The 230,686-nt window shown below is 71.0% G+C and carries 187 protein-coding genes, 1 tRNA gene, 3 pseudogenes and 1 riboswitch (2 of these 192 running past the window's edge); of the genes and pseudogenes, 79 read left to right on the forward strand and 112 right to left on the reverse strand.

Annotated elements, in window-relative coordinates; all coding sequences use genetic code 11:
• A protein-coding gene (pepN, locus tag ACFZBT_RS01705; RefSeq protein ID WP_391097575.1) for an aminopeptidase N crosses the window boundary here: on the forward strand, positions 1–2,324 show its 3' portion. The gene continues 256 nt to the left of window position 1, outside the view; the window shows 2,324 of its 2,580 coding nt (coding positions 257–2,580); the start codon falls outside the window, past its left edge; it ends in the stop codon at positions 2,322–2,324.
• A gap of 104 nt (positions 2,325–2,428) precedes the next feature.
• Here the strand turns inward: pepN and ACFZBT_RS01710 are convergent, their stop codons facing one another.
• Positions 2,429–3,373 (reverse strand): EamA family transporter, encoded by a 945-nt coding sequence (locus tag ACFZBT_RS01710; protein ID WP_391097576.1) that lies wholly within the window; start codon positions 3,371–3,373, stop codon positions 2,429–2,431.
• Positions 3,374–3,478: 105 nt separating this feature from the next.
• Between ACFZBT_RS01710 and ACFZBT_RS01715 the strand changes: the two genes are divergently transcribed.
• Positions 3,479–4,000, forward strand: coding sequence for a MarR family transcriptional regulator (locus ACFZBT_RS01715; RefSeq protein ID WP_391097577.1), 522 nt, complete (start codon positions 3,479–3,481; stop codon positions 3,998–4,000).
• Between the two features lie 47 nt (positions 4,001–4,047).
• Here the strand turns inward: ACFZBT_RS01715 and ACFZBT_RS01720 are convergent, their stop codons facing one another.
• The 3 genes from ACFZBT_RS01720 to ACFZBT_RS01730 are packed head-to-tail and all read right to left on the reverse strand — an operon-like array spanning position 4,048 to position 6,776.
• A complete protein-coding gene (locus ACFZBT_RS01720) occupies positions 4,048–4,341 on the reverse strand; it encodes a hypothetical protein (protein WP_391097578.1) in 294 nt (97 codons plus the stop codon).
• 60 nt (positions 4,342–4,401) lie between these two features.
• Entirely contained in the window at positions 4,402–6,498 is a 2,097-nt protein-coding gene (gene malQ, locus ACFZBT_RS01725; RefSeq protein WP_391097579.1) for a 4-alpha-glucanotransferase, read from the reverse strand.
• A gap of 8 nt (positions 6,499–6,506) precedes the next feature.
• Entirely contained in the window at positions 6,507–6,776 is a 270-nt protein-coding gene (locus ACFZBT_RS01730; RefSeq protein WP_382493876.1) for a hypothetical protein, read from the reverse strand.
• A 255-nt stretch (positions 6,777–7,031) separates the two neighbouring features.
• On the opposite strand from ACFZBT_RS01730, the gene ACFZBT_RS01735 reads away from it, so the two are divergent.
• The 4 genes from ACFZBT_RS01735 (at position 7,032) to ACFZBT_RS01750 (ending at position 12,884) form a co-directional block, all read left to right on the forward strand.
• Positions 7,032–10,127: a beta-N-acetylglucosaminidase domain-containing protein gene (locus tag ACFZBT_RS01735; protein ID WP_391097580.1), complete on the forward strand. Its 3,096-nt coding sequence runs from the start codon at positions 7,032–7,034 to the stop codon at positions 10,125–10,127.
• A gap of 89 nt (positions 10,128–10,216) precedes the next feature.
• Positions 10,217–10,750, forward strand: coding sequence for a helix-turn-helix transcriptional regulator (locus ACFZBT_RS01740; RefSeq protein ID WP_391097581.1), 534 nt, complete (start codon positions 10,217–10,219; stop codon positions 10,748–10,750).
• Positions 10,747–11,433, forward strand: a complete 687-nt coding sequence (locus tag ACFZBT_RS01745) for an ATP-binding cassette domain-containing protein (protein WP_391097582.1) — start codon at positions 10,747–10,749, stop codon at positions 11,431–11,433. The genes ACFZBT_RS01740 and ACFZBT_RS01745 overlap by 4 nt, the downstream gene beginning before the upstream one ends.
• A gap of 95 nt (positions 11,434–11,528) precedes the next feature.
• The gene (locus ACFZBT_RS01750) at positions 11,529–12,884 is read left to right on the forward strand and encodes an FtsX-like permease family protein (protein WP_391097583.1); all 1,356 of its coding nucleotides are present in this window, start codon (positions 11,529–11,531) and stop codon (positions 12,882–12,884) included.
• A 123-nt stretch (positions 12,885–13,007) separates the two neighbouring features.
• Here ACFZBT_RS01750 and ACFZBT_RS01755 read toward each other — a convergent pair whose 3' ends face one another.
• On the reverse strand, positions 13,008–13,544 hold the full coding sequence (locus ACFZBT_RS01755; RefSeq protein ID WP_189723698.1) for an HNH endonuclease: 537 nt from the start codon (positions 13,542–13,544) through the stop codon (positions 13,008–13,010).
• 351 nt (positions 13,545–13,895) lie between these two features.
• Here ACFZBT_RS01755 and ACFZBT_RS01760 point away from each other — a divergent pair, with 351 nt between their 5' ends.
• The 8 genes from ACFZBT_RS01760 (at position 13,896) to ACFZBT_RS01795 (ending at position 22,279) form a co-directional block, all read left to right on the forward strand.
• A complete protein-coding gene (locus ACFZBT_RS01760) occupies positions 13,896–14,975 on the forward strand; it encodes a mechanosensitive ion channel domain-containing protein (protein WP_391097869.1) in 1,080 nt (359 codons plus the stop codon).
• Positions 14,976–15,222: 247 nt separating this feature from the next.
• Positions 15,223–16,461: an ROK family protein gene (locus ACFZBT_RS01765; RefSeq protein ID WP_391097584.1), complete on the forward strand. Its 1,239-nt coding sequence runs from the start codon at positions 15,223–15,225 to the stop codon at positions 16,459–16,461.
• A 57-nt stretch (positions 16,462–16,518) separates the two neighbouring features.
• Positions 16,519–17,856, forward strand: coding sequence for an extracellular solute-binding protein (locus ACFZBT_RS01770; RefSeq protein ID WP_391097585.1), 1,338 nt, complete (start codon positions 16,519–16,521; stop codon positions 17,854–17,856).
• Between the two features lie 29 nt (positions 17,857–17,885).
• The gene (locus tag ACFZBT_RS01775) at positions 17,886–18,830 is read left to right on the forward strand and encodes an ABC transporter permease subunit (RefSeq protein ID WP_391097586.1); all 945 of its coding nucleotides are present in this window, start codon (positions 17,886–17,888) and stop codon (positions 18,828–18,830) included.
• Positions 18,827–19,720: an ABC transporter permease subunit gene (locus ACFZBT_RS01780; RefSeq protein ID WP_391097587.1), complete on the forward strand. Its 894-nt coding sequence runs from the start codon at positions 18,827–18,829 to the stop codon at positions 19,718–19,720. Before ACFZBT_RS01775 ends, ACFZBT_RS01780 begins: the two co-directional genes overlap by 4 nt.
• Before the next feature lie 4 nt (positions 19,721–19,724).
• Complete coding sequence (locus tag ACFZBT_RS01785) at positions 19,725–20,990, forward strand: 6-phospho-beta-glucosidase (protein ID WP_391097588.1); 1,266 nt, start codon at positions 19,725–19,727, stop codon at positions 20,988–20,990.
• Positions 20,981–21,964 carry a BadF/BadG/BcrA/BcrD ATPase family protein gene (locus ACFZBT_RS01790; RefSeq protein ID WP_391097589.1) on the forward strand — a complete coding sequence of 328 codons (984 nt, stop codon included), beginning with the start codon at positions 20,981–20,983 and terminating at the stop codon, positions 21,962–21,964. The genes ACFZBT_RS01785 and ACFZBT_RS01790 overlap by 10 nt, the downstream gene beginning before the upstream one ends.
• A 93-nt stretch (positions 21,965–22,057) precedes the next feature.
• Positions 22,058–22,279 carry a hypothetical protein gene (locus tag ACFZBT_RS01795; protein ID WP_391097590.1) on the forward strand — a complete coding sequence of 74 codons (222 nt, stop codon included), beginning with the start codon at positions 22,058–22,060 and terminating at the stop codon, positions 22,277–22,279.
• A 500-nt stretch (positions 22,280–22,779) separates the two neighbouring features.
• Here ACFZBT_RS01795 and ACFZBT_RS01800 read toward each other — a convergent pair.
• The 11 genes and pseudogenes from ACFZBT_RS01800 to ACFZBT_RS01850 all read right to left on the reverse strand — a co-directional run bounded on the left by ACFZBT_RS01800 (position 22,780) and on the right by ACFZBT_RS01850 (position 29,724).
• Positions 22,780–23,169, reverse strand: a pseudogene (locus ACFZBT_RS01800) (GNAT family N-acetyltransferase).
• Between the two features lie 228 nt (positions 23,170–23,397).
• The gene (locus ACFZBT_RS01805) at positions 23,398–24,678 is read right to left on the reverse strand and encodes a tyrosine-type recombinase/integrase (RefSeq protein ID WP_391097591.1); all 1,281 of its coding nucleotides are present in this window, start codon (positions 24,676–24,678) and stop codon (positions 23,398–23,400) included.
• Positions 24,678–24,875, reverse strand: coding sequence for a helix-turn-helix domain-containing protein (locus ACFZBT_RS01810; protein WP_391097592.1), 198 nt, complete (start codon positions 24,873–24,875; stop codon positions 24,678–24,680). Before ACFZBT_RS01810 ends, ACFZBT_RS01805 begins: the two co-directional genes overlap by 1 nt.
• Before the next feature lie 2 nt (positions 24,876–24,877).
• A complete protein-coding gene (gene repSA, locus ACFZBT_RS01815) occupies positions 24,878–26,248 on the reverse strand; it encodes a replication initiator protein RepSA (protein ID WP_391097593.1) in 1,371 nt (456 codons plus the stop codon).
• A complete protein-coding gene (locus tag ACFZBT_RS01820) occupies positions 26,241–26,429 on the reverse strand; it encodes a hypothetical protein (protein ID WP_391097594.1) in 189 nt (62 codons plus the stop codon). Before ACFZBT_RS01820 ends, repSA begins: the two co-directional genes overlap by 8 nt.
• Before the next feature lie 88 nt (positions 26,430–26,517).
• A complete protein-coding gene (locus ACFZBT_RS01825; RefSeq protein ID WP_391097595.1) occupies positions 26,518–26,841 on the reverse strand; it encodes a SpdD-like protein in 324 nt (107 codons plus the stop codon).
• A gap of 25 nt (positions 26,842–26,866) precedes the next feature.
• On the reverse strand, positions 26,867–27,022 hold the full coding sequence (locus ACFZBT_RS01830) for a hypothetical protein (protein ID WP_104779910.1): 156 nt from the start codon (positions 27,020–27,022) through the stop codon (positions 26,867–26,869).
• A gap of 13 nt (positions 27,023–27,035) precedes the next feature.
• The gene (locus ACFZBT_RS01835; protein WP_391097596.1) at positions 27,036–27,227 is read right to left on the reverse strand and encodes a mobile element transfer protein; all 192 of its coding nucleotides are present in this window, start codon (positions 27,225–27,227) and stop codon (positions 27,036–27,038) included.
• Positions 27,228–27,248: 21 nt separating this feature from the next.
• Positions 27,249–27,929: a DUF2637 domain-containing protein gene (locus tag ACFZBT_RS01840; protein WP_391097597.1), complete on the reverse strand. Its 681-nt coding sequence runs from the start codon at positions 27,927–27,929 to the stop codon at positions 27,249–27,251.
• Between the two features lie 83 nt (positions 27,930–28,012).
• Entirely contained in the window at positions 28,013–29,368 is a 1,356-nt protein-coding gene (locus ACFZBT_RS01845) for an FtsK/SpoIIIE domain-containing protein (RefSeq protein ID WP_391097598.1), read from the reverse strand.
• 2 nt (positions 29,369–29,370) lie between these two features.
• Positions 29,371–29,724, reverse strand: a complete 354-nt coding sequence (locus tag ACFZBT_RS01850) for a hypothetical protein (RefSeq protein ID WP_391097599.1) — start codon at positions 29,722–29,724, stop codon at positions 29,371–29,373.
• Between the two features lie 428 nt (positions 29,725–30,152).
• Between ACFZBT_RS01850 and ACFZBT_RS01855 the strand changes: the two genes are divergently transcribed.
• Positions 30,153–31,193, forward strand: a complete 1,041-nt coding sequence (locus tag ACFZBT_RS01855) for an XRE family transcriptional regulator (RefSeq protein WP_391097870.1) — start codon at positions 30,153–30,155, stop codon at positions 31,191–31,193.
• Here the strand turns inward: ACFZBT_RS01855 and ACFZBT_RS01860 are convergent.
• Positions 31,177–31,971, reverse strand: a complete 795-nt coding sequence (locus ACFZBT_RS01860; protein ID WP_386781989.1) for a GntR family transcriptional regulator — start codon at positions 31,969–31,971, stop codon at positions 31,177–31,179. The genes ACFZBT_RS01855 and ACFZBT_RS01860 overlap by 17 nt on opposite strands.
• 910 nt (positions 31,972–32,881) lie before the next feature.
• The gene (locus tag ACFZBT_RS01865) at positions 32,882–33,202 is read right to left on the reverse strand and encodes a hypothetical protein (protein ID WP_391097600.1); all 321 of its coding nucleotides are present in this window, start codon (positions 33,200–33,202) and stop codon (positions 32,882–32,884) included.
• 8 nt (positions 33,203–33,210) lie between these two features.
• A riboswitch (cyclic di-AMP (ydaO/yuaA leader) is annotated at positions 33,211–33,419 on the reverse strand.
• 505 nt (positions 33,420–33,924) lie between these two features.
• Here ACFZBT_RS01865 and ACFZBT_RS01870 point away from each other — a divergent pair.
• Positions 33,925–34,392, forward strand: coding sequence for a hypothetical protein (locus ACFZBT_RS01870; RefSeq protein WP_391097601.1), 468 nt, complete (start codon positions 33,925–33,927; stop codon positions 34,390–34,392).
• Positions 34,393–34,489: 97 nt separating this feature from the next.
• Here ACFZBT_RS01870 and ACFZBT_RS01875 read toward each other — a convergent pair whose 3' ends face one another.
• From ACFZBT_RS01875 to ACFZBT_RS01900, 6 genes are all read right to left on the reverse strand, one after another.
• Positions 34,490–35,050, reverse strand: coding sequence for a hypothetical protein (locus ACFZBT_RS01875; protein WP_391097602.1), 561 nt, complete (start codon positions 35,048–35,050; stop codon positions 34,490–34,492).
• A 343-nt stretch (positions 35,051–35,393) separates the two neighbouring features.
• Positions 35,394–36,686 carry a hypothetical protein gene (locus tag ACFZBT_RS01880; protein WP_391097603.1) on the reverse strand — a complete coding sequence of 431 codons (1,293 nt, stop codon included), beginning with the start codon at positions 36,684–36,686 and terminating at the stop codon, positions 35,394–35,396.
• A gap of 588 nt (positions 36,687–37,274) precedes the next feature.
• Complete coding sequence (locus tag ACFZBT_RS01885; protein ID WP_391097604.1) at positions 37,275–37,493, reverse strand: hypothetical protein; 219 nt, start codon at positions 37,491–37,493, stop codon at positions 37,275–37,277.
• A 339-nt stretch (positions 37,494–37,832) separates the two neighbouring features.
• The gene (locus ACFZBT_RS01890) at positions 37,833–38,585 is read right to left on the reverse strand and encodes a hypothetical protein (RefSeq protein WP_391097605.1); all 753 of its coding nucleotides are present in this window, start codon (positions 38,583–38,585) and stop codon (positions 37,833–37,835) included.
• 483 nt (positions 38,586–39,068) lie between these two features.
• Positions 39,069–39,365, reverse strand: coding sequence for a hypothetical protein (locus ACFZBT_RS01895; RefSeq protein ID WP_391097606.1), 297 nt, complete (start codon positions 39,363–39,365; stop codon positions 39,069–39,071).
• A 592-nt stretch (positions 39,366–39,957) separates the two neighbouring features.
• Positions 39,958–40,236 carry a hypothetical protein gene (locus ACFZBT_RS01900; protein WP_391006124.1) on the reverse strand — a complete coding sequence of 93 codons (279 nt, stop codon included), beginning with the start codon at positions 40,234–40,236 and terminating at the stop codon, positions 39,958–39,960.
• Between the two features lie 78 nt (positions 40,237–40,314).
• Here ACFZBT_RS01900 and ACFZBT_RS01905 point away from each other — a divergent pair, with 78 nt between their 5' ends.
• The 4 genes from ACFZBT_RS01905 to ACFZBT_RS01920 all read left to right on the forward strand — a co-directional run bounded on the left by ACFZBT_RS01905 (position 40,315) and on the right by ACFZBT_RS01920 (position 44,154).
• A complete protein-coding gene (locus ACFZBT_RS01905) occupies positions 40,315–41,070 on the forward strand; it encodes a UTRA domain-containing protein (protein WP_391097607.1) in 756 nt (251 codons plus the stop codon).
• Between the two features lie 334 nt (positions 41,071–41,404).
• On the forward strand, positions 41,405–43,069 hold the full coding sequence (ettA, locus tag ACFZBT_RS01910; protein WP_391097608.1) for an energy-dependent translational throttle protein EttA: 1,665 nt from the start codon (positions 41,405–41,407) through the stop codon (positions 43,067–43,069).
• Positions 43,070–43,075: 6 nt separating this feature from the next.
• Positions 43,076–43,489 (forward strand): thioesterase family protein, encoded by a 414-nt coding sequence (locus tag ACFZBT_RS01915; protein ID WP_391097609.1) that lies wholly within the window; start codon positions 43,076–43,078, stop codon positions 43,487–43,489.
• Positions 43,486–44,154 (forward strand): hypothetical protein, encoded by a 669-nt coding sequence (locus ACFZBT_RS01920; RefSeq protein ID WP_391097610.1) that lies wholly within the window; start codon positions 43,486–43,488, stop codon positions 44,152–44,154. Before ACFZBT_RS01915 ends, ACFZBT_RS01920 begins: the two co-directional genes overlap by 4 nt.
• Before the next feature lie 26 nt (positions 44,155–44,180).
• Here ACFZBT_RS01920 and ACFZBT_RS01925 read toward each other — a convergent pair whose 3' ends face one another.
• Positions 44,181–44,594, reverse strand: coding sequence for a globin (locus ACFZBT_RS01925; RefSeq protein WP_391097611.1), 414 nt, complete (start codon positions 44,592–44,594; stop codon positions 44,181–44,183).
• A gap of 78 nt (positions 44,595–44,672) precedes the next feature.
• Here ACFZBT_RS01925 and ACFZBT_RS01930 point away from each other — a divergent pair, with 78 nt between their 5' ends.
• Positions 44,673–45,662, forward strand: coding sequence for a methyltransferase domain-containing protein (locus tag ACFZBT_RS01930; protein WP_391097612.1), 990 nt, complete (start codon positions 44,673–44,675; stop codon positions 45,660–45,662).
• Between the two features lie 12 nt (positions 45,663–45,674).
• On the opposite strand, the gene ACFZBT_RS01935 is transcribed toward ACFZBT_RS01930, so the two are convergent.
• The 12 genes from ACFZBT_RS01935 to ACFZBT_RS01990 form a co-directional block, all read right to left on the reverse strand.
• Positions 45,675–47,237, reverse strand: coding sequence for an FHA domain-containing protein (locus tag ACFZBT_RS01935; protein ID WP_391097613.1), 1,563 nt, complete (start codon positions 47,235–47,237; stop codon positions 45,675–45,677).
• A gap of 32 nt (positions 47,238–47,269) precedes the next feature.
• Positions 47,270–48,616, reverse strand: a complete 1,347-nt coding sequence (locus tag ACFZBT_RS01940; RefSeq protein WP_391097614.1) for a VWA domain-containing protein — start codon at positions 48,614–48,616, stop codon at positions 47,270–47,272.
• Positions 48,617–48,715: 99 nt separating this feature from the next.
• Positions 48,716–50,041 carry a protein phosphatase 2C domain-containing protein gene (locus ACFZBT_RS01945; protein ID WP_391097615.1) on the reverse strand — a complete coding sequence of 442 codons (1,326 nt, stop codon included), beginning with the start codon at positions 50,039–50,041 and terminating at the stop codon, positions 48,716–48,718.
• Between the two features lie 3 nt (positions 50,042–50,044).
• Complete coding sequence (locus tag ACFZBT_RS01950; RefSeq protein WP_391097871.1) at positions 50,045–52,639, reverse strand: tetratricopeptide repeat protein; 2,595 nt, start codon at positions 52,637–52,639, stop codon at positions 50,045–50,047.
• Positions 52,640–52,656: 17 nt separating this feature from the next.
• Positions 52,657–53,991 (reverse strand): hypothetical protein, encoded by a 1,335-nt coding sequence (locus tag ACFZBT_RS01955; RefSeq protein ID WP_391097616.1) that lies wholly within the window; start codon positions 53,989–53,991, stop codon positions 52,657–52,659.
• Positions 53,992–54,076: 85 nt separating this feature from the next.
• Positions 54,077–55,114, reverse strand: a complete 1,038-nt coding sequence (locus ACFZBT_RS01960; protein ID WP_391097617.1) for a transporter substrate-binding domain-containing protein — start codon at positions 55,112–55,114, stop codon at positions 54,077–54,079.
• A gap of 53 nt (positions 55,115–55,167) precedes the next feature.
• A complete protein-coding gene (locus tag ACFZBT_RS01965; protein ID WP_391097618.1) occupies positions 55,168–56,643 on the reverse strand; it encodes a hypothetical protein in 1,476 nt (491 codons plus the stop codon).
• A 145-nt stretch (positions 56,644–56,788) separates the two neighbouring features.
• The gene (locus tag ACFZBT_RS01970) at positions 56,789–57,229 is read right to left on the reverse strand and encodes a GNAT family N-acetyltransferase (protein WP_391097619.1); all 441 of its coding nucleotides are present in this window, start codon (positions 57,227–57,229) and stop codon (positions 56,789–56,791) included.
• Positions 57,230–57,312: 83 nt separating this feature from the next.
• Positions 57,313–58,722, reverse strand: a complete 1,410-nt coding sequence (locus ACFZBT_RS01975; protein ID WP_391097620.1) for a Cys-Gln thioester bond-forming surface protein — start codon at positions 58,720–58,722, stop codon at positions 57,313–57,315.
• Positions 58,723–59,004: 282 nt separating this feature from the next.
• Positions 59,005–59,490 carry a single-stranded DNA-binding protein gene (locus ACFZBT_RS01980; RefSeq protein ID WP_391097621.1) on the reverse strand — a complete coding sequence of 162 codons (486 nt, stop codon included), beginning with the start codon at positions 59,488–59,490 and terminating at the stop codon, positions 59,005–59,007.
• 340 nt (positions 59,491–59,830) lie between these two features.
• Positions 59,831–61,693: a GTP-binding protein gene (locus ACFZBT_RS01985; protein ID WP_391097622.1), complete on the reverse strand. Its 1,863-nt coding sequence runs from the start codon at positions 61,691–61,693 to the stop codon at positions 59,831–59,833.
• Between the two features lie 3 nt (positions 61,694–61,696).
• Positions 61,697–63,304: a dynamin family protein gene (locus ACFZBT_RS01990; RefSeq protein WP_391097623.1), complete on the reverse strand. Its 1,608-nt coding sequence runs from the start codon at positions 63,302–63,304 to the stop codon at positions 61,697–61,699.
• 321 nt (positions 63,305–63,625) lie between these two features.
• Between ACFZBT_RS01990 and ACFZBT_RS01995 the strand changes: the two genes are divergently transcribed.
• Positions 63,626–63,698 (forward strand) — tRNA-Arg (locus ACFZBT_RS01995).
• A 141-nt stretch (positions 63,699–63,839) separates the two neighbouring features.
• Here ACFZBT_RS01995 and ACFZBT_RS02000 read toward each other — a convergent pair.
• The 3 genes from ACFZBT_RS02000 to ACFZBT_RS02010 form a co-directional block, all read right to left on the reverse strand.
• Complete coding sequence (locus ACFZBT_RS02000) at positions 63,840–64,619, reverse strand: hypothetical protein (RefSeq protein WP_391097624.1); 780 nt, start codon at positions 64,617–64,619, stop codon at positions 63,840–63,842.
• Positions 64,616–64,891: a hypothetical protein gene (locus ACFZBT_RS02005; RefSeq protein ID WP_361880148.1), complete on the reverse strand. Its 276-nt coding sequence runs from the start codon at positions 64,889–64,891 to the stop codon at positions 64,616–64,618. Before ACFZBT_RS02005 ends, ACFZBT_RS02000 begins: the two co-directional genes overlap by 4 nt.
• 969 nt (positions 64,892–65,860) lie before the next feature.
• Entirely contained in the window at positions 65,861–66,166 is a 306-nt protein-coding gene (locus ACFZBT_RS02010; RefSeq protein WP_391097625.1) for a hypothetical protein, read from the reverse strand.
• Positions 66,167–66,754: 588 nt separating this feature from the next.
• On the opposite strand from ACFZBT_RS02010, the gene ACFZBT_RS02015 reads away from it, so the two are divergent.
• The 3 genes from ACFZBT_RS02015 to ACFZBT_RS02025 all read left to right on the forward strand — a co-directional run bounded on the left by ACFZBT_RS02015 (position 66,755) and on the right by ACFZBT_RS02025 (position 71,627).
• Positions 66,755–69,982 carry an RHS repeat-associated core domain-containing protein gene (locus ACFZBT_RS02015; protein WP_391097872.1) on the forward strand — a complete coding sequence of 1,076 codons (3,228 nt, stop codon included), beginning with the start codon at positions 66,755–66,757 and terminating at the stop codon, positions 69,980–69,982.
• A 73-nt stretch (positions 69,983–70,055) separates the two neighbouring features.
• Positions 70,056–70,241 carry a hypothetical protein gene (locus ACFZBT_RS02020; RefSeq protein WP_391097626.1) on the forward strand — a complete coding sequence of 62 codons (186 nt, stop codon included), beginning with the start codon at positions 70,056–70,058 and terminating at the stop codon, positions 70,239–70,241.
• Positions 70,242–70,667: 426 nt separating this feature from the next.
• Positions 70,668–71,627: an NAD(P)-dependent oxidoreductase gene (locus ACFZBT_RS02025; RefSeq protein WP_391097627.1), complete on the forward strand. Its 960-nt coding sequence runs from the start codon at positions 70,668–70,670 to the stop codon at positions 71,625–71,627.
• Positions 71,628–71,771: 144 nt separating this feature from the next.
• Here the strand turns inward: ACFZBT_RS02025 and ACFZBT_RS02030 are convergent, their stop codons facing one another.
• The 4 genes from ACFZBT_RS02030 to ACFZBT_RS02045 all read right to left on the reverse strand — a co-directional run bounded on the left by ACFZBT_RS02030 (position 71,772) and on the right by ACFZBT_RS02045 (position 73,280).
• On the reverse strand, positions 71,772–72,050 hold the full coding sequence (locus ACFZBT_RS02030; RefSeq protein ID WP_391097628.1) for a hypothetical protein: 279 nt from the start codon (positions 72,048–72,050) through the stop codon (positions 71,772–71,774).
• A gap of 164 nt (positions 72,051–72,214) precedes the next feature.
• Positions 72,215–72,484 carry a hypothetical protein gene (locus ACFZBT_RS02035; RefSeq protein ID WP_391097629.1) on the reverse strand — a complete coding sequence of 90 codons (270 nt, stop codon included), beginning with the start codon at positions 72,482–72,484 and terminating at the stop codon, positions 72,215–72,217.
• Between the two features lie 158 nt (positions 72,485–72,642).
• Positions 72,643–72,918: a hypothetical protein gene (locus tag ACFZBT_RS02040; protein WP_391097630.1), complete on the reverse strand. Its 276-nt coding sequence runs from the start codon at positions 72,916–72,918 to the stop codon at positions 72,643–72,645.
• An 83-nt stretch (positions 72,919–73,001) separates the two neighbouring features.
• On the reverse strand, positions 73,002–73,280 hold the full coding sequence (locus tag ACFZBT_RS02045; RefSeq protein WP_391097631.1) for a hypothetical protein: 279 nt from the start codon (positions 73,278–73,280) through the stop codon (positions 73,002–73,004).
• Positions 73,281–73,740: 460 nt separating this feature from the next.
• Between ACFZBT_RS02045 and ACFZBT_RS02050 the strand changes: the two genes are divergently transcribed.
• Positions 73,741–74,034, forward strand: coding sequence for a chaplin family protein (locus ACFZBT_RS02050; protein WP_391097632.1), 294 nt, complete (start codon positions 73,741–73,743; stop codon positions 74,032–74,034).
• 75 nt (positions 74,035–74,109) lie between these two features.
• On the opposite strand, the gene ACFZBT_RS02055 is transcribed toward ACFZBT_RS02050, so the two are convergent.
• The 4 genes from ACFZBT_RS02055 to ACFZBT_RS02070 all read right to left on the reverse strand — a co-directional run bounded on the left by ACFZBT_RS02055 (position 74,110) and on the right by ACFZBT_RS02070 (position 77,114).
• Entirely contained in the window at positions 74,110–74,976 is an 867-nt protein-coding gene (locus tag ACFZBT_RS02055) for a tyrosinase family protein (RefSeq protein WP_391097633.1), read from the reverse strand.
• On the reverse strand, positions 74,960–75,448 hold the full coding sequence (locus ACFZBT_RS02060; protein ID WP_391097634.1) for a tyrosinase family oxidase copper chaperone: 489 nt from the start codon (positions 75,446–75,448) through the stop codon (positions 74,960–74,962). The genes ACFZBT_RS02055 and ACFZBT_RS02060 overlap by 17 nt, the downstream gene beginning before the upstream one ends.
• Positions 75,449–75,618: 170 nt before the next feature.
• Positions 75,619–76,200: a hypothetical protein gene (locus ACFZBT_RS02065; protein ID WP_391097883.1), complete on the reverse strand. Its 582-nt coding sequence runs from the start codon at positions 76,198–76,200 to the stop codon at positions 75,619–75,621.
• A gap of 212 nt (positions 76,201–76,412) precedes the next feature.
• The gene (locus tag ACFZBT_RS02070) at positions 76,413–77,114 is read right to left on the reverse strand and encodes a hypothetical protein (RefSeq protein ID WP_391097635.1); all 702 of its coding nucleotides are present in this window, start codon (positions 77,112–77,114) and stop codon (positions 76,413–76,415) included.
• A gap of 400 nt (positions 77,115–77,514) precedes the next feature.
• Here ACFZBT_RS02070 and ACFZBT_RS02075 point away from each other — a divergent pair, with 400 nt between their 5' ends.
• The 8 genes from ACFZBT_RS02075 to ACFZBT_RS02110 are packed head-to-tail and all read left to right on the forward strand — an operon-like array spanning position 77,515 to position 87,043.
• Positions 77,515–78,600: a DUF3344 domain-containing protein gene (locus ACFZBT_RS02075; RefSeq protein WP_391097636.1), complete on the forward strand. Its 1,086-nt coding sequence runs from the start codon at positions 77,515–77,517 to the stop codon at positions 78,598–78,600.
• 50 nt (positions 78,601–78,650) lie between these two features.
• Positions 78,651–79,898 carry a glycosyltransferase gene (locus ACFZBT_RS02080; protein WP_391097637.1) on the forward strand — a complete coding sequence of 416 codons (1,248 nt, stop codon included), beginning with the start codon at positions 78,651–78,653 and terminating at the stop codon, positions 79,896–79,898.
• Entirely contained in the window at positions 79,895–81,322 is a 1,428-nt protein-coding gene (locus ACFZBT_RS02085) for an exopolysaccharide biosynthesis polyprenyl glycosylphosphotransferase (RefSeq protein WP_391097638.1), read from the forward strand. Before ACFZBT_RS02080 ends, ACFZBT_RS02085 begins: the two co-directional genes overlap by 4 nt.
• A 3-nt stretch (positions 81,323–81,325) precedes the next feature.
• Positions 81,326–82,675 carry an O-antigen ligase family protein gene (locus tag ACFZBT_RS02090; RefSeq protein ID WP_391097639.1) on the forward strand — a complete coding sequence of 450 codons (1,350 nt, stop codon included), beginning with the start codon at positions 81,326–81,328 and terminating at the stop codon, positions 82,673–82,675.
• Positions 82,672–84,471, forward strand: a complete 1,800-nt coding sequence (murJ, locus tag ACFZBT_RS02095; protein WP_391097640.1) for a lipid II flippase MurJ — start codon at positions 82,672–82,674, stop codon at positions 84,469–84,471. The genes ACFZBT_RS02090 and murJ overlap by 4 nt, the downstream gene beginning before the upstream one ends.
• Positions 84,455–85,219 (forward strand): polysaccharide deacetylase family protein, encoded by a 765-nt coding sequence (locus ACFZBT_RS02100; protein ID WP_391097641.1) that lies wholly within the window; start codon positions 84,455–84,457, stop codon positions 85,217–85,219. The genes murJ and ACFZBT_RS02100 overlap by 17 nt, the downstream gene beginning before the upstream one ends.
• Before the next feature lies 1 nt (position 85,220).
• Entirely contained in the window at positions 85,221–86,390 is a 1,170-nt protein-coding gene (locus ACFZBT_RS02105; protein WP_391097642.1) for a glycosyltransferase, read from the forward strand.
• Positions 86,387–87,043 (forward strand): lipopolysaccharide biosynthesis protein, encoded by a 657-nt coding sequence (locus ACFZBT_RS02110; protein WP_391097643.1) that lies wholly within the window; start codon positions 86,387–86,389, stop codon positions 87,041–87,043. The genes ACFZBT_RS02105 and ACFZBT_RS02110 overlap by 4 nt, the downstream gene beginning before the upstream one ends.
• A 29-nt stretch (positions 87,044–87,072) precedes the next feature.
• On the opposite strand, the gene ACFZBT_RS02115 is transcribed toward ACFZBT_RS02110, so the two are convergent.
• Entirely contained in the window at positions 87,073–88,335 is a 1,263-nt protein-coding gene (locus tag ACFZBT_RS02115) for a glycosyl hydrolase (protein ID WP_391097644.1), read from the reverse strand.
• Positions 88,336–88,504: 169 nt separating this feature from the next.
• On the opposite strand from ACFZBT_RS02115, the gene ACFZBT_RS02120 reads away from it, so the two are divergent.
• Together ACFZBT_RS02120 and ACFZBT_RS02125 are read left to right on the forward strand one after the other, a co-directional pair.
• Entirely contained in the window at positions 88,505–89,764 is a 1,260-nt protein-coding gene (locus ACFZBT_RS02120) for an ATP-grasp domain-containing protein (RefSeq protein ID WP_391097645.1), read from the forward strand.
• Positions 89,764–91,032 carry an NAD(P)-binding domain-containing protein gene (locus tag ACFZBT_RS02125; protein WP_391097646.1) on the forward strand — a complete coding sequence of 423 codons (1,269 nt, stop codon included), beginning with the start codon at positions 89,764–89,766 and terminating at the stop codon, positions 91,030–91,032. The genes ACFZBT_RS02120 and ACFZBT_RS02125 overlap by 1 nt, the downstream gene beginning before the upstream one ends.
• 191 nt (positions 91,033–91,223) lie before the next feature.
• On the opposite strand, the gene ACFZBT_RS02130 is transcribed toward ACFZBT_RS02125, so the two are convergent.
• From ACFZBT_RS02130 to ACFZBT_RS02175, 10 genes and pseudogenes are all read right to left on the reverse strand, one after another.
• Positions 91,224–91,946, reverse strand: coding sequence for a chaplin family protein (locus tag ACFZBT_RS02130; RefSeq protein ID WP_391097647.1), 723 nt, complete (start codon positions 91,944–91,946; stop codon positions 91,224–91,226).
• Between the two features lie 147 nt (positions 91,947–92,093).
• Entirely contained in the window at positions 92,094–93,602 is a 1,509-nt protein-coding gene (locus ACFZBT_RS02135) for a von Willebrand factor type A domain-containing protein (protein WP_391097648.1), read from the reverse strand.
• A 148-nt stretch (positions 93,603–93,750) separates the two neighbouring features.
• The gene (locus tag ACFZBT_RS02140) at positions 93,751–94,617 is read right to left on the reverse strand and encodes an ABC transporter permease (RefSeq protein WP_391097649.1); all 867 of its coding nucleotides are present in this window, start codon (positions 94,615–94,617) and stop codon (positions 93,751–93,753) included.
• A complete protein-coding gene (locus ACFZBT_RS02145; protein ID WP_391097650.1) occupies positions 94,614–97,271 on the reverse strand; it encodes an alpha/beta fold hydrolase in 2,658 nt (885 codons plus the stop codon). Before ACFZBT_RS02145 ends, ACFZBT_RS02140 begins: the two co-directional genes overlap by 4 nt.
• 221 nt (positions 97,272–97,492) lie before the next feature.
• Positions 97,493–98,995 (reverse strand): CoA-acylating methylmalonate-semialdehyde dehydrogenase, encoded by a 1,503-nt coding sequence (gene mmsA / locus ACFZBT_RS02150; protein ID WP_391097651.1) that lies wholly within the window; start codon positions 98,993–98,995, stop codon positions 97,493–97,495.
• A 14-nt stretch (positions 98,996–99,009) separates the two neighbouring features.
• Positions 99,010–100,887, reverse strand: a complete 1,878-nt coding sequence (gene iolD, locus ACFZBT_RS02155; protein ID WP_391097652.1) for a 3D-(3,5/4)-trihydroxycyclohexane-1,2-dione acylhydrolase (decyclizing) — start codon at positions 100,885–100,887, stop codon at positions 99,010–99,012.
• A 35-nt stretch (positions 100,888–100,922) separates the two neighbouring features.
• Positions 100,923–101,027: pseudogene (locus ACFZBT_RS02160) on the reverse strand (5-deoxy-glucuronate isomerase); the annotation flags it as partial.
• Between the two features lie 79 nt (positions 101,028–101,106).
• On the reverse strand, positions 101,107–101,997 hold the full coding sequence (locus ACFZBT_RS02165; protein ID WP_391097653.1) for a deoxyribose-phosphate aldolase: 891 nt from the start codon (positions 101,995–101,997) through the stop codon (positions 101,107–101,109).
• On the reverse strand, positions 101,994–102,944 hold the full coding sequence (gene iolC, locus ACFZBT_RS02170) for a 5-dehydro-2-deoxygluconokinase (RefSeq protein ID WP_391097654.1): 951 nt from the start codon (positions 102,942–102,944) through the stop codon (positions 101,994–101,996). Before iolC ends, ACFZBT_RS02165 begins: the two co-directional genes overlap by 4 nt.
• A gap of 140 nt (positions 102,945–103,084) precedes the next feature.
• Positions 103,085–103,207, reverse strand: coding sequence for a hypothetical protein (locus ACFZBT_RS02175; RefSeq protein ID WP_391097655.1), 123 nt, complete (start codon positions 103,205–103,207; stop codon positions 103,085–103,087).
• A 187-nt stretch (positions 103,208–103,394) separates the two neighbouring features.
• Here ACFZBT_RS02175 and ACFZBT_RS02180 point away from each other — a divergent pair, with 187 nt between their 5' ends.
• Positions 103,395–103,595: an AlpA family transcriptional regulator gene (locus ACFZBT_RS02180; protein WP_215121270.1), complete on the forward strand. Its 201-nt coding sequence runs from the start codon at positions 103,395–103,397 to the stop codon at positions 103,593–103,595.
• Between the two features lie 34 nt (positions 103,596–103,629).
• Here the strand turns inward: ACFZBT_RS02180 and ACFZBT_RS02185 are convergent, their stop codons facing one another.
• Both ACFZBT_RS02185 and ACFZBT_RS02190 read right to left on the reverse strand, forming a co-directional pair.
• Entirely contained in the window at positions 103,630–104,673 is a 1,044-nt protein-coding gene (locus ACFZBT_RS02185) for a zinc-binding dehydrogenase (RefSeq protein ID WP_391097656.1), read from the reverse strand.
• A gap of 134 nt (positions 104,674–104,807) precedes the next feature.
• Complete coding sequence (locus ACFZBT_RS02190) at positions 104,808–107,030, reverse strand: MMPL family transporter (RefSeq protein ID WP_391097657.1); 2,223 nt, start codon at positions 107,028–107,030, stop codon at positions 104,808–104,810.
• 164 nt (positions 107,031–107,194) lie between these two features.
• On the opposite strand from ACFZBT_RS02190, the gene ACFZBT_RS02195 reads away from it, so the two are divergent.
• From ACFZBT_RS02195 to ACFZBT_RS02205, 3 genes are all read left to right on the forward strand, one after another.
• Positions 107,195–107,863, forward strand: coding sequence for a TetR family transcriptional regulator (locus tag ACFZBT_RS02195; protein WP_391097658.1), 669 nt, complete (start codon positions 107,195–107,197; stop codon positions 107,861–107,863).
• A gap of 84 nt (positions 107,864–107,947) precedes the next feature.
• Positions 107,948–108,187, forward strand: a complete 240-nt coding sequence (locus ACFZBT_RS02200; RefSeq protein WP_391097659.1) for a cation transporter — start codon at positions 107,948–107,950, stop codon at positions 108,185–108,187.
• Positions 108,188–108,329: 142 nt separating this feature from the next.
• Positions 108,330–110,567: a heavy metal translocating P-type ATPase gene (locus tag ACFZBT_RS02205; RefSeq protein ID WP_391097660.1), complete on the forward strand. Its 2,238-nt coding sequence runs from the start codon at positions 108,330–108,332 to the stop codon at positions 110,565–110,567.
• Positions 110,568–111,213: 646 nt separating this feature from the next.
• On the opposite strand, the gene ACFZBT_RS02210 is transcribed toward ACFZBT_RS02205, so the two are convergent.
• Positions 111,214–112,503: a citrate synthase gene (locus ACFZBT_RS02210; protein ID WP_391097661.1), complete on the reverse strand. Its 1,290-nt coding sequence runs from the start codon at positions 112,501–112,503 to the stop codon at positions 111,214–111,216.
• Between the two features lie 178 nt (positions 112,504–112,681).
• Positions 112,682–114,952: an ATP-dependent RecD-like DNA helicase gene (locus ACFZBT_RS02215; protein ID WP_391097662.1), complete on the reverse strand. Its 2,271-nt coding sequence runs from the start codon at positions 114,950–114,952 to the stop codon at positions 112,682–112,684.
• A gap of 222 nt (positions 114,953–115,174) precedes the next feature.
• Here ACFZBT_RS02215 and ACFZBT_RS02220 point away from each other — a divergent pair, with 222 nt between their 5' ends.
• On the forward strand, positions 115,175–115,345 hold the full coding sequence (locus ACFZBT_RS02220) for a hypothetical protein (protein WP_391097663.1): 171 nt from the start codon (positions 115,175–115,177) through the stop codon (positions 115,343–115,345).
• On the opposite strand, the gene ACFZBT_RS02225 is transcribed toward ACFZBT_RS02220, so the two are convergent.
• Complete coding sequence (locus ACFZBT_RS02225; RefSeq protein WP_391097664.1) at positions 115,323–115,541, reverse strand: DUF397 domain-containing protein; 219 nt, start codon at positions 115,539–115,541, stop codon at positions 115,323–115,325. The two genes, ACFZBT_RS02220 and ACFZBT_RS02225, sit on opposite strands and share 23 nt — an antisense overlap.
• A complete protein-coding gene (locus ACFZBT_RS02230; RefSeq protein WP_391097665.1) occupies positions 115,528–116,352 on the reverse strand; it encodes a Scr1 family TA system antitoxin-like transcriptional regulator in 825 nt (274 codons plus the stop codon). Before ACFZBT_RS02230 ends, ACFZBT_RS02225 begins: the two co-directional genes overlap by 14 nt.
• Before the next feature lie 211 nt (positions 116,353–116,563).
• On the opposite strand from ACFZBT_RS02230, the gene ACFZBT_RS02235 reads away from it, so the two are divergent.
• The gene (locus ACFZBT_RS02235; protein WP_391097666.1) at positions 116,564–116,857 is read left to right on the forward strand and encodes a hypothetical protein; all 294 of its coding nucleotides are present in this window, start codon (positions 116,564–116,566) and stop codon (positions 116,855–116,857) included.
• A gap of 66 nt (positions 116,858–116,923) precedes the next feature.
• Here ACFZBT_RS02235 and ACFZBT_RS02240 read toward each other — a convergent pair whose 3' ends face one another.
• The 3 genes from ACFZBT_RS02240 to ACFZBT_RS02250 all read right to left on the reverse strand — a co-directional run bounded on the left by ACFZBT_RS02240 (position 116,924) and on the right by ACFZBT_RS02250 (position 118,424).
• Positions 116,924–117,139, reverse strand: coding sequence for an e9imm peptide (locus ACFZBT_RS02240; protein WP_391097667.1), 216 nt, complete (start codon positions 117,137–117,139; stop codon positions 116,924–116,926).
• Positions 117,140–117,314: 175 nt separating this feature from the next.
• A complete protein-coding gene (locus ACFZBT_RS02245) occupies positions 117,315–117,968 on the reverse strand; it encodes a dihydrofolate reductase family protein (protein WP_391097668.1) in 654 nt (217 codons plus the stop codon).
• A 90-nt stretch (positions 117,969–118,058) separates the two neighbouring features.
• Complete coding sequence (locus tag ACFZBT_RS02250; protein ID WP_391097669.1) at positions 118,059–118,424, reverse strand: hypothetical protein; 366 nt, start codon at positions 118,422–118,424, stop codon at positions 118,059–118,061.
• A gap of 200 nt (positions 118,425–118,624) precedes the next feature.
• Here ACFZBT_RS02250 and ACFZBT_RS02255 point away from each other — a divergent pair, with 200 nt between their 5' ends.
• From ACFZBT_RS02255 to rbsD, 5 genes are all read left to right on the forward strand, one after another.
• Positions 118,625–119,713, forward strand: a complete 1,089-nt coding sequence (locus ACFZBT_RS02255; protein ID WP_391097670.1) for a substrate-binding domain-containing protein — start codon at positions 118,625–118,627, stop codon at positions 119,711–119,713.
• Positions 119,710–121,230 (forward strand): ATP-binding cassette domain-containing protein, encoded by a 1,521-nt coding sequence (locus tag ACFZBT_RS02260; RefSeq protein ID WP_391097671.1) that lies wholly within the window; start codon positions 119,710–119,712, stop codon positions 121,228–121,230. Before ACFZBT_RS02255 ends, ACFZBT_RS02260 begins: the two co-directional genes overlap by 4 nt.
• Positions 121,220–123,172 carry a substrate-binding domain-containing protein gene (locus tag ACFZBT_RS02265; RefSeq protein ID WP_391097672.1) on the forward strand — a complete coding sequence of 651 codons (1,953 nt, stop codon included), beginning with the start codon at positions 121,220–121,222 and terminating at the stop codon, positions 123,170–123,172. The genes ACFZBT_RS02260 and ACFZBT_RS02265 overlap by 11 nt, the downstream gene beginning before the upstream one ends.
• A gap of 109 nt (positions 123,173–123,281) precedes the next feature.
• Entirely contained in the window at positions 123,282–124,184 is a 903-nt protein-coding gene (locus ACFZBT_RS02270) for a PfkB family carbohydrate kinase (protein ID WP_391097673.1), read from the forward strand.
• Entirely contained in the window at positions 124,181–124,570 is a 390-nt protein-coding gene (rbsD, locus tag ACFZBT_RS02275; protein ID WP_391097674.1) for a D-ribose pyranase, read from the forward strand. Before ACFZBT_RS02270 ends, rbsD begins: the two co-directional genes overlap by 4 nt.
• Before the next feature lie 204 nt (positions 124,571–124,774).
• On the opposite strand, the gene ACFZBT_RS02280 is transcribed toward rbsD, so the two are convergent.
• The 3 genes from ACFZBT_RS02280 to ACFZBT_RS02290 all read right to left on the reverse strand — a co-directional run bounded on the left by ACFZBT_RS02280 (position 124,775) and on the right by ACFZBT_RS02290 (position 127,120).
• Positions 124,775–125,278: a GNAT family N-acetyltransferase gene (locus ACFZBT_RS02280; RefSeq protein ID WP_391097675.1), complete on the reverse strand. Its 504-nt coding sequence runs from the start codon at positions 125,276–125,278 to the stop codon at positions 124,775–124,777.
• A gap of 61 nt (positions 125,279–125,339) precedes the next feature.
• On the reverse strand, positions 125,340–126,143 hold the full coding sequence (locus ACFZBT_RS02285) for a TIM barrel protein (RefSeq protein WP_391097676.1): 804 nt from the start codon (positions 126,141–126,143) through the stop codon (positions 125,340–125,342).
• A gap of 44 nt (positions 126,144–126,187) precedes the next feature.
• Positions 126,188–127,120 carry a GNAT family N-acetyltransferase gene (locus ACFZBT_RS02290; RefSeq protein ID WP_391097677.1) on the reverse strand — a complete coding sequence of 311 codons (933 nt, stop codon included), beginning with the start codon at positions 127,118–127,120 and terminating at the stop codon, positions 126,188–126,190.
• Positions 127,121–127,349: 229 nt separating this feature from the next.
• On the opposite strand from ACFZBT_RS02290, the gene ACFZBT_RS02295 reads away from it, so the two are divergent.
• A complete protein-coding gene (locus tag ACFZBT_RS02295; protein ID WP_391097678.1) occupies positions 127,350–127,922 on the forward strand; it encodes a dihydrofolate reductase family protein in 573 nt (190 codons plus the stop codon).
• A gap of 225 nt (positions 127,923–128,147) precedes the next feature.
• Here the strand turns inward: ACFZBT_RS02295 and ACFZBT_RS02300 are convergent, their stop codons facing one another.
• The gene (locus ACFZBT_RS02300) at positions 128,148–129,197 is read right to left on the reverse strand and encodes a substrate-binding domain-containing protein (RefSeq protein WP_391097679.1); all 1,050 of its coding nucleotides are present in this window, start codon (positions 129,195–129,197) and stop codon (positions 128,148–128,150) included.
• A 290-nt stretch (positions 129,198–129,487) separates the two neighbouring features.
• Here ACFZBT_RS02300 and ACFZBT_RS02305 point away from each other — a divergent pair, with 290 nt between their 5' ends.
• The 5 genes from ACFZBT_RS02305 to ACFZBT_RS02325 all read left to right on the forward strand — a co-directional run bounded on the left by ACFZBT_RS02305 (position 129,488) and on the right by ACFZBT_RS02325 (position 135,862).
• The gene (locus ACFZBT_RS02305; protein ID WP_391097680.1) at positions 129,488–130,639 is read left to right on the forward strand and encodes a Gfo/Idh/MocA family oxidoreductase; all 1,152 of its coding nucleotides are present in this window, start codon (positions 129,488–129,490) and stop codon (positions 130,637–130,639) included.
• Entirely contained in the window at positions 130,636–131,790 is a 1,155-nt protein-coding gene (locus tag ACFZBT_RS02310) for a DUF993 family protein (RefSeq protein ID WP_391097681.1), read from the forward strand. The genes ACFZBT_RS02305 and ACFZBT_RS02310 overlap by 4 nt, the downstream gene beginning before the upstream one ends.
• A complete protein-coding gene (locus ACFZBT_RS02315) occupies positions 131,787–132,617 on the forward strand; it encodes a TIM barrel protein (protein WP_391097682.1) in 831 nt (276 codons plus the stop codon). Before ACFZBT_RS02310 ends, ACFZBT_RS02315 begins: the two co-directional genes overlap by 4 nt.
• Before the next feature lie 447 nt (positions 132,618–133,064).
• A complete protein-coding gene (locus ACFZBT_RS02320; protein WP_391097683.1) occupies positions 133,065–134,909 on the forward strand; it encodes a glycoside hydrolase family 3 N-terminal domain-containing protein in 1,845 nt (614 codons plus the stop codon).
• Positions 134,910–135,208: 299 nt separating this feature from the next.
• Positions 135,209–135,862 (forward strand): hypothetical protein, encoded by a 654-nt coding sequence (locus ACFZBT_RS02325; RefSeq protein WP_391097684.1) that lies wholly within the window; start codon positions 135,209–135,211, stop codon positions 135,860–135,862.
• 25 nt (positions 135,863–135,887) lie between these two features.
• Here the strand turns inward: ACFZBT_RS02325 and ACFZBT_RS02330 are convergent, their stop codons facing one another.
• The 5 genes from ACFZBT_RS02330 to ACFZBT_RS02350 all read right to left on the reverse strand — a co-directional run bounded on the left by ACFZBT_RS02330 (position 135,888) and on the right by ACFZBT_RS02350 (position 143,692).
• A complete protein-coding gene (locus ACFZBT_RS02330; protein ID WP_391097685.1) occupies positions 135,888–137,330 on the reverse strand; it encodes a S28 family serine protease in 1,443 nt (480 codons plus the stop codon).
• 98 nt (positions 137,331–137,428) lie between these two features.
• Positions 137,429–137,821, reverse strand: coding sequence for a hypothetical protein (locus ACFZBT_RS02335; protein WP_391097686.1), 393 nt, complete (start codon positions 137,819–137,821; stop codon positions 137,429–137,431).
• Between the two features lie 113 nt (positions 137,822–137,934).
• Positions 137,935–141,666, reverse strand: coding sequence for an ABC transporter transmembrane domain-containing protein (locus ACFZBT_RS02340; protein WP_391097687.1), 3,732 nt, complete (start codon positions 141,664–141,666; stop codon positions 137,935–137,937).
• Positions 141,667–141,800: 134 nt separating this feature from the next.
• Positions 141,801–142,787, reverse strand: a complete 987-nt coding sequence (locus tag ACFZBT_RS02345; RefSeq protein WP_391097688.1) for an esterase-like activity of phytase family protein — start codon at positions 142,785–142,787, stop codon at positions 141,801–141,803.
• Positions 142,788–142,840: 53 nt separating this feature from the next.
• Positions 142,841–143,692 carry a serine hydrolase gene (locus tag ACFZBT_RS02350; protein ID WP_391097689.1) on the reverse strand — a complete coding sequence of 284 codons (852 nt, stop codon included), beginning with the start codon at positions 143,690–143,692 and terminating at the stop codon, positions 142,841–142,843.
• Positions 143,693–143,835: 143 nt separating this feature from the next.
• Between ACFZBT_RS02350 and ACFZBT_RS02355 the strand changes: the two genes are divergently transcribed.
• From ACFZBT_RS02355 to ACFZBT_RS02365, 3 genes are all read left to right on the forward strand, one after another.
• Positions 143,836–146,112, forward strand: coding sequence for a glycosyltransferase family 39 protein (locus tag ACFZBT_RS02355; protein ID WP_391097690.1), 2,277 nt, complete (start codon positions 143,836–143,838; stop codon positions 146,110–146,112).
• Positions 146,113–146,228: 116 nt separating this feature from the next.
• Positions 146,229–146,849, forward strand: coding sequence for a hypothetical protein (locus tag ACFZBT_RS02360; RefSeq protein WP_391097691.1), 621 nt, complete (start codon positions 146,229–146,231; stop codon positions 146,847–146,849).
• A 210-nt stretch (positions 146,850–147,059) separates the two neighbouring features.
• A complete protein-coding gene (locus ACFZBT_RS02365) occupies positions 147,060–147,683 on the forward strand; it encodes a hypothetical protein (RefSeq protein ID WP_391097692.1) in 624 nt (207 codons plus the stop codon).
• A gap of 48 nt (positions 147,684–147,731) precedes the next feature.
• On the opposite strand, the gene ppk2 is transcribed toward ACFZBT_RS02365, so the two are convergent.
• The 3 genes and pseudogenes from ppk2 to ACFZBT_RS02380 form a co-directional block, all read right to left on the reverse strand.
• Positions 147,732–148,688, reverse strand: coding sequence for a polyphosphate kinase 2 (gene ppk2 / locus ACFZBT_RS02370; protein ID WP_391097693.1), 957 nt, complete (start codon positions 148,686–148,688; stop codon positions 147,732–147,734).
• Between the two features lie 32 nt (positions 148,689–148,720).
• Positions 148,721–148,963, reverse strand: coding sequence for a DUF6411 family protein (locus ACFZBT_RS02375; protein ID WP_391097694.1), 243 nt, complete (start codon positions 148,961–148,963; stop codon positions 148,721–148,723).
• A 54-nt stretch (positions 148,964–149,017) separates the two neighbouring features.
• Positions 149,018–149,695, reverse strand: a pseudogene (locus tag ACFZBT_RS02380) (thiamine pyrophosphate-dependent enzyme); the annotation flags it as partial.
• A 179-nt stretch (positions 149,696–149,874) separates the two neighbouring features.
• On the opposite strand from ACFZBT_RS02380, the gene ACFZBT_RS02385 reads away from it, so the two are divergent.
• Positions 149,875–150,678 (forward strand): endonuclease, encoded by an 804-nt coding sequence (locus ACFZBT_RS02385; RefSeq protein WP_391097695.1) that lies wholly within the window; start codon positions 149,875–149,877, stop codon positions 150,676–150,678.
• Positions 150,679–150,728: 50 nt separating this feature from the next.
• Here the strand turns inward: ACFZBT_RS02385 and ACFZBT_RS02390 are convergent, their stop codons facing one another.
• From ACFZBT_RS02390 to ACFZBT_RS02405, 4 genes are all read right to left on the reverse strand, one after another.
• Positions 150,729–151,508, reverse strand: coding sequence for a YgjP-like metallopeptidase domain-containing protein (locus ACFZBT_RS02390; protein ID WP_391097696.1), 780 nt, complete (start codon positions 151,506–151,508; stop codon positions 150,729–150,731).
• Positions 151,509–151,512: 4 nt separating this feature from the next.
• Positions 151,513–155,085 carry a type I restriction endonuclease gene (locus tag ACFZBT_RS02395; RefSeq protein ID WP_391097697.1) on the reverse strand — a complete coding sequence of 1,191 codons (3,573 nt, stop codon included), beginning with the start codon at positions 155,083–155,085 and terminating at the stop codon, positions 151,513–151,515.
• Positions 155,086–155,247: 162 nt separating this feature from the next.
• Positions 155,248–155,598: a hypothetical protein gene (locus ACFZBT_RS02400; protein ID WP_391097698.1), complete on the reverse strand. Its 351-nt coding sequence runs from the start codon at positions 155,596–155,598 to the stop codon at positions 155,248–155,250.
• The gene (locus tag ACFZBT_RS02405) at positions 155,595–156,074 is read right to left on the reverse strand and encodes a hypothetical protein (RefSeq protein WP_391097699.1); all 480 of its coding nucleotides are present in this window, start codon (positions 156,072–156,074) and stop codon (positions 155,595–155,597) included. Before ACFZBT_RS02405 ends, ACFZBT_RS02400 begins: the two co-directional genes overlap by 4 nt.
• Before the next feature lie 77 nt (positions 156,075–156,151).
• Here ACFZBT_RS02405 and ACFZBT_RS02410 point away from each other — a divergent pair, with 77 nt between their 5' ends.
• Both ACFZBT_RS02410 and ACFZBT_RS02415 read left to right on the forward strand, forming a co-directional pair.
• Positions 156,152–156,946, forward strand: coding sequence for a Scr1 family TA system antitoxin-like transcriptional regulator (locus ACFZBT_RS02410; protein WP_391097700.1), 795 nt, complete (start codon positions 156,152–156,154; stop codon positions 156,944–156,946).
• Complete coding sequence (locus ACFZBT_RS02415) at positions 156,939–157,160, forward strand: DUF397 domain-containing protein (protein WP_391097701.1); 222 nt, start codon at positions 156,939–156,941, stop codon at positions 157,158–157,160. The genes ACFZBT_RS02410 and ACFZBT_RS02415 overlap by 8 nt, the downstream gene beginning before the upstream one ends.
• Positions 157,161–157,221: 61 nt before the next feature.
• Here ACFZBT_RS02415 and ACFZBT_RS02420 read toward each other — a convergent pair whose 3' ends face one another.
• The 7 genes from ACFZBT_RS02420 to ACFZBT_RS02450 form a co-directional block, all read right to left on the reverse strand.
• On the reverse strand, positions 157,222–158,430 hold the full coding sequence (locus ACFZBT_RS02420; RefSeq protein WP_391097702.1) for a restriction endonuclease subunit S: 1,209 nt from the start codon (positions 158,428–158,430) through the stop codon (positions 157,222–157,224).
• Positions 158,423–161,041, reverse strand: coding sequence for an N-6 DNA methylase (locus tag ACFZBT_RS02425; protein WP_391097703.1), 2,619 nt, complete (start codon positions 161,039–161,041; stop codon positions 158,423–158,425). The genes ACFZBT_RS02420 and ACFZBT_RS02425 overlap by 8 nt, the downstream gene beginning before the upstream one ends.
• 96 nt (positions 161,042–161,137) lie before the next feature.
• On the reverse strand, positions 161,138–161,818 hold the full coding sequence (locus ACFZBT_RS02430) for an RloB domain-containing protein (protein WP_391097704.1): 681 nt from the start codon (positions 161,816–161,818) through the stop codon (positions 161,138–161,140).
• On the reverse strand, positions 161,818–163,095 hold the full coding sequence (locus ACFZBT_RS02435; RefSeq protein WP_391097705.1) for an AAA family ATPase: 1,278 nt from the start codon (positions 163,093–163,095) through the stop codon (positions 161,818–161,820). The genes ACFZBT_RS02430 and ACFZBT_RS02435 overlap by 1 nt, the downstream gene beginning before the upstream one ends.
• A gap of 118 nt (positions 163,096–163,213) precedes the next feature.
• Positions 163,214–164,905, reverse strand: coding sequence for a thiamine pyrophosphate-dependent enzyme (locus ACFZBT_RS02440; RefSeq protein WP_391097706.1), 1,692 nt, complete (start codon positions 164,903–164,905; stop codon positions 163,214–163,216).
• Positions 164,902–165,885, reverse strand: a complete 984-nt coding sequence (gene speB / locus ACFZBT_RS02445) for an agmatinase (RefSeq protein WP_215121222.1) — start codon at positions 165,883–165,885, stop codon at positions 164,902–164,904. Before speB ends, ACFZBT_RS02440 begins: the two co-directional genes overlap by 4 nt.
• A gap of 56 nt (positions 165,886–165,941) precedes the next feature.
• Entirely contained in the window at positions 165,942–167,432 is a 1,491-nt protein-coding gene (locus tag ACFZBT_RS02450; protein ID WP_391097707.1) for a sodium:solute symporter, read from the reverse strand.
• A gap of 144 nt (positions 167,433–167,576) precedes the next feature.
• Between ACFZBT_RS02450 and ACFZBT_RS02455 the strand changes: the two genes are divergently transcribed.
• Both ACFZBT_RS02455 and ACFZBT_RS02460 read left to right on the forward strand, forming a co-directional pair.
• Positions 167,577–169,382 (forward strand): PucR family transcriptional regulator ligand-binding domain-containing protein, encoded by a 1,806-nt coding sequence (locus ACFZBT_RS02455; protein ID WP_391097708.1) that lies wholly within the window; start codon positions 167,577–167,579, stop codon positions 169,380–169,382.
• 93 nt (positions 169,383–169,475) lie between these two features.
• Positions 169,476–170,264, forward strand: a complete 789-nt coding sequence (locus ACFZBT_RS02460) for a phosphatase (protein ID WP_391097709.1) — start codon at positions 169,476–169,478, stop codon at positions 170,262–170,264.
• 6 nt (positions 170,265–170,270) lie between these two features.
• Here the strand turns inward: ACFZBT_RS02460 and ACFZBT_RS02465 are convergent, their stop codons facing one another.
• The 3 genes from ACFZBT_RS02465 to ACFZBT_RS02475 all read right to left on the reverse strand — a co-directional run bounded on the left by ACFZBT_RS02465 (position 170,271) and on the right by ACFZBT_RS02475 (position 173,068).
• The gene (locus ACFZBT_RS02465; RefSeq protein ID WP_191845908.1) at positions 170,271–171,155 is read right to left on the reverse strand and encodes an acyl-CoA thioesterase II; all 885 of its coding nucleotides are present in this window, start codon (positions 171,153–171,155) and stop codon (positions 170,271–170,273) included.
• 35 nt (positions 171,156–171,190) lie between these two features.
• Positions 171,191–172,348: an acyl-CoA dehydrogenase family protein gene (locus tag ACFZBT_RS02470; protein WP_391097710.1), complete on the reverse strand. Its 1,158-nt coding sequence runs from the start codon at positions 172,346–172,348 to the stop codon at positions 171,191–171,193.
• 123 nt (positions 172,349–172,471) lie between these two features.
• Complete coding sequence (locus ACFZBT_RS02475) at positions 172,472–173,068, reverse strand: TetR family transcriptional regulator (protein ID WP_391097711.1); 597 nt, start codon at positions 173,066–173,068, stop codon at positions 172,472–172,474.
• A gap of 87 nt (positions 173,069–173,155) precedes the next feature.
• Here ACFZBT_RS02475 and ACFZBT_RS02480 point away from each other — a divergent pair, with 87 nt between their 5' ends.
• From ACFZBT_RS02480 to ACFZBT_RS02495, 4 genes are read left to right on the forward strand one after another with little or no spacing between them, the layout of a single operon-like run.
• The gene (locus ACFZBT_RS02480; RefSeq protein ID WP_391097712.1) at positions 173,156–174,772 is read left to right on the forward strand and encodes a carboxyl transferase domain-containing protein; all 1,617 of its coding nucleotides are present in this window, start codon (positions 173,156–173,158) and stop codon (positions 174,770–174,772) included.
• 14 nt (positions 174,773–174,786) lie between these two features.
• A complete protein-coding gene (locus ACFZBT_RS02485) occupies positions 174,787–176,700 on the forward strand; it encodes a biotin carboxylase N-terminal domain-containing protein (RefSeq protein WP_391097713.1) in 1,914 nt (637 codons plus the stop codon).
• On the forward strand, positions 176,700–177,659 hold the full coding sequence (locus ACFZBT_RS02490; protein WP_391097714.1) for a hydroxymethylglutaryl-CoA lyase: 960 nt from the start codon (positions 176,700–176,702) through the stop codon (positions 177,657–177,659). Before ACFZBT_RS02485 ends, ACFZBT_RS02490 begins: the two co-directional genes overlap by 1 nt.
• Before the next feature lie 5 nt (positions 177,660–177,664).
• Positions 177,665–178,825 carry an acyl-CoA dehydrogenase family protein gene (locus tag ACFZBT_RS02495; protein ID WP_391097715.1) on the forward strand — a complete coding sequence of 387 codons (1,161 nt, stop codon included), beginning with the start codon at positions 177,665–177,667 and terminating at the stop codon, positions 178,823–178,825.
• A 75-nt stretch (positions 178,826–178,900) separates the two neighbouring features.
• On the opposite strand, the gene ACFZBT_RS02500 is transcribed toward ACFZBT_RS02495, so the two are convergent.
• The 6 genes from ACFZBT_RS02500 to ACFZBT_RS02525 all read right to left on the reverse strand — a co-directional run bounded on the left by ACFZBT_RS02500 (position 178,901) and on the right by ACFZBT_RS02525 (position 187,365).
• Positions 178,901–180,040 carry a branched-chain amino acid aminotransferase gene (locus ACFZBT_RS02500; protein ID WP_391097716.1) on the reverse strand — a complete coding sequence of 380 codons (1,140 nt, stop codon included), beginning with the start codon at positions 180,038–180,040 and terminating at the stop codon, positions 178,901–178,903.
• Positions 180,037–181,296 (reverse strand): cytochrome P450, encoded by a 1,260-nt coding sequence (locus tag ACFZBT_RS02505; RefSeq protein ID WP_391097717.1) that lies wholly within the window; start codon positions 181,294–181,296, stop codon positions 180,037–180,039. Before ACFZBT_RS02505 ends, ACFZBT_RS02500 begins: the two co-directional genes overlap by 4 nt.
• Positions 181,297–181,357: 61 nt before the next feature.
• Positions 181,358–183,403, reverse strand: coding sequence for an amino acid adenylation domain-containing protein (locus ACFZBT_RS02510; protein WP_391097718.1), 2,046 nt, complete (start codon positions 183,401–183,403; stop codon positions 181,358–181,360).
• Positions 183,404–183,674: 271 nt separating this feature from the next.
• Positions 183,675–184,307 (reverse strand): TOPRIM nucleotidyl transferase/hydrolase domain-containing protein, encoded by a 633-nt coding sequence (locus ACFZBT_RS02515; protein WP_391097719.1) that lies wholly within the window; start codon positions 184,305–184,307, stop codon positions 183,675–183,677.
• Between the two features lie 45 nt (positions 184,308–184,352).
• Positions 184,353–186,068 carry a DUF885 family protein gene (locus tag ACFZBT_RS02520; protein ID WP_391097720.1) on the reverse strand — a complete coding sequence of 572 codons (1,716 nt, stop codon included), beginning with the start codon at positions 186,066–186,068 and terminating at the stop codon, positions 184,353–184,355.
• 274 nt (positions 186,069–186,342) lie between these two features.
• Positions 186,343–187,365: an ornithine cyclodeaminase gene (locus ACFZBT_RS02525; protein ID WP_391097721.1), complete on the reverse strand. Its 1,023-nt coding sequence runs from the start codon at positions 187,363–187,365 to the stop codon at positions 186,343–186,345.
• Between the two features lie 79 nt (positions 187,366–187,444).
• On the opposite strand from ACFZBT_RS02525, the gene ACFZBT_RS02530 reads away from it, so the two are divergent.
• Complete coding sequence (locus tag ACFZBT_RS02530) at positions 187,445–188,209, forward strand: thioesterase domain-containing protein (protein WP_391097722.1); 765 nt, start codon at positions 187,445–187,447, stop codon at positions 188,207–188,209.
• Positions 188,210–188,238: 29 nt separating this feature from the next.
• Here ACFZBT_RS02530 and ACFZBT_RS02535 read toward each other — a convergent pair whose 3' ends face one another.
• The 10 genes from ACFZBT_RS02535 to ACFZBT_RS02580 form a co-directional block, all read right to left on the reverse strand.
• A complete protein-coding gene (locus ACFZBT_RS02535) occupies positions 188,239–190,581 on the reverse strand; it encodes a penicillin acylase family protein (RefSeq protein ID WP_391097723.1) in 2,343 nt (780 codons plus the stop codon).
• The gene (locus ACFZBT_RS02540; protein WP_391097724.1) at positions 190,578–197,006 is read right to left on the reverse strand and encodes an amino acid adenylation domain-containing protein; all 6,429 of its coding nucleotides are present in this window, start codon (positions 197,004–197,006) and stop codon (positions 190,578–190,580) included. The genes ACFZBT_RS02535 and ACFZBT_RS02540 overlap by 4 nt, the downstream gene beginning before the upstream one ends.
• Positions 197,003–197,266 (reverse strand): phosphopantetheine-binding protein, encoded by a 264-nt coding sequence (locus tag ACFZBT_RS02545; protein ID WP_391097725.1) that lies wholly within the window; start codon positions 197,264–197,266, stop codon positions 197,003–197,005. Before ACFZBT_RS02545 ends, ACFZBT_RS02540 begins: the two co-directional genes overlap by 4 nt.
• Positions 197,267–197,271: 5 nt before the next feature.
• Entirely contained in the window at positions 197,272–200,322 is a 3,051-nt protein-coding gene (locus ACFZBT_RS02550; RefSeq protein WP_391097726.1) for an amino acid adenylation domain-containing protein, read from the reverse strand.
• Positions 200,319–206,684 carry an amino acid adenylation domain-containing protein gene (locus tag ACFZBT_RS02555; RefSeq protein ID WP_391097727.1) on the reverse strand — a complete coding sequence of 2,122 codons (6,366 nt, stop codon included), beginning with the start codon at positions 206,682–206,684 and terminating at the stop codon, positions 200,319–200,321. Before ACFZBT_RS02555 ends, ACFZBT_RS02550 begins: the two co-directional genes overlap by 4 nt.
• Positions 206,681–207,865 (reverse strand): cytochrome P450, encoded by a 1,185-nt coding sequence (locus tag ACFZBT_RS02560; protein WP_391097728.1) that lies wholly within the window; start codon positions 207,863–207,865, stop codon positions 206,681–206,683. Before ACFZBT_RS02560 ends, ACFZBT_RS02555 begins: the two co-directional genes overlap by 4 nt.
• Positions 207,862–208,905: a pyridoxal-phosphate dependent enzyme gene (locus tag ACFZBT_RS02565; protein ID WP_391097729.1), complete on the reverse strand. Its 1,044-nt coding sequence runs from the start codon at positions 208,903–208,905 to the stop codon at positions 207,862–207,864. Before ACFZBT_RS02565 ends, ACFZBT_RS02560 begins: the two co-directional genes overlap by 4 nt.
• Complete coding sequence (locus tag ACFZBT_RS02570; RefSeq protein ID WP_391097730.1) at positions 208,889–209,734, reverse strand: SUMF1/EgtB/PvdO family nonheme iron enzyme; 846 nt, start codon at positions 209,732–209,734, stop codon at positions 208,889–208,891. The genes ACFZBT_RS02565 and ACFZBT_RS02570 overlap by 17 nt, the downstream gene beginning before the upstream one ends.
• A 9-nt stretch (positions 209,735–209,743) precedes the next feature.
• On the reverse strand, positions 209,744–211,357 hold the full coding sequence (locus ACFZBT_RS02575; protein WP_391097731.1) for a DUF885 family protein: 1,614 nt from the start codon (positions 211,355–211,357) through the stop codon (positions 209,744–209,746).
• Between the two features lie 162 nt (positions 211,358–211,519).
• Complete coding sequence (locus ACFZBT_RS02580; RefSeq protein ID WP_391097732.1) at positions 211,520–211,897, reverse strand: MbtH family NRPS accessory protein; 378 nt, start codon at positions 211,895–211,897, stop codon at positions 211,520–211,522.
• A gap of 657 nt (positions 211,898–212,554) precedes the next feature.
• Here ACFZBT_RS02580 and ACFZBT_RS02585 point away from each other — a divergent pair.
• From ACFZBT_RS02585 to ACFZBT_RS02600, 4 genes are all read left to right on the forward strand, one after another.
• Positions 212,555–213,454, forward strand: coding sequence for a cupin-like domain-containing protein (locus tag ACFZBT_RS02585; RefSeq protein WP_391097733.1), 900 nt, complete (start codon positions 212,555–212,557; stop codon positions 213,452–213,454).
• A gap of 51 nt (positions 213,455–213,505) precedes the next feature.
• A complete protein-coding gene (gene ectB / locus ACFZBT_RS02590; protein ID WP_391097734.1) occupies positions 213,506–214,756 on the forward strand; it encodes a diaminobutyrate--2-oxoglutarate transaminase in 1,251 nt (416 codons plus the stop codon).
• Positions 214,757–214,892: 136 nt separating this feature from the next.
• On the forward strand, positions 214,893–216,179 hold the full coding sequence (locus ACFZBT_RS02595; protein WP_391097735.1) for an MFS transporter: 1,287 nt from the start codon (positions 214,893–214,895) through the stop codon (positions 216,177–216,179).
• Positions 216,180–216,197: 18 nt separating this feature from the next.
• Entirely contained in the window at positions 216,198–216,956 is a 759-nt protein-coding gene (locus ACFZBT_RS02600; protein WP_391097736.1) for an alpha/beta fold hydrolase, read from the forward strand.
• Positions 216,957–217,096: 140 nt separating this feature from the next.
• Here the strand turns inward: ACFZBT_RS02600 and ACFZBT_RS02605 are convergent, their stop codons facing one another.
• Complete coding sequence (locus ACFZBT_RS02605) at positions 217,097–218,056, reverse strand: 3-oxoacyl-[acyl-carrier-protein] synthase III C-terminal domain-containing protein (RefSeq protein WP_391097737.1); 960 nt, start codon at positions 218,054–218,056, stop codon at positions 217,097–217,099.
• A 292-nt stretch (positions 218,057–218,348) separates the two neighbouring features.
• On the opposite strand from ACFZBT_RS02605, the gene ACFZBT_RS02610 reads away from it, so the two are divergent.
• From ACFZBT_RS02610 to ACFZBT_RS02635, 6 genes are read left to right on the forward strand one after another with little or no spacing between them, the layout of a single operon-like run.
• Entirely contained in the window at positions 218,349–219,629 is a 1,281-nt protein-coding gene (locus ACFZBT_RS02610; protein ID WP_391097738.1) for a SidA/IucD/PvdA family monooxygenase, read from the forward strand.
• 15 nt (positions 219,630–219,644) lie between these two features.
• On the forward strand, positions 219,645–221,828 hold the full coding sequence (locus ACFZBT_RS02615; protein WP_391097739.1) for an AMP-binding protein: 2,184 nt from the start codon (positions 219,645–219,647) through the stop codon (positions 221,826–221,828).
• The gene (locus ACFZBT_RS02620; RefSeq protein ID WP_391097740.1) at positions 221,825–222,118 is read left to right on the forward strand and encodes a phosphopantetheine-binding protein; all 294 of its coding nucleotides are present in this window, start codon (positions 221,825–221,827) and stop codon (positions 222,116–222,118) included. Before ACFZBT_RS02615 ends, ACFZBT_RS02620 begins: the two co-directional genes overlap by 4 nt.
• The gene (locus ACFZBT_RS02625) at positions 222,115–224,808 is read left to right on the forward strand and encodes a condensation domain-containing protein (RefSeq protein WP_391097741.1); all 2,694 of its coding nucleotides are present in this window, start codon (positions 222,115–222,117) and stop codon (positions 224,806–224,808) included. The genes ACFZBT_RS02620 and ACFZBT_RS02625 overlap by 4 nt, the downstream gene beginning before the upstream one ends.
• Before the next feature lie 14 nt (positions 224,809–224,822).
• A complete protein-coding gene (locus tag ACFZBT_RS02630; protein WP_391097742.1) occupies positions 224,823–225,530 on the forward strand; it encodes a hypothetical protein in 708 nt (235 codons plus the stop codon).
• On the forward strand, positions 225,530–225,775 hold the full coding sequence (locus ACFZBT_RS02635; RefSeq protein ID WP_391097743.1) for a phosphopantetheine-binding protein: 246 nt from the start codon (positions 225,530–225,532) through the stop codon (positions 225,773–225,775). The genes ACFZBT_RS02630 and ACFZBT_RS02635 overlap by 1 nt, the downstream gene beginning before the upstream one ends.
• 7 nt (positions 225,776–225,782) lie before the next feature.
• On the opposite strand, the gene ACFZBT_RS02640 is transcribed toward ACFZBT_RS02635, so the two are convergent.
• On the reverse strand, positions 225,783–227,930 hold the full coding sequence (locus ACFZBT_RS02640; protein ID WP_391097744.1) for an amino acid adenylation domain-containing protein: 2,148 nt from the start codon (positions 227,928–227,930) through the stop codon (positions 225,783–225,785).
• Positions 227,931–228,054: 124 nt separating this feature from the next.
• Here ACFZBT_RS02640 and ACFZBT_RS02645 point away from each other — a divergent pair, with 124 nt between their 5' ends.
• The 3 genes from ACFZBT_RS02645 to ACFZBT_RS02655 form a co-directional block, all read left to right on the forward strand.
• Entirely contained in the window at positions 228,055–229,236 is a 1,182-nt protein-coding gene (locus ACFZBT_RS02645) for a cytochrome P450 (protein WP_391097873.1), read from the forward strand.
• 280 nt (positions 229,237–229,516) lie between these two features.
• Complete coding sequence (locus tag ACFZBT_RS02650) at positions 229,517–230,560, forward strand: ABC transporter substrate-binding protein (protein WP_391097745.1); 1,044 nt, start codon at positions 229,517–229,519, stop codon at positions 230,558–230,560.
• 124 nt (positions 230,561–230,684) lie between these two features.
• Positions 230,685–230,686 carry a 2-nt sliver of a siderophore-interacting protein gene (locus tag ACFZBT_RS02655; RefSeq protein ID WP_391097746.1) on the forward strand. The gene runs 856 nt beyond the window's last position, so a 2-nt sliver of its 858-nt coding sequence is all that appears in the window; its start codon straddles the right edge of the window (only 2 of its three bases are visible, at positions 230,685–230,686); its stop codon lies beyond the right edge, outside the window.

Raw genomic sequence — 230,686 nt, forward strand, 5'->3', positions numbered from 1 at the left:
TCGCCCTGCCCGGCCTGCTCCAGGGGCGCAACATCCTCCGGGTGGTCGCCGACTGCGCGTACACCAACACCGGCGAGGGCCTGCACCGGTTCGTCGACCCGGTCGACGACCAGGCCTACCTCTACACCCAGTTCGAGGTCCCGGACGCCCGCCGGGTGTTCGCGAGCTTCGAGCAGCCGGACCTCAAGGCGACCTTCCAGTTCACCGTGAGGGCGCCGGAGGGCTGGACCGTCATCTCCAACTCCCCGACCCCGGAGCCCCAGGACAACGTCTGGGCGTTCGAGCCGACACCGCGCATCTCGTCGTACATCACGGCCCTGATCGTCGGGCCGTACCACTCCGTGCACAGCGTGTACGAGAAGGACGGCCAGTCCGTCCCGCTCGGCATCTACTGCCGTCCCTCGCTCGCCGAGTACCTCGACTCGGACGCCATCTTCGAGGTGACCCGGCAGGGCTTCGAGTGGTTCCAGGAGAAGTTCGACTACACGTACCCGTTCGAGAAGTACGACCAGCTGTTCGTACCGGAGTTCAACGCGGGCGCGATGGAGAACGCGGGCGCGGTGACGATCCGCGACCAGTACGTGTTCCGGTCGAAGGTGACGGACGCGGCGTACGAGGTGCGCGCGGAGACCATCCTGCACGAGCTGGCCCACATGTGGTTCGGCGACCTCGTGACGATGGAGTGGTGGAACGACCTGTGGCTGAACGAGTCGTTCGCCACGTACACGTCGATCGCCTGCCAGGCGGCCCACCCCGAGTCGCGCTGGCCGCACTCCTGGACCACCTTCGCCAACTCCATGAAGACGTGGGCGTACCGCCAGGACCAGCTGCCGTCGACGCACCCGATCATGGCCGAGATCAACGACCTGGACGACGTGCTCGTCAACTTCGACGGCATCACCTACGCGAAGGGGGCTTCCGTTCTGAAGCAGCTCGTCGCGTACGTCGGCGAGGACGAGTTCTTCCGGGGCGTGCAGGCGTACTTCAAGGCGCACGCGTTCGGCAACACGCGACTGTCCGACCTGCTGGGCGCCCTGGAGGAGACCTCGGGGCGTGATCTGAAATCGTGGTCGAAGGCGTGGCTGGAGACGGCCGGGATCAACGTTCTGCGCCCGCGGATCGAAACGGACGCCGACGGCGTCGTCACGTCCTTCGCCATCAGCCAGGAGGCCCCGGCCCTGCCCACGGGCGCGAAGGGCGAGCCCACGCTGCGGCCGCACCGGATCGCCGTCGGCCTCTACGAGCTGGACGACGAGAGCGGCAAGCTGGTCCGCGAGGAGCGGATCGAGCTGGACGTGGACGGTGAACTGACCGCCGTGCCGCAGCTGGTCGGCAAGCGCCGCCCGGCCGTGATCCTGCTCAACGACGACGACCTGTCGTACGCGAAGGTCCGCCTGGACGAGCAGTCCCTGGCGGTCGTCACGGAGCACCTCGGCGACTTCGAGTCCTCGCTGCCGCGTGCCCTGTGCTGGGCGTCGGCCTGGGACATGACCCGCGACGCGGAGCTCGCGGCCCGCGACTACCTGGCCCTGGTGCTGTCCGGCATCGGCAAGGAGTCGGACATCGGCGTGGTCCAGTCGCTGCAGCGCCAGGTGAAGCTGGCCATCGACCTGTACGCCGACCCGGCCGCCCGGGAGGCGCTGCTGGCCCGCTGGACCGACGCGACGCTCGCGCACCTGCGGGCGGCGGCGCCGGGCAGCGACCACCAGCTGGCGTGGGCGCGCGCGTTCGCCGCGACGGCCCGCACGCCCGAGCAGCTGGACGTGCTGGACGCGCTGCTGGACGGTTCGCAGACCATCGAGGGCCTGGTCGTCGACACGGAGCTGCGGTGGTCGTTCGTGCAGCGGCTCGCCGCGGTCGGCCGGTTCGACGAGGCGGAGATCGCGAACGAGTACGACCGTGACCGCACGGCCGCCGGTGAGCGGCACGCCGCCACCGCCCGGGCGTCCCGCCCGACCGAGGAGGCCAAGGCGGAGGCGTGGGCGTCGGTCGTCGACTCCGACAAGCTGCCGAACGCCGTGCAGGAGGCGGTCATCGGCGGTTTCGTCCAGACCGACCAGCGTGAGGTGCTCGCCCCGTACGCGGACCGGTACTTCGAGGTGGTCAAGGACATCTGGGAGTCCCGCTCCCACGAGATGGCCCAGCAGATCGCCGTCGGCCTCTACCCGACGGTCCAGGTCTCCCAGGAGACCCTGGACAAGACCGACGCCTGGCTGACCGACGCGGCGCCGAACGCGGCCCTCAGGCGCCTGGTCTCGGAGTCCCGCGCGGGCGTGGAACGCGCACTGCGGGCCCAGCAGGCGGACGCGGCGGCCGGCCGGTAGGCAGCGGCAACGGCTACGGCTACGGCTACGGCGAAGGGGCGCCCGGCGATGTGCCGGGCGCCCCTTCGCCGTCTTCTCGCACCCGGTCGGTGAGCGCGGTGGGTCTACCGGCGCAGCGCCCCTTCCGTCAGGTCCGTCGAATCCTTCCGACGGCTCTTCTCAGAGAAGCTGAACGTTCGCGGGGCCGCCGCGCCCCGCCCCCCGATCTGCCCCGCAACCGTCGCCCCGAACGCCAGCCCCATGCCCACCAGTTGCACCGCCGTCAGCGCCTGGCCGAGCGCCGCCCAGCCGATGACGGCCGCGGTCAGCGGGGAGAGCGGCCCGAGGAAGGTGACCTGGGTGGCGGTGAGGCGGCCGATGCCGCGGAACCACAGCCAGTACGCGACCGCCGTGTTGGCGACGGCGAGGTAGAGGTAGCCGCCGGCCGCCCGGGCGTCCAGCGCCGGGGGCGCGCCCTCCGCCAGGAAGGCGACCGGCGCGATGAGCAGGCCGCCCGCGGTGAGCTGCCAGCCGGTGAGGGCGAGCGGGCCGACGCCGGGAGGCCGCCCCCAGCGTTGGGTGAGGACCGTACCGGTGGACATGGAGACCGTGGCGGCCAGGGCGGCCAGCAGGCCGAGCGCGTCCAGCGCCCCGGCCGCGCGCAGGACGACGAGGCTGACGCCGAACGCGGCCACGGCCCCGGTCAGCAGCGTGCGCGGGGTCGGCCGCTGCCCGAGCAGCAGCGCCGCCAGGCCGGCCACGAGGAGCGGCCCGGCCGAGCCGACGACCGCCGCCATGCCGCCGGGCAGCCGGTACGCCGAGAGGAACAGCAGCGGGAAGAAGGCGCCGATGTTGAGCGCGCCGAGTACCGCCGCCTTCCACCACCAGGCACCGCGCGGCAGCACCCGGGCGAGGGCGAGCAGCAGCAGTCCGGCGGGCAGGGCGCGCATCAGCCCGGTGAACAGGGGGCGGTCGGCCGGGAGGAACTCGGTGGTGACCGCGTAGGTGGTGCCCCAGGAGACGGGGGCGAGGGCGGTGAGGGCGATGAGCGCCGGGCGGGAGGAGGCCATGGAGGCAACCTTCGAAGTAGGTCGGTAGAAAGTAGCTTAGCGTTAAGCAACTTTCCGTCAAGCTACTTTCTTGCGGGTGACCGAGTGGCGGCCGATACTCGTGCCATGAACGAACACCCCGGGCAGCGCAGGGACCCTGTCGACGCGATCATCGACCAGTGGGGGACGGTCCGGCCCGAGCTCGACACCCGGGCGATGGAGGTCTTCGGCCGGGTCTCCCGGCTCGCCCGTGCGATGGCGGACCGCCTGGAGGGCACCTACGGCCGGTTCGGGATCTCGCGCGGCGAGTTCGACGTCCTGGCGACCCTGCGCCGCTCCGGCGAGCCCTACACGCTCTCACCGCGCCGGCTGTCGGAGACGCTGATGCTCACCACGGGCGGGATGACCGGCCGGCTGGACAAGCTGGAGCGGGCCGGGTTCCTGCGCCGCTCCCCCGATCCGCACGACCGGCGGGGCCTTCAGGTGACGCTCACGGAGGAGGGGCTGCGCATCGTCGACGAGGCGGCCGTCGCGGGGCTGGCGGTCCAGACGGAGGCCCTGTCCGGCCTGGACGCGAAACAGGCCGGCCAACTGGCCGGCCTGCTGAGGGAACTGCTGGCGGGGACGGAGGGGGCGGCCGGGCGGTGACCGCCTCTCCACCATCGCCCCCGATCAGACCTTGGAGTCGGCCTTGATCAGGCCTTGGAGTCGGCCTTGACCTCGGCCTTGGCCTTGGTCGCGATGTTGGAGCTGGTCGGGTCCTTCTTCTGGTGCGACTTGTCGCCGATCATCACCAGACCGTGGATGACCAGGTACAGCACGATGGGGGCCACGACGAAGAGGCCCAGCGTCTCGATGACGCTCAGGCCCGGGCCGGGGTCGTCACCGTCGTCGCGGCTGACCGCGAAGGCGGGGGACGACACGAGCAGCATCATGAGCGTCGTACCGGCTGCCAGGGCGCCGGCGCGCAGGGCGTTCTTCTTGTCCACGGTGTCAAAAGTATCCAACGCCCCTGGGGGCCGCGCGCCCGGGGTGCCGTAAGAGTCGCCTCAGCCCCCGGACGGGCCGGGCGGTTCCCGCAACACCTCGATCAGCGCGCGCAGGCGCGGTGAGGCCGCCAGTTCCTCCAGCGTCACGGGGCGGCCCTCCGCGTCCGCGATCGGCAGCCTCCAGTTCGGGTACTGGTCCCAGGTGCCCGGGAGGTTCTGCGGGCGGCGGTCGCCGACCCCGTCCGGGAGCCAGACGCCGACCATGCGGGCCGGGGTGCGCAGCAGGAAGCGGTGGACGGCCTGGATCTCGGCCTCCTCCGAGGAGGTGTCGGTGCCGCCGCCGGTGCCGGACAGCAGGCCGAGACGGGCGAGCAGGGAGAGCCATTCGCCGGTGTCGGCGGCGGCCTCGGCGCGCTCCTCCTCCAGCGGGCGGGCGAGCAGGCCGAGCCCGTCGCGGAGTTCGACGTGCTCGCCGGTGAGGCGGGCGGCCGTGGAGGGCAGATCGTGGGTGGTGGCGGTGGCCAGGCAGTCGGCGCGCCAGCGGTCGGGGGGCAGGGGGCGGCCGTCGCCGTCCCAGTCGCGTTCGAACCACAGCACGGACGTGCCGAGCACCCCGCGCTCGCGCAGCGCCTCGCGGACGCCGGGTTCCACGGTGCCCAGGTCCTCGCCGATCACGGGCGCCCCGGCCCGGGAGGCCTCCAGGACGAGGACGGCGAGCATGGCCTCGGCGTCGTAGCGGACGTAGGTGCCCTCGGTGGGCGGATGGCCCTGGGGGACCCACCAGAGGCGGAACAGGCCCATGACGTGGTCGATGCGCAGCGCTCCGGCGTAGCGGAACAGGGCGCGGAGCAGTTCGCGGAAGGGGGCGTATCCGGACTCGGCGAGGCGGTCGGGCCGCCAGGGCGGCAGGCCCCAGTCCTGGCCGCGCGCGTTGAAGGCGTCCGGGGGCGCGCCCACCGACATGCCGGCGGCGAAGTGGTCCCGCTGGGCCCAGGCGTCGGCGCCGCCGGGGTGGACGCCGACCGCGAGGTCGTGCACGATCCCGACCGGCATCCCGGCCTCCCGGCCGGCGCGCTGCGCCGCGGTCAGCTGGGTGTCGGTGAGCCAGGCGAGCCGGGACCAGAAGTCCACCCGGTCCATGAGGCCTGCCCGGGCGCGGTCGGTGTCGGCCGAGCGGGGGTCGCGCAGGCCGGCCGGCCAGCGGTGCCAGTCCGGGCCGTGCACCTCGGCGAGCGCGCACCAGGTGGCGTGGTCCTCCAGAGCCTGACCCTGCTCGGCGAGGAAGTCGCAGTAGGCGGCGCGTCTGCCGGGGCCGAGCGGCACCTCGCACAGCAGCCCGAGCGCCTCCCGCTTGAGCTCCCACACGGCGTCCCGGTCGATGAGGGCGCCCTTCTCCAGCACCGCTTCGCGCAGCCGGCCGGATCTCTCCAGCAGTGCGCGCAGCCGCGCCGGGTCCTCGACGTACGCGGCCTCGGGGATGTCCTCGATCCGCAGGTGCACGGGGTCGGGGAAGCGGCGCGAGGAGGGACGGTACGGGGAGGGGTCGGTGGGCGCGCCGGGCACGGCCGCGTGCAGCGGGTTGACCTGGACGAACCCGGCGCCGAGCGACCGCCCGGCCCAGCCGGCCAGTTCGGCGAGGTCGCCGAGGTCGCCCATGCCCCAGGAGCGGCGGGAGAGGAGGGAGTAGAGCTGGACGAGCAGTCCGTACGAGCGTCCGGGCGGCGTGGGCAGGCGGGCCGGGGCGATGATCAGGTGGGCGTCCGCCGCGCGGCCGTCGGGGGCCGTGGCGGTCAGCCGGTGGACACCGGGCGGGAGCTGCTCGGCCGAGGCGCGGGTCTCGCCCTGCTCGGTCTCGACGCGCAGCCGGGTGCCCTCGGGGAGGGCGGCCAGGGCGGCCGGGGGGCTCGCGCCCCAGCCGACCACCGTGGGCGGCAGCAGTCGTGCGGCCTGTTCCCGCTCCCGGGCGGCGAGCGCGGCGCGGAGGGCGCCGGGCGTGCTCGCGTCCACCCCGAGAGCGGCCAGGGTCAGGGTGACCGCGGTGGCCGAGGCGGCGACCGTGCGGTCCGGGGACGGGCTGTACGAGGTGGCGACGCCGTGCAGGGCGGCGAGGCGGGACAGGTCCTCGGAAGGCGGTTCGGCCGGCCGCGGTGCGGTCATCTGGGCCTCTAGATCCCTGAGAAGTCCGTGAGGAAGGCGGAGGGCTCGCTGGTCAGCGGGGCGGACTCGGCGAGCGGGGGCTCGCTGGTGAGGGGCTCGGCGTCGGGGAGCGGGGGCTCGCTCGTCAGCGGGGGCTCGGCGCAGGTGTTCTCGGAGCTGAAGACGCAGTAGTGGGGGTCTTCGTAGCGCGGATCGTCGTAGTGGGGGTCGAGTTCGGCGGACGTGTCCGCCACGGGTTTGGACGGGGCCGGGAGCGGAAGGAAAGTCATCGCAGCCACGGGGGCCTCCTGATCGAGCTTGTCGGGTTCAACTTTCGATGGCTATCGCAGCCCTACCCAGTCGACGCGATGGCAGACGTCCAAGGCCGAACATCGTGCTCCTGCTCACATTCCACTCTCCTCCACTCTGTCAAGATTCCGGTAATTCGGTCACATCGGCCACTCTCGTTGACACCTTCACCGGGCGGGTGGTGGGCTCGTCGTCCCGGTCGGACACATCTGCCGACAGCTGTCGGACACCTCTGGAGGGGGCCTGTGGGACTGCGGCGTGGGAAGCGGGCAGTCGCCCTCGCGGTCGCCGTCGTCGCCGGAAGCCTCGGCGCCCCGCCCGTCGCGGTGGCGGATCCGCCCGCCCCTGGCAGGGCCGCGACCCCGACTCCCGACACGGCAGGACCGGAGCTCTCCCCCGACACGGCCGGACCGGACCTCTCCGTCTGGCCGCGCCCGCAGTCGCTGCGCGCGAACGGCGCCCCGGTCGCGGTCACCGGCGAGGTCGCGCTGCTCACCGACCCGTCGGCGGACCCCTACGCCGTCGAGGCCCTGCGCTCGCTGCTGCGGCAGGCCGGGGCCCGCCGCGTCACGGATGCCGCCGCGCCCGGCGCCCTGGTCGTCCGGGCGGGCACGGAGCCGGTCCGGCGGACCGACCGCCGTGCCCTCCCCTCCGGGGGCTACGAGCTGACCGTCGGCCGTGGCGCCGTCTCCCTCACCGGAACCGGCGAGGACGGACTGTTCCACGCCGTACAGACGCTGCGGCAGCTGCTGCGGCCCGACGGCACGATCGCGGCGGCCGTCGTACGCGACTGGCCGGGCACCGCGGTACGCGGCATCACCGAGGGTTTCTACGGCACCGCGTGGACGCACCGGCAGCGGATGGCGCAGGTCGGCTTCATGGGGCGCACCAAGCAGAACCGTTACCTGTACGCCCCCGGCGACGATCTCTACCGGCAGGCCCGCTGGCGTGAGCCGTACCCGGCGAAGCAGCGGGCCGAGTTCCGGGAGCTGGCGGAGCGGGCGCGCGGCAACCATGTGAAGCTCGGCTGGGCGGTGGCCCCGGGGCAGGCGATGTGCTTCGCGTCGGACGCGGACGTGCGGGCGCTGACGCGCAAGATCGACGCGATGTGGGCGCTGGGCTTCCGGGCCTTCCAGCTCCAGTTCCAGGACGTCAGTTACAGCGAGTGGCACTGCGAGGCGGACGCCGACCGGTTCGGTTCCGGCCCGCGGGCGGCGGCGAAGGCGCAGTCCCGGGTGGCGAACGCGGTGGCCAGGCACCTGGCGGAACGGCACCCCGGCGCCGCCGGTCTGTCCCTGATGCCCACCGAGTACTACGAGGACGGCACGACCGACTACCGGCGGGCGCTGGCGAGCGAGCTGGACCAGGGTGTCGAGGTGGCGTGGACGGGCGTCGGGGTGGTGCCCCGCACCATCACGGGCGGGGAACTGGCCGACGCGCGCGAGGCGCTCGGGCATCCGCTGGTCACGATGGACAACTACCCGGTCAACGACTACGACCCGGGCCGCATCTTCCTCGGCCCCTACCAGGGCCGCGAGCCCGCCGTCGCCACCGGCTCCGCCGCCCTGCTCGCCAACGCGATGCAGCAGCCGGAGGCGTCCCGCATCCCGCTGTTCACCGCCGCCGACTACGCGTGGAACCCCCGCTCCTACAGCCCCGGGGAGTCCTGGCGGGCGGCGATCGCCGACCTGGCGGGCGGGGACCGGCGCCGCGAGCAGGCCTTGGCGGCGCTCGCCGGGAACGACGCGTCGTCGGTGCTGAACGCCGAGGAATCGGCGTATCTGCGCCCGCTGACCGAGGCGTACTGGCGGGACCCCGCGCCGGGCGGCGACGCCGCGCGGCGGCTGCGCGAGGCCTTCACCGTGCTGCGCGAGCTGCCCCGGCGGCTGTCGGACACCGCCCTCGGCGCCGAGGTCGCCCCCTGGTCGGAGCAGCTGGCCCGCTACGGCGAGGCGGGCGCGGCCGCGCTCGACATGCTGGACGCGCAGCGCGCCGGGGACAGGGCGGCGGCCTGGACGGCGTACCGCGAGCTGGGAGCCCTGCGGGCCGGTCTCGAGTCGGCGCGGGCCGAGGTCGGCACGGACGTCCTGGACCCCTTCCTGCGGCGGGCGCAGAAGGCGTACGCGTCCTGGGCGGGCATCGACCACGAGCCGCCCCGCAACCCCGGCGCCCCCTCGGACGACCGTGCCCTGCGCTTTCCCCGCCCCCGCCCGCTGACCGCCGTGACGGTCCTCACCGACCCCGGCACGGAGGGCACGGTCGAGGCACACGTCCCCGGCCAGGGCTGGCGGCCGGTCGGCCGGCTGTCGGGGTCGGGCGCGACCGAGGTGCGGGTGGGGGGCCGGGGCGCCGACGGGGCCGCCGACCAGGGCACGGCCGACGCGCGTGCTCAGAGCCGGGGCGCCGACGGGAGCGCCGGTCCGGACGCCGGGGAGGCCCGGACTCCGGGACAGGAAGAGCGGGCCTCCGGTTCGGTCGGGGCGCGGGAGCCCGCGCCAGGGCGGGACCGGCAGGACGCCGGTCGGGGCGCCGGTCCGGGCACGGGCGGGGCACTGGTCGACTCGCCCGTGGACGCCGTACGGGTCGTCGGCCCGGCTCCGGCCCGGGTGCGCCACCTTGTCCCCTGGTTCAAGGACTCCCCCGCCACCTCGCTGGAGCTGGAGCGTGACGAGGTGGACGCCGAGACCGGCCGGGTCCTGCGGCTGACGGCCGGTCTGGGCTCGCTGCGGCCCGCCGACGCCCGCGGCAGGCTCACCGTCGAGGCGCCCGAGGGCGTGCGGGTCCGGGTGCCGAAGGGCGAGCTGACCGTGGCGCGCGGCACGCGGGCGGAGGTCCCCGTCGAGGTGACCGTCGAGCCCGGCACGCCGATGCGGTCGTACGACATCCGGCTGGGCTTCGCGGGGGCGACCCGCACGCTCACCGTCCGCGCCGTCCCGCCCACCGGCGGCCCCGACCTGGCCCGCACGGGCACGGCGGGTTCCTCGGGCGACGAGACGCCCGACTTCCCGGCGTCGGCGGCGAACGACGGCGACCCGGACACGCGCTGGTCGTCCCCCGTGGAAGACGGCGCCTGGTGGCAGGTCGAACTGCCCGGCCCGGCGCGGATCGGCCAGGTCGTGCTGCGCTGGCAGGACGCCCACCCCTCGGCGTACCGCGTCCAGGTGTCGGCGGACGGCCGCCGCTGGCGCACGGCGGCGACGGTCCGGGACAGCCGGGGCGGCCGGGAGAGCGTCCGCATGGACGAGCGGGACGTGCGGTTCGTACGGGTGCAGGGCGACAAGCGGGCCACGCGGTTCGGGTATTCGCTGTGGTCGGCTGAGGCGTACGCCATCACGGAGTGAGCTGTCGCGCACCAGTGGCGCGCGATCTTCTCGGTCTCTTCGACGATCACTATTCACTCAGTACATGTACTCAGTGCATAATGATCGGCATGAGCACCCGCCACATCCTGCTGGGCCTGCTCGCCTCGGGGCCGAGCCACGGCTACGACCTCAAGCGACGCCACGACGACCGCTTCCCGCAGGCCCGCCCGCTGGCCTACGGGCAGGTCTACACGACCCTCCAGCGCCTCGTCCGGGACGGCCTCGCCGAGGTCGAGGGCACCGACTCGGACGGCGGCCCGGAGCGGACGATGTACCGCGCGACCGAGGACGGCACGCGCGAGCTGTCCCGCTGGGCCGGTGAGATCGCACCGCCCGCCCCCTTCGTGGCGAACGAGATCTTCGCCAAGGTCGTCGTCGCGATCCTCTCGGGCGGCGACCCGGCCGGCTACCTGAGCGCCCAGCGCGCCGCCCACATGGAGCGGATGCGCGAACTCACCGCGCTCAAGGCCGCCAGGGGCGCCGACCTTGCGACCGTGCTCTCGGCGGACTACGCCGTCACCCACCTCGACGCCGACCTCCGCTGGATGACCACCACGGCGGCCCGGCTCACCACCCTGACCGCGGAGGTCGACACAGCATGAGCAGACCCGTGCCTCTCCTCACGGCCCGTGGCCTCACCAAGGCGCACGGCAGGACACCCGCCCTGCGCGGCGCGTCGGTCGAACTGCGCCCCGGCGAGATCCTCGCCGTGACCGGCGCGAGCGGCAGCGGTAAGTCGACGCTGCTGCACTGCCTCGCCGGGATCGTCCGCCCGGACGAGGGGTCGGTGACGTACGACGGACGGCGCCTCGACGACCTGTCCGAGAAGCGGCTGAGCGAGCTGCGCCGCACCGAGTTCGGTGTGGTGTTCCAGTTCGGGCAGCTCATCCCCGAGCTGACGGTCCTGGACAACGTCGCCCTGCCGCTGCTGCTGGCCGGCACCGACCGCGCCCGTGCGCGGGACCTGGCCGGTGAGTGGCTGGAGCGGTTCGGCGTGCGCGGTCAGCAGGACCTGCGGCCGGGCGAGCTGAGCGGCGGCCAGGCCCAGCGGGCCGCACTCGCCCGGGCCCTGGTCACCGGCCCGAAGGTGGTCTTCGCCGACGAACCGACGGGCGCGCTGGACTCCCTCGCCGGCGAGCAGGTCATGACGGCCCTGGTGCACACGGCCCGCGAGTCGGGCACGGCGGTCCTGCTGATCACCCATGACGCCCAGGTGGCGGCGTACGCGGACCGGGAAGTGCGGCTGCGGGACGGCAGCGTGGCGGCGGCGGGGGTGACGGCATGACCTCCCCGCGATCCCCTCGACCCTCGCACTCGCCGCGCCCCTCACACTCGTCGCACTCCCCGCACTCCCCGCGCTCCCCGCACGCCCCGCGCTCCGTGCACTTCCTGCGTGCCGATCTGCGCCTCGCCTGGGAGCTCACCCGTGGCTCCGACCGCGGCGAGTGGTGGCGGGTCACCCTGACAGCCACGGGCGCGGCGCTCGCGACGGGCTTCGCGCTCACCGCCGTCGCCCTGGCCTCGCTGCGGGGGCACCACCACGTGCCCTATGCCGCGGGCCTGCTGGACCAGCCCGGCACCCGGACCGGCGTGATCGTCGGCCTGCTGCTCCTGCTCGTGCCGGTGCTCGGGTTCCTCGGGCAGTGCGCCCGGATCGGGGCGGTGCACCGCGACCGGCGGCTGGCCGGGCTGCGGCTGGCCGGGGCGACGCCCTGGCAGGTGCGGCGGATCGCCGCGCTGGAGACCGGGCTCGCCGGCCTGCTGGGCTCGGCCGTCGCCACCGTCTTCTCGGTGCTGCTCCTGCTGCGCCTGTGGGACCGGCCGACCGCCGCGGCCTGGGCGGGGATCGCCCTGGTCGCCGTCGGCGTACCGCTGCTGGGAGCGACGGCGGGCGCGCTGGCCCTGCGCCGGGTGGTGGCCTCGCCGCTCGGCTGGGTGCGCCGGGCGGGACGGCGCTCCGGACGGGGGCCGGGGCTGCTGTTCCTCGGCGGCGTCCTGCTCGTCGCGACGCTGGCGCTGCTGGCCGTGACCACCTCCCCCACACCCGCCGCCAACCGGCCGAACGGCGGACCGCCGCTATGGATCGCGGGCGCGGCCCTCGCGGTCGGCGCCGGCGCCGTGTGGTTCTCCGGGGCGGCCGCGAAGGCGACCGGGCGGCTTCTCGCGGCCCGGGCCCGGTCGGCGGCGACGCTGATCGCCGCCGAGCGGCTGCGCGACGACCCGTGGTCGGCCGCCCGCACGCACGCGGCGGTGCTGCTGGTGACGGTCGTCGGGACGGGCTTCATGGGCATCCGGCAGGTGCTGGGAGATGTGGTGCGCTCCAGGACGGACCTCGGCGAGTCCGTGACCTACTACACGACCGGCCTCGACCTCACCGGCGCCGCGATCGCGGTCGCCTTCGCGATCACCCTGTCCGGTCTTGCCGTCGGCACCGCCGAGTCCCTGGCCACCCGCCGCCGGGGCCTCGCCACGCAGGCCGCCGCCGGGGTGCCCCGCGCGGTGCTGGGCCGGGCGCTGCTGCTGGAGACCGCGCTGCCGCTGGCCCCCGCGGTGCTGCTCGCCGGGCTGGGCGGCCTGGCCATCGGCACCTGGTACGCCGTGCTCTCCGGCCGGCCGGTGCCCTGGGCGATCGCCCTGGTGCCCCTCGCCGTCTACGCCGCCTGCCTGCTGGCCGCGGCCACCTCACTGCCCCTGCTGCGCCGCACGCTGCGGCCGGGGGAACTGCGGTACGCGTGACCGGCCCCGCCCATGACAGGCCGGCCCGGGGGAACGGGGGTTCCCCGGGCCGGTCCGGCCGCGGTCGGCACCTGCGCTCGCGCTCCCGGCCGCACTCCGGCAATACGAAAGCCCGGATCCTCGTCAGGCAGGAATGCCGTCGATCCGGGCCATGGCGTCCTCCGCGCCGTACGGCTGCAAGTACGGCAGCCAGCGCGGGTCCCTGTGGCCGGTCCCGATGATGCGCCAGGCAAGGCCGGAGGGCGGGGCGGGTTTGTGGCGCAGCCGCCAGCCGATCTCGAAGAGATGTCGGTCGGCCTTCACGTGGTTGCAGCGGCGGCAGGACGCCACCACGTTGTCCCAGACGTGTTTGCCCCCGCGGCTGCGCGGGATGACGTGGTCGACGCTGGTTGCGACGCCACCGCAGTACATGCACCGGCCCCCGTCGCGGGCGAACAGCGCCCGGCGGGTCAGTGGAACGGGCCCCCGATAGGGAACCCGGACGAATCGCTTGAGCCGGACCACGCTGGGTGCGGGGACTGTGACGGTCGCGCTGTGCAGAAAGGCGCCGGACTCCTCGAGGCATACGGCCTTGTTCTCGAGGACGAGGACGAGCGCGCGGCGGAGCGGTACGACACCTAGCGGCTCGTACGACGCGTTGAGGACCAGGACATGCGGCACGGATGCCTCCTTGGACGCCGGCGGCGCGTGGCTCGCGCCGGGACGATTCGTAGTCAGTCTCTCCTCATGCCTGGTGGAAGCGCCACCATGTCCCGGTAACGGGCTGGGAGTGTTTTCGACCACATCTGATTCATCCCCCAGAGCATGGCCTGTTCAAGCCCAGGTGAGCACGGTCTCTCCTTCACACATTCCGAGGGAACACACACAATGCCCCGTTAGTGTGGTGGTTCTGCCCCTTCGGTGACCCAGTCGTGACCTTGACTCCCGAAGACCCCCGAACCACTCCACCGGGGCAGACCGCTGCACCTGGAGGTACCCGCCGTGTCCCTGTCCCCCGCGGACGCCGTTCTGATGGCCGCCGGCCCTACGCCGTCGCCGACCCCCTCGGATACGCAGAGCCCGAGAGTGCCCTCGCTGGAGGACGCCCACGAGAGCGCGACGAACGCCGCAGGCTGGATCGAGCAGAACTGGTCGACATGGCTCGCGATCGGCCTGCGGGTCCTGCTCATCGTGGTGATAGCGGTGGTGCTGAGGGTCGTCGTACGACGGGCGATCACCAAGCTGATCGACCGCATGAACCGGAACCACCAGACCGGGGAGACCAGCGCGATCGGCGGACTGCTGGTCAACGTCGAACGCCGCCGGCAGCGTTCGCAGGCCATCGGCTCGGTGCTGCGCTCGGTGGCATCGTTCCTGATCATCGGCACGGCCGCGCTGATGATCCTGGGCACCTTCCAGATCAACCTCGCCCCGCTGCTGGCCTCGGCCGGTGTCGCCGGTGTGGCGATCGGTTTCGGCGCCCGCAACCTCGTCACAGACTTCCTGTCCGGCGTCTTCATGATCCTGGAGGACCAGTACGGAGTCGGCGACACGGTCGACGCGGGCGTCGCCTCCGGCGAGGTGATCGAGGTGGGCCTGCGCGTGACCAAGCTGCGCGGCGACGGCGGCGAGATCTGGTACGTCCGCAACGGCGAGGTCAAGCGCATCGGCAACCTCTCCCAGGGCTGGGCCACCGCCAACGTCGACGTCACGGTCCACTCCGGTGAGGACCTGGACAGGGTCAAGGCCACGCTGGACGAGGTGGCCGAGAAGATGGGCGCCGAGGAGCCCTGGAACGAGCTGCTCTGGGGCCCGATCGAGGTCCTCGGCCTGGACAGCGTCCTGCTGGACTCCATGGTCGTGCGCGTCTCGGCCAAGACGATGCCCGGCAAGTCCCTGACCGTGGAGCGCGAGCTGCGCTGGCGCATCAAGCGGGCCTTCGACGCGGCGGGCATCCGGATCGTCGGCGGCGCCACGGCCCCGGCGGAGGAGCAGCTCGCCGACCCGACGGCGGGGATGGCGGCCCCGTCGGTGTACGCGAACGCCACGTCTCCGCAGTCGGCGGCGGCGTCCCCGCTCGCGCCGGCGGCGCCGACGAGTACGACGAAGTAACAGCCTCCCGGGAGGGCGGCATCCGGCTTCGGTCGGGTGCCGCCCTTTCTTCATGCCCTCTTGAGTCCTGAATCTCATGCCCTCTTGAGCTGAATCTTCATGCCCTCTTGACTCCCGAAGGTGCCGGGTCTAGCTTCCTCACCACCGATAGGAAACTTTCCTAACAGTAGGTCGAGGGTGGTCACCGGATGGACTCCCTCCGCGATCACTGAAAAGCTGTGCGACCGAAGGGCAGGTGTGGACACGCATGGCAGGAACCGCCGGCACGCCGGGCACCCCGCGCGTCCTGCGTGCCATGAACGACCGGGCCGCCCTCGACCTGCTGCTGGAGCACGGACAGCTGTCCCGTACGCGGATCGGCAAGCTCACCGGCCTGTCCAAGCCGACCGCCTCCCAGCTCCTGGCCCGCCTGGAGGCGGCGGGCCTCGTCCTGGCCACCGGCACCACCGAAGGCCGGCCGGGCCCGAACGCCCAGCTCTACGAGGTCAACCCGGCCGCCGGATACGCCGCCGGACTCGACGTCACCCCGCAGCGGATACTCGCCGCGGTCTCCGACATCACCGGCCGCACGGTCGGCCGGCACGAACTGCCCACCCCCGGCAGGCGCACCGGCACCCCGGTCGTCCAGCAGGTCACCGACGCCCTGGACGGCGCGGTGAAGGCGGCGGGCCTCGCCCGGGGCGACATCCACCGCCTCGTGATCGGCACCCCCGGCGCCTTCGACCCCACCACCGGCCGCCTGCGCTACGCCTCCCACCTCCCCGGCTGGCACTCCCCCACCCTCCTGGAGGAGCTGGCCGCCGCCCTGCCGATGCCGTTCGAGTACGAGAACGACGTCAACCTGGTCGCGCTCGCCGAACAGCGGCTCGGCGCGGCCCGGGGCCACGCGGACTTCGTGCTGCTGTGGAACCAGGAGGGCCTGGGCGCCGCCCTGGTCCTCGGCGGCCGGCTGCACCGAGGCTGGAGCGGCGGCGCCGGCGAGGTCGGCTTCCTGCCGGTGCCGGGCACCCCCCTGGTCCGCCAGGTCACCAAGGCCAACAGCGGCGGCTACCAGGAGCTGGCCGGCTCCCAGGCCGTCCCCCGGCTGGCCCGTGAACTCGGCGTCGAGGACATCCCGCAGGGGCCGTACGCCGAGGCCGCGGCGGAACTGGTGGCCCGGGCGGCTGCGCGAACCGAGGCAGCCGCGCACCCGGTGGGCGACGACGAACCCCACCGCCGCCTCCTCCAGACCTACGCGACCCGGCTGGCCACCGGCCTGGCCTCCCTCGTCTCGGTCCTCGACCCCGAACTCGTCGTGCTGAGCGGCGCGTCCCTCACCTCGGGCGGCGAGACCCTGCGCGCCCTCGTCCAGGCCGAACTGGAAGAACTGGCCGCGTCACGCCCCCGCCTGGTCGTGGGCGACGTCCGTGAACACCCCGTGCTGTGCGGCGCGCTGGAGAGCGCGCTCGCGTCGACGCGCGACGAGGTCTTCGACACCTCCCGCTGACCGCAGTCCCACCCCCTGGTAAGTCCCTCCTTCCCCCGTACCTCAGGGAGCTCTGCCATGCCCGGAATATCCAGAAAAACAGCCATCATTCTCGCCACCTTCGCCTCCCTCGCCCTCCTCACCACCGCGTGCACCGGCCAGTCGGACTCCGCCGCGAGCGACGACGCCTCCAAGGAGACGACCATCAACTTCTGGCACGCGTGGAGCGCGCCGGGCGAGGTGAAGGCCGTCAAGGACCTGGTCGCCGGCTTCGAGAAGGCGCACCCCAACATCCACGTCAACGTCGTCGGCAACATGACCGACGACAAGATGAACCAGGCCCTGCGCACCGGCGGCGCCAAGGCCCCGGACGTGATCTCGTCCTTCACCACGAACAGCGTCGGGAAGTTCTGCTCCTCCGGCGCCCTGGTGGACCTCAACCCGTTCTTCGAGAAGTCCGGCGTCGACCCGGAGAAGACCTTCCCGAAGGCGATGAACGAGTACACCCAGTTCGAAGGCGACCGCTGCGCGGTCCCCCTCCTCGGCGACGCGTACGGCCTCTACTACAACAAGACGGCGTTCGAGAAGGCCGGCGTCGCCGCCCCGCCGAAGACCTGGTCGGAGTTCGAGCGCGTCGCGAAGAAGCTGACGATCCCCCAGGGCGACTCGTACAAGCAGCTCGGCTTCATGCCGAACTACCACGGCTGGGAGACCACCACCGAGCACTACCTCGGCCAGTTCTCCCCCACGTACTTCGACAAGGACGGCAAGTCACTCGTCGGCAAGGACCCGGCGTTCGAGGCCGCTTTCACGGTCCAGAAGAAGCTGGTCGACGAACTCGGCGGCTACCGCAAGCTGGAGACCTACCGCTCCAAGCTCGGCGACGAGTGGGGCCCCAAGCACCCCTTCCACACCGGCCAGGTCGCCATGCAGCTCGACGGCGAGTGGCGCCTGGGCATGGCCCTGGACGCCAAGCCGAAGTTCGACATCGGCGTGGCCCCGCTGCCCGTCCCCGACGACCAGGCCGACCAGTACGGCAAGGGCTACATCACCGGCACCATCGCCGGTATCGCGGCGACCAGCAAGAAGCAGAACGCGGCCTGGGAGCTGGTGAAGTACATGACCACGGACACGGACGCGGTGGTGAACTTCTCCAACGCCATCCACAACGTCCCGTCGACGCTCGCGGCCCTGAAGTCCCCGAAGCTGAAGTACGACCCGCGCTTCAAGACGTTCCTGGAGATCGCCGCCAACCCGGACTCCACCACCGCCCCCGCCTCGGTCAACGGCGGCGTCTACCTCACCACCGTCCAGGAGTTCGGCTACGCCTATGAGAGCGGCAAGGCGACCGACCTGAAGGCCGGCCTGAAGAAGGCGGCCGCACAGATCGACACAGACATCGCGCAGGCGAAGTAGCCATGAGCACCATGAGCCCTGGTGGCACCATGAGCACCTACACGCTGCGGGCGAAACACCGCCGCTCGACGCTACGCACCCTCGCCTTCCTCTCCCCCTGGCTGATCGGCTTCACGGTCTTCTTCGCCTATCCCCTGATCTCCACCGTCTACTTCTCCTTCATGCGCTACGACGGCTTCAAGCCGCCCACCTGGAGCGGCACGAAGAACTGGGTGTACGTCTTCGAGCACTACCCCCTCTTCTGGCCCGCCCTGCGCAACACCCTGTGGCTGGTCGTCATCATGGTCACGCTCCGGGTCGCCTTCGGCCTGGGCGTGGGCCTGCTGATCACCAAGATCAAGACAGCGACGGGCGTCTTCCGCACCCTCTTCTACCTGCCCTACCTGGCCCCGCCCGTGGCGGCCACGATGGCCTTCGCCTTCCTCCTCAACCCCGGCACAGGCCCCGTCAACTCCCTCCTGGACCAGGCCGGGCTCCCCACCCCCGGCTGGTTCAACGACCCCGCCTGGTCGAAGCCGGCCCTCACCCTGCTGGCCCTGTGGGGCATCGGGGACCTGATGGTCATCTTCATGGCGGCGCTGCTCGACGTACCGAAGGAGCAGTACGAGGCGGCCGAACTGGACGGCGCGACCCCCTGGCAGCGCTTCCGCTACGTGACGCTCCCGAACATCTCACCGATCGTCATGTTCGCGGTCGTCACCGGCGTCATCCAGACGATGCAGTACTACACGCAACCTCTGATCGCCGGAAAGGTCGCCTCGGGCGTGATCCAGGGCGCGGGAACGCTCTTCGAGCCCGGCTACCCGGACAAGTCCACGCTCACCCTCCCCCAACTCGTCTACAACCTGGGCTTCCAGCGCTTCGACTACGGCTCCGCCTGTGTGGTGGCCCTGGTGCTCTTCGCCCTCTCCATGGCCTTCACCGCACTCCTGATGCGCCGCAAGGGCGGCCTGATCAACGCGGGTGAACGATGACGCAGGTACTCGACAAGCCCCTGGAGCTGAAGGCGCCGCCTTCTCCGGCCGAACGCACGGCCCACCGAAGGGCGCTCCTGGAATGGATCGCGATCCACTCCCTGGGCATCGCGGCGGCCCTGTTCTTCACTCTCCCCTTTGTCTTCGTCCTCCTCACCTCGCTCATGAGCGACTCCCAGGCCCTCAGCCGCGACCTGATCCCGCACACCTGGGAGTGGGACAACTACCGCCGGGTCTTCGACACCCCCGGCTTCCTCACCTGGTGGAAGAACACCCTGTTCTACGCGTTCCTGGGCACGGCCCTCACGGTGCTCTCCTCGATCCCGGTGGCCTACGCCCTGGCCAAGTTCCGCTTCCGGGGCCGCAATCTGGCGTTGATGCTGGTCATCTCGATGATGATGCTGCCGCCGCAGGTCGTCATCATCCCGATGTACCTGTTCTGGGCGAAGCAGCTGGACCTGTCCGGCACGCTCTGGCCGCTGATCATCCCCATGGCGTTCGGCGACGCGTTCTCCATCTTCCTCCTCCGCCAGTTCCTCACCACGATCCCCGACGAGTACCTGGACGCTGCGAGGGTCGACGGCTGCGGCGACCTGCGCACGCTCTTGAAGGTCGTCCTCCCGATGGCGAAACCGGGCATAGCCGCAGTGGCGTTGTTCCAGTTCTTCTACGCGTGGAACGACTACTTCGGCCCCCAGATCTACGCCTCGGAGAACCCGGGCGCCTGGACGCTCTCCTACGGCCTGGAGTCGTTCAAGGGCGCCCACCACACCGACTGGAACCTCACCATGGCCGCCACCGTTCTGGTCATGGCCCCCGTGATCCTCGTGTTCTTCTTCGCCCAGAAGGCGTTCGTAGAGGGTGTCACGCTCACCGGAGTAAAGGGTTAGACGCATGAAACTCACCGTGGTCGGCGGAGGCTCGACCTACACCCCCGAACTCGTGGACGGCTTCGCCCGCCTCAGGGACACCCTCCCCATCGAGGAACTGGTCCTGATGGACCCCGCCGAAGACCGCCTGGCCCTGGTCGGCGGCCTGTCCCGCCGCATCCTCGCCCGCCAGGACCACCCCGGCCGCATCACCACCACGACCGACCTCGACCGCGCGGTCGACGGCGCGGACGCGGTCCTCCTCCAGCTCCGCGTGGGTGGCCAGGCGGCCCGCGAGCAGGACGAGACCTGGCCCCTCGACTGCGGCTGCGTGGGCCAGGAGACGACAGGCGCCGGCGGCCTGGCGAAGGCCCTGCGCACGGTCCCGGTCGTCCTCGACATCGCGGACCGGGTACGCCGCACCAACCCGGACGCCTGGATCATCGACTTCACCAACCCGGTCGGCATCGTGACCCGCGCCCTGCTGGAGGCGGGCCACAAGGCGGTCGGCCTGTGCAACGTGGCGATCGGCCTGCAACGCAAGTTCGCGGCGCTGCTCGGCGTCGACGCCCCGGAGATCCACCTGGACCACGTAGGCCTGAACCACCTCACCTGGGAGACGGGCGTACGCCTGGGCGGCCCGGAGGCCGAGGACGTCCTGCCCAAGCTGTTGACGGACCACGGCGACACGATCGCGGACGACCTGCGCCTCCCACGCGCCCTGCTGGACCATCTGGGCGCGATCCCCTCCTACTACCTGCGCTACTACTACGCGCACGACGAAGTCGTACGAGAACTGCGGACGAAGCCGTCGAGGGCGGCCGAAGTCGCGGCGATGGAGCGGGAACTGCTGACGATGTACGCGGACCCGGCGCTGGACGAGAAGCCGGAGCTGCTGGCCAAGCGCGGCGGCGCGTACTACTCGGAGGCGGCGGTGGACCTGGCGGCGGCGCTGCTGGGCGGCGCAGGCACGCCGTACCAGGTGGTGAACACGTACAACCGGGGCACGCTGCCGTTCCTCCCCGACGACGCGGTGATCGAGGTACAGGCGGCGGTGGGCGCCAAGGGCGCGTCCCCCCTCCCCGTCACCCCGGTGGACCCCCTCTACGCGGGCCTGATGGCGAACGTGACGGCGTACGAGCACCTGGCCCTGGAGGCAGCCCTGCACGGCGGCCGGAAGCGCGTCTTCCACGCGCTCCTCTCGCACCCCCTCATCGCCCAGTACGAGTACGCCGAGACACTCACGGACCGATTGATCGCACACAACCGGGAGCACCTCGCGTGGGCCTGACCGCGACCGTCACGGCGACCGTCCTCGCCATCGACGCCGGCAACAGCAAGACGGACGTGGCGATCGTGACGGCGGACGGAGAAGTCCTGGCCAGGGCGCGTGGGGGCGGCTTTCGCCCGCCGGCGGTCGGCATGGACACGGCGATGGACATGCTGGCTGTCCCTGTCCGTCAGGCCCTGACCACGGCAGGCCTCACCTCCGTCACGCATGTCTCGGCGTGCCTGGCCAACGCCGACTTCCCCGTCGAAGAGGACCGGTTGACGACGGCGCTGCACGCACGCGGCTGGGGCGAGACGGCAACAGTCCGCAACGACACGTTCGCGATCCTGCGCGCGGGGGTGACGGAACCCCGGGGTGTCGCGGTCGTCTGCGGGGCGGGCATCAACTGCGTGGGCATGCGTCCCGACGGCCGCACGGCCCGCTTCCCGGCCCTCGGCAGGGTCTCGGGCGACTGGGGCGGCGGCTGGGGGCTCTCGGAGGAGGCGATGTGGCATGCGTCACGTGCGGAGGACGGCCGGGGGCCTGCCACAGCCCTGTCCCGGACCCTCCCCGCCCACTTCGGCCTGACATCCATGTACGCGCTCATCGAGGCGCTGCACCTGGACCGGATCGCCGAATCCCGCCGCCACGAGCTGACGCCGGTCCTGTTCGCGACGGCGGCGACCGGAGACCCGATCGCCCGCACGATCGTCGACCGCCAGGCGGAGGAGGTGGTCTCCATGGCCGTGGTGGCCCTCACCCGCCTCGACCTGGTGGACGAACCGACACCGGTCCTGCTGGGCGGCGGCGTCCTGGCGGCCGGGCACCCCCGGCTGAACGGCCGAATCCAGGACCTCCTGTCCGACCGGGCCCCGAAGGCGATCCCGCAGACGGTCACAGCCAGCCCGGTCCTCGGCGCGGCCCTGCTCGGGCTGGACAGGGCGGGAGCGAGGGAGGAGGCGCAGGGGCGGCTGCGGGCGCATTTCGGGGTGTGAGGGGCGTGAGACGGGGGCTCGGAGGGCGGGCGTTCGAACAGCGTTCGTGAACAGGCGCTGTGACTGGGGTACGCGCGGGCGCATACTGAGGCAATGACAAAGCCTTCCGCGAAGCGCCACCTGCCCACCAGCCCCTTCAAGCCCCCGGTCGTGCCGGCTCCCAAGCACTTCGCCGTCGGCGACCAGGTCACCCACGACATCTACGGCCTCGGCCGCGTGATCGGCATCGAGGACGGAATCGCGGCGCTGGTGAATTTCGGCGGCTCGGTGGAGCAGCGGATCCTGAGCCCGTACGCGAAGATGACCAAGCTGTAGTACCGACCGCAGCACCCGCTCACCGCACGCCAGGTCCCCACGGGGGGCTTGGCTTCCAAGGGAGACCTCTCATCGACCTGACCTCGCCGTTCTCCGCCCCGGACGGACCGCCCAGCTGCCCTGCCACAGCATCGCCCCCGCCGGCCATGAACCCCTTCCAGGCCCCGGACTTCGGAGAGGACGAGCCGTTCGCGACCCCAGGCCAGACACCCCAGCCGGTGCCGTTCAGCCCGCAGGGCTAGGGCCTGTCGTTTGGATCACGCCGCAGACGCGGGGCCTGGCACGCACATCTGCCGCGTTCTCGTCGGTCGCCGACGCTCCGCGTCGACTCCCTCCTCCGCCTTGCAGCTGCACGCACCAGGCCCCGCTCACCGGCGTCGAAGAAGTGCTGCCGATTCTCTGCGCCGTGATCCAAACGACAGGCCCTAGCTGTATTGCCCTGAGAGGTCCAGGCCGGAGGGGGCCGGCACGGCATCGTCAAGACCTGTGGACCGGCGAGGCTATCGCCCGATACTCCGGCACCAACGGATCTCACCTTCGTGCCATTCGTCGGTGGGCGTGAGCCCGGCGGCGGCCGACGAGTCCTAGGGCTGCTTCGGTGGCGATGCCTCTTCCCTGCCACGCGGTCCCACCACCCAGGCGATTTCGGCGACGGTGCTGTGACCGGAGGAGGTAATCGTCGCCTGCACCGTGCCCGTCAGGCAGGGCGAGCCCGCGGTCATGCGCTGGTAGCGCAAGCGCAAAGCTCGCGGGGTGTCGGGGGTGCCGCCGATGAAGGTGTGCAGCGCCGGATCGGACAGCACCTCGGCCATCTCCTCCGCGTGCTCGACGAGAAGCGGCAGCAGATCCAGCCGTGCGGTCGTGACGGCCTGGGCCGCAATGTCACTCACAGGGGCGCCCCGATCTCCACGCTCGACCTCAGATAGCACTCATAGATCAAGGGCGACCGACAGCGACAGTCGCCCCAGCGTCGCCGGCCGCGAACCCCCAGTTCAGCCGCCCCCGGCGATACGCGTTTCCGCCAAGGCCTAGCCGTACGGCAAGATGGGGTGTTACTTGCCGCGAGAGGGCATGAAAAGGCCCCTCACCAGCGCTTTCCGTGCCGATGAGGGGCCGTGTCAGGCGGCTTGGGCCGTCTCTGGGCCGTCGGGCGTCTCCGGGCCGTCATGAGCGTGACCGGCTGCCCGGTACATCGCCGAGATGGCTTTCCGGGTGCGGGTCTCGCTGGACGGCATGAGGTGCGTGTAGACGCGGAGGGTGAAGCCCGGGTCACTGTGGCCGAGGTAGAGGCTCAGAGCCTTGATGCTCTCTCCGGCGTCCAGGAGGACCGAGGCGTAGAAGTGCCGCAGGGCGTGCATGCCGTGCTCGCGGGCGGCGACGTAGCGCTGGCCTTTTTCGGGGGTCGGGATGATGCCGGCGGATGCGAGCGCGGGTTTCCACGCCTGGTCGTTGAACGCCTGGCTCCAGATGGCTGCGCCGATGCCGCTCGTGAAGAGGAGCTGGTGTGTGACCTTGGGGCCGGTCGGGGTGAGCCATGGCAGCGTCACTTCGACGGGCGGGAAGTTTGCCATGTGCTCGCGGAGCGCCGCCGACACCTCGGGGTCGAGGGGAACGTCACGGAGCTTGCCGCGCTTGGGCGGGGCGAAGACCAGCGTGCCGCGAACCTTCTTGACCTGCTGGCGGACGTAGAGCCAGCCGAGGTCTCCGATGTTGTCGACGGCCAGGCCGAAGATCTCACCCTGTCGTAAGCCGCACCCGGCGCCGAGGTCGACCATGGCCCGGTACCGGTCCGGCAGCCCGGCGCGTACGCCGAAGACCTGATCAGCGGACCACGGATGTACGCGTGACGGCACGGGGCGAGGTGCCTTGACCGATCGGACCCGGCAGGGGTTCGAGGCCAGGAGACGGTCATCCACGGCCGCGTTGAGCACCGAGGAGACCGCGTCGAAGATGAGGCGCCGGTACTGGGCGGATGCCACGGCGTCTTCGAGCTGGCGGTTCCAGTCGCGGATGTGCTCGGGCTGGAAGGAGCCGATGGGGCGCGTTCCGAGGTAGGGCAGGGCATGAAGGCGGAGCCTGCCTTCGACGGCGGCCCGGCTGGTGAGATCGGTCGTGAGGGCTGCCAGCCAGCGGTCGGTGTACTCACGGAAGGTGATGCGGGCGGCCCTTGGGTCGATGTACTGCCCACGGGCCATATCGGCCTCTACGTTGGTCAGCCAGGCATCAGCCAAGCGCTTCTGTTTGTCCGGGAAGCTCTTCGACTTCTCCGTGCCGTCCGGGCCGATGTAGCGGGCGCGGTAACGCATGCCCGTGCCGTGGCGGTCGGTCTTGACCTTGCGTGTCTTGCCGTCCGGGCCGACCTCGTTCCGATACCAGCGGTCTTGGATGTGCCCCGCCATCAGGCAGCCTCCCCAAGCTGGGAGTCCACCCAGGCCCGCACGTCGTCCGGGTCGAAGCGGAGATGTCGGCCGATTCGGAAGCCGCGGGGACCGGTGCGCTTGCGGCGCCACTGGTAGACCGTCTCGACGCTGGGCAGCTCGAACATCTCGACCAGGTCCTCAGGCGTCAGGAACCGGGTCGGCAGCTCTGAGGCCATGGTCAGTACTCCCTTTCGGTGAGTTGGTCGCGTAGGGCTTCGCGGGCGGTTTCGCGGTTGAGCTGGAGGTCGCGGGCGATGGTGACGGCGAGTGCGGATTCGCCTGGGGTATGGCCGTGTCCGGCGTACTGCCAGTCGGACAGGACCAGGACGGTGTCCGGCTCGCGTTCCTCCAGTCCGAGGGCGGCGTGTTCATGGGCGGCGCGGTAGTCGGCGCGGGCCTGGCGGAGGGCGCCGAGGGTGGTGGAGTAGCGGCGCGACTTGGAGGAGAAGTGGCCGCGGAAGCCGAGCATGTGAGCCCAGGCCCACAGGCGACGGTCGGGGTAGAGCGGGTCGAGTTCCTTGCAGGCCTTGATGAGGCGGCGGGTGTGGTCCGGGACGTGGTGGCGGTCGAGCTCGGAGAGTTCGCCGATGCGACGGTCCAGGGTGCCGGTGTTCTCGGCGGCTTTGGTGGCGTACTTGGCCACGTAGGAGGCCACGGCCTGTTCGGTGAGCTGGGAGCAGTCGCCGAAGGCCTTGACGGGGCGTACGTCGAGCTGGGTGCCCCAGCGGAAGGTACGGGCGGGCTGGTCCTCGGAGGCCGGGACGGAAGCCGAGGTGTAGGAGTGCGCGGCAGCTGCACGGAGGGAGTCGGCGAGGACATCGGTCGTGGCCCAGGAGGGCGGGGCGGTCTCGGGTCCGTCGGGGCCGTCGATGCGGATCACCGCGTGGAAGTGCACGGCGCCGCGCTTCTGGAACTCGGCGACCTTGCCGTAGGACAGGCGGGCGCACTCCTTCAGCTCCCGCTGAGTGATGCCGGCGCGGGCGGCGATCTCGCGGCGGAGCCGGTTGGTGAAGCGCTGCCAGAGCTGACCGGCGTGGTTGTTGAACAGCACGGCGCCCGTGTAGTCGTACGTCGCCGGGTCCAGTGCCGTACCCAGGTCTGGGTCATCGGCGCGGTGGCGGACACCGCAGCGGCAGACGCCGTGGTCGGGCCGGTTGTGCACGGGCCCGAACGAGGGCGCGGTGAGGGTGGCGAAAACCCGGGGGTGGTCCCGGACGGTTGAGGGGACGTCGCGGCGGTCGTCGCCAGCGAGGCCCGCGCGGATGAGGTGGTAGGTGTCGCCCGCGTAGGTCCAGGCGCAGGAGGGGCAGCGGGAGGCGCGACGGTTGCCGCAGGCGATGCGGAGACGGCCGCCCGGCTCGTTGGCGGTGGTGTAGTGGTGCAGGGTCTCGCCGGTGGTCTTGTCCTTGGCAAGGGTCCAGCCGGTGAGGTGGATGGGATCGGCGCAGCCGCCGGTGCGGCGGATCTGCTCGTGCCAGCGTTGGTAGTCAGGGGCCGAAGCCACCCTCAGCAGGTCGCCGAGGGTGGTCGGGTCGAGCAGGTCAGGCATGCGCATCCTCCGGGACGCGGCGGGTGGGGACGGTGCCGAGGCCGTTGCAAGCCGGGCAGTTGGCGGTGACGGTCCGCAGGTGGCCGTGCCGGTCGCGGCTGCCGGTGGTGATGGCGGCGGTGGCGAAGCCGTCGCAGTGGGGGCAGATGCGGGGCGTCGGCGTGGTGGTGGGGTGCGTCATGCTGGGGGTTCCTTCCGGTTGTGAGATCGGACAGGGACGGCGCCCGGAGCGGACGAGACTTGGCGGTTGAGGCCGCTCCGGGGGCCGGTCAGCGTCGCTTCGTCTCCGAGGCGAGCAGGGAGCGCAGGACGACGGCGCAGACGGCGACCGAGGCGCCGGTGATGGCGACTGCCAGGAGCATGGAGACCAGGACGGCGCCGACGACCAGGACCACGGCGGTACCGCCGCCGACGAGGGCGAGGGCCGTGCCGGGGGGGATCTGCACCGTCGGCCGGGACGGGACCGGAGCCGGGGCCACCGAGGCGGGCTGCGGGGGCTGAGCGGCCGGGACGATGGTGGTCGGCTCGACCACGGCAGGCGGGCTGACGAGGCCGGTCGGCGTGGGCATGGTCGGGATCTTCGGACGGAACATCAGCGGTACTCCCTTCCGGAGGCGGTCACTTGATGAAGGTGTCAATGGCGGGGGCTAGGACGCTGTCGGCGAGGAGGAATCCGCCGAGCAGCAGGACGGCGATGAGCCAGGCGGGCGGGCGGATGAGCTTGACGCCGAGGTAGCCGACGACGAGCAGGGCGAGCCAGAGCGGTACTTCCATGGCGGTGGGCCTCCTAGCGGACGTGGCAGCGGTGGGTGCGGGCGGCGAGCTGGGCGGCGGACTGGCTGGAGTAGTCGGCGGACCAGCCGCACCGGTCGGCGGTGCACACGGCGGCGTGCTTGGTCCGGCCGTTGCGGTCGCGGTGGGTGCCGATCTGCACGGGGCCGATCCGCATCACGGAGTGGAAGTGGTCACGAGCGGGCATGACGGTGGGTCTCCCTTCGGGTCAGGCGAGTTGGGCGGCTATGGCGTCGGCGAGCTGGGGCGGGACGCCGAGGCGGGCACGCAGGGTGTCGGTGTCGATCGGCGAACCGGTACGGGCGCGGTGGTCGTCGGCGACCTTGCGGGCGTGGTCGACCAGCGCGGCCGGGACCGGCACAGCCGGGGCGGGCTCGGCAAAGGCAGGCTCGGCGGCGGGAAGGGTCGGGGTGTCGTCGACCGCCGGGACCGGCTCAGGCACAGGCTCGGGTTCGTTTTCGGTAACCGGCTCAGGGTTCGGTTCGGTGACCGGGGCTGCGGGTGCCGGCGGTTCCGGCACTCGTTCTGTGGCGGAGTGTGCGAGGAGGGTGCCGCCCATGAAGGCCAGGGCGGGCCAGGCGGCGACGAGGATGCGTAGCCAGGCCGGAACGTCGGTCAGGTCGAGGAGTCCGGCGGTGGCGACGTTGGCGCCGAGGGAGGCGAACAGAGCGACGATGAACCAGCACCAGGCCAGCCGGGACGGCCCGTCGACGCGGAGTCGGCGCCAAGAGGCGACCAGGAGCAGGTCCACGCTGATCGGGTAGGCCCAGGCTTTCCAGCCGTCCTGCCCGGCGGCGGCCGCAAGGTCGTGGAGGTGGGCGAAGGACAGCGCCCCGGCGATGACGGCCTGGACCAGGACGGCATCTATGCGGAGAGCGGGGCGGGCCATCACGGCTCCTTCCGGTGTTGTGGCATGGCGGGGGTAGGGACCTGGCGCGAAGCGGTCGCGCCGACCGGTGGAGCGGGGGAAGGTCAGGCGGTGGCGGGGGCTGTCTTGGACAGCGGCACCCGGGCCGAGGGCAGCGCGGCGACCGCGGGCCGGTAGGCCGCAAGCGCGGGCACGTCGGGAGTGCGGTCGGCGTACTTGTTGCAGAGGTTCACGGCCTGGCGCAGCGAGGTGTGCGGGGCGCGGATGCGGTGCCAGCCACCGGTCGAGTCACCAGCGATCGCGATGCCGCGTGTCTCGGCGGGGATCTGGATGGCGGCCAGGACGGCGTCCGGGGAGATGTCGCCGAAGGCCATGTTGGCGCTGGTTTCGTCGTTGACGCGGTGGGCGGTGCGGCCGGTGAGCTGGGCGCGGAGCATGGTGATGCCTTTGCCGAGTTCGGAGCCGAAACGCTGTCCGCAGATTTCGAGGTAGATGCCGGCGGCGCGGCCGAGCTGGGCGAGACGCACGAGGGCCGTGATGATCCGGTCGCGGCGCTTCTCCTCGTCCTTGCTGGCGAACAGGGCGAGTTCGGCGACCTCGTCGACCAGGACCACGACCGGGACGGGGCGGATGTCGTCGGGCAGGTCCCAGATGTCGGCGGCGATCTCCGCATCCGGCACCGCGACACTGATGCGCTGCTCGGCGCGGATCAGTTGATAGACCTCCTCCATGTGGGACACCAGGGCTTCCAGTAGTTCTAGGGCGGTGTCGGGGTTGTCGGCGAGGGCGGAGAAGCGCCGGGCCAGCGGGAACAGCTCGACGCCTTGCTTGCAGTCGATGCCGACCAGGGCGACGTCCATCGGGGCGAGCCCCGCGACCAGGTTGCGCTGGTAGACGGACTTGCCGGACTCCGTGGCCCCGAGGGTCAGGCCGTGCGGGACGGCACGGTAGTCGCGGTAGTGCACCGAGCCGTCCTCCCGCAGCGCGACCGGAACCCGCATCGGACGCGTGTCGGTCTTCGCGGGCATCTGAACCTGCTTGAGCACGTCGTAGCCGGTCATCCGCACCTCAACGACGCCGGATCGGACCTCGCGGGAGGTGACGCCGTACATCCCGAAGGAGTGGCGCAGCCGGTCCGTGGCCGCCGACACGTCGAAGGCGTCCTGTCCCGGTCGGAGCTTGAGTCGCAGGACCAGACCGGTCCGGGTCGGCCGTAACCGCAGGATGCGCGGCACCCGGGACTCCGGCACCGGCCGGTTGGCCACCCGGGCCAAGGCCAGCCGCCAGCGTGAAGGCGGGACCGTCAGGCCGCAGGCGTCCATGACCGAGGCGTAGCGCACCAGAACCCGCACCATGGCGACGATCACCCCGAAGGTCAGCCAGTACCAGGCGGGGCGCCGCCACCGCAGGAGCCCTGCAGCGGCGCCGACCACAACCACAGCGACCATGAACCAGGTCATGATCAGGCCGCCTCGGATGCCGAACCGGTGGCAGCCAGCGAGGTGACCGCGACCGCACGGAAGGCGATGCCGTGCCGCTTCTGGCCGTTGAACTCGTTCTCCCACGGCCGGGCGATCAGCCCCGTCAAGGCGACCGGGGTGCCCATGGCCAAGTCGCTGGAGATACCGGGCTCCGGAACGGTGACGGACAGGATCTCGACCTCGTCGTTGGCCGCGAACATCACGTCCACGGTCATCAGCTTGACGCCGTCGGCGTCGGTGGCGATCTCGCCGGTACGGCGGTCACGGACCTTGGGCTGCGGGGCCTTGGCGACCATCACAGTCGCGGCGGACGTGTCTACGGGAATCTGACGCATGATGGAACTCCCTTGAGAGGGGCGGGAGCGGCGTACTTGCTTGGCGGTGGGTCGCCGCTCCTGTGATCGCGGATGGAATGCCGCAGCAAAGCCACGGAGTGCTACGCGCCACCATCTGGTGCGCACCAGAAGGTTGCATCTGGTGCGCACCAGATGTCAAGCGCTGTCGCGGGCCGGCACCTCAACTCGCCTGACTGCGACGGCTCCAGGAAAGCGCGCCAGACAACGCCCCGGTAGGCAACAGGGGTTAACACGAGGCTGGTTAACCCCTCCCGACCTGCGTCGATGTGAGGCATCCTGCTGTTACGGCTCAACAACCCCAGGAGGAACGGCAGTACGACATGAGCGGACTCAGGGCAGCAAGAACGGCACGGGCCTGGTCACAGGAGCATCTGGTGCGGGAGATCGAGCGCCATGCACGTCAGCACATGCTCACCGTCGCCTCAACCGCGAGTTTGCGAGTGTACGTCTCGGAATGGGAGAACGGCCGACGAACGATCTCGGACTACTACGCCAAGATCCTCCGTGCCCTCCTCGGCATCACCGACGCCGAGCTCGGAGGCGGAGCGCAGCCGCCGGCACCCGCAATGGCAGACGGCTACGACGAGCTGATAGACCGGATCGACGAGGCGCGGAACGTCAGCCTGACCATGGTGAAGACGTTCATGGACCAGACTGAACTGCTCCGGACCATCGACCGCCAGATGGGCGCCGCAAGCCTGGTCGACCAGATGACCGCCCACCTGACGCGGCTGGAGGACGCCCTTACCTTCGCCGTGCTCCCGGAGACCCGGCGCCCGGTCGCTCTGGCACTGACCGGTGCGGCAACACTCGCGGCCTGGCAGGCACTTGACGTCGGAGCCGTCGAACGAGCGTGGCGTCACTACGAGCTGGGGAAGCGCGCCGCCCAAGAGGCCGAGGAGCCCATGTACCTCGCCCATGCCACCGCCGAACAGGCATACGTGCTCTGCGACGCCGGGCGCCCCGAAATGGCGGTGCACCTTGTTCGAGAAGCACAGCGTCTCGGAGGGCAGAGCATGTCTCCGCGCCTCAAGGCGTGGCTACACGCCGCCGAAGCGGAGATCTGCGCCCGAGCTGGGCTCCAGGAAGACTGCCGACGGGCTCTTGACCTTGCTATGCGTCACCTGCCCTCAGGAGAAGAAGCCCGTGATCCGGACATGCTGAGCATCTTCCTGAACGAAGGCCATCTCACCAGGTGGCGTGGGAACGCATTCGCCCTCATCGGAGATGGTGAAGCCGTGGACAACCTGTACGCCGCGCTGGAGACGACCGATCCGACGTTCGTCAGGGCGTCGGCAGGACTCCACTGCGACTTGACCCAAGCCCACCTGGCCCGCGGGGAGTACGACCAGGCGCGCAAGCACCTGCGGCAAGCCCGACTCGTGGCAAGCCGAACTAAGTCAGTACGTCACAGGCGCCGGATCGAGCAGCTCACGCAGCGGTTGTAGGCGACGCGCCGCGCCCGCGTGTAGCCAGCACATGGAGGAGGGCGACCAACGTGCCGGACCCCATCAGCTCACCACGAGCCATCAGGCCGGGAATGTCAGACAGCGGCACCCAGGCGATATGCCCCGCCTCTTCCAAGTCGGTCGGCTCCCCAATGAGCTTCGCTCCCTCACCGACGAAGATGTCGTGAGGCGAGTCGACCATGCCGACCATGGGCTGGTAAGTGACCACGTGCTCCAGTCCGTTCGGCCGCCACCCGGTCTCTTCCTCGACCTCACGCAAGGCGGTCTGAAGGGAATCTTCCCCCTCGTCGACGATGCCGCCTGGCAGTTCCCAGCCGAAGGCATCAGGGACGAAGCGGTACCGCCACATCATGAGCACCCGGTCTTGGTCGTCAATGACGGCGGCGATGGCCACATGGTGGAGCCTGACGACATGGTGCTCGAAGCGTTCGACGCCGGGCGGCTCCACATCAACGAGGCTCAGCTTCACCCATCGGTTGTCGTACAACGTCCGCTCACCGTGGATTTGCCATGGCTCGACGTCCGCCGGCGCCTCAGTCGTGACGGATCGGTCCGGCACTCGGTACGAGCTACGACCATGCACCTCGACGACGCCCTCAGTAACGAGCTTGGCCAACACCTGACGCAGGGCCGTGCGGCCGATCTCCAGGTCCTCGGACAAGGTCCGCTCGGACGGGAGCTTGGAACCTGGCGAGTACCTGCCCTCAGCGATCCACTCACGAATCGTGCGGTAGACCCGCTCCGACTTCGGTCCCATCCGGTGAGCACGCTCCTGTCGTCGTGTCGGGTAGCCAACACAAGCCTAGCCGTGTGACTACTCACGTGAGTAGTCACCGACTGACACAGTGATCAACAAGAGCGCGGTACAACTTTCCCTACTTCATCAAGGCCCGCGCACGGCGCGGGCGCGCGCCGCCTCTGCGGCGCGGCCTGCCTTCTGTCTGCGCCCCGGCTGGCCGCGCCCGGCGGCGCGCTACGTGCATGCGGGCTGAGGCAGGAAACCCTCTGTGGCTGGGGCGGTCGGCTCCACGGCTTTAGGCAGCCAATTTGGCGCGAGCCTCGAAGATCATGGCCCAAGATCGGGCACTAACGGGCAGGCTCACAAACCTGCCCGATCCGCGGGCTAGCGTAATGGGCCATGATCACTCGCGCCAAATCAGCTCCAGCCCAAAGCCGTTCCGCCAACCTATGGGGCGCCATCATCCCATGCTGGCTCCAGCAACTTACCCTTATAAATCATCGTGACGAGAATTACATAGGCGCTCACTATTTCTGCCCGCCTGACGCGTGAGACATGTCTTGATCGTGTGACTGTCAAGAACGCTCCGCAACGCCAGTTGCGGCATCCGAGTGAACATACAGGAGCACCTTCCGGGGCCGTCCTCGGGCCGTGGAAGGGCGCTCAACGATGATCATCATCGACAGCTACCGACGACTCAGCGGCAGGTCATGACGTTGATCGATAAGGCGGTCGCAGGTCACGGCCGCCGGCCCAACTGATCACCGCAGGGAATTTCGAGGGCACGGAAAAGAGGTCCCGGCTTGGGTGCCGAGACCTCTTCTACCCTGGTCCGCGCCTCCTACGGGGTCGCCGTGGAGATCATGCGGCTCTTGCCCTAGCTGCCCCGGGGTGCCGGAGAGCCGGGTGAGATGCGCGTACTACCGGATCAATGCTGGTTCCGGATGTACTTGATGATCATGATGATGAAGCCGGGAACGAAGAACCCGGCACTGACCCCCGCGATGACTGCCCCGAAGTACGGGAAGTGCCCCCACGTACGCGCGGCGATTCCGGAGACGAGTCCGGCGACCAGCCCGATGAGAAGGATGATCACGGCCTCGAACTTCCGGATCTTGGACCCGTCGTCCCCGCTCCCGCTGCCCGAGCCGGAACTGGAACCTGCCCCGGAACCCGAACCGGGACCCGACCCCGAGACCTGCGGGCCGTTCGACCCCGACACCTGGGGGTCGCTCTGCGTCGCACTCATGTGCAACCTTCACCTTCGTCAGCCGCCTGTGAAGGATGACCTGTCGGATTCGGGCTGGCGAAGTTGCCCGGCCGCTGACGCGGCTTCACCCCAAGGGCTGCTCGGGTCCGTTCATGGCGTGACCGTCCCGGCGACCCGTCGTGCTTGGGTCCTCCACTCCTGCCAATCTCCCGTTAAGGCACGCCCGGATGGTGGCAGGACTCGGCGTCCATCCGGGCCGCCTCGCCTACACGGCGAGGACTTGAGGAGACCCTAGACGCACGCCTGCCTGAAAATCACAACCCAACCCCACTTTTGTGATGTTACTCACCACTAACCCGTTCGGGTGGACAGGCCAACTTCCCAGGTCAAGCAAGGTACTTGGGTCCGAAACCACTTTGATCGGGACACGTCACCCCTCGATGTCGGCTACTGGGTGTGACGTACGTCATTGACGCAAGATACAAGATCGTTCTTTGCAGAGAAACGCCAGGTCACAGCCTTCTTGACGAGCCGTCAAACACGATCTGCCGAGGCCAGAGGGCCGCGTTCGTCTCAAAACCCGGATTCGCCTGCTGAAGCCCGATCTGGTAGAGCCCGGCTCCCGTGTGGTCGGAGGCCGGCCAGGAGCCTGTGAGGGGCGTCTGGAGGGGCACTGTCGGATGCCGGAGAGACGAACGCCCGCGTCAACCGGTTGGGCGGGTGTGCCTTGCTGTCTCTGGGCGCAGCGTCATACTCGCGTTATGGACAAGACGCTGCCGGTTGTCGCCATCATCATTTCATCGGTAAGCGCTCTGTTCACCGGTATCAACGTGGTGGTCGGGTATCGCACCTATAGGCGCGTACATCCAAAGGTGAAGGTACGCATCTTCCGGCGCTCGGTGGTAACCAACCGAGACGGGGTGAAGGAGTATCAGTATGTGTTGAGGTTCCGGAACATGGGGGCTAACCCGGTATCGATTGAGCGCATTGAGTTGGTTAAGCATGTCCGTTGGCATCGTAAAGACACGCTACCCCTACTCAAGGGCGAACGTTTTCTACCGGGAGAAGGTGAACGGGTGCCACCCTTCGACGGCATCACGCACGGATTCTCTGCGCCCGTACGCACGGTGCCAATGAGCGGGCGTTGTCGCTTCAGGGTGTTGCTGTCCAATGGCCGTACGGCCATGAGTCGCAAGTTCCATCAGAGCCGCCTAAAGCCCGATGACTGAGCCGCCCTGAGTCGACGTATGGGGAGCCGCACACACTGAGAGCCCCGTTCCAACTCGTAAGAGGGTAGGGCGGGGCTCTTAGCTATGCCGTGAACGGTTAGCCCTTACGCGGCAGATAGCCGTTAGCCATAGTCGACTTGGGGTCCCAGATACCGACCCACGTCGTACGGCTTTGGGTGCCGTTGGACAGCGTGACATCCACGCGAGCATAGAGCGGGACCTCATGCGGGAACTGGTTCACATAGCGCTCAGTATCAAGCTGACACTGGATACTGATACCGCCGAAAGCCGGGATGTCCCGAGGCTCACCCTCAGGGATATCCAGGGTCAACGGGTATCCGGGGCGACCATCCAACATCATGTCCATCTCGGACCGGTATACCGCGCCGAGGATCTTGCCGAGTATGGTTGTCTGCGGCCTTTCCTTGAGCGGGGTTACCCATACCTTCACGTGATCCGTAACCGTGATGGGGTACTGACCCTTGTTCCTGAGGTCAATTACGAGGGCGAGATCCGTCTCGTCACTGACGAACACGGAGAAGCCAGCCTGTACGCGGGGCTTGGCTCTGCGGAACGTCATCCAAGAGGCCAGCATGTTGAGCCCCGTGAAGAGGGCAGCGAGGCAGGACACCAAGAGTGCCCACTGAGCGGTGTTCATGCGCTGAGCATGCACGACCCGCGTCACGTCCCGTACCGGATTTGAGGTGACTCAGCGGTTCGGTACCGGAAGCCCCCGGGGGCCCCGCTGAGAGGCTCTCAGGGGGACGTGCAGCGCCGGTCGGCCACGGGGTTGGTACGGCTCGACATCAGGGCGTGAGAGGGGTCCGGGCGGGGGTCGAGAGGGAGCCACCGGCCTGGCCTCCCTCACGCGCGTGAAGTGCCGTCGCGCCAGTCGCCGGCAGCACCCAGAGCGGGCCCGGATCGAACTCCTAAAGCAGTGCTCATCCACCCGTCTGGACCGCCGTTGGTCCGCGCCACTCCGTTCAACAGGGACCAGACCCCTACTGGTCCAAGAGGAAGTCGACTGCGCAATTGATGCGCTTGCCGAGATCGCTGAGGGTATAGGGGGCGCTAGGGTTCAGCCCAGATAGGTCGGATTGTCCATACTGAACACGGCGGTGATGAGCCCCGATTCCCTGGAAAATCCACGGCACCATCTTAACCATACGGACGTCTGTCCTCCCGGCAGTGACGAACCAGCCCCCGGGAATAGGGAAGAACCTGTCGAATGCCTCCAGAGCTACTGGAATTTCCTCATCCGGTATACCCGAGTACCTCGACATCCACTCGAACTCTTGCTGTTCCCTATCGTCAAGGTAAAACCCTCCCCAGCCCCAGAGGAGTTGCTGCCAGAAGGTTGCGTAGCGGCGGAAATTTGGCTGCTCACGCAACCAAGCCATGCCGCTGTGGAACGTCTCCGGTAGGGCGTGGTAGATCAGTCCCTCAAAGAACCACGTCTTCCCGTCTTCCGACATCCCGAACTCCGGGGCCCCATCTGGGTGCGCAAGCGCATAGTCAACCGCCGACTTCAAAATTGAAAGCCGGGCGCGATGCTCAAGGTAGCAGCAGGCCTGAAGCTCCGGGAACTTGCCCTGGAGCATGCCCGTATAGCTCGCACTGTTGGGATTCACAGACTGAGGATCGAACGCTCCTCCGTCGAGCTCGTGCGCATAGCCGCGCGTCAACTTCGGATGCTCGCTGTACGCTTCGTATAGCATCGCCAAGGACTCCTCCGGAGCGCGGGCAAAAAAGGTCCCGTTGTTGATCTGGCGATGATAGATCTTCGCCGCCTTGGCCCCTTCCTCTCCCTTCTTCCTTGCTCGCTGATTTAGGAGCTTAATGAATCGGCGCTCCACACCGTAAGAGTGCTGCCACAGTTCGATCAGCTCCGGCTCAACAAAGGTTCCGAAACCCTTCTGCGTGAATTGCTCGGGAGCGACCTTGAAGTCCTTGAAGCAGACGACGTTCAGCCCCAGCGGCTCCATCCGGCTCGGGGCAGTCTCACGCTTGTCCCACTTGGTGATGAAAAAGGCACCACGATCGATCTTCAGGTACTGCATCAACCCGACGACCTTGAAGAGATCGGTGTAGCCCCAGCCTCCCCCCTTGACTTCGATAAGCTGCCGCACAGCTTCTTCGTGCGTGTAGTCCGTGGAAACGATGTCGAGCTCGAGAAGGTCCGCTGGATCGGACTCCACTAGTTGCTTCTCCACGAAGTGGCCCGACGCCTGGAACAGCGCGGCGACGTAGTCCTCAAGCTCCTCACCTGCTCCTGGGATGTCCGGCAGCTTCACGACGCGTCTACTCATCAGCAATCCCCCTCTGTACAGCGGGAACTCTACCTACGGACCGGGGCCGGCGGAGCGGACTGCGTCACGTCGTCGCCCAGTCCAGTGGGGGTATAGCGAGGTAGAAGCGCACCTGATCGGTTGACGCTTCCACGGCTGTGGCTGGCTTTCGCTGGCTGCGACACAGACCAACCGCACAACGACCGATCACCAGATGTCAGCCCGCCTGCCCGGCTCGAACGGGCTGGCCTCCTCCACAACGAGCCGGTGCTGTGGGTCTACAGCCCGTCGGCCGAAGCAGACAGGGTGATCGGGTTGCTGACAGTGCAGGAGTGTGCCGCTAGCAGGCCCAAAGCAGCACACTCCTGGGCATGACTCAGTGGTGGCGATTCCACCAATACAGCGCGAGCACTCCGATCCCGCTCAAGCTCGCCTTGACAGCAACGCGCACCATTCTTTAGTTCCCGGGAGCCGCAGGTGGCGCCCTCGGCATTTCACACGGTCCTCTCCGGTCCTCCGCGATGCTCGCCGGCCCGACCTAATGCCGCCCACAAGCCCGGACAGTGGCGAGCGAACTCGAAGCGGTCCCGCGGGCTACTCGTCGGGGTCAATAATTCTCACCGGTTCGCTCCTCGCGGCGATTGTTCCGTCATGATCGGACACGTCGATAAGGAGACGGAATAGCCAGATCAATCGCACCGCACGAAGAAGCCCCAGGAAGAGCAGGAATTCGACCATCCATCCCTGCCATCCGATGGTTTTCCCCGTATCGCCCAGCATGGTAGCCAAACAACCGGCAGCTACTGCAGTCATCGACGTCAGGATACTTACCCAATTTCGTCGAAGGCTCTCACCAAAGCGTTCCCGTAAGAACGTCATCCTTCGGCCGGAACTTGTTGCATACTGGCTAATCGCAGCAGTTCCGAAACCCCCGACGATCGCCGCAACGGACGCGACTGTCGCGTAAATGTTCATGCGTTGATCGGCGGAGTGATCGGTAAGAACGTGACCCCGCTGCCATAAGCCGAGCGCCAATACACAAATTGCTGCGCCTATCCAATCGGTGGAGGGGTGTTCGCTCCACCGATTGTGAGCTCTCCGAGTCAATTGGATCCCGCTGACCATCACTGCCCCCCTCCGGCTAGTGAGAGCCTAGGGCACGGGTCTGACAGCGTCCCGGAGCTCGGCGTCGTGGGCCGCAGCTACGTCGAGGACCGCATGCACCGCGGCCTCGTACCAGGGAGCTTGCCCTTCGCTCCGGCGCAGGAAGACGGGCTTCTGGGCAGTGATGTGGTCAGATACGAAGTTGATTTGATCTTCTACAAGAGATCCGTCCGAAGCCGACAGCGTCACATGCGCAATTGCCCTATCTACTGCTCCGTCGGGCCCAACCAGGCTGCCGAAGTCTGAGATGAAATGCTGGACATCCTCGCGCAGTCGTCGTTCTCCGCGCGACCGGGACGTGTCCCGCCCGAAGCCGCGCCGCTTAGGGATCTTCATGGTCAGCGTGATCAATGCATCCGGGTTCCGCTTGTGTGCCTGCCGCGAGAAATCACCCAAACCTTCTGCGTCTGAGGGAAATATCATCTGCCCCGGACGGAGTCTCATTTCAAAAAGATTAACCGCCTCGGCGTTGTTTAACTTTTCCCAGGCCTTTTTTCCTACCAAGGGCATAACAGTCAAGTCTTCATTTACTACGTTCATGGCATTTAGCCAACGCTGCAAGGCTGGTGGCCGGGGAGCGGATGCGCTTCCCTGAATCACGCCGATCACGTTACCGAATGGGAGGAAGCAGATGATTGTAGTGTCGACCACGCTCCGATTTCCGTCGAGCCTCAAGTCGGAGATGTGATTGTGCTCCCAGTCGATCTGTTGGATATCGCCATCCCGAAGTCTCGCAAGCACGAGGTGTTGGCGTCCCTGCACTGATATGGGGTCGCCAACGTACACATCGGCGCCATGCGTGTATCGACGCTGACGCATTTCAATCCGCCCTAGATTTCTTAGAACTCTCGGCCAATCGAGGTGATCAAACCTAGGGTCTCCCGCTTCTTTGGGCCTGACGATCTCATAGAAGGCGACGGTCTTCTTGCGACCCGCGTTCCCCAACTGAAGCCACCCCCGGAAGATTTGGCGTCCCGGTCAGACAGTATGGCTCCGCAACAGTCTGCTTGCCAGCAAAAGGGAAGATCGTCCGTCCTATGGGCGACAGGAGGGGCGTAGGGGGACCTACCTCCATCCAGTGCGATGACGCTGACCTACTCCAAGTCCGCGCAGCGATCCCTGAAGCCCGCGCTGTCCTTGCACATCGCACGCCGGACGAAAGCAGGGAGCCCGGACCGTTCCGAGGCTCCCTGCCGCACTGTCAGTCGGTACTGTTCAGTTCCTTCAGGGGTGGCCAGCGCGGGCTGATCCCCGCCCGCGGCTGGTTGCTATGCGCAGCACGTCCTGCAGGGCGCTGGTCAGCTGGACGGTGAGGAGGTGCAACTCCTCCAAGTCTTCAGTTTCGTCGTCGAGTACCTCACGTGAGCGCTCCAGCAATTGGGACGCCATGCCCAGTTGGAACGCCTCGATGTGGTCCGCCAGACGGGAGACGTAGCCACCTTGGTCGTCGGTGCTCAAGTAGCACGGTTTGCCGTCCGGCCCCACCCACGGGAGAAGCCTCAACTCGTCCTGTGCCGTCATCCCCGCGTGCACCTCTCGGTGATCTCGGCGTTGAGTGCCGGCGCGCGGGTGGATGCCGAGTCGCTCACCGCGTGGTTCCCGGGCCCGGACTGACCGGGTGCCGAGTGGCACCGGCAGTCGCAGGCCTCGTAGATCAAGGGCAGGTCGGCCGGCGCCGACTCGGGAGAGGACTCCGCGCAGGCGTGGTGCGTGCCAATTTGGCAAGCAGTCGAGCGGTACGAGGTGGCCGAGGTGTCCGGGCCAAGAGTCTGCCGTTGCGAGGGCATCAGTGGACCCCCAGGAGAGTCGAGCAGGCGTCGGTCGGTAGTTGGGGAGCGATGACGACAGTCGGGTGCCGCCGTGCGCGTTCTTCGTGCGCCAGTACGTACGGACGGACGAGTGCGGTGTCCTCGCCTCTGAGTGGCTGCCAGTGACTCGCCTTGTCGAGGGTGTGGCCTAGGACGACCGTCGGCTCGTCAGCAGATGCAGAGGAAACGGGGGCAGACGTCGGCTGGAAGGGCGTTAAGGGGCGGCGGTGCCTGCCCCGGGGGAAGTGCCGCGCTCTGGTGAGCGAGGCGGCACGGCGGATACGGTTGAGCACGCTGGTCAGCTCCTATCGCTGATGGCTCGGTCCCCCGACATCGCCCGTCGTGGGGACCGCTTTGCGTACGACCGCCCAGAGGGTGCGGCCATTCAGGCTGGTGGCGAGAAGCCCGAATCGATCGGCCTCAGCCACCGCTTCAAGGACCTCCCGCCATAAGTCGGCGGTGAGTGATTCCGGTACCTCCGCCTCGACCGACGTCTGCCGGTCGTGCTCTTCCAAGCGCGCGGGAAGTCCAAGGTCGGACAGCCGGGCAGCGATGGCTGCCGCACGAACTCCCGAAGCGGGCACAGGGCAGCCTCCGTCACCGGCGATCACTTTAAGTGAAGCTAGTTAACTAGATTAGAGCTAGTGGACTAGATTTTCCATATGTCTGAGCAGCCGCCCTACCTCCGTATCGCCGACGAACTCCGGCGGCGGATCGCGGAGCACGTGTGGGAGCCGGGGGACCGGCTGCCCTCCCGTGCCCAGATCGGCCAGGAGTGCGGCGTGGGCGAGAACGTGGTTCGCCGGGCCCAGGAACTGCTGATCTCCCAGGGCGTGCTGGAAGGTCGCGCCGGATCAGGGACCTACGTCGCCGAGCCTCGGCAACGGGTGCGGGTTGTCCGGTCGTCTGCGCGCGAGCAGCCCAGCGGATCTCCCTTTCGGGCGGACATGAAGGCCGTGGGCAGGCAAGGAGATTGGGAGAGCCGGACCGACGCCAAGGTCCCCGCCCCGGCCGACATCGCGGCGCGGCTGGGCATCAGCGAGGGCGACCTGTGCGTCAGGACGTCATACGAGTTCCTGGCCGACGGCAGGCCGGTGCAACTGTCGACGAGTTGGGAGCCCTACGACCTCACCGCCGGCACCCTGGTCGTTCTCCCTGAGGGAGGCCCGTACGCCGGGGCCGGTGTCGTGAACCGCATGGCCGCGATCGGTGTCACCGTCAGCCACGCCGTGGAGCAGCCGGAACCGCGACAGGCGACCGCCGAGGAGGCCTCTCTTCTGGGCATCCAGAAGGCCGCACTCGTCACGCACATCCGGCGGACGTACTACAGCGACCAGGGGCGGCCCGTCGAGACAGCGGACATCGTCGTGCCCGCCGCTCACTGCGAGATCGTCTACGAGATCCCGATCAACCGGTAGGCACAGGCTTTCGCGCGGGCGGACTGTGCCGGTCCTTCAGCACGTCCACGTCTCAAGCGGTGAGGGCGGTCAGCCCTGCCTTTCACGTCGCGACGATGGCCCAACCCTCGTACAACGCTGCCATCAAGTGATCGCTCCTGGGCCGTCTCTGGGCCGTGCGAGGGCGCCCGAGGCCGACCAACGGCGACCGACAGTGACAGGCGAGTCCAAGCCGCCCACCACGAACCCCCAGGTCACAGCCCCCCACCCATACGCGTTTCCACCCAGGGCTGGCGGTACGGCAAGATGGGGTGTATCTGCCCACTGCCAGTTTCAAGCTGCCGGACGGTTTCTCTTGGCTGAGTTCATTTACACCATGCGCAAGGCGCGCAAAGCGCACGGCGACAAGGTGATCCTCGACGACGTGACGACGAGCTTCTACCCGGGAGCGAAGATCGGCGTCGTCGGCCCGAACGGCGCCGGCAAGTCGACGATCCTGAAGATCATGGCGGGTCTGGAGCAGCCGTCCAACGGTGACGCGTTCCTCACGCCCGGTTACACCGTCGGCATCCTGCAGCAGGAGCCGCCGCTGACCGAGGACAAGACCGTCCTGGAGAACGTCCAGGAGGGTGTCGCCGGGATCAAGGGCAAGCTCGACCGGTTCAACGAGATCGCCGAGCAGATGGCGACCGACTACACCGACGCGCTCATGGAGGAGATGGGCAAGCTCCAGGAGGACCTCGACCACGCCAACGCGTGGGACCTGGACGCCCAGCTGGAGCAGGCCATGGACGCCCTGGGCTGCCCGCCCGGCGACTGGCCCGTCACCAACCTGTCCGGTGGTGAGCGCCGCCGCGTCGCGCTGTGCAAGCTGCTGCTGGAGCAGCCCGACCTGCTGCTGCTCGACGAGCCCACCAACCACCTCGACGCCGAGTCGGTGAACTGGCTGGAGCAGCACCTGGCCAAGTACCCGGGCACCGTCGTGGCGGTCACCCACGACCGGTACTTCCTCGACAACGTCGCCCAGTGGATCTGCGAGGTCGACCGCGGTCGCCTCTACCCCTACGAGGGCAACTACTCGAAGTACCTGGAGACCAAGGCCGCCCGCCTCAAGGTCGAGGGCCAGAAGGACGCCAAGCGGCAGAAGCGTCTGAAGGAAGAGCTGGAGTGGGTGCGCTCCAACGCCAAGGGACGTCAGGTCAAGTCCAAGGCGCGTCTGGCCCGCTACGAGGAGATGGCCGCCGAGGCCGAGAAGATGCGGAAGCTGGACTTCGAGGAGATCCAGATCCCGCCGGGCCCGCGTCTGGGCAGTGTCGTCGTCGAGATCAACAACCTCAGCAAGGGCTTCGGCGAGAAGCTCCTCATCGACGACCTCAGCTTCACGCTCCCGCGCAACGGCATCGTCGGCATCATCGGCCCGAACGGCGCCGGTAAGACGACCCTGTTCAAGATGATCCAGGGCCTGGAGGAGCCGGACTCCGGTTCCATCAAGGTCGGCGAGACCGTCAAGATCTCGTACGTCGACCAGAGCCGCGAGAACATCGACCCGAAGAAGACCCTGTGGGCCGTGGTCTCCGACGAGCTCGACTACATCAACGTCGGCCAGGTCGAGATGCCCAGCCGTGCCTACGTCTCCGCGTTCGGCTTCAAGGGCCCGGACCAGCAGAAGCCGGCCGGCGTGCTCTCCGGTGGTGAGCGCAACCGGCTGAACCTCGCGCTCACCCTCAAGCAGGGCGGCAACCTGCTGCTCCTCGACGAGCCGACCAACGACCTCGACGTCGAGACCCTGAGCAGCCTGGAGAACGCGCTGCTCGAGTTCCCCGGCTGCGCCGTGGTCGTGTCCCACGACCGGTGGTTCCTGGACCGGGTCGCCACGCACATCCTCGCCTACGAGGGCGAGTCCAAGTGGTTCTGGTTCGAGGGCAACTTCGAGTCGTACGAGAAGCACAAGATCGAGCGGCTCGGCCCGGACGCCACGCGTCCGCACCGCGCCACCTACAAGAAGCTGACCCGGGGCTGATCGATCTTGCGGCACAACTACCGCTGCCCGCTGCGTTGGTCGGACATGGACGCGTACGGCCATGTCAACAACGCGGTCTTCGTGCGCTACCTGGAGGAAGCCCGTATCGACTTCCTCTTCCGGCCGGAGAAGGATTTCCAGCAGGGGTCCGTGGTGGCACGCCATGAGATCGACTACAAGCGGCAGCTCGTCCACCGGCACCACCCGGTGGACATCGAGCTGTGGATCAGCGAGATCCGGGCCGCGTCCTTCACCATCAGCTACGAGGTGAAGGACGACGACCTGGTCTACGTCCGGGCCTCGACGGTGGTCGTGCCGTTCGACTTCGAGGCCCAGCGTCCGCGCCGGATCACCGCGGAGGAACGGGAGTTCCTCCAGGAGTACACGGACGACGCCGAGGAGGAGGCCGTCGCCGCATGACGGTCCTGCACCTCGTCGACGAGGGGGAGGCGGCGGATCTCGCGGCCTTCCTCTCCCGGCTGCTCCACTACGACCGTGGAGCCGCGGTGCGTCTGCAGGCCGCGGGCACCGCACTGGCCGTCTTCGGACGCCCGCCGTCCTTCGAGGTGCTGGCCGTGCGCGCGGTGCGGCTGGCGAAGCCGTACGAGAACGGGCTGGACGTCACGCTCGACGTGACCGTGTCCGCCGGTGAGCTGCTGGAGTCGGTGGACGAGACGGCCGCGACGGCAGCGGTGCCGGGTGCGGTGACCGGGCCTCCGTGGGCGGGCGTGCTGCCGCCGCGCGGCGGCTGGCGGCCCGAGCCGGGGCTGCCGGCGCCGGAGGCGCTGCGGGCTCTGGTCGCGGCCGTCGTCGCCGAGTTCCGGTCACGTACCCAGGACTTGCCGTCCGAGGGCCGTACCAGGGCCGAGCTGGACCGGATCGGGCGGGACATCTGGTCCCGTACGGTCGGCGACACCGGCCTCCCCGTGCGGGTCGTGCACGCCGCGCAGTCGCTCGGCTTCCTGCGCCCGGGTGTGCCGCTGGGGCTGTTCTCCTCGGGTGCGTGGCTCCGGCTGCGCACGCCGTACGGATCGGTCGCCGTACGACGTGCCGGGCTCGGGGCGCTGGACGTCAGCGTCCGCTGAACCCGCTGCCCCGTCCCTTGTGCCGGTCAGCCCGGCGAGTTCACCATCGAGGCCGCCGCGTACGTCAGGTACTTCCACAGCGTGTGCTCGTGCTCCTCGGACAGCCCGAGTTCGTCGACGGCGACCCGCATGTGCTTCAGCCAGGCGTCGTGCGCCGCGCGGTCGACCGTGAAGGGCGCGTGCCGCATCCGCAGGCGCGGGTGGCCGCGGTTGTCGCTGTACGTCGTCGGGCCGCCCCAGTACTGGATGAGGAACAGCACCAGGCGCTCCTCGGCCGGGCCCAGGTCCTCCTCGGGATACATGGGCCGCAGCAGCGGGTCCTCGGCGACTCCCTCGTAGAAACGGTGAACGAGCCGGCGGAAGGTCTCCTCCCCGCCGACCTGCTCGTAGAAGGTCTGCTCCTGAAGCGTGCCGCGCCGAATCTCATTCACGCCCTCCATGCTCTCAGACGCGGGGACATAGGACTCAAGGCCTAGGACCCGCCCACTACCGGGCCCCGCTGCCCTTAGTGTGGGGGTATGGGCGGGCATGCTCCCGACAGGGAACCGGAACCGGACGGGCTCGCCGCCTCCGCACGGGCGGCACTGGTGCGCCGGATCGACGCGAGCGGGGCCTGGGCCGCCGACCCGGTGTGGCGCGAGGCGTTCGCGGCGGTCCCGCGCCATCTCTTCGTGCCGTACTACTACGTCGGCGTCGCCGGCGGTTACGAACGGCGCTGGGGCGAGAGCCCCGACCCCCGGGCGCGTGAGCGGTGGGTGCGCGGTGCGTACGAGGACACGCCGCTGGCGACGCGGCTGCGCGACGGCGAACTGCTCTCCTCCAGCAGCCAGCCCTCCCTGATGGCGGACATGCTGACGGCGCTGTGCGTGAAGGACGGGGACGCGGTCCTGGAGATCGGCGCCGGAACCGGCTACAACGCGGCGCTGCTCGCCCACCGGCTGGGCGACGACAAGGTCACCACCGTCGACCTCGACCCGGAGATCACCGAGTCGGCCCGCCGGCATCTGGCAGCTGCCGGGTACCACCCGGTCGTCGTCACCGGCGACGGCGCCCGTGGCGTGCCCGAGCGGGCGCCGTTCGACCGGATCATCGCCACCTGCGCCCTGAACACCGTGCCGCGCGCCTGGCTCGCGCAGAGCCGTCCGGGCGGCCGGATCCTCATGCCGCTCGGCACCGGGCTGGTCGTGCTGACGGTGAGCGACGCCGGACATGCCGAGGGGCGCTTCCTGCACACTCCCGCCTACTTCGTGCCGCTGCGCGGCGGAAGCCGGCCCTGGGGCGAACCCGCCCAGTTGGGCGGGGTGCCGCGCCGGGCCAGGGAGGACGACCTGTTCCGCTTCCTGCTGACCCTGACCCGCGGCAGCCTCGATCCGCAGGAGGCGCACGCGCTGTGGGAGCAGGAGGGCATGCCGCAGCGGGAACGCTACGGCATCACGGTCCGCGGCGACCACGAGTGGGCCTGGCTGGACGACCCGGAGGGGCCGTACGCCTGGCCCCTCCCTTCTTGATCCTGGTGGGGCTCAGCCCCGGCGGATCGTGATCGTCGTCCAGGCGCCGACGTGTACGCGGTCGCCGTCCTGCAGCGGGACGGGGACGAACGGCTGGATCGGTTCGTCCGAGCCGTTGACCGTTGTGCCGTTCGTCGAGTTCTGGTCGACGACCGCCCAACTGCCGTCCGGCTGCTGGACCAGCACCGCGTGCTGGTGCGAGACGCCCGGGTCCTCCGGCGGTACCGCCAGGTCGACGTCGGGGGTGTCGCCGGTGGAGTGCCGGCGGCGGCCGATGGTGATCTGGTTGCCGGTGAGCGTGCGCTGCTGCTCGGGCGAGTACGCGGGCAGGTTCAGGCCCGCGGCCTCGGGGCCGGAGCGCTGCATCATCGCCATGAAGTAGTCGCGGTCCGGGCCGATGGTCGCGGTCCAGGTCGACGGTCCCTGCGGCGCCTGGGGCTGCTGCGGGAAGCCGCCGGGGCCGGGACCGGGCGGGGCCTGGGTCGCGCCGGGCTGCGGGTAGCCGTAGCCACCGCCCTGACCGGGGCCGGGAGGTGCCTGCGTCGCGCCCGGCTGGGGGAAGCCGTAGCCACCGCCCTGACCGGGAGCGGGCGGGGCCTGCGTCGCGCCGGGCGGGGGGAAGCCGTAGCCGCCGCCCTGACCGGCACCGGGGCCGCCAGGACCGCCGGGGCCACCAGGACCGCCGGGGCCACCAGGACCGCCAGGACCCGTGGTCGGAGGGGAGATCACCCAGTCGTCCTCACCGCCGCCGAACGGACCGCCCTGCTGCGGCGGCCGCTGGGTCTCCTGCGGGAATCCGGGCGGGGCCGGCGGGCCGGACTGCTGGAAGGCCTGCGGAGCGCCGGGCGCACCGGGGCCGCCGGGACCACCAGGTCCGCCGGGGCCGGGCGGCGGCGGGACCGGCCGCGAGGGGTCGGCACCGAACCCGGGAGGGCCGGGAGGACCACCGGCACCAGGGCCGGAGGGACCGCCGGGGCCGGGGTAACCGCCGGGACCACCGGGCCCACCGGGTCCGCCCGGGCCGGGGAAACCGCCGCCGGGAGGAGGCGGCGGGCCCGAGGGGTCGCTGCCGAACGGCGGGATCGGCTCGGCCGGGCGGTTCATCTGCGACGGGCGGGAGCCCTGGTACTCGTACGAGTCACCGCCGCCGTAGGACGGACCCGACGGGCCGGGACCGGGCGGGCCCGGAGGCTGGAAACGTACACCCGGGCCGGGCGCCTGCGGGGGCGGGGCCGCGGGGGTGTACGAGGTCGCCGTGTTCGTCAGGAAGTTCCACCGGCACTCCTCGCAGAAGGGCGCGCCGCCCTCACGCGGCGTACGGCACTGCGGGCAGAGCTCCGGCTCGGCGTTCGGTACGGCGGACAGGTGCGGAGGGCGTCCACCGGGGCCACCGGGCGGGCCACCGGGACCACCGGGCGGGCCGCCAGGGCCCCCGGGACCACCGGGGGGCGGGAAGCCGTAGCCGCCGGGCGGGGGCGGTGGAGGGGGCGGAGGCACGGCACCCGCCATGCGGTGACCGCAGACCTCGCACCAGTCGTCGGAACCCGACTGGTGTCCGTTCGGGCAGGTCGGCATGTCGGCCCGTCCCTCCTTCGATCTCTTCTAGGTCACTTCTTCACACGAACGGTCTTGGTGGACCGGGTCTCGAGCGTCATCTCGTCGGCCTCCTGAACCTTCGCCTTCAGTCGCACAGTACCGGTCGCGGCATCGACCACGTCCACCACCTTCGCAAGCAGTTTCGCAGTATCGGCGTTCCCGGAGGCACTCGCGAGCTGAACGGCCCGGCCCAGTTTGGCCGTTGCTCCATCCATATCCCCCGCTTTGCGAAGGTCCAGTCCATGTTGGATGGCTTGTGCCAGTTCGGCCTGCCCGGTGTAGTGGGCGACCTGAGGGTTGATCGACGTCGAGGCGACCATGTCGTCGGTCCACACGGCCCGCACCAGACCCTGCGCGCCAAGGTTCTGGACGCTGCCGTCGGGCTGCGGAATGACCAGTGAGATCCGGGCCGCGAGCATCTCCTGCCCGATGTGCGCGGCCGGGACCTCGACACAGACGTGGTAGTCACGGGACTCATCACCCCAGGAACCAAGGGGGTAGTCGCCCGCGCGGGGGCCCGCCTCGGTGCGCCTGCCCGTCAGCTCCTCGACCGTCGGCGCGACCTGCTTGACGAACTTCACAGTGGTGTCGACCGGGGTCCACAGCCGCAGGGAGACGTCGGCGACCTCCTTGCCCATCGCCGTTTCCATCATCTGTGTGAAGTCGGCGGCGAGCCCGGCCGGATCGGCGACGATGTCGGCGGTGCCGAGCAGGGCGGAGGCGATCCCTGTGACTTCTTTCACTTCCCAGTCGGTGCCCACGCCGCGCGCGTCGCAGGTGAATCGCCCGGCGCACGCGTCGAGCGCGGCCTTCAGGTCCTCGGGCGATTCGTGCTCATTGCGGCCGTCGGTGAGCAGGATGCCGTGCCGGATGGCGACGTCCGCCGAGGAGAGCAGGCGGTCGGCGAGTTTCAGCCAGGTGCCGATGGCCGTGCCGCCGCCCGCGCTGAGCGAGCGCAGCGCCCGCTTGGCCTGCTCGCGGGTGGTGGCGTCGGCGACCGCGACGCGTCCGCCGCCCGGGTAGACCTCCTTGGCCACATGCGTTCCGCCGATCACGGCGAAGTGCACGCCGTCGCGCAGGGTGTCGATCGCGGCGGCCGTGGCGTCCCGGGCGTTGCGCATCTTGGTCGGCGGGTAGTCCATCGACCCCGAGCAGTCGACCATGACCGCCACGGCCGCGGACGGGCCCTGGCCGGGCGAGTAGAGGTGGGGTGCCGCGACCGCGCTGCCGATCGTGCCGCCGCCGGTCGCCGTCACCGTGACGATGGCGTTGACCTCGCCGGCGCCTTCCGGCAGGTACTCGTTCTGGTACACGTCCACCGAGAACTGCGGCACGTTCGACTTCGAGAAAATGGCCATGCCTGCTTCGATCCCCCTCGAAAGCCCCCACCGGAGCGGGGTGATGACGGTAGGCGGACCGGTCCCCTCCGGCCCGCCGAGGCGTCCCCGTACGTGGCCTCAGGCCGATCCTGCCCCCTGGGGCACGGCGGGGAACGGCACGAGAGCCACTGTTACGTTGTCGTGGCCCCCGCCGTCGAGGGCATGGCCGACGAGCACCCGGGCGCTGTGCAGCGGATGCGCGGCGGCGTCGGGCGGGAGGACCCGGGCCATTTCCTCCGCCGCCTCCGCGTAGTTCCACAGCCCGTCCGTGCAGACCACCACCACGCCCGGCCGGTCCGGCTTGAACGCGGCGGTGTGCGGTTCCAGTTCGTAGGCGTCCGCGCCGAGCCAGCCGGTGATCGCGTGGGCGCGCTCGTCGGCGTAGGCCTCGGCCTCGTTCATCAGGCCCGCGGCGACCATCTGCGCGGCCCACGAGTCGTCTTCGGTGAGCCGGGCGGGGGGAGCGCTCCGGTCGACCGGGACCCAGTAGGCGCGGCTGTCGCCGACCCAGCCGACGATCAGCAGGCCCGATGTCACCACGGCGCCGACGATGGTGCACGCCGGGGCGTTCTGGTGCGGGGCCTGCTCAAGGGCCGTGGCGGGCTCGGCGGCGAGCGAGTTGACGGCGCGTGAGGCGGCGACGATCGCGTCGTGCATCGCCTGCTGCGGGTGCGCGCCGCGCGGCAGGGCGGCCAGCACCGCCTCGCTCGCGGCTCGCGACGCCGCCTGGGAGGCGTCGTCGGGACGGGTCGCCGAGGAGACGCCGTCGCAGACGATCGCCACGGAGGCGGGGGTGCCGTCGGGCAGCGCGGTGGTGCCGATGGCGAACGCGTCCTCGTTGCGGTGGTGGCGCAGGCCGCGGTCGCTGACCGCGGCCATCGGGCCGGACTCCTGCTCCATGTGGTCCCGTTCACGCGGCTGGGCGTGGCCGCAGTTCTCGCAGTAGCCGTCGTCGTCCACGCGGCCGGCACGGCAGGCCACGCAGACCTTGCCGCCGGCGCCGGCGGCCGGGGCCGCGGGCTCGGCGGACACCCGTGGGTCCGGTGCCTGGAGGAGGTACTCGTCGGGCTGAGTCTGTTCGGGCTCGGGCCGCCGGTCGAACCGTACGCCGGTGGCCGGGGGCGCCTCCGGTGGCATGGGGACGGCCGCGGCCGGGGCTTGAGCGTCCGCCGGTCCCGGCGCCGGCCAGGGCGCGCCGGAGGGTGGCGCCGGGGGGCGCTCGGGATAGTCACCGGCCGGGGCGCCCTGGGCGGGCACCGAGCCGTTCATGGTGATGGTCGGGTTGTCCTGCGGCCGTTCGGGCACGGCGGACAGGTCATATCCGCACGCGCCGCAGAAACGGTCACCCGATTCGAGGGGTTCCTCGCAACTCGGGCAGGCGGACAACTGGGGCATCTGCGACATCAACTACACCCACGTCCGGGGGCGGTAACGATTGGCACGTTCCACCAGGTCGATCCTCTCCTCGCCGCCCCGCGCCAGCCGGGCCAGCGTGCGGTACGAGCGTTCCAGGCCGAAACGCAGGCCCCGCTCGTCCAGGCCGCTGCCGAGCAGCGTCCGTCCCCCGGCGGCGGGAGGGACGGAACCCTGGCCCCCGGAGAGTACCCAGTCCAGGGCACTGCCGAGGACCTCGGCCGACAACTGCTCACGCCGCGCCGGGTCCAGACCGTACGCCTCCAGCGCCTCGACCTGGGCCGCGGCGGCCGTGAGATCCTCCAGGAACGGTACGTCGGATGCGGCCGCGGTGCGCTGCCTCAGCCGCGCCCGTACGGCCGCCACGCGCGCGGCCGTGTAGTGGATGGAGGACTCCGGGACCGACTCCAGCGTCGTCACGGCGCTGCGCCGGTCCCCGCTCGCCAGTTGTACGCGGGCCAGCCCGAACGCGGCGCTCACATAGCTCGGGTCGGTCGACCACACCAGCCGGTAGTACTCGGCGGCGTTGTCGAGCTGACCCAGCACCTCCGCGCACAGGGCCAGCGCCAGCTTGGGCGCGATCTCGCCGGGGAAGGCGTCGTAGATCGCGTCGAAGGCGAGCGCGGCACCCTCGTCGTCGCCGGTGACCAGCGCGGCCACGCCCCGGTACCAGACCACCCGCCAGTCGTCGGGCCGCTCGCCCTCCAGCGTGACCAGTGCCTCCAGCGCGGCGGCCGGTTCGCCGGTCTCCAGCCAGGCCCGGATCTGCCGCAGCCGCGTCTCGGTCGACGGGGCCGGGGCCGCCGCGAGGGCTCCGAGCAGCTCGGCCGGCGCGGAGGTCATCAGGCCCGCCAGGAAACCGGCGTTGGGGTCGGTCGGGTCGACCCGGGGAACGGGCAGCGCGAGGGTGGCGGCGGGGGCGTCGACGGGTCTGACGAGGCCGGCGGGAAGCTGCGCGAGGGCCGGGCCCGAAGCGGCGGCGGGCAGCGCGGAGGTGGACGGCGCGGGGGCGGGCAGCACGGAGGCGGTCGGCGCGGCGGCGGTCGGGGAACCGTGCCGGGTCCGCACCGCCCGCGCCCCCAGCCGGGAGACCTCACCGTCCAGCCGTGGGAACAGCTCCGTGTCGGTGACCCGCAGTTCGGGCCCGAACAGGGTGGACAGGGCGGGCCGAGCGCGGCCCGTCTGCAGGGAGACCACCTCCCGCAGGACACCGGTCAGCTGCTCGGTCATCTCCTGCGCGGAGGCGAACCGGCGGGCCGGGTCGGGATCGGTGGCGCGGACCAGCAGGCGGTAGAACGACTCGTACTGCCGGAAGACCTCGATGTGGTCGGGGTCGGGCAGGGAGTCCGCGTAGACGTTCGTGTAGCCCTGGAAATCGAAGGTCAGGACGGCAAGCGTACGGGCGACGGTGAAGAGGTCGCTCGCCACCGACGGGCCGGCCTCGGCCACCTCCGGCGCCTGGTAACCCACGGTGCCGTAGATGGCCGACTCCTCGTCGTCCATCCTGCGCACCGCGCCCATGTCGATCAGCTTGAGCTGGTCCTCGGTCTGGATCGCGTTGTCGACCTTGAAGTCGCAGTACAGCAGGTTGCGGCTGTGCAGATGGCCGAGCGCCTCCAGCGCCTCGATGCCGTACGCGCAGGCCTGCTCCACCGGCAGCGGGTCGCGCCTGCCCTGCGCTGTGCGGCGGCCGTTGGCGATCTCCTTCAGCGATTTGCCGCCGACGTACTCCATGACGATGTAGCCGTCGAGGGAGCCCGTGCGCTGGTCCAGGTGCTCCACGAAGTTGTAGATCCGCACGATGTTGGCGTGCTCGATCTCCGCGAGGAAACGCCGCTCGGAGATCGCCGCGGCCATCGCGTCCTGGTCACCGGTGTCCAGTAGGCCCTTGAGGACCACCCAGCGGTCCGAGACCGCCCGGTCGACGGCCAGGTAGATCCAGCCCAGGCCGCCGTGCGCGAGGCAGCCGACCACCTCGTACTGGCCGTGCACGACGTCACCGGACTTGAGCTTCGGCACGAACGAGTACGGGTGGCCGCACTTGGTGCAGAACCCCTCCGTACGCCCCTGCCGGTCACCGCGCGCCCGGCCCACCTGGGCTCCGCAGTCGGAGCGCGAGCAGAACCTCTTCCGCTCGGGCACCTCGGGGTTGTCCAGGACCATCTCGCGCGGGTCGGGCCGCGGGATCGGCGGCACCTGCACAAGACCGGCGCCCAGCCGGCCCCGGGACGAGGAACCGGCGCCGGACCCGGAGCTGCGCACCGACACCGAGCGGCTCGTCGACTTGCCCGACAGGGAACGCGACAGGCGCCCCGACACCGAGCGGCGGGACTTCGACGACTGGGACGACGTACGGGAACTGCGGCCGCTGGAGCGGGAGCTGCCGCTGGCGCCCGAGCCGCGGGAGCCGCCCTTGCCCCCGGCGGTGATGCCGGTGGGGGGCGAGGCGACCAGACCTCCCCCAGAGGGGGGACCCCCAGGTCCGACGACCGGTGCGAGGCCACAGGTGTCGCAGTACAGCTCGCCGCCGCCCACGTCCTCGTAGGCGCCCGTGCAGGTGGGGCGTTGACAGCTGCGTGCCTCGGTCATGGACTCCCCCTCGTCGCTCATGCGCCCGGCCCCCTCCGGTCGTCCTCGACCGCGCCCTGGTCCGGAACCCGCGGGCCGCCGAGCAGCTCCAGGGCAGCCTGCTGATAGCGCAGCACGGCCCCTTCTGCGGCGCGCAGGTCGCAGGGCGCGCTCCACAGCATGCGGCGCGCCTTCTCGTACCGTTCCACCAGCAGCGTGTCCTCCGCGAAGCCGTGCCGCGCGACCTTCGCCTTGTACGCGTCGAGCCGGCCGCGCAGCTCGGCCCGGACCGCCAGGGGCGCGGTGACCGCAGTCAACGACTCCCGGGCGCGCAGCAGTTCGTCCTCGGCCTTCTGCTCCAGCGACTCCAGCAGCGGGGACAGCCGGTGCCACTGTCCCTGCCTGCGGTAGTCGGCTGCCGCCGCCACCTGCTCCTGCAACACCGTCGGCGGTCCGCTGACGACCGGCACCTCCGTCGCCGCGATCTTCGCGAGGACCTCGCCGCGGGCGGTGCGCGCCTCGGCCAGTGTGCGGTCCGCGCGGCTGAGGATGTCCCGCAGCCTGACGATCCTCTTCTCGGCGTCCTGCCGGACCGTCAGGACCGCGTCGATCTCCCGGCGTACCTCCTCCAGGGCGCGCGCCTCACGGTCGTACACCGTCGTGTCCGGCCGGCCGCCGCCCGGAGCCGAACTGCCCTCCGCCGCCAGCCAGAACTCCAGCGGGTCCGAGATCACCTGCTCGCGCAGCTTCGTCAGCGTGCGCGTGATGCGCTCCAGGTCGTCGCCCGCCGGGTGCTCGCCGGGGCGCACACCCACCGAGTGGGCGAGCCGGCGGGTGCGCTGGAGTTCGGCCGCCAGCAGGTCGATCCGGGCGGGCAGCGCCGACCAGACCGCGTCGGCGGCGACGACCATGTCCAGGCTCGTCGCGTACAGCTCGTTCATCCGGTCGACGAGGGTGGTGAGCGAGTAGCGCTCGCTGAGTCTGTTCGCGGCGCCGTGCAGGGTGGGGGCGTTGGCTGTCGCGGTGGCGCTGCCCGCGACGGTGACGGACTCGCCGGTCAGCAATTCCGTCAGCTCCACCAGGTCCTCGCGGCTGGACCAGCGGCGGCGCGAGCGGATGTCGCGGGCGGTGCGCAGGGCGTCCGTGTACGCGTCGAAGTACGTCCACAGCAGCGTGATCGACGCCTCTGTGGACGTCCAGCGCTCCTGGGTGACACCCGTGAGCTCCGCGCCCTCCAGGAGTCTGCGGCCCGCGTGGTCCTGCAGGGCGAGGAGCGAGGTCTCGATCGCCTCGTGTTCCGCGCCGAGCCGCGCCAGCGCACGGTCCACCTCGTCCCGGTCCATCACCGGCCCGGTGGATCCCGTGACGCCCATCGATCACCTCTCGCTGCGGTAGTGCCGGTTGGGTTGGTGGTTGGGGTGGTGGTGGGGCTTCGGTCGGGGGTGGGCGGTCGAGGGGTCAGGTGCTGCGGAGGTACTGCGGAGCCGGTGGTTCCGACTTCTTCGCATCCTTGCCCAGTGTCGCCGACAGCCATTTCTCGTACGAGGCCTGCCAGCCGTTCGCGGTGTCCTTGCGGTAGTCCACCAGGATCTGGTTGACCCGGCGTACCAGATCGTCGGCGTCCTTCTTCATCGCCACGCCGTAGTACTCGGCAGTGAAGGCGTCGCCCTTGAGCTGGACCGTCGGATCCTGTGCCGCCTGGCTCGCCGCGAGCGCGCCGTCGGTGACCACGGCGTCGACCTCGCCGAGCTGGAGCCTCACCAGGCAGTCGAGTTGGTTCGGAACGGTCGTGGAGATGTCGGTGCTGGCAGGGAGTTCGCCGTCCTTCTGGGCGGCCTCCAGCGTGGAGTACGCCGTCGAGCCGGCCGCCGTGCAGACCTTGCGGTCCGCGAGCGTGTCGTCGTACCCCTTGACGGGCGAGGACTTCGGGGCGAGGACCTGCTGTCCCGTCTTGAAGTAGGGCGCGGAGAAGGCGACGTCCGCGATGCGGTCGCAGTTGATCGTCATCGTGCGGACGACCATGTCCACGCGGCCGTCCTGGATCGCGGGGATGCGCTGGTCGGTGGGGATCGCCTTGAACTGGACGGCGTCCGGGTCGCCGAGTATGTCCTCGGCGATGCGGTGGACCAGGTCGATGTCGAAGCCCTCGAGCTCCGCGGTCTTGCCACTGTTGGGGTTGCGGTAGCCCCAGCGGTAGCTGTTCTGGTCGACGCCGACGATCAGCTTGCGCTTCTCGCCCTCGCGGTCCTTGATCGCCTGGATGGTGTCGCCGTCGGCGGAGGAGGGGGAGAGCGTCTGCTTCTCGGGGGCCTCGCAGTCCTCTTCGGCCTTTTCGACGGTGGCCTGGGAGGCATGGGTGACGGACCGGCCGTCACCGACGCCCGGCCCGGACAGCGGGACGCAGAGCGCGAAGACCGCCACCAGGGCGCAGACGACCGCCATCGTGGCCACCCCGCCCCAGCCCTTCAGGCTGGCCCGCAGACGTCGTGCTCGCATGCTCACGCCCCCTTTCACGTCTCGCCGTGTATCCGGTGTGTCCCGCGCCCCGTTCATCGGTACTCCGACAGCCTGCGGCCGATGCCCAGGACGGCGCCCGCGGCGCCCAGGACCGCGAGGACGGCCGCGCCCGCCGACAGGCCCGTCAGGGCGTTCCGGCCGTTGTCGGCCGCGCGCTTGAACTCGGTCTCCTCGTGCGCGAGTGCCGTGCGCAGGTTCGCGTCGACGCTGTCGAAGCACTCGCCGGTCGCGTCCTTGGTGCCGATGACTCTGTCCAGCGCCTGCTGGTAGTTGCCGTTCGCGTCCTGCTCGCGGGCCGCGGTATGGCGCTTCTTCCACTCCGCCATGTTGCCGACGGCCGCGGTGACGGGCCGTTCGCCCGAGGTGTCGTCGGCGAGGTTCGCGGCGTCCGCCAGGTACTTGCCGAGGTCGGCCATGTCCGTGCGGAAGTCGTAGTCGTAGGCGTCGTAGGTCTGGGCGCCGACCTTCTTCGTCTCGGCGCCGCGGGCCACCAGGGTCAGGTTCTCGTTGCCCCGTGCCTTGAGGGAGGCGATGCGGGCGTCGTGCAGCACGTTCAGGGAGCGGACGCCGTGGTCGTAGGAGTCGTTCAGGCCCGCGCGGGCGACGCTGTGACCGACGACCAGCCAGAGCAGGACGACGGTCGCGGTGGCCGTGGCGGCGACCAGTCCCTGGTTCAGCACCCGGTTCGTGCGCCGGAAGTTGCGGTGCTGTGCCCAGGCGAGGGCGGCCAGGGCGGCGACGCCCAGGGCGATGGCCGCCCAGGGGTAGGGCGTGGCGTCCGCGTAGTCCGCGCGCAGGCGCTGGTTCTCCTTCTTGTACAGGTCCTCCGCCGCCGGGAGCATCTGCTGCTGCATCTTCTCGTTGGCGTAGCGGAGGTAGGCGCCGCCGACCGGGAAGCCCTGGCGGTTGTAGGTGCGGGCGCGCTCGACCAGGCCCTTGTACTCCGGCAGGAGCTTGTTGAGCTTGGCGATCGTCGCGGTGGACGGGGAGTCCGGGTCGGCGTTGGCGGCGGCGTTGACGAGTTTGTCGGCGGCCGTGCGGATGTCCTGCTCGTAGCGGTCGCGGGAGGCGGCAGATTCCTGGCCGCCGGCGAGGAAGCCGCTGGAGGCCGCGGTGTTGGCGTCCGCGAGGGAGCGGTAGATGTCGGCCGCGTCCGAGGTGAGGGGCTGACTGCTGGTGAGGACGTCGTCGGCGGCAGCGGCGCGGTCGGTCATCTGCCAGGCGGTGACGGCGCCGAAGGCGACGACGAGGAGGGCCAGGAGGGCGCCGATGACGCGCAGGCGGCCGGGCTCGGTGGTGGCGGCGGCGCGGAGTTGGTCGAGGCCCTCCGCGAAGGCGGTGCGGCGGGGCCCCGGGGGTGGGGGTGGGAAGGCAGCGGGGCCGGTGCTGGTGCCGGGAGGCCGGGCCGGAGGCGCCGACTGCGCCGGAACGGCCGGGAGAATGGGCACGCTGGGGCCCGGTGGTGGTGGGCTGCTCTTCGGCAGGTGTGTCACTGTGACCTCCCCCATGGTCATCCGTCACCGCAAGTATCGCTGCCGGCACTGACATCCGCACCGGCCTTGCCTCGATCTTGATCGGATCGCAGCGTGCACCCCACCCCCGCACAGGAACACGTCAGGGCGATCGGTTCGGTTCCCCGCGCGGATCGCGCGACTACTCGACGTAGCGGCGAAACCCTTGCGCGAGGGCTGTGAAGCCGCACGCTTCGTAGAAGCGGTGGACGTACGCGTCGTCCGCCGCCAGCAGCTGCGCCTTGTAACACCCGGCGGTCTCCCCCAGCCGCACGGCCGCCTCCATCAGCTGCCGTCCGACACCCCGCCGCTGGAAGGCACTTGCGACCACGACGTTCTCCACGAACAGGATGGGCCGACCCCTGCGGGTGAGGTTGGGCATGACGACACAGTCGGCCGTCCCGGCCACGGCGCCGTCGGCATCCGCCACCAGCACGGTGCGTCCGTGCTGCGCGGATATGGCCGCCCAGATCTCATCCGCAGTCCCCTCGGACAACGGGGCGTCGTCCGGGTTCAGTTCGCGGTAGAGGTCCAACAGCGCCGACAGGTCCGTGTCGGTTGCCGGTCGCACCGTGATCTTCATGGGGGTGAGCCTACGGCGAGCGCCGCCCGGAGTGTGAGGCCTGTGGCTTCCCTGTCGAGCTGCCACAGGCCCGTCCGCCCGGGTCAGTCGATCGTCGGTGTCGCCTTGCGTCGCAGCACGATCAGGGTGGCCCCGCCGATGACGACCAAGCTGAGGGCGATGCCCGCGATGAGCGGGGTGACGCCGGTGGAGCCGGTCTCGGCGAGGTTGGTGTCGGTGGCCGTGCCGCCCACCGTGGCCGGGCTCGGTTCGCTGAGGGTCTGTGTGGCGGTGCCCGTCTCGCTGCTCCGGGTCTGGCAGTCCAGCATGCCGGTGAAGCGCTTTGTGAAACCGCCGGGGCCATGGATCGTGAAGTCGTAGGCCTGGTCCTCCTGGAGCGGGACCGTCACCGTCCTGGTCTCGCCCGCGGCGATGGTGTGCTCGAGGCCGGCCAGTTCGAAGGTGAACGGCTCGTCGCCCTGGTTGGACGCGATGATGTCCACACCGCCCTTGGCGCAGTTCTTCGCCGCCGACAGTGCCGGTATCGCGCCCTGCTTCGCCCAGGTCGCCCCCGCCGTCGCGGACACCGTCGACTCGCTGGAGCCGGCCAGGATCTGCGTCTGGCTCCGGCTCTGGGAGGCGAAGGCCCGGCCGACCGGAACGGTGGTCGAGGCCTGCACGGTCAGTTCGGCCGTGCCGGCCGCCGCGTCCTCGGGAACGTCGAAGAACACCTGCCCGCCGTCGGCCGCGGACGTGATGGCCCTGCCCTGCTCGTCGACGATCCGCACCCCGCTCGTGGCGGCGTCCGCGGGCGGCGCGACCGTCACGCCGCTCGCGTTGGTGTGCACCGTGACCGGGCCGAGCCGCTCGCCCGGCCGGCCGGAGACCGCGGGCGGGTCGAGGGTGAGCGAGGCCCGGGGCTCGGGCAGGTTCCGGGCGTTCTTCTCCAGGAAGTCCGCGAGCTGTTCGGCCTGCGGGTCGAGGGCGTCGACGGCCACGTCGTCCGAGTAGCGCCAGATCGCCACCTGCGTACCGGACGCCGCGTCCTGCTCGGTCAGCGCGCCACGTACACCCGCCTTCCGCGCGAGCGCCGCGAGGTCGTTCACCTGGGGGTAGGAGTTCTGCAGGATCCAGCGGATCCGGCCGGCGTCCTTGTTTGCGCCCAGGGACGTGCCGCCCCACGGGGTCTCGTGGTACTTGGCGTCCCGCTGCGTGGGGTTGTGGAGGTCGACGCAGTACGTCTGCAGCATGCCGCCGCCCTCGACGGACATCTCGAACAGGCCAGCCGACACCTGCTGGTCCCCGGTGCCGCCGTGTATCACCGCGGTGCCGTACGCCTTGAGCCCGGCTATGGTCGCGGCCGCGCCGCCCTCACCCTGCGTCGTCTCGTCGGCGACCGCCTGGCCGGCACCGGTCAGCAGGCCCGCTGCGACGAGTCCGGACACCAGCGTCGCGGCGCCGAGGCGGGCCGCCCCTCGCCTGCGTACGAACAACGCCGAGAACGAAGCAAACACCAAATTTCCTTTCGAGCAGGACCCGTTGACGTGGGGGGGGTACGGTCCCACCAGCAGAAATCAGAGGCCTCACGGACATCGGGAGCCCCCGAGAACCTTGTCCGGCATCCTAGGGAGGCGTCGGAGCCCGCCCGCCGGTCAGACGGTCGGATGAGTGATCCGACTCGGAATCGTTATCGCCAAGATCCCTTGCGGGCAGGGCTTATCGACAAATCCACCCCGGGTCGCATGGTGCGCACTCGTCGATAAGCCGCAGTTGGGACAGACTGAAAGTGACTGACGTCACATCAGGACAGCTGGTTCCGGCAGCCGTTGAGCGGATGCGTCCGAGCACTCTGCTGAATCGTCGGGTGCCGTCTCCCAGTTGGGCTCCGGTGATGCCGGCGAGGTCGGCGACGCCGCCGCCTCCGGCTTGCCTCCGCGCCTGAAGGCCGAGGTGCCCCAGGCGAGATCATGGCCGATCGCGATCGCGTCGATGTCCGCCGAGGTCCAGCTCTGCCCCTCGCGCACATCGGTCCGCACCTTCAGCCTGCCCTGCACGATCACGGGCTCGCCCACCGTCAGCGACGCCGCCGTGTTCGTGGCGAGCTGGCGGTTGGCCCAGACCGTGAAGAAGTTGGTGTGCCCGTCCGTCCACGTGTTCTTCTCGCGGTCCCAGTAGCGCGCGGTCACCGCCATCCGGAACCTCGCCGACGGGCCGGACGCCATCTCCCGGTACACCGGCTGCGTCGCCACCCTGCCGACCGCGCAGACCATCGTCTCGTTCATCGCGAACCCCTCCCTCGCCCGGGCTCCGGCGCCGGGCCGCCTTCGTACGGGCTGGTCCCGTACGGCTGTGTCCGCCAGACTGCCGCGTCCGCGCCGAGCCCGCTGAGCGCTGTGGACCACCGCCGGCCTGTGGAAAACTCCGCCACCCCGACGGGTGACGCCGAGCCACACGTCCAGCCGCACGCCCGGCACACGCCCAGCCACACGCCCGGCATACGCCGAGCCACATGTCCGGCCACACGTGCCGCCCCACACAGACGCGGCGAGGGCGACGCCCCACCGGACGTCGCCCTCGCCGTACCCGCGCACGCGGCCCGTCACAGCCGCAACGCCCTCGCCGTCACCGCCCGGCACCCACCACCCTCCCGTACTGCTCCCGCACCTCCAGGTACCGCAGCAGCTCCGCCGCCACCGGATCCAGCACCCGGGCCCTGCCGCACCCGGACGCCGCCTTCCGTAGTCGGCGTTCCGCCTCCAGGCCGTAGCGGCGGGCCGGGCCGCGGGCCGCCATCCGGCAGCTCCACTCGACCAGCGGACCGCCGACGATGCCGATCACCATCAGCAGCACCGGCACGCCCAGGTTCGGCGACATGATCTGGAAGATCTGGCCCAGCAGCCACAGCCCGCCCAGGAACTGAAGGATCGTCATGGAGGCCTGGGACAGCACGGCCACCGGCCACCACCCCGGCCGCGGCGGCCGCCCCGTCGGCACTCCCGCCCGCACGCTCAGCTCGTCCAGCGCCTCGGGCAGCCCCTGGGAGCCGCGGACGGCCGCCTCACGCACCGCCTGCGCCCAGGGCGCAGGCAGCCCGGCCGAAGCCCGGTCGGCCACCGTACGGACCGCGTGCTCGACCCGCTGCCGCGCGGTCGCCTCCTCGTCGGCCTGGGTGCGCGAGGGAAGCCGGCCCGTGGTGGGCTCGCCGTGATCCTGGTACCAGCGCCACAGCCGCAGCCAGGGAGTACCGCACGCGCGGTTGGCGTTGCGCAGCCACGCCCGTTCGGCCGCCTCCCCCGCCGCCGTGGCGCCCACCGCGTCGGCGAGCCGGTCCGCGAACTCCTCCCGGGCCTGCTCGCTGAGCCCCGTCCGCCGCCGGGTGGCGTAGACGGGCCACAGCCGCGCCGCCGCGACGTCCACATCGGCCGAGACACGGCGGGCCGGCGCCCCGCGCTCCCCGACGAACTGGCCGAGCGCCTCGCGCAGGTCGCCGATGCCCTCCCCGGTGAGCGCGGACACGGGGAGCACGGTCGTACCCGGTTCGCCGTACTCCCCGAGGGCGATGCCGTCCTCGTCAAGGAGTCGCCGCAGATCGTCGAGGACCTGATCGGCGGCCTCCCCGGGCAGCCGGTCGATCTGGTTGAGGACCACGAACATGACCTCCGCGTGGGCCGCCATCGGCCGCAGATAGCGCTCATGGAGGACGGCGTCGGCGTACTTCTCCGGGTCGACGACCCAGATGACCGCGTCGACGAGCGCCAGGATGCGGTCCACGTGCTCCCGGTGCTGCACGGCGGCCGAGTCGTGGTCGGGCAGGTCGATCAGGACCAGCCCCTGCAGCCGGGACTCCGCGTCCCCGGTCGGCAGCGGCCGGCGGCGCAGCCGGGGCGGGATGCCGAGCCGTTCGATGAGGCTCGCCGCCCCGTCGCTCCAACTGCACGCGATGGGCGCCGCGGTGGTGGGACGGCGTACTCCGGTCTCCGAGATGGCCACGCCGGCGAGCGCGTTGAACAGCTGTGACTTGCCGCTGCCGGTGGCGCCCGCGATGGCGACGACGGTGTGCTGCCCGGAGAGCCTGCGCCGCGCGGACGCCTCGTCGAGCACCCGGCCCGCCTCCGACAGCGTCCTGCTGTCGAGCCGGGTACGGGAGAGCCCCACCAGTTCGCGCAGCGCCTCCAAGCGGGAGCGCAACGCCCCGTCGTACACCAGGGGTCTCATCGCGGGCGGGGTGGCGGACCTGCTGTCCGTGGCGGCGAACTGGCTTCCGTCCGCCGACTCATTGACGCGGCGCGCGATGAGCCCGTCGTCCCAGGCGCCCGTGGAATCCGTACGGGCGTCCTGCACGCGCGCATGGAGGTCGTTGCCCGCGCGCTCCTGCTGGGCGGCCTGAGAGGCTCGTGCGGACGGGCTGCCGGCGGATCCTGCCCTGTCCCCGTCGCCCGGCTGATCGGCGTGCTCGGTGTGGTCCTGGTCAGTGACGGCGGTCACCGGTCACCTCTCCTTCTGCAGTACGGACAGCGCGGCGATGAGTTCGGCCTGGTGCTCGGGGTGGACGTCGAGGGCGTCGAGCGGGGCGAGCCGGCGCTCGCGTTCGGCGTACAGGACCCGGTCGACGTGCTGGGTGAGCAGCCGGCCGGCCCGGTCGCGCAGCCGCAGTGCGCCATGGGCGCCGATCCGCTCGGCGAGCCCCTCCCCCGCCATCCGGCCCCGGCGGCCGCCCAGCAGGCCGGTGGCGACCAGGGCGGCGACCAGCTCGGGGTCGGGTGCGACGCCGCGGTCCAGCTCGCTCACCTCGTCCTCGGCGTACTCCTCGAGCTCCCGCCGCCACCGCCGTACGGCCAGCCCGATCCGGTGCTCGGCGCTCTCCGCTGCGGAGTCGCGCGGCGCGAGCTCCGGGGCGGCCGCCGCCGGTTCGCGCCGCCAGGCGTCGTCGACGCGCTCGTCGGCGGCGGTGACGGCGCACAGCAGCAGCGCGCTGAGGCTCTCCACGAGCGCGTCGAGGAGTTCACCGGCGGTGCAGTCCAGGGGGAAGGCACGCCAGCGTTTGAGCGCGTCCCCGGCGAGCACCGCCCCGGCCTGCAGCCGGCCCCGCACGCGCTTGTGCTCGCCGTCGTACGCCCCCTCGACGGCGCTGGTGAGCCGCAGCGCGGCCGAGTACTGCGCGGCGGCGGCACCGGCCAGCTCGGGCATCCGGGACTTGAGCGAGTCGAGGACGCCGTACGCCGTGCGGGCCAGGACCTGCTGCCGGGCCGCCGGCTCCTGGGCCTGGTGGATCAGCCAGGTGCGCAGCTGGGCGACGGCGGTGAGCGGCAGGAGGCCGCCTCCGAAGGCCGACTCCGGCAGCTCGGGCACGGTGAACCGCGGCACGTGTCCGAGACCGGCCTTGGTGAGCAGCGCCCCGTACTGCCGCGACACCTCGGCGACCACCTGGTGGGGCACCCGGTCGAGCACGGTGACCAGGGTGACGTCGTACTCCTTGGCGGTGCGCAGCATGTGCCAGGGCACGGCGTCGGCGTAGCGGGCGGCCGTGGTGACCATGACCCAGATGTCCGCCGCGCAGATGAGCTCGGCGGCCAGGACGCGGTTGTCGGAGACCAGGGAGTCGATGTCGGGCGCGTCGAGCAGGGCGAGGCCGGGCGGCAGCGTGTCGGCGCTCTCGACGCGCAGCACGCGCGCGGGGTCCTCGCCGGGGAGCAGCAGGTCGTCCGTGTCGTTCTGCTGGGGTGCCCACACGCGCGTGAGATCGGGCAGGACCCTCATCCCGCCGAACCAGTGATGGTCCTCCGGATGGCAGACCAGCACGGGGGTCCGGGTCGTCGGCCGCAGCACGCCCGCCTCGCTGACCCGCCGCCCCACGATGGAGTTGACCAGCGTCGACTTCCCGGCTCCGGTCGATCCGCCCACGACGGCCAGAAGCGGTGCTTCGGGCTCCCGCAACCGGGGCACCAAGTAGTCGTCGAGCTGCGCGAGCAGTTCGTCGCGGTTGGCACGCGCGCGTGGGGCCCCCGCCAGGGGCAGCGGGAAGCGTGCGGCGGCGACACGGTCGCGCAGGGCGGAGAGTGCGTCGAGCAGCTGAGGCCTTACGTCCAAGGTCACCACATGTGAAGAATGCCCAATTTTAGGGGAATTCTGAAGCATATGAGCATGTCTGCGCGCCGACAGGACACAAGGGATGGAAGGGGCGACTGGGACACAGGCACACTCCAGGCATAACGAGTGCACAACACCCGGTGCCTGAGGCTTCAAAAGCGATGCACGATTCGTACCTGCCTGCGATTATCAGGACCGCTTCACTGAACCTCCACATCGAGCCACGGAGGCGAAGCAACAGGGACAAGGACGCGGGAGCCCTATCCTTGTCCCCGGCAACGTCACGGATCAGCCCACACCAGGGCACCACGACAGAGGCCACCACACCCGGCCCCCGTAGCTCAGTGGATAGAGCAGGCGCCTTCTAAGCGCTTGGCCGCAGGTTCGAGTCCTGCCGGGGGCGCACACACCCTCTTCCTGCGGAAACGCGTGAGGGGTTCTTTGATGTCCGGATGCACATCGCTGTGAGACCAAGCGCCTTGGCTGCCCACGATCGTGGACAACCCCGACATCGGGGTTGTAGTTCGCGCCGACGGACGCCTGGCTACCCCTCCTCGTCGTCCAGCACCTGGGTGGCCGCGCTTGGGTCCATGAGGTTGGACCACGCCTGTTCCGCCGGGAGCAGGTCCCGCTCAGGCAGGGCATACTCCGGATACCAGCCTTCAGCCTCGCAGCCGGGGACGTTGCGCAGGATCAGCACGGTCAGGTTCGGGGGAACGGAGCCGGTGATCCGGACGGCGAGGTAGGTCTCGTGGCCGTCGTCCGCCCGCACCTGGAGGCCAAGCGTGAAAGTGTCGAACTCGCGCGTGTGCTCTCGGCCGTCGCGCAGCGTGGCGTGCGCCAGGTCCAACAAAGTCGTCCGCAGGCGGCGCACGAAGCGGACACCCGCCTCGGCGCGGTATCGGACGTGGTCCTCGCGCGCGGGCAGGAGGTAAGCGGTGTGCGTCGTGGTCTTCAGACCGTCGGAATGTTCCGCGTTGTAGCGCGCCCGGGCAGCGCGGCCATCGGCCTCAAGGGCTGCATAGAAGTCATCGCCCGAGCCGTCCTCTCGCCGACCCGCCGCGACCAGCCACGGCAGGTCGGCGTCCAGCCATACCGCGCCGCGCCACCGCTGCACCTTGACCTTGAACAGCACCTGGTCATCCACGGACCGGATGCGCTCGTGCTTGCCGTCCTCGTCCGCGAACTGCTCGGACGCTTTGGCCAGCACCGGGTGGTCGATCTCGTCCAGCGGCGCCGTGACCGGCGGCACCGCGAGGCACAAATCCTCGCGTAAGCAGCGCAGCGTCGGGCGGGCCGGGCGCAGCGCGCTGGGTCCGCTCATTCCTCGATTCCCCCGACCGCGTCGATCTCCTCCGCGGTCAGCCCGGTCAGCAGCATCACATCCGACTTCAGCGATCCATCCAGCACACTGAGCGCCTCCACCATGCCGGACCGCAGATCCTCACGGCGCTGCTCCAGATACGCCCGGACCGCCTCAGCCACCAGGTCCTTCTTCGTCAGCCCCAGGAAATGAGCGCCCTGGCTGATCAACTTGTCCGTCGCCGGGTCCACCTTCAGCGGGGACTGGCGTACCGGCTTCGCCGCTGTCGTCATCGATGACACACCTCCGCTGCCATAATACCCAAGTACCTCATGGTGGGGTTGTTGCAGCGTCACCGGACTCGAGCACCTCCTGGCTCCGGCCGACGGCACGCGCCTTCGCCACCAGAGACGCCCATCGAGCAGAGATCCCGGAATCGACAGCAAGCGCTTTGACGATTCCCGTTCGTGGACGACCTGCGAACACGCAGGTGAGCACATCGCTCGGGCCCGCGCACCTTCTAAGCGCTTGGCCGCAGGTTCGAGTCCTGCCGGGGGCGCAAGTCTCCGCCCTCCCCTTGGGGAGGGCTTTTTGCTGGTCAGAACGAGTGCAGGGCGGCAAGGCGAAGCCCCGGGCGCCCCCTTGATGATCAAGGGCAGGCTCCGGGGCTGTCCGGCTGCTACCGCCTTCTTGCGGATGGCCGTGTCGCATACGTGCCGAAGTGCCGGGCAGACGGATCAACCAGGTCCGGACACCTCCGGTCCGCCACCTGACGGTGAACGCGCGATCGATTTCCTACAGCGGCTGCCCACGTCGAGGCATTCCGCCACGCCCCGAGGGGTGTCCAAGCTGGGGCTGCTCCCCGAAGCCGAAAGATGGGCCGACCACCTCAAGAAGCAGCGCTCGTGTGCCGGGACTCGTCTTGTGAGTGTCGGCCTGGCACCCCGAGATGCCAGAGGGAAGCGCGAAGAGGCCGGGCAGGAAGCGCGAAGAGGATGACTCGCGTCTCCCATCAGGCGCCAGAGTGACGTGTTCTTGAACTCATCGGGGACGTAGGGCCAGGTCCCGACGATGCGCCGACCGGGGGCGGGGGCGGGGGCGGGGGACGGCGCAACGAGTCGTCAGGCCGCAGGACGCGGGGGCGAGCCGGAGACGGGCGGCGGCGGCCGCGCACCGGAAGGCATGGGTCCGGCGCTGGATGGCATCGCTGCGCGGCGGACCCGGTCGGGCCGTCGAGTACGAGGCCCACCGCGGGTCGCCGGTCAGGCGGCCTTTTCCAAGTGCCCGGGGAAGTCGTCGTGATCGCAGGGTTGCTGAGCGGCCTTCTCGCGGGCGCGCAGGACCGCCCAGAGTGCGATGGAGAGGCCGGTGAGGTACCAGGGGGCGGGCCAGAGCGCGGTCCACCAGGGGGTGTGTGGTTCGAGGACAAGGTCGGTGGCTGCTGTGGCCATACCGGTGGCCAGGCTCCAGCACGCGAGTCGGCCGGTGTACCGGACACCTCGGGCGAGCCGGCCGGAGGCGGGGTGGGTGCGGCAGGAGGGCAGGGTTCTGCCCGGTTCGCTCAACACGGGGGAGTCCTTCACAGGGCGTGGGCAGCGTCGGAAGGTGCCGGACGCCGTAAGTGTGCATGGAGTGAAGTTGTGCCCCTAGCGACCCCGCCAGCCGCCTGTCGCCTCTGAGACAAGTTGTGCCGGAGTGGTTTTGCGTTCACGGGCTGGTAAGCGCTCTCTCCGTGCCTCCCCGTCAGGTCTGAACCTGACCGAAAAGTAGCCAGTGGCCGGTCGAGGCACACCGATTGAGGCGCAGTCGAAGCATTTCGGTCAGCATGTCCGTTCAAAACGGTAACGGAATGGAGAATTCACCCTTCAGGTGACGACCGCTTGCTCCGCCGTGTCCATATTTGCCCGGTCGAAGTGGTGGGGCTGGTTCCGGCCCGTATGACACGGGTGTTGCAGGGCACGGCTCGCAGGCTTGTGTGCTTCTTGTGACAGCTTGTGTGGCCGAGGTGACCGTGTGGGTTGCCGGTTCTGACTGTCTGTCTGACTTCCTGTGGGGGGAAGCTGATGCATTTACGTGCTGGAAGCACGTCGTTTCGGCGTGCTCGGAGAACGCACAGAACCGCTCTCGTCGCGGCGATCACCACGGCGACCGTGGTGATCGCCGCGGCACCCGGTCTGGCGGCGGTGCCGAAGCCGGAGTTACCGGAGCCGGAGAGCCCCTGGACGAAACCGACCAAGGTGGAGGCTCCCGCGACGCCGGCCGGGCCGGTCAAGGCGCCGGAATCACAGGCGGAAGCCGAGCCGTCGGCCGAGGTCGCCGCTTGGCGGGCGGCGCAGCGGGCCCGTACGGGCGGCAAGGCGGGTGCCCAGCGGGCGGGGGTCGCCGCCGAGGCCATACCGTTCATCCCCGAGGGGCAGGGCGAGGTGCCCTGGCACCGGATCATCGACACGCGTCTGAACGACGCGCTGGTGGCGCGGGTGAACGTCTCCAACGGCAATCTGATGCTCGCCGCGACCGATTTCGACATCGCCGGTGTCGGTCAGAAGCTGCAGCTGGCGCGCACCTACAACTCCCTGGAGGCGCCCTGGGGGAAGGTGTCGCAGCGCTGGTGGCAGGCGTACGAGCGCTACCTCCAGGCCGGCGACGGTGAGGTGGTCGTCTACGACGCCACCGGCGACGCCCTGCGCTTCAAGGAGACGTCCACCGGCGGCTGGACCACGCCGACGGGCTACTCCAAGGACCTGAAGAAGAACACGGACGGCACCTACACCCTGACCGACCGCAAGTCGGGCACGAAGGACACCTACGACGAGCACGGCACCCTGGCGAAGGTCACGGACAAGAACGACGGCACGATCACCGTCGGCCAGCACGACGAGGGCAGCGAGCACAAGGGCTTCAAGCTGACCGAGACCCGCTCGGGCCGGTGGGTCGACCTGGTGAAGACGAACGCCAGCCAGTGGCAGGCCAAGGACCAGACGGGCCGCACGGCGGTGTTCGACCTGGACCCGGCGGGTAACCTGGCGAAGGTCACCGACACCGAGGGCAAGGCCACCGCCTACGCGTACGACTCCTCACGCCGCCTGACCAAGGTGACCACCCCCGAGGGCACCGTCACCCTGTTCACCTACGACGACCACAACCGCGTCACCTCCATGCAGCGCGCCACCGAGTCCTCCGGCGGCGGTCACACGGGTCCGACCTGGCGCTACGACTACACCGCCGCCACCCCCTCCGACGCGGGCACCACGACGGTCACCGACCCCGATGGCGACGAGACGCGGTACGCCCACAACGCGGACGGCGAGGTCACCAAGGTCACCGACCCCCTGAGCCACTCCCGTCATGCCAAGTACAGCAACCACCTGGTGCAGAGCGCGATCGACGCCATGGGCACCGGTGCGGACGGCACCGGTGGCAACACCACCACCTACGGTTGGGACGGCCGCAACAACGCCCTCTCCCAGAAGCTCCCGCTCGGCGCGACGGCGTCCGTGACGGCGTACCAGACGATCGCAGGCACGGACCTGCCCAACGACTTCACCACCGCCGACGGGCGCAAGGACACCTTCAAGTACGACACCAACGGCAACACGATGTCGGTGACCACCTCCGGCACCGCCGGCGGCACCCGCGAGTACACCTACAACAAGGACACCCCGACCTGCGGCGGCTTCGAGGGCCAGCGCTGCACGGCCGAGGACGGCAACGGCAAGGTCACCTCGTTCGCCTACGACGCCAAGGGCAACCTCAAGTCCGTCACCCCGCCCGCGCCGCTGGGCAAGACGGAGTACACCTACGACGCGCTGGGCCGGGTGGAGACCGTCACGGACGGTCGCGGCATCAAGACGGTCTACGTCTACGACAACCGCGACCGCGTGACGAAGGTGTCCTCCACCAACGCCACGGTCACCTACTCCTACGACGGCGACGGCAACGTCAGGACCCGCACCGACGCCTCCGGCACCACGGGCTGGACCTACGACAAGCTCAACCGCGAAAGCGTCCGCACCCTGCAGAACGGCGCCCAGACCGCCCTCGCCTACACCCCGGGCGGCGAGGTCGACCACTACACCGACCCGACCGGCAAGACCGACTACACCTGGGACAAGGCCGGCCGCCTGGACTACCTGACCGCCCCGGACGGCAAGAAGACCGACTTCGACCACAACAACAACGACAAGCGCACCAAGACCGTCTACCCCGGCGGCACCACCCAGTCGGTGACGATCGACAAGAGCGGCCGCCCCGAGGCCATCAAGACCACCTCGGGTACGACCACCCTGATCGACCTCGCCTACAGCTACAAGAACACCGCGGGCAAGGACACCACCAAGATCCGCACCCGCACCGACAACCTCACCAAGTACAAGACCACCTACGACTACGACTCCCAGGACCGCCTGCGCTACGCCCTGGAAGCCGACTCCGCGGGTGCCCGCAAGGCGTCGTGGCTCTACTGCTGGGACAAGGCCGGCAACCTCACCAGCCAGGACGGCACCAAGAGCGCCTGCCCCGGCGGCACCACGTACACCTACGACGACGCGAGCGAGCTGACCGGCAAGAACGGCTCCACCACGGGCTGGTCCTACGACAAGCTCGGCAACGAGACGGCGGGCGCGAGCACCACCGCCCGCACGAACGAGACCTGGACGGACCACAGCCAGCTCTCCGCCATCACCGCAGGCGGCAAGAACTACGACCTGGTCCACGCGGGCACCGACAACTCCGAGCGCACCAAGCTGGGTTCGACCTGGTTCCACCACACCGCGCTCGGTCTGGCCTCCACGACCACCAACGGCGTCGACACCGGATTCATCCGCGAACCGGCGGGCACCTTGAACTCCATGACGACTGGGGGGAAGTCCTACTACTACCTCACCGACGCCACGGGCAACGTCCTCGGCCTCGTCGACGACACCGGCAAGCGCAGCCACACCTACGCGTACGGCCCCACCGGTCTGCCCCGCGGCACCACCACCGAAGCGGCCCCCCAGCCCCACCGCTACACCGGCGCCTACCTCGACCCGACCGGCCTGTACAAGATGGGCCACCGCTACTACGACCCGTCCCTGGGCCGCTTCACCCAGCCCGACCCCTCCGGGCAGGAGACCAACTCCTACCTCTACGCGGCCGGCGACTTCATCAACAACAGCGACCCCACAGGACTTTTCAGCCTCTCCGACGCTCTCGATACAGGGGAGAAGATCTTCAGCGCTGCCACCGGATGTCTCGCTGGAGTCGGAGCCGCGGGTGAATCCGGAATTCTCACAGCGGCGACGGGCTTCTTCGGAGCGCCAGGTGGTGTCGCGGCCGGGGTCCTCGCCTGTGGCGTGGGTGCAGGGGCAGCCTTGATTGGGGCAGACATCATCTCCTATGGGTAACAAGCGCATGAGAGTCCCCGACGGCGCTTCCGGCGCAAGCCGTTCGTCACGGAACGTAGAAGAGAAGGGTGCCATGTCCATCAGCCCGGCCAAGAAGTTGACAGTGTTCGTAGTAATCGGCACCGCCTTCGGACTGTTCTGCGTCATCCTGGGCGTCCTCAATCAGAACTATGTACTCGTGGGCGCTGGAATTCTTGCTGCTCTCGGAGGGCTGGCACTGACCGCCATGGCCATTTCCCGCCAGAGGCAGAGAAGGTGAGAGCGCGTTGGCAGTGATCGGTGACGGCTTCGCCTGTTCCGCCCCCGTCAGAGGTTGAGAGATGTCTGGTGGGTCGGGAAGCGCACCAAGCTGGGTTCGACCTGGTTCCACCACACCGCGGTCGGCCTGACCTCCACGACCACCAACGGCGTCGACACCGGGTTCAACCCCGAACCGGCGGACCGACGGTGCAGCGTGGAGAACAGCGCGCCTCATCGTCAGCGTGCTCTTCCTGGCGGCTTTGGCCTAATACCTCACTCTGTCCGTGCCCGTGCCCCGCCACAGGGCTTTTGCATCTTCGGAGCCCTCTGCCTGTTCATCGGAAACATCCCTTCTGGCCCTTCTGGCTGCACCGCCCGCCCTGAGGCCTGATCATGGTCCTGGAACGGGACCGAGGGCGGCCGAGGGCCGGGGAAGGAGTGCGACGTGCGGCTGCGCTGTGCTGTGCTGGACGACTTTCAGAAGGTGGCGACCGAGGTTGTCGACTGGTCGCCGATCGCGGGCGAGGTGGAGGTCGTCTCCTTCGACAGCCATCTGGACGGTGAGGACGCCCTGGCCGCCGCGCTGGCCGAGTTCGACATCGTCGTCACCCTGCGCGAGCGCGTGTCGTTTCCCGGGGCGCTGATCGCCCGGCTCCCCCGGCTGAAACTGATCGTCGCCTCCGGTATGCGCAACTCGGTGATCGACTACGCGGCCGCCGAGGAGCACGGTGTCACCGTGTGCGGGACGGCCAGTTCCTCCACCCCGCCCGTGGAGCTGACCTGGGCGCTGCTGCTCGGGCTCGCCCGGGGCGTGGTGGAGGAGAGCAATGCCCTGCGCTCCGGCGGCCCCTGGCAGTCCACCGTCGGTGCCGACCTGCACGGCCGCCGGCTCGGGCTCCTCGGCCTCGGGAAGATCGGCGGCCGGGTGGCCCGGGTCGGCCTCGCCTTCGGTATGCGCGTCAGCGCGTGGAGTCAGAACCTCGGGCAGGAGCGCGCCGACGAGATCGGCGTCGAGCTCGCCCCCTCCCGGGAGGACCTCCTCGCGAGCAGCGACTTCGTCTCGGTCCATCTCGCGCTGAGCGACCGTACGCGCGGACTGCTCGGGCCCGCCGAACTCGCGCTCCTCAAGCCGACCGCGTATCTGATCAACACCTCGCGCGCGGCCATCGTCGACCAGGAAGCCCTCCTCGCCGCCCTGCACGAGGGCCGGATCGCCGGCGCCGGCATCGACGTCTTCGACATCGAGCCCCTGCCAGCCGACCACCCGATGCGCACCGCCCCCCGCCTCCTCGCCACCCCGCACCTCGGCTACGTCTCGCACGCCAACTACACGACGTACTACGGCCAGGCGGTGGAGGACATCCGCGCGTTTCTCGCGGGCGAGCCCGTACGGCGGCTGCCCTGACGCCCGTACGGGACACGGGCACGTCGGCCGGACACACGACAATGGCCGGGACCCGTGTCGGGTCCCGGCCATCTTCCGCTGGGCCGGTGGGCTCACGCGAGGGGCGCCGACGTGGACGGGGCGGCGCCTCGGACTCGGCGGGAGTCAGGCCCTCTTGCCTGGCACGACGGCGCTGCTGACGCAGGACACCTGGCTGTGCGCGGTCGGGCATTCCTGCGTCGAGTTGTTGACGACGGTGACCTTGCCGCCCTTGTCGGTGGTGTACGTGTACTGGCTCGTGTCCACGCAGCGAACGTGCCCGTTGCCGTCGTCGGCGCACTTGCCGGGGTCACCGAGGGCGGAGGCCTGGACGGCGCCGACGCCGAGCAGAGCGAAGCTCCCCAGAATTCCCGCTGCCGCCGCGATCTTCTTCGAGATGAGCATTTACCTGTTCCTTTGCGGTCGACTCCCCGCCGCTGGACGTGGAGTCGTTCCGGACGCATATTCCGGCCGAGAAGCCGATTCCGGCTGAGAAGCCAAGAGGCAGGCCCCGGGGCTCGGACACCTGGTTCGAGCCCCGGGGCCTGCCTGGATCACCTGGTCGGTGATTACTTGCCCAGAGTGAAGGCCTGCGAGCAGGTCACGGACTCGCGCTCGCTGTTGTCCTGGTTGGCGAGACCCAGGATGGCGAGGTTGACGTTGACGTCGTCGATGTTGATGAGACCCTCACGCGAGTCGTTCTGCTCGCACGACTGGGCCTGCTTGTTCTCGAGCTTGAACTGCTCGTCGCCGTCCGCAGCGTGACCAACGCCAGCGCCGAGGAAGCTGACGCTGCCGAGCATGGCCACGACGACCGCGGCCTTCTGGTACTTGCGCATTACTTCTCCGATTTCTCGAATTGACACAGACCGTGATGGGCTGGTCACCGACAGTCGCCAACTTTAGGCGGCGTTCGCATCTCTTGACGGGCGAAACGCCCAACCGCGTAAATTTCTGGATAAAACCTGTTGTACGACCGCGTAGACCGACGGAGTCGTCAGCCCCTCGGGGCGGGGGCCGTGACGCTGTCGACGCAGCTGACCTGGCTGTGCGCGGTCGGGCAGGTCTGCGTCGACTCGTTGACGACGGTGACGTTGCCGCCCTTGTCCTTGACGACCTGGTACTCACTCATCTGCACACAGCGGATGTGACCCTTGCTGTCCTGGACACAGGTGCCGGGACCCTGCGCCGAGGCCTGGGCGGCGCCGACGCCGATCAGGGCGAAGCCCCCCAGGATTCCCGCCGCCGCCGCGATCTTCTTCGAGTTGAACATCTACCTTTTTCCTTTAGCCAGGCGGCAGGCCCCGGTGCTCGGACGCAAGGTTCGAGCACCGGGGCCTGCCTGGATCAATCCGATCAGTGGCCGCCGCGCAGCGAGAAGGACTGCGAGCAGTTCAGCGACTCGCGCTCGCTGTTGTCCTGGTTGGCCAGGCCGAGCAGGGCGGCGACGTTGACGTTCACGTCGTCGACGTTGACCAGACCCTGGGTGCTGTCGTTCTGCTCGCAGGACTGGGCCTGCTCGTTCTCGAGCTTGAACTTCCCGTCCCCGCCCGCAGCGTGACCCACGCCGGCGCCGAGGAAGCTGACGCTGCCGAGCATGGCCACGACGACCGCGGCCTTCTGGTACTTGCGCATTACTTCTCCGATTTCTCGAATCGACACAGACCGTGATGGTCCGGTCACTGACAGTCGCTAAGATAAGCGGCGTTTGGGACTTTTGCCACGCGAAACGCCTCGTGGCGTGAGTTTCTTGTGAAAGTGCACGTCACGGCGCTGAAACGGTTCCACGGGTGGTCCAGTCCGGAGCCGCCACACCGAGCCAACTCCCGCTCGGGCGGCCACTGCTCACGACGAGCGGGAGACCGGCGGGACCCGCCCGTCCACACCTCACGGAGCGCAGTCCCGGTCAGTAGACACGGCGACGGCCGGGGAGTACGCACTCGGACGGCGATCAGCACCCGTTTGGCGGAGTCCCTGTTCAAGATGGGTGATCCGTAGAAGATTTCTCGTGACCGCTCCGGGGCCGCCGCGTTGAACGGGCAGTGCGGCAGCGCGTACTGCTGCCGCACTTACCTAGTCAGTAAGGGAGAACGTGATGTCTCGCATCGCGAAGGTTGGCGCTGTTGCTCTCGGCACGGGCGCCGTGGTGCTCAGTGGGGCCGGTCTCGCCGCGGCGGACGCCGGCGCCAAGGGCGCTGCCATCGGCTCGCCCGGCGTCCTGTCCGGCAACGTGGTTCAGGTGCCGGTCCACGTTCCGGTCAACGTGTGCGGCAACACCGTGAACATTGTCGGCCTGCTCAACCCGGCCGTCGGCAACGAGTGCAAGAACAGCGACGGCGACAAGAAGGACAACAAGAAGCACGGCAAGAAGCACGGCCACCGCCACTGACGTCCGCTGGACGTCCGCTTGACCCGAGAGCCCCGGCCCCCCGAATGCCGGGGCTCTCCCCATGTATCCGCCCCCTCAGCCGTAGCGGTAGATCCGGCCGACGTCCTCCAGTTCCTCCGGCGTCACGTCCCACGGCGGCAGCCTCTGGCGCCGTGCCACGATGCGGCCGTGCTGCCGGTCGCCCTGGCGCGGCGGCGCCGCGGGGAGGTAGCGGGCACCGCGGTGCCGGCGTTGCCAGCGATACCACTGCAGGTCGATGAAGGCGTGGTGCAGCCAGAACACGGGGTCGTTGACGGAGGCGCCGCCGAGCATGTCCCCGCCGACCCAGCCGTGCACCCGGTTGTGGTTGCGCCAGGCCGTGTCGCCCCGGCCGGTGTCCCAGCCCTCCAGCTTGTTGCGGAAGCCCCGCGTGACCGTCGAGTCCCAGGGCGCCGCGTCGTAGACGGGGTCCTTCAGGGCCCAGGCCAGCTCGCTCTTCGTGGGCAGGTCGACCGGTCTGCGGGGGCGTCCGAACTCCCGGGTGAGGAATTCCCTGTCGGTCACGTTCACCTTGATGGTCCAGTTGCCGTGCCGGTAGGCGAACGGGCCGGTCATCACCTGGTGGTCGGAGCGGCGCCCGTCGCCCCCGAGGAGACGGTCCGTCCAGGGTGCGGAGGTGGTCGTGCGGTCGCGTGTCCAGTCCCAGTACGGCACCGTCACCGAGGAGTCCACCCGGCGCAGCGCGCGCTCCAGTTCGAGCAGGAACCGGCGGTGCCAGGGCAGGAAGGAGGGCCCCATGTGCGCGGCGCGCAGCCCGGGCTCGCCGTCCGAGGAGAAGTACTCGACGTGCGTCCGGACGAACTCGTCGTACTCGCCCCGCCGTTTGACCTCCAGGAGCGCCTTGACGAACCGGCGCTGCTCGGCCCTGGTGAGCGTGGCGGCGTCCTTACGTACGTACGCCACGCCGGTCCTCCGTGTGCGCGTGCCCCGCGCTGCCCGGTCCGGGAGCGCGCAGCCGCCGGCCGGGGCCGAGTGCGTCGACGGCGGCGCGGGCCGCCTCCAGCGGTGTCGGGTAGGAGCAGTAATGGTCGACCATGCTCAGCCAGGTGCCGTCGGCCCGGCGCATCAGATGCAGCGGGCGGCCGTCCACGGTGACATGGCACCGGCCCTGCCCGGCCGGGCCGTGCGGCGGGGTCCACTCCACACCGATGCGACGGCCGCGGTAGGTCTCCGTGAAGGCGGTGTCCTTCCGAACGCCGCCGGGGCCGGGGCGCTTGGGCCAGAGAGCCGCGCCCACCGGGGCCGCCAGTGCCGCGGCGAGGGCGCCGACGCGCAGGGCGCGCGTCGCCTCCCGCCGTGTACTGCCCGCCGACAGGGGGGCCGCCGGGGTCGGCGCCCCGTCCCCCGCCGGTCCTGTGCCGATGCTGACGGCCATGGCCCACTCCTCGTCCGGTTGCGGTGTCGTAGCCGTAACCGCCGGACGTGCCGCGCGGTCACCGCCGCAGGGCCAGACAAGTGATCACCGGTGTGCGTACCCGGACACATGCGGAGGGCCGGTCCTCGGACTTTCCGAGGACCGGCCCTCCGCGGGGCGTGGTTCCAGCCCTAGAACCACAGGTTGCCGTGCACCGGCTTGGCGTCGTTGACCGTGGAGGCGGCGTTCTTCGCGGTGTGGACCAGCGACTCCTTGCCCTCGGCGGTCACGTCCAGGGGGACCTTGGTGCTCACGCCGCCGGTGAGGTCGGTGGAGGCCAGGTCGCGGGAGTTCTGGGCGGCCGGGGCGGGCTCGGGGGCTGGGGCCGGGGCGGGCTGAGCGACCGGGGCGGGCTGCGGGGCGGGCGGAGCGACCGGAGCGCTCTGCACAGCGGGAGCCGGCTGGGGAGCGGGTGCGGGCTGAGCGACCGGAGCGGGCTGCGGAGCGGCTTGGGCGACCGGGGCGGCCTGCGCGGCCGGAGCGCTCTGAGCGACGGGAGCGCTCTGCGCCGGAGCGGACTGGGCAACCGGGGCGGACTGGGCGACCGGGGCGGCCGGAGCACTCTGGGCCACCGGAGCGCTCTGCACATCCGGGACGCTCTGAGCGGCGGGGGCGCTCGGGGCGACCATGGCGTCCTGGGCGAACGCCGGGGTCGCGGAACCGGCGGCGATCAGGGACCCGGCAAAGACGGCGGCAGCCTTCAGAGACTTCATCGTGTTCCTTTCTTCGGCAACGCACGTCGCCGGAGTGGTTTCTGTCGCCGTGCCTAACGAGCCCTGGCCTGGGCGGAAACCGGAACTGCCGAAGATTGCCAATACCTCATACGAGATCTATTAAAGGACCGGACTGCGGGCGGTACTTAAGGCTGTGAAAGGACAGCAGTCGTGGCGCCGCTCCCTGAGGCCGGCACCACGACTGGACGAGTTCACGGGGCCGGCGGCAGCAGTGGCGTCAGCACCGAGACCTGGGGCGAGAAGAAGTCGTCGGGCTCCGCCTCCGGGGTCGTCGAGGTGCTGGACGTCACCGACGTCACGGTGTCCTCGTCCTGGAGCGCCGGGTCGCTGGAGGTCAGTTCGGCGAGGAGCTCGTCCGCGCCGCCCAGCAGGTCGTCGACCAGGGGAAGGACGCCGCCGACGCCACCGGTGATCGCGTCCAGGAGGCCGTCGACAGCCCCCAGCACGAGGTCCAGCAGGTCGGTCACCGGGTCGGCGGCGCGCCGCTCGGGCACCATGGCGGGCAGGGCGGGCAGGACGGGAGCAGGCAGGATCACCGGCGCGGGGGTCAGGGGCGCCACGGGGGACGGGGTCTGCGCGTCGTCCTCGGCTGCCGCCTCGGCCAGGGCGGCCTTCGCGGCGTCTCCCAGCTTGATCGCCTCGGCGGCGGTCAGCCGGCCGTCGCTGTCCCGGAGTACGGCTTTCAGCAGGTCGGCGACGGGGGTGAGCGTGCCCCAGTTGATTCTCTGGATCTGTACGAGGCGCACATCAGCGCCGGGAAGCCGGGCATCGGAGGCCACATGGCCGTGCCCGCGGGCCGAGTCGGCCGCCATTGCGACGGGGCCGGTGATCCCGACCAGAAGGGCGGCGCACAGTGCGCTGGACGCGATGCGCCGTGCGGGCAGAGCACGCATGGGGATTCCTTTCGACGGCGATGGATCTTGAGCCCACCGTGAAAGAAGCCCGGCATTTCCGCAAGCATTCATAGGCTTTTCGGGAATACATAATTCCCCCTTTCGCCGCGTCCGGCCTGATCAGACGCTTTGTCAGGCCGCACCGCCCTCGAACCCTGATGGAGTAAAGGCCGGGCGCCCGCCGGGCGGAGGCGCCGTCCGGCACCGGGGCGGCGGCCGGAACCAGCAAACACTTGCGATTTCACGATTCCGACACACTTGTCAGACTTCACCGAATTTCATCGACTATGTCCGATTGATGACTAGAGTTGCGAACCGCCCGACGCCTCCCCAGCGCGGACTCATCGCACTCGTGGCGCTGCCGCCACGGCCACCTGTTCCGAAAGGGCAACGACCGGTCATGCGCCATTCCCTGGGCCCGCTGTTCCGCCGCGCGACCGTGGGCGCCCTCGCCCTTGCCGCCCTGTGGGCAGCCAGCAGTTCCCCGGCCGCCGCGCCGGCCGCGGCGCCCTCGCCGGAGGCCGAGAGCCTCGCCTTCGCCGAGCGGTACCGCGCGCTCCAGCACGGCGGCATCGTACGCGCCGCCAACGCCTCGATCACCTGCCGCGCCGCCCAGCGGCCCGCCTGCCCGGACGCTCAGGCGGGCGGTACGGCGGTCAACGGCGACTTCGACATGTTCTACGTCGACGTCGACCGCGACCCCAACACCTACAACTCCTCCCGCTCGGAGGTCCGCCTGCCCAGCGGCTCCCGGGTGACGTACGCGCGTCTCTACTGGGGCGGCAACCTGCGCGTGGGCGAGCAGAAGCCGCCGGAGGACAACGGGCGCGTGCTGATCGCCGAACCCGGCGGGGAGTACAAGCAGTTGCTCGCCGACACGCTGGTCGGCCACCGTGTGCTGGACGGCATGGACGCCTTCCAGGCCTCGGCCGACGTGACGGGCCTGGTGCGGGAGGGCGGGTCGGGCCTCTACACCGTGGCGCAGATCAACATCGCCATGGGCAGGTCGGCAGCCGGGGCCTGGGGCGGCTGGACGCTGGTGGTGGCCTACGAGAACCCCTCGGAGCCGCAGCGGCACCTCGCGGTCTGGGACGGCTTCACCTCGCTCAGGTCCGGTGCCCAGGAGGTCCGCGTGAGCGGCCTGGGCTTCGCCGCGGGCGCCTGGGGCCGTGCGGGCCTGGTGACGTACAACGGCGACCGCGGCACCGGCGGCGACTCGTTCACCGTGGCGACCGGCCAGTCCGGGACCGCCCTCACCAACTCCGCCAACCCCCGCGACGACGTCCTCAACTCCACCATCAGCGAGCCCGGGGCGGACGCGTCGCGGGTGCCCGCCCACGCCAACACCCTCGGCTACGACTCCGATGTGTTCGATCTCGGCGGCGGTCTGCAGCAGGGCGGCGACCAGGCGACCTTCCGGATCCAGTCCCAGCGGGACGCGGCATGGGCCGGCGTGCTCTTCGTCGCCGTCGACGCACGGCGATGAGTCCGTCGCCGCCCGCCCCGAACGCCATCGCGAGCGAGGAATCCGCGCACATGTCTCTGTCATCCACCGCCCCCAATCCCAGAGTTCTCCATCTCACCCAACCGGTGGACGGCGGGGTGGCGCGCGTCGTGACGGATCTGGTCGCGGCACAGCTGTCGGACGGCCTGGACGTCACCGTGGCCTGCCCCGACAGCGTGCTCACCGCGAGACTGCGCAAGCTCGGCGCGCGCGTACGGCACTGGCACGCGACGCGGTCGCCGGGTACGTCACTCGTCCGGGAGGTGCGGCATCTGGCCCGGGTGATCGACGAGGTGCGGCCCGATCTGGTGCACGCGCACAGCGCGAAGGCCGGACTCGCCGGACGTCTCGCGGTACGCGGGCGGATCCCCACGGTCTTCCAGCCGCACGCCTGGTCGTTCGAGGCGGTCGGCGGGCCCACCGCGGCCCTGGCGCTCATGTGGGAGCGCTGGGGGGCGCGTTGGGCCTCGCGCACGGTGTGCGTGAGCGAGGCCGAGCGCGCGACCGGCATGGGCGCCAGGATCACCGGCCGGTGGACCGTCGTCCCCAACGGCATCGACCCCGAGCGTTTCCACCCGGCCACCGCCGGCCTCGTGCGCGCCGGCCTCCCGCCGCTCACCGGCATCCCCCCGGCGGCACCGCTCGTGGTGTGCGTGGGGCGGCTGTGCCGGCAGAAGGGGCAGGACGTCCTGCTGCGGGCGTGGGACGACGTCGTACGGCGGGTGCCCGACGCCCGTCTCGTCCTGGTCGGCGACGGGCCGGACCACGACCGGCTGCGCGAGGACGCCCCTCAATCCGTGGTGTTCACGGGAGCCGTCGCCGACGCCTCCCCCTGGTACCAGGTCGCCGACCTCGTCGTCCTGCCGTCCCGCTGGGAGGGCATGGCCCTGGCGCCGCTGGAGGCCATGGCCTGCGGGCGGCCCGTGGTCGTCACGGACGTCGACGGCGCCCGCGAGAGCCTGCCGCCCGCCTTCTCCGCCCGTTGCCTGGTCCCGCCGGAGAACCCGGTGGCGCTGGCCGGGGCCGTCACCGAGCTGCTGACCGACCCGCTGCTGCGCGAGTCGCTCGGCGACCAGGGCCGCCGGCACGTGCTGTCCACCCACGACGTGCGGCACACCGCCGAGGCCGTCTCGGACGTCTATCGCGATCTGCTCGGCCCCTGGACCGCCATCACCGGCGCCGAGCACGGCCGGCGGCTCGACACCGGACATGGCGCCGAGCCGAACCGGACAACGCAGCTCGTCGAGACCACCGAGTACAGGGAGTCCATCCACTCGTGACCGCCGAACGCACCGTGCCCTCCCCCGGCGTACCGCCACGGGAGCACGGATCCTCACCAGTCTCGGTCATGCCGCCGCGCGGCACCGCCCCCGGATTCCGGCTGTCCGCCCCACGGCGCCCGGCCCGGCCGGTCTCACCCGTGCCGCTGCTCGCCGCGGACGGCGTCGCCGCCCTGGCGGGCGCGCCCCTGCTCGCCGAAGTCCCGCGCCAGCCCCTGCTCGTCACCCTGCTGATCGCCCTGACGCTGCTGCTGCGCCCGCGCGACGGGCGGCCGCCGGTGCCGGGGCTGCTGGAGGAACTGCCCGCCGTGTGCGGCCGTGTCGCGGTGGCCTGGCTGGCGCTCGCGGCGCTCCTCGCGGCGTACCGGCCGGAGCACGCGCTGTCCCTCCGGACCGTGCTGGCGGGGCTCGCGCTGCAGGCGGCGGCCTGCTGTGCGCTGCGCGGAGCCGTGCACGCGCGGCGGCGGGCCGCGCTGCTGCGCCACCCGCACCCCGCGCTCGTCCTCGGACCGGTGGCGACCGCGCAGCGGGTGGCCGCCGGTGTGCTGCGTCAACCGCGGTGCGGGGTACGGCCGGTGGGGATCGTCGCCGAGCAGCCGGACGGCACCGGGACCCTGCCGGTGCTGACGACCGCCGAGGAGGTCGAGCGGGCGGTCATCCAGAACGGGGTGCGGGCGGTGCTGGCCGTGCATCCCTCGGTACGCGCCGAACAGGAGCCGCTGCTGCGGGCGCTGGCCGAGTCGGGCTGCGTGGTCTGGGAAGTCGACGCCGACTCCCCGTCGTACGCGACACGGGAGCGGCTGGCCGGGTTCTCCTGCCGGCGTCTGGACATGTCCCCCGCCCGGCACGGCGGCGCGGGCAAGCGGGCCCTCGACATCCTGGTGTCGGGGGCGTTGCTGTTGCTGGTCAGCCCGCTGCTGCTGACCTTCGCCGTGGCGCTGCGGCTCAGCGACGGTCCTGGCGTGGTGTTCCGGCAGGAGCGCATCGGCAGGAACGGGGAGCCGTTCACGCTGCTGAAGTTCCGTACGCACCGCCCGGTCGACGAGCACGAGTCGGCTACCCGGTGGAGCGTGGCGAACGAGAACGAGATGCGCTGGTTCTGCCGGATGCTGCGGCGTACCTCGCTGGACGAGCTGCTCCAGCTGTGGAACGTGCTCCGGGGCGACATGAGCCTGGTCGGCCCGCGGCCCGAACGCCCCTACTTCGTCGCGCAGTTCGGCCAGACCTACCCCGGCTACGCGGTCCGCCACCGGATGCGGACCGGCATCACCGGCCTCGCCCAGGTCAACGGGCTGCGCGGCGACACCTCCATCGAGGACCGCTGCCGGTTCGACAACGCCTACATCGACGACTGGTCCCTGTGGCAGGACGTGTGCATCCTGCTGCGCACCGCGGCCACGGTGGTACGTCCGACGGGGAGCTGAAGGGTGAGCCTCGCACTGACACCGCTCCCCCGCCGCCTCCTCACGCTGACGCCGGTCCTGCCCGTGGTGGCCGTACCCGCCCTGCTGGCCCTGCCGCGCACGCCCGACGGCGCGGGGCCCGCCGACGTGCTCTCCGGGCTCGTGGTGATCTACTGCGTGATCCGGCTGCTGCGCGAGCGGCGGCGCCCGCTGTCGCCCGTCGCGGCCGTGGTGCTGGGCCTTCCGGTCGTGGGCCTCGCGCTCGCCGCCATGGGGGCGTTCTCGGCCGAGGCCGGGCTGACCGGCCTCGGCCGCTATCTGCAGACCTTCGTCCTCGTCCCGGCGGCCGTGCTGCTCCTGCTCCGCGACCGGTCCGGCTTCCGGCTGGCGGCCTGGTCCTTCGTGGGGCTCGGGCTGTGTCAGGGGGCCGTCGGCGTCCACCAGTTCGTCACCCGGACCGGCGCCTCCTACCAGGGCGCGAACATCCGGGCGGTGGGCACCTTCGGGCCGCAGGACGTGATGGGCATGGCGACCGCGGTCTCGCTCGGCCTGGTGTGCGCGGTCGGGATCGCGCTGGGGCGGGCGTCCGTACGGCAGCGGGTCGCCGCCGCCGGGTGCGCGCTGGTGCTGATGCTGCCGCTCGCGCTGTCCTTCAGCCGGGGAGCCTGGATCGCGACCGTCCTGACCTGCACCGTGCAACTGGTGCTGGCCGGGTTGCGGCGGGCGCTCAAGGTGGCCGCGGCCGCGGTCGCCTCGGGCGTGATCCTGGTGGGCGGCTTCGGCGTGGGCTCGGCGCTGCTGCAGCAGCGGATCGACAGCATCGCGCAGGTCGCGGACACCCCCGACCAGTCCGTCGTCGACCGGTACACCCTGTGGGCGTCCGCCACGGACATCTGGCGCGGGCATCCGCTGACCGGCGTCGGGCTGAAGGGCTTTCCCGAGTACCGGGACGGGCACGCCACGCTGGCGCTGTCGTCGGGCAGCGAGACCGACGGCGCGGGAGCGGCGTACCAGCGGCAGCCGCTGCTGTCGCCGCACAACATGTATCTGCTGGTGCTGAGCGAGCAGGGCCTGATCGGGCTGCTCGCCCTCGCCGGGAGCTGGCTGGCGCTGCTGGTGTGCGGGGTGCGGCGACTGCTGCGCGTGCGCGACCGCGGCCCGGGGCTCGACTGCGGGCTCGTCGCCTGCGGGCTGCTGGTCTGGCTGCTGACCGACTTCGCGTACGGGGACATCGGCGGTCCCGCGACCGTACTGATCGCCGTGGGCATGGGGCTCGTGGCGTGGTGGGCGCTGTCCGGCGACGCGCGTGCGGACGTCGCGGACCTGCCCCGGGCAGGGGTGCCGGAGCGCGCCGAGGAGGCCATGGCGCGATGACGGTGGTGCCTTCGCAGACCCCCGGTCCCGAGACGGACGACGCGGCGACCGTGCCCCCGGCGCGTGCCGGTGCCGCCGTCAAGGCCGGGGACGGTGTCACGGCCGGGGACGGTGTCACGGCCGGGGACGGTGTCACGGCCGGGGACGGTGTCACGGCCGGGGACGGTGTCACGGCCGGGGACGGTGCCGACCCGGCGGCCTCGGTGTCGGCGCCTGTCTCCGGGAGCTTCCTGGCCAGGGCCGCGCTGGTGACGGCGTCGCTGTCCATCGCCGGCTCGCTGCTCGGCCTGGTGCGCGACCAGTCGCTGGCGCGGCTGTTCGGTGCCGGGAGCGACACGGACGCCTTCCTGGTCGCCTGGACCGTGCCGGAGTTCGCCGCCACGCTGCTCATCGAGGACGGGCTGGCGATCGCGCTGATCCCGGCGTTCAGCATGGCGCTGGCCCGCCGCGCCCGGGGCGCCCCGGGCGACCCGGTCCGTGACCTGGTCGGCGCCACCCTGCCCCGGCTGTGCCTCGCCCTGACCGCGGTGGCCGCGCTGGTCGCCGGCACCGCTCCCTATCTGGTCCGGGCCCTGGCCCCGGGCCTGCCCGACCCGGGGCTCGCCGTCGACTGCACCCGGATCACGGCGACCTGTGTGCTGGCCTTCGGACTCGCCGGGTACTGCAGCGCCGCCCTGCGGGCCCACCGCTGCTTCCTCGCACCCGCGGCGATCTACGTCGCCTACAACACCGGCATCATCGCCTCGATGTTCCTCCTCGCCGAGGGCTGGGGCGTGCGCTCCGCAGCGGTCGGGGTGGCGGCGGGCGGCTGTCTGATGGTGGCCGTGCAGGTGCCGTCGCTGTGGCGGCGACTGGCCTCGCCCGCGCAGCCGCTCGCCAAGGCCGGGGCCGTCGTCGAGGAGCGGCCGATGCAGGTCGCGCTGGTCGCCGCCGTCCTGCTCTTCGCGCTGTGCCGCCAGTCGCAGGTCCTCGCCGAGCGCTTCCTCGCCTCCGGTCTGCCCGCCGGCGCCATCTCGCATCTGAACTACGCGCAGAAGGTCGCCCAGATCCCGATGACGCTGTCGCTGATGGTGTGCACGGTCACCTTCCCGGTGGTGGCGCGGGCGCTCGCCGAGGGCGACACGGCACGGGCCCGCAGCCGTGTGGAGCGGGACCTGGCGCTCGCCGCCGCTCTGGTGCTGCTGGGCATGTGCGCGGTGATCGCCTGCGCCCCGCAGATGATCGAACTGCTCTTCCAGCGGGGCGCGTTCACCGCGGGCGATACCGAGGCGACGGCGGACGTCATGCGCGTCTACGCCCTCGGACTGCTGGGCCAGACGCTCGTGGGAGCTCTGGTCCGCTCCTACTTCTCGGCGGGCCGGGCCACCTGGTATCCCCTGGGCGCGATGACGGCGGGCATCGCGGTGACGTCCGTCATCGGCGCCGTGACCGTGCACTCCTGGGGCGTGGCAGGGATCGCCGCCGCCAACGCGCTGGGCATCACCGTCACGGCCGCCCTGCTGCTCGCCGGGCTGCGCACGGGCCGGATCGACAGCCCGCACAGCGTCTCGGTCCGTGTCCCGCAGGTCCTGGCCGAGCTGGGCAGACTGGCGGGCGCGGCCGTCGTCGCCACGCTCGCGGGGGCGTTCGCCGCGAGCCGGCCGGACTCCCCGGCGGCGGGCCTCGCGGCCGGCTCCCTGACCGTGACCTTCGTCTTCGTCCCGCTCTCCTGGGCCCTCGGTGCCCAGGGCTCCGCGTCCGCTCTGCGCTCCCTACGCGCCGTCACACGAAGGCTCGCACATGGCCGCTTCCGTTGATTCCCTCGACACCGGCAGACCCCCGGCCCCGCACAGGGGCCCCGTCCCCTGGGTGGCGATGTACCACTCGGTGGGCGACTGCTCCGACGACCCGTACCGCATCACGGTCACGCCCGAGCGGCTCGACCGGCAGCTGGCGTGGCTGCGCCGCCGGGGGCTGCGGGGCGTGTCCGTGGCCGAGCTGCTCGCCGCCCGAGCCCGGGGCGAGGCACGGGGCCTGGTCGGGCTCACCTTCGACGACGGGTACGCCGACTTCGTCACCGAGGCCCTGCCGCTGCTGCGCCGCCACGACTGCCGCGCGACCCTCTTCGTGCTGCCCGGCCGGCTCGGCGGCGAGAACGCCTGGGACCCGCTCGGCCCGCGCAAGCCGCTGCTGACCGCCGACGGCATCCGGCACGCGGCCGCCGAGGGCGTGGAGATCGGCTCGCACGGACTGACGCACGTCGACCTCACCCGGGCGGACAACCTCACCCTCAGGGCGGAGGTCGGGGAGAGCCGGGCGCTGCTCACGGAGCTGACCGGCGCCTGGGTCGACGGCTTCTGCTATCCGTACGGCACGGTCGACGCCCGTGCCGTCGAGGCCGTACGGGAAGCGGGATACACCTACGCCTGCGCCATCGACCCGGGTCCGCTGACCGGTCCGCACGCCCTGCCGCGTGTGCACGTGGGCCAGAACGACACGGCGATGCGCCTGCACCTCAAGCACCGTCTGCACCGGCTGCGCCGGCGCCCGGTGGAGGGCCTGTGAGATGAGGGCTCTGCACATCATCACCGGGCTCGGCGTCGGCGGCGCCGAGCAGCAGCTGCGGCTGCTGCTGCGTCATCTGCCCGTCGACTGCGACGTCGTGACGCTCACCAACCCCGGCGCGGTCGCCGACGGCCTCACCGCCGACGGGGTCCGCGTCACCCATCTCGGCATGGGCGGCAACCGTGACCTGGGCGCACTGCCGCGGCTTGTCCGGCTGATCCGCGCCGGCGGCTACGACCTGGTGCACACGCACCTGTACCGGGCCTGTGTCTACGGGCGGTTCGCGGCACGCCTCGCCGGAGTCCGGGCGGTCGTGGCCACCGAGCACTCCCTGGGCGACTCCCAGATGGAGGGCCGCAGACTGACGGCGGGGGTGCGCCGGCTGTACCTCGCCAGCGAGCGGCTCGGTTCGGCGACGGTCGCCGTCTCCCCGACGGTGGCCGGCCGCCTGGAGCGCTGGGGCGTGCCCGCGCCGCGCATCGAGGTCGTCCCCAACGGCATCGACCTGGACCGGTTCCGCTTCGACGCGGAGCGGCGCGAGGACACCCGCCGCCGGCTCGGCGTGCCGGAAGGGGCGTGGGTCGTCGGCGGGGTCGGCCGGCTCAGCCGGGGCAAGCGGTTCGACGTCCTCGTCCGCGCGCTCACGCTGCTCCCGAAGGACCACTGGCTGCTGCTGGTGGGCGGCGGCCCCGAGGAGCCCTTCCTGCGCCGCACGGCCCAGGAGGCCGGTGTGGCCGGGCGTGTGGTGTTCACCGGGGAACGTCCCTACCTGCCCGACGGTTCGTCAGGACCCGACCTGCCCTCGCTCACCTCGGCGATGGACCTGCTCGCCTCCCCGTCCGCCGAGGAGGCCTTCGGCCTGGCGGCCGTGGAGGCACTGGCGGCGGGTCTGCCCGTGCTCTACGCCTCCTGCCCGGCCATCGAGGACGTACGGCCGCCCGCCGCCGGTGTCCGGCGGGTGACCGGCGGCCCCGAGGCGTACGCCCGCGCGATCGCCGAGGTCCGGGCGGCCGGTGCCCGGCCGCGCACGGCATCGGAGGTCGCCCGGCACTACAGCATCACCCACTGCGCGGCCCGTCTCACGGACGTGTACGCGGCAGCGGTCTCCAGTTCGACGTCCCCCTCTTCCCCCGCCCCTTCCCCTTCGTCTCCGGGAGCCGACTCCTCATGACCGACACTCCGATCCGTCAGCACCGCCTGTCCCTGGCCCGCCTCAGGGAGCTTCCCCTGTGGTCCGTGGTCGCGGCCGGCACCCTCGCCGGGGGCCTGCTCGGCGGTGCGTACGGCCTGCTCACCCCCGCGACGTACACGGCCACCAGCTACGTCATCGCGGTGCCCGCGGGGAAGGCCTCGCCGGACGCCGCCCTCGGGTTCGCCCAGGCGTACGGCCGGGTCGCCACGCAGCTCGCGGTGCTCGGGGACGCGCAGGTGTACGCGGGCGTGCCGGTGCGCATCCTGCAGCGCAGTGTGCGCACGGCGACGTCGCCGGACGCGCCGATGGTCGCCGTCTCCGCCACCTCCTCGCAGCCGGGCCTCGCCGTCGACATGGCCAACGCGGTCACCCGTTCGCTGACCCGGCACGCGGACGACACCCGGGGCAACACCCACGTACGGCTCGTGCAGTTCTCGCGGGCGGTGGAGCCGAGCGAGCCGACCTCCACGTCGACGGCGGTGACCGGTCTGGTCGGGGCGAGCGCGGGCGGTCTGCTGGGCGGGCTGGCCCTGCTGGCGCGGCCGAGGAGGAACGGCCAGGAGGAGGAGCCCGCCCCGGCCCCCTCGGTGCCGAGCCCGGCCGCCGCCGCCGATGTCCGCGGACAACGGTGACGGCGGCGGGCCTCGTCACATCAGCCGGACTACCACCAGTCGAAGCGCAGGCAGAGCTTCCCGCCCAGCCACTCCTCCACCCAGCTGCCCAGGTCCAGCGGCGTGCAGTCCGCCGGGGGCGGCGGGGTGCCGGGCGGGGTCGGCTTCGGCGTGGGCGCGAGGGGGGGGGTCGACTGGCCGGTGCGGCCGAACAGGACGGACCGGTAGAGCTGGGACGACTTCGGGTTGGCCCCGCACTGCCACACGCCGTGCGGGCAGTAGTCGGTCAGCGTGTTGTAGAGCGGCTTGTGCTCCTCCATCCAGGCGAGCATGTCCCGCATGTAATCGGCATTGTCACCGTTGCGGAAGAGCCCCCATTCCGGATAGGAAATGGGTTTGCCGTGAGCCTTGGCGAAATCCACGTGGTCCTGCAACCCGTAGGGCTCTTTCACCTGTTGTTCGAACGACATCCCGGCAGGCTGGTCATAGGAATCCATGCCAATGATGTCGACCGTGTCGTCCCCCGGATAGCATTTCGTCCAGGGAACGGCGTCGCGGCCACGGCTCGGCGTGAAATCGAACCGAAATTCCTGGCCCGGCACGGAACGCATGGTGGTGACGATCCTGTTCCAGTACTTCTTCCAGGCCTCCGGGTCCGGCCCACAGCGATGGGTGTACGTGGTGCCGTTCATCTCCCAGCCGAGCACGAGGACCGTGTCCGGCACCTTCAACTCCACCAGCCGCTCGGCGAGGGTCCGGAAGTGGTGATCGAACTCGCCGGCCGCGCCCCGCTGCAGCAGCCGCCGGACCTCGCTGTCGGAGACGCCCTCCTCGTTGCGCTCCTGCATGGGGACGTTGAGGACGAGCATCCGGTCGGCCTTCTTGTTCCGCCAGTGCGCCCACACGTCCAGGAACCCGGGAGCGCCCTCGATGTCGCGCCAGCGGTGGCCCGGCAGATAGGTGTGGCCGGCGCGCAGCTCCGTACCGCCCAGCCAGTGGCTGAACAGCGGCATCCGGGCCACGCCGCGGGCGTCGGACTTGAGGAAGACACCGAAGGCCGGGGCCTCCTCGGCCGCCGCCGGGGTGGTGGCGGCCGGGACCGGCGTGGACGGCTGGGGGACGGCCGGCGACGCGAGGGCCGAGGGCGTGGGCACGGGCGGTGGCGGTGGGGTGGGCGCCGGGGCCCTGGGTTCGGCGGCTCGCGCCACGCCCGCCCCGGCCACGGGGCCGGACGCCAGGGCGGCCGAGGCGGCGACCGCCGCCGCCCCCAGGGCCAGCCGGCGGACCCCGGCCCGCTTGTGCTGTGGGGCCATGCCTGCTCCATTCTTCACTCTCGTCCGGACCACTGCCCACGCTTTTGTTATTGACGGGCAGTCATATGAAGTCAGTCATAGAAAGGCCAATGACGCCACTGCCGTTGCGGCTTTCGAGTGCCGTGCTCGCCCGTGCGGGTGAGCCGATCGGAAAAGAAAGAGAGAATTCGTGTCGCTGCTCGACACCCGCGTCCCCGCCGTAGTAATGCGGATCGACCGGAACCCTTTTCATCACGGCACGCTGGGGGCCGCGCGTTCGCTCGGCAGGGCGGGCGTGGACGTACATGTCGTCGCGGATTCCGCGGGAAGTCCCGTCGGCGCGTCACGATATGTACGCCATATGCATTCCCCGCCGCTCCCGGGAGCGTCTCCGGACGACGTCCTCGCCGTGCTGCGCCGCGTGGCCGAGCACATCGGGCGGCCCGCGGTCCTGATCCCGATGGACGACGCGACCGCGATCGCCGTGAGCCGGACGCGGGACGAACTCGCGCCCTCCTACCTGCTTCCGGCGATGCCGAACGCCCTGGCCGAGCGTGTCGCCGACAAGGCGGAACTGGCCGCCGTGTGCGCGGCCGTCGACGTCCCGTACCCGGAGACACTGGTCCCGGACAGCGCGGCGGAGGTCGCCGACGCCATGCGGCGCCTCGGGCTGCCGGTGGTGGCGAAGTGGAGCCGGCCCTGGCTGCTGCCCGCCGGCAGCGGGCTGCGCTCCACGGTGCTGGTGCGGTCCGTGCAGCAGGCCCGGGAGCTGTTCCTGCGCACCGGCGAGGCGGGCAGCCGGATGCTGCTCCAGGCGTATCTGGCGCCGGGGCCGGACCGGGACTGGTTCTTCCACGGCTACGCCGACCACGCGGGGAATGTGCGCGGGGGCGGTCCCGGCCGCAAGCAGCTGGCCTGGCCGCGCGGGGCGGGGCTGACCGCGGTGGGCTGCTGGACGCCCAACTCCCAGGTGCAGGCGCTGGCCGAGCGGCTCGTCGACGCGCTGGGCTACCGGGGCATCCTCGACCTCGACTTCCGCCGCTGCGGCACGACGGGCCGCTACCACCTGCTCGACTTCAACCCCCGCACCGGCGCCCAGTTCCGGCTCTTCGCGGACGGCGCGGGCCTGGACGTCGTACGGGCCCTGCACCTGGACATGACGGGCCGTCCGCTGCCGGACGGGTCGCCGCTGGCCGGGCGGAGCTTCGTCGTGGAGAACTACGCGCCGCTGGCCGCCCTGAGCGCGGCGCCGGGCGGACGCGACCGCGAACTGGCCTGGTACGCGGCCGACGACCGCTCCCCCGGACGGGTCATGTGGGCCCTGTGGTGCCGGCATGTGTCCCGCCGGCTGCGTGAACGGCTGGGCACGACGACGCCGACGGCGGCGCCGGCGCTGATCCCCCGGGCCGCCTCGCCCTCCCTGACCGACAACGAGAAAGCGAGCAGTTGATGGTGTACGACCTTCTGGTGGTGGGCGCAGGCCCGTACGGCCTGTCGATCGCGTCCCACGCCGCGGCCGCCGGGCTGAACCTGCGCGTGTTCGGCCGGCCCATGGCGTCCTGGCGCGACAACATGCCCCGCGGCATGTTCCTGAAGTCGGAGCCGTGGGCGTCCAACCTCTCCGACCCGGCCGGGCGGTGGCGGCTGGACGTCTACTGCGCGGAGCAGGGACTGACGGCGCGTCACGCGAAGCCGATCCCGGTCGAGGCGTTCGCGCAGTACGGCCTGTGGTTCGCGCGCAACGCCGTACCCGGCGTGGACGAGCGCATGGTGACCCGGGTGGCGGCCGGGCCAGCCGGCTTCACGGCGGTCGCCGAGGACGGCGAGGAGGTGCAGGCGCGGGCGGTGGCCCTGGCGGTCGGTGTGATGCCGTTCGTCGAGGTACCCCAGGCCCTGCGCGGACTGCACCCCGCGCTGGTGACGCACAGCAGCCACCACAGCGACCTGGAACGCTTCCGCGGCAAGGACGTCACGGTGATCGGCGGCGGCCAGGCCGCTCTGGAGACGGCGGCGCTGCTCGCCGAACAGGGCACGCGGGTCCGGGTGCTGGCCCGGGCGGAACAGCTGGTGTGGAACGACGTGCCGCCGCCCTGGGAGCGCCCCTGGTGGCAGTCGGCCCGCTCCCCGCACAGCGGCCTCGGCCCCGGCTGGCGGAACTGGTTCTACGCGGAGCGCCCGGGCCTGTTCCGGCGGCTGCCGGAGCCGACCCGGGCCCGTATCGCGACCACCGCGCTGGGACCGGCCGGGGCGTGGTGGGTGCGGGACCGGGTCGAGGGTGTGGTGGAACTGCTGCCGGGCCATGAGGTGGCCGCGGCCTCCGCGGTGCCGGGCGGGGTCCGGCTGGACACGGTGAGCCGTACGGGCGCCCCGCGCAGCCTGGAGACCGAACACGTCATCGCCGCCACGGGATTCCGGGCGCGCTGCGACCGGCTCGGACTGCTCGCGCCCGAGCTGCGCGGCTCGCTCGCGGCACTGCCGGACGGCTCCCCGGAGGTCGGGCACGGCTTCGAGTCCTCCCACCCGGGCCTGTTTCTCGCGGGCCTGGTGACGGCCTCGGGCTTCGGCCCGGCCATGCGCTTCGTGCAGGGCGCGGCCTTCACGGCGTCGACGCTCGTCGGAGGCGTACGCCGACGGCTCGGTGCGATGCCCGCGGCCGGCACCGTCCCCGCGCCCGTGGACGGCAACCGGACCGAGTCGCCCTCGCCGGTGCACCGCTGACGGCACATCGCACGGTGGCCCAGGGCCGCTGACGGCTACGGAGCCGTCAGCGGCCCGTTTTCCTGCGCGGGACCCGTGGCCGGGGCCTGCGGGTGCCTGGACGGCCGACACCCCCCGGATCGCGATCGACGGGGGGTGCGGACGGTGCGGTGTGCGGGTGCCGGACGGTCGCGTCCGGCACCCGGGATCGGCTAGCGGGACGAGCTGGTGCGCCCGCGGCGGTACATCATCACTCCGCCGACGATCAGGGCGGCGCTGGCGGCCGACGCGGCGGCCAGGGCCTCACTGCCGGTCTCGGCGAGCTGGGGCAGCGGGCCCTCCTCGACTTCCGCTTCCTCGGTGACGGAGGAGTCCTCGGTGTCCGGCGTGGAGCCCGTCGGCTCGTCCTCGTCCGGGGTGGGGACTTCCTTGGCCGGAGGCGTCTTCTCCTCGTCCGTCGACGGGGTGTCGTGGCCGTGGTCGTGGCCGTAGCCGCCGCCGGACGACTCGTTCTCGCAGTCGTTGCCGTACGTCGAGTTGAGCGCCGCGCCGCCGTCGACGGAGTTGCCGCACGCGTTCAGGGGCAGATCGACCGGCGCCTGCACGTTGTTCCCGGAGAGCACGCCCGGGGACCCCTTCGTGACCGCCGACGCGTCCGCGCCCGCGCCCCCGTCGTGGTGCTTGGGCTTGTGCGAGGTGTTCTTGCAGGAGTTGCCGATCGCCTTGTTGAGCGCCGCGAGTCCGTTGACCGTGTTGCCGCACAGGTTCACCGGCACGTGGACCGGCACCTGCACGCTGTTACCGGAGGCAACGCCCGGGGAGTCCTTCGCCACGCCCGACGCGTCGGCGTCAGCCAGGGCGGGGCTGCCGTACAGGGACAGAATCCCCGTGGCGGCGGCCGCCGCGAACGCTCCCTTGCTCAGGGTCTGTCGCAATGTAGTCGTCCTCCTGCTTGAAGAATGGGGCAGCGGTGAAAGATCGCAGCGCTGCCCGCTCCACTGCCTCATCAACCCGGCGCGGGAGGATTGGTTCCGCAGGTTCACCCGGTTGGCCCGCCGCGCGGCCCGAGGGCGAGAGGCTTCTCAGCCCCGCCTGCTGGCCGCCTGCTCGATGGTGTCGGCGAGTTCGTCCACGGCCCCGTCCCCGGTGCGGTCGGCCAACGCACGGGCTCGGTCGGCGAGTTCACCGAAGCCGGCCGGGGCTCCCGGGACACTGTCTTCTCCTGTGCGGAGGGCGTCGGCGAACCAGGCCGCCACCGCGGTGACCTGGAAGCGGCTCGGGGCGTCCCGCAGGGAGTCGTGGAGGGCGTCGGCCTCGAGGTCGCCGGACTCCTCGTGGGGGTCGCGGGTGTCCGGGTCGAGCCAGCGGACGGTGGCCGTGGCGAGATGGCCCTCGGTGCCCGGCTCGGTGCGGACGGCGTACAGGGCGGTGACGGTGTGGCCGGGGCCGACCTCGCCGCCGTCGACCCGGTCGTCGCGGAAGTCCTCGTCGGCGACGCGGCGGTTGTCGTAGCCGATCAGGCGGTACTCCTCGACGGTCGCGGGGTCGAAGGCGACCTGGGCCTTGGCGTCGCGGGCGGTGAGGTCGATGTGGCGCGGGAGTTGCTCGCAGAAGACCTTGCGGGCCTCTTCGCGGTCGGACACGTAGACGGTGTGGCCGTCGCCCTTGTCGGCGAGGTTCTCCATGAGGGCGTCGCCGTAGTCGCTGCCCACGCCGACGCCGAAGAGGGTGATGCCGTGCTCGCGGCGTTCGCCGGAGATCCGCTCCAGGATGGCGTCGGCGTCGGTGTCACCGGTGTTGGCGAGGGCGTCGGAGACCAGGACGACCCGGTTGGTGGCGCCCTCGCGCAGGCCTTCGACGGCCTCCTCGTAGCCGGTCTCGACGCCCGCGCCGAGGTTGGTGGAGTTCTCGATCTCCAGTTCGTCGATGGCGTCGTGGATCTCGTCGCGGTTGCCGTCGAGGCGGGTCATGGGCAGGACGGTCTCGGCCTCGTCGCTGAAGGTGACGAGGGCCACCGAGTCGTCGTCGCGCAGCCGGTCCGTCATCACGGAGAGGGACTCCTGGGCGAGGTCCAGACGGCCCGCCTCGGCCATGGAGCCGGAGACGTCGATGACGAAGGTGAGGGCGGCGGGCGGGCGTTCGCCGGTGCGTTCCGCGGAGCGGGTGGCGAGGCCGACGCGGACCAGGGACCAGTCCTCGTCGGAGGTGCGGGCGCCGTCGACGGTGACCGAGAAGCCGTCCCCGTCCGGGCGTTCGTAGTCCTGGCGGAAGCTGTTCACGAACTCCTCGGGGCGGACCGTCAAGGGGTCGGGGAACCGGCCGTCGGCGAGGGCGCGGCGGGCGTAGTCGTATGAGGCGGTGTCGACGTCGAGGGCGAAGGTGGAGAGGTGGCGGGGGTTCTCCCGGCGGTGGTCCTCCTGTTCGCTGAGTTCGTCGCCGTGGGTGGGGGTGGTCAGGCCCGGGCTGTAGCCGTCGCGGTCGGCCGCCTTGCCGCCTCCGCTGCTGTCGGCGCCTGAGCTGCACGCGGTGAGCAGGAGTCCGCTCGCCGCCGTGAGCGCGAGCAGTATTTTTCGTGTCCGGTACCGCTCCATCGTCCGTGCCCCCTGGGTCCGTCTGTGTCGGCTTCTTGCGACTGTGACGGCGCAGGGGGTCGGAACGTGCGGTACGGAGCGTTGCGGAAGCGTCTCGAAGCGGCCACGGAGACCGGCCTTCGAGACCGGTGGGTGATCCTCCGTTGACCTAGGAAACGACGTCCTTGCGCGCGAAACCCCGGAAGGCCAGGGCGAACAGCACGAGCGCGTACGTTATGGAAATCGAGGTGCCCTGGATCATGTCCGACCACTCCAGCTGCGGGCGGACGGCGTCGAGCCAGGCGTACTGCCAGTGCGCGGGCAGGAAGTGGCGCCAGTCGCCGAGGGCCGTCACCTCGTCGAGGACGCTGCCGATGATGGTCAGGAACACCGCGCCGCCGACCGCGCCGAGCGGGGCGTCCGTCCGGGTCGAGAGGTAGAACGCGAGGGCCGCGGTGACCAGTTGGGACACCATGATGTACGCGACGACGATCAGGATGCGCTGGGCCGACGTGCCCGTGGACAGACTGCCGCCGGTGGGGAGTTCGAGCGGGCCCCAGCCGTAGGCCGCGGTGCCGACGGCGAGGGCGACGACCGGGAGCAGGACCATCGCCGCGAGGCTCAGGCTGAGTCCGACGGCGAGCTTGGACCACAGCAGCCGGGCCCGGGGCACGGGCGCCGCGAGCAGATAGCGCAGGGAGGACCAGCTGGCCTCCGAGGCGACCGTGTCGCCGCAGAACAGGGCGACGGGGATGACGAGCAGGAACCCGGCGGCGGAGAACAGGTTGACCGCCGCGAAGTTCGCCCCGGACGCGGTCGCCGTGTCCATGAGGTTGACGCGGTTGTTGTTGCCGCCGGGGTTGCCGCCGACCTGGAAGGCGATCAGCAGGATGATCGGCAGGGCGAACAGGACGCCGCCCATGACCATGGTGCGGCGCCGCTTCAGCTGGCGGACCAGCTCGACGCGGAAGGGCAGGGTGCGGCCCGCGCGGTAGCCGTCGGCGACCTCGACGGGAGGCTCGGCGAGCGTGCTCATGCTTCGGCTCCGATCAGGGTGAGGAAGGCGTCCTCCAGGCGGCGGTGCGGGCCGACCGACCGCACCGGCACGTCCAGCCGTACGAGTTCGGCGACCAGGCGCTGCGGGGAGCCGTCGGCGTCGAGCTGGACCAGGATTCCCTCGTCGGTGCGCACGGCCGAGGCGACGCCCGGCAGGGCGGTGACCTTCTCCACGACGGGGTCGTCCACGGGCGTGGCCGTGCCGACCAGAAGCGTGTCGCCCGAGCCGACGATGTCCTCGACCGGGCCCGCCTGGACGAGCTGTCCGTGGTCCATCACGACCAGGTGGGTGCAGGTCTGCTCCACCTCAGCGAGGAGGTGGCTGGAGACGATGACCGTGCGGCCGGCTGCGGCGTAGCGGATCATCACCTCGCGCATCTCGCGGATCTGGGGCGGGTCCAGGCCGTTGGTCGGTTCGTCGAGGATGAGCAGGTCCGGCAGGCCGAGCATGGCCTGGGCGATGGCGAGGCGCTGGCGCATGCCCTGGGAGTAGGTGCGCACCGCGCGGGCGAGCGCGTCGCCCAGGCCCGCGATCTCCAGGGCCTCCTCCATGTGCGCGTCCTCGGCGGGGCGGCCGGTGGCGCGCCAGTACAGCTCCAGGTTCTCGCGCCCGGACAGGTGCGGCAGGAAGCCGGCGCCCTCGACGAAGGCGCCGACCCGGGAGAGGACCGGGGCACCCGCGCTGATGGCGTGGCCGAAGACGCGGATCTCGCCGCCGTCCGGCTTGATCAGGCCCATCAGCATGCGCAGGGTGGTCGTCTTGCCCGCTCCGTTGGGGCCGAGCAGTCCCAGCACCTGGCCCTTCTCCACGCGGAAGGACAGGTCCTTGACGGCGTACCGGTCGGAGGACTTGGCGTAGCGCTTGCTCAGGTCGGTGATCTGGAGGGGGACCTCGGCGAGCTCGGGCTCGGGCGGGGCGGGGGCCGCGGTGCGGCGGCGGCCCGTGATGATCAGGGCCAGGGCGATCACGGCGCCGGCGATCGGCATCCACCACACCCAGGCGGGCAGCCCGCCCTCGGTGTCGCGCTGGCCGAGGGCCGAGGGGACCTTCAGATCGCCCTTGAGGGAGACGGTGTACGTCGCCGGGGAGACCGGGGAGGCGTAGCCGAGGTCCGTCGAGGCGAGGACCAGGCGCAGCCGGTGGCCGTCGTCGATCTCGTGGTCGATCGCCGGGAGGGTGATGGTGACGTCCTTGCCCGCCTTGGCGCCCTCGACCCTGAGGGGCGTGACGAGCTGGGACGGCAGGACCTGCTGGGAGCCGCCGCCGGGGCCGACGTCGTAGACCTTCGCGAAGAGCACGGCGTCGTCGCTGGTGGACTTCACGTGGACGGTGGCGGTGGGCGAGCCGGTGATCTGGACGTCTTCGCTGAAGGGCTTCGACTCGAACGCGGCGAACTGGCCGGGGAAGTCGAGCGAGATGCCGATGCCGAGCGTGGAGAGCTGGCTGAGACCGCCGGCACCGCCGAGGCCGGGCAGGGCGGAGACGCCGGGCGGGCTGGCGCCGGGCGGGTTGTCGAAGGTCTGCTCACGTCCGGCCAGGGCGATGGAGCGCTGCTCGGCCTCCAGGCCGGGGTAGCGGTCCGAGGTCACGCCGGTCAGGCGGGGTTCGCCGTCGCCGGAGCCCGTGCCGAGGGTGCGGGTGACGCGGAAGGCGGGGCCGGTGTCGGCGGCCTTGTCGTCCTTCAGGTAGCGGTCGAACCAGGTCGTGACGCGGTCCTGGACGCGGCCGGTCTCCATGTCGCCGCCGTCGTGGCCGCCCGCGATCCAGTCGACGTCGACGGGGGCGCCGCCCGCTCGGATGGCCTTCGCGGCCTGGTCGGCCTGGCCGAGCGGGAAGAGGGAGTCCGACTGGCCCTGCATCAGCAGGGTCGGCACGTCGATGTCCTTCCCGACGGCGGACGGCGAGCGCTCCTCCAGCATCTTGCGCGCCTCGGCGTCGGGCTTGCCCGACTCGGCGACCCGCTCGTACATCCGGCACAGCGCGGGCTCGAACTTCTCGCAGCCGCCGCCGGAGTTGACGAAGATGCCGGCCCACAGCTTCTTGAACACGCCGTTCGGGAACAGCGCGTCGGCGAGGTTCCAGTACGTGATCGCCGGGGCGATGGCGTCGACGCGGTCGTCGTGGCCCGCCGTGAGCAGGGCGATCGCGCCGCCGTAGGAGCCGCCGGCCATGCCGACGCGGGGGTCGCCCTGCTTGTCGAGCTCGACCTGGGGCCGCTTCGCCAGCCAGTCGATGAGCTTCGAGACGTCGGCGACCTCGCCCTTCGGGTCGTTCAGGCCGATCTTCCCGTTCGACTTGCCGAAGCCGCGTGCCGACCAGGTCAGGACGGCGTACCCGTCTCTGGCGAGGCCCTCGGCCTGCTGCCGTACGTCCTTCTTGCTGCCGCCGAAGCCGTGGCCGAGCAGCACGGCGGGGCGGCGGCGGTCTCCTCCGGAGGTGAAGAACGAGGTGTCGACGCGCACCCCGTTCCCCATGTCCTGGACCCGGTCGGAGCGGTGGACCGGGGGCGTCTCGTCGTCCGCGACGGCCGTCCACGTTCCCGCGCCCGCGAGCACGACGACGGCGGCCCCGGCGGCGAGGAGCCTCCGGGGTCGCCGAAGCAGCCCGTTCAGTCCGGGCAGTCGAAGATCCATGCGTCAACGGTACGGGGTGAACCTGTCGAACAGTTGTCGACCGGAGGCCGATGTGCGGGCCATTCCAGGGGTGTACACAGGGTTCCGGCGTACTGCGGGTGGTGTATGGCTTCGAGCTCGGCGGGGGCCGTGCGTCGCCGGGTAGCGGGTGCGTTGGGGTTGTTCGCGCAGTTCCCGCGCCCCTGAGGGGCGCCCCTCAGAGCGCCCCCGGAGAAAAGACCTCAGTGGTTGCGCGGGAAGCCCAGGTCCACGCCCGCCGGGGCGTCGGCCGGGTCCGGCCAACGGGTGGTGACGACCTTGCCGCGGGTGTAGAAGTGCGTGCCGTCGTTGCCGTAGATGTGGTGGTCGCCGAAGAGCGAGTCCTTCCAGCCGCCGAAGGAGTGGTAGCCCACGGGGACCGGGATCGGGACGTTGATGCCGACCATGCCGGCCTCGACCTCCAGCTGGAAGCGGCGGGCGGCGCCGCCGTCCCGGGTGAAGATCGCGGTGCCGTTGCCGAACGGCGAGGCGTTGATGAGGTCCAGCGCCTCCTCGTAGGTCTCGGTGCGCAGCACGGTCAGCACCGGACCGAAGATCTCGTCCTGGTAGGCCTTCGCGGAGGTGGGGACCTTGTCGAGGAGCGAGATGCCGATCCAGTGGCCGTCCTCGAAGCCGTCTACGGTGTAGCCGGTGCCGTCGAGCACGACCTCGCAGCCCTCGGCCGCCGCGCCCTCGACATACGAGGCCACCTTGTCGCGGTGCACGGCGGTGATCAGCGGGCCCATCTCGGAGGTCGGGTCGTTGCCGGGCCCGATCTTGATCTTCTCGGCGCGCTCGCGGATCTTCTCCACCAGTTCGTCGCCGATCGAGCCGACCGCGACGACGGCGGAGATGGCCATGCAGCGCTCGCCCGCGGAGCCGTAGGCGGCGGAGACGGCGGCGTCGGCCGCGGCGTCCAGGTCGGCGTCGGGGAGGACCAGCATGTGGTTCTTGGCACCGCCCAGGGCCTGGACGCGCTTGCCGTTCGCCGAGGCCGTGGTGTGGATGTAGCGGGCGATCGGGGTCGAGCCGACGAAGGAGACGGCCTTGACGTCCGGGTGCTCCAGCAGGCGGTCGACGGCCACCTTGTCGCCGTGGACGACGTTGAAGACGCCGTCCGGCAGGCCTGCCTCCGACAGCAGCTCGGCGATCTTCAGGGATGCCGACGGGTCCTTCTCGGAGGGCTTGAGGACGAAGGTGTTGCCGCAGGCGATGGCGATGGGGAACATCCACATCGGCACCATCGCCGGGAAGTTGAACGGCGTGATGCCCGCGACGACGCCGAGCGGCTGGCGGATCGACGATACGTCCACGCGGCTCGCCACCTGCGTCGACAGCTCGCCCTTCAGCTGCACGCTGATGCCGCAGGCCAGGTCGACGATCTCCAGACCGCGGGCCACCTCACCGAGCGCGTCGGAGTGCACCTTGCCGTGCTCGGCGGTGATCAGCTCGGCGATGGCGTCCCGGTTGGCGTCCAGCAACGCCCGGAACTTGAAGAGGATCGAGGTCCGCTGCGCCAGCGAGGACTGGCCCCAGGTGGCGTAGGCCTCCTTGGCGGCGGCGACCGCCGCGTCCACCTCGTCCACCGAGGCGAACGCGACCTTCGTCGTCACCGCGCCGGTCGCGGGGTCGGTCACCGGCCCGTGCGTGCCCGAGGCGCCTTCGACGGTCTTGCCGCCGATCCAGTGGTTGACGATCTTCGTCATGGCCGGGAACTCCTTCACAGATGGCGGCGTCGGGTGGAGACGTGCCGTTCGTACAGCTCACGTGCCTTGACCGCGGACGGCCGTGTCGCGGTCTCGGCCACAGGTACATCCCACCAGGCCTGGGCGGGAGGCGCGCCCGACACTGTGTCTGCCGTTTGGGTCTCGACGTAGACACATGTGGGAGTGTCGGCGGCCCGGGCCTCGGCGAGGGCCTCGCGCAGGTCCCGGACGGTCTTCGCGCGCAGGACGCGCATGCCGAGGCTGGCCGCGTTGGCGGCGAGGTCGACCGGCAGCGGCGACCCGGTGTACGTGCCGTCCTCGGACGGGTAGCGGTAGGCGGTGCCGAACCGCTCGCCGCCCACCGACTCGGAGAGGCCGCCGATGGACGCGTAGCCGTGGTTCTGGATGATCAGGACCTTGATCGCGATGCCCTCCTGCACGGCCGTCACGATCTCGGTCGGCATCATCAGATACGTGCCGTCGCCGACCAGCGCCCACACGGGCCGGTCGGGAGCGGCCAGCTTCACTCCGATCGCGGCCGGGATCTCATAACCCATGCAGGAGTAGCCGTACTCCAGGTGGTACTGGTCCCGCGAGCGGGTCCGCCACATCTTGTGCAGGTCGCCGGGGAGGGAACCGGCCGCGTTGATCAGGATGTCGGAGTCGTCGACGAGGGCGTCCAGGACGCCGAGGACCTGCGGCTGGCTGGGGCGGGTGTCCGGTTCGTCGACTTCGTAGCAGGCGTCGACGCGTTGCTCCCAGCGCTCCTTGTCCTCGGTGTACTCGGTGGCGTAGGAGCCGGCGACGCGGTGGGCGTGCGGGCGGAGGGCCTCGGTGAGTTCCGTCAGGCCGCTGCGGGCGTCGGCGACGAGGGGGTGCCCGGCGAGCTTGTGGCCGTCGTAGGGGGCGATGTTGAGGTTGAGGAACCGGACGTCCGGGTTCGAGAAGAGGGTGCCGGAGGCCGTCGTGAAGTCGGTGTACCGGGTGCCGACGCCTATCACCAGGTCGGCGGTGCGGGCGAGTTCGTCGGCCGTGGCCGTGCCGGTGTGGCCGATGCCGCCCACGTCCTGGGGATGGTCGTGCCGCAGGGAGCCCTTGCCGGCCTGGGTTGAGGCGACCGGGACGCCGGTGGCCTCGGCGAACTCGGCGAGTGCCTCCTCGGCGCGGCTGTGGTGGACGCCGCCGCCCGCGACGACCAGGGGCCTCGCCGCCGAGCGGATGATCCGTACCGCCTCGGCGAGTTCCGTCGGGTCGGCGCCGGGACGTCGCACGGTCCAGACGCGCTCGGCGAAGAACTCCTCCGGCCAGTCGTAGGCCTCGGCCTGCACGTCCTGGGGCAGGGCGAGGGTGACGGCGCCGGTCTCGACCGGGTCGGTGAGCACGCGCATCGCGTTCAGCGCGGAGGGGATCAGGGCCTCGGGCCGGGTGATCCGGTCGAAGTACCTCGACACCGGGCGCAGGCAGTCGTTGACCGACACGTCGCCCGCGTACGGCACCTCGAGCTGCTGCAGGACCGGGTCGGCGGGGCGGGTGGCGAAGATGTCGCCGGGCAGGAGCAGCACCGGCAGGTGGTTGATGGTCGCGAGGGCGGCGCCGGTGACGAGGTTGGTGGCGCCCGGGCCGATGGAGGTCGTCACCGCGTGCGTGGAAAGTCGGTTGGACTGCCGCGCGTAGCCGACCGCCGCGTGCACCATGGCCTGTTCGTTGCGGCCCTGGTGGTACGGCATCGCCTCGGGGTACTCCAGCAGCGCCTGGCCGATCCCGGCGACGTTGCCGTGGCCGAAGATGCCCCAGGTGGCGCCGATGAGCCGCTGCCGTACGCCGTCACGCTCGGTGTACTGGGCGGACAGGAAGCGCACGAGCGCCTGTGCGACCGTCAGCCTCGTGGTCATCGGTGTCCCTCCCGGCTGGTGTGGGGCCTGGTGTGGGGGACCTCCGGCGCGGGGCCGTAGCGGGCGGGGAGTTGTCGCTCGCTCTTCGCTCCTGCCAAAGCAAAGCGGCCTCCCGCGCCGGAGGCGATCTGGGCCCGGGCGTGCGCACACACGCTCTCCCCGCCCGGGAAGGGAGAGTGCTCCTTGAGGACGTACGGCTGACCGGTCATCAGGCGGCCCTCACAGCAGTCCGACGGCGGTGTCCACGGCGGCGGTCACGTCACCGTCCGCCGGGTACAGCAGCGAACGGCCGACCACCAGCCCGCGCACGGTGGGCAGTTGCAGCGCGCCGCGCCACTTCTCGTACGCCCCGGCCTGCTCCTCGGGGGAGCCGCCCACCTCGCCGCCGAGCAGTACGGCGGGCAGCGTGGAGGCCGCCATGACCTCGGCCATGTCGTCGGGGTTCGCGGTGACCGGCACCTTCAGCCAGGTGTAGGCCGAACTGCCGCCGAGGCCCGAGGCGATGGCGATGGACTTGGTGACGGCCTCGGCGGAGAGGTCGTTGCGGAGCCGGCCCGTCTCGTCGCGGCGGGAGATGAACGGCTCGACGAAGACGGGCAGCCGCCGGGCTGCCATGGCGTCGATCGCGCGGGCGGTGGACTCCAGGGTGGTGAGGGAGCCCGGGTCGTCGTAGTCGATGCGCAGGAGCAGCTTGCCCGCGTCGAAGCCGAGGCGCTCGATGTCCTCGGGGCGGTGGCCGGTGAAGCGGTCGTCGAGTTCGAAGCTCGCGCCCTGGAGGCCGCCGCGGTTCATGGAGCCGAGGACGACCTTGCCGTCGAGGGCGCCGAGCAGCAGCAGGTCGTCGAGGATGTCGGCGGTTGCGAGGACGCCGTCCACGCCGGGGCGGGACAGGGCCAGGCAGAGGCGTTCGAGGAGGTCGGCGCGGTTGGCCATGGCCATGCTGTGGCCGCCGACACCGAGGGCGCCGCGGGCCGGGTGGTCGGCGGCGACGATCATCAGCCGGCCGTTGTCGTTCAGCAGGGGCCGGCGGGGGCGGCGGGCGGCGGCCTCGGCGATGGCCTCCGGGTGGTGGCTGCGGATGCGGACGAGTTCGGAGACGTCGACGGTCACTTGACGGCCCCCGCGGTGACGGCCGCCTCGATCTCGCCCGGGGTGGGCATCGCGGAGGAGCACTCCAGGCGGGAGGCGACGATGGCGCCGGCGGCGTTGGCGTGCCGCATGGTCTTCTCCAGGTTCCAGCCGGCCAGGAGGCCGTGGACCAGGGAGCCGCCGAAGGCGTCTCCCGCGCCGAGGCCGTTGAGGACGTTCACGGGGAGCGGAGGCACCTCGGCTTGCTCCCCCTCGCTGTTGACGGCCAGGACACCCTTGGGGCCCTGCTTGACGACGGCCAGTTCCACACCCGCGTCGAGCAGGGCGCGGGCGGCGGCGTGGGGTTCGCGCACGCCGGTGGCGACCTCCACCTCGTCGAGGTTGCCGACCGCGACGGTGGTGTGGCGCAGGGCCTCCGCGTAGAAGGGGCGGGCCGCTTCGGGGTCTGTCCAGAACATCGGGCGCCAGTCGAGGTCGAAGACCGTCGTGCCGGACTTGGCCCGGTGGGCGAGGGCCGCGAGGGTCGCCGTGCGGCTCGGTTCCTCGCTCAGGCCCGTGCCGGTGACCCAGAAGACACGGGCGTCGCGGAGGGCGTCGAGGTCGAGCTCGTGGGCGTCGATCTCCAGGTCGGGGGCCTTGGGCCGGCGGTAGAAGTACAGCGGGAAGTCGTCCGGCGGGAAGACCTCGCAGAAGGTGACCGGGGTGGGCAGGCCGGGGACCGGGGTGACCCAGCGGTCGTCCACGCCGAAGTCCTTCAGGGCCTCGTGGAGGTAGGTGCCGAAGGGGTCGTCGCCAGTACGCGTGATCACCGCGGTCCGCCGTCCCAGGCGGGCCGCGGCGACCGCGACGTTCGTCGCCGAGCCGCCGAGGAACTTGCCGAAGGACGTGACCTGCGGCAGCGGGACGCCCGTCTGGAGCGGATACAGATCCACTCCGATCCGCCCCATGGTGATCAGGTCGTACGCCATCGGATACCCCTCGGTGTCGGCTCTCCCCGGTGTTGTAGCCCCCTTCGCGAAGCCCTGTCAATGTTTTGTCCGGACATTCGGACCAGATCATGACAGCGCTTTCCGCGTGCCCTGGTCCGGGTCCCACGGTTCCGTGGGGTTCAGGCCTCGGTGTCGGTCTCGGTGCCGGTCTCCGTGTCGGCCTCGGTGTCGGCCTCGGTGCCGGTCTCCGTGTCGGCCTCGGTGCCGGAGGTGCTGGGGCGTCTTTGCCCCGGCTGTGTCACAAACACCCGCTTCCTGTCACACGTGTCGCAAGGACGCGGGCCTTCCGTCACACCTGGCGCACAGGCCCTGCCCGCTGCCGCCGGGTGTCGTTGACCCGGCACAGGCTTTGTTGATCGCCAGCGCGGCGCCCGGCTCCCCCTGACGGCCCTCCCGCCGTCCCCGGGCTCGCGCGGGGAGGTGCACGTCATGACCGACCGAAAGCTCTGGTCCTACAAGGAGATCGCGGCACACATCAAGGTGCAGCCGGACACCGTGCGGTCCTACCGCAAGCACGGCCTGCTGCCACCGCCCGACCATGTCGAGAGCGGCAAGCCCTACTGGTACGCCGACACGGTCCGGGCCTGGGTCGCCTCCAGGCCCGGCAACCGGGGGCGCAGAGACGACTGACCGCTCGTCGCCGAGGCGCCGGGGTGCGGGGGCGTCAGCTCCACGGCTCGATGACCGTGGCCCCCGCTCCCGGCGCCGTTCCCATCTCCGCCAGCGCGGCCGGGACCTCGTCCAGTGAGATGCTGGACGTCACCAGCAGGTCGGGCCGCAGTACCCCGCCGCGGACCAGCTCCAGCATCGGCGGGTAGCTGTGCGCCGCCATACCGTGGCTGCCGAGGAGTTCGAGTTCCAGGGCGATCACGCGGGCCATCGGGACGGGCGTCGTGCCGGCCGGTGAGGGCAGCAGACCGACCTGGACGTGCCGGCCGCGGCGGCGCAGGCCGTTGACGGAGGCGGCGCAGGTGTCCGGTGAGCCGAGGGCGTCGAGCGAGAGGTGGGCGCCGCCGCCGGTCAGGTCGCGGACCGCCGCCGCGGTGTCCGGCACGGCAGTCGCGTCCAGGCACCGCGTGGCTCCGAACTTCCTCGCCAGGTCCAGTGCCCGCGCCGACACGTCGACGGCCACGACCCGCGCTCCCGACGCCGCCGCGATCATCACCGCCGAGAGCCCGACCCCGCCGCAGCCGTGCACCGCGACCCACTCCCCCGCCGCGAGACGCCCCTGCCGCACCACCGCCCGGTACGCCGTGGCGAACCGGCAGCCGAGGGAGGCCGCCGTCGCGAAGGACATGTCCTCGGGGAGCGCCACGAGGTTCACGTCGGCGTGGTCCAGCGCCACGTACTCGGCGAAGGAGCCCCAGTGGGTGAAGCCGGGCTGGGTCTGGCGCTCGCACACCTGGTGGTCGCCCGCCGCGCAGGAGGGACAGGTGCCGCAGGCGCAGATGAACGGCACGGTCACCCGGTCGCCGGGCCGCCATCCGGTCACCCGGGCGCCCACCGCCTCGACGACACCGGCGAGTTCATGCCCGGGCACATGCGGCAGGGCGATGTCCGGGTCGTGGCCCTGCCAGCCGTGCCAGTCGCTGCGGCACAGGCCGGTGGCCTCGACCCGCACGACGACCCCGTGCTCCGCGGGCTCCGGATCGGCCACATCCCGCACCTCGGCCGTCTCCCCGTACCGCTCGAACACCACGGCCCGCATGGTCACCCGCCCTTTCGTTCACGCCCGGTTCGCGCATGTCCGGTTCGCGCATGTCCGGTTCGCGCATGTCCGGTTCGCGCATGTCCGGTTCGCGCATGTCCGGGATCCCGAGGTGCTCCTACCTTCTCGAGCGATCATGCATGCGACGCTCCTACCTTGTCTCCGGCCTCTTCGGTCTCCTTCTCCGTCTCCTTCGCCGGCCCTGGTTCGCCCTCGCTCAGGCCGAAGCGCTCGTGGAAGCGGCGCAGCGGGCGCGGGGCCCACCAGGTGGCGCGGCCCGTGAGGCGCATGACCGCGGGGACCAGGAGGCTGCGGACGATCATCGCGTCCATCAGGACCGCCAGCGCGATGCCCAGGCCGAGCATCTTGGTGTTGGTCACCCGGGAGGTGCCGATGGCGACCATGACCACGGCCAGGATGACCGCCGCCGCGGTGATCAGCCCACCCGTGCGCGCCAGGCCGTGCCGGACGGCCTGGTCGTGGTCGCCGGTGTGGTCGTACTCCTCCTTGATGCGGGAGAGCAGGAAAACCCCGTAATCCATGGAGAGGCCGAAGGCCACACAGAACATCAGAACCGGGAGCGTCGTCTCTATGGAACCGGGACTGGTGAAGCCGAGCAGGCCGGACAGGTGGCCGTCCTGGAAGACCCAGACGACCGCGCCGAACATGGCCGTCAGACTGAGCGCGTTGAGCACGACAGCCTGGATCGGTATCAGCACGCTGCCCGTGAGGAGGAAGACCAGGAGCAGGGTGACGATGGTGATGAAGACGGCCGCGAGCGGCAGGCGCTCCCCTATGGCACCCTTGGAGTCGACCAGGACGGCCGCCGTGCCGGTCACCTGGGTGTCGAAGGGGGCCTTGAGCTCGCGCACTTCTCCGACCAGGCGCTGGGCCGGATCGTCGACGGCCTCGCCCTTCGGCAGCACCGTGAAGTAGGCCGAGTCGCCCTTCACCAGCGGCCCGTCGACCCGCTGCACATCGGGCAGTTCGGCGATCCGCTCCTTGTAGGCGCCGTACTGCGCCTCGGTCGCGCGGCCCTGGGCGAGCACTTCGAGGCCGCCGTCGGGGCTGCCGGGGAAGCCGTCCCGGATGTGCTCCTGCACGACATGGGACTCGGAGGTCGCAGGCAGCTGACGGTCGTCGGCGGTGCCGAACTTCACACCCAGGAAGGGCAGTCCGAGCAGGACGAGGACGGCTGTGGTGCCCAGGGCGAAGAACGGGGCGCGGCGCATGACGAGCGTCGCCGTACGCGCCCATGTTCTGCCCTCTTCCCCGGCAGGCTTCGGCCGGTGTCCGCGCCGGAACACGCGGCGCAGGTCCAGGGCGTTGACCCGGTGCCCGAGCAGCATGAGCGCCGCCGGAAGCAGGATCAGGGCCGCCGCCGCGGCCAGCAGCACCACGGCGATCCCGGCATAGGCGAAGGACCGCAGGAAGTACTGCGGGAAGACCAGCATGGCGGCCAGGGACACCGCGACCGTGAGGGCGGAGAACAGCACGGTGCGGCCGGCGGTGCGCAGGGTGGTGCCGATCGCCGTCAAGGGCTCGGCGCCCGTGGACAGTTCCTCGCGGTAGCGGCGGACGATGAACAGCGCGTAGTCGATGGCGAGGCCGAGGCCGAGGGCCGTGGTGAGGTTGATCGCGAACACGGACACGTCGGTGAGCTCGGTCAGGCCGCGCAGGATCGCGTTGGTCCCGAGGATGGCGACGATGCCGATGCCGAGCGGCAGCAGGGCCGCGACCGCGCTGCCGAAAACCATCACCAGCAGCACGAGTGTCACCGGCAGGGCGATGAGCTCGGCGCGGGTCAGGTCCTCCTGGATGATCGTCTGCATCTCGTGCCGCACGGCGACCGGGCCGCCGACGGTGACCTCCACCGGGCCGTGCACCCCTCGGTAGTGGGGCGCGATGCGCTCCAGGGTCTCGGCGGCGGCCTTCTCGTCGCCGGTGATGCGGGCGGCTATCAGCGCCTCGTGACCGTCCTCGGCGCGCAGCGCCGGGGTGCCGGACTGCCAGTAGGAGCCGACGCCGGTGATGCCCCGCTCGCCCGCCAGGCGCTGGGTGAGGCGCTTGGCCTCGGCGGCTACGGCCGGATCGTCGACCGGGGCGTCGCCCGCGTCGAGCAGGAGCAGCAGGTTGGGCTGGGAGCCGGGGAACTCGCGCTCCAAGGCCTTGGTCGCACGGGTGGACTCTGCGGCCGGGTCCTCCCAGCCGCCGGCGCCGAGCCGGTCGGCGACGCCGCTGCCGGCCAGCACCGCGAGCGCGGTGATCACCAGTGCCACCAGCAAGGACAGTCTGGGCCTCGCGGTGACGAAGCGGGTCCAGCCGCCGACGCGTGGTGGTGTGTTGACTTCGGTCATCGTGCGGTGTCCCCTTCACCGTGACCCGTGTCCAGGCGCAGCCTGACAGCGCGGGGCTGCCATAGACTGGCAAACACGAGAGTTCGCTCGCATTCTTGCCAGACTCCAGAATGCGAGCGACCACTCGCGTTTGTCAATCGCGTGATGAGACCTGGGGATAACGCGTGCCCGAGAAGACCGAGAAACCCGCGACGGAGACGACGACAGCGACGGCCGAGGACCGGCCGCGCCGTCGCCAGGCCCGCGGCGAGCGCCGGATCACCCAGCTGCTCGAAGCCGCTGCCACGGTCTTCTCCACGACCGGCTACACGGCCGCCAGCACCAACGCGATCGCCCGAGAGGCAGGCGTGTCGCCGGGCACGCTGTACCAGTTCTTCCCGAACAAGGAAGCGATCGCGATCGAGCTGGGCGGGCGGCTCATGCACGAGATGCGGCAGTCGTACGACGAGATCCTCACCCCGATCGACCCCGCGGCCACCCCGATCGAGGAGGTGATCGCCGGGACCGTCGACCGCTTCATCGAGTTCAACTGCCGCCACCCGGCCTTCTTCGCGCTGATGCACGGCCCCGACATCCCGGGACGCATCGCCGAGGAGCACGACGCACTGCACACGACCCTGGTCGCCCGCGTCGAGACGATCATCGCCCCGTTCGTACCCGACGCGCCCGCCCCCGCCGTCACCCGCACCGCCCAGATGTGCGTCGCCATCTACATGGCCGGCCTGGAGCTGGTCCTGGCCCACGAGGGCGACGAGCGGGAGGCGTACATCCAGGAGCTGAAGGACGTCCTGCTGCGCTACCTGCGACCCCTGGCCGAGGGCGTCGTGTACTGATACCCCCTAGGGGTACAGTGGGGAAGTGTGCGGGGCCCCTCGTGGGTCCCCACAGCCCCACATGCCTCGACGAGGAGTAACGACATGACCGCCCAGACCGACACCACGGGCCCCGTCACCACCGTCTACAAGGTGAGCGGCATGAGCTGCGGACACTGCGAGGGCGCCGTCTCCGGCGAGATCTCCGGGATCTCCGGCGTCAGTTCGGTGACGGCCGTCGCCAAGACCGGCGAGGTCACCGTCGTCTCCGCGGCCCCGCTCGAGGACGAGGCCGTACGCGCCGCCGTCGACGAGGCCGGTTTCGAGCTGGCGGGCAAGGCCTGAGCCCGTACGAAACGCGACCCGCCAGGCCTGAGACGCTCCAGACCTGGAACTCGTACCGACGTACGGGCCGTACGGCCGCCGCCCCGGCCCGTACGGCCCGTTCCGCTTCCCGGGCGCCCCGCCACCTCCTGGAGTGAAGGACATGACCAGCACCACCGCCCAGGCGCCGCCGGACCGCGAGCCGGCGGCCGCCGAGGTCGAGCTGCTCATCGGCGGGATGACCTGCGCCTCCTGCGCGGCCCGCGTCGAGAAGAAGCTCAACCGCATGGACGGCGTCACGGCCACGGTGAACTACGCGACGGAGAAGGCCAGGATCAGCTACCCCGCGGGCATCGAGGTCGCCGATCTGATCGCCACCGTGGTGAAGACCGGGTACACCGCCGAGGAGCCCGCGCCCCCGCGCGAGGAGGAACCCGCCACCGAGGCGGACCCCGAGCTGTCGGCCCTGCGCCGCCGCCTCACCGTCTCGGTCGCGCTCGCCGTGCCCGTGGTCCTGCTCGCGATGGTCCCGGCCCTCCAGTTCGACAACTGGCAGTGGCTCTCGCTCACCCTCGCCGCGCCGGTCGTCGTCTGGGGCGGACTGCCCTTCCACCGGGCCGCCTGGACGAACGCCCGGCACGGCGCCGCCACCATGGACACTCTGGTCTGCCTCGGCACGCTGGCGGCGTTCGGCTGGTCCCTGTGGGCGCTGTTCCTCGGCGACGCGGGCACGCCGGGCATGCGGCACCCCTTCGAGCTCACGGTCTCGCGCGGCGACGGCGCCTCCCAGATCTATCTCGAGGTCGCCGCCGGCGTCACCGCCTTCATCCTGCTGGGCCGCTATCTGGAGGCCCGCTCCAAGCGCCGCGCCGGGGCCGCGCTCAGGGCGCTGATGGAACTGGGCGCCAAGGACGTGGCCGTCCTGCGGGACGGGCGCGAGGTGCGGATCCCCGCGGAGCGGCTGGCGGTCGGCGACCGGTTCGTCGTACGGCCGGGCGAGAAGATCGCCACCGACGGCACGGTGGTCGAGGGAGCCTCCGCCGTGGACGCCTCGATGCTGACCGGCGAGTCGGTGCCGGTGGACGTGACGGCCGGGGACACGGTCACCGGCGCCACGGTCAACGCGGGCGGCCGGCTGGTCGTCGAGGCCACCCGGGTCGGCGAGGACACCCGGCTCGCGCGAATGGCGAAGCTGGTGGAGGACGCGCAGAACGGCAAGGCCGAGGTGCAGCGGCTCGCCGACCGGATCTCCGGGGTCTTCGTGCCGGTGGTCCTGCTGATCGCCGTCGCCACGGCCGGGGCGTGGCTCGGGCTGACCGGCGACGGTGTCGCCGCCTTCACGGCGGCCGTCGCGGTGCTGATCATCGCCTGCCCGTGCGCGCTGGGCCTGGCCACGCCGACCGCGCTGATGGTCGGCACGGGCCGCGGCGCTCAGCTCGGCATTCTCATCAAGGGCCCGGAGGTCCTGGAGTCCACGCGCCGGATCGACACGGTCGTCCTGGACAAGACCGGCACGGTCACCACGGGCCGGATGACCCTCCAGGAGGTGTACGTCGCCGAGGGCGCCGACGAGAAGGAGGTGCTGCGGCTCGCGGGCGCCGTCGAGCACGCCTCCGAGCACCCCGTCGCGCGGGCGATCGCGCTGGGCGCCGAGGAGAGGGCCGGACGGCTCCCGGAGGTCGACGGGTTCCGGAGCGTCCCCGGGCGGGGCGTGCGCGGGCGCGTGGAGGGCCGTGAGGTCGCCGTGGGGCGGCTCTTCGACGACGTACCGCCGGAGCTGGCCCGCGCGCGGGACGAGGCCGAGCGGGCCGGTCGAACGGCCGTCCTGGCCGGCTGGGACGGGACGGCGCGGGCCGTGCTGGCCGTGGCGGACGCGGTCAAGGAGAGCAGCGCCGAGGCGGTGCGGGAGCTGCGCGCGCTGGGGCTCACGCCGGTGCTGCTGACCGGGGACAACCGGGCGGTGGCCGAGTCGGTGGCGAAGGCCGTGGGGATCGGCCAGGTGGTCGCGGAGGTCCTGCCCGAGGACAAGGTCGACGCCGTGCGGCGGCTGCGGGCCGAGGGGCGGGTCGTCGCCATGGTGGGCGACGGCGTCAACGACGCGGCCGCGCTCGCCACCGCCGATCTGGGCCTGGCCATGGGCACCGGCACGGACGCGGCGATCGAGGCGGGCGATCTGACGCTGGTGCGGGGCGACCTGCGGGTGGCCGCGGACGCGATCCGGCTGTCGCGCCGGACGCTGGCCACGATCAAGGGCAATCTCGTCTGGGCCTTCGGCTACAACGTGGCCGCGCTGCCGCTGGCCGCGGCGGGGCTGCTGAATCCGATGATCGCGGGGGCCGCGATGGCCTTCTCGTCGGTCTTCGTCGTCACGAACAGTCTGCGACTCCGGACATTCCGGTGAAGTCCCCTGAATTCGCCCTAAGTTCGCGGCGAACCTGATATGAGCCCCTCTGGAGTCCCGGGCCCGGCTCACATAAGCTCTTCACAAGGCGCACGCATCATCCTTACGCTTGCGTCCCGGGCGAGATATATCCGGGCTCTTGCGTAGCTAACGGACATACGCAAGAGACGCAGATCACAGTGATGTGAACGTAACCATCGAAGGGGTTCGAAGGTCTAAGTTGACGATGTCAGGGAGCGTCTTGGGGGGCGTGATCTGACATCTGGAGATGTCTTGGGGGACTTCTCCAGAGATGCGTTGCCGGGGCACGCACACCGGGAAGCTTTGAGCGGCCCTCCCGGACGTGCGCTGTCCCGGCAGATCGCACACAACAGAGGTACGACGAGTTTTGCTCGTTGTGCTCACAGCGATTCAGGCGCTGTCCTCACAGACGCCCGGCCGGATCCCGTGGGGGGAATCCGCACCGGGACTGGGAAGGCGCCCTGATCGTCGGCCCGTGGGGGGACCGGCGACAGGGCGCCTTCCTCATTTCGTACGACATTTCGCCGGACATCACGTACAGCATTCCGTCAGGGCATCACGGCGAGAGCCCCCGTATCCGCTGCCGGATACGGGGGCTCGGGCGGTACCGGGTCCCAGCGAGGCCTCAGCGGGCCTCGACGGGAACGAAGTCGCGCTCGACCACGCCCGTGTAGATCTGGCGCGGGCGGCCGATACGGGAGCCCGGCTCCTTGATCATCTCGTGCCACTGGGCGATCCAGCCCGGCAGCCGGCCGAGGGCGAACAGGACCGTGAACATCTCGGTCGGGAAGCCCATGGCCCGGTAGATCAGACCCGTGTAGAAGTCGACGTTCGGGTAGAGGCTGCGCGAGACGAAGTAGTCGTCGGAGAGCGCGTGCTCCTCCAGCTTCAGCGCGATGTCCAGCAGCTCGTCGGACTTGCCGAGGGCGGACAGCACGTCGTGCGCGGCGGCCTTGATGATCTTGGCGCGCGGGTCGAAGTTCTTGTAGACCCGGTGGCCGAAGCCCATCAGGCGGACGCCGTCCTCCTTGTTCTTCACCTTGCGGATGAAGGTGTCGACGTCGCCGCCGGAGTCGCGGATGCCCTCCAGCATCTCCAGCACCGACTGGTTGGCACCGCCGTGCAGCGGGCCCCACAGGGCGTTGATGCCGGCGGAGATCGAGGCGAACATGTTCGCCTGCGAGGAGCCGACCAGGCGGACCGTGGAGGTCGAACAGTTCTGCTCGTGGTCCGCGTGCAGGATGAGCAGTTTGTCGAGCGCCGAGACCACGGTCGGGTCGAGGTCGTACTCCTGCGCCGGGACCGAGAAGGTCATGCGGAGGAAGTTCTCGACGTAGCCGAGGTCGTTGCGCGGGTAGACGAACGGGTGACCGATCGACTTCTTGTACGCGTACGCCGCGATCGTCGGGAGCTTGGCGAGCAGGCGGGTCGTGGAGAGGTTCCGCTGGCGCTCGTCGAACGGGTTGTGGCTGTCCTGGTAGAACGTGGACAGCGCCGAGACGACCGAGGACAGCATGGCCATCGGGTGGGCGTCACGCGGGAAGCCCTTGTAGAAGTTCTTGACGTCCTCGTGCAGCAGGGTGTGCTGCGTGATGTCGTTCTGGAACGTCGAGAGCTCGTCGACGGTCGGCAGCTCGCCGTTGATCAGCAGGTAGGCGACCTCCAGGAAGGTGGAGCGCTCGGCCAGCTGCTCGATCGGGTACCCGCGGTACCGCAGGATGCCCGCTTCGCCGTCCAGGTAGGTAATGGCGGATTTGTACGCGGCGGTGTTGCCGTAACCGCTGTCCAATGTCACCAGACCCGTCTGGGCGCGGAGCTTCCCGATGTCGAAGCCCTTGTCCCCTACGGTGCTGCCGATCACCGGGTAGGTGTACTCGCCGTCGCCGTACCGCAGTACTACAGAGTTGTCGCTCACGTCTTCCCTCACCGACGTTGTGCCTCATCTTCGAGGTTGCCCTGACTGCTTCTACCATCCCCCACTTGGCTCAGGAGAGTGCACTCGGGGTCGACCATCGGGCCTATCGGCGGCACTGAGTGCCGTCAACTTGCTCATCCTGCCCCCTGTCTTCCCCATCCGGAAGCCTCTGTGACCTTCACGACTCATTTGATCGATCATTTTTTCGCGATCCGTGCGATCCGAGCCGGAAATCGAGTGCCGTGCACCGCCGGCCCGCCGACACCGTGCGCACCGCCTGGCCGATCGCCTTGCGCGAACCGACGAGGACGACCAGCTGTTTGGCCCGGGTGACCGCCGTGTAGAGCAGGTTGCGCTGGAGCATCATCCAGGCGCCCGTGGTGACCGGGATGACGACCGCCGGGTACTCGCTGCCCTGGGAGCGGTGGATCGTCACGGCGTACGCGTGCGCCAGCTCGTCCAGCTCGTCGAAGTCGTACGGAACCTCCTCGTCCTCGTCCGTCAGCACGGTCAGCCGCTGCTCGACCGGGTCGAGCGAGGTCACCACGCCCACGGTGCCGTTGAAGACGCCGTTCTCGCCCTTCTCGTAATTGTTGCGAATCTGGGTGACCTTGTCCCCGACGCGGAACACCCGCCCGCCGAACCTCTTCTCCGCCAGTTCGGGGCGGCCCGGGGTGATGGCCTGCTGGAGCAGGCCGTTCAGAGCGCCCGCGCCCGCCGGGCCCCGGTGCATGGGGGCGAGCACCTGAACGTCCCGGCGGGGGTCCAGCCCGAACCTGGCGGGGATGCGCCGTGCCGCCACGTCCACGGTGAGCCGCCCGGCCTCCTCCGTCTCGTCCTCGACGAAGAGGAAGAAGTCCTTCATGCCGTCGGTGACCGGATGTTGGCCGGCGTTGATCCGGTGGGCGTTCGTCACCACGCCCGACTGCTGCGCCTGGCGGAAGACCCGGGTCAGACGGACGGCCGGGATCGGTCCCCCGTCGGCGAGCAGATCCCGCAGCACCTCCCCCGCGCCGACGCTCGGCAGCTGGTCGACATCCCCCACGAAGAGCAGATGCGCCCCCGGCGGTACGGCCTTGACCAGCTTGTTGGCGAGCAGCAGGTCCAGCATGGACGCCTCGTCGACCACCACGAGGTCGGCGTCGAGCGGCCGGTCCCGGTCGTAGGCCGCGTCACCGCCGGGCTTCAGCTCCAGCAGGCGGTGGACCGTGGAGGCCTCGGCCCCGGTCAGCTCGGACAGGCGTTTGGCGGCCCGGCCGGTCGGCGCGGCGAGCACGACCTTCGCCTTCCTGGCGCGGGCCAGCTCCACGATCGAGCGGACCGTGAAGGACTTGCCGCAGCCGGGGCCGCCGGTGAGGACGGCGACCTTCTCGGTCAGCGCCAGCTTGACGGCGGCCTCCTGCTCGGGCGCGAGCTCGGTGCCGGTTCGGCCCTTGAGCCAGGTGAGGGCCTTGTCCCAGGCGACCGTACGGAAGCCCGGCATCCGGTCCTCCTCGGTGTGCAGGAGGCGCAGCAGCTGGGCGGAGAGGGAGAGTTCGGCGCGGTGGAAGGGCACGAGGTAGATGGCGGTGACGGGTTCACCGCCGTCGGGTCCCGGGACCTTCTCCCGTACGACGCCGGGCTCCTCGCCGTCCTCCGCCGGCTCGGCCAGCTCGGCCAGGCATTCGATGACCAGGCCCGTGTCGACCTGGAGCAGCTTGACCGCGTCCTTGATCAGCTGCTCCTCGGGGAGGAAGCAGTGGCCCTGGTCGGTGGACTGCGACAGCGCGTACTGCAGGCCCGCCTTGACGCGCTCCGGGCTGTCGTGCGGGATGCCGACGGACTGGGCGATCTTGTCGGCGGTGAGGAAACCGATGCCCCAGACGTCGGAGGCGAGGCGGTACGGCTGGTTCTTCACGACGGAGATGGAGGCGTCGCCGTACTTCTTGTAGATGCGCACGGCGATGGACGTGGACACCTCGACGGTCTGGAGGAAGAGCATGACCTCCTTGATGGCCTTCTGCTCCTCCCAGGCATCGGCGATCTTCTTGGTCCGCTTGGGGCCGAGGCCCGGGACCTCGATCAGCCGCTTGGGCTCCTCCTCGATGATCTGAAGGGTGTCCAGCCCGAAGTGCTGGGTGATCCGGTCGGCGAAGACCGGGCCGATTCCCTTGACCAAGCCCGAGCCGAGGTAGCGGCGAATGCCCTGCACGGTGGCCGGCAGGACGGTCGTGTAATTCTCGACGTGGAACTGCTTGCCGTACTGCTGGTGCGAACCCCAACGGCCCTCCATGCGCAGGGACTCGCCGACCTGCGCGCCGAGCAGCGCGCCGACGACCGTGAGCAGGTCGCCGCCGCCTCTGCCGGTGTCCACCCGGGCGACCGTGTAGCCGTTCTCCTCGTTGGCGTACGTGATGCGCTCGAGTACGCCTTCCAGCGTGGCCAGTCGCCGCTCGCCCTGATCGGTCATGGTGCGACCGTACCGCCCGGGTAGGACAACGCCCTCGGATAAAGCGACCGGTCAGTATGCGGCCGGGCTCTCACATTTCACGCTGAATTCACACGGCAGCTTGAAGCTTTACAGTTCAAGCATCAGTGTCGTCCCTTTTGAACTCCGCACCCGTGGGAGGATCCAGCCGGAATTCCGCCCCGCCCAGTGAATTCCCCCGGACCCGAACGACGGCGAGGAACGATGTCACCCCAGGCCCAGAGCGTCGCCCTGTGGATCATCTCCCTGGCCATCAACATCACGGCGGCGTGCGCGGGGATCGTGTGGGGCTGGGAGGCCTTCGCGAATCTCCTGATCCCCGCGTTCGGGTCGGTGGTGGGGGCTTCGCTGGTCAGCTACAGCTTGCGGCGGTGAGGTGGCCGTCCTTGAGGGCGGTGACGAAGGTGGTCCAGCCGGTCGCCGAGAAGGTGAGGGTGGGGCCGGGGGTGTTCTTGCTGTCCCGGACGGGGATGTCGGGGTGGCCGTGGGCGACTTCGAGGCATTCGCCTTGATCGCCGCCGCTGTAGCTGGACTTGTACCAACCGGTGAGGGTTCGCTCACTGGTGACCATTCGCGTGTTCCTCCGCTGCCGCCCTGACCAGGGACAGTGACTGCTGCTGCGACAACGAGTCACTCAGCGCCAGAGCGTAGGCGGTCTGACAGGCGCTCACCAGGGCGGGATCGTCCATCAAGTTCCCGGTCTGGAACCCCTCGACGTAGGCCACCGGGGCCGAGTCCTCGAATGTCATGAGCGTGAGCAGACTCTGCATGAGCGCGTGCGCCCCCACGCCATAGGGAAGGACATGCAAGCGCAGCCGTCCCGACTCGGCCATGTCCGCGATCCTGTGCAGCTGTTCCGCCATGACCTGCGGCCCACCCACACGGCGTCGAAGAACCGCCTCGTCGAGCAGCGTCCAGACCACGGGCTGCGCCGGTCCGTCGAGGACTCGGCGACGCCTCGTTCGGATGACAACGAGCTCGTCAAGTTCCTCGGGTGTGTGATTCGGCCGGTACGCACGGAAGAGAGCACGTGCGTAGTCGTCGGTCTGCAGCACCCCGGGGACCAGCGAGAGCGCGAACTGCTGGATCAGCAATGCCAGTTGCTCAAGCTCGGCCACGGCGGCGAAGTGATCGGTGTATTTCGACTCCAGATCCTCCAGCCACCGCGCGAAGAACCCGTCCGTCCCCAGCGCCCGGTCGATCCGCAGCGCGTCATCCGGTTTCGGCAGGCGCCTCCCTGCCTCGATGTGACTGATGAGCGTGGGTGAGCACACGACGTGGCCGCCCAGTTCCTCCTGGGTGAGGCCGGCTGCTGCCCGCCGTAGCCGCAGCTCCTCCCCGTACTTCTGACGCGGCGTTCGAAGTGCGCGGCGTCCGTCCATGCGGCCAACTCCTCTTCCTGACAAACGCGATGTCAAGCTCCGCCCCCTGGCAGCGTAGCCAGGGCCGACCCCACTCTGTGAGTGATTCAGCACAGAACGCAGTCACCGCAGGTGAGAAGGCAGGTCAGCCAGACATGACAGACCGCATCGCCCGGCTCCTTGAGCCGACCCCCCACCAGGTGCGCCCCTACCTGCTGGAGGAGGCCGCCGTATGACCAGCGGAGCGCAAGGGCGACTGCTGCCGTGGACGAGTCCTGAGGGCAGGCCTTGCTACCTCGTCGGCGATGGGACGGGCTACGTCTCCCGTCTCGCCGACGACATCGAGGACGTGCAGCTCGGTATGGCGGGCGATCTCCTCGGCCATGCCGACCAGCTCCTCGCGGAGCGGCGGGTGACGAGTGCGGAGCTGCACTACCTGGCCCGGCGGCTCACCGAGTCCCTGCGGGACGTCAAGCGGGTCGCGGAGAGCAGAGGGGCACGGCTCGGCCCGCGCGAAGGGCCATGACCTGGCAGGTGATCAGCTCAGTCGGCGGAGCCGGTCAGGAAGTCGGTGAGGAGTCGAGTACCGACCTCACATGACGATCGGTCGATACGCCAGGGCCTGATCGACCACCTCGCCGGCCGAAAGCTCACGCTCCGGCGGCCAGAAGATCAAGTCACCGACGTGACCAGTCGGGCACGCCAGTGACCTGTCGAGCCTGTCCAGCCATTGGGCCACCTCGTCGCCGGAGGCGCAGTCCGCCTCCATGATCCACTGTACGAGCGCGACCGCCTCCGCGCGGCTCATCCCTGCTGCACTCATTGGCCCCCTCCGTCGAATCACCCTGACGGGACACGCGATCGCCCGGACAGGCCCTCGCCGCGCGCGGCGAGAGCGGGCAAGTGGAGCGATTGGGCCGTCCCTGACCGCGAAAGCCCAGGCAAGCAGATTCCCCGTTGTCCCGAACGCTCCACTTGCCCTGTCACCGCCTCCAGAACAAGTGGTGCGTCACCCCGCTCGGACTCGGCACCACATCCCGGTGGAAGCGGTCCAGCAGCTCGTCGGGGGACTCCCACAGCCGTGAGCCCGACCCCAGCTTCACCCCTGGCGAGACCGCCACGTGCAGCGTGTCGACCAGGTCCGCGTGGAGGAACTCCCGGATGGTGGCGGCCCCTCCCCCGAGGCGGACGTCCTTGCCCTGCGCCGCCTCCCGCGCCTGCGCGAGGACCTCGGCCGGGTCGCCGCCGACGAAGTGGAACGTGGTGTCGGAGAGGGTGAACGAGGGGCGAGGGTGGTGGGTCATCACGAACACCGGGGTGTGGAACGGCGGCTCGTCGCCCCACCAGCCCTGCCAGTCGTGGTCCTGCCAAGGGCCGCGGTGGGGACCGAACTTGTTGCGGCCCATGATCTCGGCGCCGATGTTGTGGGCGAAGTCGCGCGTGAAGTAGTCGTCGAGGCCGCGGCTCCCGCCCGGGTCGGTGCGGTTGGGCCAGCTCGCCGTCGCCCCGGCCCACGCGAACATCGTGCCGGGGTCGGCGTGGCCGAACGGCCGTTCAAGGCTCTGGTTCTCACCGGCTCCGAATCCGTCGCTGGAGACGTTGAAGTTCTGCACGCGCAGTAGCTGCGTCTGAGGCACGGGGCTCCTCCTGTGGTCGACGAAGGGTTGACCGCTCCGGCCGGCGAAACTCATCGGTCGTCGGTCGTCGGAGAATCCGGCCTCCGGCCCTCACCCAGCCTGCGCCACCACGTGCTCGATGACCTGCTTGAAGTCGTCGGCCGGGGAGAACTCCACCAGCTCGCTGTCCTCCAGCGCGAGCGGCACATGCCCCGGAGCCCAGTAGTAGGCCTGCCCCGCCTCGTACTCCTCCTCGCCGGATGCCGTGCGCATCCTGATCCGGCCCTTCAGCAGGTAGCCCCAGTGGGGGCACTGGCACGCGTCGTCGGGCATGCCCTTGAGGGCCGGGCCCATGTCCGTGCCCTGGGGCAGGCTGATGTAGCCCACCGACATGCCGCCCCCGATCGGCATGCTGCGCAGCTCCACGCCGTCGCCTTCGAGGGCGACGGGTACGTCGTTCCGGGTCGCCGCCGTCATGACTCCTCCGCTCGCCGTGGATACGGACCTCTTCCTTCCACCCTGGACCGCCCGGGAGCCTCCCGCGACATCACGATCAGGTTGCGAGGTGCCGCCAGGGTCTTGATTTACCGGCGTGTAATCGATTCCATCCACCCGTCGATGTAATCGATTCCACGAACCCATGGCGGGTTCCGTTTCCACAAGGAGGTGGAGCGGCGGTGGCCAGCATCAAGGACGTCGCTGCCGAGGCAGGCGTCTCCGTCGCCACGGTCTCGCGCGTCCTGAACGACCACCCGTCGGTCAGCGCCGACGCACGCGCACGCGTGCTGGCCGCCGTCGGGGCCCTGGGCTACCGCCCGAACGCCGTCGCCCGCTCCCTGCGCACCGACCAGACCCACACCCTCGGCCTGGTCATCAGCGACGTGATGAACCCCTACTTCACCGAGCTGGCCCGCTCCGTCGAGGAAGAGGCCCGCGCGCTCGGCTACAGCGTCATCATCGGCAACGCCGACGAGCGGCCCGACCTCCAGGACCACCACGTACGGAACCTGCTGGACCGGCGCATCGACGGGCTGCTCGTCTCCCCGACGGACGGCGGCTCGCCGCTGATGCTGGACGCCGCGCGGGCCGGGACGCCCATGGTGTTCGTGGACCGGTGGATCCCGGGCGTGGACGTGCCGGTGGTACGGGCGGACGGCCGGAGTGCCGTACGGGATCTCGTCGCACATCTGCACGGCCTCGGGTACCGGCGGCTCGCGATCATCGCGGGACCGGCGGCGACCACGACCGGCCGGGAGCGCGTGGAGGCCTTCCGGGAGGCGCTCGGCGCGTACGGCCTCGAACTCCCGGACGCCTACACAGGGCAGGGCGACTTCCAGGCGGAGAGCGGGCGCCGGGTCACCGAGGGGTTCCTCGACCTGCCCGAGCCGCCCGAGGTCGTGTTCGCGGCCGACAACCTGATGGCGCTCGGCGCGCTGGACGCCGTACGCGCGCGTGGCGTGCGCGTGCCGGACGACATCGCGCTGGCCGCCTTCGACGACATTCCCTGGTTCGTGCACACCGACCCGCCCGTCACCGCGATCGCCCAGCCGACCGGTGAGCTGGGGCGTGCCGCCGTGCGCGCGCTGGTCGCCCGGATCGAGGGCCGGCCCGGGGAGTCCGTCACCCTCCCCGCCCGGCTCGTCGTACGCCGCTCGTGCGGCGAGCCCGTCCCGGCACCCCCCGACCCCCACCCGGTCTCCCCGGAGCCGGACCCTGCACAGACCCCCGCTGTGCAGCACCCCGCCAAGAACAGGAGCCAGACGTGAGCAACGCGGACGAGTTGCTGCGCATCGAGGGCATACGGAAGACCTTCCCGGGTGTGGTCGCGCTGGACGGCGTGGACTTCGACCTGCGCCGGGGCGAGGTGCATGTGCTGCTCGGTGAGAACGGCGCGGGCAAGAGCACCCTCATCAAGATGCTCTCCGGCGCCTACACCCCCGACGCCGGGCGGATCCTGGTCGGCGGCGAGGAGACGCGCATCCAGGGTGCGCAGGACTCCGAGCGGCTCGGGATCGCCACCATCTACCAGGAGTTCAACCTCGTTCCCGATCTGACGGTCGCCGAGAACATCTTCCTGGGGCGCCAGCCGCGCCGGTTCGGGATGATCGACCGGAAGAGGATGGAGGCCGACGCCGAGGTGCTGCTGAAGCGCGTCGGGGTCAGCGTCTCGCCACGCGCGCGGGTCCGCGAACTCGGTATCGCGCGCCTGCAGATGGTCGAGATCGCCAAGGCGCTCAGCCTGGACGCGCGTGTGCTGATCATGGACGAGCCGACCGCCGTGCTCACCTCCGAGGAGGTCGAGAAGCTCTTCGCGATCGTGCGCAAGCTGCGCGAGGACGGCGTCGGGATCGTCTTCATCACGCACCACCTGGAGGAGATCGCCGCCCTGGGCGACCGGGTCACGGTCATCCGGGACGGCAAGAGCGTCGGGCAGGTGCCCGCCGCCACGCCCGAGGACGAGCTCGTACGGCTCATGGTGGGGCGGTCGATCGAGCAGCAGTACCCGCGTGAGCGGCCCGAGAAGGGCGACGCACTGCTCAGCGTCGAGGGGCTGACCCGGGACGGGGTCTTCCACGACGTCGGCTTCGAGGTGCGTGCCGGTGAGGTGGTCGGCATCGCCGGGCTGGTCGGCGCCGGTCGTACCGAGGTCGTGCGGGCGGTCTTCGGGGCCGATCCGTACGACAAGGGAGCCGTGAAGGTCTCCGGGGCCGCACTGAAGGGTCACGACGTCAACGCCGCCATGACCGCCGGCATCGGCCTCATCCCCGAGGACCGCAAGGGCCAGGGCCTGGTGCTGGACGCGTCGGTCGAGGAGAACCTCGGCCTGGTGACGCTGCGGTCGGCCACGCGCGCGGGGCTCGTCGATCTGAAGGGCCAGCGCGAGGCCGCCGCCCGGATCGCGGAGCAGCTCGGCGTGCGGATGGCGGGCCTCGGCCAGCACGTGCGCACGCTGTCGGGCGGCAACCAGCAGAAGGTCGTCATCGGCAAGTGGCTCCTCGCCGACACCAAGGTGCTGATCCTCGACGAGCCGACGCGCGGTATCGACGTCGGCGCCAAGGTCGAGATCTACCAGCTCATCAACGAACTGACGGCGGCCGGTGCCGCCGTACTCATGATCTCCAGCGATCTGCCCGAGGTGCTCGGCATGAGCGACCGGGTGCTGGTGATGGCCCAGGGCCGGATCGCGGGCGAACTCTCCGCCGACGAGGCCACCCAGGACGCCGTGATGGCGCTCGCAGTAAGCAACCCCAGCACAGAGAAGGAGGCCTCCCGTGGCCACTGACACGCTCAAGAGCACGACGGGCGCGGGAGCCGCCTCGGGAGGCCTGCGCCGCCTGCTGCTCGACAACGGCGCGCTCACCGCGCTCATCGTCCTCGTCATCGCGATGTCGGCGCTGTCCGGCGACTTCCTGACGACGGACAACCTGCTCAACGTCGGCGTCCAGGCGGCCGTGACCGCCATCCTCGCCTTCGGTGTGACCTTCGTGATCGTCTCGGCGGGCATCGACCTGTCGGTCGGCTCGGTCGCCGCGCTGTCGGCCACGGTGCTCGCGTGGACCGCCACCTCGGCGGGCGTCCCCGTCTTCGTCGCCGTCCTGCTGGCCATAGCCACCGGTATCGCGTGCGGCCTGGTCAACGGCATCCTGATCTCCTACGGCAAGCTGCCGCCGTTCATCGCGACGCTGGCGATGCTGTCGGTGGCCCGGGGTCTGTCCCTCGTCATCTCCGAGGGCTCCCCGATCGCCCTGCCCGACTCGGTCTCCCACCTCGGCGACACGCTCGGCGGCTGGCTGCCGGTGCCGGTCCTGGTGATGATCGTGATGGGTCTCGTCGCGGCGTTCGTGCTGGGCCGTACCTACATCGGCCGCTCGATGTACGCGATCGGCGGCAACGAGGAAGCGGCGCGGCTGTCCGGCCTGCGCGTGAAGAAGCAGAAGCTCGCCATCTACGCCTTCTCCGGTGTCTTCGCCGCCGTCGCCGGTGTCGTGCTCGCCGCCCGGCTGTCCTCCGCGCAGCCGCAGGCCGCCGACGGCTACGAACTGGACGCGATCGCGGCGGTCGTCATCGGCGGCGCCTCCCTCGCGGGCGGTACGGGCAAGGCGTCCGGCACGCTGATCGGCGCGCTGATCCTGGCCGTGCTGCGCAACGGGCTGAACCTGCTGAACGTGTCGGCGTTCTGGCAGCAGGTCGTCATCGGCGTCGTCATCGCGCTGGCGGTGCTGTTCGACACGCTGCGGCGCAAGGCAGGGGCCACTCCCGGGGCCACCGGTACCTCCCAGGGAGGCAAGGGGAAGCAGGCGGCGACGTACGGGCTCGCGGCCGTCGTCACCGTCGCGATCGTCGGCGCCACGTCCTTCCTGCACAACGGCTCCTCCGCCACGGGCACCCCGAAGATGGGCCTGTCGCTGTCCACCCTCAACAACCCCTTCTTCGTGCAGATCCGGGCGGGAGCCCAGGCCGAGGCGAAGAAGCTGGGCGTGGACCTGACCGTCACGGACGCCCAGAACGACGCCTCCCAGCAGGCCAACCAGCTGCAGAACTTCACCAGCTCCGGGCTCGGCGCGATCATCGTCAACCCGGTGGACTCGGACGCGGCGAGCAACTCCGTGAAGGCCGCCGACAAGGCGGATATCCCGGTCATCGCCGTGGACCGCGTCGTCAACAACGCCAAGCTGGACACGCTGGTCGCCTCCGACAACGTCGCCGGTGGTGAGCTCGCCGCCAAGTCGATCGGCGAGAAGCTCGGCGGCAAGGGCAAGATCGTGATCCTCCAGGGCCAGGCGGGTACGTCGGCGGCCCGTGAGCGGGCCGCGGGGTTCGCGAAGGGACTGAAGGCCTACCCGGGCATCCAGGTCGTCGCCCAGCAGCCCGCCGACTTCGACCGCACCAAGGGCCTCGACGTGATGTCGAACCTGCTCCAGGCCCACCCGGACGTCCAGGGCGTCATCGCCGCGAACGACGAGATGGCGCTCGGCGCGATCAAGGCGCTGGGCTCCAAGGCCGGCAAGTCGGTCTCGGTGGTCGGCTTCGACGGCACGCCTGACGGACTGAAGGCGGTCGAGGGCGGCAGCCTGTACGCGTCGGTGGCGCAGCAGCCCTCCCAGCTCGGGAAGATCGCCGTGGACAACGCCCTCAAGGCGCTCCAGGGCAAGAAGGTCGAGGAGACGGTGAAGGTGCCGGTGAAGGTGGTCACGAAGGAGAACGTGGCCGGCTTCAGCGGCTGACATCGCTGATACCGCCGATACCGCCGGTATCGCTGACATCGGGGAACGGCCGGGCGGCACCCAGCACACGGGCCCGCCCGGCCATGTCACTCACGTGGGGAGACAACTCATGTACGACTACGACCTCCTGGTCGTCGGGTCGGCCAACGCCGACCTGGTGATCGGTGTCGAGCGCCGGCCCGGTGCCGGCGAGACCGTGCTCGGCTCCGACCTGGCCGTCCACCCGGGCGGCAAGGGCGCGAACCAGGCGGTCGCCGCCGCCCGGCTCGGGGCCCGTACGGCCCTGCTGGCCCGGGTGGGCGACGACGCGCACGGCCGTCTGCTGCTGGAGTCGCAGCGGGACGCCGGTGTCGACACGGTGGGTGTCCTGGTGGGCGGCGCGCCGACCGGGGTCGCGCTCATCACGGTCGACCCGTCCGGGGACAACAGCATCGTCGTCTCGCCGGGCGCCAACGGCAGGCTGGCCCCGGAGGACGTGAGCGCCGCCGCGTGCCTCTTCCAGAGCTCCCGGGTGGTGTCGGCGCAGCTGGAGATCCCGCTGGAGACGGTGGTGGCGGTCGTACGGAACCTGGCTCCGGACAGCCGTTTCGTCCTCAACCCCTCGCCGCCGCGCCCCCTTCCGTCGGAGGTGCTGGCGGCCTGCGACCCGCTGATCGTCAACGAGCACGAGGCGAAGGTGATCCTGGGCTCGTCCGCCGTGGGGGACAGCCCGGAGGGCTGGGCCCGGATACTGCTCGCGAAGGGGCCCCGGTCGGTGGTGGTGACGCTGGGCGGAGAGGGCGCGCTGGTGGCGTCGTCGGAGGGTGTCTCCAGGGTCTCATCCGTGAAGGTGAGCGCCGTGGACACGACCGGCGCGGGAGACGCGTTCACCGCCGCGCTGGCCTTCCGGCTGGGGGCGGGCGCGTCCCTGGCGGAAGCGGCGGCGTACGCGGCCCGGGTCGGGGCGGCGACCGTGACGAAGGAGGGCGCGCAGGCGTCCTTCCCTACGGCGGCGGAGGTCGCCGCACTATGAAGAAGGCCGGAATACTGAACCGTCACCTCGCCGGTGCGCTGGCCGAACTGGGCCACGGGGACGGGGTGCTGGTGTGCGACGCGGGCATGCCCATTCCCGACGGGCCCCGGGTGGTGGACCTGGCCTTCCGGGCCGGGGTGCCGGCGTTCGCCGAGGTGCTGGAGGGGCTGGTGGCCGAGCTGGTGGTCGAGGGGGCCACGGCGGCGGCGGAGGTGCGGGAGGCGAACCCGGAGGCTTCGGAGCTGCTGGCGGGGCACTTCCCCGGGCTGGACCTCGTATCGCACGAGCGGCTCAAGGAGCTGTCGGCGGGTGCGCGGCTGATCGTCCGCACGGGCGAGGCACGGCCGTACGCGAATGTGCTGCTGAGGTGCGGCGTCTTCTTCTGAGGCGTCTTGAACGGTTGAGGTGTCTTGAACGGTTTCGAGGGGGCCCGGTCCGTCGACCGGGCCCCCTCGGCTTTTCCCCTCCCGTCAGGAACCCCGCGATCCCCCCAGATCTCCCCCCAGAAGTCCTGACACCATGTACGACCGCCGTGGGCGGCAAAGGGTTGCACGGTCGGGTAAGAATTTCTTGCCGGATTCTTGCGAAGATCACCGCGCCAGCCGGGTCAGCACCCGGGTGAGGCTTCCGTCGTCCTCCTCGATGTCCCTGACGTGCGCGAATCCGATCCTGTCGAGGAGGTGCAGCGAGGCGGTGTTCCGCTCGTCCACGGTGGCGTGCACCTCGCTGAGCCCGAGCGTCTGGAACCCGTACGCCACGAGCGCCTCGGCCAGCTCCGTACCCAGCCCACCGCCCCAGGCCTCGGGTGCCAGCGCGTAGACGATCTCGTGGCCGCCGACCGCGTCGGTCCGCTTGATCTCCGCGTGCCCGATCAGCCGCCCGTCGCGCCGGACCGCCCACACGTCGAACAGGTCCTGGGCGTAGACCTTGGTGAAGATCCGCCCGAACAGGGCCCGGTCGTCCGCCTCGGGCGAAGGACCGTCCCCCATCCACCGGGACACCCTGGCGTCCTGGAACAGGGCGACGAAGCTCTCTTCGTCCTGCGGCGTATAGGGGTCCAGGTGGAGGCGTGGGGTGCGCAGCGTCGGGGGCATGAGCGGAGACGCTAACGATGTGAGAGCCGGGTGACCACCGGGTTTCCGTGGAAGCTCCCCGTCACGCCGATTCGTTCAGCAGCCTGCTCAGATGTTCACTCCCGGCTCCCAGCAGCTCCGGCAGCGGCTGGGCCGTTTCGTACCAGCGCTTCTCGTACTCCCAGCACAGCCAGCCGTCCCAGTTGTGGCGGGAGAGGACCTCCACGCATTCGGCGAGGGGGAGGACGCCCGCGCCGAGGGGCAGGGGGGTGGTGTCCTCGGCGGAGGCGATGTCCTTGACCTGGACGTAGCCGAGGTGGGGGGAGAGTGCGGCGTAGGTCTCCGAGGGCTGTTCGCCGCCCAGCCAGGTGTGCATGACGTCCCAGAGCGCACCGACCTGACGGTGGCCGACGAGGCCGAGGACGCGCATGGCGTCGGCGGCGGTGCGGTGGGAGTCGTGGGTTTCCAGGAGGATGCGTACGCCCAGGTCGTTGGCGTACTCGGCGGCCGTGCCCAGGCGCCGGGCGGCCGTCGCGTCGGCCTCCTCGGGGGTCTGGACGTCCAGGTCGCCGCCGGGGAAGACGCGGATGTACGGGGCGCCGAGGTCGCGGGCCAGGTCGAGGAGGGCACGGATCTCGGCCAGGACGGGTTCGTCGTCGCCCGGCGCGGCGACGCGCGCGTAGCCCGCCAGGCCCAGGATCTCTACGCCCGACCCCTTGAACTCGGCCGCCACCTCGGCCCGCTGAGACGGGTCGAGGTCGGTGTGGACCGGTTCCTCGGGGTGGGTGCGCAGCTCCACGCCGTGGTAGCCGTGCGAGGTCGCGAGCCGCAGGACGTCGGGCAGGGGCATGCCGGGGACACCGAGAGTGGAGAACGCGAGCTTCATACGGACGGACCCTACCCGGCACCCCCGCCCGCGACTCCCCTTCATCACTCGGGCGTTGCGGAAAGATCCAGTCGCCAGTCCTGGCCGTTCAGGTCCTGTCCGAAGGAGTGGTGCGGCTTCTCCGCGACCAGCTCGAAGCCGTGGCGCTGGTAGATGCGGCGGGCCGCGCCGAGGATGTCGTTGGTCCACAGGACCACCTCGCGGTAGCCGGCCTGGCGGGCGAAGTCGACGAGGGCTCCCACCAGCCGGTCGCCGATGCCGAGGCCGCGTGCGTCGGGCTCGACGAGCAGCAGCCGTAGCCGGGCGGCCCCGGGCGCGTCGTCCCGTACGCACATCACGCATCCCACCCGCCGGCCGTCCAGCTCGGCGATCCAGGTGCGGTCCAGCCGCGGGTCGTGGTCCTCGCCGTAGTCGGCGACGATACGGGCGACGAGGCCCTCGTACTCGAGGTCGAAGCCGTACTCGGCGGCGTACAGCGCGGCGTTGCGCTCCACGATCCAGCCGAGGTCGCCGGGGGTGGGCTCGCGCAGGACGACGTCCTCGGGGCGAGGGGCACGGCCGTCGCCGAGCAGGGTCCGAACGGTCCGCAGGGCCTCCGCCAGCCGGGGCCGGTCCTCGGCCCGCACGGTGTCCAGCAGCGACCCGACCGTCTCCCGCGCCCGCTCGTCGAGCAGCGCGGCGGCCTCCCGGCCGGGCGAGGTGAGGGTGATGCGGCGGCGGCGCGGGTCCTTCTCGGACGGTCCGCGTTCGATCAGCCCGTCGTCCTCGAACTTGTTCAGGATGCGGCTCAGGTAGCCGGCGTCCAGGTGCAGCTGGGCCCGCAGGTCGGCGGCGTCCGTGCGTGGCGCGTGGGCGAGTTCGTAGAGCACGCGGGACTCGGTGAGGGTGTAGGGGGCGTACAGGTGGCGGCCGTAGTCGAGCGCGCCGATGACGTTCGTGTAGAAGCGGTTGAAGGAGCGGATGTCCTGGACGGTCATGGCCTCGACCCCCGAATGTTTGACTCAGTCAGAGATACCGACGAGCCGAGCCTAACGGTCAGGGACATGCGGGGCCAGACGCGCACATGATCCGGATGAGAGACGACCGATGAGTTTTTCCGTATGGCGCAGTCAGAGAACGTGTTCGTGCGCCGCGGCAGCGAGTGTCGTGGAAGCACGCACGGACGAAGTCCGCCGAGAACCCACATGAGAGACCGAGGAACCCGCGATGCGCACCCTGATCAGTACCGCGTTCATCTCGCTCGACGGCGTCGTGGAGGCCCCGGGTGGCGAGCCCGGCTACCGGAACACCGGCTGGACCTTCAAGCACGCCGAGTTCCTGCCCGAGGCGTACGAGATCAAGGACCGGGAACAGCGGGAAGCCGCCGCGATGATGATGGGCCGCACCAGCTATGAGGCGTTCAGTCCGGTGTGGCCCGACATGGAGGAATTCGCCGACTACAACGCGATGCCGAAGTACGTCGTCTCCACGACCCTCGCCGAGGAGCAGCTCGTGAAGAACTGGGGGGAGACGAGGATCCTGCGGTCGCTCGACGACGTCGCCGCGTTGAAGGAGACGGAGGGCGGCCCGATCATCGTCCACGGCAGCGCCTCCCTCAACCAGGCCCTTTCCGACGCCGGCCTGATCGACCGCTACCACCTGCTCGTCTTCCCGCTGCTGCTCGGCGCGGGCAAGCGGCTCTTCAGCAGCACGGACAAGGACGCCCAGAAGCTGCGGCTCGTCGAGCACGAGGCCTACGCCAACGGTCTGCAGAAGAACGTCTTCGACGTCGTCCGCTGACGAGGCGCCGCGCGCTCGGCACGGGGACGTCCCCGGGGGCGGGGCAGCATGAGGACGCTGCCGTTCGGAGCGGAGTGGGGGTGGGGCCCGTGGCATGCCGGCCCCACCCGTCAACGCCGATCAGCCACGTCTCAGCCCGTCCGGCGATTGAGGACGAGGCCGTTCAGGCCGAAGCGGGGGCCTGGGGGCGGCAACCCCCAGCAGGCCCGGGCAGCGACGCCCAGACTAGGAAACCCGCGGCACCCCGGAGGACCCCCGCACCATCAACTCCCCCCGTACCGAAGCGATCCCCCCGGGCGGCGCCTCCTCCCGCCCCATCGCGATCCGCCCGGCCCGCGCCCCGGCCTCCGCCAACGGCAACCGCACCGTCGTCAGCGAAGGCACCGCGTCGATGCTGAAGGGCAGGTCGTCGAAGCCCGCCACCGACACGTCCTCCGGAATCCGCAGCCCGGAGTCGCGCAGCGCCGCGCACGCCCCGAGCGCGACGGAGTCGTTCGCGGCGACGACCGCCGTCAGCGACGGGTCACGCCGCAGCAGCTCCAGCGTCGCCTCGTAGCCGGACCTGCGGTCGTAGCGCCCGTGCACCGTCCACCGGGGGTCCTCCTCGATGCCGTGCGCGGCGAGCGCGGCCCGGTGGCCCTCCAGGCGGTGGCGGGTCGTGGTGCGCTCCTCGGGGCCCGCGATGTAGCCGAGCCGCCGGTGGCCGAGGCCGATCAGGTGCTCGGTGAGTTCCTGCCCGCCCCCGCGGTTGTCGAAGGTCAGCGCGACCGCCCCGGTGTCCGGAGCCGGCGGCCGCCCGCACAGCACCACCCGCGTCCCCGCCTCCGCGAGCTTGCGCACCTTCGTGTCCATCGCCGTCTGGTGCGCCGCGTCCTCGATCGCCCCGCCGGTCAGCACCACGGCCGCCGCACGCTGCCGCTGCAGCAGCGTGAGGTACGTCAGCTCCCGCTCCGGGGAGCCGCCCGTGTTGCAGACCACCGCGAGTCTCTCCCCGCCCGCTCGGCCGCCCGGGCCGCCGATCTCGGCCTGGATCGCGCTCGCCATGATCCCGAAGAAGGGGTCGGCGATGTCGTTCACCAGGATCCCGACCAGGTCGGAGGTGGCGGCGGCCAGGGCGCTCGCGGGCCCGTTGAGCACATAGTCCAGCTCGTCCACGGCCTTCAGCACCCGCTCGCGGGTGGAGGCGGCGACGGGATAGTTCCCGTTCAGCACGCGCGACACCGTCGCGGGCGAGACCTGCGCGCGGGCCGCCACGTCCGCCAGGGTCACCGTCATGTCGTCGTCCTCCGGTCACGCGTCTTGTCGTCGCCCTTGTACACACCCGGACCCATGAGAACGGTTCCGAGCAGGTCGGAAGCCCTGGCCTCGTCTAATCCTTGGCCAAGGTTCCGAGCAGACCTTAAGCCCCCGGCCCCCGGTTGTTCGCCCCCTCGAACAACTCGTCCTGGTCACGGTCTTGTCCAGACCACGGTTCAGAGGCTAGCTTCTCCGTATGTAGAAAGCGCTTGCTGCAACGCTCACCAGTGGGCGTACGCGGCGCGACGACCGCGTACGAAGGGAACGACGTGACACGCAAGACGGTGCGTATCGCCATGAACGGCGTGACCGGGCGCATGGGCTATCGCCAGCACCTGGTCCGCTCCATCCTCGCCCTGCGCGAGCAGGGCGGCCTCGACCTCGGCGACGGCACCGTGCTGTGGCCCGAGCCGATCCTGGTCGGCCGCCGCGAGCACGCGCTGAAGGCGATGGCCGAGCAGCACGGGCTGGAGCACTGGTCGACGGACGTGGACGCGGTCCTCGCCGACGAGACCGTGGACATCTACTTCGACGCGCAGGTCACCTCCGCCCGCGAGGAGGCCCTGAAGAAGGCGATCGCGGCCGGCAAGCACATCTACACCGAGAAGCCGACCGCCACCGGTCTCGACGGCGCGCTCGCCCTCGCCCGGCTGGCCGACGAGGCCGGCATCAAGCACGGCGTCGTCCAGGACAAGCTCTTCCTCCCCGGCCTGCTGAAGCTGAAGCGCCTCATCGACGGCGGCTTCTTCGGCCGGATCCTGTCCGTGCGCGGCGAGTTCGGCTACTGGGTCTTCGAGGGCGACTGGCAGGACGCCCAGCGCCCGTCCTGGAACTACCGTGCCGAGGACGGCGGCGGCATCGTCGTCGACATGTTCCCGCACTGGGAGTACGTGCTCCACGAGCTGTTCGGCCGCGTGAAGTCCGTCCAGGCCCTCACCGCCACCCACATCCCGCAGCGCTGGGACGAGAACGGCAAGCCGTACGACGCCACCGCCGACGACGCCGCGTACGGCATCTTCGAACTGGAGGGCGGCGCGATCGCCCAGATCAACTCCTCCTGGGCCGTGCGCGTCAACCGCGACGAGCTGGTGGAGTTCCAGGTGGACGGCACGGAGGGCTCGGCCGTGGCCGGACTCAGGAACTGCCGTGCCCAGCACCGCAGCGCCACCCCCAAGCCGGTCTGGAACCCGGACATCCCCGCCACGGAGGTCTTCCGCGACCAGTGGCAGGAGGTCCCGGACAACGCCGAGTTCGACAACGGCTTCAAGGCCCAGTGGGAGCTGTTCCTGAAGCACGTCTACGCCGACGCGCCCTACCACTGGGACCTGCTGGCCGGCGCCCGCGGTGTCCAGCTCGCCGAGCTGGGTCTCGCGTCCTCGGCCGAGGGCCGTCGTATCGACGTACCGGAGATCGGCCTGTGACCATCCAGCTCCCGGACGCGAGCGGTGCCTTGAGGGCGTACGAGCCCCGGCAGGAACCGCTCGCCGTCACCACCGGTTCCCCGTTCACCTCCCGCACGGTCTTCTCGGCCGCGCATGTCGTCGCCGACCCGTTCGCGGACGTGTCCCCCGACTCGCCCGCCGCCGTCGACTGGGACGCCACCCTCGCCTTCCGCCGCCATCTGTGGTCGCACGGGCTGGGGGTCGCCGAGGCCATGGACACGGCGCAGCGCGGCATGGGCCTGGACTGGGCGGGCGCGGCGGAGCTGATCCGCCGGTCGGCCGCCGAGGCCAAGGCGGTGGGCGGTCGTATCGCCTGCGGCGTGGGCACCGACCAGCTCACCGGCCCGGCGTCCCTCGCCGAGGTCCGCGCGGCCTACGAGGAGCAGCTCGCGCTCGTGGAACAGTCCGGCGCACAGGCCATCCTGATGGCGTCCCGGGCGCTCGCGGCGGCCGCCTCGGGCCCCGAGGACTACCTCGAGGTCTACGGCCGGCTGCTCCGCCAGTCCGCCGAGCCGGTCGTCCTGCACTGGCTGGGCCCGATGTTCGACCCGGCGCTGGAGGGCTACTGGGGGTCGTCCGACCTGGACGCGGCCACGGACACCTTCCTTGAAGTGATCTCGGCGCACCCCGACAAGGTCGACGGCATCAAGGTCTCCCTGCTGGACGCCCGGCGCGAGGTCGATCTGCGCCGCCGGCTCCCCGACGGGGTGCGCTGCTACACCGGCGACGACTTCAACTACCCGGAGCTGATCGCGGGCGACGAACAGGGCTTCAGCCACGCCCTGCTCGGCATCTTCGACCCGCTGGGGCCGCTGGCGGCGGAGGCGGTCCGGGTGCTGGACACCGGGGACGTCGCGGGATTCCGCGCACTCCTCGACCCGACGGTCGAGCTCTCCCGCCACCTCTTCCAGACCCCGACCCGCTTCTACAAGACGGGCGTGGTGTTCCTGGCCTGGCTGGCGGGCCACCAGTCCCACTTCACGATGGTCGGCGGCCTGCAGTCGGCCCGCTCGCTCCCGCACTTCGCGAGGGCGTACGAACTCGCCGACGGTCTCGGCCTGTTCCCCGATCCCAAGCTGGCGCAGGAGCGGATGAAGAACCTGCTGTCCCTGTACGGGGTGAACCAGTGACGGAGCTCGCGCGTTTCTCCATCAACCAGATGACGGTCAAGCAGCTGTCGATGCCGGAACTGGTCGACGCCTGCCGCGAGTCGGGCGTCGTCAACGTCGGCCTGTGGCGCGAGCCGGTCCAGTCGTACGGCTTGGAGGCCACGGCCAAGCTGGTCCGGGACGCGGGCCTGACGGTGACGACGTTGTGCCGGGGCGGCTTCTTCACGGCGATCGACCCGCGGGAGCGGGCCGAGGCCCTGGCCGACAACCGCCGCGCGATCGACGAGGCGGCGGCGCTCGGCACGGACACGCTGGTCCTGGTCTCGGGCGGCCTCCCGGCCGGCTCGAAGGATCTGCACGGGGCGCGGGAGCGGATCGCGGACGCGCTGGCGGAACTGGGGCCGTACGCCGAGGAGCACGGCGTACGCCTGGCCATCGAGCCGCTGCACCCGATGTACGCCTCCGACCGCTGCGTGGTGTCGACGCTGGCGCAGGCCCTGGACCTGGCCGAACGGTTCCCCGCCCAGCAGGTCGGGGTCACCGTCGACACGTACCACATCTGGTGGGACGACACGGCTCCCGCGCAGATCGCCCGGGCGGGCGCGTCCGGCCGTATCCACACCTTCCAGCTCGCCGACTGGACGACTCCCCTGCCGGAGGGCGTGCTGACGGGCCGGGGCCAGATCGGTGACGGCGCGATCGACATGCGGGAGTGGCAACGCTACGTGGAAGACGCCGGGTACACCGGCGCCATCGAAGTGGAGCTGTTCAACGACGGTCTGTGGGCCCGGGACGGCCGCGAGGTGCTGGCCGAGACGGCGGCGAGGTTCGTCGAGCACACCTTGTGACCCAGCCCTGCCCCCTTCACACGCTGCCCCGCCCGGATGCTCCGGGCGGGGCAGCGGCCGTACCGGCGGGTGGCCGGAAGCGTCGGCTCACACGCCCCGCAACGTCGGCTCACACGCCCCGTCGAACCACCCGTTCACCTCGATCACCGACTTCCGGAAATCCGGCCCGCGCCGGGAACCCGATCCGGATCCGGGCCGTCCAACGCACAAACCGCCGGAGAGTCACCACGGTGCGGTGTCGGCCCTCGCTGCTGGCTGCGATCGCTGACCACCCTCTCCGCCGTACCGCGGCCGGCGGGCCCCACCGCCACCGGCGCGTCCCCCTCCAACCGCGCCGGTGGCGCCCCCTGCGCGTTCCCTTGACTGGCAGAAACTTCCCCGTTATTGCTGACTTCTTGGAAGTTTCCTTCAGCGGATCCGAGAGGATCACCTCCGGAAGGAGCGCACGTGCACGACACCGGCACGGGAAGCACGGGAAGCACCGCACAGCCCTCCAGACGCACCGTTCTCGCCGCCACCGCCGGCGTCACCGCCGCTCTCGCGGCCGCCGGGCCCTCGTACGCCTCCGGCTCCTCCGGCTCTCCGGACGACAGGCGACTGCGCGCTCACATCTCGCGGATGACGCTGGAGGAGAAGGTCGGCCAGCTCTTCGTGATGCGGGTCTACGGCCACTCCGCCACCGCCCCCGACCAGGCCGACATCGACGCCAACCTCAAGGAGATCGGGGTCCGTACGGCCGCCGAGCTGGTGGCGAGGTACCGGGTCGGCGGCATCATCTACTTCGCCTGGGCGCACAACACCCGCGATCCGCACCAGATCGCCGACCTGTCCAACGGCATCCAGCGGGCCTCCCTGGGACTGCCCCGCGGGCTGCCGGTGCTCATCTCCACCGACCAGGAGCACGGGATCGTGGCCCGGGTCGGGAAGCCCGCGACGCTCTTCCCGGGCGCCATGGCCGTCGGCGCGGGCGGGTCGAGGTCCGACGCGCGCACCCTCGGCCGGATCGCGGGCGCCGAGCTGCGGGCGATGGGCATCCGGCAGGACTACTCCCCCGTCGCCGACGTGAACGTCAACCCGGCCAACCCCGTCATCGGCGTACGGTCCTTCGGTGCCGAACCGCGGGCCGTCGCCGCGCTGGTGGCCGCCGAGGTCGCCGGGTACCAGGGCTCCGGGGTCGCCGCCACCGCCAAGCACTTCCCGGGGCACGGGGACACCAACGTCGACAGCCACACCGGCTTCCCCACCATCACGCACAGCCGGGAGCTGTGGGAGAAGCTGGACGCACCGCCGTTCCGGGCGGCGATCGCCGCGGGCATCGACTCGATCATGACCGCTCATCTGATGGTCCCAGCCCTCGACGACTCCGGCGACCCCGCCACCCTCTCCCGCCCCATCCTCACCGGCATCCTGCGCGAGCGGCTCGGCTACGACGGGGTCGTGGTGACCGACTCCCTCGGCATGCAGGGCGTACGGACCAAGTACGGCGACGCCCGGGTGCCGGTGCTCGCGCTGAAGGCGGGCGTGGACCAGCTGCTCAACCCGCCGAATCTGGACCTGGCCTGGAACGCCGTCCTGACGGCCGTGCGGCAAGGTGAGCTGACGGAGGCCCGGCTCGACGAATCGATCCTGCGGGTGCTGCGGCTGAAGGCGAGGCTCGGGCTGTTCCGTTCGCCGTACGTCAGTCAGGGCGGCGTCGACCGGACCGTCGGCATCCGCACGCACCTGAGGACGGCCGACCGGATCGCCGAGCGGACGACCACCCTGCTCGTCAACGAGGACCGGCTGCTGCCGCTGTCCCGGCGCCGCCACCCCAAGGTGCTCGTGGTCGGAGCCGATCCGGCGTCGCCGTCGGGGACGACCGGTCCGCCCACGGGCGTGCTCGCGGGCGCGCTGTCGGAACTCGGCTTCACCGCCACCGCCCTGTCGACCGGTACCGCCCCCTCGGCGACGACCATCGCCAAGGCGGTCGCGGCCGCGCGGGACGCGGACGCGGTGGTGGCCGCCACGTACAACGTCACGGCGGGCAGCAGCCAGAAGGCGCTGGTCGAGCAGCTCGTGGCGACCGGGAGACCGATCGTGGCGGTCGCGATCCGCAATCCCTACGACATCGCCCAGCTCCCATCCGTCCCGGCCTGTCTCGCCGCCTACTCCTGGACGGACGTCGAACTGCGGGCCGCCGCACGGGTGATCGCGGGCCGGGTGAAGCCACGCGGGAAACTGCCGGTCGACGTACAGCGGGCGGATGATCCGGAGCAGGTGCTGTACCCGGTCGGACACGGTCTGTCGTACTAGACGTACGCCACGGACCGGGCGCACTACCCCCGAAGGGCGCAAACCCTCCCATGTCCCTGGCGTGCGCCCGCGATCACGGGTCACGCTGGGGCAGGGCCTGTCGTTTGGATCAGGTCGCAGGGAACTGGCGGTTTCTCGTCAGCGCCGGTGAGCGGGGTCTGGTGCGTGCAGCTGCAAGGCGGAGGAGGGAGTCGAAGCGGAGCTTCGGCGACCGACGACAACGCGGCAGATGTGCGTGCCAGACCCCGCGTCCGCGGCCTGATCGGAACGGCAGGCCCTGAGCACTCAGGGGGACGGCAATGCGCAACACGGGTTCGGCGGGGGTGGTGAGCGGGCTGGTTCTGCTGGTCGCGCTGCTGGCCGGGTGTCAGAGTCCGTCGGCGGGGGTGGCGCAGGACGGCCGGCTGGGCGGACCGGCGACGGGGACGAGTACCGCGGTCTCGCCGTCGGCGACCCGGCCGTCCGGGTACGGGGCGGTGTTCCTCGCGGTCGACGAGTGCAGTTCGTTCGGTACGACGAGCTTCACCGAGGTGTCGTGCGCCGGTGAGCGGGCGGCGGCGCGGGTCGTGGCGCGGCACGACGGCGCGGTGCGTGACGGACCGCGCTGCCCGCGGACCACCGACTTCGTGCTGCACATCAGTGAGCAGCGGCCCGCGTCCGACGAGGACGGCGACGGGGCGGTGCCGCGCGGCTACGCCTGTATGCGCAACCTCCAGCCGCCGCACCCCGGCGACCCGGGCGGCGGGGGCGGCCCCCGCACCATCGTCGGCGACTGCGTCTACGGCTCCGGCGACGGGCAGGTCCGCGAGACCGCGTGCGACGGGACGGGCGAGCGGAAGCCGGAGTACCGGGTGACCCGGGCGGTCACCGGACGGGCCGACTGCCCCGCCTCGACCGCGCTGTACGTCCGGCTGGGCGGCGAACGGCCGGTGGGGTGCGCCCGGCCGCTGTGAGCGGCGGCCGGGCGCACCCGCCGGGTTACGGACGCAGCGTCATCTCACGCTGTGTCTCCCGCTTGTCCAGCTTGGCGTCGAACTTCGCCAGCGGCTTCGCCGCCTGCGGGTCGGCCTGTACCGCGGTGGAGGCGACACCGGCCCAGTCGAGGATGCGGGCGGTGGCGAGGGCCTTCTGCTCGGGCTCGAGGCCCGCGACGTTGGCTCCGTGGTTCATGCCCGGAGCGGTCATGACGTAGGAGTCCTTCGCGCCCTTGCCGACGCGGAACGGCTCCGCGCTCCACGGGTCGTTCTGGCCGTTGACGAAGAGCATGTGGCGGGCGTTGTGCCGGACCCAGGTGTCGACGTCCCGCATCGCCCCCGGCTGGAACTTCATGGGGATGTCACGCGGGACGAAGTTGCGCGGCGGCTGGTAGCCGTAGCGGATGTACTTCTTCTCGATGTGCGGGAAGTGGATCGTCGGCGCGCCCAGCTGCGTGCCGGCCTGGTAGTAGTACGGCGTGTAGGTGGTCAGGCCCTGGTCGGCGTAGGCGGAGAAGCCGGCGATCGTGTCGACGGAGTCCCAGATCTCGTCGTCGGTGGCGTTCTTCGCGTCGGCCGGGATCTGGTCGCAGTCCTTCAGCAGGCTGTACTGCCAGAAGCCCCACACGTAGTCGAGGACGGTCGCCTCGTAGGCCTTGTCGAGGCTGCCGATGGTCTCGAAGGTGAGGCCGTTGTCCTGCGCGTAGGCCGCGTACTTCTTCTCCAGCGGCTCGCGGCGGACCAGAGCCTCGCGCTGCACGCCGTTCAGCCGGTCGCGGCACTCCTTGGTGCCGACGCGGGCGAAGAAGCGGTCGTAGGCCGCGTCCCGGTCGTTCACGACGTCGTTGGGGGCGACGTAGGCGACGACGCCGTCCATGTCACGCGGGTAGAAGCGCTCGTAGTAGGTGGCGGTCATGCCGCCCTTCGAACCGCCCGTGGAGAGCCACTTCTTGGCGTAGACGCTCTTCAGGGCCTTGAAGACGCGGTGCTGGTCGCTGGCGGCCTGCCAGATGTCCAGCTTGGACCAGTCGGCCGGGTCGGGGCGGGACGGGGTGAAGAAGCGGTACTCCAGGGAGACCTGGTTGCCGTCCACGATCTGGGTGGGCTCGCTGCGGCGGGGCGTCGTGGAGACGTTGTAGCCGCTGGTGAAGAACACCGTCGGGCGGGCGACGTCCTTGTGCAGCACGGTGATGCGCTGCTGGAACGTGCCCTTGGACGGCTTCCGGTGGTCGACCGGCTGCGTGTAGTTCAGGACGAAGAAGCGGTAACCGGTGTACGGCTTCTCCTCGACCAGGCTCATGCCCGGGATGGAGAGCAGCCTCTCCTTGATGTCAGTGGTGCTGCCGGTGCCGGTGGCCTCCGGCTCGGCGGCGGTGGCCGCTGACGCCGTGCCCAGTGTGCCTATGAGCACCGTGAGCGCCAGCAGCCATCTGAGCGCCTTGCGCATGCGCACTCCCCTGTGAGACAGATGTGCGCCGGAAGCTAGCGGACCAACTCACCTAAGCACCAGGGGACATAGGGAAAACCCTGTGCGCGGGCGGGGATTCAGCAGAGGATCCAGCCGGTGCTGACGGACTTGGGGCCGACCTTGCCCTTGAGCCAGACGCAGCGGCGCCCGGCGTGCACCGTGACCGGGCCGGCGAGGTAGGCGTACCTGCCCTCGTCGACGACCGGGCGGTTGCCGCGCGCCTGCACGCTCACCGACATCTTCTTCTTCACGCCGGGCTTCCTGGTCACGGTCACGGCGCAGACGTAGCCGCCGCGCTTGTAGACGAGCACGACCCCGGTGGAGAACGGCAGGGTGCGGACCTTGCGGCCGGGGCAGGGTGCGCTGGAGGCGGCCTGCGCCTCGCCCGGTGCCGCCACGGCGAGCAAGCCGGAGGCGGTCAGCACGGCCAGGCCGAGCGCGAGCCGCCTGCGTATCGCTCCACTGTCCACTGTTGTCCTCCCGTACCGCGTCGTGCGCGACCATCGGCGTACGGCTGTACGGACGCATGACGTATGCCGGACGGTTGCACGACTGTGACGAGGACGCCCGCGCCGGGTGCCCGTCAGCGGGACGCCCCGACCGGTTCCTCCGGCTCGGCGGCGCCGATGAACGTCCGCCACAGGTCGGCGTACCGGCCGCCGCGCGCGAGCAGCTCGTCGTGCGTGCCGTCCTCGGCGACCCCGCCGTGGTCCATGACGACGACCCGGTCGGCGCGGGCGGCGGTGGTGAGGCGGTGGGCGACGACGAGGGTCGTACGGCGGCCCGCGAGACGGTCGGTGGCCTGGTTGACCTGGGCCTCCGTGGCCAGGTCCAGGGCGGCCGTCGCCTCGTCGAGGAGCAGGACGTCCGGGTCGACCAGCTCGGCACGGGCCAGGGCGATCAGCTGGCGCTGCCCGGCGGACAGGTTGCGGCCGCGCTCGGCGACCTCGTGGAGGTAGCCGCCCTCCAGCGTGGCGATCATGTCGTGCGCGCCGACCGCGCGGGCCGCCGCCTCGACCTCGGCGTCGGTGGCGTCCGGGCGGCCGTAGGCGATGGCGTCGCGGACGGTGCCCTGGAAGAGGTACGCCTCCTGCGGGACGACCCCCAGACGGTGCCGGTACGAGGTGAGGTCGAGGTCCCGCAGGTCGGTGCCGTCGACGGTGACCCGGCCGCCGGTCGGGTCGTAGAAGCGGGCCACGAGCTTGACCAGGGTCGACTTCCCGGCGCCGGTCTCGCCGACGAAGGCGACGGTCTGCCCGGCCGGGATGCGCAGGTCGACTCCGCCCAAAGCCTCTTCGTCGTCGCCATAGGCGAAGTGCACGTCCTCGAAGGCGATCTCGCCGCGCAGGGAGAGGACCTCCAGGGGTTCGTCGGCGGACTTCGTCGACGTCGGCTCCCGGAGCAGCTCCTGGATGCGGCCCAGCGAGACGGTCGCCTGCTGGTAGCCGTCGAAGACCTGGGAGAGCTGCTGCACGGGCGCGAAGAACAGGTCGATGTAGAGCAGGTACGCCACCAGCGAGCCGATCGCCAGCGTGCCGTCGTCGACCCGGGCGCCGCCCACGATCAGCACGGCCGCCGCCGCCACCGACGACAGGAACTGCACGAACGGGAAGTAGACCGAGATCAGCCACTGGCCCCGGATGCGCGCCTGGCGGTAGTCGGCACTGCGCTCGGAGAACCGCCGGCCGCCGTCCCGCTCGCGCCGGAACGCCTGCACGATCCGCAGCCCCGCCACCGACTCCTGGAGGTCGGCGTTGACCACCGACACCCGCTCACGGGCCAGTTCGTACGCCTTCACGCTCGCCCGGCGGAAGAAGAACGTGGCGATGATCAGCAGCGGCAGCGTCGCGAAGACGACCAGCGCGAGCTGTACGTCGATCACCAGCAGGGCGACCATGATGCCGAAGAAGGTGACGACCGAGACGAAGGCGGTGACCAGGCCCGTCTGGAGGAACGTCGACAGCGCGTCGACGTCGGTCGTCATCCGGGTCATGATCCGGCCGGTCAGCTCCCGCTCGTAGTAGTCGAGCCCGAGGCGCTGGAGCTGAGCGAAGATCTTCAGCCGGAGCGAGTACAGGACCCGCTCGCCGGTACGGCCGGTCATCCGGGTCTCGCCGATCTGCGCCGCCCACTGCACGACGACCGTGAGCAGCCCGAGCAGGGCGGCCGCCCAGACGGCACCGAGTGCGGCCTGTGTGACGCCGGAGTCGATGCCGTGCCGGATCAGCACGGGCAGCAGCAGGCCCATGCCGGCGTCGGTGGCGACCAGGGCGAGGCTGACCAGCAGCGGCAGCCCGAAGCCGCGCAGCAGGCGGCGCAGGCCGTAGGACTCCTCGGGCTGGACGGCACGCGACTCGTCGATGTCGGGGACGTCGGTGGCCGGGGGCAGCGCCTCGACCTGGGCGAGGAGCTCGGGGGTGGCGGGGCTCTCCGCGAGGGCCGGGTCCTTGCGCTCCCGGTCGCCGGTCCACAGCCGTGGGGTGACGCCGCGCTCGGCGTCGAACTCCGCGTCCAGCTCGTCCCGTACGGAGGTGTCCTCCTGGGGACAGACGGGCTGGGTGTGGCCCGGGGAGACCGCGCCCAGCTCGTCGGGGTCGGTGAGCAGCCGCCGGTAGAGGGCGGAACGGCGCTGGAGTTCGTCGTGGGTGCCGAGGTCGGCGAGGCGGCCGCCGTCCAGGACGGCGATGCGGTCGGCGAGGTTCAGGGTGGAGCGGCGGTGCGCGATCAGCAGGGTCGTACGGCCCCGCATGACGCCCTTGAGGGCCTCGTGGATCTCGTGCTCGACCCGGGCGTCCACGGCGGAGGTGGCGTCGTCCAGGACGAGCAGGCGCGGGTCGGTGAGGATCGCGCGGGCGAGGGCGACGCGCTGGCGCTGGCCGCCGGAGAGGGTGAGGCCGTGCTCGCCGACGGTGGTGTCGTAGCCGTCGGGGAGTTCACTGATGAAACGGTCCGCCTGGGCGGCTCGGGCGGCCTTCTCGATCTCCTCCTGGGTGGCGTCCGGGCGGCCGTAGGCGATGTTGTTGCGGACCGTGTCGGAGAAGAGGAACGAGTCCTCCGGGACCAGCCCGATCGCGGACCGCAGCGATTCCAGGGTCAGCTCGCGCACGTCGTGGCCGCCGACCAGGACGGCGCCGCGGGTGACGTCGTAGAAGCGCGGCAGGAGGAGGGAGACGGTGGACTTGCCGGAGCCGGAGGAGCCGACGACGGCGAGGGTCTCGCCGGGGCGGATCTCGAAGGAGAGCCCGTCGAGGACGGGGCTGGTCTTGCCGTCGGCGGACTCATAACCGAAGGAGACGTCGTCGAACTCGACCGTCGCGGGGGCGTCGGCGGGGAGGTCCTTGGAGCCGTCCCGGAGCGAGGGCTCGGTGTCGATCAGCTCCAGGACCCGCTCGCTGCCGGCCCGGGCCTGCTGCCCGACGGTGAGGACCATGGCGAGCATGCGGACCGGGCCGACCAGCTGGGCGAGGTAGGTCGAGAAGGCGACGAACGTGCCGAGCGTGATGTGCCCGCGGACCGCCAGCCAGCCGCCGAGGGCCAGCATCGCGACCTGGCCGAGGGCGGGGACGGACTGGAGGGCCGGGGTGTAGACCGAGTTCAGGCGGATGGTGCGCAGCCGGCCCGCGAAGAGCCTGCGGCCGACCTCCCTCAGCTTGCCGGTCTCCTGCTCCTCCTGCCCGAAGCCCTTCACCACGCGTACGCCGCTGACGGCGCCGTCGACCACGCCCGCGACGGCGGCGGCCTGGGCCTGGGCGTACCAGGTGGAGGGGTGCAGCCGGGTGCGGCTGCGCTTCGCGATGTACGCGAGGGCGGGGGCGACGGCGAGGGCGACGAGGGTGAGCGGCCAGGACAGCCAGGCCATGATCACCAGGGAGATCGCGAAGAGCAGGAAGTTCCCGATGGTCATCGGGAGCATGAACAGCAGGCCCTGGATCAGCTGGAGGTCGCTGGTGGCCCGGCCGACGACCTGGCCGGTGGACAGCTCGTCCTGGCGGCGGCCGTCGAGCCGGGTGATCGTGCCGTACATGTCCGTCCGCAGGTCGTGCTGGACGTCCAGGGCGAGGCGGCCGCCGTAGTAGCGGCGGATGTAGGTGAGGACGTAGACGACCAGGGCGGCGGCGATGAGGAGGCCGGCCCAGGTGGTCATGTCCCTGGTGTGGTCGCTGATGACGTCGTCGATGATCACCTTGGTGATCAGGGGGACGAGGGCCATGACGGCCATGCCCGCCAGGGAGGAGCCGAGGGCGAGTACGACGTCCTTCGGGTGGCGCCATGCGTAGGCCCACAGTCGTCGTGCCCATCCCCGTTTCGGTGTCACACCGGTGCCTTCCAGTCGTCCTGAGCTGCCGGAAGGCACCAACGCGTTTGGGGGCGGATTTCATCCCGCCGTGGAGGGATCAGTTGTTCTTCGGGTGCGGCGGTGTGGGGTTGATCGCGCAGTTCCCCGCGCCCCTAGAGGAAGGGCGTTGTTCTAACCCGCAAGTAGTAGAAGCGGGTCGTCTGGGTCGGGTTCTGGTTGTCGTCGCTGGCCAGGAGGACCTTCAGGGTGTTCTTCGTCCGGCCGGTGATCGTCATGGCCTCGATGTTGTCGAGGAGGGGGTTCGGCTGGGGCTGCTTGGCCGTGGCGCCCAGGGTGGGGCAGGTGGCGAGGTCGGTGAGCAGGGTTTTCTGCATCGCCCGGCGGGGGTCGGCCAGGTAGAGGCGGACCGTGTTGCCGACGCCGGAGGTGAAGCCGCGTTCCAGGACCAGGAGGCGGCCGTCGGGGGTGGCCTGGATCTCGGAGACGCCGAGGCCGGGGTCCGTGCGGTAGGCGTACTGGCGTCCGAGCCGGAAGTGGCCCCGGTGGCGGTCCCAGGTCTGGAAGCGGACGGTGTCGGCGCTGTCGCCGGAGAGCGGGTACTCCGTGGAGGCGACCAGGGTGCGGCCGCCGGGCAGCAGGGTCAGGCCCTCGAAGGTGCCGTTGGGCCGGGCGCGGCCCGCGGGGGTCACGCGCAGGTCGTCCGGGACGGGGAGGCGGTCGAGGAGCTCGCCGGTGCGGGAGTAGCGGCGCACGGACGGCTCGGTCTCGGAGGTGATCAGGCGGGTGCCGTCGCCGTCTACGACCAGGCCCTCGGAGTCGAGGTCCGCCCCGGTCTCGTCGGTGAGCGGGAGGACGGAGCGGGGCTTCAGCGTCCTCGCGTCCAGGCGGAAGAGCGACGAGCGGTCGGACAGGGCGGCCGGTGAACCGTCCCTGTCGACCGCGAGCGCGGAGATGTTGCCGACGAAGGTGTCCTCGTACGTCGTCTTGTCGAGCGCGTCGGAGAAGCGGTCGATGGAGACGGACGGCGAGCAGGCGTGCGAGGTGTGCGGGGTGTGTGCCTGGGCGGGGCCGGCGGCGGTCAGGCAGGTGGCCGCCGTCAGGCCTGCGGTGAGAAGGGCGAGGCGGGTTCTCAGGGGCATGGGCGTCACCGTAGGACGGGCTGGTGACGCCGGGTGGGCCGCGCGGTGAAAGGTCAGCTCGCCGCCAGGTCCTTGTGGATGACCTTGGCCACGGCCTGGATGGTGGCGATGCCGTAGTTCATGGTGCTGTTGCCGTGGGTGAGCACGGTCATCACATAGTCGTGGCCGCCGCCCTTGAACGCGCCGACGCTGTGCACCCGCCAGCCGTTCGTGGAGCGTTGCAGCCAGCCGTTCTTGACGGCCACGGTGACGCCCGAGGGCACCCCGTACGGCGTGCCCCAGCGCTGGGACGAGACGACCTGGCCCATCAACTTCAGGATGTAGGAACGGGAGTTGTCGCTCAGTACCGCGTTCTTGGCGGTGAGGAGCTTCAGCAGCTTCTGCTCGTCGGTGACGGTGATCTGGGTCAGTCCCCAGTAGCCGTTCGCGCCGGGCTTGGTCTGGGTCATGCCGGCGGCGCTGAGGAAGCCCTTGATCTTCGTCATGCCGAGCTGCTTCCACAGGGTGGAGGTCGCCGCGTTGTCCGACTTGGTGATCATCGCCTTGGCGAGGGTGTTCTCGCGGTCGGTGAGATACCGGTTCGTCTTCTTCGCGTCCCAGAGCAGGGTGGCCAGAACCGTCACCTTGACGACGCTGGCCGAGTCGTAGGCGGAACTCGCGCGCAGCGTGCAGGTGGTGTTGGTGCTGCGGTCGTGGAGGCCGACGGCGACCGTGCCCTTGCGGCCGGCGAGCGCGGCGGTAATGTCCTTCTTCAGCTTGGCGGCGAGGCCGGCCTTGGCGGACGTACAGGTCACGGTCGGCGGGGCGGCGGCGGCGGGCGTGGCGGCGGCGACGAGCGGCACGAGCACACCCGTACCCACGGCCGCCGCCAGCACTCTGGCGCGGCGGGATATCCCAGAAGTCATACACCCTTGACTCGCGGACCAGGGGCAAAGGTTGTAGGCCTTGGGGAAGGCATGTACGAGTCGTTACCGGGGGCTGTGCGTTTCACAGGCGGCGGCCAGCTTCGGCACAGCGGCCACCAACCAGGGCCGGCCACCATGCTCGGGTGACATCTGCCACCGAAACCCAGCCCCGCACCGCCGAGCCGCCTTCGGCCTCGCTCCGGGACACCGCCGCCGCCCCGCGCTGGTCGCTGCCCGCGCTGCTCGCGATCCTCGCCCTGGCCGCGGTGCTCTACTCCTGGAACCTGTCCGGCGCCGGCCTCAACAGCTTCTACAGCGCGGCCGTGCTCAGCGGCACGCAGAGCTGGAAGGCGTGGTTCTTCGGCTCACTGGACGCGGGCAACTTCCTCACCGTCGACAAGCCGCCGTTCGCGCTGATGGTCATGGGCCTGTCGTGCCGTGTGTTCGGCTACGGCACCTGGCAGATGATGCTGCCGATGGTCCTGGTCGCGCTGGCGACGATCTGGATCGTGCACGCCTCGGTGAAGCGGGTGTGGGGCCACGGCGCGGCGACGGTGGCCGCGCTGGTCCTGGCCCTGACCCCGATCACGGTCGCCATCAACCGGGACAACAACCCCGACACGCTGCTGGTGTTCCTGATGGCCGGCGGCGCGGCGCTCACCCTGCGGGCCGTCCACAACGGCAGGCTGCTGCCGCTGGTCGGCTCCGCGGTCTGCTTCGGCCTCGCCTTCAACACGAAGATGCTCCAGGGGTACATCGCGCTGCCCGCCGTCTTCGCGGTCTACCTGTACGCGGCGAGGCCGAAGCTCGTGAAGCGCGTCGTCAACCTCCTCGTCGCGGGCGTCGCCCTGGCCGTCTCCAGCTTCTGGTGGGCGGCGGCGGTCTCGCTCGTCCCGGCCGACGACCGCCCCTACATCGGCGGTTCGACGGACGGCACGGCCTGGGACCTGATCATGGGCTACAACGGCCTGGGCCGGATCCTCGGGGGCGAGGGCAACGGCGGAGGCGGCGGTGGCGGAGGCGGAGGCGGCTTCTCCGGTACCGCGGGGCTCGGCCGCCTCTTCAACGACATCCTCGGCGGCCAGATCTCCTGGCTGATCCCCTTCGCGGCCATCGCCTGCGTCGGCGGCCTGGTGCTGCGCGGCCGCGCCCCGCGCACCGACCTCACCCGCGCCGCGCTGCTGCTGTGGGGCGGCTGGACGGCCCTGCACTACCTGACCTTCGCCCTCGCCGAGGGCACGATGCACCCGTACTACACGACCGCGCTCGCCCCCGGCATCGCGGCGCTGTGCGGAGGCGGCGGTGTGATGCTGCTGCGCGCGTTCCGTGCCGACAAGCGGTGGGCGTGGGTGCTGCCGGCGGGCCTGGGCATCACGGCCGTCTGGGCTGTCGTGCTCCTGCGGCGGGCCTCCGGCTGGAACACCTGGCTGTGGCCGGCGATCGCCGTCGTCATGGCGCTGGCGATCGTGGGACTCCTCGTCTTCCGGTCCGCGTCCGGGACACGGGTACGGCTGCTGGCGGCATCCGTGGTGGCGGCGGTCGTCGCCGCCGTGGCGGGTCCGGCGGCGTACGCCTGGTCGGTGCCGTCCGGTTCGGGCGGCGGCATGGGCGGTACGAACCCGACCGCGGGCCCGTCGACGGGCGGTGGCTTCGGCGGGCGCGGTGGCGGCCGGGGGTTCCCGGGCGGTGGCGGGTCCGGCGGGCCCGGCGGTGGGGGGATGCCCGGCGGTGGGACGCAGCAGGGCGGGAACGCCCAGGCGGGCGGCGGCTTCCCGGGTGGTGGGATGCCGTCCGGCGGACAGAGCGAACAGGGCCGGCAGAGCGGGCAGAGCGGGCAGGCCCCCGGCGGCAGTGGGACCGGCGGCAGCGGCGGGACCGGCGGCACGCCCCCGAACGGCACGAGCGGTGGCCAGTCGGGCGAAGCGGGCGCCCAGCCCGGCCGTACGGGCGGCGGCCCCGGCGGTGGCGGCATGGGCGGCGGCGCGAGCAGCGAGCTCATCTCGTATCTGAAGAAGCATCAGGACGGGGCCAAGTGGCTGCTGGCCGTGTCCAGTTCGCAGGGCGCCGCCCAGCTGATCGTGAGCAGCGGGGAGCCCGTCATCTCCATGTGGGGCTGGTCCGGCTCCGACAAGGCGATGACCCTGGCCAAGCTCAAGGAGCTGGTGAAGAGCGGCGAGTTGCACTACATCCAGCTCGGCGGCGGCATGGGCGGCGGCCCCGGCGGTGGCAGCAGTGCCAGCTCCGAGGTGACGGCGTGGGTGCAGAAGCACGGCACGGCGGTGAAGGAGAGCGAGTACGGCAAGAGCACGAACTCGGATTCGGATTCGGATTCGGATTCGGATTCGGAATCGGACTCCAGTTCCTCATCGCAGTCGAACCAGTCGGCGATCTACCGTCTGGACCCGTCCGACGTCGGCTGAATCCCGCGCGAGAACGGACGAACGGCCCCCGACCGCTCGAAGTCGGTCAGGGGCCGTTCCCCTGTCCCCGATCATGGACACCGAGTTCCGGCCAACGGGTGAAGGGAAACGCGGGCGTGGGCCACTGCCTGGAGATGAGCACCGGCGACATGCGGACGGTGGTGCGGCTGCTCACCGCGGTGGAGCGGACCGAGCGGCAGGAGCGCACGCTCGCCCGGGTGCGTACGGAGTGCGAGCGGACCGACGTCCGGTTCCGGGAGCAAGGCATCGGCCTCGACGTCTCCATCACCCAGGCCCTGGCGGAGCTGATCGAGGGCACCCCGAGCACCGGCCGCTGCCCCTCGTACAGCTACGCCTTCTACCAGGCCGTCGCGGCGCACTTCTCCGATCCGACCGACCTCGGCACCTGGCGGCGGCCGTCGTGGTTCCACGCCATGGACGACGAACTGGCCCGGCACGGCGTTCCGTCCGACCTGCTCCCCGGCGCGTTCCTGTTCGGCGGCCCGCCACTGCGCCTCCCCCACCCCGGGGACGCGGTGCCGGCCATCGGGACGCTGCCGGCCCAGCGGGCCGGGGCCCTCGCCGACGCCTACGGGTCCGTGCTCGACCGTCTCGATCCCGGGTACCGCGACGCGGCCCGCCGGTTCGTCGAGGTCATGCGGTTCGAGGCGGAGGAGTGGGATAGTGCGCGGAAGCTCGGGACGAACCCGGACACGATCCTCTTCTGGTTCCACTGACCACTGCGGGAACTCTTGACGCCGTCATTCCCATCGGGATACTTGCGGTCGACAGCGGGCCCAACTGCCGTGTCAGCGAAGAAAGTTCGTCCACCTCTGTCTGACACCGCCGACGACCCGCGCATGTCCGAGATCCCGAACGCCGTACGAAGTTTCGCCCCGCGGAGTTTCGCCCCCACGCGTCACGGCACCCCCACAGGAGGATCCCCCATGAGCCCACGCAAGGCAGTCGTCGCCGCCTTGGCCGCCGCGCTGCTGGCCGGCCACGGCGTCGCCGCCCAGGCCGCCACCACCGCCCCGCAGACGCAGACCACCGCGACCCCGGCCCCGGCCCGCGACCGCGCGGCGGCGGCCACCATCACCTGGTCCCTCGTCCGCGCGAGCAACCCCACCGAGGACCAGCGCTCGGCCTACGACCTGATCACCAGGGCCATGAACGCGGCCGTGGCCCGCTACAACAACCTCAGCGACCTGGGCAAGACCCTCACCGTCCGCTACGAGCCGGGCGTCCCCACCGCCGACGGCAACATCAACGGGACCATCCGCTTCGGCAGCAACCGCAGCTACATGAACGAGCGGACGGCCCTGCACGAGATCTCCCACACCATCGGCGTGGGCACCAGCTCGGGCTGGTCCCGCCTCGGCGGCAGCGGCACCTGGACCGGCGGGCAGGCCACCGCCCTCGTCAGGCAGTACGACGGCTCCGGTGCCAAGATCTCCACCGGCGGCGGGCACTTCTGGCCCTACGGCCTGAACTACGACAACGAGTGGTCGGCCACGGCGGCGGACCGGCACGTCCACATCGTCGCCGCGATGGTCCGCGACGGCCTCTAGATCTCCTCTAGGTCCGGTCGGCCCTGGTCGGCGGTGCAGGCGATGGCGTCAGTCGGTTCCGGGGTGCTTTCCGGGCCCGTCGGCGCCGGGGGACAGCGGAGTGGGTGACAGGGTGGTGTCCTCCTCGCCGGGCTCCAGAAGGGTGTCGGCGGCGCCGACGATGAGGGGGTCGGGGGTGCCGACCGCCTCGCGGTCCTTGCTGGCGTAGTCGATGCGCGACAGCAGACTGCGCATGGTCTCCAGCCGGGCACGTCTCTTGTCGTTGCTCTTGACGACGGTCCAGGGGGCGTGCGCGGTGTCCGTGGCGCGGAACATGTCGACCTTCGCCTCGGTGTAGTCGTCCCAGAGGTCCAGCGAGGCCAGGTCGGTGGGGGAGAGTTTCCACTGCCGCACCGGGTCGACCTGCCGGATCGCGAAGCGCGTGCGCTGCTCGGAGCGGGACACGGAGAACCAGAACTTCACCAGCAGGACGCCGTCGTCGACCAGCATCCGCTCGAAGGCCGGACACTGGTCGAGGAACAGCTCGTACTCGTCCTTGGAGCAGAATCCCATCACGCGCTCCACGCCGGCCCGGTTGTACCAGGAGCGGTCGAACAGGACGATCTCCCCGGCCGTCGGCAGCTGCGTGATGTACCGCTGGAAGTACCACTGGCCCGTCTCGCGTTCGGTGGGCTTGTCCAGGGCGACCACGCGTGCGCCGCGCGGGTTGAGCCGCTCGGTCAGCCGCTGGATCGTGCCGCCCTTGCCCGCCGCGTCACGCCCCTCGCACACGACGACCACGCGTGCGCCGGTGTCCTTGACCCACCGCTGGAGCTTGAGCAGCTCGATCTGCAGGACGCGCTTGGTCCGCTCGTACTCCTTGCGACCCACCTTGCGGTCGTACGGATGGTTTTCCTGCCAGGTCCGGATGGGACGCCCGTCCGCCTGCAGCACGATCGGCCGCTCGCGCCGGCTGGCGTCCACGCTCAGCCCGTCCAGCAGCCTGTCCGTGTCTTCGGTGTTCATCACCGTGCTCCCCGCTCGGCCCCCACCGTCGTTCAGAAAGGCATACGGCCGCGAGTGCGGCGACCCGCGGAACCACTGCGGCTCACCGCGCGCGAGCTGCTGTGGAAGGGCTTGCTGAAGAGACGGCCCAGAAAGCCGGGCGCCTTGCCACCGGCCCGCGCCCCCGCCCCGAGCGTACGCTGCGTGCCGCGTTCGGGATGGCGGGACAGGCGGGGCACGAAGAAGGCCAGGACGGCCAGGACCACACACACGCCGATGACGACGGCGACTACCATGATCGACTCCCCTCACAGGTGGACTGACACCCGGGTGCCCCGCTCTGCCCCTGCTCAGTCCAGATGCGTCGGCGCGAACATCCGCAGCACCGCCGGGAGCAGCACCACCGAGGGGCCGGGCGAGCCGAGTGCCTTCGCGAGGTCCTGCTCCAGGGTCTGAGGGGTCGTCCGGACCCCGGGGACGCCGAAGGACTCCGCCAGGGCCACGTAGTCGGGCCGGGTCAGCTCCGTCGCGGTCGCCTCGCCGAACGCGTCGCTCATGTACTCGCGCAGGATGCCGTAGCCGCCGTCGTCGACGATCAGCCAGGTGACGTCGAGGTCGTACTGGCGGGCCGTGGCCAGCTCGGCGATCGAGTACAGGGCGCCGCCGTCGCCGGAGACCGCGAGGACCGGCCGGGTCGGGTCGGCCGCCGCGGCGCCGAGTGCCGCCGGGAAGCCGTAGCCGAGGCCACCCGCGCCCTGGGCGGAGTGCATGTGGTTGGGGCCCTTGGCGTCGAAGGCGGACCAGGCCCAGTACGCGAGGATCGTCATGTCCCAGAAGGACGGGGAGTCGGCGGGGAGCGCCCTGCGGACGGACGCCAGCACGTCCTGCTCCAGAGTGAGTTCCTGGGAGGCGATGCGCTCGGCGACCTTTCCCAGCACCTCGCGTACGCGCTGCGGAGCGTCCGGGTCCGTTCGCTCCGACACCGTCTCCAGCAGCGCCTGCAGCGCGAGGCGGGCGTCCGCGTGGACCGAACTGCCCCCGACCATCCCGTGGGGGACCACTGCGACATGTCAACTCGCTTAGAAAACAACCGACTTGCCGGTTTCCGTCATCTGATCGCCATGTCAGATTCATTTACACGGCCGCATGTCCATGCCACTCTCTCGATTTGCCGCCTCCGATCAACCCGCGTAGATGGGACCCCCACATGCTGGTGACACCACGGATACGCCGATGGAAGCCGGTGGCGCTGGCCACCGCCGCCCTGGCCGGCCTCACCGCGTCCGCCCTGACGGCTACCCCGGCCGCGGCCACGACGACCGCGTACGACACGACGTACTACAAGAACGCGGTCGGCAAGACGGGCACCAGCCTCAAGTCCTCCCTGCACACCATCATCAGCAGCCAGACGAAGATCTCGTACTCAGCGGTCTGGAATGCCCTCAAGGTCACCGACCAGGACCCGAACAACAGCAACAACGTGATCCTGCTCTACAGCGGTGTCTCGCGCAGCAAGTCCCTCAACGGCGGCGACCTCGGCGACTGGAACCGCGAGCACACGTGGGCCAAGTCCCACGGCGATTTCGGTGAGGCGACCGGCCCCGGCACCGACCTGCACCACCTCCGCCCGGCGGACGTGCAGGTCAACAGCATCCGCGGCAACAAGGACTTCGACAACGGCGGCAGCACGGTCAGCGGCGGGGGCGGCAGCCTCACGGACTCCGACTCCTTCGAGCCGTGCGACGCCGACAAGGGCGACGTGGCCCGCATGATCCTGTACATGGCCGTGCGCTACGACGGCGGCGACGGCTTCGCCGACCTCGAGCCGAACGAGAAGGTCAACAACGGCAGCAACCCCTACATGGGCAAGCTCTCCATCCTCAAGCAGTGGAACGAGCAGGACCCGCCGAGCGCCTTCGAAGAGAAGCGCAACCAGGCCATCTACGACACCTACCAGCACAACCGCAACCCGTTCATCGACCACCCGGAGTGGGTCGAGGCGATCTGGTAGCAATCGCCGAGTGTTGAACTCCCCGATTGATTAGGGGAGTTCAACCACACTTACCGAATATCGCCCATCCAGAGCCGCCGCCCCAGCTCGTCGAGGTCCGCCCGCCGCTCTTCGTACTCGGGCAGAGCTGTCCGCAGCAGCCGCCAGAAGTCCTCTCGGTGCCCGGACACCTTCACGTGGGCCAGTTCATGGGCGATGACGTAGTCGATCAGATGCATGGGCAGCTGGAAGAGCGGCCAGCCGAGACTCATCAGACCGTTGGCACCTGCCCCGGCCTGCGGCGGCCGGTATGAACCCCATCGGTCTCCCAGGTCCCGCACGTCGAGTTCCGGCTCGGTCACCCCCATGCGTGCCGCCCAGGGCTGAAGCCGGTGTCCCGTCCAGTTCCGGCCGGCCCGGCAGTACCAGTCGACCAGCGCCGCCCGACCCGCCTGCGGCTCCGCCGCCAACTTTGGGCCCATGACAAGGCGCCCCGCGATCAGCCGGACTCCTCCGGTCGTCCCCTCCTCACCGGACACGGCCAGCCGGTACGTCCTCCCCAGATAGCGGAAGACCTCTCCGTCGGCGAGCTGCTTGACGGGGCTGAGCGGGCGTGTGCGCTCCCGCTCCCGCCGCTTGGTCAGCAGCCAGTCCCGGTGCGCGCGGACGAACTGCTCCGCCTCGGCCGTCGAGCGCCCGGCCGGGGTGTGCAGGGTAAGGGTCGCGTCGGTCTCGACGGTCAGCGCGAACCGTTTCCTGCGGGCGCTGGCACGTACCCGCAGAGACAGTCCGTCCACGGTGAGGAAGGTTTCGGGGGCGGAGTACGTCGAAGGATCGGCCGGCGCGGTCACCCGCCTATTCTCCCCTCGCCCTGCTCCGGAACTGCCGCAGGTTGTTCTGCGCGAAGGACGCCAGGCGCTCAGCCGCGTTCTCCAACGACGCCCAGTCCCCGCCCACGGGCCGGACATCGTTGCTGAGCAGGACTTCCTGGAGGTCTCCGGCCAGCATGCTGATGTCCTGGTGCTGTCCCTGGTACGACGCCCTGGCCATGACCCCGGTGGCCACGTCACACACCCTGTCCGTGAGTCGCCTGACGTCTCCGCCACCGGCGAGCCTGATTCCGGGGGTGTCCTCCAGGATCTGCTCCACCAACCGGTACACCCGCTGTTCGAGCGGCGTGAGACCGGCGAGTTCCGGGGCCTCCTCCCGTTCCTGCCTGGCCTCCTCGATCAGCGGGCCGAACTCCTCGATCTGCTCCTCGAAGCGGCCCGGCATCGTGCGCAGGATCTCTTCCAGGCGCTTGGAGAGCCGCTCGTACTTCGCGGGGTCCTCCCGCTTGATCCGCTCCTCCAGGTGGAAGCGGAGCGCATGACCCATCTCCGCCGCCGCCTCCTGCGGTGGCAGCCGTCGCACGGCGTCGTCGAAGGTGAGGGCTGTGAGCGAGACCGGCGGGATGACCTGGTCGATCTCCGGCCCTTCGAGGTGGTCGGCGATCATCGCCCGGACCTTGCGCCCGTACCGGCGCAGGGTGAACGTACCGCCCTCGGCGTCCCGGCACAGCCTCCGCACCCGCTTCTGGAGCAGGCTCCAGCGCCGGGCGTCCGCCACGTAATCCAGGGCGTCCTCGTGCGGAAGGACGCGTTCGAGGGTAGCGAGGAACGCGTGCAGCACCTCGTCGAAGTCGAACCGCAGGTCCTCGGGTTGCAGGGCGAGGGCCGCAGGTCCCAGCTTGGCGAGCTGGTCGAGCTGCGCGTCATCGATGCCGTTGCGCATCAGGAAGTCACGGACCTCCTGGGCGGCGGGCCCGAGTTTGCCCACCTCGTAGGACAGATCGCGCATGGTGTCGGTGACGTCGGTGTTCCGGTACCCGGCGAGGGCGCTGGAGAGGTGATCGAAAACGCCGTAGTAATCGACGACGTAACCGACCTCCTTGCCGGGCGAGGTGCGGTTGACCCGCGCGACAGCCTGGAGCAGCTCGGCGTCCCGGATCGGCCGGTCCAGATAGAGCACCTGTTCGCGCGGGGCGTCGAATCCCGTGAGCAGCATGGACTTCACGATCAGGAACGCGATGGGGCTGTCAGGGTGCACGGGGTCGGGTACCGAGGTGGAGAGAGGCGGCGGCTCGCTGTTCGCGACCTCGGACCACGGAGCGTTCATACCCCCGGCGGGATCGGTGGAAGAGGCCGGGGCCTGCGGTGGATTGAAGGGGGTCACCGCGACCCACTCCGGATCGGGCGCCAGTTCGGGAAAGGCCTTCTGGAAGCGCTCGGTGTACGCCTCCTGGCGACCGGCGTCGGTCCACTCCCTCCATTCCCCCCGCTTGCGGCCGGCCCCAGGGGAGATGACGGGAACGAAGTCGATCCGCCGCAGCAACGCCCGGAACAGGTAGGCCTGGTGGAGATAGCGCTGTCTGGCGGATAGCTTCTCCAACGGTGTCCCCGTCACCGACTCCGGGTCGAACTCGGCCAACTGGGCCAGCAGTTCGTCACGGGCCTTGCGCAGGGCGTGGTGGTACCGGACGGCCGCCTTCCGGCTGACGGCCGCGACCTGTGCCTTGAAGCCGCCGGGCAGCACCGTGGTCACCCAGTGCTCCAGCATGTCCTCGGCCTTCGCCTCGATCATGGGAACGGACTCGGCGACGTCCCGCTCGGTGGGCCACCGCTTGAGGAGCGCGGCCCGCTCCTCGGGGGTGCGGTCGCGGACGAGGTCGTCGAAACCCTTGTCGAGGACCTCCCCGTCACGGACCTCGCCCTCCCCGGTCCGTCCCTCGTAGCGGATGCGGACGACGACGCCGTCGTGCTGGGCGTCATCCATCCGGTACTCGTCGAGGAAGCCTCGCGGCGAGTCGCCCCGCCCGAAGATCCGGCGCGTGTCCTCCTCGCGCCCGGTGATGATCGGCGTACCCGTGAACCCGATCTTGGCGGCGTTCGGGATCGCCTTGCGCAGGGCGGCGTGCAGGACGCTGGTGTGGGAACGGTGTGCCTCGTCGACGAGGACGAGGATGTCCTGCGACCTGTTGCACTCGGGGAAGTCCGGTACGGGGCCCGGGCTTTCGTCCTCACTCCGGCCTGTTCCCTCTCCCGTCAGATCCCGGTCGTCCCCGCTGCCTTCCGTGTCCCCGGCGAAGGTGAAGCCGGTGCCGTACTTCTGGATCATGCCGAAGACGACGCGCCGCCCACCGTCGCGCAGCAACCCCTCCATCTGCGTCCGGGTCTTCGCCGTCTCGACGTCGGACTCGCTGAGCTTCAGCGTCCGCGAGAGCTGGGTCTGCAACTGGGTGCGGTCGGTGACCACGACCACCATGAACTCACTGAGCCGATGGTGCAGATGCACCCGCCGCACCAGGAACGTCATGGTCAGCGACTTGCCGGAGCCCTGGGTGTGCCAGATGACACCACCGCGCTCGTCCTCGGTGTCCCGCCCGGCACGGGCCCGCCCGGTCAGCAGTTTGCGTACGGCTTTCTCGGCGGCCCGGTACTGCTGGTGCCGGGCGACGGCCTTCACGGTCCGCACGGCCCCGCCGTCCGCCCCCGACTCGACGGCCATCGGGATCACGTAGTGCCGTACGACGTTGAGCAGGGCGGCCGGCCGTAGGACCACACCGACGAGCTTCTGCTGCTCGCCGAGCGGCGGGGGCGCGGCCGGGTCGGCGTCGTCCGCGAGCAGTCCGGCGGTACCCAGCTCCCGCCGCAGCGTGCTCTCCTCCTCCGGTTCGACGCTGCGCCACGGATGGAAGTGCTCGGGCTCGGAGGTGACGGTACCCAGGTGGGCGGTCTCACCGGTCGCGGCGACGAGAAGCTGCACGGTCCGGAACAGTTCCGGCACACCGGCGGGGACCGGGGCCCCGGTGGCGTCGAGGTCCAGTACAGGATTCCCGGCGTAGTGCCGGAGGTCGAGCACGGCGCTGCGGACGGGCTCGGCGAGATCGGGGCTCTTGCACTCGACGGCCACGAGTGGGATGCCGTTCACGAAGAGGACGACGTCGAGTATCGACAACTCGCCGGAACGGCTGCGCACGCTGAGCTGGTCCACGACGGTGAAGGTGTTGCGCGTGACGAGGTCCGGATGCCACTCGACGTACTGCACGGTGGCGGACGGACCGCCGTGCGCTGCGGAGGGCGAGGGAAGCGTCCAGCCGTGGAGCAGCATGTCGGTGGCGGCCAGGTTCGCCTGCACGACGCCGCTGCCGAGGGAGAGGGAGGCGAGCTCGCCGACCGCCCGCCGGATGTCGTCCTCACCCATCCAGGGCTGACCGTCACCGCCCCGGAGGTTGATTCGCCGCAGCGCGGGCCCGAGCTGGTCGACGAGCAGCGGCACCGCCGCGTCGAGCGTGTCCAGCTCCACGCCCGGGACATGCGTCCACCCCATGGCCTCCAGCTGGGCCACTAACGGCCGCTCCACCTCGTCCCGCTCGACCTGCACCACCACAGACCCGCACCTCTCTCCGTACGTCCCGTCTTTCCCCAGAGATCCATTCTGTGCCGAGGGGGTGGGGTGAGGGAAAGGGATGCAGGGGAGTACGTGGCAGACCGTGCGGACGTACGGGGGCTTTACGCCGGTACGTCCGCACGCTCGGCGGAGGCGCGTGGGTCAGGTGCCGGGGTCTTCCTCAGGAGCTTCGTCGTCGTCCGGGACGGGGAGGCGGGCGCCCCGGCTGCGGGCGATGCGGTGCACGTCGTGCAGAGACTCGGTCAATCGGGCTGCGAGGAAACGGAGTTGTGGCGCGGTGACCTTGGCGTCGTCAAGGAGATCGGCGGCATGGTCGAGAAGGTCGCCGGCCATGCCGAGCTGGATGGACTCGACGTTGTCGGCGACACGGGAGAGAGGGCCGGTGCCGGAGGCGTCGGCGACGAGGTAGCAGGGGTTGCCGTCGGGGTTGGACCAGGGGAGGAGGCGGGGGCGGGTGGCTGTGGGGGCGGCGTCGTGGCTCTTGTAGATCATGCGGCGGCCACCTCGTTGCCCCGGGTCCGGCGCGAGCCGACCTCCACACCGTGGATGTGCCGTGGCCCTACGTCGATGCCGTGCACGGCGAGCCAGAGGGTTCGGCGTCGGGCGAGCTGTTGCCTGGCCTGCACACGCTGTTCGTGGGCGAGGAGGTAGGGGCGAACGAGCGGGGAGTCCTCGCCACGGATGAGGGCTTCGTGCGGGGAGGGGCGGCGGCCGGGGGCGGCGGCTCCCGGTGCGGGGGTGGGCCGCGCCCTTCCCTCGGCACGGTGCCGGTTCTGGTGCCGGTGGCATCCGGAGGCCGGCAACAGGAGCCGCAGCAGCGGCTCAAGGAGGCAGGCAATAAGGTTCAACACGTCTTCAACTCCGTTGCGGTTGAGGGCCATGCCCCCGGGCCGTCGGTAGCGGTCGCGGGGGTCTTCCGTGCCCGAGGGCCGGTCGACGTGCATGGACGTCGCTGTGTAGCGATCCACTCACAGAGTGAGACCGGCCGGGCTAGGCTCGCCAGAGGGCTGGATGTGACAACGCATCTGTCACACGGGAGTTGACGATGAGCAACATCTATGGGGAGTGGTTGAAGGCGCAGCGCGAGGCGGCCGGGCTGACGCAGCAGGAGCTGGCGACGGCCGCCGTCATGACTCGTTCGCACATCGCGCACATCGAGGCGGGCCGTCGCACCCCGTCCAAGGAAGACGCGAGACGCCTCGACAGGGCGCTGAACACGGGCGATGTGCTGAGCAGCTTCCTGCCGGACGACGACACCGCTGTCGCGGGGTACTTCGAGGCGGCCCTTCAGCTCGAACAGCAAGCGACGATGATCCGGGAGTTCGCCCTGTCGTTCATCCCCGGCATCCTCCAGACGGAGAGGTACGCACGTGCGGTTCTGAGCACGTCGTTCCCTCCGGTAGGTGAAGCGGAATGTGACAGGCTCGTTGTCACACGCCTTGAGCGGGCAAAGATCCTGGAGGACCCGGTGACGCCCGTAGTGTGGGCACTGCTTGACGAGGCTGTGCTGCGGCGGGTGGTGGGCGGGCCGGAGGTCATGGCGGAACAACTCCGCCACATCGTGAAGCTGGTGGAATCAGGACGCGTACGCGTCCACGTGTTGCCCTTCGGTCTGGGGGTCCACCCCCTCATGCAGAGCATGCTGACCCTGCTCAAGTTCGAGGACCAGCCGCCGGTGGCGTACTCCGAAGGTATCCAAGTAGGCAAGATTCACGACTCCCCCGCCATGGTCGACCGCCTTGAAGGCACCTACGATCTCGCGCTAGGCGACGCAATGCCGCTCAAGGAGTCATTGACCCTGATGAGGGCGACAGCAAAGGACTACGAACACCGTGAATGAACCCACCATCCCCAACGCCTCCTCCCTGCACGGCTGGCGCAAGTCGACGTACAGCGGCAACGAAGGCGGCAGCTGCATCGAGGTCCTGGACGGCTACCCGACCGGCGTCCCGGTCCGCGACTCCAAGGCCCCTAAGGGGCCTGCGCTGGTCTTCCCGTCAGCTGGCTGGACGTCGTTTCTTTCCGCAGTCAAGGACGGGACCCTCCCCGCTTGACCACTGTCCACCACGATTCGTCCGGCCCATGCCCCCGCGGCACGGGCCGGACGTCGTTTCCTCAAGCCGCCACGGCAGAAACCTCAACCCGCCCCGTCAGCAGGTCGTCCACAAGTCCCTGCTTAAGATGACGGAGCTTGGCGAGTTCCCTCTCTTCAATAGACACTTGCCGCTCCAAGGACACCAACTCCGCAAGAGCCTCCTCCTGCGTTTTTCGACTAACCAAAGGGAATGGGACGGATTCAAGCGCAACCCGGGAAATCGTATAGAGACCCGAACTGGTTGCAGCGACCCTGCGCCAATACGCTCGCACAGGTTCCGAGTTTAGCCAGAAATCAGAAAATCGAGAAAGATGCCTTTCGGAACGCAAACGGAATAGGTGATTCTGATGAAAATATCCAGCAGCCTCCTCCGAAACCAAGGCACACCTTCCAATTTCGTGGGGGTTCGCATGCCCCTCCACCACGAGCAGATCACCCACCCGCAAAGCGTATCTCGCGCTATCGCCAGGGAATTCTTCTACGTGTGCCACGTCCGACAGGTCGAGACGTCCGCGCTGAACATTCGCCACACGAAGATACGCCCGGGTCTCATTTTGCGGTCTCCTGTCGGGTCCAATCGTGATCCCAGCACCGAAGTCAAAATTATCCACGACTCGCCCCATAGGGCCCGAAAGAAGGGTCGCCGCAACGCGATTGGCAAGCCCTTCACGAACGCTGACCAGCTTGGTGATCGATTCCTCGATTCCACGCTCTAGCTCAGCGGCACCGTCGATCGCGTCAACGATCCGCCGCTGTTCCGCCAAGTCGACCGGGTGCGCCACAAGTTGTTCACCGAACTTGTCCTGCGGCAGATGGGCAATGCTTGTCTGACTGACACCATTGACGAAGAGGTCAAACCGAGCAGCGTACGCCATGTAGTGGAGCATGTACCGTGGCTCAATCGCCCCGCGAGAGCGCAGCCGGTGTAGCGACATTTGAAAATAACATTCCTCCCGCTGGCCTTCCCAAATCGCCGTCCTCCCCACCTCTCCGCCTTCGGTTACGAGTAGGTCCCCTGGCACGAGCCTGAATCGTTCGCGCTCAGCAGCATTGAAACTCATTCGATTGAGTTTCTTGAAGTGGATTCGATTCCACTGAACATCCTTGTTAGTGATGTATTCTCGCTGCTCAGGTCCTGCCGATGCTTCCTTGTTCAGCTTTTTGCCGATTTGCATATCAAAAAGATCGCCGACCCTGCTCAACGTCCACCCAGGAGCCAGCTCACGCATATCCGAACTCCTTCAGAAAACTGTCCAGCTTCCCCTCCGCAGCTTCCCGCGCCGCCCGAATCTTCCTCAACGACACCACGTACTTCTGCTCCCACGCCTCATAAGAAGCCGCCAGCTCCCGCTGCCATCGCACCACATGCCCGTCCAGCTTCGCCGCCAGGTCGTCCCGCAGCAGGTCCAGCACCACCCGGCGCTCCCCCTCCGCATCCAGCTCCGCCCGCGCCTGGAACAACCGCGGCGGCTCCTCTCCCAGCGTCGGCGGGTCGCTCGGGTACGGATACCGGTGGAAGTCCGCCTCAAGGCGTTTGATGTCCGCGCCCGCCTTCGTACGCGCCTTCTTCACCCGCGCTAGTTCAACCGTGAGCCGGTCCAACTCCTCCACGCTCAGGGCAACTGTCTCCGAGCCGACCTCACCGTCGGCCGGGTCGCCGTCGGCCTCCGATTCCTCCCCGCCCCCCGAAAGCCGCGCGCTCAGCTCCTTGAACCGCGCGTCCGCCTCCGCCTTACGCGCGTCCGCCTCCGCCAGCTCCTCCAAGAACCGCGGAGCGATCGCGGCGACCACCTTGTGGTCGTACGCCTGACGCCGCTCAGCGGCCGTACGTGTCCGCAGCTTCTTCGTCCGTGCGTCCTGTTCGGGCGAGAGCATCGTGTCGACGTTCTCGACCCACCCGTCGACGACACCCCCGAACCCGTTTTCCGACAGCGCGAGCAGGTCGTATTTCGCGTCCCACCACCATCCCGCGACCGCGCCGGACAACGCATACCGATCCAGCAACCCGACCCCGCTCAGCCGTTCCACGAACGCCCCCATCAACTGCCCACGCACCGCCATCAAAGCTGCCTTGCGCTCGGAGGACGTAGACGCAGCAAGGGCTTCAGGTGTAGCCGCCACCGCCTCCAAACAACGGGCGGCCTCCTCCTCCCACCACTTGCAGAACTCCGCCCGCAGCGCCTCCTCACGAGGCCGGGCCAGCTCGCCCAGTTCGGGACGGCCGCCCGCCGCCTCGTCACGGAAGTCGACGTACGCCGGGTCTGCCGGCTCTCGCTCCACGAACAGGTCGGTCACCCCGATCCCGTACGAGTCGAGCAGCGGCTTCTTCGCCTCGATCTCCGCGCGCGGCACCCCGCCCACCAGGTGGGCCCGCACATCCTGCGGCTCGGGCGGCGGCGTGTTGTCGACGTATCGGCGGATGTTGAGGTTGTCGTCGTTGGCGGCGAGTTCCTCGCGGGTCACGATCCGCGAGAAGCCGGGTACCTCCTCGTACGCGTGGAACGTCGAGACGATCTTCTCGGCGTGCTCGGGGAGCAGGATGTTCTGCGCCCGCTCCGCGTGGAACTCGCGGTCGGCGTTGATGAACAACACCTTCCCCTCCCGCGCCCGGTCCTTCCGGCCCGGCGGGCGGAGCACCAGAATGCAGGCCGGGATGCCGGTCCCGTAGAAGAGGTTCGGCGCGAGGCCGATGACCGCCTCGATGGCGTCCTTCTCCAGCAGCTCCCTACGGATGGCCTGTTCGCCGCCACCCCGGAACAGCACCCCGTGCGGCATGACCGTGATCACCATGCCGCCGCGAGCGCCCTCCCGCTTGGCCTCCCACAGCATGTGCTGGAGGAACATCAGGTCGGCCTTGCCGCGCTCACTCGTCGCCCCGTACTTGGCACGCTCCGCCGGGTGTGCCAGGTCCGCGAGGGTGTAGTCGAGGGAGAACGGGGGATTGCTGAGCACCCCGTCGAACCGGTCCTCGTCCGAGCGCGGGACGTGCGCCGGCTGCGAGAGCGTGTCCCCGGTGGCCAGGTCGAAGCGGCGCACCCCGTGCAGGACCATGTTCATCGTCGACATGATCCAGGAGCCGGAGTTGGCGTCCTGACCGGCGAAGAACATCGACGACGTGTCGCCGCCGTGCTCCTCCACGTACTCCGCCGCGTGGATCAGCATGCCGCCCGAGCCGACGCACGGGTCGTAGATCCTCATGTTCTCGGTGGGAGCGAGGAGTTCGACCATCATGCGGACCACGGCGCGCGGGGTGTAGAACTCGCCGCCCTTGCGTCCGGCCGAGTCCGCGAACTCCTTGATCAGGTACTCGTATGCGGCACCGATCAGGTCAGGGAACTCGAAGTCCTCCGTGCGCAGCCGGATCCGCCCGAAGTGCGCGATGAGGAGTTTCAGGCGCTGGTCGGCGAGCTTGGCCGCGCCGGACGCGGCACCCGACCCGCCGATGCGGTTGAAGTCCAGGTGGTCGAAGAGGCCCTTGAGCTTGCTGTTCTGCCCCTCAAGCGCTTGGAGCGCGGGGCGCAGAGTCATCTCGTTGATGTTGTGGGTGGCGGCGGAGACCTTGGCCCAGCGAGCGTCCTCCGGCACGTACAGCACATCGCGCTTGCGGTACGGACCCGGCTGCTCCAGGTAGCCGGGAAGGTCCTCGTCGGCGAGCTTCAGCTCCTCTACGGCGTACTGCCTGAGCCTGTCCCTGGCCGCCTCGAACTCGTCGTTGGCCCGCTTCAGGAAGAGCAGCCCGAAGATGTAGTCCTTGTACTCGGAGGCGTCCATCGAGCCACGCAGAATGTCCGCGGCGGCCCACAGATGCCGTTCCAGCTGGGCGAGCGTCAGCTTGGCCACGTACGACTCCCTACGACCCGACCTGTGATGACGGAGAGACCCTATGACCCCGCTCAGGTCATACCGAAATCAACGCATGATCATGGCCGAGAAAGGTCAGTAGCTGTCGATGTGCAGCGCCTTCTCCACGAACTCGTGTACGTCCGTGTATGGGTCCCTGTCCCACTTGCCCACATGGGCCGGATGCTGGCCGTTCATCCGCTCGGCGTTCTTCCGAGCCGTCTTGTAGCTCCCCAGGATCTGGTGCGGCAGGACGACCTTGGGAGTCTTGGCATCCTGGGAGCCCCGCGGGAACGGGAGCCGCCCGGCCGCCCCGTCACACACCCCGGCGAACGAACCGCTGACCGGCTTGTAGTGGGCGAGGCGCCACACCTCGAAGCACGGATGCGAGAAGGCGACCCCGATGCCCGCCGCCTCCGCCTGGTCCAGTGCGTCACGGACGTACTTGTAGTTGTCATGGTCGAAGAGGCACCAGACCTGAGGCAGGTACTTGGCCTCCAGCTTGGCCCGCTTCGCCTTGCGGTCCTCTTCGCGCTTCAGCCTGATCGCCTGCTCGACGAGGTCGAGCGGCTTGCGCCCGCTGTCGGCCCTGCGGTTGGCGATGTGCATCTCCACCGGGACCTCGTCGGCGAGGGGGACACCCTGGTCCTTGAGGATGTCGAGATACGAGGGCTCGGTCACCTTGCCCTCGGTGAAGATGAAGACCTGGCGCTTGCGCTGTCCGCCCCGTCGGGCCGGACGCTCCCACGAGTCCTTGCCCTTTTGCGCCCGCCCCATCAGTCGCGCCCCGCCCCGTCCGCTCGCTCGCCTGTCTCGTCGTACGTGCCGGCCTCGCGCGCCACCAGCAGCCGCCGCGCGATCTGCCCCTCCAGAAGTGCCGGGACCCCGCCGAAGGCCCCCGCGAGATAGGACTGCGTGAGGTCCTCGTCCTCGCCCGGCTCCGCATCGGTGAGCGGATACAGCGCGGTCGCCCCGCCCTTGTCCTTCTCCGTCAGCCACACCTGCGCCGGGTCGAGGAGGCGCTCGCCGCTCGGGGTGGTGAGCACCGTCGCGTCGTGCGACGTGAAGACCAGCTGGGCGCCCTTGGGGTTCGCGTACGGGTCGTGGAAGAGCCGGACGACCTCGGCCGCGAAACGGGAGTGCAGGCTGGCGTCGAGTTCGTCGACGAGGAGGACCCCGCCCTCGTCGAGGGCGAGAAGCAGAGGGCCGAGGAGGGCGAACCAGGACCGGGTGCCGTAGGACTCCTCCTGCCAGTCGAAGGAGACGTCCCCGGCAGCCGAGTGGTGCGTCAGCCTGACCGTGTCCTGGCCCGGACGCTCCTGGACGACCGCCGCTCCGGTGATGCCGAGGTCGGCGACCCTCAGCAGCTCCTGGATCCTGGCGGCCCTCGGACCGGACAGTTCCTTCGTGGTGTACCGCGCGCGCTCGTCCCGCTCGACCTCCGGGCTGATCATCCAGAAGTTGCGGCGGAACCAGTGGAACAGTGGCGAGAGCTGCGGGTGGTTGTCCGTACCGGCCGTGGAGAGCAGCAGTGCGTTCGGCCGCGTACGCCGTACGAGCTGGGACCGGTCCTTGACGCGTCCGCCGGGCCACTTGAAGACATCCGACCGAGAGGCATCGCGGTCGAGCCATTCCTGACGGTGACCACGCGGGTAGCTGTGCAGCCATTCGGACTCGACACGGGTGGCTCCGAGCTCGAAGCCGTACGTCCAGCGGACCCCGTCGATGACGACATCGACCTCGAAGAAGGAGGGTTCGCTCTCGCTCTTGGGATCCAGGGAGAAGACCCGCCGCGGAATACCGTCGTAAGAGGCCCAACGCGCATAGGAGTTGAGGACCGCGTTGCGCATGTCCGTCATCGCGGTCAGCACGTTCGACTTACCGGAGGCGTTGGCCCCGAAGATGCCGATCAGCGGAAGGACGGAGACGGATCCACCGCCCGCTAGATCTACCAAATTCGCAGATCCGCCCTGTTCGTCGCCAGGCGCGACGAAGGACAGCTCCTGCTCGTCTCGCAGGGACCGTACGTTCGCGACGCGGAACCGCAGCAGCACACTGTCCTCCTCTCCGGGCCCAGAGTAATGGCCGCGTCTGACAACGGCCCGGCCGGGACGCCTGCGGCCTCACGGAACATATCCCGTGGAGGTCGTCGCGCCCCAGCCGATCGGGTGATCAGTCCGAGCTCAGATGCGTCGGCGCGAACATCCGCAGCACCGCCGGGAGCAGCACCACCGAGGGGCCGGGCGAGCCGAGTGCCTTCGCGAGGTCCTGCTCCAGGGTCTGAGGGGTCGTCCGGACCCCGGGGACGCCGAAGGACTCCGCCAGGGCCACGTAGTCGGGCCGGGTCAGCTCCGTCGCGGTCGCCTCGCCGAACGCGTCGCTCATGTACTCGCGCAGGATGCCGTAGCCGCCGTCGTCGACGATCAGCCAGGTGACGTCGAGGTCGTACTGGCGGGCCGTGGCCAGCTCGGCGATCGAGTACAGGGCGCCGCCGTCGCCGGAGACCGCGAGGACCGGCCGGGTCGGGTCGGCCGCCGCGGCGCCGAGTGCCGCCGGGAAGCCGTAGCCGAGGCCACCCGCGCCCTGGGCGGAGTGCATGTGGTTGGGGCCCTTGGCGTCGAAGGCGGACCAGGCCCAGTACGCGAGGATCGTCATGTCCCAGAAGGACGGGGAGTCGGCGGGGAGCGCCCTGCGGACGGACGCCAGCACGTCCTGCTCCAGAGTGAGTTCCTGGGAGGCGATGCGCTCGGCGACCTTTCCCAGCACCTCGCGTACGCGCTGCGGAGCGTCCGGGTCCGTTCGCTCCGACACCGTCTCCAGCAGCGCCTGCAGCGCGAGGCGGGCGTCCGCGTGGATGCCCAGGGCCGGGTGGTTGGACTCCAGCTTGCCGAGGTCGGCCTCGATCTGGATCACTCGGCCGCGCGGCTTGAACGTGTGGTAGTTCGAGGAGAGTTCCCCGAGTCCCGAACCGACCACCAGCAGGACGTCGGCGTCCTGAAGGAAGTCCGTGGTGTGCCGGTCCTCGATCCAGGACTGGAGCGACAACGGGTGCTTCCAGGGGAAGGCGCCCTTGCCGCCGGGGGTCGTCACGACCGGTGCCTGGAGCAGCTCCGCCAGCTGCTTCAGCTTGCCGCTCGCGTCCGCCCGTACGACTCCCCCGCCCGCGATGATCGCGGGGCGCTCGGCACGCGACAGCAGGTGGGCTGCCACGGCGGTCAGTTCGGGGCGCGGCGGCAGCTCCTCGGGGAAGGCGTCGCCGCCCGTCACCACCGGGATCGCCGTGGGCGCGAGCAGCACGTCCTGCGGGATCTCCACCCACACCGGGCCGTGCGGGGCCGACAGCGCCGACTTCCAGGCCGCCTCGATGGCGGACGGGATCTGCGACTGGGTGCGGACACCGTGGACCGACTTGACGACGCCCCGGAACGAGGCGGCCTGGTCGGGCAGTTCGTGCAGATAGCCGTGCCGGCCGCCGCCCAGGCCGGCGCTGGGGATCTGGCTGCTGATGGCCAGTACGGGCGCGGAGGCGGCGGCCGCCTCCTGGAGCGCGGCGAGGGAGGTCAGGGCGCCCGGCCCCGTCGACAGCAGCAGGGGCGCGGCCTCGCCGGTGATCCGGCCGTAGGCGTCGGCGGCGAACCCGGCGTTGTTCTCCACCCGCAGGCCGATGTAGCGGAGGTCCGAGCGGCGCAGGGCGTCGAACATGCCGAGCGCGTGCTGGCCGGGCAGCCCGAAGACGGTCGTCGCGCCGAGCCCGGCCAGCGTCTCCACGACCAGGTCCCCGCCGTTGCGGCCGGGTGGAGGGTTGAGGGCGGCCTCCGTCTGGGCGGGCGTCGGGCGGAGCACCAGGTCGTGGTCGTGAGTCACTTGGCTTCCGAGTCCTTCCGGGCCGCGGCGATCTGGCGGGACATGATCGTGGTCAGTTCGTACGCCGTGTGGGACGCGGCGACCGACGTGATCTCGGCGTGATCGTACGCGGGGGCCACCTCGACGACGTCCGCGGAGACCAGGTTGCAGGACGACAGCCCGCGCAGGATCTCCAGCAGTTCGCGCGAGGTCATACCGCCGGCCTCGGGCGTGCCGGTGCCGGGCGCGTGGGCCGGGTCGAGGCAGTCGATGTCGATGGAGATGTACAGCGGCCGGTCGCCGATGCGCTGGCGGAGCTGGTCGGCGACCTCGTCGGCGCCGCGCCGGTAGACGTCGGCCGAGGTGACGATGCCGAAGCCCATCTTCTCGTCGTCGGTCAGGTCCTGCTTGCCGTAGAGCGGGCCGCGGGTGCCGACGTGGGACAGGGCGGAGGTGTCGAGGATGCCCTCCTCGACCGCGCGCCGGAAGGGGGTGCCGTGGGTGTACTCGGCGCCGAAGTAGGTGTCCCAGGTGTCGAGGTGGGCGTCGAAGTGCAGCAGGGCGACCGGGCCGTGCTTCTTCGCCACCGAGCGCAGCAGGGGAAGCGCGATGGTGTGGTCGCCGCCGAGGGTCATCATGCGGGCGCCGGTGCCGAGGAGGTCGTCGGCGGCGGCCTCGACGGTCTCGACGGCCTCGTTGATGTTGAACGGGTTGACGGCGATGTCGCCGCCGTCCGCGACCTGCGCCAGGGCGAAGGGGGAGGCGTCCTGGGCGGGGTTGTACGGGCGCAGCAGCCGGGACGCCTCGCGGATCGCGTTGCCGCCGAAGCGGGCGCCCGGCCGGTACGAGACACCCGAGTCGAACGGCACGCCCACCACGGCGACATCGGCCCGTCCGCCGACCTCGTCCAGCCGGGGCAGCCGGGCGAAGGTCGCGGGGCCCGCGTACCGCGGCACACGGGAGGAGTCGACGGGCCCGCGGGGAGTCTCGTTGCTGCTCATGAAGAAATGCTCTCTTTCCTACGCTTCATCGCGTATGTACTGCTTGCCTTATGACCTTACCGGGGGGTCGCGGCCGGTTCGGACGCGAGTTCGGACTCGGCTTCGGGTGCCCGTCCCGCGAGGCGCTCGCGCCAGGCGGCGAGGACAGCGTCGTCGGTGGCCGGGGTGGCGAAGGAGACGGCCAGATAGGCGGCGAGGGAGGCGAGCAGGCCGTAGTAGACGGGCTCGTTGGCGAGGATGCCGTACGTCGCCATCAGGGCGACGACCGCGAGTCCGCCGACCACGACCGAGGCGAGGGCGCCGTGGACCGTGCCCCGCTTCCAGAGCAGGCCGCCGAGGATCGGTACGAGCAGACCGCCGACGAGGAGGTTGTAGGCGACGGTCAGCGCCTCCACCACGTTGTCGATGGCGATGGCCGTGCAGATGACCGCGAGCCCCATGATCAGGATGAAGGCCCGGTTGCCCTTCACCTCGTCGTGCTCCTCCGCGTTCCCGGCGCTTTCGGCCGGTGCCTTGACGATGCCCCGCAGCCGGGACCAGATGTCGTTGTTGGCGACGGTGGCGCAGGCGATCAGCGCGCCGGAGGACGTCGACATCACGGCGGCCAGGGCGGCGGCCAGCACCAGCCCGCGCACTCCGACGGGCAGTTCCTCCTTCACGATGGTCGCGAAGGCGTCGTCCGGGCTGCCGAGCTTCGGGTACAGCACCTTGGCGGCGGTGCCGATGACGGCGCCGGCGAGGGCGTACGCGAGGCAGTAGGTGCCGGCGACGGTGCCGCCCCACCTGGCGGTCGTGTCGCTGCGGGCGGTGAAGACGCGCTGCCAGATGTCCTGCCCGATGAGCATGCCGAAGGTGTAGATCAGCACGTAGGTGAAGATCGTCTCGCCGCCGATGCCGAGCGGGTCGAAGTACTCGGTGGGCAGCTGGGCCTTCATCTCGCTGAACCCGCCGGCCTTCACCACGGCGATGGGCAGCAGCAGGAGCAGCACGCCGATGGTCTTCACGACGAACTGCACCATGTCCGTCAGGGTGATCGACCACATCCCGCCGAGGGTGGAGTACGCGACGACGATCGAGCCGCCGAGGACGATCGCGAGCGTGCGGTTCATGTCGAACAGGACGTCGAAGATCGTGGCGTAGGCGATGGTCGAGGTCACCGCGAGCATGAGGGTGTACGCCCACATGACGACACCGGAGATCACCCCGGCCCGGCCGCCGTAGCGCAGGTCGAGCATCTCGGAGACGGTGTAGACCTTCAGCCGGGCGATGCGGGCGGAGAAGAAGACGGACAGGGCGAGCAGGCCGAGGCCGATGGTGAAGACCATCCAGGCGCCGGAGAGGCCGTACTGGTAGCCGAGCCCCACACCGCCGATGGTGGAGGCGCCGCCGAGGACGATCGCCGCCATGGTGCCGGAGTACATGGCCGGGCCGAGCCGGCGGCCCGCCACCAGGAACTCGCTCTTGGAGCGGGCGCGGCGCATGCCCCACCAGCCCATGGCCAGCATTCCGGCCAGGTAGACGACGATCACGAGGTAGTCGACGGCCATGGGGCCTCCTTCGCGCACGCACAGGGCGCAGGGCTCGGTCGCGGGGGACGAGGTTGACGAGCACTGACACTAGGTGGCCGGAAAGCGACTGCGAAGTGTACGTTTCATCCATTCGAGCAGCCTCGGCTGGAGGGAACGCACATCATGCCGGACCCGGCGGTCCCCCCGACACCTCCCGTTCTCCTCACGTCCCTCCTGGCCAGGGAGGACCTCTCCCTGCGCCGGATCGCCGGTCCGGAGGACCCCGGCACCGTCGTCCACTGGGTGCACACCTCCGAGATGGCGGACCCGTATCCGTATCTGCTGGGCGGGGAGCTGCTGCTCACGGCGGGCGTGCACATCCCGGAGGCGGCGGGGTCGGGTACCTACTTCGACGACTACGTCTCGCGGATCGTGGCGGCGGGCGGCGCGGCTCTCGGCTTCGGGGTGGCGCCGGTGCACGACACGGTGCCGAGGGCGCTGGTCGCGGCCTGCGAGACACACGGCCTGCCGCTGCTGGAGGTGCCGCCGCAGACCACCTTCTCGGGCGTGGCCCGCGCGGTCTGGCAGCTGATGGCCCAGTCCCGCCTCGCCGAACTCCGCCGTGTCACCGAGGCCCAGCAGAGCCTCGCCTCCGCCGCCTCCCGCCCCGACCCGGTCCCCTCGGTCCTCCGCCAGCTCGCCCAGCGGCTGGGCGGATGGGCGGTGCTGTACGGGCCGGAGGGGGCGGAGATCGCGGGGGCGGGGCGCAGGCCCGGGGAGGAGGTGCGGGCGGCGCTGACGCGGCTGGCGAGAGTGGTACGGCCGGACGGCCCGGCACCGCCGACCGGTGCGACACCACCGACCGGCTCCACCCCGCGCCCGGGCACGACCGGGACACGACCGGCCGAGCCAGGAGCCGCAGGACCACCAGACGGTCCGGCGCCGTCGACCGGTGCGACACCACCGACCGGCTCCACCCCGCGCCCGGGCACGACCGGAACACGGCCGACCGAGCCAGGAGCCGCAGGACGACCGGACCGTCCGGCACCACCGACCGGCTCCACCCCGCGCGCGGGCGCGGCACGGTCGGGTGAGAGCGGGGCGGCACGCTCCGCCGCGCCCCTCCGGCCGGACGCCGGCGTCGCCCCGGCATCGCAGAGCGACCCCGGCCGCCCTGCCCCCACCTCCGCCACCGACACCGCCGCCGGCACCCACCTCGCCGCCTACGCCCTCGGGGCCGGGCACGGATTCGTACTCGGGGTCGCCAGTCCGCAGCGGGCGCCCGGTGATCACACCGTCGTCTCCGTCGCGGCCGTGCTGCTGTCCCTGCTCACCGGCGAGCAGCAGAGCGGCACCGGTGCCGCTCGATCGTCCGCCCTGGTGCGGCTGCTGCTGGGCGCCGCGCCCGAGGAGGTCGCGTCGCTGCTCGGGGGTGAGCGGTGGGTGGTCGTGCGGGCCCGGCCGGACGGTACGGGCCCCGCGGACCCCGTCGCGGCCTCCGCGCTGGGCGCCGCGCTCGGTTCCGCTCTGGTCGACCCGGCGGGCGATGTCGTACGGGTCCTGGTCCCGGCCGACCGGGTACCGGCCCCGCTGCCCGGCTGGACCCTGGGCGTCAGCGCCGCCGTCGCCCCGCACGACTGGCCCGCCGCCGACACCCAGGCGGCCCGCGCCCTGGCCCGGGCCCGCGCCACCCGGACCCCGCTGCTGCGGCACGCCCCGCGCCCCGCCCTCGCCGACCTGGTCCCGCCCGGCGAGGCGGCGGCCCACGCCCGTACCCTCCTGGCCCCCGTCACGGCGCACCCCGCGCTCACCGAGACCCTGCGCACCTGGCTTTCCCTGCACGGCAGTTGGGACCGCACGGCCGTCGCCCTGTCCGTGCACCGCAACACCGTGCGGCAGCGCATCAGCCGGTGCGCGACGCTGCTGGAGACGGACCTCGAGGACCCGGACGTACGGATGGAACTCTGGTTCGCGCTACGGCAGATCTGAGCATGTGAGCGGGGCCCTTCTGAGTACGTGACGCACGTCCCAGCGTTCGATACGCCAGGGACGCCCACAGGCGGCTGGTTCACAATGGTTGTCATGCCGATACCCGGGACACCCAGCCGCGCCGAACTCGTCGACCACCTCGTCAGGACGCGCATCGCGGGCGACGTCGCCACCCCCCGCGAGAACAACCTCTCCCACTACCGCAAGCTGGCGAACAACGACCGCCACTACTGGTTCGGCCTGGAACTCGGCACCCGCTGGACCGACGAGCAGGACGTCCTCGCGGTGATGGCGGAACGGGTGGGCGTGAACGACGATCCCGAGCACCGGTACGGCCAGGACACCATCGACCCGGAGCTGACCGTCGCCGGGCTCGAGCGCATGGCGGGGCGGCTGCGCAAGGCGGCGGACGGGCAGCAGCGGGTGCTGTTCGCCACCGGCCACCCCGGCGGCCTGCTGGACGTGCACAGCTCGACCGCGGCGGCGCTGCGCGCGGCGGGCTGCGAGATCGTCGTCATCCCGGAGGGCCTGACGACGGAGGAGGGCTACGTCATGCAGTTCGCGAGCGTGGCGGTGCTGGAGCACGGCGCCACCCTCTGGCACACCCACTCGGGCGAGCCGATGAAGGCGATCCTGACGGCCATGGAGCGCGAGGGCCGCCCGCTGCCCGACCTGGTCGTCGCCGACCACGGCTGGGCGGGATACGCGGGACAGCACGGCGTCGACTCCGTCGGCTACGCCGACTGCAACGACCCGGCCCTCTTCATCGCCGAGGCCGAGGGCACCGTCCAGGTGACGGTGCCCCTCGACGACCACGTGGTCAGCCCGCGCCACTACGACCCGATGACGGCGTACCTGCTGGCGGAGGCCGGCCTCAGCTGAGGCCTCCTACGCGGTGTCGCGCGGGACGCGGACCACACCCTCCTGGATCACGGAGATGGCGAGGCGCCCGTCCTGGGTGTAGATGCGGGCCTGTCCCAGTCCCCGGCCGCCGTACGCGGACGGGGACTCCTGGTCGTAGAGCAGCCACTCGTCGGCGCGGAACGGCCGGTGGAACCACATGGCGTGGTCCAGTGAGGCCCCGACCACGTCACCGACGGCCCAGCCGCCGCGCCCGTGCGCGAGCAGCACGGAGTCGAGCAGCGTCATGTCGGAGACGTAGGTGGCGAGGACGATGTGCAGCAGCGGTTCGTCGACCGCCCCGCCCAGTTTGCCGTTGGTCCGGAACCACACCTGCGAGTGCGGCTCGCGCGGCTCGCCGAACTTCCCGTAGGGCGGTTCCTCGACGTATCGCAGGTCGACGGCCGCCCGTGCCTCCGCGAACTTCTCCACCACGGCCGGGTCGATATGGCCGTACCCGCGCAGCCGTTCCTCGCCGGTGGGCAGCGTGGCAGGGTCGGGCGCGGCCGGCATCGGCTCCTGATGGTCCAGCCCGTCCTCGTACGTCTGGAACGACGCCGAGAGATGGAAGATCGGCTTGCCGTGCTGGACGGCTACCACGCGGCGGGTGGTGAAGGAGCGGCCGTCGCGGATCCGGTCGACGGTGTAGACGATGGGCGCGCCGGGGTCCCCGGGGCGCAGGAAGTACGCGTGCAGGGAGTGCGCGGGCCGGTCCTCGGGGACCGTACGCCCGGCGGCGACGAGCGCCTGCGCGGCCACCTGCCCGCCGAAGACCCGGGGGACGACGGCGGACCGGGACCGGCCGCGGAAGATGTCCTCCTCGATCTGCTCGAGGTCGAGCAGATCGAGGAGGTCCTGAAGTGCCTTACTCATGACAACTGTTGTACCGGCCAGTCACTACGGTCGGTTTACAGGCCCATGTCCTTCGCGATGATCGACTTCATGATCTCGCTGGTGCCGCCGTAGATGCGGTTGACGCGGTTGTCCGCGTACAGGCGGGCGATCGGGTACTCGTTCATGAAGCCGTAGCCGCCGTGCAGCTGGAGGCAGCGGTCGATGACGCGGTGGGCGACCTCGGTGCAGAACAGCTTGGCGGAGGCGGCCTCGGCGGGGGTGAGCTCACCGGCGTCCAGGGCTTCGGTGGCGCGGTCGGCGACGGCCTCGGCGGCGTCCACCTCGGCCTGGCAGGCGGCCAGCTCGAACTTGGTGTTCTGGAAGGACGCGACGGTCTTGCCGAAGACGGTGCGGTCCTGGACGTACTGCTTGGCGAACCGCACGGCGGCCTTGGCCTGGGCGTAGGCGCCGAAGGCGATGCCCCAGCGCTCGGAGGCCAGGTTGTGGCCGAGGTAGTAGAAGCCCTTGTTCTCCTCGCCGAGCAGGTCCTCGACGGGGACCTTGACGTCGACGAACGCCAGCTCGGCGGTGTCGGAGGTCTTCAGGCCGAGCTTGTCGAGCTTGCGGCCGACGGAGTAGCCCTCGGCCTTGGTGTCCACGACGAAGAGGGAGATGCCGTGGCGGCGGTCCTCGGCGGTGGGCGCGGAGGTGCGGGCGCAGACGATCATGCGGTCGGCGTGCACGCCGCCGGTGATGAAGGTCTTGGAGCCGTTGAGGACGTAGTGCGTGCCGTCCTCGGAGAGCTTGGCGGTGGTCTTCATGCCCGCGAGGTCGGAGCCGGTGCCCGGCTCGGTCATCGCGATGGCCCACATCTCCTCGCCGGAGACGAACTTCGGCAGGAAGCGCTTCTTCTGCTCGTCGGTGGCGAGCAGCTTGATGTACGGCAGGCCCAGCAGGACGTGGACGCCGGAGCCGCCGAACTGGACACCGGCGCGAGCGGTCTCCTCGTACATCACGGCCTCGAACTTGTAGCTCTCCAGGCCCGCGCCGCCGAACTCCTCCGGCACGTTGATGCCGAAGACGCCGAGCTCGCCGAGCTTGTAGTAGAAGTCGCGCGGCGCCTGGCCGGCAGCGAACCACTCGTCGTACACCGGTACGACCTCGGCCTCGATGAAGGCGCGGATGGTCTCCCGGAACGCCTCGTGATCCTCGTTGAACACCGTACGGCGCACGCCGCCACCTCCACGGACCTCGGTATGTCTAAGCGCTTGCTCATATCAAGATACCGGCGAGTATCAAGCAGCGTCCAGGGTGATGGTGGTAACGCTCGTCACGCCACCGGGGGCTCGGGCCCGTCACTCGCCCGCCGCCGCGAAAGCCCCCCGCGCCATCCGGTGCAGCAGCTCCGCCACGGCACCCCGCCCGGCCAGCGCCCCGGCCCTGCCCAGATGCGGCGTCGAGTTCAGCAGGCCGAACACCGAATGCACGGCCGACCGCGCGGCGGGCTCCGCCAGCCCCGGATAGACCTCGCGCACCACCCCCACCCACAGCTCCACATACTGCCGCTGCAGCTGCCGCACCATCTTCCGGTCGGTGTCCCGGAGGCGGTCCAGCTCCCGGTCGTGCAGGGTGATCAGGGGACGGTCGTCGAGCGCGAAGTCGATATGCCCCTCGATCAGCGAGTCGAGGACCGCCTCCGCCCCGACCTCCCCGTCCGCCTCCGCCAGCCTCCGCTTCGCCCCGGTCAGCAACTGCCCGCTGATCCCGACCAGCAGCTCCGCGAGCATCGCGTCCTTGCCCGCGAAGTGCCGGTAGAGACCGGGCCCGCTGATCCCCACCGCGGCGCCTATCTCGTCGACTCCGACCCCGTGGAAGCCCCGCTCGGCGAAGAGCCGGGCGGCCTCCTTGAGGATCTGCTCGCGGCGGGTGGGTGCGTCGGTCCTGGTTGCCATGAAAACAATTCTAGACAGGGAGGTTAGCGGTCGTTAACCTGAAGGAAATGCGTTAACGCTCATTAACAAGGTGAGGGGACCCGCAGGATGTACGAGGCACCGGAGCTCACGACCGCGGCGGACCCCGCGTCGGAGCCCTTTCGGGCCAACGAGGAGGCGCACCGCACCCTCGCCGACGAGCTGCGCGCCAAGCTGGCCACAGCGGCCCAGGGCGGCGGCGAGCGGGCCCGCGCCCGCCACACCGCGCGCGGCAAGCTGCTCCCCCGCGACCGCGTCGACACCCTCCTCGATGCGGGCTCGCCCTTCCTGGAGCTGGCCCCGCTCGCGGCCGACGGGATGTACGAGGACCAGGCCCCGGCCGCCGGTGTCATCGCCGGTATCGGCAGGGTCAGCGGCCGCGAGACCGTGATCATCGCCAACGACGCCACCGTCAAGGGCGGCACGTACTACCCGATGACGGTCAAGAAGCACCTCCGCGCCCAGGAGGTCGCCCTCGACAACCGCCTCCCCTGTGTCTATCTGGTGGACTCCGGCGGCGCCTTCCTCCCCATGCAGGACGAGGTCTTCCCGGACCGGGACCACTTCGGCCGGATCTTCTACAACCAGGCCCGCATGTCCGGCGCCGGCATCCCCCAGATCGCCGCCGTACTCGGCTCCTGTACGGCGGGTGGGGCGTACGTCCCGGCGATGAGCGACGAGGCGGTGATCGTCCGCGAGCAGGGCACGATCTTCCTCGGCGGCCCGCCCCTGGTGAAGGCGGCCACCGGCGAGGTCGTCACGGCGGAGGAGCTGGGCGGCGGCGAGGTCCACTCCCGTGTCTCGGGCGTCACCGACCACCTCGCGGAGAACGACGCGCACGCCCTGCGCATCGTCCGCACCATCGTCTCCACCCTCCCCGCCCGCGGGGCCCTCCCCTGGGAGGTCACGGAGGCGACGGAACCCAAGGTCGACCCGCAGAGCCTCTACGGCGCGGTCCCGGTCGACTCCCGCACGCCCTACGACGTACGCGAGATCATCGCCCGGGTCGTCGACGGCTCCCGCTTCGCCGAGTTCAAGTCCGAGTTCGGCCAGACCCTGGTCACCGGCTTCGCCCGGATCCACGGCCACCCGGTGGGCATCGTCGCCAACAACGGCATCCTGTTCTCCGAGTCCGCCCAGAAGGGCGCCCACTTCATCGAGCTGTGCGACCAGCGCGGCATCCCCCTCGTCTTCCTCCAGAACATCTCCGGCTTCATGGTCGGCAAGGACTACGAGGCGGGCGGCATCGCCAAGCACGGCGCCAAGATGGTCACGGCCGTGGCCTGCACGCGCGTCCCGAAGCTGACGGTCGTGGTCGGCGGCTCCTACGGCGCGGGCAACTACTCCATGTGCGGCAGGGCGTACTCCCCCCGCTTCCTGTGGATGTGGCCCAACGCCAAGATCTCCGTCATGGGCGGCGAGCAGGCCGCCTCGGTCCTCGCGACCGTCAAGCGCGACCAGCTGGAGGCGCGCGGCGAGTCCTGGCCGGCGGCGGACGAGGACGCCTTCAAGGCCCCGATCCGCGCCCAGTACGAGCGGCAGGGCAGCGCCTACTACGCGACGGCGCGCCTCTGGGACGACGGCGTGATCGACCCGCTGGACACCCGTCAGGTCCTGGGCCTGGCCCTGACCGCGTGCGCCAACGCGCCCCTGGGTGACCCCCAGTTCGGCGTCTTCCGGATGTGAGGGGACGGACGACGATGTTCGAGACAGTGCTTGTGGCCAACCGGGGCGAGATCGCCGTACGCGTCATCCGTACGCTGCGGTCGATGGGCGTGCGCTCGGTGGCCGTCTTCTCCGACGCGGACGCCGACGCCCGGCACGTCCGCGAGGCGGACACGGCGGTCCGGATCGGACCGGCCCCCGCGTCCGAGAGCTATCTGTCGGTGGAGCGCCTGCTGGAGGCCGCCGCCCGCACCGGCGCCCAGGCCGTCCACCCCGGCTACGGCTTCCTCGCCGAGAACGCCGCCTTCGCGCGCGCCTGCGCCGAGGCCGGCCTGGTCTTCATCGGCCCTCCCGCCGACGCGATCTCCCTCATGGGCGACAAGATCCGCGCCAAGGAGACGGTCCAGGCGGCCGGAGTCCCGGTGGTCCCCGGCGGACGCGACCCGGACCTGTCCGAGGCGGCCCGCGAACTGGGCGCACCCGTGCTGCTGAAGCCGAGCGCGGGCGGCGGCGGCAAGGGCATGCGCCTGGTCCGGGACCTGACCCGGCTGGAGGAGGAGATCGCCTCGGCCCGCCGCGAGGCCCGCGCCTCCTTCGGCGACGACACGCTCCTCGTCGAGCGCTGGATCGACCGCCCCCGGCACATCGAGATCCAGGTCCTGGCCGACGGCCATGGGAACGTGGTCCACCTCGGCGAGCGCGAGTGCTCCCTCCAGCGCCGCCACCAGAAGATCATCGAGGAGGCGCCGAGCGTCCTCCTGGACAAGGAGACGCGTGCCGCGATGGGTGAGGCGGCGGTCCAGGCGGCCCGCTCCTGCGGCTACCGGGGCGCGGGCACGGTGGAGTTCATCGTCAACGGCGCCGACCCGTCCTCGTACTACTTCATGGAGATGAACACCCGCCTCCAGGTGGAACACCCGGTCACGGAGTTCATCACCGGCCTGGACCTGGTCGAGTGGCAGCTGCGGGTCGCGGCGGGCGAGCCCCTCGGCTTCACCCAGACGGACGTACGGCTGACCGGCCACGCCGTGGAGGCCCGGATCTGCGCCGAGGACCCGGCCCGCGGCTTCCTCCCCTCCGGCGGCACGATCCTGCGGCTGCGCGAACCACAGGGCGACGGCGTCCGCACCGACTCGGGCCTCACCGAGGGCACCGAGGTGGGCAGCCTCTACGACCCGATGCTCTCCAAGGTCATCGCATACGGCCCCGACCGGGCGAGTGCCCTGCGCAAACTCCGGGCGGCCCTGGCGGAGACGGTCACGCTCGGGGTGCAGACGAACGCCGGGTTCCTGCGCCGTCTGCTCGCCCACCCGGCGGTCGTCGCGGGCGACCTGGACACAGGCCTGGTCGAGCGCGAGGTCGAGGGGCTGATCCCCTCGGACGTACCGGAGGAGGTCTACGAGGCGGCGGCGGCCGTACGCCTGGACGCCCTGACACCCGAACCCGGCGGCTGGACGGACCCCTTCTCGGTCCCGTCCGGCTGGCGCCTGGGCGGCGAGCCGAAGCAACCGGCCTTCCACCTGAGGGTCCAGGAGGAGCTGGAGTACACCCCACGCGGCACCTCCGCGGTCACCGGCGACCACGTCTCGGTCACCCTGGACGGCGTCCGCCACACCTTCCACCGCGCCGCCGACTGGCTCGGCCGCGACGGCGACGCCTGGCACGTACGCGACCACGACCCGGTGGCGGCGTCGCTCAGCCGCGCGGCCCACGCGGGCGCCGACTCCCTCACCGCGCCCATGCCCGGCACGGTGACGGTGGTGAAGGTCGCCGTCGGCGACGAGGTGACGGCAGGTCAGAGCCTGCTGGTGGTGGAGGCGATGAAGATGGAGCACGTCATCTCCGCCCCGCACGCCGGGAAGGTCACGGAGCTGGACGTGGCGCCGGGCTCGACGGTCGCCATGGACCAGGTTCTGGCGGTCATCGCACCCCACGAGGAGGCGGAGTGATGACAGCGCACGGTCTGCCGATGACGGTCCCGGCCGAGGACCTCCCCGCCCGCGTCCGCATCCACGAGGTGGGCGCCCGCGACGGCCTGCAGAACGAGAAGGCGACGGTCCCGACGGAGATCAAGGCGGAGTTCATCCACCGCCTGGCCGCCGCGGGCCTGACGACGATCGAGGCGACGAGCTTCGTCCACCCCAAGTGGGTCCCCCAACTGGCGGACGCGGAGCGGCTGTTCCCGATGGTGAGCGACCTGCCGGTGTCACTGCCGGTCCTGGTCCCGAACGAACGCGGCCTGGACCGCGCCCTGGCCCTGGGCGCCCGCCGGGTCGCGGTCTTCGCCAGCGCCACGGAGTCCTTCGCCAAGGCCAACCTCAACCGCACCGTGGACGAGGCCCTGGCGATGTTCGACCCGGTCGTCACCCGCGCGAAGACGGAGGGGGCCCAGGTCCGCGGCTACCTCTCCATGTGCTTCGGCGACCCCTGGGAGGGCGCGGTCCCGATCCCCCAGGTGGTGAAGGTCTGCAAGGCCTTGAGGGACATGGGCTGCGACGAGCTGAGCCTGGGAGACACGATCGGAGTGGCTACCCCCGGCCACGTGGTCGCTCTTCTCGCGGCGCTGGACGAGGCGGGCATCCCGCCCACCGCCCTCGCCGTCCACTTTCACGACACCTACGGCCAGGCCCTGGCCAACACCCTCGCGGCGCTCCAGCAGGGCGTGACGACCATCGACGCCTCCGCGGGCGGCCTGGGCGGCTGCCCGTACGCGAAGTCGGCGACCGGCAACCTCGCCACCGAAGACCTCGTGTGGATGCTGCGGGGCCTCGGCATCGACACCGGAATCGACCTCGGCCGCCTCGTCGCCACCAGCGCGTGGATGGCCGGCCACCTGGGCCGACCCAGCCCGTCCCGCACCGTCCGAGCCTTGTCCCACGAGGACCTCGTGGACACCGAGGAGCACTGATCACCATGGATTACCGACTCTCCCCCGAGCTGGAGGAACTCCGCCGCACGGTCGAGGAGTTCGCCCACGAGGTGGTGGCGCCGAAGATCGGCGACTTCTACGAGCGACACGAGTTCCCGTACGAGATCGTCCGCGAGATGGGCCGCATGGGCCTGTTCGGCCTGCCGTTCCCCGAGGAGTACGGCGGCATGGGCGGCGACTACCTGGCCCTCGGCGTGGCGCTGGAGGAGCTGGCGCGGGTCGACTCCTCGGTGGCGATCACGCTCGAGGCCGGAGTCTCGCTCGGCGCGATGCCGGTCTACCGCTACGGCACGGAAGCCCAGAAGCGCGAGTGGCTCCCCCGCCTCTGCTCGGGCGAACTCCTGGGCGCGTTCGGCCTGACGGAACCGGACGGCGGCAGCGACGCGGGCGCGACCCGTACGACGGCCCGTCTGGACTCCGACACGGACGAATGGGTCATCAACGGCACGAAGTGCTTCATCACCAACTCGGGCACGGACATCACGGGCCTGGTGACGGTCACGGCGGTCACCGGCCGGTCGGCGGACGGCAAGCCGCAGATCTCCTCGATCATCGTCCCGTCGGGCACCCCCGGCTTCACGGTCGCGGCCCCCTACTCCAAGGTGGGCTGGAACGCCTCGGACACCCGCGAGCTGTCCTTCTCGGACGTCCGTGTCCCGGCCGCGAACCTCCTGGGCGAGGAGGCCCGCGGCTACGCCCAGTTCCTGCGCATCCTCGACGAGGGCCGCATCGCGATCGCCGCCCTGGCGACGGGCCTGGCGCAGGGCTGCGTGGACGAGTCGGTCACCTACGCCAGGGAACGCCACGCCTTCGGCAAGCCCATCGCCGCCAACCAGGCCATCCAGTTCAAGATCGCCGACATGGAGATGAAGGCCCACACGGCCCGCCTCGCCTGGCGCGACGCGGCGGCCCGCCTGGTGTCGGGCGCCCCCTTCAAGAAGGAAGCGGCCCTCGCGAAGCTCCACTCGTCGACGGTGGCCGTGGACAACGCCCGCGAGGCCACCCAGATCCACGGCGGCTACGGCTTCATGAACGAGTACCCGGTCGCCCGCATGTGGCGCGATTCCAAGATCCTGGAGATCGGCGAGGGCACGAGTGAGGTGCAGCGGATGCTGATCGCGCGGGAGCTGGGGCTGGCGGGCTGAGCCGCCGAGCCGGCCTGTGCCGCCCCCGGCACAGGCCGGCGGCCACGCGGCCTCCGCCGCGGAGCCGCACCTCGGCTATCCGGCGGGCGTGACCTGCACCAGCCGGTGCATCCAGCCGTGCCGGTCCTCGGCCACGCCCTCGTGGAGTGCGACGAGTCGCTCCCGGATGTGCTGAGTGACCGGTCCGCAGGCGTTCTTGTTGATCAAGAACTCCCCGGAGGCGTGCTTGACCGTTCCGACCGGGGTGATCAGTGCCGCGGTGCCGCAGGCGAACACCTCGGTGAGTTCGCCGGACGCCGCCGACCGCTGCCACTCGTCGATGGAGACGCGCCGCTCCTCCACGCCGTACCCGAGGTCGCGGGCCAGCGTCAGGATCGAGTCACGGGTGACGCCGGGCAGCAGCGAACCGCTCAGCCGCGGTGTCACGAGCCGGGCCCCGGGGCCCGAGCCGAAGACGAAGAACAGGTTCATCGCCCCCATCTCCTCCACCCAGCGGCGTTCCACGGCGTCGAGCCAGACGACCTGATCGCACCCGTGCTCCACCGCCAGCCGCTGCGGGGCCAGCGTCCCGGCGTAGTTGGCCGCGCACTTCACCGCACCCGTACCGCGAGGTGCCGCCCTGACGTAGTCCTCGGAGAGCCACACGCTCACGGGTTTGGCGCCGCCGGCGAAGTAGGAGCCGGCGGGCATCGCGACCAGCACGTACAGATACTCCGTGGCCGCGGCGACGGTCAGTTCGGTGGAGGTGGCGATCATCAGCGGCCGCAGGTACAGCGACCGGCCTCCGCCCTCCGGCACCCATCGTTCGTCCCGGGCGACCAGTTCCCGCAGGGATTCCAGGAACAGTTCCTCGGGCAGTTCCGGCATCGCCAGACGCCGCGCCGACGCGCGGAACCGACGCGCGTTGACCTCCGGGCGGAAGGACGCCACGGAACCGTCGGGCTGCCGGTACGCCTTCAGGCCCTCGAAGACGGACTGACCGTAGTGCAGCACCGACGCGGTGGGGGCGAGCAGCAGCGGCTCGTACGGCCGTACGACCGCGTTGTGCCAGCCGCGATCGCGGGTGTGCTCGACGGTCACCATGTGGTCGGTGACGTACTTTCCGAAGCCCGGGTCGTCCAGCACCTCCGCGACGCGCCGCGGGCTCGCCGGATTCGGATGCGCCATCCGTTCGAAGGACGGCGTCGTGAGCAGGGGGGACATCTCGACGGTCATATGCCGGCTCGCACCTCGCTCCGTCTGGTGGCGACGAGCGGCAGATGCTTCATGCCGGCGATGAAGTTCGAGTGCAGGTGCTCCGGCTCGCCGGCCGGTTCGAACCCGGAGAACTGCTCGAGAAGATTCTCGAACAGCTCGTGGAGGGCGATCCTGGCGACCGCGTGACCCACGCAGTAGTGCGGTCCGACTCCGAACGCCAGGTGGTTGCGGGGGTCGCGCCGGATGTCGAACTCATAGGGGTCGGTGAACACCGCGCCGTCACGGTTGGCCGAGCCGATCCAGGCGGCCACCGGCTCGCCCTGGCGGACGGTCACACCGCTCAGTTCGACGTCGGTCTTGGCGTAGCGCAGGAAGTGGCTGGCCGGAGAGGACCAGCGCAGCGCCTCGTTGATGCCGCTGTCGAACAGCTCGGGATGAGCCGCCCAGTCGGCGTACTTGCCGTCCTTCGCCAGTTCCAGCATGGCCGCGTTCGGTACGTGCGGTGTGGTGACGTTCGCCCCGAGAAGCAGGCTGTAGCAGTTGGAGACGATCTCTCCCGGACGCAGCTTGCGGCCGTCGTCCATCTCCATGGTGCGCAGGACGTCGATCAGGTCGCCGTTCCCCTCGCCCTTCCGCCGGCTCATCGACTGCTCGAAGGCGGCGAAGAGTTCGCGGTGGGCACGCTGGAGTGTCGCCGCACCGCCCTCCGGCATGACGAACTCCGGGTCGTCGGGGGCGATGGCCTGGCTCGTCAGATAGGTCAGCTGCGGCCAGTCCTCGCGGTCGAGGCCCATCAGCGTTCCGGTGACGGCCATCGGCAGGGCGCCGACGACCTCGGCGAAGTCGAAGGGCTCACCGTCCGGCACGCCGTCGAGCAGGCGCTTGGCCTCGGCGCGGATCGCCGGGCGGTGCCTTTCCAGGACCTTGCTGTTGAGCGCGCGCTGCACCGGGGAACGCATTTTCGTGTGCCGAGGGGGGTCGGTCGCCGGCAGCTGTTTGCGGCTCGCGGGGTCCTTCTTGCCGAGCAGGTTCAGCAGGGTGCCGTGCTCGGAGGTGAAGACGCGATGGTCCTTCAGCACCCTCGCCACATCGTCGTACGTGGTCGCCGACCAGTAGCCGAGGCGTTCGTCGACCTGCTGCCAGTGCACCGGCTCCCGTTCGCGCATGGCGTGCCAGATGGCGTGCGGATCGCCCTCGCCGTGCACGGCGGGGTCGACGAGGTCGACCTTCGTCAGGTCGACGGCCTCGTGTTCGGCCGGCCGCGTCAGTCTCATCGGTCATCCCTTCCTGAATCGGGCTCGCGGTGCCATGGATTGCGGGGTGCGGGTACGGCGCTCACGCCGGCTCGTTCCCCGTCGCGACACCGGCGGACACTGTCGCCGGAGTCGTCTCGACCAGCTCCGCGAGCCCGGCCACCGTGGGGTTCTCGTAGAACAGCCGGGTCGCCGGGACATCGACCGCCAGCGCCTTGCGGATCTGGCTGAGCAGGTCGGTGGCGACCAGCGAGTTGCCACCCAGTTCGAAGAAGTCGTCGTGCACGCCGACCTGCTCGACGCCGAGCGCGTCGGCGACCAGGTCGGCCAGCAGGCCCTCGACGGAGGTGCGGGGCGCTTCGTAGTCGGCGTCCACCTCCCGGGGGAGCAGATCCGGCGCGGGCAGGGCGGACCGGTCTATCTTGCCGTTGCGGGTGAGGGGGAAGCGGCCCATCACCACGATCGCTGCGGGGTTCATGTGCCGGGGCAGCCGCTCGCGCAGGGCGACGCGCAGGTCGGGCACCAGGGTCTCGTCGTCGCCCTCCGGTACGACATACGCGACCAGGGCCTTCTCACCGCGGGGTCCGTCCTCGCGGACGATCACCACCGCCTCCTTGACGCCCGGCCGACCGGCCAACGCGGCCACGATCTCGCCGAGTTCCACCCGGTAGCCGCCGACCTTGACCTGGTCGTCGGAGCGTCCGCGGAAGTCCAGGGCGCCGTCGGGGCCCACGCGCACCACGTCACCGACGCTGTACATCCGCTCCCCGGACCGGCTCGGGTCGGGGAGGAACTGCTGTGCCGTCTTCCGGGCGTCTCCCAGGTAGCCGCGGGCAAGCCCGTCACCGGCCGTGTACAGCTGGCCCCACTCGCCGTCGGGGACGGGCCGCAGCTTCTCGTCGAGCACGTAGACGCGGGTGCCGGTGATCGCCCGGCCGATCGGGACGGTCTCTCCGACCGGTTCCGTCACGTTGTGGCAGGTCGTGAAGCAGGTGTTCTCCGTGGGCCCGTACCCGTTGACGAGTCGCACGTGCGGGTGTCTCTGCCGGACGCTGTTGATGTGCGCGGGCGACAGGACGTCGCCGCCGGCGAGCAGTTGCCGCAGTCCGCCCAGGTCGTCGAGGTGGCCGTCGACCATCCGGTGGAAGAGGCCGGTGGTGAGCCAGAGGGTGGTCACGCGCTCACGTTTGACGCATTCCGCGAGTTCGGGCAGGGACAGCGTTCCGGGGTCGTGGATGACCAGGCGGCCGCCGTGGAGGAGCGCTCCCCAGATCTCGAAGGTCGCCGGGTCGAAGGTGAGGTTGCACAGCTGCAGCAAGGTCTCGTCGGGACCGAAGTCGGCGTAGTCGCCGTCCCGGACGAGCCGGCACACGCCCCGGTGCGTCACGCTGACGCCCTTGGGCTGTCCGGTCGAGCCGGAGGTGTAGCACACGTACGCCAGGTTGTCGGCCACGACCTGCGGCATGGGCGGCTCGGCGCCGGTCGGCGTCGGGTCCTCGGCCGCGTCGAGGTTCACCACGGTGACATCGACAGCGGGTATCCGGTCGATCAACGGCCCGTGGGTGAGCAGCACCTGAGCACGGGCCTGGTCCAGCATGTAGCGGAAGCGTTCCTGGGGCTCGGTCGGGTGCACCGGCAGATAGGCACCGCCTGCCTTCAGGATGGCGACCAGCGCGACCACCATCTCGAAGGACCGCTCGAAGCAGACGCCGACGACGCTCTCCTCGCCCACGCCGAGGGCGCCCAGCCGACGCGCCAGCCGGTCGGCGCGTTCGTCGAGTTCGGCGTAGGTCATGTCCTCGCCACGGAACCGCAGGGCCGTCGCGTCCGGGCGGCGGCGGACCTGTTCGGCGAACTGCCGGGTGATCGTGTCGTCCGGCGGGGTGGCCGCGTCGTCCGCCGTCACCTCCCCCCGGCCGGCCCGGCCGGTGCGGGCGGCCAGCGACGCCGGCCGCATGTCCCGCCAGTCGGCCTCGACGCGGTCGAGGCAGTCGGCACGTCCCGCGGGGCCGAACACCGTCTCCCAGCCTGGCGGCACCTCGGCGAAGTCGGGCCACAGCGCGTGCTGGTTCTCGGAGTTGACGACGACGCGGTAGGTGCCGTCCTGGTCTTCGAACAGGTTGGTCATTGTCTGTCCTCCGGAGTCTCTGCGGGCACTGCGCGCGCCCTGTCTCGGTTGGGGCCTCGGGACGAGACCGTGGCCGCCGGCCGGCGGCGCTGTGCGGGGCCTGCGGCAGGTCCGCCGGCACCCCGGGCCGCTCCTGGCACACCACGAGCCGTCGCGCACGACCTGCGGGAGGGCACGGACCGGTCGGTACGTGGGTGGGGTGGACACCGTCGCCGTTGCCCCGAGCGGCGACCGGGGCTCTCTCCGGACCGGGACGGGCGCCGCCCGGCGCTCAGAGGATGGCGAACAGGCCGGAGAGCGGGGCAGGCACGCGGTCAGGGGTGAGAGCTTCGACGAGGACACGGCCGTAGTGGATCTTGCGTCCCTTCTTCGTGCCGAAAAAGCGCCGCAGCTGCTGCTGTGCGGTGCGGTCGCGCTGTGCGGGCTGGCGCAGGAAGGTCTCCAGGGGCCGCAGCTCGCCCTCCTCCCGGATCAGCTCCTTCACCAGATCCGGGCCGAGTGCGCGGACCAGTTCGTCCTCCAGATCCGCCTCGCAGACGAAGAAGTCCTGCGGGTCTCCGTCTGCTCCCGCCCAGCCACGGGCGTAGTACTCGCGCTCCTTCTCGTCGCACAGCCCGGTCAGGCGCAGGCCCAGACCGGATGGTCCGAGGAACCGGGCGTAGCGGCCGACGCTCATCGCACCGCCCATCGCCAGGACGCAGACGCCCTCGGTCGCCAGGTCGCGGCCGTGACTCGCGGCCAGCGCGTTGACCGCGTTGACGTCGCTCGGCCCTTCGAGCAGGACCGCCGTCCGGACGGGCAGTTCCCCGGCCAGCTCCTCGGCCACCTCGCGCGCCAGGTCGCGGTCGGGGGCGAGGGTCGCCCACGCCGTGACGGCCTCACGGAACGACGTCATGTCAGCCATGGAACTCCTTCCGCGCGGCACGGGCCGACGCGCCGTCGAACACCGTCACAGGATCGCCAGTTCGTCCTGAAGGTCATCGAGGCCGAGTGGGCCGAGCGACAACGCGGCCGTGTGCCAGGACTTCAGGTCCAGCTTCTCACCGCGGGCCTCGTGCGCCGCCCTGGCCGCGGCCCGGCCGTCCAGCCAGGCCCGTTCACCGAGTTTGTAGGAGATCGCCTGGCCGGGCAGACCGAGGTAGCGCCCGATCTCGCTGTCCACGAACTCGGCCGTCTGTCCGCTGTGAGCGGCGAGGAACTCCTTCGCCAGCCCGGGAGTCCATGTCCCGCCCGCGCCGACCGGGGCGTCCTGAGGGAGGTCGAGTTCCAGGTGCATGCCGAGGTCGATGAGGACGCGGATGGCGCGCAGCATCTGCCAGTCGAGGAAGCCGAGGCGGTCGCCCGGGGCGGACAGGTGGCCCAGCTCGTCCATCAGGCGCTCCGCGTACATCGCCCAGCCCTCGGTGCAGGCGTCGATGCCGCCGATGGTGGTCTGGTACCTGGACAGCTGGTCGGCGAGGTACCTCCACTGGGCGAGCTGCAGGTGGTGGCCGGGTACGCCCTCGTGGTACCAGACGCTGCGCAGGCTCCACAGCGGGAACCTGGTGCGTCCCTGCACCGGCAGGGACGTGCGGCCGGGGCGGGAGAAGTCCACGCTCGGCGGGGTGTAGTACGCCGCCGAGCCACTGCCCGCCGGCGCGATCGCGGCCTCCACCACGCGCACCGGGGGCGCCAGTTCGAAGTACGTCCCGTCGAGGTCGTCGAGCGCCTCGTTCATCCAGCCCTGCAGTCGCAGCCGGATCTCCTCCACGCCCTCCACCGCTTCGCCGTGGCGGTCGAGGTGGCTCATCGCCTCACGGGCCGTGGCTCCCGGACGCACGCGCTCCGCTTCCGCGCGCATCTCCGTCCGGATCCTGCGGTACTCCGCCCAGCCCCACTCGTAGGTCTCCCGAAGGTCGAGGTCGGCGCCGTTCCAGAACCGTGCCCAGGTGCGGTACCGGTCGGGGCCCACGCCGTCGGGCCGGCCCTCGACCTTGGGGAGGTAGTCGCCGCGCAGCCAGTCACGCAGCCCGGCCACCGCGGCGACGGCGAGGCCGGCCGACTTGTCCAGCTCGGAGCGCAGGGGCGACGGCACGTCGGCGTCCGCGCAGAAGCCGGCGTACCAGCCACGGCCGTCGCTGTCGCGAACCCATGCGTCGAGTTGGCCGGCGACGGCGCGGACCTGGGTCGGCGCCGCGACGAACCGGTCCGCCTCCAGCGCCTTCGTCAGGGATTCCCGGAAGCCGTGGAGGGTTGCGGAGACTCGGCTCATCCGCTTCGCGACCCAGGCCCAGTCGTCCGCGGTGTCCGTCGGCATCATCTCGAAGATGTCCTGCACGCGTTGCTGCAGGCCGTAGACGTTGACCAGCTCACGCAGGTACTCGGCGTCGGTGCTGGCGGACAGGTCGGCCCGCAGGCGCTCCCGCAGCAGCCGGCCGCACCGGCGTTCCACGTCGCTCGGCGGGCCCGCCGTCGCCCGCTCGGCCCGGTCGAGGTCGAGGAGCGTGGTGCGGGACAGGTCGTCCTGCGCGGCGCGGCCCTCGGGCGACAGGTCCGGCATCTGGTCCCGCCCCACCGGCACGCCCAAGTAGGTCGCCGTGTCGGGGTCCAGGCGGGCCAGACCGTCGACGTAGGCGTCGGCCACGTCCCGCACAGCACGGGATGTGGCCGGAATGTCGTCGCGCAATTGTCCGCACCTCACCATGAATCAGTCAGTCACTGGATCCGCTCGGGGTACGACGTCACATCCCGAACCTTGCGGCAAGCCCCCTGGCAGCGGCAGTTGGAAGGACGCGCGCTCAACTGCCGACCGACGGATCATGGCGCGAAGGGGGCGACCGCGTCAATCGTCAAATGGAGCCAACCTGCGGTAAGCGTCCGGACCAACTGCGCTGCGCGTGCGCGTCGTTAACCGGTGGTCCGGGCGGTGGGGCGCCCCTAGCGGGCACCGGCGGCCGGGGTCAGCGGGGCAGGAGCACTCCGGTCTCCGCGGCGCGGGCCGCGGCGTGGACGCGGGTCGCGAGGGCCACGTCGTGGACGCCCATGCCGAACGGGTTGATGACCGTCCGGTCGGTGGCGGTGACCGGGCGGTGGTAGGCACCGGACAGGAGCGTGGCGAGGTCCGCGTCCACCTGGCGGGCGCCCGGGGCGGTGGTACCCGGGGCGGTGACGCGGCCGGAGCGGGCCAGGCGGCCCAGGAGCCGGGTGTCGTCCTCGCTGACCAGGTGCCAGTCGTCGACGAACAGGTGCTCGGCGCCCAGCAGGACGTCCTCGGCGGCGTCGTCCAGGGACACGTTGAGGAAGACGGAGCCCTCCGGCAGCCAGGCCAGCGGAACGTAGGAGGTCGTGGTCGTCGTGGTGGCCAGTACGACCGGGGCCGAACGGACCGCCGCTTCCGGTCCGGCGACGGTCTCGACCTCGATCTCCGGGCGCGAGGCGCGCAGTTCCCCGGCGAAGGCCGTGGCCCGGGAGAGCGAGAGGTCGTGTGCGATCACCGACTTCAACGCGCCGTGCTCGGCCAGCAGTTCCAGATGGGTGCGCGCCTGACGACCGCACCCCAGCACGGCCACCCGGTCCACCGTGGACAGCGGGCGCACGGCCCGCAAGGCCGCCACGGAGACCGCCGCGGTGCGCAGGGCGCTGATGTGCGCGCCCTCCATGACGCACACCGGTGCGGCGGTCTCCCGGTCGTACAGGATGATCAGGCCGGCGGCCCGGGGCATGCCGCGGTCCACGTTGCCGAGGCAGGCATTGATGATCTTGCATCCGTAGGCGCCCTCGTGGCGGGCGGGCAGGATGAGGCTGCGGGCCGCGGTTCCGTCCGGGGCGGTCCAGCGCAGGGCCGCCTCCGGGGCCACTCCCGAGCGGCCGGCGCGGACGCCGAGGAACGCCTCGGTGACCACGTCGAGCGGGTCGATCCGCGCGCACAGCGACGCGACGGTCGCACCGTCGAGATAGCGCAACGGCGGGGCGGAGTTCTGCATGAAATACATCCTTTCTCCGTACGGGGCAAGGGAATTTAAAACCTTGAAGTGGTCAGTAGACTCGCTTACGGTCGTCCGCATGAGCGATCCGCGGTCTCGCCCGAAGAAGCCTCCGCGTTGGCTGCTGCGCCGACCTGATCCGGACGCTCCGGCCCGCCTTTTCCTGTTCCCCTATTCAGGCTGCGGGGCCTCGATGTATCAGGGGTGGCCGCGCCGCATCGGCGCGATAGACGTCTGCCTGATCCAGCCGCCCGCGCGGCAGAACCGGATCGCCGACCCGCACTACGGGACGTACGAGAACATGGCGCAGGGGCTCATCGAGTACCTGCGGCCCTACCTGGACAGGCCGTTCGCGTTCTTCGGGCACTGCGGTGGAGCGCTTCCCGGCGTGGAGGTGACCCGGCAACTCGCCGCGGCCGGCCTTCCGTTGCCGACCAGGGTCTTCGTGTCGGCGCAGGTGGCACCGCACGACGGACCGTACGGGCGGCTGCTGGAGCTGGACAGGGACGGGCTGCGCACCGAGCTCGAGCACATCATCACCAGCCTCGGCGGCGAGCCGAGCGGACCGCTCGTCGAGACGGGGCTCGATGTGCTCGTCAACGACATCGAGTCCAACAAGCGCTACGCTCCCGGCCCCATCACCATCCCCGCGGGCATCACCGCGATCGGCTGGAGCGAGGACCCGGAGATCCCCTCGAAGCTCATGGGCGGCTGGCGGGAGACCTCCGCCGATCACCGTTTCGTCGAACTGAGCGGCGGGCACTTCGAGTTCCTCTCCGCGCCGGAGGCGCTGCTCGCCGAGTTCCGCCGGGACTTCGGCGAGGTGGCGGAAACCGGCTCCTAGGAACCGGCCGGGAGCGTCCCCGACCGTCCTCATCGGCTCTCCGCCGCGCTGCCGTCGAGCACGTCGGCGGTCCGGCCGGGGCGGAGTTCGTATCCGCAGCCGGCCCGGCGGGCGCGGGGCGGGGACGAGGGCAGACTCGCCCAGCGGACATGCCGGTCCGCGTAGTGGGGGCTGAGCGGGTGCCCGGACTGGCCGGCCGGAAGCTCGGCGGTGACGAGGTCGCCGGCCGTGACCACGACCCGCCCGGCCGCGCCGAAGCCCGGGACGGCCGTACGGACGCTGTGCAGCATCCCCGCTTGCGGGCGTGGGCGGATGCCGAGCACGGCGTCGGCCCACGGCGCGAGCGCGGTGACCGGGTGTCCGAGGCCGACCCGGTTCAAGCTCCCCCACTTCGCCGGGCGTTCGCGCGCCACCGCCCGCACGCACGCGGCGACGAGGGCGTCGACGCCGGTCGTCCCGGCGGGCAGCAACGCGCGGTCGCGGGCGTCCAGAATCGCGAGCAGCGGCCGGTCGAGGTCACGGAACGGGAAGCGGAACGTGGGTTCGTGCTCGCGGCAGGCGACCAGGTAAGGGGTGAGGACCCGCTGGGCGAGTTCTTCGCGCAGCCGCACCAGGACGCCGAAGGCGCGCGAGCCGGTCGCGGCCGTGCCGTCCCACTCCTCCAGCAGGGTCCTGACGGGGTCCGTGGGCTCCAGCGCGGCGACCGCGAGGTCCCGGTAGGGCCGGTACAGGCCCGCGGTGATGTCGTGCTGCAACGCGTGCATGCCGGCCGCGTCGTGCCGTTCGGCCGAGCCGAGGACCGCACGGATGCGGCGGGCCCGATGGCCGGGGTCGAGGTCGAGGCCGATCCGGAACTCCTCCTCGGGCAGGGCGGCGTCGTTGGCGGAGACGAGAACGCCGTCGGCGGGATCCACGATCCGCGGCCGTTCCGGGCCGCTGAGGTGGCCGTCGGCGGGTGCTGTGCGAGAGCCGCCGGCCGGGCGGCGGGGCAGCAGCCCCGTCGCCAGGTGCGCCCTCCGCTCCCCGTCCGTGACGAGGACGTTGAGCGCGACGCCGTGTGCGTCGTCGAGTACCGAGACGGCCTCTTGCAGGTCGGTGGCGCGGGCGAGGCGGTGGAAGCGGAGGTCGGCGGCTCGGGGGTCGTGGCCCGTCCAGCGGACCGCGACCTGTTCGCCGCACAGCGGGGTCGGCGACACGGGCAGCGTGCCGTCGGTGGTGATGTCCACGGTGACCGGTTGCCGGCCTCGCACCCGGATGTGCTCCGTCCTGGTCCGCGGGCCGTCGGTGCCGGCGGGCACCAGGTCGAGCACGTCGGCGGTGAGGTTCGTGACACCCCAGGCGATCCGCCCGTTGGTTCCGGTGAGCACGACCGGCAGACCGGGGACGGCGAGGCCGCGCAGCCGGGTGCCGGGCCAGGCCACATCGACCTCGTAGAGAACGTTGGGCAGACCGAGTGCCAGATGCAGGTCGCAGGCGAGCAGCGGCTCGTCCCCCGGGGCGATCCAGCAGTTGGAGCCGGGGACGGCGCGGTCGAGCGCGACCAGGCCGTCCGCTCCCGCCTCGCCGCGGTGGCGGGCCAGATCGGGGGGCAGGACCGGAGCACCTGTGCCGGGCAGGAGGAAGTCGGCGACGGGTGCGGGCAGTGCGCGGCGCACGACCGCTTCCGCCCGTTTGGCCTGCTCGTTCCAGGACAGCGAGTGGAAGAGCAGGAGCGAGGTGAGCACGCTGTCCTCCGCCCGCCAGGGCCGCGGCCGGTAGGACAGGAACCGGCACTCGAACGGAGTCGTCTGCTCGAAGGCGGCGTTGACGCCGTCGGCGAACGCGGCCAGCAGCTCGCGCTCCGGCTCGGCGAGCCGCTCGGTCGCGGTACGGGCGGCCGCGGCGAGCCCGAGGCGACGGTACTCGGTGTCCGACGCCAGGGCGGCGCGGCCCCACACCTCCGCGAGCCGGCCGCTTCCGGTGCGCCGCATGAGGTCCAGCTGAAAGCCGCGGTCACGGCCCATCGCGTGGCCGAGGGCGCGGACCGCGTCGAGGTAGGTCCGCGCGGTGATCCGGGTGACGCCGTCGTCACCGCTCTCGGCCCGCACCGGTGCGGTCAGCCCCGGCACCTCGGCGTCTTCGGGGCAGCCCGGCGCCGAGTCCTTGAGGGCCCGCAGCATCCGGTACTCGAGTCCGATCCGGCCGCGGTGGCGGTACGCGTAGCCGGCGACGCCGGCCGCACCCGCGACGGCCACGGCCGCGGACGCCCACGGCCAGGCGAGCAGACCGGCCGCGAGCGCCGCCGTGACCGCGCTCGCGGCGCCCGCCACCCGGGCCGTGGGCAGCCGCCACAGCCGGCGCAGGCGCGGACGGTGGGCCGGGCACGCCGTCACGTGGTCTCCAGGAGGGCGGTCGCGGTGGCACGCACGGCGGTCACGACCGCGGTGAGCAGCTCGGTGGCCAGCTCCTCGGACGTGGTCGCGGGCTTGTAGCGCAGCTCGAACAGCAGCTCACCGGCGACGGGCGCGATGCCCAGGACGAAGTCGGACGCCGTGGCCACGACCCGGGCGCCGAGCACATCGCGTTCGGACCGGTACGGCGCGAAGACGAGGCCGTCCCCGGGGGTGACGGAGGCGGTCTCCTCCTGCGCGACGAGCATCGCCTCGAACACCGGGCCCGGGTCCGGCTGCCGCTCGCGGATCCCGGCGAGCACCTCCTCGAAGGGCAGCTCCTGGTTGTCGAGGGCGGCGGCGCAGACCTCGCGGGCCTGCCGGCTGACCGCGACCGGATCGGCGTCGTCGAGCCGCATGCGCAGCACGACCGTGTTGGCGACGAGTCCGACGACCTCGTCCATGCCCGGCTCGACGCGGTTGGCGAGCATGGTGGCGATGCGGATGTCGCGCTGGCCGCTCCACGCTCGCAGCGTCGCCGCGTACGCGCCCAGCACCAGCATGAATTCGGTCATGCCGTGTCCGCGCGCGGCGGCGCGGACGGTGCGCAGGTCGTCGGCCGGGAGCGTCGCCCTGGTCGATGCCGACCGCAGACGTCGCGCGAACGACGCGGTGCCGAGCGCGGCGAAGCGGCTGTCGGGGCCGTCGGCGAGCGCCGGCCACGGCGGGCTGAGCCGGTCGTGCCAGAACTCCCGCTGCCGTGCCGCCTCCGCGGTGGTGAGCCAGTCGGCCCGCTCCTCGGCGAGCCGGCCGCTGCCGCGTGGGATCGGCCGGAGCGCGGGCGCGCCGTCGGTCGCCAGCTCCCGGTAGATCTGTTCGGCCTCGGACAGCAGCAGTGTGAGCGACCATCCGTCGCACACGATGTGATGGATGTTCACGAAGATCACGTGCCGGCCGGCGGCGAGCCGGTGCGCGACGACGCGCAGCAGGGGCGCCCGGTCGAGGGGCAGCGGCTCCCGCGCGGCGGCGGCCATGAGCTTCTCGCAGCGGCGCTCAGGGTGCTCCTCGGTGGTGAGATCCTCGACGGCGACGGTGATGGTGACCTGGGGCTCGACGACCTGGACGGGACCGTCGTCCGTGTCCTCGATCCGGGTGCGCAACGCCTCGTGACGGGTCGCCAGCTCGGCGAAGGTCCGCCGGAGGAGTTCCAGGTCGAGCGGGCCGTCGGCGCGCAGCGCGCCCGCCATGCCGAACAGGCCGACGCCGGGAAGCCGGGCGGCGATCTCCCACATCTGGCGCTGGGCGAGGGAGAGCGGATGACGGGTCGCCGTCGTGGACGGGGCCGGCGCCACGGCCGACGGAGCCGGGGCGGCGGCGCCGCCGAGGGCGGCGGCCAGACCGGCGATCGTGGGCGCCGCCATGAAGGTCCGCATCGCCAGGGCGCCGTGGCGGGCGCGGAGCCGGCTGACCACCTGCATGGCGGTGAGCGAGTCACCGCCCGCGTCGAAGAACGACGTGGTCCTGTCGAGGTCCGTGAGGCCCAGCACCTCGGTCCACACCTCGCGGACGCTCGCCTCCAGCGGTGAGTCCGACGGCGTGGGGGCGGGGGCGGCCGGAGCCGGGGCGACCGAAGCCGGGGCGAACATAGCCGGGGCGGCCGGAACCTCGGCGACCATAGCCGGGGCGACCGGCATAGCCGGGGCGACCGGAGCCGGGGCGACCGGAACCTCGGCGACCATAGCCGGGGCGACCGGAACCTCAACGACCGAAGCCGGGGCGACCGGAGCCGGAGGCCGGCCGGACTCCATCAGGCGGGCCAGGTCGGCGATGCCGGGCAGCGGGGTGTCGCGGACGGGACGCCCGGGGTCCGCGATGACCGCGGCGAGCACCCGGCGGTGCGCCTCCGCCGCCAGCACCAGCGTGCTCTCCGGCAGCGCCGAGGCGTCGTACTCCATCAGCAGCCGCAGCTCGTGGGTGCGGACGTCGACGGTGAAGGCCGAGCTGTAGGCGTAGTGGGTGGACTCGAGTTCGTCCGCGTCGAGCAGTTCCAGGACGCCGTCGCCGACCAGCCGGCGGGTGTTGTGGTAGTCGGTGAAGTTGAAGCCGGAGTCGAACATCGGCTCCGCGCCGTGAGCGGCCTGGATCGCGGCGTTCGGGTACCAGCGGTGCCGCATCATCGCCTGCTCCTCCTCGTGCGCGCACACCGCCAGCTCCGCCCACGTCCGTCCGGCGAGCGCGACCCGCAGGGGCAGCTGGTTGAGGAACAGGCCGAGAACGCGGTCGGAGTCCTGGGTCTCCGGCCGGCACGCGACCACCATGCTGGTGGCCACGTCGTCCGAGCCGGTCAGCCACGACACGACCCGCAGATGCGACGCGCACAGCAGTGCCTTCACCGGCACGCCCAGCCTGGCGGCGGTGGCCCGCAGGGCGTCGAGCTGTCCCGTGAAGGGCACATGGTGCTGGCGCATCACGGGCGTGCCCGAACGCTCCGGGGCGACCAGCCGGGCCGGCGTGGCCCCCCGTGCCGCCCAGAACTCCCGGTGTCCCTCGTCGGCTGCGGCGGACTGCTCCAGTGCCACGTAGTCACCGAAGGCGGTGCGCGGACGCGGCAGCGGCGCCGCCGTGCCCGCGGTGAGCAGCGCGCGGTACTGGGTGAGCAGATCCTCGAAGAAGATGTTCACCGACCAGCCGTCGAGGATCGCGTGGTGGTGGGTGAAGATCAGCTGGTAGTCCGCCTCGGACGTGGTGAGCACGACGAGCCGGAACAGCGGCGGCGCGGACAGGTCGAAGTCGGTGGCGGTCTCGCGCGCCACGACCTGGCGGATCCGTTCCCGCTGCTCGTCGTCGCCGAGCCGGGTGAGGTCCTCGAACTCGATCGGCGCGGTGATGCCGGTGTGCACCCGCTGCACCGGGCCCAGCGGGTTGGCGAGGTCGAAGCTGGTGCGCAGTACGGGATGCGCGTCGGTGACGGCCCGCACGGCCGCGCGGAACGCCGCCGGGTGCATCTCGCCGCGTACCCGGTAGCTGAGCATGATGTGGTAGATGCGAGCGCCGGGCGCCATCTCCTGGTGGTAGATCATGCCGGACTGCAGAGCGGTCATCGGATACGCGTCGACGACGTCCGGCGGGAACGTGCCGCCCGCCGGGAGCAACGCGAACGGCTCGCGTCCGGCGGCGAAGTCCCCCGCGTCGCCGGCCCGCGACGCGAGCGCGGTGACCGTGGGCGCGGCGTAGACGTCCTGCACGGTCAGGCCCAGGCCCCGGTCCCTCGCGAGGCTGACCAGCCGGATGGCGCGCATGGAGTCGCCGCCGCCGTCGAAGAAGTCGGTGCCGGTGGTGACGGTGGGATCGGCGAGCACGTCGCGGAACACGTCGAGCAGCGCGGCCTCGCGTGGGGAGGTGGGGGCGGCGCCGCCGTCGGCCGGCCGGGCGGTCGCCGGGGTGGCGGCGGCGACCACGGCCGCGCGGTCCAGCTTCCCGTTCGTGGTCAGCGGCAGTGCGTCCACCAGTGCGACGGTGCGCGGCACCATGTAGCGGGGCAGCGTGGAGCGCACCGCGGCGAGCAGTCCCGCCGGCTCGGGCGCGGCATCGGTGTCCGGGACGACGACGGCCACGAGGTGCGCGCCGCTGTCGTCCGTGGTGACGGCGGCGCCGGCCGCGGCGACGCCGGGCTGGGCCGAGAGCGCGCCCTCGATCTCGGCCAGTTCCACCCGGAAGCCGTTGACCTGGACCTGCCGGTCGCGACGGCCGAGGTAGGCCAGGGTGTCGCCGTTGCGCCGCGCGAGATCGCCGGAGCGGTACATGCGGGCGCCCGGAACGCGGCTGAAGGGGTCCGGCAGGAACCGCAGCGCGGTCTCCCGGGGCCGGCCGGCGTAGCCGTCGCTCACCTGCGGACCACCGACGTAGATCTCACCGACGCACCGGTCGGCGACCGGGGTTCCGTCGTCGTGCAGCACGTGCAGCGCGGTGCCGGGCAGCGGTGTCCCGATGTCCGACTCGGCCGTGCGGACGTCGTCGGGGCGCAGCCACCGCCATGAGGCGTGCACCGTGGTCTCGGTGATCCCGTACATGTTCACGAGCCGGGTGCGGTCCCCGATCTCCGCGTACCAGCGCTCGACCAGCCGCCGGTCCAGTGCCTCGCCCGCGAACAGCACGTAGCGGAGGTGCTCGGTGGAGCCGGGGCGGGCGGCGAGCTCGGGGAGCATGACGGTGAGCGCGGACGGCGTCTGGCTGAGCACGGTCACCCGCTCGCGGGCGCACAGCTCGGCGAACTCCTGCGGCTCCCACGTCGTCAGCCGCGGGACCACGACGAGCCGCCCGCCGTGCAGCAGGCAGCCGAACATCTCGTACATGGACACGTCGAACGAGCAGGCGTGGAAGAGGGTCCACACGTCGTCCGGGCCGAAGCCGTACCCGTCCGCGGTCGCGTCGAGCAGGCTGAGCACGTTGTGGTGCGTGACCCGCACGCCCTTGGGCCGGCCGGTGGATCCGGAGGTGTAGATCACGTAGGCGGGGGCGTGCGCGGGCACGGGGGCGAGCGGGGCCCGGCGCGAGGCGAGTTCGGCGAGGGTGGCGCGCTTGCCCGGCACGAGGTCGTCCTCGGTGATGGTGAGCCGGGCGCCGGAGTCCTTCAGTACGTCGGTCACGCGTGCCGTCGGCCAGGACTCGTGGAGGACGAGGACGGCGCCCCCCGAGGCCATCACGCCGAGGATGGCGACGACGAGGTCGAGACCGCGCGGCAGCGAGACGGCGACGACGTCCCCGGCCCCGAGACCGTCGGCGCGCAACCCGCCCGCGGTCGCCTCGACCCGTGTCCGGAGGTCCGCGTAGGACAGGTCGCCGTCGGGCGCGGTGACGGCGACCGCGTCCGCGCGGGTGCGGGCGATCTCCGCGAGCCGTCCGGTGAGCGACTCGTCGGCGCGCGGCACCCGGCCGGGCGGGGCGACGGCGCCGGGCGCGGCCACGCCGAACGGGCCGACGGCGAGCCGGGTGACCGGGGCGCCGGGGTCGGCGGCAGCGGCGGTGAGCACGGCGACCGCGGTGGCCCCGATGGCGGCGGCGTCCGCGTCGGCAACGGCACGCCGGTCGTACTCGAGGTCCACGGTGAGGGCGTCGCCGTCGTCGCGGACCAGGAAGTTCAGGTCGTACTTGGCACCGACCTGCTCCACCTCGACGTGCTCGATCACCAGGCCCGGGAACTCCGGGGCGGGCGGCGTGGCGCCGAGGTCCGTGACGATGATGTTGAACGAGGCGCGGGAGCCCGCGACGTCGTCCGGGACGGGGGCGTTGCGGACGGCGCCGAGTACGGCCGTCCTGGTCCGCCGGACGAGGTCGTCGAACGGGGCGCCGCCGGCGTCCAGGCGTACGGGCACCATGTCGAGCAGCAGGCCCACGACCCGGTCGAGGCCGGCGCGGTCGCGACGGGAGGTCGGCATGCCGACCACGAGGTCGTCGCGGCCCGTGTACCGGGACAACGCGACCGCGATCCCGGTGGAGACGACGGTGAAGAGGCTCGCCCGGGTCTTCTCGGCGATCCGCCGCAGGGCGACGGTGGCGTCGGCCGGTACGACGACGCGGTGGGCGTGGCCGCGCTCGTCGTTCGCGCCGTCGCGCGGCGGAGGCAGCGGAAGCGCGCCCAGCGACGCGTCGTCGAGCCGTTCGCGCCAGTAGCGGCGGGTGGCGGACAGGTCGGCGTAGGCGAGGCGGTCGGCCTCCCAGCGAGCGTAGTCGATCATGGTGACCGAACCGGTGGCGGGCGGTGGTGCCTCTCCCGCGACCCGGCTCGCGTAACAACGCGCCAGGTCGTCGAGGAGCGGGCCGAACGACGGGCCGTCGGCGATGACGTGGTGGAGCACGACGAAGAAGACGTGATCCTCCTCCGCCAGCCGGAACAGGCGCATCGCCACCGGAGGTTCGGTGTCCAGGGCCAGGGGCCGGTCGGCGAGCCGTGCGCACTCGGCCACGCACTCGTCCAGGCCGGCCGCCTCGGCCATCGTGAGCGGGGGCTCCACCGAGGGCAGGACGCGCTGCCGCGGCTCGCCGCCCGTCACCGGGAAGGCGGTGCGCAGCGAGGGGTGCCGCTCGTGGATGTCCCGCAGCGCCGCGACGAACACGTCCGTGTCGAGCGGGCCGCGCAGCCGCAGCGCCGCACACAGGTTGTAGGTGCCGTCCTCGGCGAAGTACGTGGTGGCCCACAGCGACCGCTGGGCGGCGGTCAGCGGCCCGGTGTCCCCCGCGGGCACCGGGGGCCAGGCCAGCCCCTCGCGCCGGCCGACCAGGTCGGCCAGTTCGTCGCGATGGCGCTTCATCGTCGCCAGCAGTTCGGGCGGCAGCGCCTCGCCCCGGCCGCGGTAGCGGATGCGGCCGTCGGCGAGCGTGAGCGTCACACCGAGATCGTCCAGGCGGCGCAGCACGTCCCGCGCGGTCACAGCTCTCCCTCGAAGACAGGCTCGGCGGCGGGCCGGGCGGCCCGGCGGCGGTCCAGCTCGGCGGCGACCTCGGCGACCGTTCCCAGCTTGAAGAAGTCCTCCAGCTCCAGCTCCAGGCCGGTCAGTTCGGTGAGCCGGTGGAGCACCTGCACGGCGAGCATCGAGTGGCCGCCCAGCGCGAAGAAGTCCTCGTCCGCGGGAACCGTGTCCAGTTCCAGCAGTTCACGCCAGACCGCGGCGACCTGATCCTGAGTCGACAACCTCTTCACCTCTCGTCAGCGGCCAGTACCGCGTCGGGGTTCGTCGCGCCGGTCCGCAGCACGTCGGCGAGCGCCCGGGCCCAGCCGGTGACCGTCGCGGTGTCGAGCACCTCCGGCCAGAACAGGACCTCCAGGCGCAGCCGCCCGGTCTCGCCGGAGACGTCGATCATCAGATCCAGGTCCATCACGGGGTCCGCCAGCTCGCGCGGCGCGACCTCCAGGTCCGGGAGCGACACACCGGTACGCCATGCGCCCTGGTGGGTGATCTTGACCTGGAACAGCGGGAACCGGCCGGCCTTGCGCGGCGGGTTCACGGCCGCGACGAGCTTGTGGAACGGCAGCCGGTCGTGCTCCTGCGCGCCGAGCACCTGCCGCCTGGTCAGGTCGAGCAGTTCGCCGAACGTCGGTGCGGCGCCCGGCGCGAGCCGGACCGGCAGCTGGTTGACGAACGTGCCGATCAGTTCCTCGCTGCCCGGCCACGAGCGGTTGACCGAGTCGATGCCGAGCACCAGGTCGGTGGCCGAGGCCGCGTCCCGCAGCACCACGTACGAGGCGGCGAGCACCGCCATGAACGGGGTCGCGCCGTGGGCTCGGGCCGTCGCGGCGAGCGCGCTGGTCTCCGCCTCCGTCAGCTGGATCACCACGTGGTCGGTGACGAACGCCGGCTTGGCGGGCCGCGGGCGGTCCAGCGGCAGGTCGATCGCCGGTGGCGCGCCGTGCAGCTGCTCGGTCCAGTACCGCGTGCACTCCTCGGCGTCCGGGCCCGCCAGCCAGGTCCGTTCCGCTTCCACGTACCGCGAGAACGAGGTGCGCGGCAGCGACACGTCGGTGCTGCCGGCGAGCCACCGCTCGTAGTACTCGGCGATGTCGCGTTTGAGCACTTCCAGGGACCAGCCGTCGGCGACGAGGTGGTGCAGGGCGAACGTGAGGACGTGGTGGTCGTCGGCGACACGCTCCAACCGGACCGTCGTCAGGGGCGGTTCGGGGGTGCGTGCGGAGATCTCGAAGTCGCCGAGCGTGCCCGTCTCCAGCGCGATCTCGGCCTTGGGCCATACGACGGCCTTGGGGACACCGCGCTCCTGGGTGAAGACGGTGCGCAGCGGCTCGTGCCGGGCGGCGACCGCGGCCAGGGCGTGGCGCAGCGCCTCCGGGTCGAGCCGCCCGCGCAGGTCGAGCGAGAGGATCAGCAGGTTGGGCGCCTTGTTGCGGTGCAGCTGCTCGAAGAACCACAGCCGTTCCTGGCCGGAGGAGAGTGCGCCGGACGGCCGCGCCTCCTCCTGCGGGGCGGCGGGTTCCGCGGCCTCGATCGCGGCGAGGAGGCCGCGCGGGGTGGGCCGGGACAGGAACGCCCGCAGCGAGGTGCCCTCCGCGCCGAACCGGGCGCGCGCGGTGGACACCAGGGTCATCGCGAGCAGCGAGTCGCCGCCCGAGATGAAGAAGTCGTCGTCGGGGGCGGTCGAGGCCGCGCCCAGGGTCTCGGCCACCAGCGCGCACACCGCGTCCAGGGTGGTGGCCGTGGCCGGGGCCGGCCCCGTGTCCTCGGCGCGCCGGCCCTCCAGGGACCGGTAGTCGATCTTTCCGGAGGTGTTGACGGGCAGCCGGTCGAGCACGGTGACCTCGTGCGGCACGAGGTACTGCGGGGCGGTGGAGCGCAGCGCGGAGAGCACGTCGGTCTCGGCGTTCAGCGTCACGAAGGCCCGCAGCCGGCCCGCGGTGTACACGCAGGCCGCCGACCGCACCTCGGGGACACGCAGCAACTCGGCTTCCACGTCGCCCAGTTCGACTCGATGGCCGCGGATCTTCACCTGCCGGTCGCGGCGGCCGTGGAAGTCGATCGTGCCGTCGGCGGCGCGGCTCGCGCGGTCGGCGGTGCGGTACAGCCGCGTGCCCGGCGTGCCGGACAGATGGTCCGGCACGAACGCGAGGGCGGTGCGCACCGGGTCCCCGATGTAGCCGCGGCCGACACCGTCGCCGCCGACCAGCAGCTCGCCCTCGGTACCGGCCGGCACCTCGCGGCCGTCCGCGTCCACCACGTACAGGCGGGTGTTGAGGATCTCCCGGCCGATCGAGGGCCACGCTCGCGCGGCGCTCTCGTCCGCGGTCACCACATGGTGGGTGACGTCGTCGGAGCACTCGGTCGGTCCGTAGGCGTTGACGATCGGGATGTCCGGGCAGTGCTCGTACCAGCGGCGCGCGACCGCGCCGGGCAGCGCCTCCCCGGTGGCGATGAGGTATCGCAGCGACGAGAGTCCCGCCCTCAGGTCGTCGTCGAGCTGTGCGGTGAGCACCGCGAGGAACGACGGGACGATCTCGAGCACGGTCACCCCGTGCCGGCGGACCCACGCCACCAGCTCCGCGGGTTCGGCGATGTTGTGCGGAGAGGCGACCGCCACCCGGGCGCCGACGGTGAGCGCGGTGAGCGTCTGCCACACCGAGATGTCGAACGACAACGGCGCGGTGAGGCCGATGGCGTCGGCCGGCCCCAGGGCGAGGTCCGTGATCTTGGCCGCGATGTGGTTGTCCATGCCGCCGTCGGCGACCATCGCGCCCTTGGGGGTGCCGGTCGACCCGGAGGTGAAGATCACATACGCGAGCCCGTCCCTCGGCCGGTCCGGCCGGTCCGGCACCGGCGTCCGCTCGGCGGCCCGTTCCGCGGCGACGAGCACCCGCGGCGCCGGATCGAGCCCGGCCGAGATCTCGGCGGCGAACTCCTCGTGCCCCGGTGCCACGAGCAGGGCCCGTACCCCGGCCGCGGCACACATCCCGTGCGCGCGCCGCACCGGCACGCTCGGCTCCACGGGGACGAACGCGGCACCGGCGAGCAGCACGCCGACCATCATCGCGACATAGCCGGGGCCTCGGTCCGCGACCAGCGCCACGACGGTCTCGCGTCCGGCACCGGCGGCCCGCAGCGCCGCCGCGTGCCCGCGGGCCACGGCGTCCAGCTCGGCGTAGCCGATGGTGACGTCGTCGGCCACCACGGCGGGTGCGCCGGGGTTCTCCTCAAGGCACCGGGCGAACCGCGACAGCACGGGACGCACAACCGGATCGGTCATGATCCGCTCCTTTCCACCGCGTCGCTCCCCCGCACCAGCTCGGCGAGCGGTGCGGCGTCGGCCGAGACCAGCGCGCGGACCGCGTCGTGCACCCGGCGGGCGAGCCGCGTGATGCCCGCCGCGTCGAATCTGCTCGTCCGGTAGCGGTAGGACACCTGGTAGCCGCCGGCCCGCTCCTCGATGTCGATGAGCAGCGGGTAGGGGGCGGCGACGGAGTCCAGGTCGGTCGTCTCGACCTCCAGGCCGGCCAGCTCGACCGCCTTGCCGGGCGGCTGCATCACGAGCATCACGTCGAACGGCGACCCGTCGCCGTCCGGTGTCGCCGTCAGCAGCGGCACCAGCTCCTGGAACGGCACGTCCGCGCTCCGGTAGGCGCGCAGCGCGCCCGTGCGGACGGCGGCCAGGGCGTCGGCCACCGGGCCGGCCGGGGACAGGTCCACGGCCAGGACCGAGACGTTCAGCAGCGGGCCCACGACCTGACGCCACTCCGGCCGGTCGCGCTGGGCGATGAGCGTGCCGAGCATGACGAGCTCCCGCTCGTCCGATCCGCTGTGGGTGAGCGCGGCCAGCGCGGTCGCGAACACCATGTACGGGGTGACGCCGGTACGGCCGGCCAGGTCGCGCACGGCCCCGGACAGTTCGGCGTCGAGCCGGTCGGTGTGCTTGCCGGCCTCCTCCTCGTCCGGCGCGGGGGGCGCGGCCCGGTCCGGGAGCGGGGACCTCGCCGCCGGGCGGCCGACGACGTCCTGCCACAGGGCGGCCAGTTCGTCGCGGTCGCGCTTGTCCCACCAGGACCGTTCGTCGTGGCAGTAGTCCGCGAAGCCGTATCCGGCCGCTCGCGGCGTCAGCCGGTTGTAGCGGTCGGCGAGGTCGTTCAGGAACACCGTGAGGGACCAGCCGTCGCAGACGATGTGGTCGATGTTGACGAACAGGCCCCAGTCGCGTTCCCCGAGCCGGGCGAGCAGGGCGCGGAACGGCAGTTCCCGCCGCAGGTCGGCGACGACCGCGGCCTCTTCGGCGACGAGCCGGTCGAACACCTCGTCGCCCAGTTCGGCCACCGGTCCGCGCAGGTCCAGGCGGGACAGCTCGAACTCCGCGGCCGGTCGCGCCGTCCAGGTCAGTTCGCCTCCGTCGGTGGCGAACCTGGCCAGCAGCACGGGATGCGCGGTCAGGGTCGCGCGCAGCGCCGTCTCCAGGGCCTCCTCGTCCAGTTCGCCGCGCATCCGCAGCACACCGGGCATGTTGTACGTCGGCCGGCCGGGGTCGATCTCCCGCAGGAACCAGAACCGTTGCTGGGCGGCGCTCGCGGGCACCGGCCGGGTCGGGTCGGCCGGTGTGCGCTCCGGTGCGCTGTGCGCGGTCGCCGGGTCGGCCACGCGTACGGCGGCGACGAAGTCGCGCAGGCGTGGCTGGGCGAACACGACGTCGACGGCGAGCCGCACGCCGAGCAGGGCGTTGATCCGGTCGATCATGGCGAGCGCGAGCAGTGAGTGGCCGCCCAGCTGGAAGAAGCTGTCGTCCCAGCCGACCGCGTCCCGTTCCAGCAGCTCCGCCCAGAGCGACCGGACGGTCACGGCGAGGGGGTCGTCCAGTTCGGTCGCCGCGTGCGTGCTCGTCGGGGCCGCGAACCGCAGCGACCGGTAGTCGACCTTCCCGTTCTTGGACCGGGGCAGGCGGCCGAGCGCGGCGATGATCGTCGGGATCATGTGCCGGGGCAGCAGTTCGGCGAGCACCGCGCGGAACCGCTCGTCCTCGTCCAGGTCCAGCACCGTCGCCGGGCCGTCCGGCCCGCCGGGACGGGCCACGTAGCCGACGAGCGAGGCACCCGCCGGTCCGGTGTGCACCTTCACCGCGGCCTCGACGACGCCGGGGCACTGCCGCAGGGCGGCCTCGACCTCACCGACCTCGATCCGCTGGCCGCGGATCTTGATCTGGGTGTCGGCGCGGCCGAGGAACTCCAGGTCGCCGTCCGCGTTGACGCGGCCGAGGTCACCGGTGCGGTACAGCCGCCCGCCGGGGACGGCCGCGTACGGGTCGGGCACGAACATCTCGGCGGTGCGCACCGGGTTGCCGCGGTAGCCCCGCCCGACGGCTCCCCCGCCGACGTACAGCAGGCCGACGACACCGGGCGGTACGGGCTGCAGGTGCTCGTCCAGGACGTACACGGTGGTGTTGGCGAGCGGCCGGCCGACCGACGTGGTCATCGGCGCGTCCGGGCCGGCCGCGCACAGCCCCGCGGTGACGTCGTCGGTGCACTCGGCCGGGCCGTAGGCGTTGTGCACGGGAATGCCGGGCAGCTCCCGCACCCAGCGCCGCAGCACGTCGTGCGTCAGCGTCTCCCCCGTGGACAGCATCACGCGCAACGCGCCCGGTGCCGCGGCGAGACCGGCGTCGAGCAGCGCCACGATGTTGGACGGCACCAGCTCGAGCATGGTCACACCGCCGTCCGAGACGGCCTTCAGCAGGCGCGCGGGCGACTGGGAGTCCGGCTCGGGCACGATCCGCACCCGGCCGCCGATCATCAGCGGGGTCAGCAGCTGCCACACGGAGATGTCGAACGACACGGGCGCGGTCTGGGCCACGCAGTCGTGCTCGGTGAGGCCGAAGTGCTCGGCCATCTGCCACATGTGGTTGGTGACGCCGTAGTTCGTGGAGACGGCCGCCTTCGGCACGCCGGTGGAGCCGGAGGTGTGGATGATCGTCGATGTGGCGTGGTCGTGGCAGAGCCGCGGCGGCCGGGTGGTGCTGCTGCCCGAGGCCAGCTCGGCGAGGTCGAACACCTCGCGGTCGCCGAACAGATGGCGGCCGGAGGGGGTGGCGATGATCGCGGCGGGCCCGACCGCCTCCACCATCGCCTCGGCGCGCCGGGGCGCCTCGCGCGGGCTGACGGGTACGTAGGCGCCGTCGGCCTTGTGCAGGCCGAGCAGCGCGATCAGGTAGTCGGCCGACCGGTCCGCGCTCATCACCACGGCGCGGTCGGTGCCCACTCCGGCCGCCCGCAGCAGCTCCGCCACATGGTTGGCGCGGGCGTCCAGCTCGGCGTAGGTCAACCGCACCCGGCCGTCGTCGACCGCGACGCTGTCGGGGGTGCGGTCGGCCCATCGCTCGAACGAGTCGAGGTAGTTCTCCGGCCGCGGCACCTCGGGGCCCACGGCGCGCTCGACGAGGACCGCGGCCTCGGCCGGGGTCAGCAGCGGCAGCGGGTCGGTCTGTCCCGCGCCGATGGCGCCGAGCAGGGTCGGCAGCGTGCGCACCACCAGCTCGGCCTGTTCCCGGGAGACCGTGGCGGAGTCGTACTGGAGCTGAAAGTCCAGCACGTCGTCCCGTACCGCCACGTTCAGACCGAGGTCGGACTGTGTGGTGTGGTCGGGGACGGTGCAGCCGTGCAGGGTGGCGGCGCCCGCGGGCAGTGCGGCGTTCTCGTCACCCGTCACGACGGCCGCGGCGCCGGGCAGGGACGTGGTGTAGCAGGTGAACATGGCCTGGAAGATCGTGGACTTCGCGGTGTCGCGGTCGGGGTTGACCAGCCGCACGATGTCGGACAGCGGCTGCTCCGCGTGGTCCAGCACGTCGAGGAACCGGCGGTGGGTGGCGGCGGCGAACTCGGTGAACGGCACTTCGGCGCGGTAGGCCGAGCGGACCGGCACCACGTTGACCAGGTAGCCGACCCGGTCGGCGTCCGCCTTGTCGGTGCGTCCCGCGGTGGGGACGCCGACGAGCAGGTCGGCCTGGCCGGACAGGCGGTGCAGCAGCACCTGGTAGGCGGCGAGCAGCAGGTTGTGCAGGGTCAGCCCGTGCTCGCGGGCGAACGCGGTCAGCGGTGCTGCCGGCACGGAGAACGCGAGCGACGTGCGGGGTGCGCCGGGATCGGGCGTGCCGAGGTCGGGCAGGGTGAGCGTGGGCAGTTCGCCGTCGAGTTCGGCGCGCCAGAAGTCGCTGTGGTCGCGTGCCGGGCCCCGGGCGGGGAGCGGACGGGACACGGGTGGCTCGCCGGACAGTTCGGCGGCCAGGTCGGCCATGACGATCGCGAAGGACGAGACGTCGCACACGATGTGGTGCAGCGACAGTACGAAGAGCCAGTCCGCGTCCCGGCGCAGCAGTGCGGCCCGCAGCGGGCTTCCGGCGGCCAGGTCGAACGGGCGGGTCGCGAAGTCGCGGTACCACTCGGCTTCCCGCCCTGGCTGCCAGGTCCTCGCGTCCACGGCCGCGACGCCGACGGCGGACGGGTCGCGCACCTCGGCACGGGGGGCACCGTCACGGGTGCTGATCGCCAGACGCAGACTCGGATGGCGGGCGGCCACGGCCGTCAGCGCGGTGCCGAACGCCTCGGGGTCGACGGTCCCGGTGACCCGGAACGCGCGGGTCACGTTGTAGTCGCCGCCGGGCGAGGCGCGGTGCAGGAACCACAGGGCGCGCTGGGAGGCGTTGAGTTCGTAGCCGTCGTCCCCGCCGTCGGCCGGGGCGGCGGGCGAAGTCGCGGTCGCCGCTTCGGCGAGTGCGGCGAGATCGGCGATCGAGTCCGCCCGCAGCGCCGCCGTCGGCGCCAGCTCCACACCGAGCGCGTCCTCCAGGGCCCGGCGGACGCGCACCGCGGTCAGTGAGTCGGCTCCCAGGTCGGCGAGTGACGCGTCGGCCGGCGGTGGCTCGGGCAGGCCGAGCAGGTCCCCGATGTGGGCGCACAGCGCGGGCGTCAGCGCGTCGGTGGCCAGGCGCTCGGTGAGCGACGAGGTGCGGCCGGTGAGGGTGTCGTCGAGCAGCACGGGCAGTTCGCCGTCGAGATGGCGCTGCCGTGCGGCGTACCGCTGGACCTTGCCGCTGGAGGTCTTGGTGATGGTGCCGGGCGGCACGATCAGGACGGTGCGTGCCGTGACGCCGTGGACGCGGGACAGGGTGGACCGCACCCGCCGGGCGATCTCGCCGTACCGTGCGGGCGGGGTCGTCGCCTGTACCTCCTGGCACACCACGACCGCCTCGTCGCCGTCCTCGTCGACGCCGAACACGGCGCACCGGCCCGGCCGCACGTCGTGGTGACAGATGCCGGCGTCGGCCTCCAGGTCCTCCGGGTAGATGTTGCGGCCGCGCTGGACGATCAGGTCCTTGCTGCGGCCCACGACGAACAGTTCGTCTCCGTCACGGAAGCCGAGGTCGCCGGTGGACAGGAAGGTGCCGAAGGCCGTCCCGCCCCAGTAGCCCTCGCCGTTGCCGCCACTCGCGACGGCGATCTCGCCGACCTGGCCGGCGTCGAGTTCGGTACCGCTGCCGGGGTCGAGCACCCGCACGTCGGCGTGGTCGGGCATCCGGTAGGCGGTCAGCTCCCGGCCGTCGTCGAACGTCCGGGAGAGCGCGGGTGCGCCGGTCGTCACGAGCAGCGTCGCCTCGGCGAGGCCGTAGCAGGGCAGATGCGCCTCGTGCCGGAATCCGGTGCCGCGGAAGGCTTCCGTGAACGCTCGCAGGGTGCGCGGGTAGACCTGGGCCGCGCCGTTGAACGCCACGCGCCAGGTGGACAGGTCGAGTCCGGCCTTCTCCTCTTCGGTGACCTTGCGGACGCACAGGTCGTAGGCGAAGTTGGGTCCGCCGCTGATGTCCGCACGCTCGTCGCTGATCACCTTCAGCCAGCTCGCGGGGCTTCTCAGGAACGACAACGGGTCGAGGATGATGCCCTTGGCGCCGGCGTACAGCGGTTGCAGCATCGCGCCGATGAGGCCCATGTCGTGGTGCAGCGGCAGCCAGCTGACGATCGTGGAGTCCCGGGTGACGCCGAACGACCGCTGGATGGCCGTCTCGTTGTGCATGAGCGCGCCGTGGGACACGACGACGCCGCGCGGCGTGCTGGTGGAGCCCGACGTGTACTGGAGGAAGGCGATGTCCTCGGCCGCGGCGACCGGCAGTTCCGCGCCGTCGTCGTCGGCGGCCTCGATCCGGTCGGCGAGCAGCCAGTCGTGTGCCGCGGCGAACTCGCGCAGTTCCGGGTCCTCGCTCACGGTGACCAGATCCCGTACGAACGACGGCGACACGACGAGCGAGACGTCGCAGTCCCGCGCCACGTTCAGCAGCCGCCGTCGCGCGCCCTCGTCCGTCGGCAGCGGCACGGGCACGGCGATCACGCCCGCGGCCAGGCAGCCGAGGAACGCGGGGGCGAATTCCGGTGCCGTCGGGAACAGCAGCAGCACGCGCGCGCCGGGCCGCACCTTCGCCGTGAGCGCGCGGGCGACGGCGAGAGACCGGGCGCGAAGCTCCGCGTAGGACAGCTCGACTCGGGGACCGCCGCCGAAGGGCGCGACCGACAAGGCCACCTTCTCGGGTGCGCGCTGGGCGTGTTCCGCGAGCCGTGCGACCAGTCCTCCGGGAGCGAACCCCGTCATCCCTCTTCCTTCCAGTCGAAGCGAACGGCCGCCTCACTCGCGCCGAACATGAGCCGCGGGTCGAGCAGGCGCGTGCCCGCCGGATCGACCGCGAAGTCCACGGTGGTGTCGAGCAGCCCGCGCATCGCGGCACGGATCTCCACCCGCGCGAGCGGCGCGCCGAGGCAGTAGTGGATGCCGTGGCCGAAGGCGATGTGCGGGTTGGGCGAGCGCTCGATGTCGAAGACGTCCGGACGGTCGAAGACCCGCGGGTCCCGGTTGGCGGCAGCGATCCACACCGACACCGTCTGGCCGGCGGGTATCTCCCGCCCGGCGACCACCACGTCCCGGGTGGTCCTGCGGTCGACCCTGGTGGTCTCCGACCGGTACCGCGAGACCTCGTCGACGGCGGAGTCGAGCAGTTCGGGCCGAGCCCGCAGGAGGGCCAGTGACTCCGGGTGCCGGGCCAGCACGATCATCGAGTTCACCAGCGTGAGGGTCGCGGCCTGTCCGGTGGACATGAGCAGGGCGACCAGGCCGGCGATCTCCTCGTCACCGAGGCGCTCACCGTCCACTTCGGCCGCGATGAGCCCGCTGGTCAGGTCCTCGCCCGGCGCGGCTCGCCGCCTGGCGATGAACCGGTGCAGGAACGCCTCGGCGATCTGGGTCTTGGTGAGCACGTTCTGCAGGCCGTTCCGCTCGGCGCCCGGGTCGGCGAGCGCGAGCAGCGCCCTCGACCACTCCTGGAACAGCCGGAGCCCGTTGCCGGGGATGCCGAGCATCCGCGCGATGACGGTCGCCACCACCGGTGAGGCGAACTCCTGCACGAAGGACACCTCGGCGCGGCCCCGGATCCGGGTCAGGAACGTCTCGACGGTCTCGTGGACCATGCCCTCGAGCCCGGCGACGTAGCGCGGCGTGAAGACCTGGCTCACCAGCCCGCGCAACTGCCGGTGCCGGGGTGGGTCCATCCACGTCAGGTTGCCCGTCCGGTACAGGCGCATGGGCGAGTCGTCGGGCACCGGACGCACCACGGCGCTGGAGAACGCGCTGTGCTGGGCCAGTACCTCCTTGACCTCCGGGTAGCCGAAGACGTGCCAGCCCCCGCTGCCCGGGGCCCGCTCGATCGGGTCCCTGGCCCGCAGCCAGTCGGCCAGCGCCGCCTCGTCGGCGGGCGGAGCCGTCCACACGCTCGTCGTCACGCACTTGCTCCCTTGGTTGCGACCGGTGTCAGGTGTTCGGCGACCCAGTCGTCCGAGTAGACCGTGTCCGCGTAGGGCTCGCCCTTGTCGGCGCAGAGGAACGCCACCACCGGCTCCGGACCGCTGTGTCCCTCGAAGTGGCGGGCGATCGCGGCGTAGACGCAGCCGGTGGATCCGCCCGCGTAGATTCCGTGCTCACGCAGCAGGGCGCGGCAGCCTGCCACCTCGTCCCGCTCGGACAGCACGACGACGTCGCCGATCCGCGACGCGTCGACCAGCGACGGCCGGATGCTGGAGCCGAGACCCGGGACGAGCCGGCGGGCCGGCGGGGCGCCGAAGATCGCCGAACCCTCGACGTCGACGGCCACCACGGTGGCGTCCGGTTGCTCCACTCCGAGCCGGTGCGAGAGCCCGTTGATCGTCGCGCCGGTGCCGACGCCCACGAACAGGTAGTCGACCCGCCCGACGTCGGCGAGCAGCTCCGCAGCGGTCAGCTCGTAGTGGCCGCGCGCTCCGTCCTGGTTGGTGTACTGGTCCGGCCAGTACACGTCCGGCAGCTCCGCTCGCAGCTCGGCGACCCGCGCGAGCCGGCTGAGGAGGTAGCCGCCGGTGCCGTCCGGCTCCGTGACCTTCTCCACCCGCGCGCACAGCCCTCGCAGGGTCCGTTCGGTGGCCGCGTTGACGTTCGGGTCGAGGACCGGCACGAACGGCATGTTCAGCACGTTCAGGAACGTCGCGAGGGACAGCGCGAAATTCCCGGAGGACGATTCGACCACCGTGGTGTTCCTGGTGATCTCGCCGCGCCGCACCGCCTCACGGAGGATCCAGATCGCCGCACGGTCCTTGGCGCTTCCGGTGCGGTTCTCCGACTCCATCTTGGCGTAGAGCCGGATGCCCGGGCGGGGCAGCCGCACCACCCGGGTCTTGGGCAGGTCGCGCAGCAGTGCGTCCACACGGTCGAGCAACGGCTTGTCGATCCGGACGGCCTGCTCCTGGCTTTCCGTGTGCTCCCGTCCGCCTCGCTCAGCGGGCGCAGACACGGAAGCCCATGTCATAGCAGCTGTAGTCGGGCAGGTTGTAGATCCGCACCCAGGCCAGACAGCCCCGGGGGTCACAGTTGTTGTAGAAGGAGCCGCCGCGGATCGCGCCGAGCTCGATCGTGCCCGCCCGCGTCTTGATGACCCGCCGCGGCTTGCTCTCGTCGAAGGGGTAGCGGTGGAAGCCGTTGGACATGACCTCCCACACGTTGCCCACGATGTCGTCGACGCCGTACGGGCCGGCCGCCTTGGGGAAGGCACCGACGGGGGTGGTGTCGCCGACGCCCATGCTGTGGTTGCAGTGCTCGCCGGTCGGCTCCTCGTCGCCCCACGGGTAGAGGCGGCCGTCGGTGCCGCGCGCGACCTTCTCCCACTCGGCCTCGTTGGGCAGCCGGGTGCCGGACCAGTCGCAGTAGGCGACGCAGTCGAAGTAGCTGACGTGGGTGACCGGGTGGTCGTCCTTGCCCTCCAGCGTGGAGTCCGCGCCGCGCGGCGTGCGCCAGCTCGCGCCGTCGATCTCCTTCCAGAGGTAGTCCTGGTCCGGGACGATGACGGCGGGGTCACCGATCCACACCCAGCTCTTGCCCGACCGCTCCGCGGTGGTCACATAGCCCGTCGCCTCGACGAACTGGCGGAACTCCCGGACGGTGACCGGGCTCTTGGCGATACGGAACTCGGCCAGGTCGACCTGGTGCTCGGGCGCGGCCGACCGCGGCTTGCCGTCGTCCCGGAGCTCGTTGGTGCCCATGATGAACGGTCCACCGGGGATGGTGACCCAGTAGTCCGCGGGGTATGACTCGGCGGACATGGCTTCGGCCGTCACCTCGGTCACGGATTCTCCTTAGTCGGTTCTGGATGCGGTGGGAACTTCTTGGCCGTCGAGGCAGTAGCGCCGCACGGTGGAGAGCGGCGCGCTGCCACAACGCAGCAGTCGGTCGTGGAAGGCCTTCAGTCCGGCGGGCGAGTCACCGACGCCGCTCAGTTCGCGCCACCGCCGGATGTGCAGCTTCCCGAGCGTGTACATCGCGCCGGCCGGCTGAGCGGCCACGGCCAGCACCTCGCGGCCGGCCCGCTCCGGCGACCACGCGCACAGCGAGGCGGCCTCGGCGGCCGCGGCGCCGAACTTGCTCCGTCCGGAGTGGACGGAGAGGAAGACGAGCAGCCGGGTGGCGGCCTCCAGGGCGAACCGCAGGGCGGCCACCTCCACGAGCGGACGGTCCTCGGCGAGGCCGTGCTCGATGGCCAGTTCCTCGGTGTAGTGCGCCCACCCCTCGGTGGCCCCGGGGAACCAGGGCACACACCGGCGGATCGCGCCCGCCTGCCCGGACGTGGCCTCGTGGTGCAGGTAGTGGCCGGGGAAGACCTCGTGCACGGCGATCATCTCGAGCATCGGCTCGTTGAGGTAGTCGCGGAGCACGGCGGGATCGCGCGGCTCCGGGACGTGCAGCACGTGCGGCTGGGGCACGCCCTCGAGTGGACCCCCGATGTCGAAGACGACCGCCGCGGAGGTCGACTGGTCGCGGACGGGCCGGATGTCGAGGCGCTGCCTGCCGGTCATGGTGACGATGTCCCGCTCGGCCCAGAACTCCTGGAGCCGGTCGATGACGCGCGACAGGGTGCCGACCACCGAACCCTCCGGGACCCGGGCACTCAGCAGGTCGTACGCCTCCTGCCGGGTGCGCACGCCCAGTCGTGCGGACAGTGCGTCGAGGCGGGCGGACAGGCGCTCGACCTCGGCCCGCGCCTCCGCCAGCAGCTCGTCCACCGGGGTGTCGACACCCTCGGCGGCTTCGAGACAGGCGGCGAGCAGGTCGGGTCCGAGAACCGCCCGGGCCGGCCGGGTGGCCGCGACGGCGTCCGCGAAGCCGACGAACGCGGCGCTCGCCCGGCCGGCCAGCTCCCTGAGCGAGTCATCGGCCGACTCCGGGTGCCGTTCGAGGAGTCGCGTCACCAGATCCCGAACCGAGACCGCGCGTGCCCGGGCGTTCTCGACGCCGCTGATGCGCTCGCCCGCCGGCAGGGTGCCGCCGAGCGTCTTCGCCGTCGCCTCGAGAAAGCCGGGCAGCTGCGCGAGGTGGTGCGACAGCGCCGCGACGCGTTCGTCGAGCGGTGCGTAGGCGCCGCGCAGGTAGATGTGTACGTCGGTTTCGGCCAGCCATTCGTCGGGGCCGCGGTGGACACGGCCCAGCGCGCCGATCCGGAACCGTTCGTCGGTGAGCACCCGCAGCGCCGTACCGAGGTCCGCCCGGATCTCCGGGTCCGACTCGTCCGGCAGGGCGTCGAGTTGCCCGGCGACCGTCGCCAGCAGACTGTCCAGATCGGACAGCGAATCAGGCACCACATCAGGCAGCCGACCGTCGAAATCGTGACGGCCCGCCCGCCTGGCGACCTGCGGATAGCGGTCGAAGACATAGTCGACCACAGCGGAAACCGAACTCAGGGCACCAGGCGTCATGCCACTTCCTGTCGTGCCGCTCCAGGGAGACGACAAGGGCGAATCGTTCAGAAATCAATTGGCTCGCGGCACGCTGAACCGACGCACTGTGCGTGTTCACGAAATACGAGAGGGATTCGTCCGGACAGGACGTTGTCAGGTGCCCGGATCAGGCCGGCCCGGTCATTCCGTCTCGGCGTTCGGATTGGGCTCGATGACGTCGCCGTCCTCGCCGTAGAGCACGTCGTCGTCGAGGCTGGCCAGCATCTCGCGCAGCTCCTCCGGCGACATGGCCTTCAGTTCATCGGCGTCCACAAGCTGTGAGAGAACCATGTGACTTCCCTGTGCGATGAGAGATCCGGCATTGTCGAGAGCCTGGCGCACGCTCTTGGGGCGCATGTCGGTCCAGACCCGTTCGATGTGATCGAGGCAGTCGTTGCGCGAGCGGGGCTCGCCCACCGCCGTCCAGCCGGCCGGCAGTTCACGCGCCGACGGCCAGATCGAGTACTGCTCCTCTTCGTTGATCACGACCAGGTATTCGGCGTTCTCGTCGTCAAACATCAGCTCTGAGATCCCCCACGCAGTCGTTCACGACCGGAGCAACACAGGACGCGCGCCTTGACAAGATTCACTGCTGGAATTTCTGCCGCCGCTCCCCGGGCGGCTCGGGTAAACCGTCTTCCCCGCAGCTCAACGGGGCTCAAGCTAGATCGCACCGCTGGAGACTGTCAAGGGTAATTAGCCGCTCGTCCGGCGAACAGACGGCGCTTCCAAGAGACTTGAGAGCCGTGACATATGGGCAGTTCAGCAGGGGCGGGGACATACGGCACAACAGGGCTCACTCGACAGCGACATGATGTTCCATCAGGCGCGGAAAGCAGGTGGCATCCATGCACTCGCATGGCCCCACTCCCCAACTCACTGATCAACAGGTAGGGTTCGGCGATGTTCGAGTAGAGGCGAGGGGGATCGCTTGCTGGGCGTTGACATCCGTGCGGTGCTGAGCCCGAGCTGGACGCCTTCGCCCGACGTGGACACCTCGGACCGTGCGACCGGCACCGCGCCCGGCCGCGACGCCGGCCCGGGCCCGCCTCCTCCGACACCACGCCTGACCGGCGCTGACCGATCACCACCCTTGGCACGCACGCGGACGATCCCGGTCGTCCCTGCCCGCGTGTGCCCGGCCCCGGCCGACGCGGAAGACGACAGGAGATGTCAGTGACGACAACAGCCCAACCGTCCTCCGTGGACGTGCGGACCGAGCTGAGTCCTGAGGAGTTCCGCGCCGAGTACGTGGGGCGCAGGCCGGTGGTGATGCGCGGCGCGGCCGCCGGCCTGCCCGCGGTGTCCACCTGGTCGGCCGACCATCTCGCCGAGCTGGCACCCGACCAGCGGGTACGGCTCAAGGTCGGCACCGTCTCCGCGGGGCGCACCACTGTCGTCCGCCTTGCGGACTACGCCCGTGAACTCGCCGCGTGGGAGGCCGGGCTGGCCGGTGGCGGCGACCCGGGCGAGCCGCCCGGCTACCTGCACGACGTGCCCCTGCTGTCGGTGATCCCGGAGCTGCGCCGCGACCTGGAGCCGTTCCCCGTCGCGTACTTCCCGCCGTTCTTCCGCGACCAGTGGTGGACGTTCACGCAGTTCTTCGTCGGGCCCTCCCGCGCGCAGACCCCCCTGCACTTCGACACCCTGCTCACGCACAACCTGTTCTTCCAGATACAGGGGTCGAAGCGGTTCGTGATGGTGGCCGACGCCGAACGCGACAAGTGCTACACCTACAACTGGCGGTGGGCCGCGGTCGACCCGGAGGCGCCCGACCTCGGCAGGTATCCGCGCTTCCGTGACGCGACGGTGCTGACCTGCGACGTCGAGGCGGGCGACATCTTCTACATGCCCCCCGGAACGCTGCACAAGGTCACCTCGCCCAGCAGGTCGATCTCGTTCAACATCGACTGGCACGACCGCGCCAGCGCACTGCGCGGCATCGCCGCGGTGCGCGACGGGATGCCGCTGACGAACCTGCGGTACAACCTGCTGTTCGCGCTCGGTGTCGTCGCCGGCCTGCCGCGCCGCCTGGTCATGCCGGGCCTGCGCTCGTACTACTCGTACATCTCCTAGCGCGGGCCGGGCCGCGCTCCTCATACTCCCGTCGCGGGGGAAAGGACTTCTTTGAACGTCTTCGAGCAGCGCGAGTCCGGCGTTCGGTCCTACAGCAGGCGCTGGCCGGTCGTCTTCGCCCGCGCCACCGGAAGCCGCCTGTACGCCGAGGACGGCCGGGGCTGGCTCGACTTCTTCGCCGGGGCCGGATCGCTGAACTACGGGCACAACAATCCGGTGCTCAAGCGGGCGCTGCTGGACTACGTCCTGAACGACGGTGTCACCCACGCGCTCGACATGTTCACCGGCGCGCGGCGCGACCTGCTCGAAACCCTCGACGAGGTGGTGCTGCGGCCGCGCGGACTGGACCACAAGGTGATGTTCCCCGGCCCCGGCGGCGCCAACGCCGTCGAGGCGGCGCTGAAACTGGCCCGCACCGTCACCGGCCGCACCGAGGTCGTGCACTTCACCGACTCCTTCCACGGCGCGACGCTCGGCGCGCTCGCGGTCACGGGCAATCCCCTGCATCGTCGTTCCGCCGGCGTGCCGCTCACCGGAGCGACCCCGGTGCCGTTCGACCGTCCCGACGAGCACCCCCGCCCCGAGTACCTGGCACGGCTCCTGGCCGGCCCGGCCAGCGGCCTGGACCGGCCCGCCGCGGTGATCGTGGAGACCGTGCAGGCCGAGGGCGGGGTGAACGTGGCCCGCGCCGAGTGGCTGCGGGCGCTGGCGGAGCTGTGCCGCGAGCACGGGATCCTGCTGATCGCCGACGACGTACAGGTGGGCTGCGGCCGGACCGGCGCGTTCTTCAGCTTCGAGGACGCCGGTGTCGTGCCGGACCTGGTCTGCCTGTCGAAGTCGATCGGCGGATACGGACTGCCGCTCTCGCTCCTCCTGGTCCGGCCGGACCTCGACGTGTGGCCGCCGGGCGCCCACAGTGGCACGTTCCGCGGTGTGAACCCGGCGTTCGTCACCGCGACGGAGGCGCTGCGCGCCTACTGGCGGGACGACGCCCTGGAGAAGGCGACCCGCGCCAGGGGCGAGTGGGTCGGGAGCGCGCTGCGCGACATCGTCAGGGCGCACCCCGGCGCCGGCCTGTCCGCCCGGGGCCGCGGCCTCGTCCACGGGCTCGAGGTCGGCGCGGACCTGGCCGACCGAGTGGCCGACGAGGCGTCCGCCCAGGGCCTGCTGGTGGAGACCTCCGGCCCGCGGGACGAGGTCGTCAAGCTGCTGCCACCGCTCACGATCTCCGACGCGGACCTGGCCGAGGGGCTCGCGATCCTCGAGAACTCCGTCCGTGTGGTGCTGGAACGAGCCGGATGAACACGATCGAGGCCGCCCCGCCGCCCAGTTCGCCAAGTTCGCCAAGTTCGCCAACAACCCGAGACAGGGAGCCTTTTGTGACCTCGCAGAACGTCCGAGTGCCGGTGCAGGCAGCGACACCGCGGGGAGATCGCTGATGGCGAAGGCCGAGGAGAAGGACCGGCGGCGCGCCCTCGCGGAGGCGCTGGCACCGTTCTCGATACGTGAGTTCCGCGTCCTGTGGACCGGGCAGGCCGTGTCGGCCGCCGGCGGCGGGATGACCAAGGTGGCGCTCATCTTCGCCGTGCTGGCGGTGGACGGCTCGGTCACCGACATCGGGTTCGTGATGACCGCGCAGGTCCTGGCGCAGGTCCTGTTCACGCTGGCCGGCGGGGTCTGGGCGGACCGGATGCGCCGTCAGTTCCTGATGATGACGTCCGACCTGATCCGGGCGGCCGCGCAACTGGTGCTTGCCGTACTGCTGCTGACCGATCAGGCGCAGGTGTGGCACCTGATCGTCGGCTCGGCGATCTTCGGTGCGGCCCAGGCGTTCTTCGGCCCGGCGTCCAGCGGCCTGATGGCGGAGATCGTGCCGCCGGAACAGCTCCAGCGCAGCAACGCGCTGCTGTCCTTCTGCACCAGCGCCTTCACGGTGCTCAGCCCGGCGCTGGCCGGTGTCGTCATCGCGCTGTGGGGTCCGGGGATCGTGCTGGCCATCGACGCCGTCACCTTCCTCGTGAGCGCCGTGTCGCTGGCGATGCTGCGCCTGGCCCCGCGGGTCGTCCCCGCGCCCGAGACGTTCCTGGGCGAACTGCGCACCGGCTGGCGGGAGTTCGTCGTACGGCCGTGGCTCTGGCTCAACATCATGGCGCACATGCTGCAGAACCTCGCCGTCGCGGCGTACTACGTGCTCGGCCCGGCGATCGCGGACAAGTCCCTCGGCGGGCCGTCCGCCTGGGGCATCATCGTCGCGGGCTGGGCGGCCGGTGCCCTCACGGGCGGGCTCATCGCGCTGAAGCTGGAGCCGCGCAGGCCGCTGGTCGTCGGCAACCTCGCGCTGATCCTGACCGCGCTACCCCTGCTGGCGCTCGCGGTGCCCACGCCCCTCTGGATCGTGGTGGGCGCGGCGTTCCTCAGCGGCACGGCGACGCTGTTCCTCGACGCGGTCTGGCAGGCGTCGATGCAGCAGATGATTCCGCCGGAGGTGCTGTCGCGGGTCGACTCCTACGACTGGATGATCTCCACGGTGGCGGCGCCGATCGGCCTGGCCCTGGTGGGCCCGCTGGCCGCCCAGACCGGTAACGCCGAGACCCTGCTGATCGCCGCCGCGATGATCGTCATCCCGTGCGGCCTCACTCCGCTGGTGCCCGGCATCCGCGCGGTCCGGCGCACTTCCGACGGCCGGATCACCGGCCCGGCCCCCAAACAAGCCGTCCAGGTCTGAGAGGACGGGCGAGGAACCATGGCCGACGAACCAGGCAGGTGGATCCGCCGGTACCGGGCCGCGCCCGACGCGGCGGTCCAGTTGGTGTGCCTCCCGCACGCCGGAGGCGCCGCGAGCTACTACCGGCCGATGGCGATGGCGCTGTTCCCCTCGGTCGAGGTGCTGGCGGTGCAGTATCCCGGCAGACAGGACCGTCTCGACGAGCCGTGCTCCGGCGACTTCGCGGAGCTGACCGAGCGCACGCTCGCCGCGGTGCGCCCCGCACTCGACCGGCCGGTGGCGTTGTTCGGGCACAGCATGGGATCGCTGCTGGCGTTCGAGCTGGCCAAGCGTCTGGAGGGCGAGGGGGCCGGACCGCTGGCGCTGTTCGCGTCGGGCGGCCGGCCGCCGGACCGCCCGGTCCGGCACTCCTCGCGTCCGGTGACCGACGAGGAGCTGATCTCGGAGGTCGCCGCGCTGGAGGGCACCGACAGACGGCTGCTGGACAGCGAGGACATGCGGGTGCTGTTCCTGCCGGCGCTGCGCGCGGACTACCGGACGATGGCGACCTACCGGTTCGACGGCACCCGGCTGTCCTGCCCGCTCGTGTCCCTGACCGGCGACGGCGACCATCTGGTCACGAGCGACGACGCCGCCGGGTGGGCCGGTCACACCACCGGCGGGTTCGACCTGCACGTCTTTCCCGGCGGGCACTTCTACCTCACCGACAGGTGGGACGCGGTGGCCGAGGTGGTGACGAGACGGCTCGGGGCACAGGTGCCGACCGGGACCGGGTGACGGCGGGCGGCCCGGGGCCCCTGGCGGGGCGCGCGGCTCCGGGCGGGAGCGTGGCGGCCACCACCGTACGTACCCACGGCGGTGGCCCCGGATCTCCGTCCCGCGGACGCCGGCGAGGGCGGCGGCCCGGGCCCCCTGTCTCAGCCGCCGGCCTGCCAGGCGGGCTCGGCGACGACCTCCAGCACGGCACAGCCGAAGGCGAACCCGGTGGAGTCACCGAGCATGACGACGCGGTCCCCGGCCGTCGCGGCTCGCGTCTCCAGCAGGTGGTTGAGCCCGACGACCGGGTCGCCGCCGCTCAGGTGGCCGACCGTGCGCCCCAGGTCCCAGGTCATGGCGTCGTCCTCAATGCCGAACTCGGCGCAGAACTCGCGGTCGACCATGAACCGCCCGTTGTACGGCAGGAGCCAGTGCCTGACGTCACCGGCCGCGATTCCGGCGTCGGCCAGCGCGGCCCGCACGCAGTCGCGTTTGGCCTCGGTCATCGTCCGCATCATCGACACGACCCGCCGGCGCTGTGCCGTGCGGAACTCCCGGCGGTCCTCGAACTCACCGGGATCCAGCGGGCGCAGCGTGCTGAACCGGCCGTCGCCGACGATCTCGGTGGACAGGAGCCGGGCGACGCCGTCCCCCCGGCCCAGCACCAGGGCGGTCGCCCCGTCGGCGGGCACACAGCCCTGGTCGTCGCGGTAGCGGTCGCCGTCCGCCGCGTACTTGTCCGCGGAGGTCAGCACGGCCACCCCGCCCGCGGACACGTACATCGCGCCGACCTCCAGCGACGCGATCGCGCCGTTGCAGCCCTGCCGCAGCCCGAGGGCCCGGGCCCGGCCGTCGTGGGCCATGCCCTGGATGTAGGAAGCCGGCTCGGCGACGCCGTCCGGACCCTGTTCGTCCACGTAGGCGTGGACGAACACACCGATGTCCGCCGGGTCGGCCCCGGACCGGGCGATCGCGAGCCGTGCGGCCTCGACGGCCATGTCCGCGGCGTACCTGGAACCGGCCACCGAGATCGACTCATAGCCGTGCGCGTCCCGGACGGCGGGGTCGTAGCGGCCCGCCGCCACAGCGGCGTCGACCGGCTCCCGCTCCCCCAGAGCCACGGCACTGGACCTGACACAGACGTCACCCCAGCGCACGCGGCAACCTCCACAATGGCGACGAAGTTGAGGAATCCGAGGAGGACTTCCGCAGACGACCGCGAGCCTAACGCACCTGGTCACACCGCACCAGAATCAAATGCCCTTGATCACAAGGCAGTTCACGAGGTATGCCTTCACGAACAAGCTGAGCTGTGTATAGCATCGGCGGCCCCGGACCGACGGGACCGCGTTGAGAGCACTCCGTAACGATGCGGGCGTCCGACGAGACCCCGATCCGAGAGGAGCACCATAGGTGACAGCCGTCGAGCCGCCGGACGTGAACACGTTGGACATCGTGGGGATCGGGTTCGGTCCGGCCAACCTCGCTCTGGCCATCGCCGTCGAGGAGTCGGACGCACCGGCCACCATGGCCTTCCACGAACGGCAGGCGAGTTTCGGCTGGCACAACGGGATGCTGATCGACGGCGCGACCATGCAGGTGTCCTTCCTCAAGGACCTCGCGACGATGCGCAACCCCAACAGCCGCTACACGTTCCTCACCTACTTGCACGCCCACGGGCGGATGCCGGCGTTCATCAACAGCAAGACGCTGTACCCCTACCGGATCGAGTTCCACGACTACCTCCGCTGGGCCGCGGCGCAGCTCGACACGTGTGTCTCCTACGGCTCGACGGTCGTGGGCGTCCGCCCCGTCCAGGGCGCGGACGGCCACGTCGACCTCCTGGAGGTCGTCACGGAGGACGCGGACGGCGCACGGAGTGTCCAGCGGGCGCGCAACGTCGTGCTCGGCACCGGGACGGCGCCTCACCTGCCGCCCGAGGTGACCCCGTCGGCGCGGATCCGGCACAGCTCGGAGCTGCTCACCCGGGACTTCGGCACGCCGCGCCACGGGCGGTACCTGGTCGTGGGGGCCGGGCAGAGCGCCGCCGAGTGCGCCGACTACCTCCACCGCACCTACGGCGACGCGGCGGTGCACACCGTCTTCACGCGCTACGGGTACAGCGTCTCCGACGACAGCCCCTTCGCCAACGCCGTGTTCGACCCGGCCGCCGTCGACGACTTCCACCGGGCGCCGGAGCAGACCAGGGAGACGCTGCTCGCGTACCACGCCAACACCAACTACTCGGTGGTGGACCTGGACCTGAGCCAGGAGCTGTTCCGGCGGGTCTACCTCGAGGAGGTCCGGGGCCGGCCGCGGCTGCACCTCCATCGCGCCTCACGGGTGCGTTCCTGCGCCGAGACCGTCGACGGTGTCGAGGTGGAGGTGGAGTCGCTGGTGACCGGCGAGGTGACGCGGCTGACGGTGGACGGCGTCGTCTACGCCACCGGCCACCGGCCCGCCGATCCCCTGCCGCTGCTCGGCGGCCTGGTGGAGGAGTGCAAGAAGGACGAGGCGGGCGGCCTGTACGTGGACCGCGACTACCGCGTCCGTACCTCGGACATGCTGCGCTGCGGCATCTATCTGCACGGCGCCGCCACCGAGGGCAGCCACGGCCTGGGGGCGGGCCTGCTGTCCAACACCGCCGTCCGTGCGGGTGAGATAGCGCGATCGATACTCGGCCAGCCGGCCTGAGACGGGGGAGACACCGTGTTCGTACCACCGATCTACCGGACCACCGACGCGGGCCAGGTGCACGAGGTGATCCGGCAGCACCCGATGGCCATGCTGGTCAGCAGCGGGCCGACCACCCCGTACACCACCCACCTGCCGGTCATCCACGATCCGGAAGCCGAGCAGCCGGGCGAGTTGACCGGGTTCTCGCTGTTCGGCCACCTCAACCGGGCCAACCCGCACTGGCGCGCGCTGGCCGGCGGAGCCCCCGCGACCCTCGTGTTCACGGGGCCCTCCAGCTATGTCACGCCGGCCCTGTACGACACCGAAGTCGCCGCGCCCACCTGGAACTTCGTCACCGTCGAGCTGACCGGTGACCTGGTTCCGCTGACCGACCGCGAGGAGACACTGGAGGTCGTCCGGCGCACGGCCGAGATGTTCGAGCAGCGGTTCGGCAGGGGCTGGGATGCCAAGGGGTCGCTGGACTACTTCCGCAGCATCGTGGGCGGCGTCGGCGCCTTCCGCTTCGACGTGGTCACCGGGCAGGCCATGTTCAAGCTCAGCCAGGAGAAGGAACCCGGGATCCGCGACCGTGTGGTGGACGGCATGCTCGCGGATCCCGACACGACACGGCGCCGACTGGGGGTCCACATGCAGCAGGTGGGGCGGGCGAAGAAGGCGGATCGGCGGTCGCTGTGGGGCGGCCCCGCGGAACCGGAGTGCCTGCTGCGGGGCCTGGCCCGTACGGCGGCCGAGCGGCCCGACGCGCCGGCCCTGGTCGACGGGGAGACCCGGCTGAGCTACGCGGAGCTGTGGGCGTGGACCGCAGGGCTCGCCGCGACGCTCACGGATCACGGCGTCGGACCCGGCAGCCGGGTCGCGGTCACCGGTGAGCGCGGCGCGCGTACCGTGGCGGCCCTGCTGGCCACCCTCGCGGTCGGCGCCACGTACGTACCGCTGGACTCGTCGTATCCGCGGAGCCGGCTCGCGTTCATGCTGCGGGACAGCGGCGCGAGCCTGCTGCTGCACGACGGCCCCCGGCCGTCGTTCGCGGAGGGCATCGCGACCCATGAGATCGGCGGCCCGTCCGCGGGCGACGTCGCCGGCTTCCACCCGGTCGCCTGCCACCCGGACCTGCCGGTGTACACCATCTACACCTCCGGTTCCACGGGGCAGCCCAAGGGTGTCACGATCCAGCACAGTTGCCTGGACAACATGGTGACCTGGCAGCGCACCGACTCCGTCCGTCCCGACCTGCGCACCGCGCAGTTCGCGCCGCTCAACTTCGACGTGTGCTTCCAGGAGATCCTGGGCACGCTGTGCGGCGGCGGCACGCTCGTCATCGTCCCCGAGACGCTGCGACGCGACGCCTTCCGCTTCCTGGACTGGCTGGTCGACCAGCGCATCGAGCGTCTGTTCCTGCCGTACGTCGCCCTGCACATGCTCGCGGTGGCGGCGTCGGTGCAGGACGGCGATCCGGGCCTGTCACTGGTCGAGGTGAACACCGCCGGGGAGCAGATGCTGTGCACGCCGCCGATCCAGGAGCTGTTCAAGGCACTCCCCGGCGCCAGGCTCGGCAACCACTACGGGCAGAGCGAGTCCGCGATGGTCAGCTCGTACGTGCTGCCCGAGGAGCCGGGCGAGTGGCCGCTGCTCCCGCCCATCGGCAGGCCGCTGCCGGGCTGCGAGATGCTGGTGGACCCGGCCGACCCGGCCGATCCCTCCACGGGCGAACTGCTCGTCGCGGGGTCGCCGGTGTCCCTGGGCTACCTCGACCGGCCGGAACTGAACGCCGAGCGCTTCGTCACCGTCGAGCGCACTCCGCAGGGCCACACCAAGGCCTTCCGCACCGGCGACCTGGTGCGGATCGAGGACGGCCTCGTGTACTTCCTCAGCCGCCTGGACCACGACGTCAAGATCCGTGGGATCCGGGTGAACCTGCTGGAGATCGAGGCGGTCCTCATGCAGCAGCCCGGCGTCGCCACCGCCGTCTGCGTCGCCCTGGAGCTGGTCCCCGGCTCGCGCCAGCTGCGCGCCGCCGTGACCCTGGACCCGGACGGACCCGAGCCAGGCGACCTGCGCGCGAGGCTCGCCGAGCTGCTGCCCGAGGCGTCGGTCCCGGTCTCGGTGGCGGTCCTGCCCGGCCTTCCCCGGACGCCCAGCGGCAAGATCGACCGCGATTCGGTCGCCAAGTCCCTCTCTCCCGGCGGTGACCGATGACGGCCGAACCGAGGACAGGTGAGCCGAGGACGGATGAGCCCAGGTCGGATGAGCTGACCGAACCGTACGAGGAACGGATCGCCGAGATCTGGTCGGCCGCGCTCGGCGTGCCGGTCACCACGGCCGGTCACGACTTCTTCGCTGGCGGCGGCGACTCCTTCCAGGCCGCGGTCGCCACCGCTCATGTGCGCCGGGAGTGGGATCTCGAGATCACCGTCCAGCTGTTGATCGACCACCCGGTCCTGGGTGACTTCGCGCACCGGGTGGCCCGGTGCGTGAACGAGCGATGAGGGATCGTCTCGACCTCGTCGTCGCCGAATGGGCGCGTCGCACCCCCGATGCCCCCGCCGTCCTGCGCGACGGCCGGGGCATCCGCTACGCCGAACTGGTCGCACGGGCCGACGCGGTCGCCTCCGCGCTGCGGCGCGAGGGCGTCGGCGGCGGGGACGTGGTCGCGATCGTGCCGGACCGGTCCGCGGAGCCGGTCGTGGCTCTGCTCGGCTGCCTGCGTGCGGACGCCACCGCGATGGTGCTCGACCCGGCCTGGCCGTCGTGGTGCGCCGAGGACGTGTGCGACCGTGCCGCCGTCCGCGCCGTCCTCCAGGACGACGCCCGGGTGAACGTGCTGCGCTCCCCCTCGGACAGCGGCCCGGACGCGGCGTGCCTCTTCTTCCCTCCCGGTGCCCGCCCCCGTCCCGTGGCCGTCTCCCATCGCCGGCTCGTGGCGGCTCTGACGGACGCCGGATCCTCCGCCCCGAGGTTCCTGCAAGCGGCTGGGCCGGGCAGCGAGGACTTCACGTACGAAGTGTGGTCGGCGCTCCTCAACGGCGGATGCGTGGTGTCCGGCCCGCCCGAGGACGCCGATCACCTCCGCCTGTCCACGGCCGAGTTCCACGCGCGCGCCGAGAACCCGGAGTCCTTCGCCGGTCTGCGCGGGCTGGTGGTCGCGGGCGCGTCACCCGACGCGCGGGCGCTGTCGGCGGTGCTGCGGCACAGCCCGCGGCTGCGCCTGCGGCACGTCTACGGGTCCGCCGGGACCGCCCTGGTGAGCCGCACGGTGCGGGAGCAGGACCTCGGCAGCGCGTCGCTCCCCCTGGCACCGGACGACCGGATCGCACTGGGCGAGGACGGCGAGGTGTCCGTCACCGGTGCGGCGACCGGCGACATCGGCTGGGCCGACGAGCACGGCGCGATCCGGGTGCTGGGCCGCCGGGACGAGCTGCTGCGGGTCGCCGGCCGGTGGGTCGACCCGCGGCGGATCGAGGCCGTGCTGACAGCGGAGCACGGGATCGCCGAGTGTGTCGTCTTCCCCGTCGATGACGAGCTGGCCTGCGCGTACACGACGGACGACGGGCAGCCCCGCCCCGCGCTGCCGGGGGTGTCGGTCCAGCTGCACCTGCCCCGCCTGCCCGCCGAGGCGACCCTGCGGCTGGACTTCTCGTCCCTGGTCGAGCGGGTGCGGTCCCACGAGCCGGACTCCCTGCTCGCCGAGGTCCGCGGCCTCCTCGGGCACACCGCCCTCACGGCTGCCGACGACCTCCTCGACGCGGGCATGACCTCGCTGGACGCCATACGGCTGGCGGCCGCGCTCAGTGTGCGCTGCCGCAGGAAGGTCACCGTCGCGGACGTCTACCGGGAGCGGCGGCTGAGCGCCCTCTCCGGCGACGCGGTCGCGGCACCCGTACCGGTCGCGCCGGTGGACCGGGACGACCGGGACCGCCCCCTGGCCCATGCCCAGCAGCGGTTCCTGTTCGCGGAGGCCTACGCGCCGGGCAGCGCGGACAACCTGGTCGTGGAGGCGTACGAGCTGACCGGCCCCTTGCGTCCCGCCGCGCTGCGCGCGGCGCTCGGCGACGTGGTGGCCCGGCATGAGGCGCTGCGCACCGTATATGTGTGGGAGCGCGGCCGGCCGGTCCAGCGGGTGCTCGACGACACGGCCGTGCCGTGGACCGAAGTGCCCCCGCCCGAGGACCGGCCGCCGGTCCGGGAGATCGCCGAGCGCGTCACCGCGGACCTGTGGGACACACCGTTCCGGCTCGACCGGGAGCCGCCGGTCCGCGCCCGTCTGTGCCGGCTCGCGCCGGACCACGCGCTGCTGTGCCTGCAGTTCCATCACATCGCCTTCGACGGCTCGTCGGAACCGCCCCTGCTCGCCGACCTCCGGCACGCCTACGTCGCGCGGGCCCAGGGTGGCGTCCCGCGGTTCCCGCCCGCACCCGGCTATCCCCTGCTCGGCCGGCAGGAGGCGCGCGGCCTCGCGTCCTGGGCCGCCGACGACATCCCGTACTGGCGCGAGACGCTCGCCGACTGCCCGCCGTCCTGCCTGCCCCCCGCCGAGAAGGGCGGCGACTCCGAGGCGCCCGCCCAGGAGACGGTCCGCCGTCTGGACGCCGCCACGGTGCGGCGGCTGGAAGCCGCGGCGGCCCGGTACGGCGGTCCCGTGCTGGCCGCGCTGTCGGCGGGCGGCGCGATGGCCCTCGCCCGCCGGTTCGGCGCCGACGACGTGTGCGTCGGCACCCTGACCTCGGGTCGTTTCGACCCCGCCATGGACGAGCTCGTCGGGTATCTCGTCAACCCCTTCGCCGTTCCCCTGCGCGGTCTGCGACGCGCGGCCGGGACCGTGCTGGCCGCGGCTGCCCGGCAGGTCGTCGACGGGCTGGAGCACGCGCGGACACCGTTCGACGAGGTGGTCCGCGAACTGCGCGCCGGACACGGTGCGCCCCCGTGGTTCGAGGCGTGGGTGGTGTTGCAGCATCCGCCACCCGCCGTCTCGTTGGGGCCGGTCGCGCTGCGCCCGGTGCGGGTCCGGCCACCGCGGACGTCGCGCGGCTGGATGGCCGAGGCGTTCCCCGCGGCCGACGGCGGCTGGGACCTGGTCACCACGTGGCGCGAGGACGTCATGACCTGCCGGACCGGCTCGGCTCTGGCCGACGACATGGCCGATGCCCTGACGGAACTGGCTGAAGCGGCGGACGTGTGAGAGAGGTGCGCGACATGCTGGCGGTCCTGGACTACCCGGGGCGCAGGCCGGAGGCCCCGGTCACCGCGCTGGGTCTCGACGGGATGGTTCCCCTGCTGACCGACCCCCTTCCGGCCGAGGTCACCGGTCCCGCCTACGCGGCACGGCTCGGCGAACCCCCCGGTCCGGTCCTGGCCTACTGCGCCGCGTCGGCACTGGCGGTCCACCTCGCGCACCGGCTGGAGCATCCACCGGCGCTGGTCTTCTTCGATCCGATGCCGGCCACGGCGGCCGATGTCGCCCAGGCCTACGCCAGGGCACTCGGCCAGGTGCCGGGGGACGTCGAGCGGACGGTGCCGGCCGAGGCACCGCCCGAGGAACCGGAGCTGTTCCTGAAGGCCGCGCACGAGGACCTGACGCGGCGGACGGAGGCGGCGCTCCGGGCACAGGGGCTGGGCGACGACGCGATCGCCGAACCCGTTTCGCACTTCGTCCGGCAGCATGTGACGTATCTGGCCTATCTGCTGGCGGCCCGGGGTCCGCTGCCGCGGGAACCGGTCGGGCCGATGCTGCAGGTCCTCTCCCGCGACCACCCCGACCACCGCGACTGGCTCCCCGAGGGGGAGCTGACGACGGTACGGGTCGACAGCGACCGGGCCGGGCTCACGGCCCACGAGTCGACCCGGCCCGTCGTGCTGTCGTTCCTCTCCGCCCTGTCCGCGACACCAAGGAGGCAACACTGATGACCGGCGAAGGACTGCGTGCCACGGTCGAGGAGATCTGGCGAGAGGTGCTCGGCGCGGAGGTGGACGACGACAGCGACTTCTTCGACGAGGGTGGTCACTCGTTCGCCGCGCTGCGCATCATCGCGATGCTCAACGACCACAACGACCAGCCGACACCGGTGAAGGTGCTGTTCGACAACCCCCGCTTCGGCGACTTCGTCGCGGCGCTGGAGAAGGAGACGGGCCTCAGCCCGCGGCCCTGACCGCGTCCTACGGGCGGACGGCGCCGCTCTCGTGCCGCGGCTCGGCTGCCAGGCGCGCCCGGTCGACCTTCCCGCCGACTGTCACAGGGAAGGTCGCCAGCCGGTGCACGGCGGCGGGAACCATGTAGGCGGGCAGCACCTCTCGCAGCCGGCGCAGCACGTCGTCCGGGTCCGCCGCCGTCGCACCGGTCACGTAGGCCACCAGCCGCCGGTCGTCCGCGGACCGGCCGGTGGCGACGACGACCGCGTCCTCCACTCCCGGGCAGGACCGCAGCCGGTGCTCGATCTCGCCCGGCTCCACCCGGTGGCCCCTCACCTTGATCTGCTGGTCGATCCGGCCGAGGAACTCCAGCGTCCCGTCGTCGAGTCGGCGGCACAGGTCGCCGGTGCGGTAGACCCTTGCCTCGCCGACGGAGGGCGCGGGCACGAAGCTGTCCCGGGTGAGGCCGGGGCGGTTCAGGTAGCCGCGGGCCAGTGAGTCCCCGGCGACACACAGTTCGCCGGGCGCACCGACCGCCTGTGGCCTGAGTAGGCGGTCCATGACATACAGCCGGGTGTTGTCGAGCGGCCCGCCGATCGGCACCCGCTCGTCGGCGGCGTCATCCACGGGGAAGTGCGTGACCTGCACGGTCGCCTCGGTGGGGCCGTAGAAGTTGACGAGCCGGGTCCGCGGGAACGCCCGCCGGAACCGGTGCACGTGGTCGGCGGCCAGTTCGTCGCTGCCCGTCGACACCAGCCGCAGCGTGCGCATCCGGCCGGCGGCGTTCCGCGCCACGACCACGTCCCCGAGGGCGCCCAGCAGTTGCGGTACGAGGTCGAGGACGGTGACCCCGTACCGTTCGACGGCGTCGATGACGGCGTCCGGGTCGGCTTCGGCGCCCGGTGGGAGCAGCGCCAGGGCTCCGCCGCCCGGCAGCCATCCGAACAGCTCCCACACCGACACGTCGAAGGAGATCGACGTCTTGTGCAGGATCACGTCGCCGGGGCCGAGCGGGTACGCGCGCTGGGTTCCGGCGAGCAGGTTCACCAGGGACCGGTGCTCGACGACGACGCCCTTGGGCTCGCCCGTCGATCCCGAGGTGTAGATGACGTAGGCCTCGTCCTCCGGGCGGACGGTGACCGCGGGCAGTGGCCGGCTCGGCACCTGCGTGTCCCCGCGCAGCACCATGGACGCGCCGCTGTCCCGCACCACGAAGTCGATCCGTTCGGCGGGGAGCGACGGGTCGACGGGGACGTAGGCCGCGCCGGCCTTCAGTACGGCGAGAGCAGCGATGACAAGCCCGGGGGAACGCTCGGCGACGACGGCCACCCGCTCGGCGCCCCGCTCCAGGATCGCCGCCGCCAGCGAGTCGGTGCGCTCGTCCAGTTCGCGGTAGGTGAGGGCACCGTCAGGTGACAGCAGCGCCGGCGCGTCCGGGTGCGCGGCGACCGCGTGGGCGAACATCGCCGGTACGGTCCGGTGGGGGCCGGCCGGCCGTGCGGTGTCGTTGGACCGCTCCAGCAGCCGCAGGTCCGCCTCGGTGAGCAGGTCCACTTCGGTGAGCACGAGGCCGGGATCGGCCAGCGTCTGCTCCAGCAGGGTGGTGAGGTGGCGCAGCAGCCGGGCGACGACGTCCTTGCCGATCCCCGTCGCACGGGCGGTCAGTTCGCCCGTCGCGGCGATGTCCAGGAGCAGCGGCACGGGGTGCGGACCGGGCTCGGCGTGCAACCCCTCGACACGGACCGCCACTTGGTACGGGACGGTCTGCCCCAGCACACCGATGTCGAAGTTCTGGTGCGCGTAGGAGTCGAAGACCGCCGTGCGCATCCGGTTCACGACGTCGGTGAACGTGTCGGTGCCGAAGACGGCGCACCGGAGGGGGATCAGGTGGTCGGGTCCGGTGCCGTCCACGCCGCCGCCGATCGGGGCGCCCTGGCCGATGACGACGGACTCGGCGTGTGTGTAGCGGTGCAGCAGCGCGACCAGGGCGCCGCAGACCAGCAGGTGCAGGCCGTGGGGGCGGCCGGCCGCGGCGGCCGGGAGTCCTTCGGGCAGCGGCTGCCGAAGCTCGTGGGGCCGGTCGTCGGCGGGTCGTGCGGGGAAGGCGCGTGTCGGGCCGGCGGCCAGGACGTCCTGCCAGAATCGCGCGTGTTCCCGCCGCAGAGTCTCCGTCACATCGCACATGATCGTCGCTGTCTTCACGAGGAGTCAACGCACCTGTGAGGGCTGGACTTTGGCGGCATTACCTGCTGCGATTGAGGGCGGTCCGACATTCGGAGAAGCGGGGGCGTTCTTGTCTGTGTCGTCGATGGTCGATTTGCTGGATTCGGCGCTGTACGCGGACGGACCCCCTCACGAGACTCTGCGCGCCCTGCGGGAGATCGGCCCCGTGCATCGTCAAGTCTCCGCCGGCGGCTCGGAGTTCTGGGCCGTGGTCGGACACGAGGCGAGCAGCCGGGTGCTGACCGAGTGGCGGACCTTCACCTCGACCCGCGGCACGACATTGCGCGAGGACGACAACTCCGCGCCGTACCCCGGTGCCGGCAAGATGCCGGTCCTCACCGATCCGCCGCGCCACACCGAACTGCGGCGGGCCGTGGCCAGGCTGTTCACGCCGAAGGCCGTGAAACAGCTCTCGGTACTGGCGCGTCAGGTGGCGGGTTCCCTGCTGTCGGACCTGCGGCGGCGCGGCGGCGGCGACTTCGTGACCGACGTGGCCGAGCGGTTCCCGCTCGCGGTGCAGGCCGAGATCCTGGGAATCCCCCCCGAGGACATTCCGATGATGTCGGACGCGACCAACCGCGCCCTGGACAGCGCGGAGGACGAAGCGGCCAGTGGGCACCACGACGTGATGATGTACTACCTGAACGCGCTCGGCACCCGGCGCGACGGGCCCGGAAAGGACCTGCTCGGCGCACTGCTCGACGCCCGCGCGGGCGGGCTGCCCCTGTCGGACGAAGAGATCGTCCTGACGTGCGACAACATCGTGGTGGCCGCGAGTCAGACGGCCCGGCACTCCGCCAGCGGCGGCCTGTTGGCGCTGCTGGAGCGCCCGGCGGTGTGGGCGGCACTGCGCGACGGACAGGTCGGCGTCGACTCGGCCATCGAGGAGTTGCTGCGCTGGACCGCGCCGGTCACGCATGTGATGCGTACCGCCGTGACCGACACCGAACTCGCCGGCGCGCGGATCCGCGCGGGCGACGCGCTGGCCGTGTGGACGTCCTCGGCCAACCGCGACCGGACCGTCTTCACGAACCCCGACGACCTGGTGCTCGACCGTCACCCGAACCCGCACCTGACCCTCGGCGCCGGCATGCACTTCTGCCTCGGCGCGGCCCTGGTCCGCGTGATGCTGCGGGCGTTGCTGGAGGACCTGATCACGGCCGACACATCTTTGGCCCTGGCGAGCCCGCCCGGCTGGAGCTCCACCTGGGTCGTCAACGGCCTGCACTCCCTGCCGGTGACGGTCGTCCCCGCCTGACCGGACCGACGACCGGCGGCGGAGAAGGGCCCCTGGTCGTCGGACCTGCCCGCGCTGCCCGAGACCTCGGCCCCGCCGAGGTCTCCTCCGGTATGCGCGCGGCCCGCTCCCGTGACCCGGATCACCGCTCCGGCCGCGCATCCCCGCCTTCGCCCCCGGGCACCTACCCCCAGGGCCCCCTGGACACTTCGTGAGGTTAGGCTAGCCTAAGCTTGATTCCAGCCAAGCGGCTGACAGCCGTGCCCGCAGTGGCTCCGTACGCACGAAAGCAGACCCAGCCATGTCGAACGCCAGAACCGCCCGCTTCTCCCGCCGCGGCATCCTCGCCGCCGGGGGTGCCCTCGGACTCGGCGCCCTCGTGACCGCCTGCGGCAGTGGAGACTCCAAGGACGGCGACTCGGACGCGGCGGCGGGCGGCAAGTCCGGCCCCTGGTCCTTCAAGGACGACCGCGGCAAGAACGTGCAGTTGAAGAAGACCCCCGCGAACATCGTCGCCTTCACCGGCGTCGCCGCCGCCCTCCACGACTACGGCGTCTCGGTCAAGGGCGTCTTCGGCCCGACCAAGACGCAGGACGGCAAGCCCGACGTGCAGGCCGGCGACATGGACATCAGCAAGGTGACCATCCTCGGCAACACCTGGGACCAGTTCAGCGTCGAGAAGTACGCCGCCCTCGCCCCCGACGTGCTGATCACCACGATGTTCGACGACGCCGGCACGCTCTGGTACGTCCCGGAGGCCTCGAAGGACAAGATCGCCAAGCTTGCCCCGAGCGTCGGCATCTCCGTCTACGACCGTCAGCTCACCCAGCCGCTGCAGCGCATGTGGGAGCTGGCCGAGTCCCTCGGCGGCGACGTGAAGTCCGCGAAGGCGACCGACGCCAAGAAGCGGTTCGAGGAGGCCTCCGAGCGGCTGCGCAAGGCCGCCAAGGCGCACCCCGACATCAAGGTGCTGGTCGGCTCCGCGAGCCAGGAGCTGTTCTACGTCTCCGGTACCAACCTCTCCGTCGACCTGGAGTACTTCAAGGCCCTCGGCGTGAACTTCGTCGAGCCGTCGGAGAAGGCCAAGGCGAAGACCGGCGGCTGGTTCGAGAGCCTGAGCTGGGAGAACGTCGACAAGTACGCGGCGGACGTCATCATGATGGACGACCGCTCCTCCGCGATCCAGCCGGCGGACATCTCCGAGGCGACGTGGAAGAAGCTGCCCGCGGTCAAGGCCGGGCAGGTCATCTCGCGGTCGGCCGAGCCGATTCTGTCGTACGACAAGTGCGTGCCGCTGGTGGAGAACCTGGCGAAGGCCATCGAGAACGCGAAGAAGGTCGGCTAGGCGTTCAGCGCCGTGGGGGCTGCGCGACAGCTGCGGCCGCGGGCCGCATGTGGCTTGTCGCGCGGTTCCCCGCGCCCCCGCGAGGTAGGCCGCACCACCCCCTGACGACAACTCAGGAGCCCTCAT

The sequence above is a fragment of the Streptomyces sp. NPDC008137 genome (assembly GCF_042957035.1).
GTDB lineage: Bacteria > Actinomycetota > Actinomycetes > Streptomycetales > Streptomycetaceae > Streptomyces.

Bases quoted from the DNA above. Each gene is read 5' to 3' on its own strand.
- ACFZBT_RS01850 (WP_391097599.1), bottom strand. From the start codon at position 29,724: ATGCGTCAGATTCCCGTAGACACGTCCGCCGCGACTGTGATGGTCGCC.
- ACFZBT_RS01980 (WP_391097621.1), bottom strand. From the start codon at position 59,490: ATGAACGAGACGATGGTCTGCGCGGTCGGCAGGGTGGCGACGCAGCCG.
- ACFZBT_RS02145 (WP_391097650.1), bottom strand. From the start codon at position 97,271: ATGGATCTTCGACTGCCCGGACTGAACGGGCTGCTTCGGCGACCCCGG.
- ACFZBT_RS01930 (WP_391097612.1), top strand. From the start codon at position 44,673: ATGGGCGGGCATGCTCCCGACAGGGAACCGGAACCGGACGGGCTCGCC.
- ACFZBT_RS01805 (WP_391097591.1), bottom strand. From the start codon at position 24,678: ATGGCGGGGCACATCCAAGACCGCTGGTATCGGAACGAGGTCGGCCCG.
- ACFZBT_RS02075 (WP_391097636.1), top strand. From the start codon at position 77,515: ATGCGCCATTCCCTGGGCCCGCTGTTCCGCCGCGCGACCGTGGGCGCC.
- ACFZBT_RS02635 (WP_391097743.1), top strand. From the start codon at position 225,530: ATGACCGGCGAAGGACTGCGTGCCACGGTCGAGGAGATCTGGCGAGAG.
- ACFZBT_RS02450 (WP_391097707.1), bottom strand. From the start codon at position 167,432: ATGGCCGTCGACTACCTCGTGATCGTCGTCTACCTGGCCGGAATGCTG.
- ACFZBT_RS02345 (WP_391097688.1), bottom strand. From the start codon at position 142,787: ATGCCCCTGAGAACCCGCCTCGCCCTTCTCACCGCAGGCCTGACGGCG.
- rbsD (WP_391097674.1), top strand. From the start codon at position 124,181: ATGAAGAAGGCCGGAATACTGAACCGTCACCTCGCCGGTGCGCTGGCC.
- ACFZBT_RS02510 (WP_391097718.1), bottom strand. From the start codon at position 183,403: ATGACCAACCTGTTCGAAGACCAGGACGGCACCTACCGCGTCGTCGTC.
- ACFZBT_RS01840 (WP_391097597.1), bottom strand. From the start codon at position 27,929: ATGGCCCGCCCCGCTCTCCGCATAGATGCCGTCCTGGTCCAGGCCGTC.
- ACFZBT_RS01785 (WP_391097588.1), top strand. From the start codon at position 19,725: ATGAAACTCACCGTGGTCGGCGGAGGCTCGACCTACACCCCCGAACTC.
- ACFZBT_RS01820 (WP_391097594.1), bottom strand. From the start codon at position 26,429: ATGACGCACCCCACCACCACGCCGACGCCCCGCATCTGCCCCCACTGC.
- ACFZBT_RS01715 (WP_391097577.1), top strand. From the start codon at position 3,479: ATGAACGAACACCCCGGGCAGCGCAGGGACCCTGTCGACGCGATCATC.
- ACFZBT_RS01760 (WP_391097869.1), top strand. From the start codon at position 13,896: ATGGCCGCCGGCCCTACGCCGTCGCCGACCCCCTCGGATACGCAGAGC.
- ACFZBT_RS02230 (WP_391097665.1), bottom strand. From the start codon at position 116,352: ATGGACGGACGCCGCGCACTTCGAACGCCGCGTCAGAAGTACGGGGAG.
- ACFZBT_RS02280 (WP_391097675.1), bottom strand. From the start codon at position 125,278: ATGCCCCCGACGCTGCGCACCCCACGCCTCCACCTGGACCCCTATACG.
- ACFZBT_RS02630 (WP_391097742.1), top strand. From the start codon at position 224,823: ATGCTGGCGGTCCTGGACTACCCGGGGCGCAGGCCGGAGGCCCCGGTC.
- ACFZBT_RS02460 (WP_391097709.1), top strand. From the start codon at position 169,476: ATGCCGATACCCGGGACACCCAGCCGCGCCGAACTCGTCGACCACCTC.
- ACFZBT_RS02365 (WP_391097692.1), top strand. From the start codon at position 147,060: ATGAGCCCACGCAAGGCAGTCGTCGCCGCCTTGGCCGCCGCGCTGCTG.
- ACFZBT_RS02080 (WP_391097637.1), top strand. From the start codon at position 78,651: ATGTCTCTGTCATCCACCGCCCCCAATCCCAGAGTTCTCCATCTCACC.
- ACFZBT_RS02140 (WP_391097649.1), bottom strand. From the start codon at position 94,617: ATGAGCACGCTCGCCGAGCCTCCCGTCGAGGTCGCCGACGGCTACCGC.
- ACFZBT_RS01775 (WP_391097586.1), top strand. From the start codon at position 17,886: ATGAGCACCTACACGCTGCGGGCGAAACACCGCCGCTCGACGCTACGC.
- ACFZBT_RS02270 (WP_391097673.1), top strand. From the start codon at position 123,282: ATGTACGACTACGACCTCCTGGTCGTCGGGTCGGCCAACGCCGACCTG.
- ACFZBT_RS02190 (WP_391097657.1), bottom strand. From the start codon at position 107,030: ATGACCGAAGTCAACACACCACCACGCGTCGGCGGCTGGACCCGCTTC.
- repSA (WP_391097593.1), bottom strand. From the start codon at position 26,248: ATGCCTGACCTGCTCGACCCGACCACCCTCGGCGACCTGCTGAGGGTG.
- ACFZBT_RS01905 (WP_391097607.1), top strand. From the start codon at position 40,315: ATGTCTGAGCAGCCGCCCTACCTCCGTATCGCCGACGAACTCCGGCGG.
- ACFZBT_RS01870 (WP_391097601.1), top strand. From the start codon at position 33,925: ATGGACAAGACGCTGCCGGTTGTCGCCATCATCATTTCATCGGTAAGC.
- ACFZBT_RS02480 (WP_391097712.1), top strand. From the start codon at position 173,156: ATGTACGAGGCACCGGAGCTCACGACCGCGGCGGACCCCGCGTCGGAG.
- ACFZBT_RS02050 (WP_391097632.1), top strand. From the start codon at position 73,741: ATGTCTCGCATCGCGAAGGTTGGCGCTGTTGCTCTCGGCACGGGCGCC.
- ACFZBT_RS02295 (WP_391097678.1), top strand. From the start codon at position 127,350: ATGCGCACCCTGATCAGTACCGCGTTCATCTCGCTCGACGGCGTCGTG.
- ACFZBT_RS02200 (WP_391097659.1), top strand. From the start codon at position 107,948: ATGACCGCCCAGACCGACACCACGGGCCCCGTCACCACCGTCTACAAG.
- iolC (WP_391097654.1), bottom strand. From the start codon at position 102,944: ATGGCGTACGACCTGATCACCATGGGGCGGATCGGAGTGGATCTGTAT.
- ACFZBT_RS02020 (WP_391097626.1), top strand. From the start codon at position 70,056: ATGTCCATCAGCCCGGCCAAGAAGTTGACAGTGTTCGTAGTAATCGGC.
- ACFZBT_RS02400 (WP_391097698.1), bottom strand. From the start codon at position 155,598: ATGATCTACAAGAGCCACGACGCCGCCCCCACAGCCACCCGCCCCCGC.
- ACFZBT_RS02330 (WP_391097685.1), bottom strand. From the start codon at position 137,330: ATGCGCAAGGCGCTCAGATGGCTGCTGGCGCTCACGGTGCTCATAGGC.
- ACFZBT_RS01965 (WP_391097618.1), bottom strand. From the start codon at position 56,643: ATGGGGGAGGTCACAGTGACACACCTGCCGAAGAGCAGCCCACCACCA.
- ACFZBT_RS01860 (WP_386781989.1), bottom strand. From the start codon at position 31,971: ATGGGACCGAAGTCGGAGCGGGTCTACCGCACGATTCGTGAGTGGATC.
- ACFZBT_RS02495 (WP_391097715.1), top strand. From the start codon at position 177,665: ATGGATTACCGACTCTCCCCCGAGCTGGAGGAACTCCGCCGCACGGTC.
- ACFZBT_RS02485 (WP_391097713.1), top strand. From the start codon at position 174,787: ATGTTCGAGACAGTGCTTGTGGCCAACCGGGGCGAGATCGCCGTACGC.
- ACFZBT_RS02135 (WP_391097648.1), bottom strand. From the start codon at position 93,602: ATGGAGCGGTACCGGACACGAAAAATACTGCTCGCGCTCACGGCGGCG.
- ACFZBT_RS02215 (WP_391097662.1), bottom strand. From the start codon at position 114,952: ATGACCGATCAGGGCGAGCGGCGACTGGCCACGCTGGAAGGCGTACTC.
- ACFZBT_RS02550 (WP_391097726.1), bottom strand. From the start codon at position 200,322: ATGACCGATCCGGTTGTGCGTCCCGTGCTGTCGCGGTTCGCCCGGTGC.
- ACFZBT_RS02040 (WP_391097630.1), bottom strand. From the start codon at position 72,918: ATGTTCAACTCGAAGAAGATCGCGGCGGCGGCGGGAATCCTGGGGGGC.
- ACFZBT_RS02290 (WP_391097677.1), bottom strand. From the start codon at position 127,120: ATGACCGTCCAGGACATCCGCTCCTTCAACCGCTTCTACACGAACGTC.
- ACFZBT_RS02100 (WP_391097641.1), top strand. From the start codon at position 84,455: ATGGCCGCTTCCGTTGATTCCCTCGACACCGGCAGACCCCCGGCCCCG.
- ACFZBT_RS01960 (WP_391097617.1), bottom strand. From the start codon at position 55,114: ATGCGAGCACGACGTCTGCGGGCCAGCCTGAAGGGCTGGGGCGGGGTG.
- ACFZBT_RS02500 (WP_391097716.1), bottom strand. From the start codon at position 180,040: ATGACCGTCGAGATGTCCCCCCTGCTCACGACGCCGTCCTTCGAACGG.
- ACFZBT_RS02600 (WP_391097736.1), top strand. From the start codon at position 216,198: ATGGCCGACGAACCAGGCAGGTGGATCCGCCGGTACCGGGCCGCGCCC.
- ACFZBT_RS02000 (WP_391097624.1), bottom strand. From the start codon at position 64,619: ATGAGCGGACCCAGCGCGCTGCGCCCGGCCCGCCCGACGCTGCGCTGC.
- mmsA (WP_391097651.1), bottom strand. From the start codon at position 98,995: ATGACGAAGATCGTCAACCACTGGATCGGCGGCAAGACCGTCGAAGGC.
- ACFZBT_RS02475 (WP_391097711.1), bottom strand. From the start codon at position 173,068: ATGGCAACCAGGACCGACGCACCCACCCGCCGCGAGCAGATCCTCAAG.
- ACFZBT_RS01940 (WP_391097614.1), bottom strand. From the start codon at position 48,616: ATGGCCATTTTCTCGAAGTCGAACGTGCCGCAGTTCTCGGTGGACGTG.
- ACFZBT_RS02410 (WP_391097700.1), top strand. From the start codon at position 156,152: ATGAGCAACATCTATGGGGAGTGGTTGAAGGCGCAGCGCGAGGCGGCC.
- ACFZBT_RS01710 (WP_391097576.1), bottom strand. From the start codon at position 3,373: ATGGCCTCCTCCCGCCCGGCGCTCATCGCCCTCACCGCCCTCGCCCCC.
- ACFZBT_RS02555 (WP_391097727.1), bottom strand. From the start codon at position 206,684: ATGACGGGGTTCGCTCCCGGAGGACTGGTCGCACGGCTCGCGGAACAC.
- ACFZBT_RS01895 (WP_391097606.1), bottom strand. From the start codon at position 39,365: ATGACGGCACAGGACGAGTTGAGGCTTCTCCCGTGGGTGGGGCCGGAC.
- murJ (WP_391097640.1), top strand. From the start codon at position 82,672: ATGACGGTGGTGCCTTCGCAGACCCCCGGTCCCGAGACGGACGACGCG.
- speB (WP_215121222.1), bottom strand. From the start codon at position 165,885: ATGAGCAGCAACGAGACTCCCCGCGGGCCCGTCGACTCCTCCCGTGTG.
- ACFZBT_RS02625 (WP_391097741.1), top strand. From the start codon at position 222,115: ATGAGGGATCGTCTCGACCTCGTCGTCGCCGAATGGGCGCGTCGCACC.
- ACFZBT_RS02575 (WP_391097731.1), bottom strand. From the start codon at position 211,357: ATGACGCCTGGTGCCCTGAGTTCGGTTTCCGCTGTGGTCGACTATGTC.
- ACFZBT_RS02515 (WP_391097719.1), bottom strand. From the start codon at position 184,307: ATGGCTGACATGACGTCGTTCCGTGAGGCCGTCACGGCGTGGGCGACC.
- ACFZBT_RS01810 (WP_391097592.1), bottom strand. From the start codon at position 24,875: ATGGCCTCAGAGCTGCCGACCCGGTTCCTGACGCCTGAGGACCTGGTC.
- ACFZBT_RS02385 (WP_391097695.1), top strand. From the start codon at position 149,875: ATGCTGGTGACACCACGGATACGCCGATGGAAGCCGGTGGCGCTGGCC.
- ACFZBT_RS02205 (WP_391097660.1), top strand. From the start codon at position 108,330: ATGACCAGCACCACCGCCCAGGCGCCGCCGGACCGCGAGCCGGCGGCC.
- ACFZBT_RS02125 (WP_391097646.1), top strand. From the start codon at position 89,764: ATGGTGTACGACCTTCTGGTGGTGGGCGCAGGCCCGTACGGCCTGTCG.
- ACFZBT_RS02580 (WP_391097732.1), bottom strand. From the start codon at position 211,897: ATGTTTGACGACGAGAACGCCGAATACCTGGTCGTGATCAACGAAGAG.
- ACFZBT_RS01825 (WP_391097595.1), bottom strand. From the start codon at position 26,841: ATGTTCCGTCCGAAGATCCCGACCATGCCCACGCCGACCGGCCTCGTC.
- ACFZBT_RS02045 (WP_391097631.1), bottom strand. From the start codon at position 73,280: ATGCGCAAGTACCAGAAGGCCGCGGTCGTCGTGGCCATGCTCGGCAGC.
- ACFZBT_RS02650 (WP_391097745.1), top strand. From the start codon at position 229,517: ATGTCGAACGCCAGAACCGCCCGCTTCTCCCGCCGCGGCATCCTCGCC.
- ACFZBT_RS01740 (WP_391097581.1), top strand. From the start codon at position 10,217: ATGAGCACCCGCCACATCCTGCTGGGCCTGCTCGCCTCGGGGCCGAGC.
- ACFZBT_RS02490 (WP_391097714.1), top strand. From the start codon at position 176,700: ATGACAGCGCACGGTCTGCCGATGACGGTCCCGGCCGAGGACCTCCCC.
- ACFZBT_RS02430 (WP_391097704.1), bottom strand. From the start codon at position 161,818: ATGGGGCGGGCGCAAAAGGGCAAGGACTCGTGGGAGCGTCCGGCCCGA.
- ACFZBT_RS01835 (WP_391097596.1), bottom strand. From the start codon at position 27,227: ATGCCCGCTCGTGACCACTTCCACTCCGTGATGCGGATCGGCCCCGTG.
- ACFZBT_RS02505 (WP_391097717.1), bottom strand. From the start codon at position 181,296: ATGAGACTGACGCGGCCGGCCGAACACGAGGCCGTCGACCTGACGAAG.
- ACFZBT_RS01830 (WP_104779910.1), bottom strand. From the start codon at position 27,022: ATGGAAGTACCGCTCTGGCTCGCCCTGCTCGTCGTCGGCTACCTCGGC.
- ACFZBT_RS02285 (WP_391097676.1), bottom strand. From the start codon at position 126,143: ATGAAGCTCGCGTTCTCCACTCTCGGTGTCCCCGGCATGCCCCTGCCC.
- ACFZBT_RS01875 (WP_391097602.1), bottom strand. From the start codon at position 35,050: ATGAACACCGCTCAGTGGGCACTCTTGGTGTCCTGCCTCGCTGCCCTC.
- ACFZBT_RS01865 (WP_391097600.1), bottom strand. From the start codon at position 33,202: ATGAGTGCGACGCAGAGCGACCCCCAGGTGTCGGGGTCGAACGGCCCG.
- ACFZBT_RS02005 (WP_361880148.1), bottom strand. From the start codon at position 64,891: ATGACGACAGCGGCGAAGCCGGTACGCCAGTCCCCGCTGAAGGTGGAC.
- ACFZBT_RS02060 (WP_391097634.1), bottom strand. From the start codon at position 75,448: ATGGCCGTCAGCATCGGCACAGGACCGGCGGGGGACGGGGCGCCGACC.
- ACFZBT_RS02110 (WP_391097643.1), top strand. From the start codon at position 86,387: ATGACCGACACTCCGATCCGTCAGCACCGCCTGTCCCTGGCCCGCCTC.
- ACFZBT_RS01845 (WP_391097598.1), bottom strand. From the start codon at position 29,368: ATGACCTGGTTCATGGTCGCTGTGGTTGTGGTCGGCGCCGCTGCAGGG.
- ACFZBT_RS02030 (WP_391097628.1), bottom strand. From the start codon at position 72,050: ATGCTCATCTCGAAGAAGATCGCGGCGGCAGCGGGAATTCTGGGGAGC.
- ACFZBT_RS01935 (WP_391097613.1), bottom strand. From the start codon at position 47,237: ATGCCGACCTGCCCGAACGGACACCAGTCGGGTTCCGACGACTGGTGC.
- ACFZBT_RS02420 (WP_391097702.1), bottom strand. From the start codon at position 158,430: ATGCGTGAGCTGGCTCCTGGGTGGACGTTGAGCAGGGTCGGCGATCTT.
- ACFZBT_RS02220 (WP_391097663.1), top strand. From the start codon at position 115,175: ATGTCACCCCAGGCCCAGAGCGTCGCCCTGTGGATCATCTCCCTGGCC.
- ACFZBT_RS02530 (WP_391097722.1), top strand. From the start codon at position 187,445: ATGAGCGATCCGCGGTCTCGCCCGAAGAAGCCTCCGCGTTGGCTGCTG.
- ACFZBT_RS01745 (WP_391097582.1), top strand. From the start codon at position 10,747: ATGAGCAGACCCGTGCCTCTCCTCACGGCCCGTGGCCTCACCAAGGCG.
- ACFZBT_RS02185 (WP_391097656.1), bottom strand. From the start codon at position 104,673: ATGCGGGCCGTGGTGTTCGAGCGGTACGGGGAGACGGCCGAGGTGCGG.
- ACFZBT_RS02620 (WP_391097740.1), top strand. From the start codon at position 221,825: ATGACGGCCGAACCGAGGACAGGTGAGCCGAGGACGGATGAGCCCAGG.
- ACFZBT_RS02105 (WP_391097642.1), top strand. From the start codon at position 85,221: ATGAGGGCTCTGCACATCATCACCGGGCTCGGCGTCGGCGGCGCCGAG.
- ACFZBT_RS02070 (WP_391097635.1), bottom strand. From the start codon at position 77,114: ATGCGTGCTCTGCCCGCACGGCGCATCGCGTCCAGCGCACTGTGCGCC.
- ACFZBT_RS02250 (WP_391097669.1), bottom strand. From the start codon at position 118,424: ATGACGGCGGCGACCCGGAACGACGTACCCGTCGCCCTCGAAGGCGAC.
- ACFZBT_RS01950 (WP_391097871.1), bottom strand. From the start codon at position 52,639: ATGACCGAGGCACGCAGCTGTCAACGCCCCACCTGCACGGGCGCCTAC.
- ACFZBT_RS02525 (WP_391097721.1), bottom strand. From the start codon at position 187,365: ATGCAGAACTCCGCCCCGCCGTTGCGCTATCTCGACGGTGCGACCGTC.
- ACFZBT_RS02465 (WP_191845908.1), bottom strand. From the start codon at position 171,155: ATGAGTAAGGCACTTCAGGACCTCCTCGATCTGCTCGACCTCGAGCAG.
- ACFZBT_RS02035 (WP_391097629.1), bottom strand. From the start codon at position 72,484: ATGCGCAAGTACCAGAAGGCCGCGGTCGTCGTGGCCATGCTCGGCAGC.
- ACFZBT_RS01920 (WP_391097610.1), top strand. From the start codon at position 43,486: ATGACGGTCCTGCACCTCGTCGACGAGGGGGAGGCGGCGGATCTCGCG.
- ACFZBT_RS02350 (WP_391097689.1), bottom strand. From the start codon at position 143,692: ATGACTTCTGGGATATCCCGCCGCGCCAGAGTGCTGGCGGCGGCCGTG.
- ACFZBT_RS01970 (WP_391097619.1), bottom strand. From the start codon at position 57,229: ATGAAGATCACGGTGCGACCGGCAACCGACACGGACCTGTCGGCGCTG.
- iolD (WP_391097652.1), bottom strand. From the start codon at position 100,887: ATGACCACGAGGCTGACGGTCGCACAGGCGCTCGTGCGCTTCCTGTCC.
- ACFZBT_RS02455 (WP_391097708.1), top strand. From the start codon at position 167,577: ATGCCGGACCCGGCGGTCCCCCCGACACCTCCCGTTCTCCTCACGTCC.
- ACFZBT_RS01770 (WP_391097585.1), top strand. From the start codon at position 16,519: ATGCCCGGAATATCCAGAAAAACAGCCATCATTCTCGCCACCTTCGCC.
- ACFZBT_RS01925 (WP_391097611.1), bottom strand. From the start codon at position 44,594: ATGGAGGGCGTGAATGAGATTCGGCGCGGCACGCTTCAGGAGCAGACC.
- ACFZBT_RS02375 (WP_391097694.1), bottom strand. From the start codon at position 148,963: ATGGTAGTCGCCGTCGTCATCGGCGTGTGTGTGGTCCTGGCCGTCCTG.
- ACFZBT_RS02065 (WP_391097883.1), bottom strand. From the start codon at position 76,200: ATGAAGTCTCTGAAGGCTGCCGCCGTCTTTGCCGGGTCCCTGATCGCC.
- ACFZBT_RS01780 (WP_391097587.1), top strand. From the start codon at position 18,827: ATGACGCAGGTACTCGACAAGCCCCTGGAGCTGAAGGCGCCGCCTTCT.
- ACFZBT_RS01795 (WP_391097590.1), top strand. From the start codon at position 22,058: ATGACAAAGCCTTCCGCGAAGCGCCACCTGCCCACCAGCCCCTTCAAG.
- ppk2 (WP_391097693.1), bottom strand. From the start codon at position 148,688: ATGAACACCGAAGACACGGACAGGCTGCTGGACGGGCTGAGCGTGGAC.
- ACFZBT_RS01765 (WP_391097584.1), top strand. From the start codon at position 15,223: ATGGCAGGAACCGCCGGCACGCCGGGCACCCCGCGCGTCCTGCGTGCC.
- malQ (WP_391097579.1), bottom strand. From the start codon at position 6,498: ATGACCGCACCGCGGCCGGCCGAACCGCCTTCCGAGGACCTGTCCCGC.
- ACFZBT_RS02115 (WP_391097644.1), bottom strand. From the start codon at position 88,335: ATGGCCCCACAGCACAAGCGGGCCGGGGTCCGCCGGCTGGCCCTGGGG.
- ACFZBT_RS02300 (WP_391097679.1), bottom strand. From the start codon at position 129,197: ATGACGGTGACCCTGGCGGACGTGGCGGCCCGCGCGCAGGTCTCGCCC.
- ACFZBT_RS02595 (WP_391097735.1), top strand. From the start codon at position 214,893: ATGGCGAAGGCCGAGGAGAAGGACCGGCGGCGCGCCCTCGCGGAGGCG.
- ACFZBT_RS02235 (WP_391097666.1), top strand. From the start codon at position 116,564: ATGACCAGCGGAGCGCAAGGGCGACTGCTGCCGTGGACGAGTCCTGAG.
- ACFZBT_RS02240 (WP_391097667.1), bottom strand. From the start codon at position 117,139: ATGAGCCGCGCGGAGGCGGTCGCGCTCGTACAGTGGATCATGGAGGCG.
- ACFZBT_RS02225 (WP_391097664.1), bottom strand. From the start codon at position 115,541: ATGGTCACCAGTGAGCGAACCCTCACCGGTTGGTACAAGTCCAGCTAC.
- ACFZBT_RS01955 (WP_391097616.1), bottom strand. From the start codon at position 53,991: ATGGGCGTCACGGGATCCACCGGGCCGGTGATGGACCGGGACGAGGTG.
- ACFZBT_RS02325 (WP_391097684.1), top strand. From the start codon at position 135,209: ATGCGCAACACGGGTTCGGCGGGGGTGGTGAGCGGGCTGGTTCTGCTG.
- ACFZBT_RS01855 (WP_391097870.1), top strand. From the start codon at position 30,153: ATGCTCACCGTCGCCTCAACCGCGAGTTTGCGAGTGTACGTCTCGGAA.
- ACFZBT_RS02180 (WP_215121270.1), top strand. From the start codon at position 103,395: ATGACCGACCGAAAGCTCTGGTCCTACAAGGAGATCGCGGCACACATC.
- ACFZBT_RS01885 (WP_391097604.1), bottom strand. From the start codon at position 37,493: ATGACTGCAGTAGCTGCCGGTTGTTTGGCTACCATGCTGGGCGATACG.
- ACFZBT_RS01945 (WP_391097615.1), bottom strand. From the start codon at position 50,041: ATGTCGCAGATGCCCCAGTTGTCCGCCTGCCCGAGTTGCGAGGAACCC.